This window comes from Sinosporangium siamense (assembly GCF_016863435.1).
GTDB classification, from domain to species: domain Bacteria; phylum Actinomycetota; class Actinomycetes; order Streptosporangiales; family Streptosporangiaceae; genus Sinosporangium; species Sinosporangium siamense.
This window is the reverse complement of sequence record NZ_BOOW01000007.1, coordinates 1-230,686: the sequence shown is the minus strand read 5'-3', so window position 1 is coordinate 230,686 and position 230,686 is coordinate 1. Positions and strand designations below refer to the sequence as shown.

The following is a 230,686-nucleotide window of genomic DNA, read 5'->3' as shown; positions in this document are numbered from 1 at the left end:
GACCGCGGCGGAGTTGACGGTGTGGGTGGCGCCGAACTCGCGGGCCCAGGCGAGCTTCCTGTCGTCGATGTCGACTGCGATGATCTTGCTCGCCCCGGCGAGGGCGGAACCCAGCACGGCGGCGCTGCCCACGCCACCGCAGCCGATGACCGCGACCGAGTCGCCCCGGGTGACGCCGCCGGTGTTGATCGCGGCGCCGATGCCGGCCATGATGCCGCACCCGAGCAGCCCGGCGGCGGCGGGTGAGGCCGCGGGGTCGACCTTGGTGCACTGACCGGCGGCGACCAGGGTCTTCTCCGCGAAGGCGCCGATGCCGAGCGCGGGGCTGAGCGGAGTGCCGTCGCTCAGGGTCATCTTCTGGGCGGCGTTGTGGGTGTTGAAGCAATACCAGGGGCGGCCGCGCTTACAGGCGCGGCAGTCGCCGCATACCGCCCGCCAGTTGAGGATCACGTAGTCGCCCGGGGAAACGGAGGTGACGCCGGGCCCGACGGCCTCGACGACACCGGCGGCCTCGTGGCCCAGGAGGAATGGGTAGTCGTCGCTGATTCCGCCCTCGCGGTAGTGCAGGTCGGTGTGGCACACGCCGCACGCCTGGACGTTCACCACCGCCTCACCCGGGCCAGGGTCGGGCACGAGCACGGTCTCCAAGGAGACGGCTTCGCCCTTGCCACGTGCAATGACTCCCTGCACTTCGTATGGCATCCCCACACACCTAACCTTCCGAATCGGTCGACCCTCCGGCGCGGCACATCCTTGTGTCACGCGGAAGCACGCGGCGCGGTCTGCGATGCCATCCCAGGAGTGTCAAATGGCATTACCGGCCACACCAGTATCGAAGTATAGATTTCAACGGTATTCCCCCACATAGTTCCAGCCAGCCGACTCACCACGTGGTCCTACCCCAGGCCTGTGCCCTAAGCCGCGGGGCCCGCACACATGTGTGGTCAGGTGCGCCGGAGCACATAGGGCTGGACCACTCCGAGCCCGCGGGCCGGTCTGCGCCGGATGCGATGGACCTCGATGCCGGCCGTGCCCTCGACCGCCTTCGCCAGCGGCTCGTCCACCAGGACCGTGCCGGGGCGGGCGATGGCGGTGAGGCGGGCCGCGAGGTTCACCGTCGTGCCGAAAACGTCGCCCATGACCGGAAGGACCGGCCCGTAGGCCAGTCCGACCCGCACATCCGGGCCGTCCCCCGCCTCCTTGACGGCTTCCAGCAGGTCGAAGGCGACCTCTGCGGCGACCGCCGGGTCGGCGGCCGTGAAGAGCACCTCGTCCCCCAGGGTCTTCACCAGGCGCGCCCCGCGCGCCGCGACCACGTCGGCGGCACGCCCCTCGAACCCCTCGACCAGCTCGCCCAGCCCGTATTCATCAAGCTCCCGGGCATGCTGGGTGAACGAGACAAGGTCCGCGAAACCCACCGCGATGACCGGGCGGCGCGGCCCCGCCGACTCGTCGTCGGGCCCGACGATGGTGAGCAACCTGGTGCCGGCCGCGGCGAGTTGCGCCCGCCACACGTGGATGAGCACCTGCTCGAAGTCGGGCAGGAGACGGCGGGAGGTGTCGAGCACGTGATCGAGGTCGACGGCCTCGCCGTCGTGCCGCCCGGGCGCGATCAGCGCGCCCATCATGATCTCGGCCTGCCACTGCGCAAGCCTGGAGGTGGTGCGGCCGAGGGCACGGGCCATGCGGATCACCGCGACCTCGTCGAACAGATCGTCCTGCATCATGGCCCGCACACGCTTGAGCGCGGCCACGTCGGCGTCGGTGAAGGCCACGGCCCCCTGAGCCACCGAGGCGAACCCGAGGGCACGCCAGATGCGCTCGGCGAGCTCGGGCGACACGCCGGACAGCTCAGCCACCTGGGCCCGGGTGTGGCGCGCCGGGGGGCCGCCGAGCAGGCGCCTGACACGCTGCGCCGCCTCCCGGCCCTCCTCATCGGCTCCGCCCATGGACCTCCCCCCAGCCCGCAAGGCTATGGCACCGGCCGATCGGTCCTCTCTTCCGCGGCGTCCTCGTCATCGTCGCCGGCGTCCTCCACGAGACGAAAGAACTCGGCCCGCACATCCTGGATCCTCGGGATATCGCGAAGCGCGAGCCGCCCCTGCTCCCCCGCCGACTCGACCGTGAGCGTGCCGCAGCCCAGCATGCGCTCAAGGAGGCTCTGGCCGGAGCTGACGGTGTTGACCTTGTTGAGGGGGACCTCGTCGGTGGACTTGCCGAGCACACCGCTGCTGATCGTGAATCTGTGGGTGGTGAGGGTGTAGGCCGTGTTCTTCCACTGGAGATAGGGCACGAAGGCCCAGATGGTCATCAGAATGACGGCCAGCACGACCACGCCGACCCGCCCGTAGAGGGCGTATTCGAAGTCGGACGGGATGACGTAGAGCGCCACCCCCGACCCGAGGGCGATCAGCACCAGCGCGATGAACGGCCCCACGAGACACTTCCAGTGAGGCTGGAAGGAGCGGACGCGCTCCTCCCCCGCGGCGAGGTGGCGATCAGGCAGACCCATGGCGCAAATCGTGGCACGGCACTGCGTTCGCCGCCACGGGATCCGCCACAGAGAAACCTCGCGCCCGGCGCGGGTTATGGGCCCGGCTAAGGCGCCCGGTGCGAAGGCCCCTCCGTGCGCGGTCCTCGGTCACGCCTCCTTTGGGCGTTGTGCCCCGGCGTGGCGCCTTGTGGGGATGAAGCGCCCTGCATGCCCCGGGCGTCTTATGAGCCCAGGGTTATGCGCCCGGGGCGCCTTATGTGGCCGGAGCCGGGCGCACGTGCACGACGTCGCCGGCGCTCAGCGAGTGCTCCCTGCCGTCCGCCGTGGTCACGAGGAGCTGGCCGGATGAGTCGATGCCGGTGGCGCGGCCGATCAGCATGCGCTCGCCGGGCAGCTCCACTCTGATGTCGCGCCCGATCGTGGCGGTGGCCGCCAGGCAGGCCGCGCGCAGCCCGCTCGCGTCGGCGTCGCCGTCGGCGGCGATCCAGTCGCGATAGGTCTCCTCGATGTCACGCAGGATGGCCTTCGCCAGCGGCTCACGGTCCACGCAGGCGGCCTCCTCGATCGCGAGGGAGGTCGCGGTCGGCACCGGCAGCTCGTCGGGCCTTAGGGTCACGTTGAGGCCGATGCCGATGACCACGCACGAGTCGACCCGCTCGGCCAGCACCCCGGCGAGCTTGCGCTCGTCGACGAGCAGGTCGTTGGGCCACTTCAGGCGCACGTCGATCTCACCGAGCCGCCGCACCGCCGTCGCCGCCGCCAGGCCCACCAGCAGCGGCAACCATCCGTGACGCGCCACCGGCACATCGGGCCGCAACACCATCGAGATCGCGAGCCCCGATCTCGGCGGGGACACCCACGAACGGCCCAGCCGCCCACGCCCGGCCGCCTGAGCCTCGGCGATGAGCACCTGCCCCTCTTTGCCGCCGCCTCTGACGGCCTGCGCGAGATCGGCGTTGGTGGACCCCGTGCGCGGAACGACGGTGATGCCGGTCCACACCCCTCCGGGACGCACAAGGGCACGGTTGAGCGCCGCTTCGGACAGCGGCGGACGGTCGAGATCGGTGTACGGCAAATCAGCCACGTGCTTATTCTCCCCCAGTGAAACCGGATCCCGCGCCCGAACTCCCCAATGAACAGGGCAAACTTCTCGACACCTTACAGACGGACACGATGGTGACCCACAACCGCCAATCCCCACCCCGCCGTACGGCAAAGCCCTCCAAACCAGCCCTTAACTACCGGACGATCACCCGCCTGGCCACACTCCTACCCTTGCCGTCCCCGTTGTTCCACGACTGACGATCTCAAAGCCCGCCGTCGCACTGGAAAGCACCCCTCCGCGGTCCGTCGCGCGCTATTCAAAGATCTGGTCGCGCTTGGACCAGTAGGCCTGGGCCACGTAGGCGGCCGAGGAGGCCGCTGAACTCAGGACGAACAGCAGGAACACTGACACCCCCTGCCAATACGACATCGAACCGCCGGCGAGGACGTTGCCGCAGACGCCAAACCCGAGCGCACTGAGGACACCGAGCACGGCGACCGCCACTCTTCTTGCGATTTTCCGCTTTTCGCCGAGCGGAGCCGGCTCCTGTCGGCTGCGGGAGGCTCGTGGTTCCCCATCGTTCCTAGAGGCCGCGTCTCGCTTAATAATATGAAATGTGCGATTTACCGAGTCTGGGTTGAGGTTGCTCAAGGTTCGCCGCTCGCGGTCGCTGATGCGTGGAGGTATGGGACTATACGTGTCCTGAAATTTCCCTCTATAGCCGACCCGGACGCCGGTGACCTCGGAGATGAGCAACTGGGCCACCGGCGCATAGGGATAGACCCGCACCGGCACCCCGGAAAGATTCACCAGCTGCAAAGGGAACGCCCAGCGGATGCCGATGGCGAACTTCGGGGCCATGCAGTTGACGATGATCCCCATCCGCGCGAACGTGCTGCGGGTCACGACGAGGCCGATGAGGTCGTCCGGAAAGCAGACGGCCTCAAGGGTGTGCGTGATGAGCGGCTGCAATGGCAGCAGGTCATATCCCTCGGCGGGGATCTGCATCTCCTCATAGGCCAGGTCGAGATTGTCGTGGAGATAGTCGAGCCTCTCCACGCCGGGCCGCAGCCTGAGCGCGGCGGGGGCGAGCCGCAGGTCGATGGAGTCCTCCGTGACCTGCGAATCCATATGGAACTGCTCATTGGAGTCCAACGACCGGATCTCGATGTCTCCGAGGTCGATTCTCCGCCTGATCTCCACACCGGTGAGAAACGCCATATGAGGTGCCGCTCTCTGAGGCCGTCAGGGGAACAGCGTCTCCCCGACCTTGATGAACTCTTCGATCATCTCCCGATCGAGGGGGAGGATCGGCTCCTCCGCGAAGGCCACGCGGAGTTCCGCGGGCGTCGGCCACCGGTGGCCGACGGCCTCCGCCATGGCGAGGCTCTCCCCGCCCGCACCTTCCGCCGAACTCCAATAAGCCCGAGCAAGGGTGTCATCCGGCTTCGGCGCTCTTCACTGAAGGGAAACTCTCACACCGTCTGATGCGGGTCTCCGCCGGCCCCGCCTAACAGGCCGCTGCGGGAACGCGTTTCAACCATTGGCCGGCACCCCCGAATATCGACTGACCGATACCTGACAGGCACCCCAATCATACCCACCGTGGAACGCACTAAAATGTCAAGCCCGTAATGGAGTATTTGGTGTATTTGATCTGGAGCTCGTCCGGGAATCACTATCCATTCAACGCCCGGATTTCATTCTCAGCCCATACGACACGCTGAGCGCACGGATTTTGCCCCCAGCGGAGACCCGCCGGCGGCAACCCGCCGGCGGAGACACCCCCGCACGGCAGCCGGCAGGACGGCCTCGGCCCCCTGGTAGCGCCTCAGCAAACCGGGCAAACTACTCGACGACCTCCAGACAGAGCATGATGGCGGTTAGAGCACCACTGCGAGGAGAGCGCGATGAAGCGTCTGGACCCCCGTAACTGGGCCGGTTGGAAGCCCTTCGGCCTTGGCGAGCGTAAGCCCAACAACTACATGGAGCTGTGGAAGGCGTTCCGTTCGGTGCGCGGCAACCGGCGCTACGCCTGGCGCATCCTCAACCAGGGCACTTGTGACGGCTGTGCGCTCGGCACCAAGGGCATGCGCGACTGGACCATGGACGAGATCCACCTCTGCAACATCCGCCTCCGTCTGCTCCATCTGAACACGATGCCCGCCTTGGACCCCCGGGTGCTCGCCGACACAGGTGAGCTTGAGCGGCTACGCAGTGCGGAGTTGCGTGAACTCGGGCGTCTGCCGTACCCGATGGTGCGCCGGGCGGGTGAGGCCGGTTTCCGGCGTATCGGGTGGGATGAGGCGTTGGATCTCACCGCGGGGCATTTGCGGGACGCGCGGCTTGGGGTCTATCTGACGAGCCGCGGCGTGCCGAACGAGAACTACTTCGCCGCCCAGAAGGCGGTCCGCGCGCTCGGCACGAACTCGGTGGACAACGCGGCGCGGATCTGCCACTCGCCCTCGACGGTGGCGCTGAAGGAGACCATCGGGGCCGCCGCCACGACCTGCTCTTACACCGACTGGATCGGATCCGACCTGATCGTCTTCATCGGGTCGAATCCCTCCAACAACCAGCCGGTCGCGATGAAATACCTGTACCACGCGAAGAAGGCCGGAACGCAGATCGCGATGGTGAACACCTACCGCGAACCGGGTATGGACAAGTACTGGGTGCCGTCCAACGCCGAGTCCGCGGTGTTCGGCACGAAGATCACTGACCACTTCTTCGGGGTGAACGTCGGCGGCGACATCGGCTTCCTCAACGGCGTCCTGAAGCACCTGGTCGAGAACGGCTGGGTGGACGAGACGTTCGTGGACAAGCACACGAGGGACTTCGACGAGGCGGTGCGCGCCGTCGAAGAGCAGTCGTGGGAGGAGCTGGAGGCCCTGTCGGGGGCCACCCGGCAGCAGATGTTCGAGCTGGCGCGGCTGCTGGGCGAGGCGAAGTCGGCGGTGCTCGTGTGGTCGATGGGCATCACGCAGCACACCTACGGCGAGGACAATGTGCGGGCGATCGTGAACCTCGCCCTGGCCAGGGGGTTCGTGGGCCGCGACCACTGCGGGCTGATGCCGATCCGCGGGCACAGCGGGGTGCAGGGCGGCGCCGAGATGGGCGCATACGCCACGGGCCTGCCGGGCGGCTTGCCGATTACGGAGGAGAACGCCAAGAAGTTCTCCGACATGTGGGGATTCGAGGTGCCGACCGCACCCGGCCTCACCGCGACCGACATGATCGACGCGGCCCACGCCCGCGACCTCGACGTGCTCATCTCCTCGGGCGGCAACTTCCTGGAGGTCCTGCCCGACCCCGGCTACTGCCGTACGGCACTGGCCCGGCTCAAGTTGCGCGTGCACATCGACATCGTGGTGTCCTCGCAGATGCTCGTGCCGTCCGACGAGGGGGATGTACTGCTGCTGCCCGCGCAGACCCGCTACGAGATGGAGGGCGGGGTCACCGAGACCTCCACGGAACGCAGGGTGATCTTCTCCCCCGAGGTGAAGGGGCCGCGCATCGGCGAGGCGTGGCCCGAGTGGCGGATCTTCACCGAGCTGGCCGCGCGCACCCGGCCCGAGCTGGCCGAGCAGGTGCGATACACCGGCACGGCCGAGATCCGGCGGGACATCGAGCGGGCAGTGCCGTTCTATGCGGGCATCGCGGGTCTGTCGGCCTTCGGGGACAACGTGCAGTACGGCGGACGCCACCTGTGCCCGGACGGCGAGTTCGCGACCCCCGACGGGCGTGGCCGCTTCTCCGCCGTGGCGTTGCCGGCGCTTGAGCGGCCCGACGGGACGTTCATGGTGGCGACGCGGCGCGGCAAGCAGTTCAACAGCATGGTCCACGAGCGGCGCGACGGCTTCAACGGCGCGACCCGCGAGGCCGTGCTGATGAGCGCCTACGACGCCGACCGGCTCGGGCTGCCCAACGGCACGCGGGTCGAGCTGCGCGGGCCCGCGGGCAGCTTCACCGGGCGGGTGTTGCGCGCGCCGCTCGTGCCGGGCAACCTGCAGATCCACTGGCCCGAGGGCAACGTGCTGCTCGACGCGGTCCGGCGATCACCCGACGCGCGGATCCCCGACTACAACGCGCGGGTCACCGTCGCGAGGGCCGAGCCGTGAGCTTCCCCCGCGCGCTCCGCCCCGGCCCGTCGACCCGCGCCCGGATCACGGAGGTCAACCGGGGTGTGCGCAGGGAACGGCGCGACGACCTCGCCACCGAGGAGCCCCTGGAGATCAGGGTTCAGGCGGGGGGCGAACGCCGCACCCTGGCGATCACCATGCGCACGCCGGGCGCGGACTTCGAGCTGGCGGCGGGGTTTCTGTACGGCGAGGGCATCGCAGGCGAGGACGACATCGCCTCGATCGGCTATTGCACCGACGAGGACGTGGCGCCTGAGGCAAGGTACAACACGGTCACCGTGCGGCTGCGCGGTGACCACCTGCCCGATTTGCGGGGTCTGGATCGGCATTTCATGACCTCCAGCGCGTGTGGGGTGTGCGGCACCGCCACCATCGACTCCCTCCGCGACCGGCGCCCACCGCTGGCGGACTCCCCCGGGCCGAAGGTCAGCGCAGAACTCCTCACCCTCCTGCCCGACCGGTTGCGCACCTCGCAGAGCGTCTTCGGCAAGACCGGCGGCCTGCACGCCGCCGGCCTGTTCGACGCCGAGGGCACGGCTCTTGCGGTGCGCGAGGACGTCGGCCGCCACAACGCGGTCGACAAGCTCATCGGGCACGCCCTGCTCACCGGCGAGGTCCCCCTCCACGACCGCGTGCTGCTGGTCAGCGGGCGCAGCAGCTACGAGATCCTGCAGAAGGCCCTCACCGCGGGCATCCCGGTGATCTGCGCCGTCTCCGCCCCGTCCTCCCTGGCCGTCGCCCTGGCCAGGGAGTTCGGCGCCACGTTGGTCGGCTTCCTGCGCGGCGACCGCTTCAACATCTATGCCGGCCAGGAACGGATCCTGTGATGTGTGTGACGAAGACCTGGCCGTCGCGTTGCACAAGGACTTCATCGACCTGCCTATCGAGCGTCATCCGGGGCGGGTGCTCACGGACCGCATGTGGGAGTTGAAAAGCAACTTCACGGCCTGCGATGCCGCCTACATCGCTCTAGCCGAGCTGTTGGACTGCCCCCTGGTCACCGGTGACGCGAAGCTGATCGGGCCGCATCGCGCCACCGTGGACCTTTACGCGTGAGGCTTCAGCCGGTGTTTTGCAGGCCGGCGGCGACGCCGTTGACCGACAGCAGGAGGAGGGTGGACAGGCGGTCGCGCTCCTCGTCGGTGAGGGAGTCGCCGGAGCGGAGGGACTGGAGCGCGCGGAGCTGGAGGTGGGACAGGGCGTCGACGTAGGGATCGCGGAGCTGGACCGCGCGGGACAGCACGCGGCGGTTCGCAAGGAGGCGGGAGTGGCCCGTCACCGTGAGGACCAGCTTGCGGGTGAGGTCGTATTCGGCCAGCACCTGCCCGGCGAAGTCGTCGCGCCCGCCGAGGGCGAGGTAGCGGGCCGCGATGGACCGGTCGGTCTTGGCCAGCGACATCTCGATGTTGTCGAGCAGCGAGGCGAACAGCGGCCACTCGCGGTAGGCCGCCTTTAGCTCCTCAAGGCCCGAGGGCGACTCCATGATCGCGGCCAGGCCGCTTCCCAACCCATACCACCCCGGGAGGTTGACGCGGGTCTGCGCCCAGGCGAACACCCACGGGATGGCCCGCAGGTCGTCCAGGGAGCGGGGGGCACCGAGGCCGCGGCGGGCCGGGCGGGAGCCGAGGCGCAGGGCCCCGATCTCCTCCAGCGGGCTCACCAGGGCGAACCACTCGGGGAAGCCGGGCGCCTCGGTGAGCGCGCGGTAGGCACGCTCGGAGGCGACGGCGACCTGCTCGGCCAGAGGCCGGAAGCGTGAGGCGGCGGCGGCCGTGCGGCCCTCGACCGCAGGGGTGGAGGCCAGGAGCACGGCGTTGGTGACCTGCTCCATGTGCCGCTTGGCGATGGCGCCGTGGCCGTAGCGGGCGAAGATGACCTCGCCCTGCTCGGTGACCTTGAACCGCCCCGCGACGCTGCCGGGGGCCTGGGCGAGCACCGCCCGGTTGGCGGGGCCGCCGCCGCGCCCGAGCGCGCCGCCGCGGCCGTGGAAGAGGCGCAGCCGCACGTCGTGCTGGACGGCCCAGGTGGTGAGCTGCTCCTGCGCCTCGTAGAGCCGCAGCGTGGCCGCGGCCGGCCCGAGCTCCTTGGCGGAGTCGGAGTAACCCAGCATGACCTCAAGCAGCCGCCCGTTGTCGGCGAGCCTGCGCTTGACGGCGTCGATCTCCAGCATGCCGGAGAGCACGGCGGGTGAGTTGGCGAGGTCCTCGCCGGACTCGAACAGCGGCACCACGTCGAGCGCGGGCGCCCGCGAGCCGAGGGCGTGCTCGGCCAGCTCGTAGACCGCGGCGATGTCGCCCGCCGAGCGGGTGAAGGACACGACGTAACGCGAGCAGGCGGTGACGCCGAACCGCTCCTGGATCCAGGCGATCACCCGGATGGTGGCGAGCACCTCCTCGGTGCGCTCCGACAGCGCCCCGCCGGCCCGGATCTCCTCAAGGGCGGCGGCGTGGACCTGGGAGTGCTGGCGCACCTCGAGCTCGGCTAGGTGGAAGCCGAAGGTCTCCACCTGCCAGACGAGGTGCTGCAGCTCGCCATATGCCTGGCGGACGGCCCCCGCCTCGGCCAGGGACTCCTGGCAGACCCTCAGGTCGGCGAGGAGGTCGGCGGGCGAGCGGTAGGCGAGGTCGAGGTCGCGCCTGCGGGTGGCGGCGACGCGGGCCGCGACGTAGAGCATCCACTGGCGGTGGGGCTCGCCCGGGGAGCGGGTCGCGAACTCCGAGACGAGCTCGGGGTTGGTGTCCTCGGCCTTGCCGAGCGCGGCCCTGAGCGCCGCCGAGGGCTCGGTGTAGCGGGCGCCCGCGGTCAGGGTGCGGCCGATGCGGGTCGCGGCGTTCTCAAGCGCGCTGAGGACGTGCTCGGCCTGGATGAGCAGGGCCCTGCGGGTGACGGAGGCGGTGACGTTGGGGTTGCCGTCGCGGTCGCCGCCGATCCAGCTCCCGAAGCGGATGTAGGCCCGCGAGGCGGGGGGCCGAGTGCCGGTGCCCTCGCCGAGCGCGGCGTCGAAGGAGCGGTAGACCAGCGGCACCGTGCGGAACAGCGTCTCGTCGAAGGCCGCCATGGCGGTGCGCACCTCGTCGAGCGGGTCGAGCTTGGTGGAGCGGAGCTGGGCGGTGCGCCACAGCAGGTCGATCTCCTCAAGCAGCCGCCGCTTGGACTCGGCGCGCTCGCTGGAGCCCCGCCCCGGCATGTTGTATTCGGCGAGCTGCGCGCTCACCCGCTGGATCGCGGTGACGACGGCGCGCCGCCGCGCCTCCGTAGGGTGCGCGGTCAGCACCGGCCGCAGCTCAAGCCCCTCGATCAGCTCGGCGACCCGGTCGTCGCCGAGGTCGCCCTTGATGTCGCGCACGGCCTGGGCGAGTGAGCCGGACGGCGGCGTCTCCGCCTCCCCGGTGTCGCGCTCGCGCAGTGTGCGGATGCGGAAGTGCTCCTCGGCGAGGTTGGCGAGGTGGAAGTAGCACGTGAAGGCCCGTGCGATGTGCACGGCCCGCTCGATCGGCCAGGTGCCGACCAGCGCGGCCACCTCGTCGACCGTGACGGTCCCCCTGCGTGCCGCGATGACGGCCTTACGGAGTTTTTCCACGTCGTTGAGCAGGTCGGGACCACCGTGTTCGGCGATCACCTGCCCCAGCAGCCCGCCGAGCAACCGCACGTCAGCACGGAGCTCGTCGGGCATCTCGGTGACGGCGCTGTGCCGCGTGCCGGAAAGACGTTCTGCCTGATCAGAACCGAGCGCGCCCATGGTTCGAAGAGTAGCGAGTCCCGATCCGCAGCCGCACGGGCACCCCCGCACATTGGACTAGACCACAGGTCACGCGCCCATACGCCGACGTCAGGACCCTGCCTCGGCACCCGGCGCGACTCGACCGCCCCACACTGTCCGCCGTCACAAACCTCAGCGCCGCAAACATCAGCGTCACAAATATCAACGCCACAACCATCAGCACCACAAACCCCAGAAGAGCACCACAAACCCCAGAAGAGAGCACCGCAGACCTCAGGAGGGCCCCGCAAACCCCGGAAGGGCCCGCAACCCCCAGAAGGGCCCCGCAAACCTCAGGACGGCCTGGACACCGCCGCGAGGATCTCCGGATAGCGGCCGAAGCCCACTGCGCCCCCGATCCGGCGACCGGCCCACGCGACGCCCATGCCGTACGGCACGGCCAGGGCGCTCCACCACATGACGCCGAGCAAGGGGGGCAGCACGATGGGCAGCGACAACAGGGTGCCGGCGATCAGCGAGCCGAACGACCCGAGGAAAGCGACGCCGCCCTGCCCGGGGGCCGCGCCGCTGAAGGCGTTGATGCGCTCGGGAGACGTGTACGGCAGGAGCACGCTGGCCACGGCCCCGACCCCGAGGCCGACGCCGAGCACGCCCCACCCGACGAGTGCGAACGGCACGGCCAAGAGGGGGTCGCCGGCGATGAAGGAGCCCGCGAGAGTGACGGCGGTGACGATGGGCACGGCGATCACGGCGAGGGCGAGGTGCCGGCCGGCGAGATCGTTGCGCACATCGCGCGGTGTGCCGAAGACGACGGCGTTCATCCACAGGGAGCGGCCGTCGATGCCGAAGGCGTTGGACGACTGGAGGGACAGCATGAGCGCGCTGATGCAGGCGGGGAAGGACGCGAGCCAGGCGCCGCTCATCTCGCCCCTGCCGCCGCCGCTTATGGAGAACACCATGACGGCGCTGACCGCGACGGCGGCCATGAGGCCGACGCGCCCGCGGGGGTCGCGCCGCACGTACTTGAACTCCTTGGCGACGACGGCGGCGAACGCGCCGTCGGGGAGGAGGCGGGAGGCGAGGCTGCGGGAGCGCACCCCGGCGGGCGACTGGGTGGAGGTGTCGGCGGTGACGAGGGCGCGCTTGAGCGCGGCGATCCACAGGGCGCCGAAGCCGAGCACGACCAGCGCCACCGCGGCGAGCCCGATCACGGCCTGGAGGCCGCCGGCGCCGATGGAGTGCGCCGCCGTGCCCGCGGGGGTCCAGCGCAGAATGCCGGCCATGCCGACGACGACGCGTTCGACGTCGAGGCTGGAGCCGCGGTTGGCGATGAGGTTCGGCGCCTGGCTGAGGAGCACGACGAGCAGCACGCCGACGGCCACGAGGTCGCGCCCGCGGCGGCTGCGCAGCGCGCCGGACAGGGCGGTGGTGACGAGCCGTGAGGTCACGATGCAGAGGGCGAACTGGAGAAGCACGGCGATCACGCCGATCGCGATCCCCGCGACGCCGGCGGCGAGCCCGGCGATCGCCCCCGAGGTGATGACAAGGGTGACCAGCGGCCATATGCCTGTCACCGACGTGGTGAACATGCCGGCGGCCAGTTGCCGGGTCGTGAGCGGCAGGAGGGCCAGGCGGGAGGGGTCGAGCGTGTCGTCCACGCCGAACATGAGCAGGGGCCCGATCGTCCACGTCACCCAGAACACCGCGAAGGCGATGATCACCAGGTTGACCGCCATGTCCGGGGCGGCCAGCCGTACCAGGCTCATGGCGAGGAAGCCGCCCGCGGCTACGGCGACCGCGGCGACCAGGCTGAAGACGAAGCCGATCTGCCGGGAGACCTCCCCGCGGAGGTTTCCGGCGATGAGCCGGATCTTGAGGCGGAAGAAGAGGGCGACGGTGGCGCCGAGGCCGAGTCTCACGCCCTGCTGGAGCCCAGCCACGACAGGCCCTCCTCCCCGCTGCCGTCGTTGTCCCGGCCCGCGCCGACGAGGTCGAGGAACGCCTGGTTGAGCGAGCGGCCGGCGCGCACCTGGTCGAGGGGGCCCTGGGCGACGATCTGGCCGCGGCTCATCACGGAGACCCAGTCGCAGAGGCGCTCGACGAGGTCCATGACGTGGCTGGAGAAGACCACCGTCGACCCGGAGGCGGTATAGCGCTGAAGCACCTCGACCAGCGTGTTGGCGCTGACGGGGTCGACGCCCTCGAAGGGCTCGTCGAGGAAGAGCACGGCCGGGTTGTGCAGGAGCGCGGCGGACAGGCCGATCTTCTTGCGCATGCCGGTCGAGTAGTCGACGACGAGTTTGTCGGCGGAGTCCTTGAGGTCCATGACCGTGAGCAGTTCCTCGGCCCGCTGCTCCACCTCGCGCTTGGGCAGGCCCCTGAGCTGCCCGTTGTAGGAGAGGAGCTCGCGGCCGGAGAGGCGTTCGAACAGGCGCAGGCCCTCGGGGAGCACGCCTATCCTGGCCTTGACGGCCACGGGGTCGAGCCACACGTCGAACCCGTCGATGTGGATGGTCCCGGCGTCGGGGCGCAGGAGCCCGGTCACCATGCTGAGGCTGGTCGTCTTGCCGGCGCCGTTGGGTCCGACGAGGCCGGCGAAGCTGCCGCGCGGCACCACGAGGTCCACTCCGCCGACGGCGATCTGTTGCCCGAACCGCTTGTAGAGGCCGGTCGTGCGCACCGCTTCGGTCATATGCGCCAGTCTGGCAGATATGCATGTCAGGAGGGTGTCCTGCTGGACAAATCGCCCAATCAACCGCAGGTCACCAACCCCCTCCGAGATGTGATGTCCCATCTGCCCGCCCCTGCCCGGAGTGTGTCCGTGAGTGCTCGTTAACCTTGCGACGAGCGAAAACGTTCTGCGAACGGTGGAAGAAGCGGTGAGAAAGCGATGAGTGCCGAACCCAAGCCGGAGATTCCCGTCGTGGACATCCACACGACGGCGGGCAAGGTCGCCGACCTGGAGCGGCGCCTGCACGAGGCGGCGCACGCGGGGTCGTCGCGTGCGGTGGAGAAGCAGCACGCCAAGGGGAAGATGACCGCCCGCGAGCGGCTGACCGCCTTCCTGGACCCGGGCAGCTTCGTGGAGTTCGACGAACTGGCGCGGCACCGCTCGACGAGTTTCGGCCTGGATCGCGAGCGCCCGTACGGCGACGGCGTGGTCACGGGGTACGGCACGGTGGACGACCGCCCGGTTGCGGTATTTGCCCAAGACTTCACCGTTTTCGGGGGATCTCTCGGCGAGGTATTCGGCGAGAAGATCGTTAAAGTCATGGACCACGCTCTGAAGACCGGCTGCCCGGTGATCGGAATCAACGACTCGGGCGGTGCGCGCATCCAGGAAGGCGTCGTCTCCCTCGGTCTCTACGCGGAGATCTTCAAGCGGAATGTGCACGCCTCCGGCGTGATTCCGCAGATTTCCTTGATCATGGGCCCATGTGCGGGCGGCGCCGTGTATTCGCCGGCCCTTACCGACTTCATCCTGATGGTTCAGGAAAAGTCGCACATGTTCATCACCGGTCCCGATGTGATCAAGACGGTGACCGGCGAAGAGGTCACCTTCGAGGAACTCGGCGGCGCCCACACGCACAACTCCAAGTCGGGCGTCGCCCACTATGAGGCGACCGACGAGCAGGACTGCCTCGACTTCGCCCGCGCCCTGCTCTCCTACCTGCCGTCCAACAACATGGACGAGGTCCCCTCCTACCCCAGCGAGCCCGTCCTCGAGATCACCGATGAGGACGCCGAACTCGACGCCCTCATCCCCGACTCCGCCAACCAGCCCTACGACATGCAGACGGTTCTCCGGCATGTCCTGGACGACGGGGAGTTCCTGGAGGTCCACGCCGGGTTCGCGCCCAACATCCTGGTCGGCTTCGGCCGCGTCGAGGGCCGCTCGGTCGGCGTCGTGGCCAACCAGCCGATGAGCTTCGCCGGCACCCTCGACATCGCCGCGTCGGAGAAGGCCGCCCGCTTCGTGCGCACCTGCGATGCCTTCAACATCCCCGTCCTGACCTTTGTGGACGTGCCCGGCTTCCTCCCCGGCACCGACCAGGAGTGGAACGGAATCATCCGCCGCGGCGCCAAGCTCCTCTACGCCTACGCCGAGGCCACCGTGCCGCTCGTCACCGTCATCACCCGCAAGGCGTACGGCGGAGCCTACGACGTCATGGGCTCCAAGCATCTCGGCGCCGACATCAACCTGGCCTGGCCGACGGCGCAGATCGCGGTCATGGGCGCGCAGGGCGCGGTCAACATCCTCTACCGCCGCGAGCTGGCCGAGGCCACCGACCCGGACGCCGAGCGCGCCCGCCTGATCACGGAATATGAGGACACCCTGGCCAACCCCTACCTCGCCGCCGAGCGGGGCTACGTCGACGCGGTGATCCGCCCCGCGAGCACGCGCGTGCAGATCGTCCGGGCGCTGCGGGCGCTGGCCAACAAGCGGGCGACCCTGCCCCCGAAGAAGCACGGAAACATCCCGCTCTAGCGAGCCCCGCCATTCCTTCCGGGTGACCGTACGGCCTCTCGGCCCCGATACCGATCAAGACCGCCTACATGGGTACGGTCGCCCCAAGGTTGGAAAACACTCAGTAACAGGATCTTTCCTGACGATCCTCGCATTTCAGGAAGGCATCTTTACCAGTCGGCAGCGAAAGGAGGCCCTATGGACGTACCGTACCTACGTATCGTCCGTGGAGACGCCACTCCGGAAGAGATCGCGGCGCTGGTCGCGGCCTTGACGGCGGGTGGCTCAACACCGAAGGTACAAGTTAGACAAAGACTAGAATCATGGAAGAATGCGGCTGATCTCATGAGAAAGCCGCTAAGACACGGCGCTGGAGCATGGCGGAGAGGTTCACAGCCTATTTACAGGTGATGGATCTCCCGAATGGGGTGTCAACTTCCTTGAGACTTGGGACTATCTAGAAAAGTAGGCGTATATAGTCAGCCGACACCTGGAACCTACATCCAGCCCCGACTGAGCCCCGCGGCATGGAGGACCACATGGCGACCCCGGACCTCTCGCCGCACGCAGTGGCAGCCAAGTATGCCGTCCTGGTGGACGTGGGCTACCTTTACGCGGCGGCCGGCGAAGTGCTCTTGGGTGCCAAGGAGCGCAAGGAATACCGCGTGTCGGCCGACGAGCTGATTCAGGCGCTGCAGAAGCACGCCGACGAGCGCATCCACGGGGAGCTGCTCCGCATCTACTGGTATGACGCCGCGAGGGACCGCGTCCCGACGGTCGACCAGCGGGTGATCGCGCAGCTCCCCTGGGTGAAGGTGCGCCTCGGCAACCTCAACGCCCGCGGCCAGCAGAAGGGCGTCGACGCGCAGATCCGCAGCGACCTTGAGGCACTGGCCCGCCACCACGCGGTGAGCGACACCATCCTGCTGGCGGGCGACGAGGACATGGTGCCCGCCGTCGAGGCCGCCCAGGCATATGGCGTGCGCATCCACCTGTGGGGCGTCGAGCCGCCCTACGGCACCAACCAGGCCGAGCGCCTGGTCTGGGAGGCCGACACCGTCGAAGTGATCAGCGCGGACTTCCTCCGCCCCTTCTTCGGCCGCGCCCCCCAGGCCGTGGCCCCCGCAGTCCCGGCCACCCCCTCCCCCGCCCAGGTCTTCGCCGGCCGAACCGCGGCCGCCACCCCGGCCAGGCCCGCGGTCAAGCAGCCTCCCGGCCAGATCGCCAAGCTCGGCCCCAACCGGCCGCGCGTCGAGGAGGTGGGCGAGCACGTCGCCCAGAAATGGATCCTGACCCGGGGCCGGGACAACATCCGCGATCTGCTCCCCGGGCCGATCCTGCCGACAGTCATCGACACCGAGCTGCTCATCGAGGCGGAAAAGGAGCTCGGCCACTCCCTGCGCCCCTACCCGGAGGCCCGGGTGTGGCTCCGCGACGGCTTCTGGGCGCGGGTCTACCGCGAGTTCGACCTCGGTGTGGGAGTCTCCTCAAAGTAGGCCGCCGGGGCGGGCACGGTGATGTCCGAAAGCCGCCAGTCATAGCCTCTGAGGTGTGCATATCGTGGAGGCATGGCTGCTGCCACGCTTGACTTCGACTCCTGCTACCGCGCGCTGAGCGCCCGTGATCCACGCTTCGACGGGCGGTTCTACACCGCCGTGACCTCGACGAACATCTACTGCCGGCCGATCTGCCCCGCCCGCACGCCGCACGCGCGAAACGTGCGCTTCTACCGGCACGCCGCCTCGGCGGAGGCCGCCGGATTCCGCCCGTGCAAGCGGTGCCGCCCCGAGCTCAGCCCCGGCGACCCCGGATGGAACATCCGCGGCGACCTCGTCGGACGCGCCCTGCGCCTGATCGACGAGGGTGTCGCCGACGACCACGGCGTGAACGGCCTCGCCGGGCGGCTTCACATCACCGAACGCCACCTGCACCGCCTCTTCGTCGCCGAACTCGGCGTCGGCCCCCTCGCCGTGGCGCGGACCAACCGCCTGCTGCTCGCCAAGCAGCTCCTCACCGAGACCCCGCTGCCCATCGGCGACGTGGCCTTCGCCTCCGGCTTCGGCAGCCTCCGGCAGTTCAACGCCGTCATGAAGGACACCTACGGCTTCACCCCGAGCGAGTTGCGCGCGACCGCCCGCGCCCCGCGCACCGAGCCAGAACCGGTGGCCGTCCAGACGAACGGCTCAGCCGTACTCTCCATGAGGCTGCACTATCGCGAGCCCTATGACGCGCGGGCGATGCTGGCCTTCCTCGCGGGTCGGGCCGTCCCCGGCCTGGAGCGGGTGACCACGCACGACTACAGCCGCGCGATCCCCGGCGGGACGATCACCCTCACGCCCGAGCGAGACTATGTACGGCTGTGCGCCCGCCTGCACGACGCCCAGCACCTGGCCCGCATCGTTGCGCGGTCCCGCCGTCTCCTCGACCTCGACGCCGACCCGCACCCCATCGCCGCCGCCCTCGGAACCACCGCGCTCGCCACCTTGATCGAGGCCCGTCCGGGGTTGCGGGTTCCCGGGGCCTACGACACCTTCGAGATGGCCGTGCGCGGGGTCGTCGGCCAGCAGATCTCCGTCGCCGGGGCCCGCACCTTGCTGGGCCGCCTCATCGCCCGTCCCGGCCTCGGCACCTCCGTCACGACCGGGGACCCCGGCCTCACCCACGTCTTCCCCACCGCCGAACGCCTCGCCGGCGCCGACCTCGCCGGTCTCGGCTTCACCACGCGCCGCGCCGAGACCATCCGTGTGCTCGCCTCGCGCATCGCCGCCGGCGACATCGACCTCGACGGCGGCCAGGAACCCGGCGAAGTCATGGCGAGGCTCCAGGAGGTGCCGGGCATCGGCCCGTGGACCGCGAGCTACATCGCCCTTCGTGCCCTCAACGACCCGGACGCCTGGCCCGAGGGCGACCTCGGCCTGCGCCGGGCCATGGAAAACCTGTCCATCACCGACCGGCAGATCGAGCGGTGCCGCCCCTGGCGGGCCTACGCCGCTTTGCACCTATGGAGCTCCTCATGACGACGACACAGATCCAAGCCCAGGTCATGCCCACCCCCGCGGGCCCGCTCTCCCTCCTCGCCGACCACGGTGTGCTCGTCGCCGCCGGTTTCACGGCCGACCCCGAGAAGATGTTCGTACGGCTCTCGCCCGCCCTCCAGGCCCGCGGCCTCTTTCGCGTCGGCGACCTCGGCCCCGCGACCAGTGCCGTGGAGGCGTATTTGAAGGGCGACCTGGCGGCGTTGGACAGCGTCCCGGTGAGCCAACCCGGCACTGAGAAGCGCCAGCGCCTTCTGACGGCCCTGCGCGCCGTGCCGGCCGGCACCACCGTGAGCTACGCCGATCTGGCCGAGGCGGCGGGCCTCCCCCGCAGCGCCGCCCGCGCCGCCGGGTCCGCCTGCGCGCAGAACCTCATCGCGCCGTTCGTCCCCTGCCACCGCATCCTTCCCCAATCGGGAGGCTTCGGCGGCTACTACTACGGCACCCCGGTGAAGGAGTGGCTCCTCCAGCACGAAGGCGCCTGATCTATAAAGATGCGCGGACAGTGCCTTCCCACCTCTCCGGGAAGGCACTGTCCATGGGGGTTCAGGAGCGGCCGCGCACGGTTGTCTGCACCTCGCCGACGGGGATGTCGCGCGTGGCGCTCATGTTGATCGGAGCGTAGGAGATGCCCGCCGTGGAGGTGACGGTCCAGACGGCGGTGGCGGTCATCGTGTAGACCTTGCGAGGCTGGTCGATCGAGGCGCGGCGGTAGCGCACGCCGCAGCTGAGGGTTTTGACGCCCTTCTGGTAGCGCTGCCCGCGGGTGCCGCAGTTGTTGGCGACGTCGGCGCGGCCGGCGCTGGTGCCGGACTTGATGACCAGGTTGCTGAGGTCGGCCGTCACGGTGGCGCTCATGACGCCGGGGAGGGTCGCGGTGACGGATCTCGTGGTGGGGACGTCGCCCTCCAGCCAGACATACGTCGCGAGGTTGACGTAGCTGTCGACGTCGGGGCTCACCTTGATGGGGGGTTTGGGGACGGTGAGCGCGGCTCGGGCGATGTCGGAGAGTTCCTCAAGGGTGATGCCGCCCGGTGGGGTCTCCCCTTCTGGGACCCAGACGAAGGCATCCAGCCCGGTCCAGCAGGCGTTGCCGTTCGGGTGGCCGGCGTCGTAAGCAGGCGCCCACCATTTGCCCGGCTTGCCGACTTTATCCTTGAACTGTTTGAGGAATTTGTCGTAGTCCTTTTCACTGGCATTCGGGGTATATCTAAGCCAATAGGAGCGTACGTCCTCCTGGGCGGCCAGCATTTCCGCAGCGCCTTTGCCCGGTTCATACCAGCAGGGGCGGCGAACCTGATATCCGTCGCTTTTCCCGCCGCCGCCGTCCCCGCTCACGACGATGCGGGAGTGGGCGAGCTGGATGCCTCTCGTGTTGCCGGTCTCGATCTTCTTCGTGGTGGGAGGGGAGCCGGGGTCCTCGGCGGCCGCGGTGGCGGGGAACGCGACGACGAGGGCCGCGGCGGCGAGCAGTAAGGACGGTTTCACCGTTGACACTCCTTCGCACGCGGGTGAGGGAGGGTGGCGTGGCTCGCCGTTTTGACCCGCCACCTGCCGTCGTCGCCTTGGCGCACGCCGGCGACCATGATGTAGGTCGACTCCGGGGGCCGGGTCCACGAGGGTTGCTCGGCCACGGGGAAGCCGGTCTCGGCGTCGGTCAGGCGGAGTTCCGCCTCGTTGACGCACATTTCCACCTCGGCCCCGACGCCGACGACAGCCTTGACCCTGATCGCGTAAAGTCTGGCCTTCCCCTGAAGGGAACGGCTGTTGTCGTGGAAGTTCTGCACCCAGTCGTAGGCCACACGCGACATCTCATCCTGGACCAGATATTTGTAGCCCTCCTCGGTCCCCCCGCTGACGACGGCCCGTTTGGTCTCGACGTAATAGTCCACGAGCACCTTGACCATCGCAGCCCGTTTTGTGTCGCGGGTGCGCGGCCACTGCACCACCAGGTCGAGGTCGGGCGAGAGGGTGACCACCTCGGAGCGTGCTCCGCCGCCCGCGGATGCGGAAGGCGAGGGGGCAGAGGCCGGGGAGGACGAGCCTGAGGCCCCGGCGGCCGATTTGTCGCCGGGGGTGAACGGGCGCGGTGCGGCACATCCTCCGCAGAGGGCCACAAGCGTGCCAAGCGCGATCAGCCTGCGCATGTTGATCACGCTAGGCCGCCGCCCGGGTGATGACCAGCGATGTGCCCCGATCGGCATAACTCGGAGAACCGGCTCATCCCGCGTCCTCCTGCGCCGCTGGCGCCGACGGCGAGGACGGGAACTGCGGCACCTGCCAGGAGGGCAGTAGCTCGTCGATGAGCGACTCCGTCTCCGGCGACATGCCCCCGCCGTAGGGATGGGAGGCCGCCCGCCGATGCAGGGCGTCGGCCACGGCCCGGAGCCTGGTCGCGTCGCCCGTGGCGTATGTCCCGCGCAGCAGGTCGCGCCAGAGGGCCTCGTCGTCGGCGGCGAGCAGGAGCCCAGCGCGGACGGCGGCGACCGCGGCGACCGGCTGGTTGGCGGCGAGCCGCACCTCGAAGAGGCGGTGGGCGGCGTCGGCGACACCGGCGATGACGTTGTACTCGAGGTCGTCGGCGGCGAGCCAGGCGTAGCGGCCCTTGGGACGCGACGCCATGAGCGGCCCGCGGACGAGGCTGAGGGCACGTTCGAGGAGGTTGGCGCGGGCGGGCGGGTCGCTGTCCGCGCGGCGCACGAGCTCGCGGAAAAGCGACCAGTCGGTGCGCACCTCGGGCCCGAGCCTGAGCCGCCCGGAGTCGTCGGTGTAGAGATGCGGGCGGCCCTTGCCGTCGGTGCCGAGCCAGTCGGCGACCCGGGCGATGGAGGCGTCGCGCACGTCGGCGTGCACACCCCGGGGCCACAGGATGCCGCCGAGCACCACGGGGTGCACGCCGCCGGGGTGGGTCGACAGGTAGACGACAAGCTCGTGGGCGAGAGCCGTACGCCCCTCCTCCAGCGGGCCCGGCCCTTCGATCTGGATGGGACCGAGGAGGCGCACCTCGATCTCGGGGGCGCGGGTGGGGATGGGCGTGGCCGGCAGGGGCTCGATCTCCATGGGTTCGCCGTCAAGCCGCCGCGCGGTCTGGAAGAGCTCGACGAGCGCGTTGTAGTCGCGCCGGGGCAAAAGCTGGGCGTCGACCTCGAAGCCGAGGGCGTCGATGCGGGTGAGGCCCTCGGCGGTGATCTCCCAGGTCCAGGTGGCGTGCGGGAGGTCGCCTGCGATGACGTAGCCGGTGGCCGACCGCCCGCCGACGCGGGCGAGCAGGGCGAGCCGCGCGGCCTCCTCGTCGGTGGGGGCGATGGCCGACAGCAGATAGTGCGGCGGGTTGGCGGGCTCTGCGGCCCGGGACAACACGCGGCCGGTCAGCACCTGGTCGCCCACGATCTCCCCGGAGCGGGCCTCGAACTCCGGCAGCACCTGCGAAATGCTGCTGACGCACTTGATGCGCTCGGGGGCTATGGCGACGAGCTCCTCGCCGAAGCCGACGAGGGTGATGCGCATGCGGTCCGACCAGCGGTTGGTGGCGAGTTCGACGGCGAGGGCGGCGAGCGCCGCGGTGGTCTGGGGGCCGTGGATGGCGATAAGGCCCTGCGCCGCCTCCAGGTCGACGAGCACGCGCCCTCTGCCGTCGGTGCCGATGGACACGAGCCCGGGATAGGGCGCGGCCGCGTCGGCCGCGGTGCGCTCGTCCAGCATGCGCCCGTCGAGCGCGGGCAGGCGCCACACCTGGCCGTTGTCGTGGGCGCTCCAGGGCTCGGGGGCGTCCTGCTGCGGAGGGTGGATCCACAGGTCGAGGCTGGCGGCCGACAGATGCGCGGCATAGACCGTGGGCGGGGTGTGGCCCCGCGCCGCGAGCTCGCGGCCGAGCACCCGCAGGCCGATGTCGAGCATGCGGCTGCCGGGCGCGTCGGCGCCGAGGCGCAACGCGGTCTCGGCTTCCGCGGCCTCCTCCCTCGGTCGCGCGATGCGACGTCCGAACGCCCTGTGCCACATCTGTTCACGCCTCCGCCTGCCAAGAACCACGAGCAGACCGGCGGCGGCCAGCGACGCCCCGGCCAGGTAGTCGAGGGGTTCCAGCCGGGTGCCGCTGCCGGGCGCTTCCGGCTCGGCGGGCGGCAAGTCCCTGTCCACTCGCTGGAGTTCGGACAGTTCCCGCTGGATCTCCACTGTTCGGTCGGCATCTCCACGAGGATTCATACCCTCGCCGCCGTCTTGCACCGCCGGTGCGGCGGAAGCCTCGCCGCCGTCTCGCACGGCCGGTACGGCGGAAGCCTCGTCGGCGTCCGCGGTGTACTCGACGATGTAGTCCTTGAGCTCCGGCTCCTCCGCGGGCTCCTGCCGTATGCCCTCGCCGGCGGCACTGGCCGGCGCGACCTCCTCCGCCTCGGCCTTTGGGCCTGAGGCGCCGGTGAGGTGGTCCGTCTCGCCATCGAGTTCGGCGGGTTTGCCGGGGTTGCGGTCGAGTGTGGTGGACCGCGGCTCGTCACCGGACACGATGTGGACGTTGATCGCGTCGTCGGGCATGTCGAGCACCCAGCCGGGGCGGATCAGGTCGGCCATCTGCAGTTTGGTGCCGTCAGGCTGCTGCTTGTGCTGATTGAGGCGGTAGATCTCGCCGTAACGCCGCCCGTCGCCGAGGCATTTGTCGGCGATCTCCCACAGGCTTTCGTGGTGGCGCCCATGCGGCGGCTGCACGACGTAGACCTTCTTCGCCTTCTTCACCGGCGCCAGCGCCGGACGCTCCTCCTCGGCCACGGGCGCGGCCAGGGCCGAGGCGACGGCGGCAGACGAGGCCGGTGGGCCGCTGTTCGCCTTGACGATGGGAAAGACGATGGCCGAGGCCGTGAAGAGCAGCAGGGCGGCCGACACGAGCCGGTTGGCCACCGCCTGCGTGCCGCCGGACAGCGGCACCCGCGCGGGCATGCCGACGCGGCGCACCCCGGCGTAGACCTCGACGATCACGCAGACCACGAGTTGCAGCCAGGCGAGCCAGACCAGCAGGATCAGGAGCGCGACGACGGTGCTCATGCCCACCTGACTGGTGATCAGGTCGAGGTCGAGCAGCTCGGGCGAGATCGGCGGCCCGGCCAGCCGTAGCAGCGCGAACGGCACGCCGGCGACCAGCAGCGCGAGGATCAGCAGCGCGCCGAGGCCGACGAACACGTCGCCCGCGGAGCGGCGCGATTTGATGCGCACCGGCACCGGTGTGCTCCGGCGGGCCCTGGGCGGGGTCCGGTTCCCCTCCCGTGGCCCCTTCCTGGTGGTCAGGGTGTCTCCTCTCCGACGTCGGGACCCGCAGTGGCCTCGCCTTCCATCTCCCCGCCGGGAAACCCGAGGGCGGAGAGGAAGAATGCCTCCCAGCGCACCCGCACTTGCACGGTGATCTGAGTCTGGCCCGCTCCTACATCGCAACTACCCATCTTCACGCCGTCACCGCCGTGTTCACCGACGATTTTGCGCGCCTGCGCGCATGGTTCGCCACCGCTCTGGAGTCGTGCCCTGCCCGTCCGGCGCAGGTGGTCCTCGTCGATGCGGTCGGCGGCGGCGCGGGCCGCCTGCTCGGCGATGTCGGCGGCGCGGAGGCGGGCGTTGATGGTGGCTCCGCCGTCCACGAGGAGCCCCGCAAGGAGGAAGACGACGACTGAGAAGATGACCGTGAAAACCGACATGGATCCCCGGTCGGGGCGGATCGGTGTACGGCGCCGCCGGATGTTCACCCGAACCTCCGGAACCGTTCGAGCGGCACCACGGAGACAGCGGTCATCCGGCGCGACAGGCCGAAGCCGAGGAAGCCCAGGTCGAGTTCGCAGCCGACCTCGACGCGCACGTGGCCGCCGCCGGTCTCCTCGTCGAGGTCCCAGCGCACTGAGGCCGAAGGCGCCCCGCACTGGCCTTCGAGGACCGAGCGCGCCGTACGCCGGGCGGCGTCCTGGCCGGACGAACGTGAGCGTTCGACCGACGCGGCGCGGGCGGCGTCCCTGGCCGCGCCGTTCACCTCGCCTTGGGCCTCGACGACGCGGCCGGCGCCCACGAGGAACATCAGGAACAGGATGAAGACGGGGGCCAGCAGAACCGTCTCGGCGGACATGCTCCCTCTGTCACCGCCCGGCTGTGTTCTCAGCCGCACGAGTCGCTCCCGTCGTCGGGTCTGAAGCACTCCACCGGCCCGCCGAACCTGGCGGTGACGGTGAACGTCGCATCGGGGAGCAGGGGCAACACCTGCACCGCCGTACCGGTCACCTCGACGCCGCGCTGGTCGCCCTCCGCCCACGCACGCACACGCACGCCCTGGAGGAGGCGGGGGCCGATCGTGCGGGCGATCTGCCGGGCGCGGGACTCGGCGTCGCCGCGCCAGCCGGTGGCGTCGGGCCCGGCCACGCGGGCCACCCTGGCGCCCTCACGGGCCGCCGCGTCCGCCACCTGGCGGCCGTGGAACCAGAGCGCGAACTGCACGATGAGCAGCACAACGGCGAGGATCACGGGCATGAGCATCGCCAGCTCGACGACCGTGGCTCCTCTGTCCCGCCGTTCGCCGCGGCCTTTCACCGGTCGTTCTGACCTCCGCCGCCGCCACCGCCGCCACCGCCGCCGGTGAAGCTGTTCTGGATCTCGGTCTGCTGGTTTTGCACCAGGGTGCGGATGAGGGTGGCCAGCCCCAGTGCGACGCCGGCGATGATCGCGGTAATGATCACCCACTCGACGGCGGACGCCCCCTTGGAAGGGGCGTTGCGTGCCTTGTCGATCCGTACATTGATCAGGGCCTCGACATAGACGACCCACGGATGGTTACGCATCACAACCCCAACATCTTCATCGCTGCCGGAAAACTGATAAAAACCACAAAGCCCGCACACAGCAGGAGCTGTGCGACAAGCATCGATTGAGACCGTTCGCCGGCCCGGCCTTCGATCTCGGCGAGCTCCCGCCGCCGCAGCGTCGCCGCGCGGGCCGACAACGAGGTGCGCACCTTGGCGCCGTCGTCCGCCACGAGCCCGAGCGCCGCCGACAGGTCGCGCAGCTCGTCGACGTTGATCTCCTCCCCCAGTTGCCCCAGCGCCTGCCACGGAGTGATCCCGACGATGCGGGCGCTGCTGAGTGCTTCGCGAATGCGTGACATCGCCCAGTTGGCACCGGACACATCACCTGAATCATTGGTGTCGCCCACCGACACCGCCATCATGAGAGCCTCGGGCACACCCCGGCCGCCGGCGAGGTTCATCGCCACCAGGTCGAGGAACGCCCCGACGACATGCCGGAAGTCACGGCGGCGCACCGCCGCGTCCCGGCGGATCTGTATGTCGGGCAGGAGGAAGAACACCACGGACACCGCCAGCGCCGCCCACAGCGGGATGGACACCGACATACCCCAGCCCATGAGCACAAGCCAGCCGAGCAGGAGCGGAAAGGCCAGCAGGCCCGACACCGCGAGCAGCGCCTTGGTGGCGAGAAAGCCCTCGAAGGAGCGGCCGAGCAGCGCGAGGTCCGCCCGGACGGACCGGACCTCCCATCCTCTCGCCGCGTAGAACCTGGCGAGCCGCACGCCGAGTTCGCGGCGGAAGGGGCTGACCTCCTCGTCGGGCAGGACGAGCTGCACCCGCGGCCCGTCCTCCCCCTCCCTGGCGGCGTCCAGCGCGAGCAGCCGCGACACCAGGCCGGGCCGCGCCGGGAACAGCGCCCGCAGGAGCAGGAAGAGGCCGAGGCCGAGCAGCGCCCCGGCGAGCATCGTCTCGGTCACCGCGCGGCCACCTCCTCGGGCCGCTCGGCCCGGTCGGTGAACCGGCCGAGCAACCTGGCCGGCTTGTCGAACCTCGCCAGCCTGCGCATCCACGCGAAGCCCGCACCGAACAGCCCCGCCACCACAAGCAGGACCGCCTGCCCGAGCAGGTTGTTGTACTCCTCGACGTAGGACGGGTTGAACACGACCAGGGCCGCCGCGAACGCGATGGCGGTGCCCACCACGATCTGCACACTGCGCCGCGTCGAGCGGCGCTCGGCCTCCACGCGGCGGCGCATGTCGAGCTCCTCGCGGGCCGACACCGCGAGCGCCGACAACACGTCGCGCATGCCGGGGCCGCGGAGTTTGGCGTTGAGGATGAGCGCGGCGATCACCAGGTCGGCCGACGGGTCGTCCAGCTCGTCGGCGAAGATGCGCAGCGCGTCTGGCAGCGCCATACGCGTGTGCAACCGGTCCACCAGCGACCGCAGGTGCGGCCGGAGCATGGGGGCGGCGGCGCGGATCGAGGACGGGATGGCCTGTTCGAGCCCTGCCGCTCCGGCGATGGTGTCGCGCAGCGACTCGGTCCAGGCCGCGAGGCCCTCCAGCCGCCGCATCGCGGCCCGCTCCTCCCCGGCCCCGCCCGACAGGCCGCGCCAGCCGATCACGAGGAGTACGGCACCCGCCGCCATGACCGGCCACCCCGTCACGACGAGCACTAGGACGGCGCTGATCGAGGCCACCGCCGTGCGGGTGGAGAGCACCCGGATCAGCTCGCGCCGCCTGGCCTTGCGGTCGGCCGCCGCCGGACGCGGACGCACCCCGCGGATCGCCACGCCGAGCAGGAACAACCCCCCGCCGACGAACGCCCCGGCGAACAGCGCCAGGGGGTCAAGCAGGCCGGGCTGCAGCGGCGGAATCATCCCCACCCCCCGGGCGAGTAGCCGTGCGCCATCAGCTCGTCGAGGCAGGAGATGGGCGCGTGCGGCAGGGCGGGGCCGTGCTCGGACGGCGCGAACACCTCCGACGACAACACGCGGCCGTCACAACCGGTCACCTCACGGATGCTCGATACGAACCTCCGCAACACTCCGCCACTGGCATATTCATTGCGTTTCTCGATGAACACCACGAAGTCAATGGCGCCGGCGATGAGCATGTGACTGGCCTCGATCGGCAGCCGCTCGCTCGCCTGGAGGGCGTAGGTGGCGATGCGGTTGAAGACCTCCATGCTGGAGTTCGCGTGGATGGTGGACAGGGAGCCGTCGTTGCCCTGCGTCATCGCGTTGAGCATCGTGACGATCTCGTCGCCCAGGACCTCGCCCACGATGACGCGGGACGGGTTCATGCGCAGGCTTCGCCGTACGAGCTCGGCCATGCTGATCTCGCCCTGGCCCTCGGCGTTGGGGAGGCGCTGTTCGAAGGCGACCACGTTGGGGTGCAGCTCGCTGAACTGGTCGAGGCCGAGTTCGAGCGCGCGTTCCACGGTGATGAGACGCTCGTACGGCGGGATCTCGTTGGCCAGGGCGCGCAGCAGTGTCGTCTTGCCGGCGTTGGTCGATCCGGCGATCATGATGTTCTTGCGGGCGGCCACCGCGGCGGACATGAACCTGCCCACCTCGGGGGAGACGGTGCCGTTGCCGACCAGGTCGCTCAGGAAGACCTTGCCGAGACGGGCGCGGCGAATCGACACCGAGGGACGCACGGTGACGTCCATGACGGCCGACAACCGTGATCCGTCGGGCAGGCGCAGGTCGAGCTGCGGGTTCGCGGTGTCGAACGGGCGGCTCGACAGGCCGCTGTAGGCCGCGAGGATCTGGATCAGCTCGATCAGCTCGTCGTCGGACTCGGCCACCGGCTCGTGCATGAGCTCCTGGCCGTCGGCATAGCCGACGAAGACGCGGTCGCAGCCGTTGATGTCGATGTTCTCGACGTCCTTGTCGTCGAGCAGCGGCTGGAGGCGGCCCACGCCGAACAGCGCCGCGTGGATGCCGGCCGCGAGGCCCTCTTCCTCCTCCGCCGTGGGCGGGGTGCGGCCCACGCCGATCTCGCCGCGGGCGAACTCCTCCAGCACCTGCGCGATCAGCGCACGGGCGAACTGGCGCTCGTCCTCGCCCGACATCGGCGGCAGGCCGCTCGCCTGATCGAGCCGGCGCTGATGCGCCAGCCGGTCGCCGACCTCCTGGCGGAAACGTTTGACGAGCGCGTGGTCGATGATGCTCACGCCGGCCACCGCCCCTGAGCTGGGGTCTTCGCCGAAATTATGCCGAGGGGGTTCGCCGGGATTGTGCTGAGGGGGAGGGCGCATTCGCCGGGCCAGGGGCTTCCGGCGCGGCGGGGGTGCGTCCTTGAGGCGGTCGTCAAGCCGGTCATCGCGCCGGCTCCGGGGCATGGACGCTGTCGGCGAGGCGGCCGGCCAGCTCGCGTGCCGTACGGATCAAAAGGGAGCGGTCCAGACGCCCGCCCCACTGGCCGCCGAGGAGTTCGGCCCCCTTCGGGTCGTAGGCGAGGCCCGCCACGAACGACACCTCCCGGTTCGTCGTCGTGTGCGTGGCCGCCACGATGCGCCGCACCTCGTCCACCGACGAGCGGTATTGCCGGCTGTCGGCGATCACCACGACGCCGACCTGCGGCCCCTTTTGCATAATCGCCAGGCGTTCCCGCAGGTGGGCCACGTGGTCGAGGCTCGCCCTGGTGAAAAGCACCACGAGCTCCGCCTCGGCGATCAGGTCGTTCAGCTGCGGATGCCCGCCGAGCCGCCCGCAGTCGGCCAGCACGTCGGCGTGCGGCATCGCGGCCAGGGCCCGCCCGAGCGGTCCCCACATCCAGGTCAGACCCGCCGCCTGCTCACCGTGGGTGAGCCCGGCCAGCACGTCGAGGCCACCGACGATCTTCTGGGTGTGCTCGTGGATCTGCTCCGGCGCGAGGCCCCTGCGGGCCGTCGCCCCCAGGGTCAGCAACCCCCTGCCCGGGTTGAGCATGCCGCCGTCGGCGGCGGGCAGCCGGTAGGCCAGGTCGCCGCCCGCGGGATCGCATTCGGCCACGAGCACCGGCCGTGGCCACACCGCGCCCAGCGCGGTCGCCGCCGTGGTGACCCCGGGCGCCCCCTTGTCGGCGGCGAGCACGATGAGCGCCACGTCACCGCGCTCCGGGCAGCTCGGCCAGAGCGATCTCACCGCTCGACGCATATTGCGAGACGGCCGGGGACACCGAGGTATCCACAATCACGTTGACCACTCCGCTGTTTCCCTCGCGGTCCTCGTTGCCGGTGCTCTGCACCAGGGCCGACTGCGCGAGCACTTTAGGCTGCTCGGCGGCGTCGCCACCGCGTCCGGGCACGAAAATGACCTGCACCCGGTCACCTGCCCGAAGCCCCGTCGGCACCTGTCCCGGCTTGAGCGCCAGTCCCACGATGGCCTTGCCCGGCCCGAGTTCCGCGCTCTCGCTCACCGTCATCTGCTCGGTCAGCAATGTGCCCGGCAACACGGTCACCCGCGCGAACGTCTCGGCGACCTTCTGCCGCTCGGCGAAGGACACATATCCGATGCCGGTATCGGCGATCTGAACCTCTTCCATGACCTCAAGGGAGAATGGCTGACCCGCTCCCACCTGGGTGTTGATGCGGATCGCCGAAACCCGGTCGCCACTGCGCAACACCAGCAGCGTCGTCGCCAGGGCACCGCCCAGAATGAGCAGCACCGCGAGCGCGGCCAGCGCGGGCTTGCGCTCGCGCGGCGGCACGGGCAGCTTGCGCGACGACGGTCCGGACAGTCCGCCGGACACGCCTTTGGCCTGGCCGGCCGCACCCGCGGAGGGGGTGCGGGAGTCGCGGGCGGGCCTCTCACTGGTCCTCATGGGTCGGGGGCTCCCAGAGTCGACGGATCACCTGGGTGATCTCGGCACAATCAAGTTGATCATGACAGGCGAATTGTCGAATTCAAGCCATTATGAGCACCAAAACGGCTCTGCGCGCGACCAATACGAGGATCCATGCTCGGCGGGCGCCAGGCCGCTGTCAATCCCTCGGGCCTCGATACCGGTTAACACGTTGCCGACGGCACACCGCTGACCTCGTGCTAAGCCACAGGTTTCAACCGAGCGTCACGCCGTATAGATGGTGCAGATCACCGCGCATCATCTTGAGGGCGGCAAAAGTGGCAACTCCGGGGCAGATCCCCCCTTGTCACAGGGTGACATACCACCACAAATGACAACAGACGGGTGTATAACACCATGTCGTGAGGATGGACGGTGACGCCATATCACGTGACCGAGAGATAACCATCACATCCACGACATGACAACCCCTGGACGATGCAGGACTTCAGCGGCAAAGAATTTCCGGCACACAGGTTTCACCACAACTGCGGTACCGCCTCCATCGGGCGTACGCGCTCGGCGATCTCCGGATCCCGTGCCGGGCCCAAAGGCGGAAATGCGGGCCGCGATTCGCCCGTCCGGTTCATCCACAGGCGCACGACACCACATGAGCACTGGAGCCTCTCACCCTGGTTCTCCGGCCGGCTAGGGGCGGTACGCGTTCCGGAGCTGGGAAAGGCACCGTGACACAGTTGGGAACGGCACCGTGACACGCCGGGCGAGTCCCGGTGCCGTTCACTCCATGTCACACCGTCGGCTTGTCGCACCGTCGGCTTGTCACACCGCCGGCGTGCGAGGCCGTCTCAAGGAGCCCCGGCCGGCACGGCCTCCCTGCGTCGCGCCTCCGTCCACAGGCCGTAGGTGAACACGGCGACGACCGCGAGGACGCCCAGCATCTTCGCGAGCTGCACCCACGGCACATCGGCCTTCCACAGGGAGAGGGTGAGCCACAGGAGGACACCGGGAACGAAAAGGGCGAGCCACTGCCCGGGCCGGTTCTGAAGCAGAAGCGCGCCGTCCAGCAGAGGAATGGGAAGCAGAGCGAAGACGGCGGCTTCCAGGATGACGAATGTGGTGGTCTTCAGGAAGATGCTGTCGCCCGCCTGCGTGACCCAGATGACGCAGCTGACGATCGCCACGGCATATGTCGCGAGCGCCCCGTCGCGTATCCCGGCCAGTGTGCGGGCCAGCGGTGGCTTGTAGCCCGCGACGGCGAAGAAGCCGATGAGTCCGTAGACGTAACTCGGGTTGAGGCTCCCCCACCAGGACAGCAGGCCCATCAGACCGCCGATGAGAAAACCCTGCCACAGGACGCCGAAGCCGCCGAAGCTCAGCCCCGATCCCTGGATCTCCCGCGCGTGCGCGACCCCCGAGTAGGTGAGCGTGGCGAGAGCCACCGCCACGGTGAAGGCGCAGAAGAGGAGGAGGAAGTTCTCCACCGTCCAGACGCCGTCCTTCCGCGCGTCCGGACTGGCCCACGCCTGCAATCCGGCGGCCACGGCCACACCGCCGAGGAACTGCATCCATGGGTGCCGGGGCACCATGTCCCCGGTCCGCCTCATCGACTGCAACGCCTTGTTGAAAATGTCGGCGGGCAGACCCAGTGCGGCCATGTCACGGGGAAAGAGCCCCCGGCCCAGAGCGAGAAATCGGGCCCACAGGAAAAAGGTGGTGATGAACACCGTGGAGAGCAGCGCCACCAGGAACCGCGCCAGGCCGGATTCCAGGAGCCTTGGGAACGCCATATTTTCGGGTTCGTCGGCCAGCACGCTCAACTTGGCGCTCTTGACGATGTCGACGGCGGCGACGTGCCTATATCCGGCGGCACCGAGCGTGCCGGTTGAGGCGGCGCCAAGCGTGCCGGTCGCGCTGACACAGGTCACCGTGACGGTGTGCTCACCGAACTCAAGGTCGCGCGGTACGGTGAACCGCTTGCGGGCGAGTTTCACTTTCTTGCCGGCGAGCGTTGCGGAGTAGACGCAGTCCTTCGGGAAGCCCGACAGCACGATCTTCACACGTTTCCCTCGCTGGGCCGCGGGGGGTTCGAGACGCAGGGTGGGGTTGCCACGCTTGATTTTCTCTTGGGGCGGCGGGGTTTTGCTCGGTGCCGTTGAACTCGGGGGTGTTTTGCTCGGTGCTGGTGGGCTCGGCGTTGCTGTTTGGCTCGGCCGCGATGATATAGAAGGTTTCAGTTCCCCACCGGGACCTGCCGTCCGGGTCGGTGGCGTCGTTTCGGGACTCTCGGGCGGGTCGATCGTAAACGGGATCTGTTCGGTGGTCCGCGTCTGATCGTTGGTGCACCACGCCTCCGCAGTCGTCTTGCCCGGCGCGTCTGGAACGGGCACATCTATCGTGGCGGTGGCGGAGTCATCGGCTGTCCCGCGGAACTCACGGCCCGCCAATTCAACGGTCACCGCGTCATCGGGGCAGGCGATGCCGGACACGTGGAAACCGACCGTCTCCCCCGGCCTGGCGCGCGTACGCTCCAGGCGCAGAGACATCGGCGGCACGGTATAGGTCGCCCTCCGAACTTCACTGGTAGCCGTACCCGAAGAGCAGGCAGCGCGGAATTCCACGGTCCCGGTGGCATCGTCGGGGATGAAAACGGAGTGGGTCGCGCCGTCTCCGTTGGTCTCGAACAATGAGGTGCCGTCGGACCCTGGGCGATCATGCCGGTAGACGGTCACTTTTCTGAAGTATTTCTCGCCGTCGTCGACGACGACACAACGCAGGTCGACAGTGAGCGTCACCTGCGCTCCGGCACGGCCTTGTACAGGTTGCACGCTCAGGCCGGCGTACGACCGGTCCGGTATATACAGGCTCTCCTCGGACGGGTCGGTCGGCGCTTCCGGCGACGGCTCAGGCGGGACCGGGCCCGCAGTCCAGCCCGACAACATCACCACGACCACGGCCCATCCCGCAATTCGTAAGCCGATCTTTTTCACCCCGAACAGCACCGGCTTTCCCCGATCTTGTTTCCCGCCCGAGTACCGGCCGCGCACACACCCGACGCCATGGCATAATTCATGGGCCCCCCTCGCATTAGTTCTCCGCCCCCCTTCCCCACGCCCGTTAACCGCGAGTCTGCATCCGGAGTCGGCACGCCATGAGCCGCAGCCAGTAATCTATTCCCGTTCGGCTACGAATGGAGCTCCAATAATTAGTGGACTCTTGCCGAGGTAAACGATTCTCATCTTCCGGGTGAACCGCAGAGGCCGAATAATGGGCACTACGAAATAAGGAATCGAGCCGGCATCCGCCGTGTATGACACGCGCCCCTGCCGGAAGCTCTCTCACACCGAGCCGAGCAGCCGCCCAGGCCGGCACTCCCGCGAGGCCGGAAACCCTTCACCGGCCCCCGCACCCCCTCCCCGCACGGCCGCCTCCCCCAACCGCCGTCACACAACGTGCGCCGGTGAGCCCTCCGAAGGAAGCAGTCGACGGTCCACCGTAGGGGCGAAACCCGCCTGAGCGCGGACATCGCCCCGAAGAGGCGGACCGGCCGAGGGGCGCGCACGCCCCGGATCACTCGAACGCCTCACCCAGTCCCCGGCGGGGCAAAGTCGGTCCCAGAGAAAGACACCAGCGCAATGCGTGACTGCACCCATACTCATTCTGGCTTCAACTAAAAACAACCTTTACAGGCGCAAGCCTCCCTGACATGATTCAGCCTCATCAGCCATCAGCGGCGACCAGGGGGCATAAAGCTGTATGGATGAATCTGTCATGCACATCGGGGTTCTAGGTCCGGTTATCATGCGCACGGCAGCCGGGGTGGTGAGACCCGCTTCGCAGACCGTGCGCGCACTTCTCGGCCAGCTGGTTTTAGCCGCCCCCGAGGCGGTGTCGGCCGATCATCTGACGATAACCGTGTGGGGCGGGCGGGGGCCACGCCACCTGAAATCAACGCTCTATCTCACCGTGCACAAACTCAGAAAGTGGCTTACGGAATCGGCGGCCACCGCGGAGGTCCATTCCACGGATTCAGGCTACCGACTCGACCTCGGATCCGGAACATCCGATATCCAGCGCTTTCGCGACCTTATGCGCAAAGCCGAGACCGTCCGCAGCGAGGAGGCGTTCGACCTCCTTCACGAGGCGCTTTCCCTCTGGCGCGGGGAGCCACTGGCCGACGTCTGCGCCGACCGGGTGGACGGCGCGCTCGTGCGGCGGCTGCGCGGCGAGCGCGGTTCCGCGCTCCGGCGCCTCGCCCAAGCGGCCCTCAGTGTCGAGAGGTACGGCGAGGCCATGGAGGCCGCCAGGTTCCTCTGCCAGGAGGACCCTCTGGACGAGGACGCGCACGCGCTCCTGATGGAGGCCCTGGTGAACTCGGACCGGCGAAGCACCGCGCTGCTCGAGTTCGACGCGGTCCGGCGGCGGCTCGCCGCCGACCTCGGCATTTCGCCGGGCACCAGGCTGCTCAGCGTCCACGCGTGGGCTCTGAGCAGCGGAAAGGGGGCGAGCGAGGGACCTTTGGCCTGGGCGCGGGCGGTGCCGCGCCAGCTTCCGCCGCGGAGCACGGTGCTCGTGGGCCGCGCCACCGAGTTCGAACGCCTGCGGTCGCATTTCAACCGCTGGGCAGACAGTGGCCGCCACCCCGCCGTGGCCGTGATCTGCGGACCGGCGGGAGCGGGCAAGACCGAGCTCGGCGTCCAGTGGGCGCAGACGAACGTCGACCGATTCCCCGACGGGCAGCTCTACATCGACCTCAAGGGCTTTTCGAACGGCGCACCGCTCACCGCCGACCAGGCACTGTGCACTCTCCTTGCCGCTCTCGGTGTTCCGCGTGGCGGCATTCCAGAGGGGGTCGACGCCAAAGCCGGTCTCTATCGCACTCTGCTGGCCGACCGCCGGGCACTTGTCGTCCTGGACGACGCCGCAAATGCCGATCAGGTGCGACCTCTCCTCCCCGGCCTGGGATCGAGTTTCACGCTGATAACCAGCCGGCGCAGACTCGACAGATTGAAAGCCCTAGAGGAAGTTTACTCGATGAGCCTCGGCCGATTACCGGAAGAGGATGCTCTAAATCTTCTCTCATTGCTCGTGGAAAATGCGTGTGAAACGAGCCACGGCCACGATCTGCGGACGATCGCCGACGCGTGCGGCCATAATCCGCTGGCGCTGAGAACGGCTGCGGCGAAGCTGTCCCGGGGCGTGAGGTTGATGGACGACGCGACCCGCAGAGCTTCCCCGGATCATATGCATGACCTCAACTCGCTGTTCTTCACGGCGGACGAGAACACGCGTCTGGGCGAGGCGATCGGCAGATCGTATTTCTCCCTCCCTGAGGAGGCCCGGCTCTTTTTCGATCTCCTTGCGCGATCGGCATACCACGACATTAACGCGAGCGCCGCCGCAGACCTCGCCGGGCTCGGGGCCGACCACGCTCACCGGCTGCTGGAGACGCTCGCGGACCTCCATCTGGTCGAGAGCCCCGGAGGCGGCCGCTATCACTTGGACGATCTCACCCGTTCCTTCAGCAGACATCTCTCGCGGTCTTTGACCGGTGACGCGGTAAGCGCGGTCGGCTGGGCAAGTGGGGCACACTCCGCGCCCTTGGGGTGAGGCGCCCGGAAACCCGATAGCCGGGGCGGTTCGACTCTTGTCGGATCCGCCCCGGCCCATCACCGAACGGCTCTCACCGGACGACTCTCATCAAACGGCCTACCACCAAATGGCCGACAAAACGGGCTCTCATTGGACGGCCGACCAGGCGATCAGCGCCAGTCCGACAAGTGTCGCCGCCCAGCACACGCCGAGGATGGGTGTCCGCCGCGCGGCGAACGCCTTATCCCAAGTCGCGGCGTTCCCCGAGCGCACCGCCGAGTGCACCATGATCGTACGTCCGAACCCGAAGGCCAGGCCGGCCAGCGGCGCGGCCCACCACGGGACAACGAAGAGGACCGATGCCACCAGGAGATAAGGCAGGTGGGTGGGGACGTAGGTCCGCAGGCCCGTGCCCATCTCGAATCCGAACTGCAACGCCCCGGACCCGTCGGCGCGCACGATGATGTCGCTCGGCACCTGCCGCCCGTTCTGCGGCAACCGGAAGGGCAGGAGTTTCATGTCGCAGCCCGCGGCCACGAGCGTGAGTCCGCCCAGGGCCCACAGCCCGACCTCGACCGGCGCGAGCGCCTGTGCCACCGCCGCAGGGAACAGCAGAAGGAGGCCGGTCGTCGTGCCGCCCAGCATGAGTCCGCGGTTGAAGAAGACCACGTTTCGAGTTCCCCGCCAGACCGACGAGGTCAGCAAACCCGCTGAATTGTGGCTTCAAACCGAGCCGGACGTGGAGTAACCCGCCACGATGCCAACCGTGCAGACCACCACCGCTATAAGCATGACTCCGCTCAGCACGCTCGCCGCGGCGAGCGCGGCGAGCGTGCACGAGACCGTGACCCCGACCGCCACCGGCCACGGGGAGGCGAGGGACCGGTCGACAGCGGTCAGGCGGGTCAACGCCTGCACGCCGTCGTGGTGCGGGACCGGTAGATGCCGCCGGCGAAGACGTCGTAGTAGCCGTCCCAGCAGTTGATCCGGCGGCCACCGCTGGTCCAGTACCACCCGGCGTAGCCCCCGCAGGCCGCCTGCCAGTTGTAGTCCAGTGTGACGCCGGGGCCGCCGGACACGCGGTCCAGGCGGTGATAGCCGTCGGAGCCGCAATAGGAGCCGCTGATGTACTGCCGCCCCCAGCAGGCGACGTCGCCACTCACGTTGACGCCCATGCAATGCCGGGGATGGCGGTCTTTGCGGCCCACGGCGTAGGCGGGCATCACGTTGGCGATCCAGCCGAGAGCCGTCATGGCGAGCGCTGTGCCGCCGACCGCCACTGTGCGAAGGAAACCGCGCCGCCCCATCCCCGTCGAGGCGGCGCCGGAGGCCGGTCTGTCCGCGGGTGCGGCGCCACTGGTCGCCTGCTCTCCCGCCTGGGCTTCGACAGTGATGATCGGAATGCGGTCTAGTAGTGAGCTCATGAGTTCCTCCATCAAACCGGGGAGGTGGATTGCAGGGTGGAGCAGTGGTGACGGAGCCCCTCAACCGAGCCGATCGGATCGGCCGCGAGCAGGTTGCCCTCGTGGTCGAAGGTCACCAGGGCCGGCTGATAGGCCAGGAGCAGGGGGGCCGAGAGATCTTCGGCGAGGACGACCGAGCGGGCACCCCGCGAGGTCCACGTCGTGGAGCCGTCCATGCTGATCACCAGGGTGCGGTGGCCGTTCGCGGCCAGTTCGCGTTCGATTTCGAGCCAGGGGTCGAAGACCGTCTCGCAGGTGGCGCAACTCGTCGTCAGTGTCAACGCCACCGTGCGCACGCCGGCCGAGGGAGCGGCGAGGTCCGGGTAGGCCTTCGGCCGTACGGTGTTCCCTCGCGCTTGGAGCTCCCTGATCTGGCCGACCAGTCCGGCGTAGCCGAACGTCAGCAGTGCGATCGCCGCCCACGAGACGACGACCGCGGCGATGAGCACGCTGGTCACGCGCCTCTCACCGCTCCCATTGCACGCTGAGGGAGGAAAGGACGTCTTCCATCGACTGGGCCGTGATTCCGGGTATCTTGCCTACCCGGTCGTCGATCATGCAGACGGCGTCCGCACCGACGTGCACATACTTGTACCCGACCGTGCGCTCGCCGATCTCCAATCCCTTCTTCCAGACTTCACCGTTCTGGACGCGTGCCCCGGGCTGAGTGGGAATGAGGGCATGCGCCTCGTCACGGCGATAGAGCGTCATCGGGCCCGCACCGGTCGCCATGACGCCGGAGACACTCCACATGACGATCCCGCTGCCGGGGAGCGGCGAGACCACCATGCCATCCGGATGATCTTCGATGGTGAGCTGGTCCATCAGCCCGACGACGAGATCGAGGCCCGGTGCGGGAAGGGAACCGCCCAGGGTCAGGGTGTGGTGGGCACCCGTCCAGCCCACCGTCCAGTTCTCATTCGCGGAGTCCACCGTGATCAGCAGCGGGTGCCCCCGATAGGTGACCTGCTGAACGGTGGTGAGGCCGTGGATCTCGGTGAGAAGGTCGAGGTAGCCGGGTCCGCTGATGGTCACACCGACGGCCAGCACCTTGCTGGTGAGCCGCATGCCCCATTGCCAGTTCGGGTCTGTCCGCTCGGTTTGGCACGTGACGGTGACCCGCCGGCCGTCCGGAGCCAACGCCGTTTGAGTTTGCGTGGTGGGCGACATCTCATATGCCTCTTAGTGGTCGATTTCGGATAGAGGCATCCTTGCCAGCCGGGCTTTCTCCGAGCTTTCCCGCACCTTTCCGGCCCGCTCCGCACGCGCGGAATCCCCGCGAATCGCAGGAGATCTCTCTCAACCTATGGAAGGGCCACCGCGTTAACCACACATGGAGGACGACATGCCCGACCACGACTTCGAGTCGTTTGTCCAGTCGGCCGGGGCACGGTTGCTCCGGTTCGCCGTCCTTGTTTCCGGCGACCGGTCCAAGGCCGAGGACCTCGTGCAGGACGCCCTGGTGAAGGTCTATCCACGCTGGAACCGGATCCGGGACAACGCGCCCGAGGCGTACGTGCGACGAACGATCATCAACCAGATGGCGAGCTGGTGGCGTTCCCCCTGGGTCGCGAGACGGGCGCCTGAGATGCCCGATCCACCTGTCAAGCGGGACGCCATGGGGGAAAGCGACGAACGGGCGAGGATTCTCGCCGCCCTGCGCCGGCTGCCGACCCGCATGCGGACGGTGGTCGTCATGCGCTATTGGCTCGGTTACAGCGAGATGGAGACGGCACGTGAACTGGGCTGCTCCCCCGGAACCGTGAAAAGCCAGGCCTCGCGCGGTCTCGAACGGTTGCGCGGGCTTCTCACCGACGCCCCCCGCCCCGCCGAGACATGCGCGACCTCGCCCAGCCGTGAATCAGCCTGAAGGAGAACCCGCCATGCCCGACACCGACGAGACACGTCTGTCCGCCCTGCTGGACCGCGCCGCGGGACCCGCCGACCTGCCCCCGGGGCTGACCGCGCGCGTGATCGCCCGCAGCAGGACCCGCCGCCGTGCCAGGGCCGCGCTCACCTTCTCCGCCGTGGCGACCGCGGCGGTCGTCGGCGGCGTCACGCTGCCCGGCCTCCTCGCCGAGCCCCCGCCTCCGCCCATCGCGGCGACGACACGTGTGGAGGAGGACATCTACACGATCCTCAGCCGCGACACCGGCATGAAGGTGACGGCCGAGGATGTGATCCTCTCCGGGCGGGCCGGAGACCTCGGCTCGGTCGCCGTGCTCCGCAAGGAGGCCAACCCGCCGGAGGCCGAACACGGCGGCAAGGCCGCCTCGCTCTGGTTCTCCCGGGACGGCGGGCGCTACACGCAGGTCTCGGACTACATTTCCTTCGACCTCGCCTGCAAGAAGGGTGACGAGGTCTGCGATGCAACTCAGGACGACGGCCTGGGCTTCTTCGGTGTCCTTGAGGGCGCCGGCGGCGCATACTACGCACTCGTGCAAGTGCCGGCGGGACGCTCGGTCACCGTCTCCTCCGACAAGGGGGAAGATCTCAAGCTGGAGGGCAACGCGGGAGTCGTCCGAGTCGAGGCGACCAACCCGTGGCGGGTCAAGGCAACCGTGACCGTCGACACCCTTGAATACGGCCTGCACCTCCCCCCCGGAGGCGTCGTGAAAGTTCTCTGAGCCCCTCGGCGGTGTCCTGGACGGCGAGAAGGTCCAGACCGCCGATGCGGCCCGAGATCGGGGACGGCACCAGGGGGCAGCGCTCTTCCATCCCACCTGCCGGGTGTCTCCATTGACCGGCAGGGGATTCCCCAGTTTTCTACAAACCCACCAGAGGGTCACAAAAGGCAGTTGGCGCTAAGAACATGACATAACCCTACAAATGACGCGTCTTTCGGCCAGGTTCTCCCCTCTGCCGCCCGGCTGCCGGTCTTCGCGCCGCGACTAGCCCGCTCACCACGGCTTTCCACAGAACCTGCCAGTCGATCCACAGCCTTTGCGGGCGACATATGCCCATTTCAAGTGGACGGATCCCCATGGACCTCATCAGATGGTCCACTCTTTATCCACAAGACTGTCCACAGGCTCCGCCGACCTGCTCGCGCGTTGTCCACAGGAGCGCGAGTCGTCCCTGACGACCGAAACCCCCTGGGGACATGTCATGTGGATAACGCACCATCCCGAATGCCCCGATACCTCGGTACTTTGTGTGCGGTGCTTTTCGTCGAGATCACGAAGCTCTGAGGGAGATCACGATGCGGATCATGCTCACCGTGCTCGGGGAGCAGTCGGACCGCGAGGTCGTGGTGGAGGCCGACGAGACGACAACCGTCGGCGGTGTCGCCCGCACCCTCTGCACAGGCGAGAAGCCAATACGCCCGGCAAAGCACGCCAAGGTGGTCAAACTCGCTCGGACGCGGGCACCGTACGGACTCGACGGCAACGCCGTGCCCGAGGTTGTGCGCATGTGGCGCGACGGGCGGGAGCTCGATCCGGAGGCGCGGGCCGCGGCGGTGCTCCGGGACGGCGATCTCGTGACGCTCGACGGGAAACTGGCGAATCTCACGATCGCCGAGGAGCCCGGCGGTGTCGTCGAGGTGCGCGTGGTGGGAGGCCCGGCGGCGGGGTCGGTGCACCGGGTGGGGCTCGGCGCGCACGTGATCGGGGCGGCCAAGGCGTGTGCGATAGCCGTACCCGACCCGATGTTGCCGGGTGAGGCAGCGGTCATGCGGGTGACGCCCGACGGTGTGCAGGTGAAGGGGCTGCGGCGCCGGCGGCAGGACGATGAGGTGCCGTGGGACGACGACGGCAGGCTGCGGCGGTTGTGGGACGAGGGCCTCGCGGTCTATGAGGAGAAGGACTATTCCGATAGGCCGGGCGACCGCAACGGCGACGCGACGCCGTGGGAGGCGATGCGGTCGAACGAGCGGATGGAATACGCCGAGGCCACGCTGTCGGGCAGGCCGCTGAAGGGACCGGCGCACTGGCCGCAGGACGCGCTGCTCCGCTGCGGGGCGTCGGTGTTCACGGTGCGGCTGATCGAGCCGCCCGACGCCCATCTGGACGCGCGGCCGGACGGCGGGCTGGCGTACAACCGCCCGCCGAGGTTGCGTGAGCCGGAGGGCAACCGCAGGTTCGAGGTGCCGGCCGAGCCGAAGCCGAACGAGGGCATGCGGCTGCAACTGCTCGCGGCGTTCCTGCCCGCGGTGCTCGGCGTGACGATGGTCTTCATCTTCGGCAACTGGATGTTCCTGCTGTTCGCGCTGCTCACCCCGCTGATCTTCATCGCCCAGTGGTGGAGCGACCGCAGGCACGGGCGCAAGCAGCACCGGCAGGCGATGAAGATCTACAAAGAGCGGATGGAGGAGTTCGAGGCGGAGTTGGAGCGCGCCAGGGTCGCCGACGAGGAGGCCCGCCGTACGGCGGCGCCCGACCCGGCCGAGGTGCTGCTGACCGCGACCGGGCCCCGGCGGCGGTTGTGGGAGCGCCGCATCCACGACTCCGACGCGATGCGGCTGCGCGTGGGACTGGCCGACCTGCCGGCCGAGGTGGAGCTTGTTCCCGAGCGCGGCGCCCCGATGGACATGCGTGTGCCGGAGACGCCGATCTGCCGCGACGTGCCGGTCGCGCTGGCGATGCGCCGCCTCGGGGTCGCGGGCGTGACGGGGCCGCGGCAGGTGTCGGCGCGCCTGGCCCGCTGGCTCGTGGGTCAGGCGGCGGCGCTGCACAGTCCGCGCGACCTGGCCGTGGTGGTGTTGTCGGCCCATGCCGACGGGGCCGAGCAGTGGGACTTCGTACGCTGGTTGCCGCACTGCGCCCCGCACGGCGGCGAGGAGTGCGTGGCGCTGATCGGCGGCGAGCCCGAGACTGCGGCACGGCGGGTCGCCGAGCTGGTGTCACTGATCGACGAGCGCCTCGACGAGGACGCCCCGAAGAACGGCCGCACCCCCGCGAGCTGGGACGACATGGGCGGGTCGTGGGGCGAGCAGCGGCGCGAGGGGGCCGAGCCCGCCTTCTCCACCTACGACAGGCGCCCCTACGACGTGCTGGTCGTGCTCGACGGCGCCCAGATGCTGCGCGCGCTGCCCGGCATGCCGCAGGTGCTGCGGCAGGGCCCGCGCGCCGGGGTCTACACGCTGGCCCTCGACGAGGACCGGCGGCTCCTGCCCGAGGAGTGCGAGACGGTCGCCGAGTGCGGCCACGACGGGAAGGTGCGCCTGCGCGGCGGCGGCCTCGACGTGCTCGGCCCGATCCTGGCCGACGGCGTGTCGCAGGGCTGGTGCGACCGGCTGGCCCGCGCGCTGGCGCCGATCCGCGACGTGAGCCGCGACGACGCCGCCTCCGCCCTCCCGGGCGCCGCGCGGCTGCTCGACCTGCTGCCCCTGCCGTCGCTGACCGGCCACACGCTGCGCTCGCGGTGGCGTCCGGGCACCCGCACGACCGAGGCGTTGATCGGCGTCGGCCCCGACGGGCCGTTCACCGTGGACCTGCGGGTGGACGGGCCGCACGCGCTCATCGCGGGCACAACGGGGTCCGGCAAGTCCGAGCTCCTCCAGACGCTGATCGCCTCGCTCGCCACGGCCAACCCGCCGGACGAGATGACGTTCGTGCTCATCGACTACAAGGGCGGGGCCGCCTTCAAGGACTGTGTACGGCTGCCGCACACCGTAGGCATGGTCAGCGACCTGGACGGGCACCTCACCCAGCGGGCGCTCTCCAGCCTGGCGGCGGAGATCCGGCGGCGCGAGCGGCTGCTGCTGGCCTCGGGCACCAAGGACATCGACGACTATCTGGCGCTGCGCGACGCGGGCCGGGCCGCCGAACCCCTGCCCCGGCTCGTGCTGATCATCGACGAGTTCGCGGCGCTGGTCACCGAGTTGCCGGACTTCGTGACCGGGTTGGTGGACATCGCGCGGCGCGGCCGTTCGCTCGGCATCCACCTGGTGCTCGCGACGCAGCGGCCGGGCGGCGTCGTCACCGCCGACATCCAGGCCAACACCTCGCTGCGCATCGCCCTTCGCGTGACCGAGCCCGCCGAGTCGTCCGACGTCATCGACCGGCCCGACGCGGCGCACATCTCCACCTCTACCCCCGGCCGCTGCTACGTCCTGACGGGCAGCGGCGGGCCGACCGCCGTGCAGACGGCGCGGGTGGGCGGCCGGGCCCCGGCGGGGGACGCGGTGGCGCAGATCCGCGTGGTCGACCTCGACTGGCGGTCGCTCGGCCAGCCGTTGCCCGCCGTACGCGACACACGGGAAAGCACGGAGGCCACCGACCTGTCGATGCTGGCCGACGCGCTGGCGTCGGCGGCGGAGTTCGCCGGGATCGCGCGGCGGCCTTCGCCGTGGTTGCCGCCGCTGCCGGCGCAGGTCGAGTTGCCGGAGCCGGTCGACGCCGGCGGCGCGGAAGTGCCTCCGCTGGTCTTCGGCGTGACCGACCGGCCCTGGGCCCAGGACCGGCTGCCGCTGGCGCTGGACCTGGTGCGCGGCGGCCACCTGCTCGTGGCGGGGGCGGCCCGCACCGGCCGGTCGACGGTGCTGCGCACCATGGCGGGGTCGCTCGCGGCCCGCGCATCGGCCGACGACGTGCACCTCCACGTGATCGACTGCGGCTCCGGGGCGCTCCTCCCCCTGGTGTCGCTGCCGCACTGCGGCGCGGTCGTGACCCGCGACCAGCTTGAACGGGTGGAGCGGCTGCTCACCAGGCTGCGCGAGGAGGTGGGGCGGCGGCAGCGCATGCTGGCGGAGGCCGGATATGCCTCGCTGGCCGAGATGCGCGCCGGCGGCGGGCCGCGCCTGCCGTGGCTGCTGGTGATGCTGGACCGCTGGGAGGGGTTCGTCGGGGCGTTCGAGGGCTACGACTACGGGCGTCTGATCGACGCCTTCCTGCAGATCCTGCGGGAGGGCCCGGCCGTGGGGCTGCGTGCGGTCGTCACCTCCGACAGGTCCGGGCTGCTCGGCCAGATCTCCACCGTCTTCGACGACCGGCTGATCCTGCGCATGGGCGACATCGCCGACTACGGGCTCGCGGGATTCCCGGTCAAGGACCTGCCGTCGGTGCTGCCGCCGGGGCGAGCACTCGCACTCGGCGAGCACGGCCTCGTGGAGAGCCAGATCGCGCTGCTGTGCCCGGATCCGACGGGACCGGGGCAGGTGGCGGCGTTGCAGACGCTCGCCAGGGACGCCGCCCCGCCGCTCGCCGCCGCGCCGCTGCGGGTCGACACGCTGCCGCTGCACATCACCGCGGCGCAGGCGGTGGAACTCGACCCCGGTTTCGCCGCGCCCTCCCCCCTGTGGGCGCTGTTCGGGGTGGGCGGCGACGCCCTGGCCCCCGTCGGGGTGGACCTGCTGGCCCACGGGCCCGGCGCGGTCGTCGCGGGCCCGGCACGTTCCGGCCGGTCGTCGACCTTGCTCACGGCGGCCGAGTCGCTGCTTGAGCGGGGCACGCCCGTGGTGGTGGTGACGCCGCGGCGCAGTCCGCTGCGCGAACTGGAAGGGCGGGACGGGGTGCGTGCCGTGCTCACCGCGGACGGCGATCTGCGGGCGGCGACGGCTGAGCTCGGAAGTTATGTGGTGCTTGTGGACGACGCCGAGCTGATCTCGCCCGACTCGCCGCTCGGCATGGCGCTGGAGGAGACGCTGCGGTCGGGGCGCGACGCCGAGCACGGGTTGATCATCGCGGGCACGACGGGCGATCTGACGTCGGCCTATCGCGGTTTCGCCGCCGAGGCCCGCAAGGCCCGCACGGGGCTGCTGCTGTCGGTGCAGAGCCCCGCCGACGGCGACCTGTTCAATGTACGGCTACCGCGTGGTGCGGCAGGCGGCACCCCGGGGCGTGGCCTGCTCGTGACCGTGGGAACGGTGACCCCGATGCAGGCCGCCCTGCCGTGACACCGCCTCGACGGCGGCACCGGCACGCACCCCGGCAAGCACTTCCGGCGCGCGGTGACGGTGGCGCGAGCCGTACGGCACCGGCGTGCTTGGCCCGGTGCCGGCCCCCCACACAGGCGCCCGCGCCGCTGTGCGGCGGCACGGGGGCCGGGTCAGCGGGTGGCGGACTCGATGTTGCCGCGGTAGGTGTTGATGACGCGGGCGGCCTCCTGGAGCTCTTCGGCCATGCGCTGGAAGGCCGAGCGCGAGCTCTGCCAGGCGTCCCGGAAACGCTCGGCGCCGGGGCCGGTCCAGGCGGTGCCCACTTTAGCGGCCTCACGGTCGAGCGTGGCCATCGTGGTGCGCACCTGGTCGGCCTGCTGGCTGAAAGCCGTGGCCATCTGCTGCATTTCCGCGGGGTTGCCACCGAGCAAGTTCTGGCTCATGCCAGTCTCCTTCTGGATCGACGTCCCAAAGCTTCCCCACGATAGACGCCGGATAGGGGATAGATCCACATTATGCAGAACGGCTATGGCGACCACCCGTTCTGAGGGGCTTGAGGGGGGTACGCGAGTCGCGTTCGAGGTTGGGCTCCTACACTCCCTCACAGGCCGATGACCTCGGGGAGACTTCCCCGGTGAGCTTGGCCGATCACTTGTGGAAGGGGAACACGTCGGTGCGTAAGGTCCTGATCGCCAACCGAGGCGAGATCGCGGTACGGATCGCCCGCGCGTGCAAGGACGCCGGACTCGCCGGCGTCGCCGTCTACTCCGACCAGGACCTGGACGCCCTCCATGTCAAGGTCGCGGACGAGGCGCACGCGCTTGGCGGGCAGAGCCCCGCCGAAACCTACCTCAACGTCGACAAGCTGCTCCGCGTCGCCCGCGACGCGGAGGCCGACGCCGTCCATCCCGGCTACGGCTTCCTCGCGGAGAACGCCGACTTCGCGCAGGCGGTCATCGACGCCGGTTTGATCTGGATCGGTCCGCCCCCCGCCGCGATCACCGCCCTCGGCGACAAGGTGCAGGCCCGCCACATCGCCCAGGCCGTCGGGGCGCCGCTGGTGGCCGGCACGCCCGACCCGGTGTCGGGCGTCGACGAGGTCGTCGAGTTCGCCGAGCGGAACGGCCTCCCCATCGCGATCAAGGCGGCGTACGGCGGAGGCGGGCGTGGCCTGAAGGTCGCGCGCACGCTGGAGGAGATCCCCGACCTCTACGAGTCGGCCGTGCGCGAGGCCGTCACCGCCTTCGGGCGGGGCGAGTGCTTCGTCGAGCGTTACCTCGACCGGCCGCGCCACGTCGAGACCCAGTGCCTGGCCGACTCCCACGGCAACGTGGTCGTCGTCAGCACCCGCGACTGCTCTCTCCAGCGCCGCCACCAGAAGCTGGTCGAGGAGGCCCCCGCGCCGTTCCTCAACGAGGAGCAGATCGAGCTGCTCTACTCGAGCTCCAAGGCCATCCTCCGCGAGGCGGGCTACGTGGGCGCGGGCACCTGCGAGTTCCTCGTCGGCCAGGACGGCACGATCTCCTTCCTTGAGGTCAACACCCGGCTCCAGGTCGAGCACCCCGTCACCGAGGAGGTCGCCGGCGTCGACCTCGTGCGCGAGATGTTCAGGATCGCCGCCGGCGAGGCCATCGGCTACGGCGACCCGGTGCTGCGCGGCCACTCCATCGAGTTCCGGATCAACGCCGAGGACGCCGGCCGCGGCTTCCTGCCCGCGCCCGGCACGATCACCGCGATGCGCACCCCGACGGGCCCCGGCGTGCGGCTCGACGCGGGCTACGAAGCGGGCATGACGGTGCCGCAGGCGTTCGACTCGCTGGTCGCCAAGCTGATCGTCACGGGCGCCACCCGCGCCCAGGCCATCGAGCGCTCCCGCCGCGCCCTCGCGGAGTTCGAGATCGACGGCATGCCGACCGTCCTGCCCTTCCACCGGGCCATCGTGGCCGACCCGGCGTTCATCTCCGACCCGTTCACCGTGCACACGCGCTGGATCGAAACCGAGTTCGACAACACGATCGAGCCTTACGCGGGCGGGGTCGAGGCGGCCGAGCCGGGCGAGCGTGAGCGGATCACGGTCGAGGTGGGCGGCAAGCGCCTCGAAGTGGTGCTTCCCGCGGGATTCGGCACGGCGAGCCCGGCTGCCGCCGCCAAGAAGCCCGCCAGGCGGGCCGGTGGCGGGGCCAAGAAGGCCGCGGCGAGCGGCGACTCGCTGGTGAGCCCCATGCAGGGCACGATCGTCAAGGTCGTGGCGAGCGACGGCGACACCGTGGCCGAGGGCGACACGATCGTCGTCCTTGAGGCCATGAAGATGGAGCAGCCGCTGGCCGCGCACAAGTCGGGCACGGTGACGGGTCTCGCGGCGGGGGTCGGCCAGACCGTCAGCTCGGGCGCCGTCATCTGCGAGATCAAAGACGTCTGAGCGGGGGCGGCGGAGCCTGAGGGCCCTACCCAGGTGGTCGATCACCTTCAGCAGGGAATACGGTCAAGGCAGGGGAACTTCTGTTGACGCTCATTCGTCCTTCCGGACGAAGGAGGGCTTGTTGCCGTGATAACGACCACTGCGGCCCGCCGAGTGGGAGCCGCGCTCGCCGCGCTCTTCGCCGGACTCCTCGCGATGTCCGCGCTGGCGCCCGCCGCTCATGCCGCCGCACCTGATACCAACACAATTGTGTCCGAATGGCAGAAGAACGGACGCTTCTATTACGACCCGGCGGCCAAGGTCCCCGATGACTCGGTGGCCAGGATGCGTGACGCCGTGGCCCAGGCCGGCACGGTCTACCTCGCGGTCCTGCCCGCGGGTTCCGTCACGCAGTCCGAGGCCAAGGGGTTCCTTTCCGCGCTCAGCGACAAGGTCGGCGGCGACAACACCGTCGGCGTGATGGTGGGCACCGGCCTCGCGGCGCACACGTCCATCTCCGACGTCAACGTCATCCGGCTGATCAGCAAGGCCCAGCGGTCGAGCGACAACGCCACCGACAGGGTCGTCAACTTCGTGGGCTTCGCCGAGGCCGCGGGCACCGGCAAGGCCGTGACGACCGGCTCGAACGCGCCTCAGAGCGGCGGCGGCTCCGGTCTCGGCGCCCTGGTCGCCCTCGGTGTGCTGGCCCTGGCGGGCGGCGGCGGCTACTTCCTCTACTCGCGGAGCAAGAACAAGAAGCAGGCCGCGATCGAGGCCGAGCAGCTCTCCTCCGTGAAGAAGACCGTCGAGGAGGACGTCACGAAGTTCGGTGAGGAGATCACCGAGCTCGACGTCGAGGTCCGCCTGCTGGGCGCGGGCGCCGAGCACCAGGCCGACTGGCAGCACGCGCTCGACTCCTACGAGAAGGCCAAGTCCGAGCTGACCGCGGTCAAGCACCCGCAGGAGATCAGGAACGTCACGACCGCCCTTGAGGACGGCCGTTACGCCCTGGCCTGCGTCAAGGCGCGCGTCGAGAAGCGCCCGCTGCCCGAGCGCCGCGCCCCCTGTTTCTTCAACCCGCAGCACGGCCCCTCGTCCCGCGACGTGCGCTGGGCCCCGCCCGGCGGCACCCTGCGCGACGTGCCCGCCTGCTCCGCCGACGCCGAGGCCATCGAGCAGGGCTTCGACCCGCAGATGCGCACGGTCATGGTCAACGGCCAGCGCCGTCCCTACTGGGAGGCCGGCCCCGCCTACCAGCCCTACGCCTCGGGCTACTACGGCGGCTTCGGCGACGTCATGAGCATGATGCTGGTCGGCACGATGCTCGGCAGCATGATGGGCGGCTGGGGTTACGGCGGTTACGGCGCGGGCTACGACGCCGGATATGAGCAGGGCCTCGACGCCGGCGTGGGCGATCTCGGCAGCGGCGGGAGCGACTTCGGCGGCAGCGACATGGGCGGCTGGGGCGACTTCGGCGGCGGAGACTTCGGCGGCTTCTAACCCCTTCCTTCAACCCACCCCACCCGAAGGGCCGGCGGATCTCCGCCGGCCCTTTCCTCCTGCCCGGCCTCTCGTCCCACCAGGCTCGGGCAAGCCGTGCCGTACGGCGGAGCGGGGCAGGGCGGCGAGCCGCCTGGGGGCTCGACCAGGTCAAGTGAGCTCTGCCGTACGGAAGGGCGGCGGACGGGTTCCCGGGAGGTGACCAGGTCAGGCGGGCTGTGCCGTACGGCGGGGCCTGTCTGGTGGGGTGTCTGTTAAGGGTGGTGCAAGCGGGGATCAGCCGGGGCTGGCAGACTCGAAGCCGTTCGAGGAGGCCCCCTTTGCGTAGTTCCATCCCCCCAAGAGCAGTGCACCCCGTCCCACCTGCGGATCCGGCCGGTGTTGTGGCTGCCTCCCGGCGTGCGGGGTGGATTGTCGCCTTGCTCGCTCTTGGGACGTCGCTGGTGCTGAGCGCCCTCCCGGCTTCCGCGGCGGCCTCGGCGTCCTATGGCCGGGCCGTCCTCCGGCCGGCCGAGGCGGGGCGCGGCCTGATCTCCGCCCGGCCCTGCCGGGCGGGACAGGGGGCGAACTACCGGGGGCGGGATCTGCGGCGGACCGTGTTGCCGTACAGCCTGCGCTGTGCCGATCTCACCGGGGCCAAGCTCGATCAGGTCGATCTCACCCAGAAGGACATGACTGGGGCGATCCTGCGGGGGGCGTCGCTCCGGGAGGCGGATCTCACGCAGGCCCGGCTGGATTACGCCGACCTCCGCAAGGCCGACTTCACCGAGGCCGATCTCGGTCAGATGCACGCCGACCGCTCCGACGCCCGTGAGGCGATCTTCGTGGACGCCGAGGCGGGGCAGGCGGAGTTCCAGCACGCCAAGCTGAACGGGGCGAAGTTCACCCGCGCGGTGCTCACTCAGGCCACTCTGGTCGATGCCGTGCTCACCGGGGCCGATCTCCGCAACGCCACGCTGGGCCAGATCAAGGCCCGCAAGGCGGACTTCTCACACGCTCAGATGCATGAGGCCAAGCTGGGCCAGGCCACGCTGCTCCACGCGAAGTTCAGGTCGGCGGATCTGCGCGAGGCCGACTTCACGATGGCCGATGTGGACGGCGCCGACTTCTCCGGGGCCAACGTCGAGAGCGCCACGTTCACCATGGTCGACGATCTCAACCTCGACGGGGCCGTCGGCACGCCTGAGGGGCAGGTGGGGCGGACGTCCGTGCCGCGTGTCACCCGCGTGCCCACCACTCCGCCCACCGCGGGCGGCCGGGTCGTCTACAGCCGGCCGGCCGAGTCAAAACCCCGAATCGGGTTGATCATGGTGATCGCCGGGGCCGCCGGGCTGGGGATCACCCTGGCCCTGTGGGGCGCCGCCCGGCGCCGCCACCGGCGCGAGGCCGACGTGTTCCTGCTGGCCAGACGGGCCGTCGAGGACGACGTCACCACGCTGGGCCGCCATATCGACGCCCTGGACCTCGAGCTCCGCTCGGGTGGCCGCCTGCCCACCGTCACGGCCGAACACGACTGGCAACGGGCCCTGGACGCCTATCAGGCCGCCAGGAACATCCTTTCCTCGGCGTCCGGCACAGAAGACCTGGCCTACGCCGCCCAGGCCGTCCACGACGCCCGCAGCGCCCTCCACCGGCTCCAGGCCGGGCCGTCCACCGGGCCGCAGTGACCCACACAGCGATCCACGGCTCCGCCGTACACGATCGCCGGCTTCACCGCCGCCCTTGATCGGCTGATCCCGGAAGGCAAGCGCCGGTGTGGAAAGGGTCAAACCCGGGTCAGACGCCTCCGTTGGGGAGCGGCTGCATCAGGCGGCGGGCCGCCTCGGTGACGGAGCCCGACATCGACGGATAGACCGCGAACGTGTGGGCCAGCTGGTCGACGGTGAGGCGCTGCGACACGGCGACCGAGACGGCGAGGATCAACTCGGAGGCGCTGGGCGCCACCACGACACCGCCGAGCACGATGCCGGTGTGCGGGCGGCAGAAGAGCTTGACGAAGCCGTCGTTGAAGCCCTGCATCTTGGCCCGCGCATTGGTGGCGAGCGGGAGTTTGACCACGTTGGCCTCGACCTCGCCGCTCTCGATGGCCCGCTGGGACACGCCGACGGCGGCGATCTCGGGGTCGGTGAAGATGTTGGAGGCCACCGTGGCGAGCCTCAAGGGCTGCACGGCCTCACCGAGGGCGTGCCACACGGCGATGCGGCCCTGCATGGCGGAGACGGAGGCCAGCATGAGCACGCCAGTGCAGTCGCCCGCGGCGTAGACGCCGGAGGCCGAGGTGCGGGAGACCTTGTCCACCTGGATGAAGCCGCCCTTGTCGAGCTGGACCCCGGCCTCCTCCAAGCCCATGCCGGAGGTGTTGGGCACCATGCCGACCGTCATGAGGCAGTGGCTGCCCTCGGCGGTGCGGCCGTCCTCCAGGGTGACCACTACGCCGTCCTCGGTGCGTTTGACGGAGGAGGCGCGGGTGCGGCCCATGACGTTCATGCCGCGGCGGCGGTAGACCTCTTCGAGGACCTCGGCGGCGTCGGCGTCCTCGTTGGGCATCATGCGGTCGCGGCTCGACACGAGTGTGACGTCGGAGCCGAGCGAACGGTATGCCCCGGCGAACTCGGCGCCGGTCACGCCGGAGCCGACCACGATCAGGTGCTCGGGGAGCGTGTCCAGGTCGTACATCTGCCGCCAGGTCAGCACCCGCTCGCCGTCGGGCTCGGCCCCCGGCAGGATGCGCGGGGTGGCGCCGGTGGCCACGATGACCACGTCGGCCCTGATGGTGCGGTCTCCGGCGCGGACCACCTGGGGGTCGACGAGCCGGCCGCGCGCCTTCACGATCTCGACGCCCTCGGCGGCGAGGCGGGAGGCGATGTCGGCGGACTGCGCCTGGGCGAGCTCCTTGACGCGGCCGTTGACGAGAGGCATGTCGGCGTAGACCCCGCCGACGTCGCCGTCGGGGCCGCCGGTGAAGTAGACCCCGAGGGAGGCCGCGTCGAGCAGGGCCTGCTTCCGGACCGAGGTCGCGATCAGAGTCTTGGAGGGCACGCAGTCGGTGAGCACGCAGGCGCCGCCTGGCCCGTGCTCCTCGACCACGGTGACATCCGCTCCGAGTTGCGCCGCGACGAGCGCCGCTTCGTAGCCGCCGGGTCCACCACCGATGATCACGATCCTTGTCACTCCCCCATTGTCCCGTATAACGGGTGCCCCCTCGCCTTCGGGGCGGAGGTGGATTTAGTGGGGCTGTGCCGTACACAACCCTGGGCTCCTCCATGCCGGAGGCTGCCTTCGCCGGGCAAGTCCGTGACGAACTCTCGTCGGAACCCGGGGGGAATAGGCGGGGACTCAACGCTAGTCTTGGTTGCCGTGCCTGTTTACGCCACGTACGGCAGCAACATGGATCCCAAGCAGATGGCGCAGCGCGCCCCGCACTCCCCCATGAGGGGCACCGGGTGGCTACAGGGGTGGCGCCTGACGTTCGGCGCGGAGAACCTCGGCTGGGAGGGCGCGCTCGCCACGATCGTCGAGGACGCCGAGGAACAGGTCTTCGTGGTGCTCTACGACGTCCCCGAGTGGGATGAGGCGTCGCTCGACCAGTGGGAGGGCGGCGGGCTGCTGCACCACAAGGTGCGCCTGCGGGTGCAGACCCTGGAGGGCGAGGTCGTCGCATGGTTCTATGTGCTCGACGACTATGAGGGCGGGCTTCCCTCGGCGCGTTATCTCGGCATCATCGCCGACGCGGCGGAGAAGGCCGGGGCCCCCGACGACTATGTGAAGGCCCTTCGTGGCAGGCCCTGCAAGTCACTTGGCGACTGATCCGCATTACGCCGGATAAGTCCGTTTCATCAGCCGCGCGATGTAGCCTCATTTATCGTGAGCAATGACGCATACGCCCTGGCACAGGATGCCGCCGCGGCACTGAAGAGCGCCGTCGGGATCTCCTCCTTCGACGTGGCCCTGATCATGGGCTCCGGGTGGGTCCCGGCAGCCGACGCGATCGGACGCACGGTCGCGGAGGTCGCCATGGCCGACCTTCCTGGCTTCTCGGCGCCCGCGGTCGCCGGACACGGCGGCACGATCCGCGTGGTGGCCACCGAGGCCGGCAGGCATGCGTTGATCTTCCTCGGGCGCACCCACCTCTATGAGGGCCGGGGGGTCGAGCCCGTGGTCCACGGCGTGCGCACCGCCCTTGCCGCCGGGGTCGGCACCTTCGTGATCACCAACGCCGCCGGGGGGCTGCGGCCGGAGACGCAGAAGGTCGGCGAGCCGGTGCTGATCAGCGACCACATCAACATGACCGGCGCCAACCCCCTCACCGGCACGACGTTCATCGACCTCACCGACGTCTACACCCCGCGCCTGCGCGAGCTCGCCCGCAGCCTCGACCCGAGCCTCCAGGAGGGCGTGTACGTCGCCTTCCGCGGACCGACATATGAGACACCCGCGGAGATCCGCATGCTCCGCATCATCGGTGGGGACATGATCGGCATGTCCACCGTGCTTGAGGCCATCGCCGCCCGCGAAGGCGGAGCCGACGTGCTCGGCATCTCCCTTGTGACCAACCCCGGCGCCGGGCTCGTGGGCGAGCCCCTCAACCACCTCGAGGTGCTGGAGGTTGGCAGGGCCACAGCGGCGCGCATGGGAACGCTGCTGGCCAAGGTCGTGGACAAGCTCTGAACCTCGCGCGGGGGACTCACCGATGAACGAAGCGACCGACCTGGTGCGGCGTGCCCGCGAATGGCTCGCCGCGGACCCCGACCCGCACACCCGCGCCGAGCTCGCGGAGCTGCTCGACCAGGGCGACATGACCGCGCTCACCGACCGGTTCGGGAGCAAACTCGAGTTCGGTACGGCGGGGCTCCGCGGTGAGCTGGGTCCCGGCCCCAACCGGATGAACCGCGTCACCGTGATGCGCGCCGCGGCCGGGCTCGCCCGCGTGCTCAAGCCGGGCGACCTGGTGGTCGTCGGCTACGATGCCCGGCACAACTCCGACGTGTTCGCCCGTGACACCGCGGCCGTGCTGACCGGGGCGGGGCTGCGTGTGGCGCTCATGGCCAGGCATTGGCCGACGCCTGTGCTGGCTTATGCCGTACTCCACCTTGGGGCGGCGGCGGGGGTCATGGTGACGGCGTCGCACAATCCGCCGCGGGACAACGGCTACAAGGTCTATTGGGGGGACGGCGCGCAGATCGTGCCGCCGCTCGACACGATGATCTCGCAGGCCATCAACGGGGTTGGGCGGGTCGACGCGCTGCCGCTCGGCGACGACTGGGCGACGTTGTCGGCGGCCGACATCGTGGAGCCGTATCTCGCGGCGGTCCTGGGTTTGCCGCTGGGCGCGGCGCGGGAACTCGCCGTCGTCTACACGCCCATGCACGGGGTCGGCGGTGAGACGCTCGTGGAGGCGATGACCCGGGCCGGGTTCGCGCCGCCGGCGGTGGTCGCCGAGCAGTTCGAGCCCGACCCCGCCTTCCCGACGGTGGCGTTCCCCAACCCGGAGGAGCCCGGGGCGATGGACCTCGCGCTCGCCCTCGCGGCCAAGAACGGCGCGGACCTGATCCTCGCCAACGACCCCGACGCCGACCGCTGCGCCGCGGGTGTGCCCACGGGCGACGGGGACTATCGCATGTTGTCGGGCGACGAGGTCGGCGGGCTGCTCGCCGAGCACGTGCTGCGGCACACCTCCGGCGGCGACCGGCTGGTGGCGTGCAGCATCGTGTCCAGCTCGCTGCTGTCGAAGATCGCGGCGAGGTACGGCGTGCACTACGCGGACACGCTGACCGGCTTCAAGTGGATCGTGAAAGCCGGCACCGGGGACGAGCGGCTCGTCTTCGGCTATGAGGAGGCCCTCGGCTACAGCGTCGGCTCCGACGGTGGGCTGCCGGTGCGCGACAAGGACGGCATCGGCGCCGCTCTCACCATCGCGGGCATGGCGGCGCTAGCCCGGCGGGAGGGCCGCACGCTGCTCGACCTACTCGACGACCAGGCCCGGGAGTACGGTTTGCACGCGACAGGCCAGCTGTCGGTGCGGGTGAGCGACCTGTCGCTGATCACCGAGGCGATGGCGCGGCTGCGGGCCACACCGCCCGCCGAACTCGGCGGGCGGGCGGTCGAGTCGGCCGAGGACCTGAGTCTCGGCGCGGGCGGCCTGCCGCCGACCGACGGGCTGCGCTATCGGCTGGCCGGGGGCGCGCGGGTGATCGTGCGGCCGTCGGGCACCGAGCCGAAGCTCAAGTGCTATCTGGAGGTCGTGGTCCCGGTCGCAGGGCCGGTGGCGGAGGCCAGGACGCGGGCCGCACACGACCTGGCGGCGCTCCGCACGGACCTGTCGGCGGCGCTCGGGCTGTGAGTCACACGGGCAGCCGGGTGATCGGGATGTCCGGAACGCTCACGGTGACGTCGGCGCGGCACTTGTCCGCGCCGCGGCGGCCTTTGTGCGGGCACTCGAAGTCGAGGATGAGGGTGCCGCCGTCCCAGCTCTCCATGACATTGGGCCGGTCCCACTCCCAGACCACCCTGCGATCGACGGTCATCTCGCCGTCCTTGCCCCGGGCGATGGTGACGTTAGTGTCGTCCGACGCCTTCACCACGAGCCGGGGGGCCGTGAGCCGGTAGACGCTCGTCGTGCGTTCGTCGCCCTTTTGCACGATCGTGCCGGTGTCGTAGTCCTCGTAGCCCGGTCTCACCTCGAACCAGGCGATGATCGGCCCCAGGAGCACCGCTGACAGGGCGATGGCTCCGCCGGAGACGATCCACGCCATCCTCGTCTTACGTCGCATCTCTCTTGTCCCTGTTCTATGGGTCAGACCTTGAGGAAACGCAGCACGGCGAGCACACGACGGTGGTCCCTGTCGGCGTTCGATAGCCCGAGTTTCATGAAGATGTTGTTGATGTGCTTGCCGACCGCGCCCTCCGAGACCACGAGGGCCTCGGCGATGCCGCCGTTGGAACGCCCCTCGGCGATGAGGGCCAGGACCTCATGCTCGCGCGGGGTTAGCTGGTCGAGCGGGTCGCTGTGCCGGCGGACGAGCAGCTGGGCGACCACCTCGGGGTCGAGGGCGGTGCCGCCCGCCGCCACCCGGCGCAGGGCGTCGAGGAACTCCGCGACGTCGGCCACCCGGTCCTTCAGCAGATAGCCGATGCCGCTCGTCTCGGTCGACAGGAGCTGCGTGGCGTAACGCTCCTCGACATATTGCGACAGCACCACGATCGGTAGCTTCGGCCTCCCCCGGCGCAGCACCAGCGCCGCCCTCAAGCCCTCGTCGCTGTGGAAAGGCGGCATACGCACATCGGTGATGACCAGGTCGGGCTCATGCTCCTCGACGGCCCGCAGCAGCCCCTCCGCGTCGCCCGCGGTCGCCACCACCTCGAAACCGGCCGAACCGAGCACCCAGATGAGTCCCTCCCGCAGCAGGACCGAATCCTCGGCAAGCACTATTCGCACGGTAGTTCCACTTCAATCCTTGTCGGACCGCCCGGTGGGCTGTCGATGTTCAAGATTCCGTCCACGGAGCCAACGCGCTGCGTCAGGCCGCGGAGCCCGGTGCCGAGCGCGGGATCGGCGCCACCCACCCCGTCGTCGGCGACCACCAGCCTGAGCGCTCCGCCCTCACGGTGCACCGTGACCTCGGCGGAGGAGGCCAGAGCGTGCTTGGCGATGTTGGTGAGCGCCTCAGACACCACGAAGAACGCCACCGCCTCGATTGTGGGGGACACCCGCCCGGCCAGCTCGACGCGCAACCGCACCGGGAACGGCGCCCCCGCGGCCAGGCCCGACAGGGCGGCGTCGAGGCCCTCGTCGTTGAGCACGGCCGGGTGCAGCCCGCGCACGAAGTCGCGCAACTCCTTGAGAGCCAGTTTGGCCTCCTCGTGCGCCTGCACGATGACGTCCTTGGCGGTCGGCGGCAGGTCCTCGAAGGCGGCCCGCGCCATGCCGAGCTTCATCGCGAGCGACACCAGGCGCTGCTGGGTGCCGTCGTGGAGGTCCCGCTCGATGCGGCGGCGCTCGGCGTCGGCGGCGTCCACCACCTCCGCCCGGCTCTCGCGCAGCGTCTCGACCCGGGCCGCCAGCAGGTCGCTGAGACTCGGCCCGAGCAGCGCCTGCGCGGCCATCGTGTCAAGCGAGGCCACCGCCCGCGCCATGAACGGCGCCACGACCAGCAGCACGGCCGACAACGCGGACAACGCCCCCAGTTGCAGCACATCCACCACACCCATGGCGCGCACCATGACCGCCAGCGATATCAGGGCCCCGGACCAGGCTCCGATCACCAGCGCCACCCCGAGCAGGCCGATCAGGGGCGAGAGCAGGTGGTAGACGATCTGACGCCACGTGCTCCTGGTCCGCACCGCCCGGTAGAGCCGCTTGAAGGGGTTGCGGAGGGGGGCCGGCCTCGGCACCCTGTCGATCTCCACCCCCAGCAGCGCCGCGAACCTCGCCCGCTGCCACGACGTGAACTTCGGCACCAGCCAGAAGAGCAGCGAGACCGACACGAGGGGCACCACGACGGTCCACGAGAACGCCACGGTGAGCGCCCCCAGCCCCACCAGCACGCCGGCCGCCACCACCGAGATCGGCACACCCGCAGCCACGTGAAACGTGCACAACAACGTCCGCAACCCCCAGTGGGCCCGAATCCGCTCCCAGGGGGACAACAGCACCGCATCGGTCATGCCCCCACCGTAGAGAACCCCCTCACCCCCGCAACATGGCCAAAGCTTCCCTCCTCATGGTGAGGCAGGCACCACCTTCTCCCACCGCACCATTGACTCTCCGATCACGGTCGATCAAGCCACGCAGTACTCCCCTTCAGGGATAATCAGATAATCTGATGCTATGAAAGTGATGAGCGCCACCGAAGCATCGCGCAGCTTCGCCGCTGTGCTTGACGATGCTGAGCGAGGAGAGACCACTGTGGTCACGCGGGGAGGCCGTCAGATCGCGATCATCCGCCCCGCGCCCACAGCACCCGGTCGAATGGTCAAGGCGATGCTGGCCAGGCATACGACCACAGTCGACCCAGACTTCGCCGAAGACGTGCGTATGGGCCGTGAGTCCGTCGAGGACACCCCGAGAGCGACATGGCCCGACGCCTGATACTCGACACCTGTGTGTTTATAGCCACGGACCGATCGGCCGAGGCATTGGACGACGTCATCGGCGACCGGGACGACATCGCCATATCCGCGATCACCGTCGCGGAGCTTCTCATGGGTGTCGAGTTGGCTGACGCCCACAACCGGCAACGACGCCAGACGTTCGTTGACGAAGTCCTCGCCTTGATCCCAGTGGAGGAATACACCACAAATGTCGCTCGTGTCCATGCACGTTTGATGGCGCATGTTAGAAAGCTGGGAAAGCCGAGAGGAGCCTACGATTTGGTGATCGCTGCCACGGCTGCGGCCACAGCGCGCGAAGTCGTCACGATGGACTCCTCTGCTTCCTTCGACGACCTCCCTGGGGTGAAAGCGCATCTCGTCTCCCGCTGATGGTCAGCGGGTGAGGGCTCTGTGCATGTGCCAGGCGCCGAGGGTGAAGAGGGCTATGGCGGCGGCGGTGAGGAGGGCGACGGTGGGGAGGATGTCGGCCAGGCCGGCGCCGTGCCGTACCAAGCGGGTGAAGGCGTCGTAGGCCCAGGCGTGCGGGGTGACGTGGGCGACGGTGCGCATGGTGTCGCTGAAGCTCTCCAGGGGGACCGCGGTGCCGCCGAGGCCGCCCAGGCCGAGGCCGAGGATCACGGCGACGGAGACGGCCTGGGCCTCGGTGCGCATGAGGGAGCCGAGGAGGGTCGCGGCGCCCGCGCCGACGAGGATGAAGGCGACGACGAGGGCCGCCGCCCCGGGTGGTGAGCCCCAGTCGACGCCGAAGAGGAGAGCCGAGCCGAGCATGACGGTGAGGCCCTGGGCGAGGGTGATGACGAGTTTGCCGAGCGTCTCGCCGAGCACGATGCTGCCGGCGGAGGTCGGGGTGGAGTAGGCGCGGCGGGTCACGCCGAGGCGGCGGTTCTCGACCGTGCCGACTCCCGCGATCAGCGCGGTCATGAAGGTGTAGAGCAGCAGGAGCGGCGGCGCCCAGATGCCGAAGCCCGCGGCTCCGTGCGGCATGACCGCCTCCCCCGTGGTGGTGACCTTGACGTCCAGGCCGGGTACGGCGGAGCCGAGCGCGGCCCGGTAGGTCTCGTCGAACGTGCCGGCGCCCTGGGCCGCCGCGAACCCGGCGGCCTTGATCGGCGCGGCCTCCTTGGGCACGACCGACGCGATCAGCGCTCCGGCGGTGAGGCCGGCGATGTCGCCGGGCCGGGTGATCTGCTGGAGGGTGACGCGTCCCCCGGCGCGCAGCGTCGTGTCATATCCGGCGGGGATCGCGAGCCCCGCATGGAGTTCGCCGCGTTCGACCCGCGACACGAGGTCGTCCCGGCTGCCGACACGCACCACCTCGACATCGTCGTCGGCGCCCAGGGAGGCGACGAGGCGGGCGGCGAGCGGTTCCCCGGTCGCGCCGCTGACGCCGAGCCGCACCTGGGAGGTGCCGCCGAACATGAGCCCCATCATGAAGATCATCAGAAAGGGCATCAGGACCACGAAGAACAGGTTGGTCCGCTCGCGGAAGAACCGCCGCAGCCCGAGCAGAGCGAAGGCCAGTGCTTTCACGCCACACCACCCGTCACACGAAGCATCCTTCCCGATCGGTGTACCGCCACCCCGCCGGTGACGACGGCGATGGCCAGCAGGACAAGTACCGGACTCACGACGGCACTCGCCGTACCGCCGCCCGCCAGTTCGGCGAGTCCGGAAAGGAACCAGCGGTGCGGTGTCACATAGCCGAGGTAGGGCAGCAGGCCGACCTGGGCGATCGGGAAGAGTGCCCCGCCGAAGACGCCGAGGACCGTCGCCACGATCGAGACCCAGTTCGACGCCTGCTCCGCCGTACGCGCGAAGGACGCGACCACGGTGGTGATGCCGCACACGGCGAGTACGGTGGCCGCGACCAGGGCGGCGACGCCGAGCGGGTCGCCCCAGCGCGCCCCGAGCAGCAGCCCGGAGGTCGCGATGAGGACGGTCATCGTCACGATGCCCGTCACGACGCCGCCGACGGATTTGCCGGCCACGATCGACCATCGCGGGATCGGCGCCGCGATCAGCCGCACCAGCGTGCCGCCCGCGCGTTCGGCGAAGATGCCCGCCGCGCTCACGACGGCGCCGAAGAACAGGAAGAAGACCGCCATGCCCGCCGCGTGATAGGTGGCCGGGTCGAGCTGCTTGCGCAGGACCGGCGTCGAGGTGTCCAGGGCGACCGGTGTGGGTGCGGCTTGCGCCAGCCGGGCGAGTTCCCCTGCGTCGGCGTCACGCCCCTGCATGGCGACGGCGACCGCGAGACCGGTCGTGCGCAACTCGGTGGCGTAGGACTGCGCGAGGCCGCGTGCGACGTCGACGGCGATGGCGGCGTCGACGTTGCCGATCACTTCGAGGGTGCCGGTCCGCCCGTCAGGCGGCACGACGAACACCGCGTCCACCTCCCCCTTGTCCACCAGGGCGGCTCCGGCGTCCCAGCCGGGTAGCTCGCGCAGGGTGATGTATCCGCGTTCGGCCATCGGGCGCAGGACCTGTTCGGTGAACGCCGCGCCTCCTGCGACCGCGTAGCGGCCGATGAACTGCTGCTTTTCATTGCCGCCGAGGGTGAGGGTGAGGAGGAACGCCAGCCCCAGCGGGAGCGCCAGGCCGAAGGTCAGCAGGGTGGTGTCCCTGAACTGCTGCCTGAGGTCCTTGAGCAAGATGGTGAGAGCCGCTCGCATCCCGCCCCCTCAGTCCCGCAGCGCCCGGCCGGTGAGGTGCAGGAACACCGCTTCGAGATCGGGCTCGCGCACCTCCACCGACCGCACCGCCACACCGCCCGCGGCGACCGCCGCCATCAGCTCGGTCATCGCGGCACGCGCGTCGGCCACGAAGGCGACGACCTCGCCGTCCTCCCCTTCGACCCGCTGCACACGGCCGACCCCCGGCGCCGCCTCAAGGACGGGTACGGCATGAGCCGGGTCGCCCTCCACCTTGAAGACGACCTGGTCGTGCTCGCCCACCAGGCCCACCAGCTCGCGGCGGGTGCCCTCGGCCCGTAGCCGCCCCCCGTCGAGGATGCCGATGCGGTCGCAGAGGCGTTCGGCCTCCTCCATGTAGTGCGTGGTGTAGAGGATGGCGACGCCCTCGCCGGCGAGTTCGCGCACGCTGGCCAGGATCGCGTTGCGGCTCTGCGGGTCGACGCCGACGGTGGGCTCGTCGAGGATGAGCAGCTTGGGGCGGTGGAGCAGGCCGATCGCGATGTTGAGCCTGCGGGCCATGCCGCCGCTGTAGGTTCTGACGGCGTCGTCGGCCCGGTCGGCCAGGCCGACGGCCTCAAGCACCCGCTCGATCTCGCGGGCGGCCGCGGCTCGGCTCATGCCGTACAACTTTGTGAAGAACCTGAGGTTCTCGCGGGCGCTGATGTCGTGGTAGAGAGCGAGGTCCTGGGGGACGTAGCCGATGAGCGCCTTGCTCCGGCGGTCGGCCGGGCTGTGCGGGCGTCCGCCGACGCGCACCTGGCCGGCGTCGCGATCGAGCACGCCGACGATCATGGAGATCGCGGTGGTCTTCCCGGCGCCGTTGGGGCCGAGCAGGCCGTAGGTCTCGCCTTGATCGATGGTGAAGCTCAGTGTGTCGACCGCGACCGACTCTCCATAGAGTTTGGTGATGTTGTCGACTTCGAGGACAGGCATGGGGGAGGCTCCAGGCGTTCACATGGTTTTGGCGCGGAGGGGGATGTCGCGGAGCAGCGCCCATACGAGCAGCGCTCCGATCAGGAAGATCACGGCGGACACGCCCAAGGCGGCGACCCCGGGCAGGTTCTCGAGGTGGTCCGGGACGGCGAGATTGGCCAGGCCGCGTCCGAGGTAGACGAGGGGGAACCCCACGAGCAGTGAGCCCAGACCCAGCGTCCGCGAGCGGTAGAAGGCCGCCGAGACGAACACACCGACGATCATCCAACTGCTGTAAATCGACCAGTACTCCGCGACGACGCGGGTGAACTGGTAGGTGTCGGTGAAAAAGCGGTGGTAGCCGAGGCTCTGCGTCTGCCCAAGCGAATTGAGCACCACCCGCTCCAGCAGATAGCCGACCGCGATGAGCACGGCCAGGAAGGCGGAGAAGAGCGCGGTGAACACCGTGGCGTGCGCGGTGAACTCGCGCCGTATACGCCCGTGCGCGATGTGCAGGGGCATGAACATGCGGATGAGGGAGAAACCAAGCCCGAGCGCGAACCACGGGGCGAACCCCGCACTGACCTGCTCCCATATATCCCAGGGGGCGCCGCCCCACAGTGCCGGGCCGGCGGTGACGAGGGCGGCGAGGACCACGAGCGCCACCCACAGCAGCGTGATCACCGGGGCGTAGGAGAGGAACAGGAGAAGCACGACCGGTGTCGGCCACGTGCGGATCGTCCTTGTCGACCATATGCGTAACGTCATTTCGGCTCTCCTGCGGTGAGGTGCACGAAAAGGTCCTGGAGGGGGATCGGGCCGAGGTCGAGCCCCTCCGCCGCCGCGCGCTCGCGGTGCCCGGCGGAGAGCTCGCCGTACACGGTCGTGGACTTGGTGGGGCCCAGCCGCTTCTCCCCCAGCACCGACAGGCCGGGTGACTCGGCCGCGACGCCCGCGACATAACGGTCGACCTTGTCGGCCTGGCCGGTCACCGCGGTGCCGCGCTCCAGCACCGCCTCGGTCTGCTCCCTGAGCAGGAGCCGGCCGCGGTCGAGCAGCACGATCTCCTCGAACAGCGTGGCCGCCTCCTCAATCAGGTGGGTCGAGAGCACTATGGTGCGCGGGTTCTCCATGAAGTCGCGGAGCACCTCGTCGTGGAAGACACCCCGGGCCGCGGCGTCCATGCCCAGGTGGGCCTCGTCGAAAATCGTCACCGGCGCCCTGCTCGCGAGGCCCACGACGACGCCCAGCGCGGAGAGCTGCCCTCTCGACAGGGCACGCACATAGGCGTGCGGCACCTCGAACAACTCCAGCAGCGACGCCGCGTAGGCGGCGTCCCAGCCCTGGCGGAGCTCGGCGGCGAAGCTGAGGACGTCCTTCACCTCGAAGTGCCGGTCGATCGCGTCGGCGGTCGACCGTACGAGGCAGACCCGCCCCATCGCCCGCGGGTTCTCGAACACCGGCTCACCACCCACCAGCACACGCCCGGACGACGGCCGCAGAAAACCCGCCATGCTCGACAACAGGCTCGTCTTGCCGGCGCCGTTGCGGCCCAGCAGGCCGTAGATCTTGCCGTGCTCAAGCGTGACGGTGACGTCGTCGAGCGCCGGCGTCCTGCCGTAGCGCACGTTGAGTCCGTGCACCTCCACCGCCGCGGTCACGCGTCGCTCCCCTGCTCGGACGCCTTCACGATGTGCCCGAGCACATCCGAGATCGGGATGCCGATCGCCTGCGCCTGCGCCACCATCGGATCGACGACGTCGGCGAAGAACCGCTCCCGATGCTGCGCGCGCAACTCGTCACGAGCGGTGGGGCTGACGAACATGCCGATGCCTCGCTTCTTGTAGAGCACACCTTCGTCCACCAACTGCTGGAACGCCTTCGCAGCCGTGGCGGGATTGATGCGGTAGTACGCGGCGTACTGGTTCGTCGACATGACCTGCTCGTCGGCGTTCAGTGTGCCGTTCAGCACGTCCGCTTTGATCTGGTCGGCGATCTGCCGATAGATCGGACTCCGGTTGTCGAACAACTCGCACCTCGACCACCTCATGGGTTCATTACTTATGTAATGAACCATAGAGGGCATGGAGATGTCCACTCAAAGCCCGAAAAATGAGGTCAGTGCCGGGCTTGCCCTGGCAGCACAACCTGCGCGCCCCCCGACAGGGTGTGCAGCCGCTCGCTCCCCGAAGGCGTGCGCACCTCCACCCCCGCCCCGGCGCGTACGGCGAAGCCGTCCCTGAGCGGGACCAGCGGCGCCTCACCTGGCCCCAGGGGGACACGGAACAGTTCATCGCCGGTCAGATCGAAGACGATCACCGCGATGAGCTCGGGAGACACCCGCTCCCCCCGCACCTGGAACGAAGCCCCGCCCATACGGGGCGACCAGCACGGTCGGCCCCCCGTCCGCCCGCCGAGATCCGGCGCCACCGCGGCACCGTCCTGGCCGGCGCCTCCTGCAGCAGGTCGGCCGCCGCGTGGTGGTCCCCGGTCAGCAGGAAGGCGACACGCGACAACGCGGGCCCGCGGGCTACCACGAACTCGTGGAACCCCTCAGGATCTGTCACATGTCACAGCCACCCCTCACCCGCCGCAGACTCGTCACTCGGTTAACCGAGTGAGGGCGGTGAAAGGTTGAGGGGGGTGGGCGGGTCAGTCCAAGGCCGGGTGGACCACGAGGTCGGCCGGGTCGGTGTTGGCGCCGCACAGGACGACGGCTACGCGTTCGCCGGGTTCGGGGCGGTAGTGGCCGGACAGGAGGGGGGCCAGGGCCGTGGCGGCGCCGTACTCGACGGCGATGCGGAAATGGTGCCACAGGTAGCGGCGGGCCTCGACGATGTGCCCGTCCCCGACGAGCAGGGAGCGCACGCCGGCGCGTGCGGCCACGTGGTGGGCGATGTCGCCGATGCGTGTGGCGCCCAGCGAGTCGACGCAGACGCCGCTCACGCTGACGTCCACCGGGCGGTCGGCGGCGAGGGACTCGGCCAGAGTCGGGATCGACACGGGCTCCACGCCGATCACCTGCACGCGGCCCTCCAGCGCGGCGGCGACCCCGGCCATCAGCCCGCCGCCGCCGACGGCGACGAGCAGTGTGTCGAGGCCCTCGGTCTGCCGTTCCAGCTCGATCGCCAGTGTGCCCTGCCCGGCGCAGACCTCGGGCTGGTCGTAGGCGTGGCAGAACAGCGCGCCGGAGTCCACGGCGTGTTTGGCCGCCGCGTCGTAGGCGTCCTGATAGCGTTCCCCGATCCGGTGCACCCGCGCACCCAGGGAGAGGAGTTTGTCCACCTTGATGCGGGGGGCGGTCAACGGCACGAAGACCGTGGCGCGGGTGACGAGGGACCGCGCGACGTGCGCCACCGCGACACCCGCGTTGCCGCCGGAGGCCGTCACGACCCCCGTCTTGCGCAGTTGGCCGGCCTCGCGGGCGGCGAGGATGCGGTTGAAGGCGCCCCGGGCCTTGAAGCTGCCGGTGTGCTGGAGGTATTCGAGTTTGAGCACCACGGGCGGTGTCGAGGTGGCCGCCCTCTTGGCGAGGGTGGGGGACGGCAGGGTGGCGAGATCGACGGCGATGACGGGGGTCTTGCGCACACGACCCTCAATGCGCCGCGTCGCGGTCACGACGTCCGAGCGGTTGATCATGGATTAGGGCTCCACCTGGCTTGATCGAACACGAGCGCTCCCCCTCGAAGACGCATCCTGTCTACTCGACCGGGGCGGCTCATGTCGATGGAAACGCCACGAATATCCCACTTTGGGGTCCCGCTTCCCCACCCGGCCACCGCATGGCCCGCACGGCGGGCGACGACCTGTACGGCAGAAGCCACGTTGCAGGCGGCGCCGTCGGAAGCTCCGGAAAAGCCCTCGCCCCGCCTGGAAGGTTCCACGCCGCTCGCATGGAGGGCCCTGCGCCGTGCGGGCAGCCGGCCCGGAGCCTCACCGGCGCTCGGAAGGCCCGGCCACGGGACTCACCCCCGGCCGGGAAAACACGAAGCCCCGGAAACACGAAGCCGTGCCGACCCCCGTTTCGGACGCGACGCGAACGTGGCGAGCAGCACCGCGTTCCTACGGGGATCGGCACGGCCTGCGTGCCGGGCGGCCAGGCCGCGGGGTGTGGAGGACCGCGCAATCCCCACACGCCCGGCCTGGCCCGGCAACAATGCGACGCGCGCTGTGGGCCGCTCGCCGCACCGTCCACTTGCGGATGATTCAACAACTTAGGTTAGGCATACCTAATCACGTCGTGGGAGGGGTGGTCAACCATGCCCCCTCGCCGGACCACGGGCTGATCGGTGCCGACCTCGGAAAAGAAAGCTTGGAAAAAGAAAGAGGCCACCTCTCGGAAGAGGTGGCCTCCCTTCACCGTAGAACCAAACCACCGCCCGAGGCCGCGGCGTCGGCGGACGGCGAGCCTGTCGGCCCACCTTGGGCGCAGGCTCGGCGGCGTCACACCTACCCGAGGCGGCGCAGTACGCCCGAAGCCGCACGCCACACCCGAGGCCCCGCAGTACGCCCGAAGCCGCGCACCGGCTCCGGAGGGCGATGTCAGCCGCTCAGAAGAGCTGCCCGACCAGCGCCGCGACGATCAAGACCACCGCGATGCTCAGCGCGATGAACGTGTCGTTCCCCCACTCGACACGCACGGCCCCGGCCCCGGCCTGGTCGCCCGCCTTGCGGCGGGCGGCCTCGGCGCGTTCGTCGATCTGCTGGGCGACCCAGTCGGCGTGGGTTTTGCCCGCGGTGGCCTCAAGGGCCGCCTGCTCTCCCTTGGAGGGGATGGGCTCGGTCTGGAGCAGGCCCCGCCGGGCGGGCGCCGCGCCGCGCCGGTTGGCCGAGGCCCGTTCGCGGGCCGAGGCCTGCGGGGTCCAGCAGCGCACCGTGGTGTCGCCCGCGTCGATGAGGATGGCGTGGGAGACCCGCACCCCGTCGATGGCCGTCCACGGCACGAAGTAGTCGCGCAGCGGGTTGCGCACGGTCACGCCGTCCTCGCCGAGGATCACGCGCGGGCGCAGGCACGTGGCGTAGATCGCCGCCGAGAGCCCGGCGAGCACCGCGCCAGCCACCAGCGAGTCGGGCCCGCTGAAGCGCAGGACCAGGTCGACGGCGTTCACGAAGGTGAACGCCATCCACACCCAGCCCAGCACCATGGAGAACTTGGAGCGGAAGACTTCTTCTTTCATGGTTGCCATTTCAACTGAGCGAAACCTGGTTTGATGACCCCGTTGATCAGCGCGAGCCGCTCGTCAAAGGGGATGAACGCCGATTTCATGGCGTTGACGGTGAACCACTGGAGGTCGTCCCAGGTGTAGCCGAACGCCTCGACCAGCTTGGCGAACTCCTCCGACAACGAGGTGCCGCTCATGAGCCGGTTGTCGGTGTTGACCGTCACCCGGAAATACAACCGGCGCAGCAGGCCGATCGGGTGCTCGGCGATGGAGGCCGCAGCGCCGGTCTGCAGGTTGGACGTCGGGCACATCTCCAGCGGGATGCGCTTGTCACGCACATAGGCCGCAAGCCGCCCCAGCTTCGCGGAGCCGTCCTCGGCGACGGAGATGTCGTCGATGATCCGCACCCCGTGCCCGAGCCGGTCGGCGCCGCACCACTGGATCGCCTGCCAGATGGACGGCAGCCCGAAGGCCTCACCCGCGTGGATGGTGAAGTGGGCGTTCTCCCGCTGGAGATATTCGAACGCGTCGAGGTGCCGGGTGGGCGGGAATCCCGCCTCGGCCCCGGCGATGTCGAACCCGACGACCCCGAGCTCGCGATAGCGCACCGCGAGCTCGGCGATCTCCATGGAACGCGCCTGGTGACGCATGGCCGTGAGCAGCGCTCCCACCCGGATGCCGCGCCCGGCCGAACCCACCCGGAAACCCTCCAGCACCGCCTGGACCACCTCGTCCAGGCTCAATCCCGCGGAGGTGTGCAGCTCAGGCGCATAACGCACCTCGGCGTAGACCACCCCGTCGTCCGCCAGGTCGCTCGCGCATTCGGCGGCGACCCTGACCAGCGCCTCCCGCGACTGCATGACGCCGACGGTGTGCGCGAAGGTCTCAAGATAGCGTTCCAGCGACCCGGAGTCCGACGCCTCACGGAACCATGTCCGTAGGTTGTCGGCGTCGTAGGTCGGCAACTTGGGATAACCGGACTCGCGAGCGAGATCGACGACGGTCTCCGGCCGCACGCCACCGTCAAGGTGGTCGTGGAGCAGAACCTTCGGGGCCCGGCGGATCTCATCAAAGGTGGGTCGCTGGCTCATTTGCCCATCTTAGGGGCCTGTCAAGGGGTGACCGCCGCCGCCGGACACGACTCGCGGAAGTCAGTGGGCGACGTCGACGACCAGGCGATCCGGAGCCGATTGCACGAAGGCCCGGAAGCCCGCTCTGCGGCTCAGGGCCAGGCCGATGCCGACGACGGCTTCGAAGTCACCCGTCGCGACGACGTGTCTCACGTTGGTCAGCCCGGCACTGTAGACGCGTTCCTCGCCCCAGGTGGGGTCGCCTGCCTCGGTGTGGGCGTTGGCCGGGGTGAGGGTGATCTGGAGGTAGGCTCCGCCGTTCACAGCGATGGCCTTACCAGAGCCGTCCTGGACGAACCCGTCGACCCAGCGCACCGAATAACCCGGCACCGCGCCCTTCAAGTCAACCACCACCCGGTCGAACCCGGGATGACCGGCATAACGCACACCTGTAATGAGGGATGGGTTCTCGGTTCGCCGTTTAACTTCGATCTCTTTGTCGGTCATGGGCACGCCCGGCACCGTGCCCCGAGTGCCCGTAGGCGCCGCCGACGGCAAGGGTGCCGGAACCGGCGGGGCGGTGGTGGGGGCGGTCTGCGGCGGGGCCGGTGACCGCTGGGCCGGTCCCCCGCCGCAGGCGACGAGGAGCAGCGCGGTGGCGAGCACACATCCGGCCGGCCGGATGACGCTCATGCGGCGGGCCACGCCGTCCCCGCGGGAACGGCCGGCCCGAAGGCTGCTGGAATCCATATTGAGGTGATTCCCCGAGATCCACCGCCGCGCACCCGCGAGATGTGGGGGGCTCCCCGCCCCCGTGACCGGGAGCCCCGTACGGCGAAGCCGTCCTCAGACGGACGCCGGCACCTTGGCCGGCTCCTCCACCTCGGCGGTGGCCTTCTTCCGCGAGCGCAGGCCAGTGAGCGCGATGACCAGGCCGACGACGGCAAGGACGAGCGACACCGCGATGGAGGCGCGGAAGGTGGCGATCGGGTCGGCGGCGGACCCGGACGTGAGGACGGCCGTGCTGACGGCGAGCACGATGGCGCCGCCCACCTGGCCTGAGGTGTTGAGCAGGCCGGAGGCGAGCCCCTGCTCGTTGTCGCCGACGCCGCTCGTGGCCTGGATGTTCAGGGAGGGGAACGACAGGGCGAAGGCGATGCCGAGCACGACCATGCCGGGGATGACCATGAGGGCCAGGCTGGGCTCGCGGCTCACCCCGAGGAAGATCGCATATCCGGCGGCCAGCGCGACGGAGCCCACGGCGATGAGGCGTCCCGTGCCGAACCTGTCGGCCAGGTTGCCCACCCACGTGGAGGAGACCGCGACCAGGACGGCGCAGGGAAGGAAGGCGAGGGCGGTCTCCAGGGCCGACCACTTGAGGAAGTTCTGGAAGTACTGCATGGCCACGAACTGGAAGCCCACGTAGGAGCCGAACAGCGCGACGAGGCCGAGGTTGGCCCGCACGATGGAGGCCGAGCGCAGGATGCCGAACCTCACCAGGGGGTGCTTGACCCGGAGTTCGGCGTAGACGAACAGCCCGAGGAGCACGGCCGCCGCGGCCAGGGTGCCGAGCGTTTCGAGGGTGAACCAGCCCACCTCGGGGGCCTGGACGACGCCGAAGACCAGCACCAGCATCGAGAGCGTGATGAGGGAGGCGCCGATCAGGTCGTAGCCGCCGCTCGCACGCTTCTCGGCCTTCTTGGGCAGCAGCTTGAGCGCGGCCAGGAAGGCGACGGCGGCGACGGGCACCGGCATGAGGAAGGTCCAGCGCCAGCCGATCTCGGTGAGCAGCCCCGAGAGCACGAGCCCGAGGGAGAAGCCGCTGGCGGCGCAGGCGGTGAAGATGCTGAGGGCGCGGTTGCGCTCCGGCCCCTCGGCGAAGGTGGTGGTGATGATGGAGAGCGCCGCCGGGGCGGTGAAGGCGGCGGTGACGCCCTTGATGAAGCGGGCCGCGATGAGCAGCGCGCCGTTGTCGACGAGGCCGCCGAGCAGCGAGACCACGGCGAAGACGGCGAGAGCGACCAGGAACACCCTGCGTCGCCCGAGGAGGTCGGCGGTGCGTCCGCCGAGCAGCAGAAGGCCGCCGTATCCGAGCACGTAGCCGCTGATCACCCACTGGAGGGTCGCGGTGGAGAGGCCGAGGTCGGCCTGGATGGAGGGGAGCGCCACGCCGACCATGGAGACGTCGAGCGCGTCGAGGAAGATGACCGCGCACAACACGGCGAGCGCACCCCAGAGGCGGGCGTCCCAGCGCACTGGGGCGTGCGTCACCGAGCGATCAATTGAGGGAATCATAGACATGAAGATACATGCATCTGCATTTAATGCAACAGCATTAAATGCGTTTGCATGCAGATTGGCGTGGCGATATACTCCGGCCATGAGCGAGGAGTCAGTGGTCACCACGTGGCGTGACCTGCTGGCGCAATATCACACGACGTGGTGCACGCTGGAGCGCGAGCTCAACGACAAGCACGGTCTCGGCGCGAGCGAGTTCGAGGTGCTTGACCACATGGTCGAGAGCGGCGAGGCGAAATTCCGCGTGCAGTGGCTGACCGACGTCGCTCATCTCACCCAGAGCGCGTTGTCGCGGCTGATCGCCAGGCTGGAGAAGGAAGACCTGGTCCAGCGTGCCATATGCGACTCCGACCGGCGCGGAGTCTTCGTGATCATCACCGACTCCGGCAGGCGCCGCCACGCCGAGGCCCTGCCGACCCACCGCGCCGTGCTCGCGGACGTGCTGACGACTTGGCCCGCCATGCGCAAACCGGCCAAAGCGGTGAGCGAGAAGATCATCAACGGCCGCCCGGAGAAGCCCGGCTGCTCCAGCTCCTGACCGTGCCGCCTAGGCAGGCGTCTCGTACGGCACGAGCCTGCGCTTGGCCTCGTGGACACGGCACGACAGCCTCGTGAACATGGCACGACGACAGCCTCGTGAACATGGCACACCACCGGCCGGGACCGGTTCCCGGCCGCCACACGCGCCCTCGACGAGAGCGCGCGGGCCGGTTCACACGGTGATGCGCTTGATCACCAGGGGCAGGGAGTCCGAGTCGGCGGAAAGACCCACCTCGTAGGCCCCCTCAAGGGCCTCAAGGGCACGGTCGAAGCGGGCGGTCTCGTCGGCGTGCAGTGTCAGCAGCGGCTGCCCCTCCCGCACGATGTCGCCGACCTGAGCGTGGAGGGTGACCCCCGCGCCGAAGGACACCGGGTCCTCCTTGCGCGCCCGGCCGGCGCCGAGGCGCCAGGCGGCGAGGCCCACGCCGTAGGCGTCGAGCCGGCGCAGCACACCGGACGAAGGGGCGGTGATCTGCACGGTCTCGGCGGCGCGCGGCAGCACCGCGTCGGGGTCGCCGCCCTGGGCGGAGATCATGCGCCGCCACGCGTCCATGGCCGAGCCGTCCTTCAGGGCGTCCTCGGGGTCCTTGCCTGAGACCCCGGCGGCGGCCAGCATCTCACGCGCCAGCCGTACCGTGAGTTCGACCACGTCGGCGGGGCCGCCGCCGGCGAGCACCTCGACCGACTCGGCGACCTCCAGGGCGTTGCCCACGGCCCGGCCGAGAGGGCGGTCCATCGCGGTCAGCAGGGCGACGGTGTTGACGCCGGCGTCGGTGCCGAGCTCGACCATGGTGGTGGCGAGCTCGTGGGCGTCCTCGACGGTCTTCATGAAGGCGCCGGAGCCGACCTTGACGTCGAGCACCAGCGAGCCGGTCCCTTCGGCGATCTTCTTCGACATGATGGAAGAGGCGATCAGGGGGATCGACTCGACCGTGCCGGTGACGTCGCGCAGGGCGTAGAGCTTCTTGTCGGCGGGCGCGAGCCCGCTGCCTGCGGCGCAGACGACGGCTCCGGCGTCGCGGATGACGTCGAGCATCTCGTCGTTCGACAGGGACGCCCGCCAGCCGTGGATCGACTCCAGCTTGTCGAGGGTGCCCCCAGTGTGGCCGAGCCCGCGTCCGGAGAGTTGCGGCACGTAGGCGCCGCAGGCGGCGACGAGCGGGGCCAGCGGAAGTGTGATCTTGTCGCCTACGCCGCCGGTGGAGTGCTTGTCGGCGGTCGGACGGTCGAGCATCGACCAGTCCATACGCTCGCCGGAGCGGATCATGGCCTGGGTCCAGTCGGCGATCTCCCGGCGGTCCATGCCGTTGAGCAGGATCGCCATGGCGAGCGCCGACATCTGCTCGTCGGCCACGCCGCCCGCGGTGTAGGCGCCGATCACCCAGTCGATCTGGGCGGAAGACAGGGCCCCGCCGTCCCGCTTGGCTCTGATGACCTCGATGGCGTCCATGCGTCAAGCCCCCCGCGATAGGTCTTCCGGCCCGAAGGCGAACGGCAGCAGCTCGGTCAGCCGCCACGGCCCCTCGGGCGTCTCCACCAGCAACTCGGCGCCGCCGTGCTCATAGAGCAACTGGCGGCACCTGCCGCACGGCATGAGCAGCTCGCCGTGCCCGTCCACACAGGTGAACGCGACGAGCCTGCCCCCGCCCGAGGCCGCGAGGGCGGACACGAGGCCGCACTCGGCGCACAGGCTGAGGCCGTACGACGCGTTCTCGACGTTGCAGCCCGTCACCACGCGCCCGTCGTCGACCAGCGCGGCCGCGCCGACGGGAAACTTGGAGTAGGGCGCATAAGCCCGGCCCATGGCCTCGAGAGCCGCCTCACGCAACCTCTCCCAGTCGACGGTGGTCACTTGGCCTGGCCCTTTCTGTACGGCACGCCGTCGGCGGCCGGGGGACGCAACCTCTGCGAGGCCAGTGCGAGCACGAGCAAAGTCGTGAGGTGCGGGGTGAACGACGTGAACTGCTCGGGCACGGTGTCGGTGACCGCGAACACCGCGAACACGGCGATCGCCACGAGAGCGGTGATGACCGCGGCGCGGGTGCGCCGCTGCCGGACGAGCTGGTAGACCGCGACGGCGGCGAGGATCAGCGCCACCACCAGCAGCAACGCGTGCACCGACGGGCCGCCCTGGCGGAGCTGGAGCGCGTCGGTGTAGCCGAACAGCGCCGACCCGGCGGCGAGACCGCCGGGCCGCCAGTTGCCGAAGATCATGGCGGCGAGGCCGATGAAGCCGCGCCCGCCGGTCTGCCCCTCGCGATAGATCCCGGCCGCCACGATCGACAGGAACGCGCCGCCGAGCCCGGCGAACACGCCGGAGGCGAGCACCGCGATGTATTTGTGGGTGTAGACGTTGACACCCAGCGACTCGGCCGCCACCGGACGCTCACCGCAGGAGCGCAGCCGCAGGCCGAAGGCGGTGCGCCACAACACGAAGAAGCTCAGCGGGATGAGGAGGATCGCGACGATCGTGAACAACGACACGTTCTGCGTGAGACCCCGCAGCAGGCCGGCCAGGTCGGAGACGAGGAACCAGCCGTTCGCCTCCAGTTGACGCAGCGGCTCGCCGATGCCGGGCACGCTGATCCGCTCGATGGAGGGCAGGCGGGGCGACTGGGTCTCGCCGCCGCCGCGCATGCCGGAGAAGACGAGCTTCGAGAGATATTGCACGATGCCGAGCGCCACGATGTTGATCGCGACGCCGGAGATGATGTGGTCGACGCCGAAGGTGACGGTCGCGATGGCGTGCAGCAGCGCACCGATCAGTCCGCCGAGCGCGCCCACGGCCACACCGACCCACGGGTTGCCGGTGACGATCGCGCCCCACGCGCCGAACCACGTGCCGAGGATCAGCATGCCCTCAAGGCCGATGTTGACCACGCCGGCGCGTTCGGACCACAGGCCGCCGAGGCCGGCCAGGCCGATGGGCACGGCGAGGCTCAGCGCGGCGCTGACCGTGCCGCCCGAGGTGATGTCGCCCGCGCCGGTGATGAGGCGGACGATCGACAGCAGCGTCAGCAGTCCGGCGACGCCGAGCAGCACGATCGGCCACGTGATCTTGAACTTCTTGGGCGGCGCGGCGTCGGGGGCCGACTTGCGGGCGGTGAGTTCGGTCGCCATCAGACCGCCGCTCCTTCCGGCTTCGCCGTATTCTGTGCGAGCTCACGGCCGACCCTGCGCTGCTCCGCGCCGATCCGATAGCGGTGCACCAGCTCGTAGGCCACGATCACGGAGAGCACGATCGTGCCCTGCATGATGATCACGATCTCGGTGGGGATGCCTTCGAGGTCCAAGATGTTGGCGGAGTTGTCGAGGAAGCTCCACAGCAACGCGCCGACGGCGATGCCGACCGGGTGGTTGCGGCCGAGCAGCGCGATGGCGATGCCGGTGAAACCGAGTCCGGTGGGGAAGTCCAGGCTGTAGGAGTAGGAGGCGCCGAGAAGCTGCGGCATGCCGATCAGGCCGGCGACCGCGCCCGACAGCAGCATGGTGACGAGCACCATCTTCTTGACGTTCACCCCGCTCGCCACCGCGGCCGACTCCGACCGGCCGGTGGCCCGCAGGTTGAAGCCGAAGACCGTGCGGTTGAGCAGCACGTGGTAGGCGATGCCCATCAGGGCGGCGATGACGATGAACCCGAACACCTTGGTCTGGGTGCCGGGCACCAGCGCTATGCCGGGGAAGTGAGCGGCCTCGGGGATCGGCTTGGTGCCGATGTTGTTGCTGCCGGCGACCGGCACGGCCAGCAGCTCGGGGGTGAGCAGCCAGGCGCCGACGCCGGTGGCGACGGCGTTCAGCATGATCGAGGAGATGACCTCGCTGACGCCCCGGGTGACCTTGAGCAGGCCCACGATCCCGGCCCACAGGCCGCCGACGACGACGGCGACCAGGATGACGACCGCGATCTGCAGCGGGCCCGGCAGCACCAGCGCCCCGCCCACGGCGGCCGCGATCAGCGCGGCCAGGCGATATTGCCCGTCGACGCCGATGTTGAAGAGGTTCATCCTGAAGCCGATCGCGACGGCGAGGGCGGCCAGGTAGTAGGTCGTGGCGAAGTTCAGGGTGAGCGCGAGCGTGCGGGGCCGGAAGCCGTATTCGACCATCAAGCCGAAGGTCGCGAACGGCTCGTTGCCGGTGATCAGCAGCACGATCGCGGTGATCGCCGCCGCGAAAAGGATGGCGAGCACCGGCGCCGCCAGCGCCAGCCAGCCGCCCAGCTTGACCCGGCCGAGCACACGGTCGAGGAAACCCCCGGTGGACGAGGGACTCATGCTCGCTCCCCCGCTCCGGTCATGGCGGAGCCGAGCCGTTCGGGGGTGACGTCGCAGGGGTCGACGTCGGCGACGATCCGCCCGCGCAGGATGACCTTCAACGTGTCGGACAGGCCGATGAGCTCGTCGAGGTCGGCCGAGATGAGGAGTACGGCGAGGCCCTCGGCGCGTGCGGCGCGCAGGTGGTCCCAGATGGCGGCCTGCGCCCCCACGTCGACACCGCGTGTCGGGTGGGAGGCGATGAGCACGATCGGGTCGCCGCTCATCTCGCGGCCGATGATCAGCTTCTGCTGGTTGCCGCCGGACAGGGCGGCGGCGTCGACGTCGATGCCGGGTGTGCGGACGTCGTATTCCGCGACGATGCGCTCGGTGTCCTTACGGGCGCCGGCCCGGTTGATCCACGGTCCCTTGACGTTGGGTTTCTGCGTCTGGTGGCCGAGGATGCGGTTCTCCCACAGCGGCGCCTCCAGAAGGAGGCCGTGGCGGTGGCGGTCCTCGGGGATGTAGCCGACGCCGTTCTCGCGCCGGCGCAGCGTCGACCAGGACGAGATGTCGACTTCGGCGAGCGTGATCGTGCCCTCGGCGGGGCGCATGCCCATGATCGCCTCGACGAGCTCGGCCTGGCCGTTGCCCTCCACACCGGCGATGCCGAGCACCTCGCCCTTGTGGATGGTGAAGCCCACCCCGTCGACGACCGGGCGGCCGTCGGGGGTGCGCACGGTGAGGTCGCGCACGGTCAGCGCGGCCACGTCGGTGACGGTCTCACCGCGGGTCTGCGGGCTCGGCAACTCGCTGCCGACCATCAGCTCCGCGAGTTGCCGCGCGGTCACCTCGGCCGGGTCGACGCTCGCCACGGTCTGCCCGCGGCGGATCACGGTGATCGCGTCGGCGACGGACAGGACCTCGTCGAGTTTGTGAGAGATGAAGATGATGGTGAGCCCCTGGCCGACCAGCACGCGGAGGTTCTCGAAGAGCTCTTCGACCTCCTGCGGCACCAGCACGGCGGTCGGCTCGTCCAGAATCAGGATCCGGGCTCCGCGGAACAGCACCTTGAGGATCTCGACCCGCTGGCGGGCGCCCACGCCGAGCTCTTCGACGAGCACGTCGGGCCGAACGCCCAGCCCGTAGGCGTCGGAGATCTCCTTGATCTTCTTGCGGGCGGCGGCGAAGTCGATGGCGACGCCGGCCTTGCGGGGTTCGCTACCGAGAATCACGTTCTCAAGCACGGTGAGGTTGTCCGCCAGCATGAAGTGCTGGTGAACCATGCCGATCCCGGCCTCGATCGCGCCCTCGGGCGAGCGGAACGCGACGGGAGTTCCGTTGATCTTGATAACGCCCTCGTCCGGGCGCTGCATGCCGTACAGGATCTTCATGAGCGTGGACTTGCCCGCGCCGTTCTCACCGACGATCGCGTGCACATGACCACGTTGGACAACCAGGCGGATATCGCGGTTGGCGACCACACCGGGGAATCTCTTGGTGATCCCCTCTAGTTCGACTGCGGTCTCAGCCACGACGGTTGTCGGGGTGCTGATGGCGGCCTCCCTCATCCGGACGCCTTTGCTGACTTAGACCAAGGGGCTCGGTGATCCGATCCACCGAGCCCCGCCTTTCCTACCCGTCCGTCGTCCCTTCAGTCGGCACCTCGGTGCCCCGGGGGTCGCTCTGCTGGGTAAAAAAGTCGCGCGTGATCAGGGGTTCGTGCTGGGAACCTTGATCTCGCCGCTGATGATCTTCTTCTTGTATTCCTCGAGCTTGTCCTTGATGTCGTCGACCTTGCCGCCCGTGACGGAGTAGTCGACACCGGAGACCTTGAGGTCGTAGACGGTCTCGCCGGCCTTGACCGTGCCCCCGGCGTAGGACTTGAGGAAGTCGAACACCGCGACGTCGAGCTTCTTGAGCATCGAGGTCATGATGACGTCCTTGACGCCCGCGTCCGCGGTCAGCGCCTGGTCGGCGTCGACGCCGATGGCCTGCGCGTCACCCGCCTTGGCCGCCTCGAACACGCCGCCGCCCGAACCGCCCGCCGCGTGGTAGACCACGTCGGCACCAGCGTCGATCATGCCCTCGGCCACGGTCTTGCCCTTGGCCGGGTCGTTGAACCCGGAGAACTCCGGCGGCTGCGTGAGGTATTTGCTCTGGACCTTGATGTCCTTGTTCACGGCCTTGGCCCCGGCGGTGAAGCCGGCCTCGAACTTCTCGATCAGCGGCACCTGCACGCCGCCCACGAAGCCGATGTTCTTCTTCTTCGACTTCAGCGCGGCGGCGACGCCCACCAGGAACGAGCCCTCGTGCTCGGCGAAGACGAGGTTGGAGATGTTGGGGCCCGTCGCGGCGGCGTCGTCGATGATCGCGAACTTCACGTCGGGGAACTCCGCGGCGACCTTCTTGACCGAGCCTGAGTAGGCGAAGCCCACGGCCAGAATCGGGTTGAAGCCCTGGTCGGCGAGCAGGCGGAGCCGCTCCTCCTTCTTGGCCTCGGTCTCGCCGGGGCTCGCGGTCATCTCCTTCGCCTCGGGCAGCTTGAGCTCGGCCTTGGCCTTGTCGAGACCGGCCGCGGCCGAGTCGTTGAACGACTGGTCGCCTCGGCCGCCGATGTCGTATGCGAGCCCGACCTTGGCCCCGGTGGACTCGGCGGGCTTCTCAGAGCCGCCTTCCGCCGGCTTGGCGCTGCTGTTGTCGCCCCCACATGCGGCCACCCCGAGGGTGACCATGGCACCTGCCAGCACGGTCGCGGTCAGTCTGCCCACTCGATTGCGGAGCAAGGTGACTCCCTTCCTGTCCCCGCGTCAAACTTTTTTGTGCACGCGCGAAAGGAACGCACGGCAGTCCTGGACGGAAGGTACGCGATCGGCAGGCTATGGCCAAACCCAGGATGCAGTCCGAAACAGGTCCGTTATCCTGCGCACTCCTGGCTGTGACCAGGTAAGAAGATCATTGCTGCGCCCAGTGGGCGGTCAAACCCCGACGTGCACGGAGATGCCGGGCGTCAGACGTGAGATCACACCAATCCAAACTCCCCGACCTGCTCAGACAGGTCACAGGTGCCCGGCCGGGTGCCCTCCCAGAGGGCGGTCAGCGCCGTGGCGGCCATGAAACGCACACCCACCCCGATGCAGCTCTCGTCGACGTCGAAGGTGCTCTGGTGGATGTCGGCCGTCGGCGGGGTGCCCGGCATCCGAGTGCCGAGGCGAGCGTAGGCACCGGGCACATTCTCCAGGAACCACCCGAAGTCCTCGCCGCCCAGGCTCTGCTGAGTCTGCACCACCGAGTCGGCGCCGAGCACGCGGAGGGCCGCCTCCGAGAGCATCTGCACGCTCTCCTCGTCGTTGACCACCGGCGGCACCCCGCGGGTGTAGTCGAGCCGGGCCTCCACGCCATATGGCGTCGCCACCGACTCAAGCAGCGCCTTGATCAGATCGGGGGCGGCGCGCCACGCCTCCTCGTCGGTGCAGCGCACTGTGCCCTCGGCGACGCCGCCCTCGGGGATCACATTGGCCGCCGAGCCCGACTCGACGCGGCCCCACACGAGACTCAGAGACGACCTCGGATCGACCCGGCGCGACAACCCGGCCGGCAGCTCGGTGAGGATCTTGCCCAGCGCGAACACCAGGTCGGCGGTGAGGTGCGGGCGCGCGGTGTGGCCGCCGGGCCCGTTCACGTGCACGGTGATCATGTCGCAGGCCGAGGTGATGGGGCCGGTCTTTAGCCCGACCTGCCCGACCTCGACCTTGGGGTCGCAGTGGAGGCCGAAGACGCGGTCGACACCGATCAGGCCGCCGACCGCCACGACCTCGCGCGCGCCGCCAGGGAGCTCCTCGGCGGGCTGGAAGATCAGCCGCACCCGGCCCGGCAGCAGCCCCGCCCTGGCCTGCTCGGCGAGGAAGAGGCCGGTGCCGAGCAGCACCGCCGTGTGCACGTCGTGGCCGCAGGCGTGGCACACGCCGGGCACGGTCGAGCTGTAAGGCACGTCCTTCTCGTCGGCGAGGGCCAGCGCGTCGATGTCGGCACGCAGCGCCACGGTCGGCCCGCCGCCGCTGCCGACGTCGCAGATCACACCGGTGCCCTTGGGCATCACCTCGGGCGCGAGGCCCGCCTCGGTGAGCCGGTCGACGATGCGCTGAGTCGTGCGGTATTCGGCGAAGGCCAGCTCGGGATGCATGTGAATGTCGCGCCGGAAGCCGATCAGCGTCCGCTCGGACCGCGTCAGGAACGCGCCGAGCTCCCCCCGAAGATCACGCCCCTGCATTGCCACCCCTATCTGAGAACGCCGATGCGAAGTGAGGCGCATCGGCGAATGGATACGACCCTATCCCGCTTCCAGGTGATCACGTGAGCGATCCACACCAGTTTCCAGCGTCGCACGGCAACCGAATCTGAGGTGATCGCCGACTTTGCGGGTACAAGCACCTCTATGGGAAATATGGTCGCCCGAATTCAGCGTCAGGTCGAGGCGGCCAAGGAGCGGGGCCAGCGCCTCGTGGACCGCCAGAGGCTGCGCCGGCCCTTCTTCGATCACCTGCTCCGCACCGTCCAGCGCTATCAGGTGCAGAACGGCGACCGCCTGGCAGGCGCGGTGACATATTTTGCGTTCCTCTCCTTCTTCCCCATCCTCGCCTTGGCCTTCGCGGTGGTCGGCTACATCGTGACGTTCCATCCGGGGGCCATGGAGGTGCTCACCAAAGCCATCAACGAACAACTCCCCGGCCTTGCCCAGCGGCTCGACCTCGAGTCCCTCGGCGCGGCCAGGGTCGGGGCCGGAATCATCGGTCTCGTCGGCCTGATCTACGCCGGCCTCGGCGCCGTAGACGCCCTGCGCGGGGCCCTCCGCGAGATCTGGATGACCAACGAGCCGCCGCTCAACTTCTTCCTCGCCAAACTGCGCGACCTCGCCACACTGCTGATGCTCGGCCTCACCCTGATCGTCTCCACGGCGGTCGGCGGCTTCGCCACCACGGCCACCACCACGGTCACAGGCTGGCTCGGCCTCGGCGGCTCCACCGCTGCCAACGTCGTCGTCGTAGTGGCCGGGGTCCTCGTCGGCATCGCGGCGGACATGCTCCTGTTCCTCGTGGTGCTCGGCTGGGTGGCGAGGCCCTCCCAGCCCTTCTCCACCATCCTCAAGGGCGCCCTGCTCGGCGCGATCGGCTTCGGCATCCTCAAACAACTCGCCGCCCTCTTGCTGTCGGGCACCCTCAACAACCCCATCTACGGCGCCTTCGCGGTCATGGTCGGCCTGCTCATCTGGATCAACCTGTCCGCCCGCCTCACCCTGTACGTCGCCGCCTGGACCGCCACCGCCCCCATGGGCCCACCCCCGTCCCCCACCCCCATCCCAAGCAACGGCACCCAACCCCCCTTAACCAAACCTCCATCCACCACAACCCACCGCAACGGAGCCAAGTAAGACACCCCCGAGCCGTACGCTGCGGGGCCACCGAACCCCGCAGCGCAAGCCGCTCACACCCCCCACCGCGGAACCCCTCGCGGCCCCGCCTCCTTTGCCCACCCCGCCAGCCACTCCCCCAAGAGGCGCAACGGGCACGCCTGCCCCCTGAGACATCGCCCAGACGAGGACCCGACGGCTCAAGCCGTCCGCCAGGCAGCACGGGGCCGGGCCGCGACAGCGTGCGCCGCACATCGGCCGCGGCGCGGAGGCGAAGCCCCCCGAATGCGAGGCGATGCTGGTGACGCGAGCCAACGCCGGCCGTAAGGCGGAGCCGCTCGCGGCCTCGCACCCTCTGCCGGTCCCGGCGATCGTTCTCCTTTAGCGGCGGCACGGCCGCAGGGCCGCCTCAAAAAGCGGCGCGGGCTGTCGCCCTATGAGGTGGGCGCAGGCGGCAGAATAGCCGTACGTCAGCCGCGATGCAGAGGCGAAACCCCGAGGCGACGCGGGCGGCGCGGGTCAATACCGGCTGTAGCGCGGAGCCGCTCGCAGCCTCGCACCCTCTGCCGGTCCCAATGATCCTTCTCCTTGAAGGCGGCATGGCCGCAGGCGGCGCGGGCTGTCGCCCTACGAAGTGGCGCGGGCGGCGTAGCCGTAAGCCAGGCGTGCAGCGGTGGACGAACCGCCCAGGTGCGAGGCGGGGCCGGGCCTCGATAGCGCGGGGATGTCCTCGTGGCGGCCCCACGCGAGTCCGCCAAGACGTGGCGCGAGCGCGTCGGCGCAAGCCGTACACCAGGCGTGCCGCAGCGAAGGGACCACCCGGGCGCGGGGCCGCCCTCATGGCGGCTCGGCACAGGGCCCTGGCGCGGAGTGCTACGACGTGGTGCGGGTGCGGGTGCGGCGGCGTAGGCCGAGTACCAGCCAGGCGGTGCCGCCCAGTAGGCCTGCGCCGATGAGGCCCAGTGTGGCGAGGCCGGGGCCGCGGTCGGGGGTGGGGCCCGGGGCGGAGGCTGCGGCGTCGGCGGCGGCCGGGGTGGCCTGGGGTGTGGTCGCGGGCTGGGCGGGGCGGTCGGGGAGGGGGTCGACCAGGCGGCCGACCGGGGTGACGCGGCCGCGGGCGGCGAAGCCCCAGTCGAGGAGGCCGGCCACCTCGTCCCAGAATCCGCCCTCGTGCCGCATGATCGCGACGATGATCGTGTGGTTGCCGCGTCTTGCCGCGCCGGCGAAGCTGCCGTGGGCCTTGGAGGTCCAGCCGTTCTTGCCGCCGACCATCCCCTGGTATTTCCACAGCAGCTTGTTGTGGTTGGAGATCTCGTAGTACCCCTTAGGCGCGGGGAACTTGGCGGTCTTGGTGGCGACGTAGCGCCGGAATTCTGCGTTCTTCAGCCCGGCCCGGGTGATGAGGGCAAGGTCGTAAGCCGAGCTGCTCTGCCCGGGTTTGTCCAGCCCGCTCGGGGTCTTCGCCACGGTGTCGTAAGCCTGGAGCTTGCGGGCCGTGGCGTTCATCTGCTCCAGCGTCGGGGCCAGGCCGCCGTTGGTCTCGGCGAGGGCCATGGCCGCGTCGTTGCCCGAGGACAACATCAGCGCCCGGAACAGGTCGTGAACCCGGTAGAGCGGCTTCGGCACCAGCCCGACGGCGCTTCCCTCCTGGTTGCACGCCTCACGGCTGGGCTTGACGCGTTTGTCGCGGTCGAGCTGCGGGATGAGGGTCAGCGCGGTGAGCGACTTCAGCGTGCTGGCCGGCAGGAAGCGCCCGTGGGCGTCCTTGGCGGCGAGCACCTGGCCGGTCTCTGCGTCGGCGACGACATAGGAGCGGGCCTTGCTCTTGGGCGGGGGTTTCACCCCGGTCGGCGCGACAAGTCCCCGCTCTCCCAGCAGTTCGCCGCCCACAGGCGGCACCGTCGCGCGCGCCTGCGCGGGTTGCGCCGACACGAGTACGGCAGAGGCGAGCAGTGCCGTCACCGGCACGAGGTGTTTCGTCCCCATGGTGGTCTCAGGGTAGCTTCGTACGGATTCGCATGTGGCCAGACCTGCCCCCTGCGTTACGTGCATACGCCTGAGGTTGAGGAACGTTTACCCAGCTCAAGCGTGTCTCTGGGACGCCTCTGCCGTACCCGTAAATTGGTGATCACCAGGTCCGCACAACACAAAATCCGGCCCGCGGAGCCATCCGCGGACCGGATTGTGAGAAGTGCAGACCGGATTGTGAGAAATGCAGAGATGGGGTGCGTCAGCCGCGCGGCAGGAAACCCACCCGATCGCGCACCTGCGCCATGGTCTCGCCGGCCACCGCACGCGCCCGCTCGGCCCCGATGGCCAGCAGGCGGTCGAGCTGGTCCTCGTCGGCCAGCAGGGCCTCGGTGCGCTCGCGGATCGGGGTGAACGCCTCGACCACCGTCTCGGCGACGTCCTTTTTGAAGGCGCCGTAACCCTGACCGGCGTAACGCTGCTCAAGGTCGGGCACCGGGACACCGGTCAGCGCCGACTGGATGCGCAGCAGGTTGGTGATGCCGGGTTTGTCGGCCTCGTCGGCCTTGACCTCGGAGCCGGTGTCGGTGATCGCCCGCATGACCTTCTTGCGCAGCGACCCGGGCTGCTCAAGGACGTCCAGGATGCCCTGCGGGCTGGAGGACGACTTGGACATCTTCGCCGACGGGTCCTGCAGGTCGTAGATCTTCTCGACGCCCTTCATGATGAAGGGCTCGGGCAGCCGGAACGTCTGGCCGAGGCGGTGGTTGAACCGCTGCGCGAGGTCGCGGGTGAGCTCCAGGTGCTGCTTCTGGTCGGCTCCCACCGGCACCTGGTGGGCCTGATAGAGCAGGATGTCGGCGGCCTGCAGGATCGGGTAGGTGAACAGGCCGACGCCCGCCGCCCCCTCACCGTATTTCGCGGACTTGTCCTTGAACTGCGTCATGCGGCTCGCCTCACCCATGCTCGTGAGGGAGCCGAGCACCCATGCGAGCTCGGAGTGCTCGGGCACGTGGCTCTGCACGAACACCGTGCAGCGCTCGGGGTCGAGCCCCACCGCGAAGAGTTGAGCGGCGGCCACGCGGGTGCGGTGACGCAGCTCCTTGGGGTCGGGTTGCACCGTGATGGCGTGCAGGTCGACCACGCAGTAGAACGCCTCGTGCGTGTCCTGCATCCCCACCCACTGCCGGACGGCACCCAGATAGTTGCCGAGGTGGAAGGAGTCGGCGGTGGGCTGAATGCCGGAGAGCACACGTGGTCTTGCTTCCATGGCGCGCAATTCTGTCAGGACTCGGGGGGCTGACGCGACTCGGAAACGCCGGGCGTGGCCCCGTTGGCTCCCGCCGTACCCGATCCTGCCGGCGACGCACCGACGGTGGCGTCCTGCGGGCCGGGCTCGGGCCGGGATTCCTGCTCGATTTCCTCGGAAGGCGTGGTGACGCGCCGCTCGGCCGCCTGATCGGCGGGTGGTTCCGCGGCCGGCGTGGAAGAGCGGCGTTTGACGCGCACCCGGTCGATGCGCCTGCCGTCCATGGCCGTGACCGAGAGCTCGAAGCCGGGGATCTCCACCCGGTCGCCGAGCGCCGGCAGATGGCCGAGTGCGGCCATCACGAACCCGGCGAGCGTCTCATAGGGCCCGTCGGGCAGCCGGATGCCGCACTCGGCGGCGAAGTCGTCGAGGTTGATGAGCCCCTCGATGTCGATCTCACCGGCCGCGAGACGCACGGACTGGCCATCGTCTATGTCGTATTCGTCCCTGATATCGCCGATCAGCTCCTCGACGAGGTCCTCCAGGGTGACGATTCCGGCGGTGCCCCCGTATTCGTCCACCACGATCGCCAGGTGGTGTCCCTCGTCGCGCATCTCGGACAGGGTCGTGAGCACCCGCTTGCTCGCCGGCACCAGTTTGACCGGCCGGACCGGCACAAGCTGGCTGATGGGCTCGATGCTCCCGGTCAGGACGGGATCGAGCAGGTCCTTGACGTGAACGAACCCAATGATCTCATCGTAGGACTCGCGATAGACCGGGTAACGCGAGTGCGGCATGGCCACCGCGAGCACCGCGGCCTCGGCCAGCGGGGTGTCGGCGTCCATGAACTCGACCTCGGTGCGCGGCAGCATGACCTCGCGGAGCTGCCGTTTGCCCGCCGCGAAGACCTCGCCGATGAGGTGGCGCTCGTCCTCGGTGAGCTCCTGGTGGCCCACGACCATGTCGCGCAGCTCCTCGGTGGTCATCTCCTCACGGTCGGCCGAGGGGTTGCCGCCGAGCAGCTTCATCACGCCGTCGGTGGACTTCGACAGCGCCCAGATCACCGGGCGGGACAACGTCGCCATGCCGTCGAGGAGGGGCGCCACCAGCAGGGAGAGCCCCTCGGCACGCTGCCTGGCCAGCCGTTTCGGCACGAGCTCGCCGAGCACGAGCGAGACGTAGGAGATGGCCAGCGTCACCAGCACCAGCGCCAGCGGCGGCACCAGGCCGCCCGGCACGCCCCAGGAGGTGAGCACCGGCACAAGGTGGGTGGCCAGCGTGTCCGCCCCGAACGCCGCCGACAGCATCGTCGCCACGGTGACGCCGATCTGCACGGCGGACAGAAACCGGTTGGGGTCGCGGGCCAGCTTGGCGACGCGTGAGCCCCGTCGTCCCCGGGCCGCCATGGAGCGCACCTGGCTCTCCCGCAGGGACACCATCGCCATCTCGGCCGCCGCGAAGAAGCCGCCGATGAGGATGAAGAGCAGGACGATGGCGCTGTTGACCAGGACGCTGTTCAACGGATTGATTCCCGCCTGCTTTGCTCAAGCGCTGTGGTGGAGCTGACAGAGTACCCGCCCGGGGGACGAGCCCCCTTCAGGCTAACTCCCCCTTTGGGGAGCAAGCGCGCGACGGAGGGGGAGGGTGTTGAAACCACAAAAAGCGCCTCTACATCAGGAAAAGCACCTGAAAATCGTTACCCGTATGCTGAACACTTCGTTCTCCGTTGGTGGGAACTTCTCCCCCGCCGTCCCTGCTTTCACACGCCTTTCCACACGCCGACCCACGAGGATGCCGTGAAACTCCTGATCACCGGCGGCGCCGGCTACATCGGCAGCGTCGTAGCAGCTCAGCTCGTCGAAGCCGGCCACCATGTCGTCGTCCTCGACGACCTGTCCACCGGCCACGCCGACGCGGTGCCGGCCGGAGCCCGGTTCGTGCACGCCTCCCTCGCCGACGCCGGAGACACGCTCGCCGAAGGCGGATTCGACGGCGTCCTGCACTTCGCCGCCCGCTCACTCGTCGGCGAGTCGGTCGAGCGCCCCGACCTCTACTGGGCCGGCAACCTCGGCGGCACCCTCATGCTGCTCGACGCCATGCGCGTCCATGACGTACCTCGCATTGTGTTCTCCTCCACCGCCGCGACCTACGGCGAGCCCGAGCGCACCCCCATCGAGGAGACCGACCCCACCCGCCCCACCAATCCCTACGGCGCGAGCAAACTCGCCGTCGACACCGCGCTGAGCGCCTTCTCGGAGATGTACGGCCTGGCCGCGGTCAGCCTGCGCTACTTCAACGTCGCCGGCGCCCACACCGGGGAGGACGGCCGCGTCTACCGCGAGCGGCACACGGTCGAGACCCACCTCATCCCCCGCGTGCTCGCCGTGGCCCTCGGCGAGGGCGACTCCGTCAGCGTCTTCGGCGACGACTACCCGACCCCCGACGGCACCTGCATCCGCGACTACATCCACGTCGGCGACCTCGCGCGTGCCCACCTGCTGGCCCTCGCCGCCTGCGCCGGCAACCGCCACACGATCTACAACCTGGGCAACGGCACCGGATTCTCCGTCCACGAGGTCATCTCGGTCTGCCGCGAGGTCACCGGGCACCCCATCCCCGCCGTGACCCGCCCCCGCCGCGCCGGCGACCCCGCCGTGCTCGTCGCGTCGTCCGCCCGCATCCAGCGCGACCTCGGCTGGAAGCCCGAGCGCCCCGGCCTGCACGACATCGTGAGCGACGCCTGGCGGGCCCTGCGCTAGGCGCCCTTCGATCGCGGGGCGCCCTCGATCACACCGAGGCGTACGGCAAAGCCGGCGGGTCGTCGTCCGCCCGGGGACGCGTCCCGCGATGGCCGGACACCGCCAGCCTGGCCCGCACCTGGTTGTTGTCCGGCCGCCTGTCGCCGAACACCGTCGAGTGGACCGAGGCCCGGCCGTTCACCGTCCTCGGCTGCCTGCCGTCCGCCGCGAACGCCAGCCTGAGGCGCACCGGGCTGCCCGCCCGCACCGACGGCAGGCGGCAGCCCAGGTGGGTGCCCTCCGCCCGGCACCGCCCGCCCACCGAGTGCACGAACCTCGCCCGGGTGCTCCCCGCGAGCGCGGCGCGGAAGAACACCAGCGCGTCCTTTACGCTGCGGGGCCCCCGGTTGTGGACCACCAGTCCCACCGTGAAGCCCCCGGGGGTGGCCAGGGCGCGGGGCGCGAGCCGTACGGCCAGATCGGCGCCGTCGTCGACGGGGACGCTCGCCTGGGCGGTGTTGTCGGCCTCACGGCTGTCGATCACCTGAGAGGAGAGCGTGGCGGTCGCGCGCAAGGGCCCCCGGGCGCCGGGCCGCACCATGCCGGTGATCACCACATTGCCCGTGTCGCCGGTGGGGATGTCGCTGCGCGAGGGACACACCACTTCGTTCAAGGTCGCCCCCGGCCGGCAGGTGGCCACGTTGACCCCCACCACGGCCACGTCGCCCGGCACCCGCACCCGCAGCACCGGGAGCACGGCGTCCCCCGGGCCCGCGTTGCGGACCCGCACGTGGTAGGTCAGGGTGTGGCCGGGCTGGGCGATCGCGGGTGCGGCGATCAGGGAGACCGACAGGTCGGCGCGCCCCAGTTCGCCGGCCGGGTCGGCTTCCGCGGTGCCGGTCTGGACGACCGTCACCGATGCAGCAGTCAGTAGACAGGCGAGAGACCTCGCCGAAACCCGCGCCATGACACCGAACCCCCGGAAAACTCGTGCTCATTGAGCATTTTCCGGTGGTTCGCCATGGAGATCACAAAGGCCGGTCCGGGCAAGTGAGAATCCACTGCCCAATTTGACCATGGGATGACCCGGCCGGCGCTGCTCCAGCGCACCAAAAACAGCCCTGCTTCAACGCCAGAAACAGAAGTGGCCGAGCGCGACGGTGAACACCGTCGCCCTCGGCCGCTCTAGGTCAGCCTCAGATGAGGTTCAGGGCGCGCACCGCGTCGCGCTCCTCCACCAGCTCCTGCACCGACGCGTCGATGCGCTCGCGGGAGAACGAGTCGATGGACAGGCCCTGCACGATCTCCCAGCGGCCCTCGCGGGAGACGACCGGGAAGGACGAGATGAGGCCCTCCGGCACGCCGTAGGAGCCGTCGGACGGGATCGCGGCGGAGGTCCAGTCACCCTCGGGCGTGCCGTTCACCCAGTCGTGCACGTGGTCGATCGCGGCGTTGGCCGCAGAGGCCGCCGAGGAGGCGCCGCGAGCCGCGATGATGGCCGCGCCGCGCTTGGCGACGGTCGGGATGAAGGTGTCGCGCAGCCACGCCTCGTCGACCAGCTCGGCCGCGATCTTGCCGCCCACCTCGGTGTGGAACAGGTCGGGGTATTGCGTGGCCGAGTGGTTGCCCCAGATCGTCATCTTCGAGATGTCGGTGACCGACACCTCAAGCTTCGCGGCGAGCTGCGAGAGCGCCCGGTTGTGGTCGAGCCTGGTCATCGCGGTGAAGCGCTCGGCCGGCACGTCCGGGGCCGCCGCCTGGGCGATGAGGGCGTTGGTGTTGGCCGGGTTGCCGACCACGAGCACGCGGATGTCGTCGGCCGCGTGGGCGTTGATGGCCGCACCCTGCGGGCCGAAGATGCCGCCGTTGGCCTCAAGCAGGTCGCCGCGCTCCATCCCCGCGGTCCGCGGGCGGGCGCCGACCAGCAGCGCCACGTTGGCGCCGTCGAACGCCTTGCCGGCGTCGTCGGTGATCTCGATGCCCTTGAGGAGCGGGAAGGCGCAGTCGTCGAGCTCCATCGCGGTGCCCTCGGCGGCCTTGAGCGCCGGCGGGATCTCAAGCAGGCTTAGCCTCACGGGAACGTCGGCCCCGAGGAGCTGCCCCGACGCGATGCGGAACAGCAGCGCGTAACCGATCTGACCGGCGGCACCGGTGACGGTGACCTTTACGGGAGCCATGACCTTCCCCCAACTGAGCTGGATTCCATGTGTCAGGCGGATGGTATCCGTCCGCCGGTTCGGCCGCGCGACCGGGTTGCGGCCCTCGCGGGTGGGAGCGCGCCCCCGTCCTTCCGGCGCCGGCCGCGCGGGAGGCCGCGGCGCCGCCCCGGTGGTGGCCGGCCTGGCTTCCGCCGTACCTCCTGTGAGGGGGTCAATGGTGGCCGCGGCCGGGCTTCCGCCGTATTTCCCGAGGGGGTCAGCCGAAGAGGAGCAAGAGGACCGCGGCTGTGGCGGCGGCGACGATCAAGGTGATGGCGGCGATGAGCATCCACCGGAAGGGAGACCACGTCTCCGCAGGTGGCGGGGCCTCCACCGGCTCGGGGCGGGGAGAGGGGGCCAGGGTGGGCATGCGCACCGGAAGGGTCGGGGGTGACATGGGGGCGGACGCGTCGCCCCTGCCGGGGGTGGCGACCTGCACGCCGTGGTCGAGCAGGGAGGTCGCCGCGTCGCCGCCGGGGCGGCCGAGGAGGCGGCGGAGGACCTGTTCGGCGCTGGGGCGTTCCGCGGGATTCTTGGACAGGGCCAGGGAGACCGCACCGCGGAGGGGTTCGGGGAGGGCGGAGACGTCGACGTCGTGGTTGAGGACGCGGTTGAGCACGACGGCGATGGAGGAGCCGCCGAAGGTGTCGGTGCCGGTGGCCGCGAACATGATCGTGGAGCCCCAGGCGAACACGTCGGTGAAGGTCCCCACCTCGCTGCCGGAGATCTGTTCGGGGGCGAGATAGGCGGGGGTGCCGACCGCGCGGCTGGTGATGGTGCCGGTGTCGACGAGGCGTGCGATGCCGAAGTCGACCACGCGGGGACCGTCTGCGGCCATCAGCACGTTGTCGGGTTTGAAGTCGCGGTGCACGATCGCGGCGCGGTGGATGGCGGTGAGGGCGGTGGCCGTGCCGACGGCGAGTCGTTCCAGGGTGGTGCCGCTGACGGGTCCGCCGGTCTCGACGACCGCGCCGAGGGAGCGCCCGGCGATGAACTCGCTGGCGATATATGGCGTGTCGCCTTCGATGTCGGCCTCGACCACGCGTGCCGTACAGAACGACGCGACTCGCTGGGAGGCCCGCAGCTCGCGGGCGAACCTCGATCGTGCCCGGGCGTCGCCGGTGAACCTCATGTGCAGGAGTTTGACGGCGGCCTGATCGCCCGACTCGCCCACGCCGAGGTAGACGACCCCCTGGCCGCCTTCGCCGATGCGTCCTACCAGGCGAAACCGCCCGAGCCGCTCGGGATCTCCCGCCATGAGCGGCGCGATCTGCGGCATCCTCGCCCCTCTCCCCAGCGTCCCGGAGTGCACTCTACGGCCCTGACAAGGCCGGGAAAACGCCAGGGGACGGAAACGCCCGGTCAGGTGGGGGGACCACCGGACCGGGCGTTGCCAGAAGCCTGAGGGCGAGGTCAGGCCATCTTCTTCTTGAGGTTCTCGTCCAGCGCCGCCAGGAAGTCCTGGGTGGTCAGCCACTCGGCGTCGCCGCCGACCAGCAGGGCGAGGTCCTTGGTCATCTGACCGCCCTCGACCGTCTCGACGCAGACCTGCTCCAGCTTGCCGGCGAAGTCGATCACCGCGGGGGTGTTGTCGAGCTTGCCGCGGTGCTGGAGACCACGGGTCCAGGCGAAGATCGAGGCGATCGGGTTGGTGGAGGTGGGGTTGCCCTTCTGGTGCTGCCGGAAGTGCCGGGTGACCGTGCCGTGCGCGGCCTCGGCCTCGACGGTGCGCCCGTCGGGGGTCATGAGGACCGAGGTCATCAGGCCGAGCGAGCCGAAGCCCTGGGCCACGGTGTCGGACTGCACGTCACCGTCGTAGTTCTTGCAGGCCCAGACGTAGCCGCCCTCCCACTTGAGCGCCGCGGCGACCATGTCGTCGATGAGACGGTGCTCGTAAATGAGGCCGGCGGCCTCGAAGTCGGCCTTGAACTCGGTCTCGTAGACTTCGGCGAAGATGTCCTTGAAGCGCCCGTCGTAGGCCTTCATGATGGTGTTCTTCGTCGAGAGGTAGACCGGATAGTTCCGGGCCAGGCCATACCTCATCGAGGCGCGGGCGAAGTCGCGGATCGACTCGTCGAGGTTGTACATCGCCATCGCGACGCCCCCACCGGGGAAGTCGAACACGTTGTACTCGATGGGCTCCGACCCGTCCTTCGGGGTGAAGGTGAGGGTCAGGCTGCCTTCGCCGGGCACGACGAAGTCGGTGGCGCGATACTGGTCGCCGAAGGCGTGACGGCCGACGACGATCGGCTTGGTCCAGCCGGGCACCAGCCTCGGGATGTTCGACATGATGATCGGCTCGCGGAAAATCACGCCGCCGAGGATGTTGCGGATGGTCCCGTTGGGGGACTTCCACATCTTCTTCAGGCCGAATTCCTCGACCCGAGCCTCATCGGGGGTGATGGTCGCACACTTCACGCCCACGCCGTGCTGCTTGATGGCGTTGGCCGCGTCGATGGTGACCTGGTCGTCCGTGGCGTCGCGGTGTTCGATGCCGAGGTCGTAGTACTTCAGGTCGACGTCGAGGTAGGGAAGGATCAGCTGATCCTTGATGAACTGCCAGATGATCCGGGTCATCTCGTCGCCGTCAAGTTCGACGACCGGCCCCTCTACCTTGATCTTGGGCATACGTGTGGTTCCCCTTCATGAACTGAACAATGACCGGAAGTCACATTGAGGCTCACTGGCCGTTGAGGCTACCCGACCCGTGTGACCCGTCTGTGATGCGGTCAGCGGTTATCGCTTGTAGAACACGAGGAAAGCCACCGCGATCACGATCAGGCCGCCCATGGCGGCCATCACCATGACGTCGACCATCCGGTCGCGCACGGCGAGACGGCCCGCCGCGCGATCGCCGCGCAGCAGCCGGAAGACCATGCCGATCAGCAACGACAGGCCCATGATCAGGGCCCCGCTCATCGGGTGCCCGAAGGCGACCACACCCACGCCGGCGACCGCACCCGCCAAAACCAGCGGGTACGGTCCCCAGCGCTCTTCACTCCTGCTGCGAGTCACCGCTCGTCGATCGGTTTCCACTTCTGGTCACGCTCACCGATGTATTCACTGTCCGGCCGTATGAGGCGGTTGTCGGCATGCTGCTCGATCACATGAGCTGTCCAGCCGGACATCCGGCTGACCGAGAAGACCGGAGTAAACAGGTCCGTCGGAATACCAAGGTAGTGGTAGACCGTGGCAGCGTAGAAGTCGACATTGGGATAAAGCTTCTTCTCCGCAAAGACCACCTCCTCCATCTCCCTCGACATGCGATAAAACGTACGGTCCCCCGTTGATTCGGACAGTTCTTCGGACAACCTGCGCAGATGGGTGGCCCGGGGGTCCTCGGTCTTGTAAACCCGGTGGCCGAAACCCATGATCTTTTCACCGGCGGCCAGTTTTCCGCGCACGACCCCGGCCACCCGGCTGGGTTCAATCGATTCAAGCGTCCGCATGACCTGCTCGTTCGCGCCGCCGTGGAGCGGGCCCTTGAGCGTGCCGATGGCCGCCACGACCGCCGAATGCATGTCGGCGAGTGTGGCGGCGCAGACCCTGGCCGCGAACGTCGAGGCGTTCATGGTGTGGTCCGCGTGAAGCACCAGGCACGTGTCGAAGATCTCGATCTCTCGCGGGGTCGGTGTGCGATTGCTCACTTGATGCAGGAAATTGGCCGCGACGCCGAGTGCCGGATCGGCCTCGGGGACGGTGTTCCCGCTCCTGGCCGCGTGATAACGGGCGACGAGAATGCCCTGCTGAGCCGTAAGCCTGGCAGCTTTACGCTGATTGGCTTCGGGGGAGTTGCTTGACTTGTCCGGATCGTCGGCTGTGGCCAGCGAGACCAGTGTGCGCAGCGCCTCCATGGGCGTCTGCTTTTCGGCGATCTTGGAGAGGTTCTCCTCGACGAGGGCGCCGAGTGTCTGGCCACCGGCCAGCTCGGCCCGGTATTTCGCGAGCTGAGCACCGGTCGGAAGGGTGCCGCGCTGGAGCAGATGGGCGGCTTCCTCGAAGGTGGTGCGACCGGCTAGATCATGGATGTCATATCCGCGATAGAAGAGGCGACCGGCCTTGCCGTCGATGTCGCTGAGTGCTGTGGATGCGGCAACGACGTCGGCGAGTCCTTTGGTGGGCTTGTCCGCCATGAGTGGTTCCTCCGCTTTTCTCCGCCCGAAGTCTACCCGTGAGCAGGCAAAACCAGCCGAGGAGGTCCAGACCAATTTCAACCTGGATTCTGCTCATGGCAAAGGCGATTCCTAAGCGCATCCTTTGGGTAAGCCGGATCTGTAGCAACAGTAACGGCCGGCTACCTGGGGAGGAACTGCCGTGGAGGGGCCGTTCATTCGCATCGAGGACACAGGCGAGGTTGTCCCGTTGCGCCCAGAGATCACGACGGTCGGGCGGGGTCGGGGTGCCGACATCCGCCTGACGGACCCAAGTGTGTCGAGGCTCCACGCCGAACTCATTCGGCGAGGCCCTTACCTCTACGTCGTGGATCTCGGACTTTCCCGTAACGGCACACGCGTCAACGGCAGGCCGATAGCCCGGAGGGTGCTCGACGACGGCGACGTCGTCTCCTTCGGCGCGGCCAGATGCCGTATCGGCGGTGTGCCCCGGGAAGACTTCGCACCAGAGGTGGAACTCCGCCGCGCGGCGGCGCCTGAACTCACGAGGCGCGAAGTCGACGTCTTGACGTCGCTATGCCGACCAGCGCTATCGGACGAGGCATTCGTCGCCCCGGCAACAGCGCGGGAGATAGCAGATGACCTGGTCGTGACTGAAGCGGCGGTCAAGCAGCATTTGCTGCGGCTCTACCAGAAATTCCGCATCCCGGAGGGCACAAACCGGCGCACCCGGCTGGCCAACGAGGTGGTGGCGCTGGGTTTGGTCCGGCCCACCCCCGTGGTGCCGCCACAGCGTTCGCCAAGCGGCACCACGGCGCCCGAGCCCCATACGGCGGCGGGCAGCCGCCGGGCGTCCTGACACGCGGCGGGCCCAGACGCTCGTGCGCGACACCACGAGCCCCCTGAGCCCCGGACCGCATCGATCGGATCGGCTGTGGCCGCACTACAGTGCGGCCTCGCCTACACCGCCCGCTCGGCCGCCTCGACCACGTTGGTCAGCAACATGGCCCGCGTCATGGGGCCGACGCCGCCCGGGTTCGGCGCGACGAAGCCGGCGACGTCCCTGACATCCAGGGACACGTCGCCGGCCAGCTTGCCGTCCACTCGCGACACGCCCACGTCGAGTACGGCGGCGCCGGGCTTGACCATGTCCGCCGTGATCAGCCCCGGCACCCCGGCCGCCGCAACCACAACGTCCGCGCGGCGCACGTGCGCCGCGAGGTCCACGGTGCCGGTGTGGCAGAGGGTCACCGTCGCGTTCTCGGCGCGCCGCGTCAGCAGCAGGCCGAGGGGACGCCCGACGGTGATGCCCCGGCCCACGACCACGACCTCGGCGCCCTTCAGCGGCACGCCGTATTCCGCGAGGAGGGCCACGATGCCCTTCGGCGTGCACGGAAGCGGGGCCTCGACCATGTGCACCAGGCGGCCGAGGTTGACCGGGTGCAGGCCGTCGGCGTCCTTGCCCGGGTCCATGCGCTCGATCAGCGCCTGGCTGTCGAGGTGGCGCGGCAGCGGCAACTGCACGATGTAACCGGTGCACGCCGGATCGGCGTTCAGCTCGTCGATGACGGCCTCGACGTCGGCGGCGCTCGCGTCCTCCGGCAGGTCCCGGCGGAGGGAGGCGATGCCGACCTCCGCGCAGTCGCGGTGCTTGCTCGCGACGTAGATCTGACTGCCGGGGTCGTCGCCCACCAGGATCGACCCCAAGCCGGGCCGCACCCCCCGCTCCGCCAAAGCCGCCACACGCCGGGCGAGATCGGCTTTGATCTTGGCGGCGGTCGCTTTACCGTCGAGGATCTGCGCGCTCATGTATGAGGTCCTTCCCTGGGCGTGGGTGTGAAACGTGGTGTGTCAGTGGAAGAAGTGACGGGTGCCGGTGAAATAGAGGGTGATGCCGGCCCGCTCCGCGGCGGCGACGACCTCCTCGTCCCGCACGGAGCCGCCCGGCTCGACGATCGCCTTGACCCCCGCCTCGGCGAGCACCTCAAGCCCGTCGGCGAAGGGGAAGAACGCGTCGGAGGCCGCCACAGAACCCGCGGCCCGCTCCCCCGCCCGCGACACCGCGAGCCTGGCCGAGTCGACCCGGTTGACCTGCCCCATGCCCACACCGACGGTCGCGCCGTCCGCGGCCAGCAGGATCGCGTTGGACTTGACCGAACGGCACGCCTTCCAGGCGAACGCGAGATCGGCCAGCACCCCCGGCGCCGCCGCGGACCCCGCCTTGAGCTCCCACGTCGAGGGGTCGTCCCCCGGCGCGTCGACCCGGTCGACCGTCTGGGTGAGCACTCCGCCGTCGATGCGCCGGAACTCCACGGTGTTCGCCGGCCCCTCCGGGCACACCAGCAGCCGCAGGTTCTTCTTCTCCCGGAGTACGGCGAGAGCCTCGTCGCTGAAGCCGGGCGCCACCACGACCTCGGTGAACACCTCGGCGACCTGCCGGGCCATCTCCCCGGAGACCTCACGGTTGACGGCGATGACCCCGCCGTATGCCGACACCGGGTCGCAGGCGTGGGCCTTGCGGTGGGCCTCGGCCACGTCGGCACCGACGGCCACCCCGCAGGGGTTGGCGTGCTTGATGATGGCGACGGCCGGCTCGGCGAAGTCCCAGGCGGCACGCCAGGCGGCGTCGGAGTCCACGTAGTTGTTGTAGGACATCTCCTTGCCGTGGAGCTGCTCGGCCCCGGCCAGACCCTCGGATCCGGCGGAGTAGAGCGCGGCCTTCTGGTGCGGGTTCTCACCGTAGCGAAGCACGTCGCGGCGCGTCCACGTGCCCGCCATGAAGACCGGCCAGACCGCGTCGCCCTCGGCGGCGTAGGAGTTGTGGAACCACGAGGCGACCTCGACGTCGTAGCTCGCCGTGTGCGCGTATGCCGCCCCGGCGAGAGCCCGCCGCTCCGCCTCGGTGTAGCCGCCCTCGGAGACCGCGCGCAGCACGTCGCCGTAGCGCGCCGGGTCGACCACCACCGCGACCGTGCCGTGGTTCTTGGCGCCGGCGCGGATCATCGCGGGCCCGCCGATGTCGATCTGCTCGACGCACTCGGCGGCCGACGCTCCCGAGGCCACCGTCTCCCGGAACGGGTAAAGGTTGACCACGAGGAGCTGGAACGGCTCGATCTCCAGCTCTTCGAGCTGCTTGACGTGCGCCTGCTTCGAACCGTCGGCGAGCAGCCCGGCGTGCACCCGGGGGTGCAGCGTCTTGACCCGCCCGTCGAGGCACTCGGGGAAACCGGTCAGCGACTCGACCGGCGTCACGGGCACGCCGTACGACGCGATCTTCGCTGCCGTGCCGCCGGTCGACACGATCTCGATCCCGGCCGCGTCCAAGCCGCGGGCCAGCTCCTCCAGCCCCGACTTGTCGTATACCGCGATCAGCGCGCGACGAATGGCGATGCGGGTCACGTGGTGGTCCTCTCTCTCCTGAAGCAGGTTCTTCTGAAGCAGGTCATGCCCGGCTCATCTACCGGGTCACGCCAAGCGAAACCTCGCGGCCGGTCACGGTAAAACCCTCACGGGCCATACGACCGACGGTCTGGACGAGCAGGCGGCGCTCGACGACCTTGATGCGCTCATGCAGCGACGACTCGTCGTCGCCGGGCAGCACCTCGACCGCCTCCTGCGCGATCACCGGGCCGGTGTCGACGCCCGCGTCCACCAGGTGGACGGTGCAGCCGGTGACCTTCACCCCGTAGGCCAGCGCGTCGCGCACCGCGTGCGCGCCTGGGAACGACGGCAGCAGCGCCGGATGGGTGTTGACGATGGAGTTCTCCTTGAGCACCCGGGGCCCCAGGATCTTCATGAACCCGGCCGACACCACAAGATCGGGCCGGTGCTCGGCGAGGCGGGAGGCCAGCGCCTCGTCCCACGCCTCCCGGCTCGGGTGCGCCTTCACCCGCTCGACGAAGGTCGGCACTCCAGCGCGCTCCGCGCGGGCCAGCCCCTCGATGCCGTCACGGTCGGCGCCCACGGCCACGATCGCCGCGCCGTACCCGTCATCGGACACGGCGTCGAGCAAGGCCTGTAGGTTGGTGCCAGAACCGGAGACGAGAATGACAAGCCGAGCGGCCTGGCGAGACACAGTGCACTCCATTCGCGGCAGACTGGATGAGCAAGGAAGAAGACAACGCAGCCAGCGTATCCGCCCGCTCGCGGCGACGACGATTGAGGAGGTCCGGTGACGACACCGGTCCAGATTCCCTCCGGGCCAAGGCCCGCCGAGGAAACGGCCCGCCGTGCTCTCCTGCTCGCCCTGGCCGCTCTGGTGCTGACGTTCACACTGCCCTTGGCGGGCGTCGTGGTCGGTTTCCTCGCCCTGGCGGCCTCCGGGCGGGCCCGCACGGCCCTCGTCAGCGCGGGCAAGAGCGCGACGGTCGCGTTCGCCGGGCTCGGGGTGTCGGCGGTGGCGCTGCTGTTGTCGTTCTCGGCGACGGTGTTCCAGCTTTACTTCGGTAACGAGCTTCTCGCCTACACCGAGTGTCTCAAGGGCGCCGGCACGATCGCCTCCCAGCAGGACTGTTTCTCGCAGTTCGAGCGTGCCGTGCAGGCCCGGTCGCCGTTCGACATCCAGTGGGCGCTGCGTTCGCTGGCGCCCTGACGAGCTTATTGAACGCCGCCTACGGGCCTTGGGCTGCCGTCTACGGACCCCAGCCCGGCGTTTACGAGCCTTTGGCGGCGTTAACGGCGCTCAGTCCCGGTCCCAGGCGTAGGGGTCTAGATAAATCACCTTGCCGCCCTTGTCGTCTGACTCGTCCACGATGTCGCGGCGGGGCGGGCGAGGCGGTTCGGGCTTCTTCCACGTCTTCGGCCGGGGCTCGGCCAGCGTCTGATGCGTCGCCGCGTCGTGCTCGTCCGTCCAATCGTCACGGATGACCGGGATCGGCTGCGTGTCGCACTCCGTGGCGTCCATCCAGTGCCCCGGCAGCGCCTTCGGCTCCTCCTGGTCGGCCAGGCCCACCCGGCCCGCGACCTTCGCGATCGCCGCGCCCGCCTTGCGCACCGGGGTCGCCAGCGACGCCCGGCGGCGCGACATCAGCCACCAGTTCGTGATGCCCGCCGAGATGCCGGCGGCCACCCCCACCTCCAGCGTCACCGAGAGCATGACCTCCCACGGCGAGGGCCCCATCGCCGACAACCGCGCCCCGCCCAGCGGCCCGCCCGACAACGCGGCCAGCAACCCGGCCGTGCCACCGGTCACGAGGCCGCACAGGAACCCCCACAACGGCGCCGCCTCGTAGGACGGCGTCGGCGCGACCCGCGCCACCACCACCCCCGCCACGGCGCCCGCTGCGAACGGGATGGCCAGCACGGTCATCATCCACGGCGACATCGGCCCCGCCTCGGGCAGCGCGCCGAACGCCGGCAGGCTGGGCACCGTGCCCAGATGCACGCCGGTCGGAGCCACCAGCGTGCCCGTCCCGATCGCGAACCCCGGCCCGGCGATGTAGGCCATGCCCCAGATCACCGCGTTGAGCAGGTAAAGCGCCTGGATGAGCACCAGCAGCAGGCCACCCACCAGCTCCGGCGCCAGCACCTCCGACAGATCGCGGACCTGCCCGAAGTTCACCACCAGCGCACCCAGCACCAGCACCAGGCCCGCGATCAACATGATCGTCAGCGCCACCGCCGTGCCCACCACCAGCGACCGCACCCGCTCCGGCAGCAGCTTGAGCATCACGCGCCACGGCCCGATCGTGCGCGCCACCGCGAGCGACCCGGCCAGGAACGCCAGCACCAGGTGGCTCACCAGCGCCTCACCGAGGAACGGCTGCGTGATGTCGTTGCGCGCCACCAGCGCGATGCCCCCCGCGAGCAGGGAGTACGGCGCAGCCAGCGAAATGCCGGCCTGGGCCACGAGCACGAGCTGCGCCCGGCGGCGGGCGTTGGCGACGTCCTTGGGTGTGCCCTTCGGCAACCTCGCCGGCAGCCGCAGCCGCAGATCGGCGTCGCGCGCCATCCAGAGGCCCGCCCGATAGAGCAGCAGCGCCGGCAACACCGTCAGCCCCAGCGGCAGCAAGCCCACCCTGCCGCCGCCCGGGATCGCGAACCCCGCATGGTGGGCGGCCAGCCAGAGCTGCGCCGCCGTGCGGAACACCCCGGGCAGCCCCGGCCCGAGCGCCCCTCGCGGCGCGGCGATCCATCCCACCAGGGTCAGTGTCGTCAACACGGCGAGACCCACACCGAGCGTCCAGGCCGCCGCGAGCATGCCCGACACGGGCAACGGACGCCGCGGCTCGTCATCGTCACCCGACATGCCGGGAATGCGGCTGAAGACGGATCGGGGGGCCGACCGTAGCTGGTCTAGAAGGGCCGTCACGCTATCGATGTTCTCAAGCTTTTCCCTTCCCCCGTCTGAGCCGCGCCGCAGCCACGCTGGCGCATTTCGGGGTGATCCCCCTTACATAGGCAGGTCCTGACGGGCAGGGTCCAATGGGGGTGGTCTGACGGGCAGGGTCCGATAGGCGGGTCCTGACGGGCAGGGTCCGATGCGTGTGGTCTGACGGGTGGGGTCTGACGAGCAGGGTCCGATGGGCGTGGTCGACCGGTGGGGTCTGACGGACAGGGTCCGATGGGCGTGTCTGACGGACAGGGTCTGACGGACAGGGTCTACATGGGCGCCGGCCCCAGAAGATCCCACCGGTTGCCGGCGATGTCGAGAAAGACGGCGACACTGCCGTAGGACTCGGCGCGCGGCTCGCCCACGAACTCCACGCCCGCGGCCTTCATCCGCGCGTAGGTCTCCTCGAAGTCGTCCACCCGGAGGAAGAACCCGACCCGCCCGCCCAGTTGCTCCCCCACCACGGCGGCCTGCCGCTCGCCGTCGGCCCGCGCCAGCAGGACAGCGGTCTCGGCCCCCGGCGGACGCACGACCACCCACCGCTTGGGCCGCCCGTCGTTCGTCAGCGACGGAGAGTCTTCGACCAGGTCGAACCCCAGCACACCGGTGAAGAACTCGATGGCCGGGTCATAGTCCTCGACGACGATGGTGAAGAGCTCAATCCGCATCCGGAGATCCTATGATCTCCCGTCCGACGAGAACCAGCCCTCATTTCCGGGATTGGCCCTTTACCTCGAAATATCCCAACTAAGCGCAGCAGCTCTGAGTAGGCCCGACACATCACAGGTTTGCCCTGGTCAGCACCCTTGCCGCTGTCGATGAGAGCTTCCCGGAATGACGGCCTGCAAAGCCCACCGCGGCATCGCCGTACAAAGCCCCTTCAATGCCAAGTCGACCAGCGTCGGCCCCTCGAATATCGCAACGAATGGCACCGCCGTACAAATGCCAAGTGCCCCACGGCGGTACGCCGCAGGGCACTTGGGATGGAGATCTAAAAGTGGGCCGAGACCCGCAGACCCGCTAGCGCGACTGCATGACCTCGCGCATGAGGCGGGCGGTCTCGCTGGGGGTCTTGCCGACGCGGACGCCGACCTTCTCCAGGGCTTCCTTCTTGGCCTGGGCCGTGCCGGAGGAGCCGGAGACGATGGCGCCGGCGTGGCCCATGGTCTTGCCCTCGGGCGCGGTGAAGCCGGCCACGTAGGCCACGACGGGCTTGGTGACGTGCTGCTCGATGTAGGCAGCGGCACGCTCCTCGGCGTCGCCGCCGATCTCGCCGATCATGACGATGGCCTCGGTGGCCGGGTCGTCCTGGAACGCCTGGAGGGCGTCGATGTGGGTGGTGCCGATGACGGGGTCACCGCCGATGCCGACGCAGGACGAGAAGCCGATGTCCCGCAGTTCGTACATCAACTGGTAGGTCAGCGTGCCCGACTTGGACACGAGGCCGATGCGCCCGCTGGTGGTGATGTCGGCCGGGATGATGCCGGCGTTGGACGCGCCGGGGGAGGCGATGCCGGGGCAGTTGGGACCGATGATGCGGGTCTTGTTGCCCTTGGCCGTGGCGTAGGCCCAGAAGGCGGTGGTGTCGTGCACCGGCACACCCTCGGTGATGACCACGCACAGCGGGATCTCGGCGTCGATCGCCTCCTTGACGGCGTCCTTGGTGAACGCCGGGGGAACGAAGACGACGGAGACGTCGGCGCCCGTGGTGGCCATGGCCTCGGCGACGGTGCCGAACACGGGAAGCCCCTCGTGGACGGTGCCGGCCTTGCGGGCGTTGACGCCGCCGACGACCTTGGCGCCCGAGGCGAGCATGCGCCGGGTGTGCTTGGTGCCCTCGGACCCGGTCATGCCCTGGACGATGATCTTGGAGTTTTCGGTCAGCCAGATAGCCATGTCACACCCCAGCCGCGGCGAGCTCGGCGGCGCGCTTGGCCGCGTCATCCATAGTGTCCACCAGTTCCACGCCGGCGAGTTTGGCGTCGGCGAGAATCTGGCGCCCGAGAAGGGCGTTGTTACCGTCAAGTCTTACGACGAGCGGGCGGGTGACGCTCTCACCCCGCTCGGCGAGGAGCTGGAAGGCGGCGACCACGCCGTTGGCGACCGCGTCGCACGCGGTGATGCCGCCGAAGACGTTGACGAAGACCGACTTCACGCTGGGGTCGGACAGGACGATCTCCAGGCCGTTGGCCATGACCTCGGCGGAGGCGCCGCCGCCGATGTCGAGGAAGTTGGCGGGCCGCTGGCCGCCGAACTCCTCACCGGCGTAGGCGACGACGTCGAGGGTGGACATGACCAGCCCGGCGCCGTTGCCGATGATGCCGACGGAGCCGTCGAGCTTGACGTAGTTGAGGTCCTTCTCCTTGGCCCTGGCCTCCAGCGGGTCCTCGGCCGCCTTGTCGGCGTAGGCCTCGTGCTCGGGCTGGCGGAAGGAGGCGTTCTCGTCGAGGGTGACCTTGCCGTCGAGGGCGACGACGCGGCCGTCGGCGGTGAGGATCAACGGGTTGACCTCGACGAGGGAGGCGTCCTCGTCGAGGAAGACGGCCCAGAGCTTCTCGATGAGCTCGGCGGCGCCTTCGACGGCGGCGGCGGGCAGGCCGCCGGCCTGGGCGATCTCCCGGGCCCTGGCGCGGTCCACGCCGTCGAGCGCGGAGACCGGGACCTTGGCGACCTTCTCAGGGGTGCTGGCCGCGACCTCTTCGATGTCCATGCCGCCGGCGGCCGAGCAGATGGCGAGGAAGGTGCGGTTGGCACGGTCGAGAAGGAAGGAGAAGTAGTACTCCTCCGCGATGGCGCTCGCCTCTTCGACGAGCACCTTGTGGACCGTGTGCCCCTTGATGTCCATGCCGAGGATGTCGGTCGCCTTGGCGGCCGCGTCGACCGCGTCCGCGGCCACCTTCACGCCGCCGGCCTTGCCCCTGCCCCCGGTCTTGACCTGGGCTTTCACGACGACGCGGCCGGTCAGCTCTTCGGCTGCCTTCCGCGCCTCCTCCACGGTGTGCGCGACGACGCCGCGCGGCACCGGGATGCCGTATTCCGCGAAGAGCTCCTTCGCCTGATGTTCGAACAGGTCCACGAGGGTCCGTCCTTGCTTCTCCGGCTGTTTCTACTGTGTTGACGGTCGCGCTGCGCACGACGGCTCATGCGCGCCTAAGGCACACTCGCGTCGACGACCAGGCCCCAAGCACGGTGACCCGGCGATTTCCGCCAATGAAGCCTAGCCCCACCGGGAGCCTGACCTCCCCAGCGGGTCCACTGTGGACCTTGCCAGGACAGGACGACATAGGGCAGAGTTTCGCAAAATATCTTTAACCACGTGGCCGAATCGCTGAGCTAGGCGCGTGGAGTTCCTAGCTGCGGCCATGCCGAACCAGCCCTTTAGCCCTTATATAGGGACGACTTACGGCGAAGCGGGCACCTTCGCGCTCACCCACTCCACGATCTCGTTCATGTGCGCCCCCGGCGTGAACACCTGGGCCACCCCCATGCGCTGGAGCGCGGGGATGTCCTCCTCCGGGATGACACCTCCGCCGAACACCACGACGTGGCCGGCACCGCGCTCCCGGAGCAACTCGACGACCCTGGCGAACTGCGTCATGTGGGCGCCGGAGAGCACCGAGAGCCCGATGGCCGCGGCGTGCTCCCGGACGGCGGTGTCCACGATCTGCTCCGGAGACTGGTGCAGGCCGGTGTAGACGACGTCGATCCCCGCGTCCCGCAACGCTCGCGCGACCAGCTTGACGCCACGGTCGTGCCCGTCGAGCCCGGGTTTGGCAAGGATGACGCGGATCGTTCCGCTGGGTTCCATGCGGACCTCCTCTGCGGTGCGTGAGCACACGCGGGACGGTCGTCGGCGCCGCGACCACGCGCACGCCCTCTTTTCGCAGCGTATCCCCTCAGTCCCCAGCAGGAAGGGCGGGACTCCTCATGGCGGCACCGGACGCCGCCTCCCTGGCACGCCCTTCCAGCGACACGAGACCCCATCCATGCCTTTTCGCGAAAGATCATCCGCTTGTCCCCCAGATCCGCGAAAATCAATAGATAGTTCCTCACTCCCTCCTCACAGGACACAAGAACCCCATGAGCCGCCGGATCCCCCTCATCGCCACCGCTCTCTCGACGGTCGCTCCCGCATCCCCGACGCCGCCCTCGCGACCGGTACGGCGGAAGCCCGGGCCGCCGGCGCCCTGGGCGGGGCGGTGAGGAGTCTGCTCAACGGCGACGGCGGCGTCACCATCGCCCAGACCGTCACGTTCGCCACCCCCACCGCGGCGGGCACCGACCTGCGCAGGGTCGCAGAACAAGGGCAGGCCGGACTTCGGAAGGGACGGGATCGCCGCCATGGGCATCCTCCAGCGGAAAGCTTATGCCTATTCCGCCCGAAGCCCGCGATTGAAGTCAACCGTCAAGCGGCCCGTCAGATGGAAAACCACGAAAGAGCCGCTCCATATAATTGTCGTCGACGGAACCCTGTATCAAAGCGATGCCGTCGTCATTAAAGAGCCACCCGCCACACCTAGCGGTCCGGAAGCCTCGACACCAAGGCTTCCGAACCCGCGCTCGTTGAGTCGGACGACATGCATGCCCCGCCGGACCACGGGTGACGCGGCCCTGGCTTCGCACCGTTCCATCGGCCTGCCGTATTCACCGCACTAAGCACGCCGACCACCGGGTAAATCGGTGATATAACAGCTTTCGCAACGGTGTCGGGAAACTCACACCCAACGCCATTGTGCACTCACAGCGGGTGAGGATTTTCCCTCCACCTGGACCGTTGGTCGACGGTTGCCCACATGCTGCACAATCCGCGGTCCCCACCTGCCGCACGCTCGACGACGCCGTGACTATATGGTGATCTTTTTCGTATAGAAAAGTCACCGGATTGCCTTAGCCGCAGTGAGGCATCCTGCAGGAGGAATTCACCCCCCATGAAGCGATGGATCACCCTTGCCGCAGCCGTGCTGGCCGCGCCCGCGCTTGTCGCGGGAGGCGCCGGGGCCGCGGTGGCCGCGCCGCGGCAGGATGCGGCTGCCGTGCTCACCCCCGGCGCGGCGCTCAAGCGCCAGCTGGCGGGCAAGGGCAGTGTCACGATCGACCACCGGCGGGCCACGTTCCACCGGGATGAGGACCGCGAGGACAGCGCGTACATCACGAAGGGTGTGCTGGGGTTCGACAAGGGCAAGGTGCGGTCCGTCGATCTCACTTCCCGCCTCGCCGTCTCCCCGGAGTTCCGCGAGATGCTGGCGGAGGAGAACACCGGCCTGCTCAGCCTGCTCACGCCCCGCCAGGTCATCGTGGTCAACGGCACCCGCTACGTCTACGACGAGCAGCTGGCGAAATATCTCCCCAAGCTCAAGATGTGGCTGAGCGCGCCGAACGGGGACCCGCTCTGGCCGACCGACGCCCTCGAGGTGGTCGACGTGCTGGACCCGATCACGCTCGACGGTGTGATGAGGCTCGGCGGCAAGAAGAGCCCCGGCGCCGTGTTCGAAAACGGCACGAGGACGACTCTCTACCGGGTGAAGACGACCGTCGGCGCCCTGAGCAAGATCTCTCCGCCGCTTCTGGAGAACCTCCGGCAGACCGGCCAGGCCACGCCCAGGGTGTTGCGCCGGCCCGCGACCGTCAAGGTCTGGCTCGGCCCCGACCAGCTTCCGCGCCGCAGCCAGGTGAGCGTCGCCGAGGAGGAAGAGTCGACCAAGACCACCACGGCCTACACCCGATGGGGCGGCCCCGCGACGGTCACGGCTCCCGACCCCTCACTCGTCGTCCGGAGAGACGAGATCACGTTGCCCGAGCACCTCTCCTCTCCGTTCAGCCTCCTCGTCGATCCGCCGCTCGACTCGGACCCACCCCGTAAGGCCGACCTCCAGCGCATCCCCTGAGCGGCGCCGGTAGGCATCGTGCGCAAGCACCGCGAACTTCTTCCACAAGCAATGGAGCCTCACCCGCAGCGAGGCACTTCCAGGAGGCCAATCTCATGAAGCGATGGACCACCCTTGCCGCCGCCGTACTCGCGGCCCCCGCCCTGGTCGCGGCCGGTGCCGGCACGGCTACCGCCGCCCCGCAGAAGTCCGGGTCGGCGGCGCTCACCCCCGGCGACGCCGTCAAGCGGGTGCTCAGCGGCACCGGCGGCGTCGCGATCAACCAGCGCAGCCGGCTGACCGTCAAGGGCGACAAGCGGCTGTCCGACTTCAAGGCGCCGGGACAGGTGACCTCGGGTGTCCTGGGGTTCGGCGGCGGCAAGGTGACCGCGCTGGACCTGAAGTCCCGCATGGTCGTCGCGCCGGAGGTGCGCGAGGAGATCAAGAAGGCGGACGAGGAGCTGGCGCAGCTCGCGCTTGAGCCCGTCCACGTGATCTCCGTCGGCAACGTGAACTACGTGAACAGCGAGTTCTTCGCGCAGTATCTCCCCACCGGCAAGACGTGGGTGAGCTCGCCGACCAAGGGCCAGGCCGTCTGGCCGCTCGACACCAACCCCAACGCCGTGGACCCCGCCTCGCTGAACGGCATGTGGAACCTCCTGACGAGCAAGGGCACCAAGAAGCCGGGCGGCACGTACGACGGCGTCAAGACCACCGTCTACGGCATCAAGACCACCATGGGCGAGCTCGCCAAGGCCGAAGCCTCGAAGGGGGGCAAGCCGGTCTACGTGCCCAAGGGCAAGGAGGCGAAGTCGCCCGTCACCATCAAGATCTGGCTCGGCTCCGACCAGCTCCCCCGCCGCGCTCAGGTCAGCCTCTCGATGAAGATCGGGCGGGCGACGCTGACGCAGAACAGCATCACGGATCTCACCGCGTGGGGTAAGCCCGTGAACATCACGGCTCCCGACCCGTCGCTGGTGATCAGCGCTGAGGACCTGCCGCAGCCGCTGTTCCCCGGCCTCCTGGACGACGCACTCCGCCTCGACCCCAAGCGGGTGCTCTCCTAACCGGCAACCATCCCTCATGCCTTCGCCACAGCGAGGCATTTCAGAAGGAAGTCCCCCTCTCATGAAGCGTTGGATCGCCATGGCCGCCGTGGCCGTCGCTCTCCCCGCGATCGCCGCGGCAGCCCCGGCAAGCGCCAAGAGCGCCCAGGCCGCCCCCAAGACTCCCAGTGCCGCGCTGAAGGCGTTCGTGGTGCCGGGCAACGGGGTCAAGATCACCGACCGCCTCAACACGTCGGTGAACGCCGGAGGCTACAAGGCCGGATTCAGCACGACGGCCAACGGCACGCTGGCCTTCGGTGCCGGCAAGGTCAACTCCCACGACCTCAAGCGGCGCTGGACACTCTCCCCGGTGTTCAAGCAGGCGCTGACCGCGGAGTTCAAGAAGGAATTCAAGACCGACGCGGCTCAGATCGAGAAGCTTCTCAAGCCCTCCCGCACCGTCGCCGTCGGCACGTCGCTCTACTACAGCGGCGCGTACTACGCGGACAAGCTGCCCGAGGGCAAGAAGTGGGTGCACACCAAGCTGCCCGCTCCGCTTCCGGTCACCAACGGCTCGCTGGTCAACGTCTTCAACCTGAAGACGTACAACGCCGTGCAGGCCGTCGCCACGAAGAAGTCGCCTGGCGGCACGCTCGACGGTGTGAAGACCACCCTCCTCCAGGGGAGCATCACGCTGGGCAAACTACGGCAGGTCTCGGACATCAAGCAGGCCTTCCCCCAGCTCACCCCTGCTCAGGCGAAGATCCCGGTCACCATCAAGATCTGGATCGGCGCGGACCAGCTGCCCCGTCGCGTAACCACCACGATCGCTCAGAAGCAGGGTAAGGGCGACACCGCGGTCACGACGACGCTCAGCCAGACCACCAACCTGACCGGATGGGCGAAGGGCGTCAAGGTGACGGCACCCCCGGCCGACCAGGTGGTCGAGCTCGCCGACCTCGACACCGAGGGCCTTGGCAACCTCAAGCCCTGGGACATGTCGACCAACTCCATCGGCTGACAACCAGCCGGGAACCCGGACCGCGGCCCGTGCCTACCTCCCCGGGGGCACGGGCCGTTCCCTTTTCACAGAGCACCGGTGCCGGACACCCGTTTCATAGAGCCCCTGGTGCCGGATGCCCGCTTGGTAGAGCCCTGGCCTCGGATGCCCGTCACCGCAAAGCCCGCCGACTGGCGCCCATCGCCGTGGCACCTACCGGCGGGTGGCCATCGCCGGAGACCGGCCACCAGGCGCCGATCACCGGTTCTTATGGAGAGGGACCTATAGGCAAGGCCCCGCCGGACAGATCCCCGATCAAAGGGTCTGCCGGCAGGGCCTGTCTACAAGGGCCGCGTCAGAGCTTCTCCAGCGACGCGTAGAGAAGCAGCAGCGTCTTCTCCCCCGAACTGCCGAAGTCGACCTTGACCTTGGTCTTCTCCGCGACCCCGTCGACGGTGAGCACCGTGCCGAGGCCGAACTTGTCGTGCGTGACGCGGTCGCCGGGCTTCAGGGAGGGCAGCTCACGCCCGGTGGACTTGCGCGCGGTGGCGGGCGCGGACTCCCTGCGGGTGGCGGCCGACCACGCGGTCTTCTCCGGCGGGGTGCGCCAGTCGACGAGCTCGCCGGGCACCTCGGCGACGAACCGCGACGCCGGGTTGAACGCCGGCGAGCCCCACGAGCTGCGCACCGCGGCGCGGGTCATGTAAAGCCGCTCACGCGCCCGGGTGATGCCGACGTAGGCGAGGCGGCGCTCCTCCTCCAGCTCCCGCGGCTCGCCCAGCGAACGCATGTGGGGGAAGACGCCGTCCTCCATGCCGGTGAGGAACACCACGGGGAACTCGAGCCCCTTGGCGGTGTGGAGGGTCATGAGGGTGACGACGCCCTGCCCGCCCTCGGCCTCGGGGATCTGGTCGGCGTCGGCGACCAGCGAGATCTGCTCAAGGAACTCGACCAGCGTGCCCTCGGGATTGGCCTCCTCGAACTCCCCCGCGACCGAGATCAGCTCGTCGAGGTTTTCCAGGCGGCTCTCATCCTGCGGGTCGTCCGACGCCTCCAGCTCCGCGCGGTAGCCCGTGACGGTCAGCACCTCGCCCGCGAGCTCGGCCGGCGTGACCTCCGCGGCCTTGGCCCGCAGCTCGTCGAGGAGCGCTGTGAACTCCTTGACCGCGTTGGCCGACCGGGTCGCCACACCGGGCGCCTCGTCGACGCGGAGCAGCGCGTCCCAGAACGTGATGCGCTCACGCGAGGCGAACGCCTCGATCATGGCCTCGGCGCGGTCGCCGATGCCGCGCCTCGGCACGTTGAGGATGCGGCGCAGCGACACGATGTCACCGGGGTTGGCGATCACCCGCAGGTAGGCCAGCAGGTCGCGGACCTCCTTGCGCTCGTAGAAGCGCACACCGCCCACGACCTTGTACGGCAGGCCGGTGCGAATGAAGATCTCCTCGAAGACGCGGGAGGCGGCGTTGGTGCGGTAGAACACCGCGACCTCGCCCGCCCTGACGTTCTCGTCGTCGCTGAGCCGGTCGACCTCGCCGGCGACGAACATCGCCTCGTCGTGCTCGTTGTCGGCGACATATCCGACGATCATGGGCCCCGCGCCCTGGTCGGACCAGAGGTTCTTCGGCTTGCGGCCCTCGTTGCGGGAGATGACGGCGTTGGCCGCCGACAGGATGGTCTGAGTGGAGCGGTAGTTCTGCTCCAGCAGGATGGTCGTGGCGTCGGGATAGTCGCGCTCGAACTCCAGGATGTTGCGGATCGTCGCACCCCGGAAGGCGTAGATCGACTGGTCGGCGTCGCCGACGACGCAGAGCTCGGCGGGCTCGACCGCGCCCTCCCGCACGACGTCGCCGTCGACGGTGAGCAGCTCCGGCCGCCCCACCAGCTCACGGATCAGCACATATTGCGCATGGTTGGTGTCTTGGTATTCGTCGACCAGGACATGCCGGAACCTCCGCCGATAGTGCTCGGCGACCTCGGGGAAGATCTGGAACAGGTTGACCGTGAGCATGATGAGGTCGTCGAAGTCCATCGCACCGGCCTCGGTGAGCTTCGTCTGATAGCTCCGATAGGCCTCGGCGACCTTGCGCTCAAGGTGAGTGCCCGCCTTCTCCGCGGCGGCCTCATAGTCGATCAGCTCGTTTTTGAAGTCGCTGACCTGGTTGGAGAAGGAACGCGGCGGATAACGCTTGGGATCGAGGTCCATCTCACGGCAGACCATCGCCATGAGCCGCTGGGAGTCGGCCTGGTCGTAGATCGAGAAACTCGTGGGGAACCCCAGCCGCTTGGCCTCCCTGCGCAGGATGCGCACGCACGCGCTGTGGAACGTCATCACCCACATGGCCCGGGACCGGGCCCCGATCAGGGCCTCGACCCGCTCCTTCATCTCTCGCGCGGCCTTGTTGGTGAAGGTGATCGCGAGGATCTCCTGGGGCTGGACATGCCGCTCAGACAGCAGGTAGGCGATGCGATGGGTGAGCACCCTGGTCTTGCCCGATCCGGCGCCCGCGACGATCAGCACGGGGCCGCCGGTATGGATGACGGCTTCGCGCTGCTGCGGGTTGAGACCGTCGAGCAAGGGGTGGTCAGCAGAGACTCGGGTGGGCACGTCCCTAGCGTACGGTCGCCCACTGACAACCGCCGCACGTCACGGAATAGTCGTTCCCGACACGCGCGTTTGGAGATCGAAGAACTCCCCCGCGCCGAGCGCCGACGAAAAGAGCGATCATGCTGGACGCAGCCGAGATCGAGCAGGTCCTGGTGGTGACCGCGCACCCCGACGACGTGGACTTCGGCGCGGCGGGCACAGTCGCACTGTTCACCGGCAGGGGTGTCAAAGTGACCTACTGCGTGGTGACCGACGGCGACGCCGGCGGATTCGACCGCGAGCTCGACAACTCCGGCATGGCCGAGTTGCGCCGCGGCGAGCAGCGGACCGCCGCCAAGGCGGTCGGCGTGGACGACGTGCGCTTCCTCGGCTACAGCGACGGCACGGTCGTGCAGACACTCGACCTGCGCCGCGACATCGCCCGCGTCATCCGCCAGGTGCGCCCCGACCTCCTGATCACCCACAGCCCCGAGCGCAACTACCGCTTCATCGCCCCCAGCCACCCCGACCACCGAGCCGTCGGCGGCGCGGCACTGGACGCGGTCTACCCCGACGCGCGCAACCCCTACGCGTTCCCCGAGTTGTTCAAGGACGAAGGCCTTGAGGCGTGGACCGTCCGCGAAGTCTGGCTGACAGGCGGCCCCACCCCCAACCACTACGTGGACATCACCGACACCATCGACCGCAAACTCGCCGCCCTCCACTCCCACGCGAGCCAGGTGAGCCACGTCGAGGACTTCGAGTCCTTCGTACGAAGCCGATTCGGCGAAGCCGCACTAGCCGCCGGCTACGGCGAAGACCGCTACGCCGAAGCGTTCCAGACCGTCACAACAGCCTGACCCTCCAGCGGCCCCAGATCGCGTGAGCTGCCCACCGCCGACGGGGGTGTGTTCTTCCCGACGGGGGCCGCCACCGTTGTGGGCGCCATGCCGGCTCCGGTGCTCGCCCGCAGGTTTCCGCCCGCCGTGGTGGTGCCTGCCCCGGCCCAAGGTCATGCAAGCCGCATCCTCGCCGCCGCAGGCTTCCCCGGCCCAAGGTCATGCAAGCCGCATCCTCGCGCCCGCAGGCTTCCCCGGCCCAAAGCCCAGTCGCCCGGCGTCAGACCGAGGTCGCGGCTCCCGGCTCCCCAACGTGGCGGCGCCCGCCGCGGAAGGTGAGCCGGGCGAAGACATAGCCCAGGGAGTTGGTGGCGAGGTGCAACATCGACGGGCCGAGCAGCCCGTGCCTGCGCCGCAGTTCGCCGAAGAGCGCCCCGGCCAACCCCGTGGACACCACCGTCCCTGCCACCGTCCGGACGACGCCGTTCACGCTCGGCACGGGCGCGGACACGGGCGCGGGCGCGGACATGGGCGCGGACATGGGCACGGGCGCGGACACGGACACGGACACGGACACGGGCGCCGGGCCTGACTCGCCCGAACGCACCTCGCCCACCCCTGCCTCGCCCGAGTCCGCCTCGCTCAGGCGCAACGTGCCCGCCCCCGTCCCGCCCGAGCGCACCTCGCCTGAGCCCGGCTCCCCAGTGGCCTCCTCCTGGCCGAAGACCAGGTGTGCCAGGGCGGGGTTGGACTTGGCCATGTCGATCGCGGGTAGCACGTGCCACAGGCCGAACAAGGCCGAGGAGAGGGCGATAGCCGTACGGTCCCCGTGCCGTCGGGCGAGGTGGCCGTGGAGCACGCCGCGGAAGGCCACCTCCTCCAGCAGCACGGTGCCGACCGGCACCTGCAAGAGCACCGCCTCAAGGGCCTCGGCGCGCGACAGGGACAACGCGCGCTCGTCGCGGAACAGCGGCCGGGTGTAGGGGATGGTGACGCCCGCGCCGTAGACCCCGGCCACCGCGCAGGCCAGCGCGCCGCCGACCTTGGCCCCTCGCGAGGTGCGGTGGAAACCCAGCTCGTCCCAGGTGAGCCCCGACTTCCTGGCCATCGCGACGAGCGCGGCCCCCGCGACGGCGGAGGTGAGCGGCGCGAGGCGGGGCGCGACCCGGTTGTTCAGCACGTTCGCCGCTACGAGCACGGCCAGCGATCTTCCCAGCACTCCTGCAAGCCTAATGCGGTGGTCCAGGTACAGACGTCCACACCCTGGTTGTATCCGGCGGCACCAGGCACCAGGCACCAAAAGAACAGTCCCAGGGCGACCTCGCGGGTGGCCGGGGAAGTCAGCCGGGGGTGCCCCAGGTGTGGACCGGCTCGTTGCTGTGCATCCGCTCGACGTAGTCCAGGGTCATCCGCCGCAGCGCCTCCTCCCTGCCGAGGCCCTCGTAGGCCCTCGCGGTGGCGACCTGCCAGCCGGCGCCGGTCATGCCGGTGAGGCAGCGGCCCTCGATGACCCCGAGCAGGCGGTCGCGCACCTTGGGGTCGACCCCCCACAGGTCCAGCCCCTCGTGGGCGAGGGGCAGCAGGCGGCGCAGGATCAGCTCCGAGGCGGGCACCTCGCCGACGCCCGGCCAGTAGAGGCGGGCGTCGAGCCCGTAGCGGGCCGCCGCGAACATGTTGTCCTCCGCGGCGGCGAACGACATGCGCGTCCACAGCGGCCGTTCGGCGAACGGCAGGACCCGCATGAGCCCGTAGTAGAAGGCGGCGTTGGCCGTGACGTCGAGCACGGTCGGCCCGGCCGGCAACACCCTGTTCTCGACCCGCAGGTGGGGGCGGCCGCCGACGACGTCGTAGACGGGGCGGTTCCACCGGTAGACCGTTCCGTTGTGCAGGGTGAGCTCGGCGAGTTCGGGGGTGTCGCCGCGGTCGGCGACCTCGACGGGGTCCTCGTCCTCGCAGATCGGCAGCAGCGCCGGGAAGTAGCGGACGTTCTCCTCGAAGAGGTCGAAGACCGAGGTGATCCAGCGTTCGCCGAACCACACCCGGGGCCGCACCCCCTGCGCCTTCAGCTCGGCGGGCCGGGTGTCGGTGGACTGCTCGAACAGGCACAGCCGGGTCTCGCGCCACAACTCCTTGCCGAAGAGGTAGGGCGAGTTGGCGGCCAGGGCCACCTGCGGCCCGGCGATGACCTGCGCGGCGTTCCAATGGGTGGGGAAGTCCTCGGGCGTCACCTGGAGGTGCAGTTGCACGCTGGTGCAGGCCGCCTCGGGGGTGATGCAGTCGGCGTAGGTGTCCAGCCGCTCGACCCCGTCGATCGACAGATGGAAGTCCTCGCCCCGGGCCTCGAAGATCTGCTCGTTGAGCAGCTTGTACCGAGGGTTGGCCGACAGTGTCCCCTCGCGCACGTCGGACTCCTGGAGGCTGGGCAGAATGCCCACCATGACCAGGTGGCCCCCCACGGACGCCGCGATCTCCTCGGCGCGGTTGAGGCGCTGCCTGATCGACTCCTCCAGGTGACGGGCGGCGTCCCCGGCGAGCGACTGCGGCGGAATGTTGATCTCGACGTTGAACTGCCCGAGCTCGGTCGCCCAGTCGGGCTGGGCGATGGCCTCAAGCACCTCGGCGTTGCGCATGGCGGCCTCGCCGCGCTCGTTCACGAGGTTGAGTTCGATCTCCAGGCCGATCATGGCACGTTCGAAGTCGAACTTGGACTCGCGCAACATACGTGCGAAGACGTCTAGGCACCGCCGCACTTTGTCGCGATATATCCGCCGATCCTCCCGACTGAACACTCGAGCTGGCACATCGCGACCCATATGGCAGACCTCCGGGTGGGCACCAAGTGATCCACCAATCCCCTTACCCAGAGTGCAAGTTCTTATCCCAAACACCCCAAAGGGTGCGTACGGCAGAAGCCAAATAGGCCACGCACCCCAGGCCGGACACCCAGCCCCAGCCCCAGCCCCAGGCCAGACGGCTCAGGAGAAACGGACCAGACCCAGCAACCTAGACGAGACGTCTCGCGTTGGCCCAGCGGGAGAGCTCATGCCGATTGGAGAGCTGAAGCTTCCGCAAAACGGACGACACGTGCGTCTCCACGGTCTTGACCGAGATGAAAAGCTCCCTCGCGATCTCCTTATAGGCATACCCACGCGCGATCAAACGCAGCACCTCGCGCTCCCGCTGGGTCAGCGAGTCGAGCTCAGGGTCGATCGGCGGCGCCTCGGTGGAGGCGAAGGCGTCAAGCACGAAGCCCGCCAGGCGCGGCGAGAACACCGCGTCCCCCTCGGCCACCCGCCGGATGGCGTCGGCCAGCTCCCGCCCGCTGATCGTCTTCGTGACGTATCCCCTGGCGCCCCCACGGATGACCCCGATGACGTCGTCCGCCGCGTCCGACACAGAAAGCGCCAGGAACCGTACCTGCGCCCCGGAGCCGAGCACCCGGCGCAGCACCTCCTGGCCGCCGCCTCCCGGCATGTGCACGTCGAGCAGCACTACGTCCGGCTGAAGTCTCGCGATCTCCGCCACCGCGGACTCGACGTCCTCGGCCTCGCCGACGACCTCGACGGCGTTGCCGAGTTCGGCACGGACACCCGCCCGGAACAGGCGGTGATCATCGACGATCAGGACCTTGACGAGGCTCACTGCGTCTCCAGCTTCATGGTCAACATCACTTCCGTACCCTCACCTGGCTCTGTGCGAATGCGGGCGGTTCCGCCGTGCCGCTCCATGCGTCCGATGATGGATTGGCGAATGCCCATCCGGTCCGCCGGCACCGCGTCCAGGTCGAAGCCCTTGCCGCGATCCCTGACAAAGATCGTAATCTCCTCCGGTTCTGCCTCCGCATAAACGGACACTACCGGCGACTCCGAGTATTTGGCGGCGTTGACCATCGCCTGTCTGGCCGCCTGCAATATCGCGGAGAGCTGCGGGTCCAGCGGCCGGTCGCCCACGCAGACCACCTCGATGGGCACCCCGTGCGCGTCCTCCTCCTCGGCCGCGACCCTGCGTACGGCGGCGGCCAGCGTGGCGTCGGCGTCCTGTTTGGGCTGGTAGAGCCAGTTGCGCAATTCGCGCTCCTGGGCTCGCGCCAGGCGGCTCACCTCGCGGGAGTCGTGGGCGTTGCGCTGGATCAGCGTGAGTGTGTGCAGCACCGAGTCGTGCACGTGCGCGGCCATTTCGGCCCGCTCCTCCTGGCGGATACGTTCGCGCCGCTCCTGCCGCAGCTCCTTCCAGAGCCCGGCGAGCCAGGGGGTGGCGATCAGGATGAGCCCGCCGACCACCACCGCGGTGAACAGCAGAGCGTTGCGCGCCTGCGCCAGCCCGCCCTCGGCGGCGAGCACACCGATCGCCCCGATGACCACGAGGGCCATGCCGAGCACCGTGCGCACGCGGTTCTTGCCCGCACCGGAGGAGGCCCCGCGCATCCAGCGCTGCCTGCGGTTCGGGTCGGCCTGCTGCCAGAGGATCAACGCGCCGATGCCGGCGACCGCCACCGGCCACGCCGTGATGCTCTGATTGGGCGAACCGGGCGAACCGGTCAACCAGCCGATCGCCAGCAGCGCGAACGCGATCGCTCCGAAGGCGGCGAGCTGGCTCCAATCGCGGCTCGGCGGCGGCCCCTCGTGCTCACGCTGCGGGGTGAACAGCCACAACGCCGCATAGGCCACCGCCCCCAGGCCGTTGGCCATCGTCAGCAGGACAAACGTCAGCCGCAGCACGACGGGGTCCAGCCGGAGCTGCTCGGCGGCCCCCTGCGCCACACCGGCCACCAGCCGTCCCTCCACCGGCCGGGTCAGCCGTGGATATCCGGGGTTGTCCTCAGGCGACGGGGTCGGCGCGTCGCGGAGGGTCTGTCGGTCAGCCATATTGCCAGCATCGTCACATGTCAGCCCATTGATCGCATCAGGGCTTGGCCCTGAGACCCCCCTGACCCGATGCTCTAGGTGAGGCCGGGGCAGGAGGGGCACACGCGCACGGCGACTCGGGGACGTCTCAGGGGTGTCCCCGATGCCGACCGCCCTTGTCAGAGGCGACGATAGTGACATGACGGACAGCGGGCCCGATCCCAGCTTGACCGCCCAGGGATCGGCCGGCGCCGACAGCCCCGAGGCGGCGACAACCAATACGGCGAGCACCAATACAGCGACCACCACGGCGGCACGGCCGCAGCCACTGCTGCGGTCGAACCAGGGCCGGGTGTTCACCGGCGTGTGCGCCGGCCTCGGCCGCCACGCCGGAATCGACCCGGTCCTGTTCCGCGTGACGTTCGCCCTGCTGAGCGTCGCCTCCGGCACCGGCCTGATGCTTTACGCCGCCGCCTTCCTGCTCATGCGCAACGCGCAGGGGCGACCCGGCCTGATCGAGCAGTGGACCCGCCGGGCCTTCGACACCGAGATCGTGCTGGCCCTGCTGACCGCGGTCTTCGCCTTCGGGATCATCATCAGCCTGGCCTCCGGCGGCATCGGGATAAGCACGCTGATACTCGGCACGGTGCTCGCGATCACCTTGCTGGCGGCCCGCAGCCGCGGCGTCGAACTGCCCGCCCTGGTGCGCTCGCTGCCCGAGTGGATCGGCACGTGGCGCTCGCGCGGCGCCAAGCTCCCGACCGACCCGATGGACTCGGCTGTGCCGTACGGCACGGCGGCCGCGTGGGCCGACGCCCCCACCCCGGCCGGGCCGCGGCCGGTGCCGTCGCGGCAGGACACCGGGGCCTACACCGCGGTGTCGATACTCGTGGACCGCGAACCCGCCGCACCGGAACCCGCGCGGACCGAGCAGACGGAGCGGACGGAGCGGACGAGGACCGAAAGGGCACACTCGGCGCCCGCGGCTCATGCGGACGAGCCCCCGGTGACACCTCCGCAGGGCTTCGCCGTACCTCCGCCCGGCCACGCCCCGCCGCCCGACGACCGGCCCCACTATGAGCGGACCGCCGACGGCGTGGGGTACGGCGCGGCCAGCGAGCCGTTCGCCCCGCGCGGGCCCTATCAGCAGCACGCGCACCACGAGCAGTACGGCGGGCCCGCCGGCTACGACTACTCCACCCCCTACCCCCGTCAGTACGACGCCCCCTTGTTTCCCGCCGCCCCGGCCACCCCACCGGCGAAGAAGAAGAAACGGAAGCGACCGAAGTCCTACGTCAGCGCGCTGACCCTGTGCCTGGCGATGATCGTTGGAGGCGTTGTCGTGGCCAACGAATCCGTTCCCGGCCCGGTGCTTCCCTCCGTGGCCGGCGGCGCCATGCTTGTCACGATCGGCTTGGGTCTGCTGGTGGCCACGTGGTTCGGCCGGGGCGCCGCGCTCGTGGCGGCCGGCACCATCATGTCGGTTGTCCTGGTGATAGGAGCCACAGTGGGCGGTGTGCAGAAGAAGGTCGGTTCGGCGCGGTGGATGCCGACGACAGTCGCGGAGGCGGAGAAGACCTATGCGCTCGGCATCGGCGAGGGCACCCTCGACCTCAGCGATCTGAGGCTGGAGCCGGGCAGCCGGACGACCTTCAACGCCTCGATCTCCTTCGGGGAGATGACCGTGATCCTCCCGCCGACGGCGCGGGCGGAGGTCACCGGATACGTGCGGTTCGGCGACGTGCAGATCGACCACGCGGTGGTGGGCGGCACGGATGTGCGGCACCACAAGATCCTGGAGCCGGAGGTGCGGCCGAAGGGGGCCGTGCCGACGATCGTGCTGGAGGTCCGGGCCGGGGTCGGCGACGTGGAGGTGCGCCGTGCCGCCTGAGGTCGAACACGCTGAGAGGCGTCCGCGTCAACGGCACCGCACCGACTGGATGGCCCTGCTGAGCGGGCTGCTCTTCATCGCCATCGGCATCGCGGTCATGTCGGGCGAGGCGACCGACGCGGTGGTGCTTTTCCCGATTCTGGTCGTCGGCCTGGGGTTTGCGGGGGTTGTGGCGATCATCGCGCGAGTGATCAGAGGACCGGAGCGCTGATCCTCGGCAGCCGGCCGCGTGCTGGCTAAGCTGGCAGGTCACGGCGGGAGTGCGCCTCGCGTGAGCGGTCAGGGGGTTGGACCGGGAAGATCCGGAGCGTAGTTTCGCTGTATCGGTCCCCCCTCGCTCATGGGAGAACCAATGCCACGGATCACCGTCACCGTCGACGGAGTCGGCTATGAGGAAGAGGTTGAACCTCGTCTTCTGCTCGTTCACCTGCTCAGGGACACACTCGGCAAGACCGGCACCCCCATCGGGTGCGACACCACCAACTGCGGCGCCTGCACCGTGCTCATGGACGGCAAGAGCGTCAAGAGCTGCTCCGTTCTGGCCGTGCAGGCCGATGGATCGGAGATCACCACCGTCGAGGGCCTCTCGGCGAACGGCGTCTGGCACCCCATGCAGCGGGCCTTCCACGAAGAGCACGCGCTGCAATGCGGCTTCTGCACCCCCGGCATGATCATCGCGGCGATCGACCTCGTGCGCACCGACCCCGACCCCGACGACGCCACCATCAGGGAGGGCCTGGAGGGCAATCTCTGCCGGTGCACGGGATATTGCAACATCGTCCGCGCTGTACGCCGCGGCGCCCAGGAGATGGGGGTGAACACCCCGTGACCGAACAACTCACCCGCGAACCGGCCACCGGTGAGGTCGGCCGGGCCCGCCGCCGCAAAGAGGACGCCAGGCTCATCACCGGGCGCACCCAGTGGACCGACAACATCCACCTGCCCGGCATGCTGCATGTGGCGTTCCTGCGCAGCCCGATGGCTCACGCGAAGATCCTCCGTGTGGACACCTCGGCGGCGCGCGGCCTGCCCGGTGTCGTCGCGGTCTACTCGGGCGAGGACTTCGCCGCCGAGCAGGGCAGCCTGCCGTGCGCGTGGCCGGTCAGCGACGACTGCGTGATCCCCGAGCACCCGCCGATGGCCGTCTCCCGGGTGCGCTATCCGGGCGAGGCGGTGGCCTGCGTGGTCGCGACCGACAGATATCGGGCGGCGGACGCTCTAGAGGCCATCGAGGTCGACTACGAGCCGCTGCCCGCCGTACTCGACATGACCGGCGCGCTCACCGACGCCGCTCCGAAGGTGCATGAGTCCGGCAACAAGGCGTTCACCTGGAAGTTCGCCGGCGGGGACATCGACGCCGCGCTCCAGGACGCGCCCGTGGTCGTGGAGCGCACCTATGTGCAGCAGCGGCTCATCCCCAGCGCCATGGAGCCCCGCGCCGTGGTCGCGACCACCGACGGCGACTCCTTCACGCTCTACTCCGCCACCCAGATCCCGCACATCCTCCGGGTGATGGCGGCCCTGACCACCGGCATCCCCGAGCACAAGCTGCGGGTGATCGCCCCTGACGTCGGCGGGGGCTTCGGCTCCAAGCTCCAGGTCACGGCGGAGGAGATCCTCGCCCTGCTGATCACCCGCCGCCTGGGGCGCCCGGTCAAGTGGACCGAGTCGCGCAGCGAGGGCAACCTGACCGTGCACCACGGCCGCGACCAGCTGCAGCGCATCACTGTCGCGGCCGACAGGGACGGCCGCCTGCGCGGCCTCAAGGTCGATCTCCTCGCCGACATGGGCGCCTACCTGATGCTGGTGACGCCGGGTGTGCCGGTGCTGGGGGCGTTCATGTACAACGCGATCTACAAGATGGACGCCTACGATTTCACCTGCACCGGGGTGTTCACCACCAAGATGCCGACCGACGCCTATCGCGGGGCGGGCCGGCCCGAGGCCACGTTCGCCATCGAGCGCATCATGGACGAGCTCGCCGCCGAGCTCGGCCTCGACCCCCTCGACCTGCGGCGGCGCAACTGGATCGCCCACGAGGAGTTTCCCTACACCACGATCGCCGGGCTGACATACGACTCCGGCAACTACGAGGCGGCAACCGCCAAGGCGATGGAGCTCTTCGGCTATGAGGAGCTGCGGGCCGAACAGGCCGCGCGCCGGGAGGCGGGCGATCCGGTGCAGCTCGGCATCGGCGTCTCGACATACACCGAGATGTGCGGCCTGGCTCCCTCCCGGGTGCTCGGCGCGCTCGCCTACTCCGCGGGCGGGTGGGAGCACGCCTCCGTGCGCATGTTGCCCACCGGCGCGGTCGAGGTCGTCACCGGCACCAGCCCGCACGGCCAGGGCCACGTGACCTCCTGGAGCCAGATCGTGGCCGACGCGCTCGGCGTGCCGTTCGAGGCGGTCACGGTGCTGCACGGCGACACGGCCGTGTCGCACAAGGGCATGGACACATACGGCTCGCGCTCGCTTGTCGTCGGTGGCGTCGCCGTACTCCGGGCGTGCGAGAAGGTGAAGGAGAAGGCGCGGCGGCTCGCCGCGCACATGCTGGAGGCCGCGGCGGAGGACATCGAATTCGACGCCGGGTCGTTCCGGGTGAAGGGCACGAGTGCCGCCAAGAGCATCCAGGAACTGGCGTTCGCCGCGTTCGCCGCGCACAACCTGCCGGACGGTTTCGAGCCCCGGCTCGACGCGGACGCCACGTTCGACCCGGAGAACTTCTCCTATCCGCACGGCACACACCTCTGCGCGGTGGAGGTGGACACCGAGACGGGCATGTCGAAGATCCGGTCCTACGTCGCGGTGGACGACGTCGGCAACGTCGTCAATCCGCTGATCGTGGAAGGGCAGGTGCACGGCGGGCTCGCGCAGGGCATCGCGCAGGCGCTCTACGAGGAGGCCGTCTACGACGGGGAGGGCAATCTGCTCACCACGACTATGGCCGACTATCTGCTGCCCACGGCGCTTGACCTGCCGGATTTCATCACCGACCGCACCGAGACGCCCGCCACGACCAACCCGCTCGGGGTGAAGGGCGTGGGCGAGGCCGGCACGATCGCCTCGACACCCGCGGTGGTCAACGCGATCGTGGACGCGCTCAGGCCGTATGGCGTGACCGACGTCCGCATGCCCTGCACCCCCGAGCGTGTCTGGCGCGCGATTCACGGGAGTTCGTCATGATTCCAGCGGCTTTTGACTATGCCCGGCCGTCCTCCCTCGGCGACGCCGTCGAGGCCCTCACGGACGCCGGGGAGGACGCCAAGGTGCTCGCGGGCGGCCAGTCGCTGCTGCCGCTGCTCCGGCTGCGCCTCGCCTATCCGACCGTTCTCATCGACCTCGGCAGGGTGCCCGAACTCCAGGGCATCGCGGACGAGGGCGACCACATCCGCATCGGCGCCATGGCCACCCACGACGACGTCGTACGGTCACCCCTCGTCAACGCCGCATGCCCGTTGATCGCCCTCGCCACGGCCACGGTGGCCGACCCCGCCGTGCGCCACCGCGGCACCTTCGGCGGGGCTCTCGCCCACGCCGACCCAGCGGGCGACCTCCCGGCGGTGGCACTCGCGCTCGACTGCGTGTTCCTCACCCGCTCGGCCTCGGAGGGCAGGGAGATCCCGGCCGCCGAGTTCTTCGTCGACTACCTGGAGACGGCGATGGATCCCGGGGAGATCCTCGTGGCGGTCAAGGTGCCCAAACTCGGGGCGGGGTGGGGCTATCACTATGAGAAGTTCCACCGCACGGCCCAGTCGTGGGCGACGGTCGGCGTGGCGGCAGCCGTACACCGGGACGACGGCACCATCCAGGACGTCAAGGTCGCGCTGACGAACATGGGGTCGACCCCCGTGCGGGCCGGCGCGGTCGAAACGGCGGTCCGGGGGCTCGACCCGCACGACGCGACGTCGCTCGCCGCCGCCTGCGACCAGGCCGATCAGGGCACCAGCCCGCCGGCCGACCTGCACGCCCAGCCCGACTACCGGCGGCATCTGGCCCGGGTGCTCACGCGGCGCGCGATCCGCCGGGCCGCCGACCTGGAGCCAGGTTGATCTGATGGACAATGCCCATCGGGCGCCGCGCAGATAGTGTTATTAGGGCAGACAGAACGGAGCCGTCCCATGGCGATGCGATTCGAGCATGAATTCTCGGTACCGGTCCCGGTTGAGCAAGCCTGGTCGGTGTTGCGGAACGTCGAGCGGGTCGCTCCCTGTCTGCCCGGCGCGGCCCTGGACAGCGTCGAGGGTGACGACTTCACCGGCCGCATGAAGGTCAAAGTGGGGCCGATCACCGTGACCTACCGCGGCGAGGCCAGCTTCCAGGAGGTCGACAAGGACAACTACTCCCTGTCCATCAAGGCGGCGGGCAAGGAGTCCAGAGGCACGGGCACGGCCAGTGCCACCGTCACCGCGCGCCTGCACCCCCAAGGGGACAGCACCAAGGTCACCGTGGTGACCGACTTCAACGTCACCGGCCGGCCCGCGCAGTTCGGGCGCGGTGTCATGGCCGAGGTCGGCGGAAAACTGATCGACCGGTTCGCCGAGAACCTCTCGGCTCTGCTCAGCGAGGGCGTGCCTGAGACCGCCGAGCAGCCCCTCATGACGACGGCCGAGTCCAACGGCTCGGCTCCCGCCGTACCCGTCACCGTCCCGTCCGTGGACCCCGCCCACAACATCAACGCCGCCGACGAGGGCGAACGCGCCTCCGTGCGACACCTCCCGACCGACCCGCGTCCCGCCGGCACCGTGCGCACCAGCCGCTCCGCCGAGGAGGAGGCCCTCGACCTGCTCGAAATCGCCGGCGCCCCCCTGCTCAAACGCGCCGCCCCGGTCCTCGCCGGGCTCGCCGCCCTTGTCGCGCTGCTCTGGGTCTTCCGCCGGCTTTTCACCCGCCGCGGCTGAACGGCGGCGCCATTCCCCTGATCGACCAGATCAGTCCGATAAGCGTAAACAACCATGTCCTGCGAATTATGTACTGACAAAGAAACAGTCGACAGTTCATAAGGCCGGACAACTTTGGACTTACGCTCGGGATTAGCTCAGGTCGGGTCAATCAGGGGGACGCATGCCGAGCTGTAGCGTGGTCGTGATCGTTTACAACGATGCGGAGCGGCTGCCGCGTGCGGTGCGGTCGGTGCTCAGGCAGTCGTTGCACGATCTTGAGGTGATCGTCGTCGACGACGCGAGCACCGACGGCACGGAGTGCGTGGCGCGGGCGCTGACCGAGGAGGACACGCGGGTCAGATATGTGCGGCGGCCCGTGAACAGCGGGGGATGCGGAGCGCCGCGCAACGAGGGACTCGACGAGGCTCGCTCGCCTTATGTGATGTTCGTGGACAGCGACGACGAGCTGACCGCGCACGCCTGCAAAAGCATGATGACCGAGCTCGAACAGACCGGCGCCGATTTTGTGACCGGGCAGATATCCCGCCTGTTCGAGACGACGGGCAAAACCCAGCGTTATTATTCCCGGCTTTATCGGCGCCGGACCGTGCGCGGCATCGCGAACGCCCCCGAGATGTTCCTCGACAGTTTCTCCACCAACAAGCTCTACCGCACCGATTTCCTGCGTGCACGGGGGTTGAGGTTCCGTGAGGACCTGCATTACGAGGACCATGTGTTCACCGCGGAGCTGTTCGCCGTGGCGAAGACTTTCGCCGTCGTGCCGTGGCCGGTCTATCTGTGGCATCGGGCACCCGACGGCGAGGGGCCGCGCACCTCGATCTCCCTCAGCATCCGGGAGATGGACAATGTGCGCCACCGCGTCGAGGCCGCCCGGATCAGCGACGACATTCTGCGCCGCCACGGGTTGCCCGAGTTGGTGCCCGAGCGGCACGACCGCTTCATCCGCCAGGATCTGCGGGTCTATCTGAGCCCGCTGGCGCTGCGCGACCGGCCGTGGGTGAAGGAGTTCGCCGCGATGATGCGGCCCTATCTGGAGGAGATCGGCCAGGAGGTCGTGGAGCGGGCCGACCCCATGATGCGGGTGTGCTGCCACCTCATCATGGCCGACCGGATCGACGATCTGCGAGTGGCGGCGGCCTCCCTGACCGGGCCGAACGCGCCGCCGCGGGTGGCGCTGGTGCGCGACGGCCGCACCCATTGGGGGTCTCGGCCCGACGAGCGGCTCGACATCACGCCGCTGCGCCTGGCCGAGTTGCCGTTCAGCGCCTCGCGGCTGCGCCACGAGGTGGAGGAGTTGGCCGCGGAAGGCTCGGCGGTGACGTTGCGGGTGCGCACGTTCGACCCCTTCGGGGTGTTGTGCGACCTCTCCAGCTGGTCAGCGCATCTCCGTCTCAAGACCGGCGAAGTACGGCTCAAGCCACGGCGCCAGCCGAACGGCACCTACCTCACCGACATCCGGCTCGACCTGGCGGCCATGCCGAGACCGGGACGATTCAAGCTGGGCTATGACGGGTCACATGATCCAAGCATTTCCATCACCCGCCACGCCGACCGCCACAGGACCGCGGACCGCCTCCTGATGAACCACGACCTCGAATCCGTCCAGGTGAAGGCCGGCTCCCACACGGTGACGATCGGCTGCCAGGCTCCCGCCGGGTGGCTGCGGATGCGGTGGCAGCGGGCGGGCCTGCTGCGCCACGCACGGCGGATCGTGCCCCTGGGCCGCAAAGTGATCAAGGAGCTCGGCCGCCCCGAGGTCAAACTCAAGGTCTACAAGGGCCTGATCCGGGTCGTACCCGTCAAAGCTGACCTGGCGCTCTTCGAGGCCGACTGCGGCAAGGGTTACACGGGCAATCCCCGCTACATCTATGAGGAGATCCGCCGCCGGGGGCTCCCCCTCAGGGCCGTGTGGTCGGTGTCCAAGGGTCGAGCGGCGTTCCCCCCGGAGGTGACGCTGGTGCGCCGGATGAGCTGGCGCTATGTCTGGACCCTCGCCCGCGCCGGCGTCTGGGTGGACAGCCACAACCTCCCCCTCGACTTCCCCAAGCCCAAAGGCACCCGCTATTTGCAGACCTGGCATGGTCAGGGCATCAAAACGGTCGGCTACGACTCACCCGACCTGCGCGCCGACCTCCCGGGCCCGAGACGAACGTGGCGTGCCGCGGTGGCCCGCTGGGACGCGCTGGTCTCCCCCGGCGCGGAGTTCGAGCGGGTCTTCCTCCCCTCCAACGACTACACCGGCCCGGTGCTGCGCTTCGGCTCCCCCCGCTGCGACGTGCTCGTACACGGCGACGACGGCGCCGCCCACCGGGTCAGGGCCGGCCTGGAGATCCCTCCCGGCACCCGGCTGCTGCTCTATGCCCCGACCTATCGCGACCAGGCCAAAGGCTCCGGCCGGTCCGTCCGAGCCGACCTTGAGGAGATGGCGCGGCACCTGGCCGGCCAGTGGGTGGTGGCGCTCCGCCCCCACCCCGTGGAGCGTTACCGTGTGCCGGAACACCTGCGGCATTTCGTACGGCACGCCGGAGCCTATCCGGAGATCAACGACCTGATGCTGGCCGCCGACGCGCTGCTCACCGACTATTCCTCGGTGATGTGCGACTACGCCGTCACCGGCCGGCCCATGATCTTCCTCGTCGACGACTGGGACGAGTTCCGGCTCACCGCCCGCGGCGTCTACCACGACCTGCCCGCGATCGCCCCCGGCCCCTGCGTTACCACCACCGAGGAGATCGTCGCCGCCCTGAACGACCTGCGCAAGGTCAGCGCCGACCACGCCGAACGCTACGTACGCTTCCGCCGCCTCTGGTGCGCCGACGAAAAAGGCCACGCGGCGGCCCGCGTGGTGGAGGCCTTCTTCGACACCGGCCCCCCGAGGGTCACGTTGCAACGCCGCCCCCTGCTGGTCCCCGCATCCGCCGGAGGCCGCTGATGATCGCCGCGAACGGCCTCTCCCTGGCCTTCATTTGCCTGGACGCCGACACATTGGGCGGCATGCAACGCGTCACCCACACCGTGGCCCACGGCCTGGCGTCCCGCGGCTACGAGGTGCACGTGGTCGGCCTGCACCAGGCCACCCACCCCTTCCGCTACATCCGCACCCCGGCCTATCGGCACCACGTCATCCACCGCTCCACGCCGGGCCGTCTCATGCGCCGCGCTGGCGACCGCACCCTGAAGAGACTCCTCAGCCGCCTGTCCCCCGGCTACACGATCATGACCTCCCCCAGCGTGGTCTCCCGCGTGAGCGACCTGGTGCCGCCCCACCTGCACCGCATCGGGCAATACCACGGCTCCTACGAACACGCCCGCGGCTCATGGCACCTGGGGTCGATCCGCCGCCACTACGGCCACCTGGCCCAGGCCGTCTTCCTCAGCGACGACGACGCCCGGCGCTTCGCCGACCACGCGCTGCTCCCCAACACGCACCACATTCCCAACCCACTCGCCACCTGGCCCTGCAACGTCTCCCCCCTGACCACCCGCCGGGTCCTGGGCGTCGGCCGCCTGGAAGGCGTCAAACGCTTCGACCGCCTCATCACCGCCTTCGCCCACGCGGCTCGCGCCGTACCCGACCCGTGGGAACTCCACCTCATCGGCGACGGCACCGAACACGACCGCCTGGCCGCTCACGCCGCCCACCACGGCGTGTCCGACCGCGTCGTCTTCCGCGGCCGGGTCGCCGGCGATGAGATGGCGGGCGAATACACCAAGGCCTCACTCGTCGCCGTGTCCAGCGAACACGAAGGCCACCCCCTGGTCCTCGGCGAAGCCGCCTCGTACGGCCTGCCCTCGGTGGCGTTCGACATCTCGGGGGGCATCCGCACGGCAGTGGCCGACGGCGGCATCCTCGTCCCCCCGGGTGATGTGGAGGGGTTCACCACGGCGCTGACCTCGTTGATGCTCTCCCCCGCCAAGCGCCGGGCCCTCGGCCACAGCGCGCGTCTCAACGCCAGACATTTCCGCTTGGACCAGGTGCTGGACGAGTGGGAACAACTCTTCACCCACATCGCCCGCTGACCTCGGCGAATGGCATCCGTACCACCCGCTGACCTCCCCCTGAGACCGCAGGATGGCATCCGTACCACCCGCTGACCTCCCCCTGAGACCGCAGGATGACGTGGGTCAGGACCCGTCTGGTGATCTGCGGATTCTCCACCCGCCCCCGATTGCCGGTACGGCGGAAGCCACCGAAACCAGGCCGGCGGTCCTCAACAGCCGACGACCCGCTGAGCTGTCACTCCCTGACGGGAATCGCAGTGGCCGAAACTTTGATCTTGCGCGTGCCGCGGAATGCGCTACCGAATTACGGTTATCTGCTCAAGCAGGTTCGTTGTCACGCTATCGAGGCGGGCCGCATTGGCCGGGTCGAACTCCTTGGCGGTCAGCCGCAGAGGTTTGCCCTGCTTGTAGGCGGTGATGGCGGGTCCCGGCGCGTTGTCCAACAGCGCGGCGATCGGCACAATCGCCTTGCCGACCGGTGTGGCGAAGAGCCGGGCGAACGCCTTGACGACAGCCCGCTTGGGCTGCGGCAACGGATCGGCCAGACTCGTGTTCACGAAGCCGGGGTTGTAGAGGACATAACGCGTGCGGGCCGCCGGATAGCGAGCGGGGAACGCGACTCCAAGCAGGTCGTTGCAGCGAGACGCCTGCATCGCCGCCCGCATCCCCGTATAGCCCTTGCGCCACTGAAGGTCGTCCCACTTGACGTGCCCCGGCACGCCACCCGGTCCGGCGATGTTCATCACGACGGGCGCCTCGGCGCGTTCCAGATGTTCCATCAGACCGTGGCAGATGACGAAGCGGCTCAGATAGGCCAGCGCGAAGGTGAACTCCAGCCCGTCCACCGTCTCCTCGCGCGTTGAACGGAAACGCTGGGTCGCGAACACCAGGCCGTCCACGGCCTCGGTAGTCGCCTTCACCTCCTCCACCACGTGCCGCATTCCCGCGACGGTGCTCAGATCGGCCCGGAGAAACACGGCCCGGCCCTCGGCGCCGAGCCCGCGCGCCTCGGCGAGAAAAGCGCGCCCTTTGGCTTCCCCACTGGCCACGGCGATCACCTTGTCCCCACGCCGCAGAAAATGCAGCCCCAGCCCCTTACCCATGCCGTCCGTGCCGCCAGTGATCACGTATGTGCGCATCCCAAAGCCCCTAAGTCATCGACCGATGACAAGAATGCTAGGCACATCGCATAGATAAGTCAACGTCCGATGACTTACGATGACTTCATGGACCAGCCGAAACGCCGCGACAAGGCCGCCACCCGCGCCAAACTCCTCGACGCCGCCCGCCTCCGCTTCGCCCGCCACGGCTTCGACGGCACAGGAGTGCGCGACATCGCGGCGGATGTGGGCGTCGATCCGGCCCTGGTCTTCCGTTACTTCGGCTCGAAGGAGCAACTTCACGAGGAAGCCCTGCGCGTGGAGATCCCAACCGGCCTCACAGACGACCCGGCGCGCCCACTCACCCACATCACCGACACGTTGCTACACGACGTCGTCTTCGCCGACTGGGAACAGTTCGCCGGCGAGCACCCACTACTGGTGATGCTGCGCTCCGCAGGACGCCCGACCATCCGCGACCAGATGCGGCAACAACTCTGCGAGGGCTACCTACCCGACTTCGCCGAGCGACTGGGCGGCGACAACCCCGCCCTACGGGCCGAACTGGTAGGCGCCCTACTGATCGGCATGGGCGTAATGCGCACGATTCTCAACACCCCCGCCCTACACAACGCCTCCTACGAGGAGACCCGCACCCTGGTCACCCGCCTGATCACCGCCTTGTCCGACTAAACCGCCCCATCAGACGCCCGCTGGCCACCTGACTGGCCACCACCCATCCGGCTAAACCCGGCCTCCTACCGGACGCACCCCGATCGCACGACAGCGCCTTGTCCGCTCCCCGGTCCCATCTGCCCTACCTGTGATCCGGCGTCGTAGATGCCCTCAGGCCAAACAAAGAGTGTGACGTGCTCACTCCTCACTTCTCCAGCCAACACAACGCCTCCCCCGGCAAGACACACGCGCTCGTCCCGAGCGAGGGCTCGACAGACCACATGGCGTCCCGGAAAGAGAGCCGCATTGTCCGGCTTCGCGCTAGGCAGGGCTTGGCAGACCACATGTCGTCCCGAAAGAGGGCCAGGAGGAGCACACAACCTAACGGTTCGCCCGCATTCCTCCCGAGCGAGGGCTCAGCAGACCACGCGGCACCCCGAAAGAGGACCATGTGACCTGGAACGGTATGCCTGCACTGAGTCAGGGCTCGGCAGATCACGTGACGTTCCGGGAGGGGGCCACGTGATCTGCCTGAGCTGTGAGTCGCTAATGCGTGACCAACTCGCGTGCCGGGGTGGCCTGTTGGGGGATGCCGGCGAGGGCGCGTTGGCCGGAGGTGAGGAGGGCGGCGATGGGGGCGGGTTCGCGCATGCGGCTGAGGCGGTCGCGGACGTCGCGGCGGACGCGACCGGCGCGACGGCGTTGGGCGGTGCGCTGGTAAGTGAGGAGTTGATCCCTGGGGAGGCGGGGAACACCGGACAACTCGTAGCCGTTGGCCACGAGCCGGCCGCCGAACATCTGCTCGCAGAGTGCGATCTCCCAAGACTCCAGGCGGGTCACCCAGCTGCCCACCTTGGCGCGGGTCACATCGGCGTGGGTGTTGCTGTGCCACACCTTGTGCACAGGGACGGCGACGCTGGCGGCCTCGCGCGGTGAGCACATGGCGGGGTCGAAGTCTTCGCCGAGAAAGACGCAGAGCCTTTTGAGCTCGGTCTCGGGGTCGGCCGTCAGGTCTTCGTAACGCAGCTCGTAGTAGGTGTCGGCGGGCAGACGGCGCGCATATCGGCGGCCGAAGTCGATGGCCTCGGCCCAGGTGGCGACGGCGTGGTAGACATCCAGGGTGTACCACGGCATCTCTTTCAGAGAGGCCACGCAGTCACGCCCATCCCTGATCAAATGCACGAACTGCGCGTCGGGGAAGAGCCTGAGCAGAATGTCGATCTGCTTGATGTAGCTCGGCCGCTTGTCGCCCCAACGGGCCTTGCCGTATTTATCGGCGTAATCGCGGAAGGCGGCGCCGATCACCGAGCCGAGGGAGCCCGGCCCGGCCTCGGCGTGCTCGACGAACTCCTCACCGTCGACACCGAGGTCGCGGAACTTGGTGGAGCGGTCGTTGACAATCCACTCGGCCAGCCCACGCCTGGCCGACGCCTCACGCATGTCCCCGAACACGCGGCGGCGGTAATAAGCGGGAAGCAGGAACCGGGTCTCCGGCGGCACGGCCATCCGCGGATGCGAGTGCAGCATGAGTTGCAACATCGTGGTGCCGGAGCGCGGGCAACCGATGACGAAGACCGGCCTGTCTGATTGCATGACTGTAGACCCCCGTTAATTCCGTTCAGGCGAGCGCGTGTTCGTGGCTCTTTTCGGCGGGCACGCCCGCCCCCCTCGTGTAGAGCCACATCCGATAGACAAGGAAGATCTCGTTGGCCAGGAGCAGGGCACCGGCTCCGACCGAGACGGGGACGAGCGCGTGCGCGCCGATCAGTGGGGCGACCACGAACACCGCGGCGTGAAACTCGATGCCGCTGATGAGGTGGCTCCGCACCCGATGCCGGGCGAGAAAGCGGTCAAACCGGCGGAACGGGCCCCCACCCTGCTCCGCCGGATCCTGTGCGTGCTCGGTCGCCACATCACGACCCGTCTCAGCCTCGTGCAGGACGTGCGAGTGCGCGACAAACGGCCCCCCGGCCTGCCCCGCGTCACGACCTGTCTCAGCCCCGTGCACGGCGTGCGCATGCGGGGCGAACGGGCCACCACCTTGCCCCGCCGACCCCTGCGGGTGTCCGGTCGCCACGCCATGACCCGTCTCAGCCTCGTGCACGGCCCGGGGATGCATGGTCTGGGGATGCACGGCCTGCGCGTGCGCCGTCTGCCGCGTGGCTGCGCTGCCCGGGTGAGGTGTGTCGACCCGCACCGCCTCCATCTGGACGGTGTCCATGAGCGAGAGGTGCACCCGGTCGTGCGCATGACCGGCAAGCCCCTCACCGGCGGCGGCGAACCGCATCGCGGGAACGGCCGTGCCCGCCTGGGCACCAGCCGGAGCACCCGCCTCGCCGAGTGTCTCGGCACCTGTCATGGATGCCTCCTCGCGGGGACGTGGGGCGTAGAGGGCGCGGCGGTGCCGCTTGACCGTGTCGCGCACACGCTTCATCTGCGGCGCGTTGACATAACGGAACAGGTCGAGAACGGCGATGCCCGCGCCGACCAGCACGAAAAGGATGTCCCCTGTCGCCGCGTATTGCCCGTAGGCGAGACCCGCAGCGCAGAACACCACGCGAATGCGGTCGCCGACATAGTCGAGCCAGAGGCCGAACGGTGTGCCTGTGCCCTTGAGCCGGGCGATCTTGCCGTCTATGCAGTCGATCATGAAGCTGAGGTAGAAGAGCAGGGCGCCGGCCCACAGCTGGTTGGCCGCCAGCAAGGCGGCGGAGGCCATCCCAAGGACCAGGGCGAACACCGTGAGTGCGTTGGGCGTGATCTGCGTCCGGTTCGCGACGCCCAGGGCCAGACGACAGGCCGGGGGGTCGACGACGAACACCGTCCACCACGAATCGCGCCGCTTGCGTGCGGCGTGGATGTCCTCCAGGGAAAAGGTCCTCATGAGCCCCAGCATGGCCACGCTCGCCGCACTCTCTGTCACTCTCTGTGACTCTTAGGCGATCTCCATGCCGCTTCTTGACCTTCACGGGATGACAGCCACGACGAAAGGCGCTTCCCCTGCCAAATAGGGAAGCGCCCATAAGCCTGCTTGTGATCATTTTTCACGCGGTTAGACGAGCACCCCACCCCCCATTCCCGGGACAGGTCAAGCACCGCCGGCAACACCCCTCACCCCTCTGACGGGACAGGCGAAACCCCAGCCGCGGCACCCGTCCCCGAGGCAGGCAAAACCCCACACGCAACACCGCTCAGCCCGCTCGCGGGGCAAAAAAGGCCGGGCACTGCGAACAGGTCCCCCGGCACCCACCCCGGGTGCGGCGAGGCATGCCGAGGTTCGAGCGCTGCGAACAGGTCACCCCTGGCGCGCACCCCACGAAGCGCACAAAGAGGCGGCCTGCCGCCGTGACCCGGCCGGACGGTGACCGGGTGACGGCCAGATGGGCACTCAGCCCAACGGCCACCCCCTGAGCAGACGATCACCCCCACAGCAGACGGTCGAGCGCACGTTCCGTGGCGTGGCCGTCGTCGTGGGGGCAGAAGCGTTCTCGGAAGCGGCCATAGGCAGCGACGTAGGAAGACGACACCCGGTCGAGGTCGGCCAGGATGTCGATCACCTCGTCGGAGGTTGCGGCCAGTGGGCCGGGCGCGCAAGACGAGAGGTCGAAGTAGAACCCCCGCACCTCGTCGCGGTAGCGCGCGAGGTCGTAAGTGAAGAACACCATCGGCTTCCCGGTGTTGGCGAAGTCGAACATCGCCGAGGAGTAATCGGTCAGCAGCACGTCGGCCACGAGATAGAGCTCGGCGATGTCGGGAAAGCGGGAGACGTCGATCACGGAGGCGGGCAGCGGCAGCCGCCCCCTGTCAGTGATCAGATAGTGGGTGCGCAGCAGCACCACCGTGTCGTCGCCCAGCACCGCCGACAGGCGGGCGAGGCCGAGCTCGAGGTTGAACATCCGCCTCCCGGCGGCCAGGTGCCGATCATCGCGCCACGTCGGCGCGTAAAGCACCACGCGGGCGCCCTCTGGGAGACCGAGAAGGCTCCGGACCTCGCGGGCCCGCTTCTTGGCGTCCGGCCGGAAGAAGACGTCGTTGCGCGGATAACCGATCTCCAGCACCTCCCCCTCATAGCCGAAGGCGCTGCGCATGATCGGCGTCGCGAACTCGCTCGGCGAGATCAGCAGATCCCACTTCGGCACCTCGGAGGCCATCCAGTCGAGCTTCTCGGCCCGCGGGTATGGCATGGTCGCGAGGTCGTGGCCCATCAGCTTGAGCGGTGTGCCGTGCCAGGTCTGGAAGTAGAGCTGGCCGCCGCGTTTGTCGAACCACGGCTGCTGGCCGTAGTTGCCCACGACGTAACGCGCCCTGGCCATCGCCTCGTAATGTGCCCTGCTGCCGGCGAGGACCGTGGAAGTGCCGGGCGGCACCGTGAACTGGCCGTCTCTGGTCACCCACACGGTGGCGAGCTCGGGGGCGCGCTCCCTGAGCCCCTCGAAGATCGCGCGTGGGTTGCACGAGAACTGCGACCCGGCATAACTGTCGAAGACCACGAGGTCACGCAGCGGTGCGCGGCGGGCCCGGGGGTAGGCGACGGTGCGCAGCGCCGTCTGGGCGCGGACACCGCGCTCGTCGCGGTCGAGGGCGAGGCGCACCCGAAGGTGTGCCGAGTCGGAGTGGTGGGTGCCCACCGCGTATTCGTGGAGCCCGGCGCGGCGGGCGGCGGGCAGATCGGGGTAGACGGCCCGGTCGGCCACCACCGGCACCTCGCCCTCGGCGCTGTCGACCGTCAGATCCCACATGCCGTGGCCGAGCGGCACCTCCCCCGCGAGGCCGGGCATGCGCGCGGGGGCGAGCTCCACGGTGAACCGGCCGCCGGAGAACCGCACCGGCACCTCGCGCTGCTCGCCGCTGCGGCGGCGGCGCAGGATCACGACCTTGGGCCGCAGCCCACCGGCCGCGACGTCGCCCCGGAGCACCAGCCGGTCGTCGTCGGTCCAGTGCACCTGCCTGATCACGAGCCTCGGGGCACGCTCGACGAGGCTGAGGCAGCCCGACATGGTGCGGGTGAGCGCGGCCTCCCTGACGCCGTCGGCGTGCCGGGGAAGCGTCAGCTCGCCCACCACCGCCACACGCTTCTTCTTGCCGGCGCCGAGCATCCAGAAGTCCCAGAGCACGCCGTCGCCGACCACAGGCAGCCGCGGCACGGCGGAGGCCGGGCCGGTGCTGGGGAGCGCCGACAGCGGGATGCGCGCGTGGAACTCGGCCGACCTGCCGAGCTCGGCGGTCAGCGTGACCGGGATGTCGACCCTGCTGCGGGCCTGCCGCCGCACCAGAGCGAGCCGGGCGCCGGGCCGCGGCTTCTTGACCCACCCGCTGAGCTCGATGCCGTCGTCGCCGGCCGACGCCGCCGTCACCATGGCCCTGACCTCGTTGACCTGGAGGGAGAACAGGTTTTCCTCAGTGCAGAGCGGCTGCACCCACACTCGCGGCACCACCTCCCTGCCGTGGAAGAGCCGGCGGTGCGACTGCCGGGGCCCCGCTGCGCGGGCGGACCTGACGACGCCCTTGCCCGCCACCTCGGCGTGCAGCTCCCAGGTGCATCTGCGCCAGCGGCGCCCGGTGCGCAGCGCGGCGAACTCGACACTGGCCTCGAACCCCGCCCAGTCGTAGACGTGCGCGGCGTCCCCGGCGTCGGCGGTGATCTCCGGCCGCGCGGTGCGGACCACGGGCAGCTCCACACTCGAGCCGCCGGCCGGATCGGCCAGCCAGAGCCGGATCCTCGTCTGGTCGGCCGAGGCCGCGTTGAGCCCCCTGACAAAGGCCCGGCCGATCAGCTTGAGCCCTCCCTCGCAGGGCACGGCCTCCTCGACCCGCGCGTCGAGCACCATCTCACGGCTGAACTCATAGACGCTGTCGGGCACCCCCCGGGTCCGGTCTCTGAAGAAGGGATGCTCGACGAACCACTTCGGCCGCAGCAGCCCGACGCTCCTGACCCGCCCCGAGGCCGCGCCGCGCGCCTCATAGGCGATGACCTCCATGAGCTCCGGCACCATGCGCCTGCGGGCCAGGTGGAACTTGAGCCGCCGGATCGAGGTCAGCCCCTCGAAGACCTCCCGGTCGATGTCGACGAGATAGGAGTCGGCGAGATCGAGCAGCCTCTCCCGCTCGTGGGCGGGGACCGCGGCCACCGCGTCGACGACCACGTGCAGGTCGACGTCGAGCATGTAGCGGTCGTAGAGCGGCTTCAGCTCGGGGGCCTTGTCGCAGAGGAACCGGCCGACCCTGCGCACCGCCGCCATGCGGTGCGCGATGTTGGGCAGCTCCCTGGCCCGCTGGGTGATGGAACGGTCGCCGTCCTCCCGGATGCGCCAGTAATAGACCACGTTGCTCAACACGTCGACCGACTGCGCCATGACGTGGGCGGCGACCGTCACCGGCGAGTCCTCATATAGCCCAGGCGGGAACTCGAAACGGTGCACATCCCAGAACGTGCGGCGATAGACCTTGTTCCACACCGTGCGGTCCTGCAGCAGCGGGGTGAACTCGCGCACGTGTGTTTTTCTACGGGTCTTGCGGAAGGGCTCGATATGCGACCAGGACTTGGTGATGCCCGCCGAGCCGATGCGCCGCACCCCGCCGCAGGAGATGTCGGAGCCAGTGCGCTCAAGGGAACCGACCAGCATCTCGTATGCCGCCCGGGGGAGCACGTCGTCGCTGTCGGCGAAGGCGAGATAGGTGCCCGTGGCGTGGGCGGCGCCGGTGTTGCGCGCCGGGCCGAGCCCCTGGTTGCCCTGGCTGACGACGCGGAACCTCCGATCGCGCTCCACCCACTCCTTGGCGACGACCGCGCTCGAATCCATGGATCCATCGTCGACCAGGACGAACTCGACGTCTTCGAGAGTCTGGCCCGCCAGTGAGGCGAGACATTCGTCGAGGTAGACCTCGACGTTGTGGAAGGGGACGACGACACTGAGCAAGGGCGCCATGGCGGAGCTCCTTTTGGATCGGTCTTGCGGTCCGGGTGGGGGTCGGGGGATCGGACACGGGTCTGGCTCGTCACGCTGCGGGAACGGCACAGCCGGGTGGGACGGGCACCGGGCGGCCGACGGGAACCTCGCCGGAGAGCATGGCGGCCCCGGCCCGCCCCGGCACCGGACATGGTCGGCTGTGACCCCTTCCTTGGCGGTCACTTGACCCGCACGGGCCGAACAACCGAGAGCCGCGGCGGCACATGCCGATATGGCACATCAAGGCCCGCCGCAGAGGTCAAATCCATACACTTCCCGCTGAAAGCGCCCCACCCAGCCGGTTCTCATCGGAATGTGGGACGGTAAAGCCAAGATCCATCCAGCACACCCGCACACCGGCTCCACCAACCGGAGGGACACCCGCCGTTGAGGCTCATCGCCGCAGCCGTCCTGGCCACCGCACTCCTCATCCCGAGTACGGCACACGCCACCTCCAGCCCGGCCCAGGCCACATCGAGTACGGCACAAGCGGCCTTAACCACGGCACCACCCCGGAAGCAGGCGCCCTCCGTCAACTGCGCGGTGGTGAAGTGCCTGGCGTTGACCTTCGACGACGGCCCCGCGAAGACCACCGGCCCCCTGCTGGACATCCTCGCCAAACACCGGGCGAAAGCGTCGTTCTACCTGATCGGCAGATCCGTCGCCCGCTCCCCCGGCCTGGCGCGGCGCATCGCGCGTGAAGGCCACGAGATCGGCAACCACACCTACAGCCACCCGCGCCTCACCGAACTCCCGGGCGAGGACATCGCCCACCAGCTCGACCGCACCCAGCGGCTGATCGCCAAGGCCACGGGGCGGGCACCGGCCACCATGCGCCCACCGTACGGAGCGACCGACGACCGGGTCCTGTCGGTGGCCGAGTCGCTGGGGCTCGCGCAGGTGATGTGGACCGGCACGACAGAGGACTGGCGGCTGCGGGAGGAACGGGCGATCCGGCGCGCCGTGTTGTCGATGGCCCGCAGGAACGGCGTGATCTTGATGCACGACCCCGTGCCGGCCACCGTCGAGGCCATGCCGTCGATTCTGGCCGCGCTGAAGAAACGCGGATATCACCTGGTCACGGTGTCGGCACTGCTGCGTGGCAGGCCCCTGTCGCCGGGAGAGACCTATCCCCCTCGCAAGTGAGCGAACCCACGCCCTAAACGGCGGATCGAACCGCCACCCGGCAGGGCCTCGCCGAGCAGGCCGCCGTGGGGGCCGCCCACGATCGTGGCGATCACCGCCGCCCAAGAGCCCCGAAAACCACACCGCCCCTGAAACCTCAGGGGGGCGCTCATTTTCGCCCATGTCCTGGGCTCATCGCCTCGAGTGAGGGGATCGGCCTGGCAGTCACGGTGGCCGGCATCCACGTCGCAGTGGCCGGCATCCAGTCGCGGTGGCCGACATCCAGCCACGGTGGCCGACATTGACGTCGCAGTGGCCGACATCCACGTCGCAGTGGCCGACATCCAGTCACGGTGACCGACATCCAGCCACGGTGGCCGGCATCCACGTCGCAGTGGCCGACATCCAGTCACGGTGGCCGACATTGACGTCGCAGTGGCCGGCATCCACGGCGCGGTGAGGCGATCCGTTCTTCGTCCCAAGTGTTCAGCGGCCCGGCGACATCCCCCGGATCGTCCGAGTGACAAGACCGGGTGCCTCGGCCCTCACCGGGGACGATCAAAGGCGGCGACCGGAAAAGGGACCGCTACTCCCACTCGATGGTGCCCGGCGGCTTGCTCGTGATGTCGAGCACGACCCGGTTGACCTCGCGGACCTCGTTGGTGATCCGGGTGGAGATCCGCGACAGCACGTCGTAGGGGACGCGGGACCAGTCGGCCGTCATCGCGTCCTCCGAGCTGACCGGACGCAGGACCACCGGGTGGCCGTAGGTGCGGCCGTCGCCCTGCACCCCGACCGAGCGCACATCGGCGAGCAGCACCACGGGGCACTGCCAGATGTCGCGGTCGAGCCCGGCGCGGGTCAGCTCCTCGCGGGCGATCGCGTCGGCCTCGCGCAGCAGGTCGAGCCGCTCGCGCGTCACCTCGCCCACGATGCGGATGCCGAGCCCCGGCCCCGGGAACGGCTGGCGCCACACCATCGCGGCGGGCAGCCCGAGCTCTTCGCCGGCCCGGCGCACCTCGTCCTTGAACAGCGTGCGCAGCGGCTCGACCAGGTCGAAGGCGAGATCGTCGGGGAGGCCGCCCACATTGTGGTGCGACTTGATGTTGGCGGTGCCGGTGCCGCCGCCCGACTCGACGACGTCGGGGTAGAGGGTGCCCTGCACGAGGAAGTCGACGGGACCGTCGGCGAGGATCGCCCGCTGCTCGTCTTCGAAGACGCGGATGAACTCCCGGCCGATGATCTTGCGCTTCTCCTCCGGGTCGGTCACCCCGTCAAGCGCCTTCAGGAACCTGTCGGCCGCGTCAACCACCCGCAGCTTGACCCCCGTGACCGCCACGAAGTCCTGCTCGACCTGCTCGGCCTCGCCCTTGCGCAGCAGCCCGTGATCAACGAAAACACAGGTCAGACGGTCGCCGATGGCCCGCTGCACCATCGCGGCGGCCACGGCCGAGTCCACGCCGCCCGACAGGGCGCAGATCGCCCGGCCCTCCGGCCCGATCTTCTCCCTGACCGCCTCGACGGCGTCTTCGACGATGTTGAGCATGGTCCACGAAGGACGGCACCCGGCCGCGTCGAGGAACCGCTTGAGCACTTCCTGGCCGTGCTCGGAGTGGAGCACCTCAGGGTGGAATTGCACGCCGTAGAGCCCGCGCTCCGGGTGCTCGAACGCCGCGACCGGCGTGTCGGCCGTCGACGCATTGACGAGGAACCCCGCGGGCGCGGCGGCCACGCTGTCCCCGTGGGACATCCAGACCTTCTGCGCGGCGGGCAGCCCGGCGAACAGCACTCCCTCGTCGATCACGTCCAGTGCGGTGCCGCCGTATTCGGCGATGCCGGTGCGGGCCACCTCGCCGCCGAGCGCGAGGGCCATGGCCTGGAAGCCGTAGCAGATGCCGAAGGTCGGCACACCCGTCTCGAACAGCCCCTCGGCGGGCACCGGTGCACCCTCGGCGTAGACGGAGGACGGGCCGCCGGACAGAATGATCGCCTTGGGGTTCTTCGCGAGGATCTCCTCGACCGGCATGGTCGAGGGCACGATCTCCGAATAAACGTGGCATTCACGCACGCGCCGCGCGATGAGCTGCGCGTATTGCGCGCCAAAGTCAACGACGAGGACAGTGTCGAACTCTGACACCGAAGAAACCCCCCATGTCTGCACTGGACCCCGTCAGTCTAGCTGTACCGATTGCACTGCTTACTGCCGCGCCGACACCCCACGCAGGACCCGAGCGCATGCCGGGATCGGTGTGATATGTGGAGATCGTGAAACCTAAACAGTTGTTTACCCGCGAGTGGGGCACGGGCGACCGGGTGGCGGTACTGATCCACGGGATCATGGCCGATTCCCGGTGTTGGTGGCGTGTCGGCCCGGCCCTGGCGGAGCTGGGTTACCACGTGGTGGCGGTCGACCTTCCCGGGCACGGGGAGAGCGACCGGGAGCCGGACTACACCCCGGAGTTGCTCGCCGAGCGGGTGATCGACAGCGTGCCCCGCGACCCGGTGCTGGCCATTGGGCACTCGATCGGCGGACTCACCCTTGCTCTTGCGGTGGAGCGGCTGCGACCGTATCGGGCGATCTACTCAGACCCGGCCTTCCGCCTTCCCGGAGCCGGCGTAGCCGAGAATCTGATGGCGGCCAAGCACTCCACCCGGGACCAGATCAGAGCCGTCCAGCCCACCTGGCCGGACGAGGAGGTCGATCTGGAGCTCAAGATGCTGGCCGGCTGGGATCCCGAGACGGCCCGGCTGCTGGAAACCGCGGCCGACCGGGACTTCACACCGGCCCCGGTCGTGCCCTCATTGGTGCAGGTGGCCGACCCGAGCTTCCTGGTGCCGCCCGCGTTCGCCGCCGAGCTGGAAAGCCGGGGCTTCGAGGTCAGAACGGTCGAGCGGTCCGATCACACGATCCACCGCGACACGTTCGAGCGGTTCATGGGGTCCCTGAGGGATTGGCTGATCTAGCGGCGGCGGCCTCGGCGACGGTGTCGAGGAGGGTCTCCAGGGTGTGGTCGTCCGTGGCGGGGGTCATGACGACCAGGCGCAGATGGCGCACCCCGGCGAGCTCGACGGAGGTGAGCTGGGCCGTGCCGTCCCGCAGGAGGTCCTCCCTGAGAGCGGCGTGGTCGATGTCGCGCCCGCCCGGCGCGTAGCGGAAGCAGACGATGTTGGACTCGGGCTCGTAGGGGCAGACGAAGTCCGGGCGTTTCATCGCGAGTTCCCAGAAGCGGTGAGCGGTGGCATATCTCGCGGCGACGTAGTCGCCAAGGCCGCGCTCACCGCGCCACGCCAGATTGAGGAAGATCTTCAGCCCCATCTCGGCCTTGGTGCATTCGACGGCGCGGCCGAGCAGATCGTGACCTTGGTCGCCGTAGAAGAGGTAACTCGCCTCCTGCTGGAAGGCGCGGGACAGATCGCCCTCCCTGCGCACCAGCACGGCGGCGCTCAGGGCCGAGGTGCGGAGCATCTTGTGCGCGTCCCAGATGATCGAGTCGGCCTGGTCGATGCCGTCGAGCAGATAGCGGTAACCCTCGGTGAGCAGGGCGGACGCCCCGTGTGCGGCGTCGACGTGCAGCCAGACGCCCTCGGCACGGCAGATCCCGGCGAGACCGCGCAGGTCGTCGTGGAGCCCGGTGGCGGTGGCGCCGGCACTCGCGACGAGGGCGAGCGGCCTGCGTCCCTCAGCGCGTAATGCCGCGAGGGTGGCGGGCAGCGCGCCCACGTCGATGCGCCCGAGCGGGTCGACGCCGACCGGCACGACGGCACGCGCGCCGAGCCCCATGATCCCCGCGGCCCGCGCGACGGAGTAGTGCGCGCTTGGCGGCACGAGCAGCACAAGATCCCGCGGCACCCCCTCGGTCCACGCGTCGGGTACGGCATGAGCCCGCGCGGCCAGCAGCGCCGTGAGGTTGGCGAGGGAGCCGCCGTGGGTGAGCACCCCGCTGCCGGAGTGGAACCCGGCCTTGTCCAGCATCCAGCGCAGGACCTCGAATTCGACGGTGGCGCCCGGCGCCCCCATCTCATAGACGGCGACGGGATTGTTGACGATCCCGTGCACGAACTCCGCCAGCGCGGCGGGAAAATCAGGTGAAGCGATCTGGTGGCCCATATAAAAGGGGTGATGCATCCTCGTGCTTTCATCGAGGAATCCTTCGAGGAACTCCCGGTAGCTCTCCGGTGTCATCCCCCCTTCACTAATCCAGCGTCTTAGCCTGAGGCGTTCCGACAACTCATCCGGTGGACTCCGGCGCAGAACGGGGCCGACGCCCTTCCGGCTTTCGGCCACATATGTCGCGAGCGCCTCGGTCGTGATCTCCGCTGCCCGGGCGAACTCGTCAAGATCCCACATGGTTCGACCTCCTATGCCGAACCATCATGGCGCTTTGGAGCGTTTCGGAGGCACAAAATCCGCCTCCGTCAAGGCCGCAACACGCCGCCGGGCTCGGCTTTCCCCGGGAAAACGAGCCCTCCGCCGGGAGATCGAACCCTCCGGCACCCGGAGAACGAGCGGGGCTCATGCCGTACGGCACAAGCCCCGGACGCCGGGTTCACTTCACCCGCAGCCGCCGCATCGTCTTGAGCAGGAAGGCCAGCGTGGCGGCGTGGGTCTCGTGCGTCATGCCGGCCGGTGCCTCGAAGCCGAGCCAGGACGCCTGGCTCGCGATGTTCTGCACCTCGGTGTATCTGAGCAGGCCCTCGGCACCGTGGCGGCGGCCGAGGCCGGAGGCCTTCATGCCGCCCATGGGGGCGTCGTAGGAGCCGTAGGCGGCGGCGTAGCCCTCGTTGACGTTGACCGTGCCGGCCTTGATCCGCGAGGCGATCTCCCGCCCCTTGGCCACGTCGCGGGTCCAGACCGATGCGTTGAGGCCGTAGACCGTGTCGTTGGCGCGCTCGACGATCTCGTGCTCGCTCTTGAAGGGGTGGAGCGCCACCACGGGACCGAAGGTCTCCTCGCGGCAGACGGCCATCTCCTCGGTGACGCCGGTGAGCACGGTGGGCTCGTAGAACATCGGGCCGAGGTCGGGCCTGGCCCGGCCACCGGTGACGACGGTCGCGCCCTTGGCCACCGCGTCTTCCACATGCGCGGTGACCTGCTCAAGCTGGCGGAAGGAGGTCAGGGAGCCCATGTCGACGCTCCAGTCCAGCCCCACGCCGAGTTTCATGCCCTCGACCTGTTCGATGAGCTTCCGGGTGAAGGGTTCGCACACGGACTCGTGCACGTATATGCGCTCCATGGAGAGGCAGAGCTGACCGGCGTTGGCGAAGGACGCCCTGAGCACTCCGCGGGCGGCCCGGCCGAGGTCGGCGTCGGGGAGCACGATCATGGGGTTCTTGCCGCCGAGTTCCAGGGACGCGCCGATCAGCCGGGAGGCCGCGGCGGCGGCGATCTTGCGGCCCGCGCGGGTGGAACCGGTGAAGGCGACGTAGCCGGCCCCTTCGATGAGCGGGTCGCCGACCTCGCCCGGATCGCCTGCCACGACCTGCCAGACGTCGCGGGGCATGCCGAGGGAGACCAGCAGGTCGATGAGCCACAAGGTCGACAACGCGGTCTGGGTGTCGGGTTTGTGGACGACGGCGTTGCCCGCGATCAGGGCGGGGATCACATCGGTGGCGCCGAGGGTGAGCGGATAGTTCCACGGTGAGATCACCGCGACCACCCCCTTGGGGTGGCGTAGCTCGATCACCCCGGTGGCCAGCGGGAAGACCCCCCTGCGCCGTTTGGGCCTGAGCAGCCCGCGGGCCTCGCGGACGTAGTAGAGCGTGCACCCGGCCACGTCGAGCACCTCTTCGAAGGCGTGGCTCCTCGCCTTGCCCGTCTCCCACTGGACGACGTCGAGGATCTCCGTACGCCGCTCAAGGATGGTGTCGTGCAGGCGGAGGAAGGGGCGGACGCGCTCCCTCAGGGGCAGGGCTGCCCACGACTCCTGTGCGGCGCGGGCCCGGGCGTGGGCGGCGCGCACGTCGTCGGCGGAGGAGATCGGGAGTTCGGCGAAGGGCTCACCGGTGAAGGGGGCGACGATCTGCTGGGTTTTCCCGCTTGAGGTCACGTAACGGGCTACCCGATTGATCATTTCCTGGTCGAGTGCACGGTGGGTTCTAGACATCGCGAGAGCGCCAGACATGTCCGAATCCTATTCGGTTAAGAGTGGAGTTGCCAGATCGGCTGCCATTAACGCGAGAGCGCAGTATGCTCACCCACGGCAAGGACTGATGATTTGTCTTATTTGCGTCAGCCTCATGCCGACATGCTCACCAGCTCGTCCGAATACGTGCACACACAAGTGCATTCGTTGGCCCATGACACTCCAAGGCGTAACAATCGCTCTATGTCAACTTCAGCACCGCTGAGGTCGGGAGACCCGGCCCGGCTCGGAGAGTATGACCTCCGTGGTCGGCTGGGCGAAGGCGGACAGGGAGTTGTCTACTTAGCGGTCGACTCCGCGGGCAACGAAGTCGCCATCAAATGGCTCCGTCCCGACCTGTCGGGCGACGACATCATGGTGGAGCGGTTCGTAAGAGAGGTCGCCGTCGCCAAGCGCGTCGCCCCCTTCTGCACCGCTCAGGTCATCGGGACCGGTGTCGAGGACGAGCGGCCCTACATCATCAGCGAATACGTCCACGGCCGCTCCCTGCAGGCGGTCGTCGTCACGCAGGGCGTGCGCGCCGGCGCGGCCCTGCACCGCCTCGCCATCGGCACCGCGACCGCTCTCGCCGCCATCCATCAGGCCGGCATCGTGCACCGCGACTTCAAGCCGGCCAACGTCCTGCTCGCCCACGACGGCCCGCGCGTCATCGACTTCGGCATCGCCCGCGCGCTCGACGCGACCTCCACCCTGACCTCCTCCATGCCGGTCGGCACGCCCGCCTATATGGCGCCCGAGCAGATCCTCGGGCAGCCGGTGAGCCCCGTGACCGACATGTTCTCCTGGGCCAGCACGATGGTTTTCGCCGCCTCGGGGGCCGCGCCGTTCGGCAGCGACACCCTCCCCGCGGTCATCAACCGCGTGCTCAACACCGAGCCCGACCTCAGCGTGCTGCCCGGTCCGCTGCGCGACATCGTCGGCTCCTGCATGGAGAAGGACGCCGCCAACCGGCCGACCGCGGAACAGGTGATCCTGCGGCTCATCCAGCACCCGGTCGCCATGCCCGCCGACCTGCGCGACGCGGCCACGGCGGCGGCCACGGCACTGCCGCCCGCGCCCCCTGCCGCGCTCCCTCCCGCGGCGCCATCGGGGACGCTCCTCGACCCGGAGTCCCCCGACCAGACGCCCCCCGAGGAGGGATCCCACTCGAAGGAGGCCCCGGGGGACGTGGCCGGCCATCCCACGCCGGTCGACCACAAACCGGCGGACGGGTCCGCGCCCGCAGGCCACGCACCGGCCGAGCAGGCTCCCCCCGAGCACCCGCCGCTCGGGCCCGGCCACGGCGGCTATCCGCCGCCTCCCAAACCTGGCACCGCCGTACAGCCGCACGGTTGGAACCCGCCGCCCCCCGGCTGGGGGCCGGGCGGGCACCCGCGGCAGCCGCACGCCGCTCCGCACCCGGCGGCGCCACCCGCGGCGGGGGCACCCGGGCAGCACCACCCGGTGCCGCATCCCCTGCCGCCGCATACGCCGTCCCCGCACGCGTTCTCGCCGCCCCCCCTGCCGCCGCACACCCCCTCGTCTCACGCTCCATCGCCGCACGCTCCATCGCCGCAAAACCCGTCGCCGCACGCTCCATCGCCGCAAAACCCGTCGCCTCAAAACCCGGCAGCGGGATCACACGCCCGCAGGCCGCACCCGTCGCAGCCGCCTCCCCAGGGCAGGCCGCCTCAGGGGCAGAGCTGGTCCGCGCCGAGCCAGCCGCCGCCGAACCCGCCCGTGCCGGGCAACCCCCCGGCTCAGGCTCAGTGGAACAACCCCGGCGGGCCGCAGGCGAACCGGCAGCCTCAGCAGCAACCGTCCCCGTGGGCCGCCCCCAGCGCGACCCCGCCCCGGGTGCAGCGCACCGCCATCCACGCGGGCGGGATCAGAGCGCCCGGATCGCGGACCGGGATGTTCCTGGCGGCGCTGTCGGGTGCCGCCGCCGTCATCGTGCTACTGGTGGCGGCTGTGCTGATCATGGGGAATACCGGCGGCAAGGGCAACACCACGGCCCGGACCACGAAGACCCCGACCCCCTCCCCCACGACGACGCACCCGGTGCCCGTCACCGGTCTCACCGTCACCGAACTGCCCGACGGCCGCGGAAGGCTCTTTGAGCATCCGGACGACGCGATCCGGCTCACCTCCTACGAGATCCGGGACAAGGCCAAGAACGACTGGATCGACTACGCACGCGCCTCCGCCACCCTGACCGGGAAGTTCCAGCTATATCCCAACAACTGGGAGAGCAGGGTCTCCCCCAACGGTCGCTACCTCGCAAGCCGCGGTAAGCGCTACAGCGAGGACAACTACGACACCCTGACGATCACCGACCGCACGACCAACACCGACAAGGTCGTCAAGACGGTCAAAAGACCCATGATCGCCAGTGTGCGCGACTGGTCGCGGGACAGCAACCGGGTCCTGCTGGCGGTCGCGCGGTCGAACGGGCTCGCCGCGGGCTACGTCATCGTGGACGTCAAGACCGGCAAGGCCACGGTGTCCGACAAGACGTTCAACGACACCAAGGGCTCGCTCTACAGCTTCGACGAACGGGGCACCGGCGCCGTGATCCAGACCACGAACGGCTCCGAGAGGGGCCTGCGGTTCCTCTCCGACGTCGCCCCGAGCCGCCCCGACCTGCGCATCGGCGTGCTGCCCAGCGACACGCTCAACATCTTCTCCCCGGCGGGCACCCGCTTCACCTCAAGCTGCCCCGGGGCGAGCAACCAGGAACACTGCATCTGGGCCACCGACGGCGGCAAGGAGCTCACCCGATTCAGCTCCGAGTGCGACAAGGTGCTCGGGTGGTACAACGAGGATCACCTCTTCTGCTGGGACAGCGGGCAGCCCAAGGTCGACCGGGTCGAGGTCGTCAACTTCCGGGGCGAGTTCGTGCGCACGCTCCTGGAAACCCCGAAGACCACCGAGTTCAGCCCCGCCTTCACCGCGACCCCACCACGCTGACGCCGCGCGACCGCCGGACCCGCTCGGCGCGCACCTTGAACCACCGCGCCCCGCCACACGTCTACGGGGCATGAAGACATCGATGCGTACGGCTGTCGCCGCACTGTCGGCGGTGGTGCTCACGGCGTCGACCGCCGCCTGCAGCGGCGACCAGGGGACGTTTCCCCCGGCCACCAAGCCCGGAGGCGACACCGTGTCCCTCGGCGATGTACGGCTCGTCGCCTACTCAAGCTGCGACGACATGCTGGGCGGTATCCGGGAGAAGGCCGTGGAGCACGTCGGGCCGTGGGGGTTCGGCGGGCCGGGGATGTTCATGGCCGAGACGGGTGACGTCGCCGTCTCCGCCAAAGCGGCCGACAGCGCGAGAGGGGCCGGCGCGCCGGCCGCACCCGCCCACTCCACCACGAACGTCCAGGAGGCGGGAGTCGACGAGCCCGACCTGGTCAAGACCGACGGCAAGCGCATCATCACCGTCAACCAGGGTGTGCTCCGCGTCGTCGACGCGGAGAGCAAGAAGGTCACCGCGACGCTCAATGTGGTCGGATCGGACCAGACCTACGCCCCTGCCGACCTGCTGGTCAGCGGGGACCGCGCTCTGGTGGTGTTCGCGGGCGGCGGCGTCGTGCTGGCGGGGGCGAAGGCCAAGCGGGTGCCGCTTTCCGGGCCGCACTACGTCACGGTGGACCTGTCGGGGCAGCCGAAGGTCACCGGGTCCCTCAGCGCCAAGGGCATGCATGTGGACGCCAGGATGGTGGGCTCCACCGTACGCCTGGTGGTGCGCAGCCAGCCGGAGATCGACTTCCCTCAGCCGAGGCCGGGGGCCTCGCAGGGCGAGATGATGCGGCGCAGCCAGGAGGCGGTGCGCAAGGCTCCGATCAGCGCGTGGCTGCCGAGCTATGAGATCGCCGACGCGTCGGGCGCGAGCCGCACCGAGAGTGTGAAGTGCGAGGCGGTGAGCCACCCGGAGAACTACACCGGCACCTCGTTGCTCACCGTGCATTCGCTCGACCTGGCCGGGGAAGCCGTGGCCGCCACCTCGCCAATCGCGGTGGCCGCCGACGGCGACACGGTGTACGGCAGCGCCGGCAGCCTGTATGTCGCGAGCAACCCGCGCTGGTGGTTCCCGATGCCGATCGACCCCATACCGGTGGACCCGGTGCCTCCGGCGGATTCGCCGGACCCCGCGCAACCCTCCTTGTTGCCCGCCCCCGACAAGACGGTCACGCCCTCCGAGAGCGGGGTGGCGCCCGACGTCGCGCCGACGCCGGACGAGCCCGCGCCGCCCTCCCCCACCGCGTCCACCCCGGCTGAGGAGACGCCGGTGGAGGAGACGGAGATCCACCGCTTCGACATCGCCCAGCCGGGTGCCCCCCGGTATGTGGCGTCGGGCAAGGTGGCGGGGCGGCTGCTGAATCAGTATGCGATGTCGGAGCACGAGGGCCATCTGCGGATCGCGACGACGATCAACGAGAACGCCGGCCCCTCGGGTCCGGAGAGCTCCAGCAGCGTCTACGTGCTGAACGCCGACACGCTGGCCAAGGTCGGCGAGGTGGGCGGGCTCGGCAAGGACGAGCGCATCTATGCCGTGCGTTTCATCGGCCCGGTGGGATATGTGGTGACCTTCCGCCAGGTGGACCCGCTCTACACACTTGACCTGCGCGACCCGGCGGCGCCGAAGGTGACCGGCGAGCTGAAGATCACCGGTTACTCCGCCTATCTGCACCCGGCGGGCGACGGGCGGCTGATCGGTGTCGGGCAGGAGGCCAGCACCAAGGGGCGCACCCTCGGCACGCAGATCTCGCTGTTCGACGTGAGCGACCCGGCCAAGCCGGCGCGGTTGGCGCAGTACTTCCAGAAGGATTCCGGTTCTGAGGCCGAGTGGGACCCGCACGCCTTCCTGTATTGGCCGGAGTCGGGCCTCGCCGTACTCCCCTTGAGCTCGTGGCAGGAGAACGGGGCGGCGAAGAGCGGGGCGCTCGGGCTGCGCATCCAGCCGTCGGGCATCACCAAACTGGGGCTTGTCCAGCATCCCACGCCGAAGATCGACGGAAGCCGCATCGCGGACACGGTCCCGGTGGACGCGACGATCCGCCGCTCTCTGATCATCGGGGACACTCTGTGGACCGTCTCCGACCTTGGATTGAAGGCCAGCCACGCCTCGAACCTCGACGATCAGGCGTGGGTGCCCTTCCACAAATAGCCCTCATGGGCGGGAGATGCTTACAGATCCCACTTACACCCTCATGTGAGCCTTTACAAGGCTTGTCATGTTTCGGCGCTAAGTGCTACCTCTTGTGCGGCGCGTGATCACACGCGTGGCGGTGTGCTCGCGCGGGCGGAAACCTCGCCCGCGCTCTCCGCACGGCAAGGCCGACGGCGGCCGCGTCTTTCACAGGAGGATGGGTGTCCACCCGACCCTGGTTAAAAGCATCTGCTCTCGCCGCTGCGGCGGCGTCACTCGCGTTACCCCTCGCCGTCGCGACCCCCGGGATCGCCGCCGGTGAGCCCGGGGCCGCCCCCAAGCCCTTCGACTTCCAGGGCGAGGAGCATGCCAAACCCGACCTCGACAACCGCAAGGGCAAGGTGGCCCCGCCGGCCGCGGCGCTCGCCAAAGCGAGGACGGCGGACGACACGACCATCCGGTGGAACGCCCTCGGCACCCCCGCGGTGATCACGGGAGCGGCCCCTCTGGCCGAGGGCCTCGGGGCCGACCCCGAGGCGGCGGCCCGCGCCTACCTCAAGGCAAGCGAGCAGCTCTTCGGCCTGCCCGCCGCCGCTGTGGACGCCCTGGAGAAGGTCGCGGTCAACCCCATCGGCCAGGGCCACGCCGTCATGCTCCGCCAGCGCTTCGGCGACCTGCCCGCAGGCCACGACGGTACGGTGACCCTCGGCGTCGTGGACGGCAAGATCATTCACGTCACCTCGACGTTGTCGCGCGAGACCGGGGCGCCGCCCGCCGCGCGCATCACCGAGCAGCGGGCCCTGGAGATCGCCGCCCGCGACGGCGGCGTCGACCTCGCCACCGCCGCGACCAAGACGGTCAAGACGGTGGCCGTGCCCGCGCCCGACGGGGTGCGCAGCGCCTTCCAGGTCACACTTGTCGGGGGCACGGCAGCCGAGCCCGCGGCGTACACCTCGCACGTGGACGCGGTGAGCGGCGAGTTGCTGACGCGGGAGAACCTCGTCGACTACCTCGACCACGAGCACGGCACCTCGGCGCACGGCGACCCGGAAGGGCCGGTGTGGCAGGTGTTCCCCGCGAACCCGCCGGCGGACTACTCGTCGCGGGACACGCGCCGGCTGTGGTGTCTGGACAGCCGCCAGCCGGGGTGCGACCAGGTCAAGGTGACCGATCCGGCCACCGGCAAGGAATGGGACGTCGACCACACGGACAACGCCGGCACCGGCACCAGCCTCGGCAACGCGGCCCGCACCTATGAGAACCGCGCCAGCGGCAACCCCTACACCGTCGGCAACCGCACGAACACCCACGTCTCCGACCGGAAGTACCGCTACCCGTGGTCCAACATGTGGAACGCCGGCAAGTGCGACCCGGCCATGTTCGACCAGGCCGGTGAGGCCGACCTCGAGGCGGCGATCTCCAACCTGCACGCCATGCACAATCGCCTCCACGACTGGTCCTACCGCCTCGGGTTCACCGAGACGGCGTGGAACATGCAGGCGGACAACGGCACCCGCGGCGGCCTCGGCAACGACCCCGAACAGGGCAACGCCCAGGCGGGCGCGCGCGACCTTTCGGTGCGCAACAACGCCAACCAGATCACCGGTCCTGACGGGGTCGCGCCGATCACCAACATGTACTTGTGGCAGCCGTCGGCGGGCTCGTTCTACGGGCCCTGCGTGGACGGCGACTACGACATGTCGGTCATCGGGCATGAATACACGCATGCCATCTCCGGCCGTATGATCGGCGGCCCCAACTCGGGCTGGCAGGGCGCCCAGGCCGGGGCGATGAACGAGAGCACATCCGACCTGTTCGCCATGGAACACCTCTTCGAGTACGGCTTCCGCCCACGTGGCGAGACGCCGTACGTCACGGGCGGTTACGTCACCGGCGACGCCAAGGCCGGCATCCGCAACTTCGACATGTCGAAGTCGCCGCTGAACTACAGCAACGTCGCCTACGACCTGGTAGGGCAGCAGGTTCACGCCGACGGCGAGATCTGGTCGGCGGCCCAGTTCGACGTGCGCAAGGCCTTCCTGCAGAGGTACGGCGCCGCCACGCCCGCCGTGCAGCGCGCCTGCGCCGACGGGGAACGCCCGGTCGACCGGTGCCCGGGCAACCGCCGCTGGGTGCAGCTCTCCTTCGACGCGCTGCTGCTGATGACCAGCGGGGCGGTGTCCTACGTCGACCACCGCGACGCGATCCTCGCCGCCGACGCCATACGCTTCGGCGGGCGCAACCACGACATCATCTGGAACGCCTTCGCCGCCCGCGGCCTCGGCCTCGGCGCCGCCAGCAACGGCTCCAACGACGCCAACCCGACGCCGGGCTTCGCCTCGCCGCACGCCCGCAACGCCACCGTGAAGCTCGCCCCCGAGGGCGCGGCGGCGGGCGCGCCGGTCAAGCTGTACGTCGGGAGCTACGAGGCCCGCAGCGTGCCCGTGGCCGACACCGACCCGGCCACGCCGCTCGGCGACACCTTCCAAATCGTGCCGGGCGAGCACAATTTCCTCGCCACCGGTCCCGGCTTCGGCCACACGAGGTTCACCGAGTCCTTCGACAAGGGCGAGAGCGAGACGCTAGACGTCACGCTGCCGCGCGACCACGCCTCAGCCGCGGCGGGCGCCACCGCCGTGGGCGACGGCGTCAACCACGGCAAGCTCATCGACGGCACCGAGGCCACCAACTGGGCGTCGCTCGCCGCCCCGGTGAGCGGCAAGGCCGTCACCGTGGACCTCGCGGGGACCGAACCGGTCAAGATCAACCGAGTGCAGGTCAGCGCCCTGCTCAGGCCCGCCGCGGGTGCGGCAGACCCGGCCGACCCCGGGCCGCAGAACCGCTTCAGCGCGCTGCGCGCCTTCCAGGTGCTCGCCTGCAACTCGGTGCGGGCCGACTGCGCCGACCCCGCATCGTATAGCGTCGTCTACACGAGCCCGGACAACGCCTTCGACGCCCGTGTGCCGCGGCCGCGGAGCATCGACCTGATCGCCAAGTCGTTCAAGGTGCGTCCGACGACCGCGACCCACCTGGCCCTGCGCGTCGTCCAGTCCCAGTGCACCGGCGCTCCGGCCTACGCCGGGGAACAGGACAACGACCCCAACTCCGCCACCGACTGCGCCACGGCGAGCGCGTTCCGCAACCACGTCCGGGCCGCCGAGTTCCAGGCGTTCGGCGACTGAGCCACCGGGGCCCTTCCGGGCCCCGGTGGCCTTCCCCGCAGCCGATCGAGCGGGCCCCGGCCTTCCGGGCCGCGGGCTCTCTCCGCGGCCGGGAGCGGGCCGCACAGGCCGCCGCGAACGCCCCGGGGCCGCTCGGGCCGTCTGGACGGCGGCCCCGCGGTGCCGGCCTCCCCGGGGTTCTCCCCCGACGAGGCCCGCGGGCTGCGTCGGGGGAGAACGCCTGCCGGGCTTCGCCGTACACCCCCGGGCCGTCAGTAGGAGACGATCTCCGGTGCGCCCAGCCGGATGGCGTCGGCCTCCTGGTCGGTGTCCTGCTCCTGGGACAGGCGTTCGGCCTCGATGCGCTTCGTGTAGTACTCCACCTCGCGTTTGATGTGCTCACCGTCCCAGCCGAGCGGCCCGGCCATGAGTTCGGCGGCCTCGGCGGCGACGGCCAGACCGCGGTGGAAGGTCTCGATGGAGATATGGGTGCGCCGGGTGAGCACGTCGTTCAGGTGACGTGCGCCCTCGTGTGTGGCGGCGTAGACGATCTCGGCCCGGAGATAGTCGTCGGCGCCGCTGAGCGGACGCCCGAGGGAGGGGTCCTGCTCGATGAGCTGGAGCACCTCGTCGATCAGCGAGCCGTATCTCCGGAGCAGGTGCTCGATCCGGGCCACGTGCAGCCCCGAGGAGTGAGCCAGGCGATGCCGGGCGTTCCACAGCGCCTGGTAGCCCTCGCCTCCGGCGAGCGGGATGCGGTCGGTGCACGAGGGCGGCACACGCTGGTCGAGGCCGTGTGCCACGGCGTCCACCGCGTCACGGGCCATCACCCGATAGGTCGTGTATTTCCCGCCGGCCACCATCACCAGGCCCGGCACGGGGTGGGTGACCACGTGCTCACGCGACAGTTTGGAGGTCTCGTCGGACTCCCCGGCGAGCAGCGGCCGCAGACCCGCGTAGACACCCTCGACGTCGTCCCTGGTCAGCGGGACCGACAACACGGCGTTGACGTGGTCGAGCACATAGTCGATGTCGCCCCGGGACGCGGCCGGGTGGACCTTGTCGAGGGTCCACTCGGTGTCGGTGGTGCCGACGATCCAGTGCCGCCCCCACGGGATGACGAACAAAACCGACTTCTCCGTGCGGAGGATGATGCCGGTCAACGAGTGGATGCGGTCGCGGGGCACCACCAGATGGATGCCTTTGGAGGCCCGCACGTGGATCTGCCCGCGTCCGCCGACCATCGCCTGGATGTCGTCGGTCCACACGCCTGTGGCGTTCACCACCTGACGGGCGCGGATGTCCATCTCGGTGCCGCTCTCCAGGTCCCGCGCCCGCACACCGGTGACCCGCTCCCCTTCCCGCAGGAAGCCCATCACGCGGTTGCGGGAGGCGATCCGCGCGCCGTAGGTCGCGGCGGTGCGTAGCATGGTCATCACATAGCGCGCGTCGTCCACTTGGGCGTCCCAGTACTGCACGGCCCCGGTGAAGGCGCTCCTGCGCAGCGCGGGCGCGAGCCTCAGCGCACGTGTCCTGGACAGGTGCCGATGCACCGGCACCCCCCGGGTGAACCCAAAAGAAAATCCCAAGGAGTCATAAAGAGCGAGCCCGGCCCCCACATAGGGCCGCTCCCAGCCGAGATGGGTGAGTGGAAAGAGGAACGGCACCGGCCGCACCAGATGGGGCGCGATCCGCTGCATGAGCAGCGCACGCTCTTGTAGCGCCTCCCTGACCAGGTCAAAGTTCAACTGTTCCAGGTAACGAACCCCACCGTGAATCAATTTGGACGAGCGGGACGACGTGCCCGAGGCGAAATCCCGCGCCTCGACCAGCCCCACGCTCAGCCCCCGTGTCGCCGCGTCCAACGCGACCCCGGCGCCGACAACCCCGCCCCCGACCACCACGACGTCGAGTTCGTTCGAACTCATCCACCTCAGCGCGTCGCCGCGATCGGCGGGGCCCAGCCCCGCGGTGCCCAGTCCGGCAGTCATGTGCTTCCCCCCGGGTACAGCTTCGCTTGCATCTCTTTCCTACCCGTTTCCCTTACCCGGTAGTAGCCCCTTACCGGGTCTCGGTGTGCAACTTCCATCTGTGATCCTTTACTTATGAGCATCACACTCGCCGACGCCCGCATAGTGACCACCGACGGTGTGCACGAGGGCTGGCTCACGATCGAGGACGGTCGGATCACCCACATCGGGCATGGCACGGCTCCAGGGAACGGATACCGCCTGGCCGGGCGGCATATCGTGCCCGGTTTCGTCGACATCCACAACCACGGCGGGGCGGGCGGCTCCTTCCCCACCGGCGACCTCGAACAGGCCCGGAAAGCCGTCGGTTATCACACCGCCCACGGCACCACGACCCTCGTGGCCAGCCTCGTGACCGGGCCCGCCAGGGAGCTCACCTCGGCGGCGTCGGCTCTGGCCGAGCTCTGCGAGGAGGGGTTGCTGGCCGGCATCCATTACGAGGGACCGTACATCTCCGCCGCCCGCTGCGGCGCCCACGACCCCGCCCAGCTCCGCAGCCCCGACCCCGCCGAGCTCGGCGATCTCGTCAAAGCCGGTCGCGGCCACGTGCGCATGCTCACCATCGCCCCGGAACTCCCCGGCGCGCTCAACGCCATCGCCTTCCTCACCGGCGAAGGCGTCATCGCCGCCCTCGGCCACACCGACGCCACCCTGGAGCAGACGCTCGCCGGAGTCGACGCCGGCGCCAGGGTCGCCACCCATCTCTACAACGCCATGGCCCCTTTGCACCACCGCGATCCGGGTCCGATCGCCGCTCTCCTCCAGGACGAGCGTGTCACCGTCGAGCTGATCAACGACGGGGTCCATGTGCACCCGGCCATGATGAGGCTGGCGATCACGGCCGCGGGCACGAGCCGTACCGCCCTCATCACGGACGCCATCGCGGCGGCCGGCATGGGCGACGGGCGCTACGTCTTGGGCGACATGGGCGTCGACGTGAAGAACGGCGTCGCCAGGCTGACCGAGGGCGGATCCATCGCCGGGAGCACGCTGACGATGGACGTCGCGTTCCGCCGCACGGTCCAGGAGGTCGGGTTGTCCATCTCCGAGGCCGCCGTGGTCGCCTCGCTCACCCCGGCGCGGGTGCTGGGCCAGGACGGGCGGATCGGCTCGATCGCCGTGGGGAAGGACGCCGACCTGGTGGTGCTGAACGAGGACCTGACCGTGGCTGGAGTGATGAAGCAGGGCACATGGGTTAAGGAACCCATTGCCTGACCTTATCGCGATATTTAAGGCGTTGGGGTAATGTGGTTATTTTTGGCTACCACTTGTCAAAGCACTTAAAACGGTGACCTTGCCCACATACTGACCGCCTACTAATATTCATACATGAGCATTGATCGGCATTTAACTCTCGACGTCAATAGCGCCGACTTCATTGTGGACATGGCGAACGTGGTGCGAAATGACGGTCTGCTCACGATGCGGCGCGCGGACCTCTCGCGGCTCGTCGCCCTGGTCAACGGGCTGAAGCAGTTCACCCGCGACGAGACCGTCAAGATCTACGCGGTGTGCGACAGGTCCGTGCTGCGCGACGGAAACCTCACCGCGGACGAGCGCGCCATGCTGACCTCGTGGTTCGAAAACGGTCTCATCGAAGTGCTGCGGACCGCCGACGACCGCGTCCTGGAACTGCGAAACGTGTCGTCCCTGCCGGTGATCAGCGACGACAACTTCGGGGACTACCACCGCACCTATCCCTGGCTGTCCGGCAATCGCGACGCCTTCTACAGCCCTTACTCGGTCGACGGCGGCACCATCTCCATAAGGCGAAGAATTATCCGGGTTCTCGCCGAGCGGGAAATCGCCAGGAAAGAAGAGGAAGCACTCCTGCTTCAAGCGGGCCTCTACGACCGGCGCGACGCCGGCCCCCGCCGGGACCTGTTGAATCGCCTGTGGAAATGCCCCGAGCAGGACTGCCCGATGTTCGGCCCCGGCCACGCCATCCCCACCCACCGCCGGGGCGTCGTACGGTGCCCCGCCCACGAACTGCCCTTGATCGACCTCGGCCCCCGTCCCGCCCGCACCCAGCTCAAAGTCAAAGTGGACGGCGACGTCGTCGCCCGTTTCACCCTCGCCGTCGGCGAAAGCACCACCGTTGGCCGCGCCCCCCTCAACAACGGCGTCGCCCTGGCCCGCTGGCTGGAGGGCACCCCCGCGATCTACAAGGTGAGCCGCAGCCACGTCGAGATCTCCCGCGAGGCCGTGGCCGTCGTCGTCCGCGACCTCAGCACCAACGGCACCCGCGTGCGCAAGGCAGGCCGCGGGGGCGACATCATCAAACTCCGCCCACGGCAAGCCCGCCCCCTGCGCCACGGCGAGGAAGTGCTCCTCCACGACCTCGTCACCCTGAGCATGAGCGGCCGCGAATTCGCCTTCGCCGACGACGAGGTCGGCGTCCACGACCCCGTCCCCCCTGCGCTCCGGCAGGCCACGATGGTGGAGAACCGGCGCTTCATTCCCTCGAAACAGCCCCGCCGGGGAAAGCGGTAGTCAGAAAACCGCCTGGCCTTGGCGCCTGTGCGGGTTATCGGCTTCAGGGCCACCACCGATCCGCAGCCGTGGCCCGTGAAAGAGGCCCCACGACACCCAGCGCAGGCCTGACCTGCGGACGAACTGGGGCGACTGCCTCAGCGCAAACCGGAAGGCCGGCCCATTCAGCGGAAATCGCCGGCGTGCTCCCTCGTCCACTGGGCGAAAGTGCGCCCAGGGCGCCCCGTCACCTCCACGACGTCGGGTGACACCCAGCCCACCCCCTCATAGTCGGTCCCCATCTCCAGGAACCACTCGATGATGTCCGGCGGATAGACGTCGGCCCACTCCCGGCGAGCCTGATCCGGCGTCAGCTCGACAAACCGGATCTCGGTGCCGAGCGCCTCCCCGATCATCCTCACCGCATCACGCCGCCGCACTGGCTCGGGCCCGGTCGGCTGATAGGTCTTCCCCGCGTGACCGTCCTCCAGCAGCGCCACCATGGCGACCGCGGCGATGTCGGCCTCATGGACCAGCGCGGAGTTCCAGTCCCCGAACGGAGAACGCACCTCCCCCTTCCCCTTGATGGACTCCGCCCACTGCCACGTGTTGGCCATGAACTCGCCCGGAAAAAGGTGCGTCCATTCGAGCCCCGACCCCTCGATGGCCCGGTGCACCTGACGGTGCCACGCCTCCAGGGGATGGTCGTCGTCCTTGCTCTCGTCGTTGTGCCCGAGATGCGTGAGCCGCCGCACCCCCGCCTTCTTGGCGAGCTCCAGCATCTCCGCCCAGTTCTCGGCGGACCCTTCGATGGAGACCAGATGCATGCGCTCGACGTCCCGCAACGCGGGCACGAGGCTCTGCGGCTCCAGAAAACTCCCCTTGACCACCTCCACCCCGGCGGGCAGAGCGGCTGCGGCCTCGGACTCGGGATTTCTGGTCAGTGCCCGCACCTCGTGCCCGGCCTCGACCAACTGCCGCACAAGACTGCCCCCCACGGTTCCCGTGGCCCCGGCGACCAGGATCGGCATCGTTTTCCCCCTCGCAGACAACTGTCGGGCATGGCGAACAGACCCCGGATCGGGGGCGTGTTCGTGAATGCCTCATTTTTGCCCACGCCAATCGGAGAAAGCAAACGTGAATGTAGCGTTCACATTTTCCTGACCTGCGAAAACACGTCCCCAAAAACACCCCGGAAGCACGATGGCCAGCGAACACAAGAAGAACTTTCCACCAAGGACGAGAACCCACGGAGTGCCTCCCCTCACAACCCATAGCGGGCCGAGATCGCCTTGGCCTCCTCAACCGTCACCTGCTCCGGCGCCCGCGCCGACGCCCCCCCGCAACTCCGCGATCACCCTGTCCGCCGACACCCGAACCCGCGTGCCATACTGCGCGAGCTGCGCATCAAACCGCCGCGCCGCCGGCCCGGTCCACACCCCACCGGCCCGAAACATCCGCACAGGCTCATCAAGATCCCGCTGCACCTCCGCGCCCAACGGCTCAAGCAAACGCAGCGCCTCACTCAATTCCCGACAAAGCGGATTAGGCAACATTTCCGCCACCGCAACCTCACCCCTCCCCCACAGAGGCCGACGACGTCTTTACATCATGATGTCCAGAAGCAGCGGTCCACCGTCCTGCTTGTATACCGTGCAGGAGCCGTCGTACGCCCCGTCTCCTCCCGACGGTTTGAAACCGCCCCTGACCACTGGGTTCCTATGGTCGGTCGCCAACTCCACCGCCACCCGGAGCCCCCCTTAACCATTCTCGTATGCGTCATTACCCCATTTCTATTCTTGTCCCCTCAAGAGGCCGGTTGGGCAGGGCCGGATGTCGACGACGGTCCTGTGGACGTGGCCGGGGCGGCGGCGCAACCGAACGCGCACCGCCATACCTCCGCGCATTGCATTTCCCCCCCATTCCAATAGGAGCCCGCCTTGCAACCCCCCGGAAAAACGACGGACCCCCGGCGGGATCCGCCGGGGGTCCGAGGAAGGCTGGATCAGCCGTGAGGCTCCACCACGACCTCGACCCGCTGGAACTCCTTGATGTCGGAGTAACCCGCAGTGGCCATGGTGCGCTTGAGAGCGCCCATGAGGTTCATCGAACCGTCGGCCACGCTGGACGGCCCGTGCAGGATCTCGCTCAGGGTCCCTATCGTGCCGACCTCCACGCGAGCGCCGCGCGGGAGTTCGCCGTGGTGGGCCTCAGAGCCCCAGTGGAAGCCCCGGCCGGGGGCCTCGGAGGAGCGGGCGAGGGGGGAGCCGACCATGACGGCGTCGGAGCCGCAGGCGATGGCCTTGGCGATGTCGCCTGAGCGGGTCATGCCGCCGTCGGCGATGACGTGGACGTAGCGGCCGCCGGACTCGTCGAGATAGTCGCGGCGGGCGGCGGCGACGTCGGCGATCGCGGTGGCCATGGGCACGGCGACGCCGAGGACGGTGCGGGTGGTGTGGCTGGAGCCGCCGCCGAAGCCGACGAGCACACCGGCGGCGCCGGTGCGCATGAGGTGGAGGGCCGCGGTGTAGGTGGCGCAGCCGCCGACGATCACGGGCACGTCGAGCTCGTAGATGAACTGCTTTAGGTTGAGCGGCTCGGCCCGGCCGGAGACGTGCTCGGCGGAGACGGTGGTGCCGCGGATGACGAAGATGTCGACACCGGCGTCGATGACGGCCTTGTGGTGCTGGACGGTGCGCTGCGGGGAGAGCCGCACGGCGGTCGTGACGCCCGCGTCGCGGATCTCCGCGATGCGCCTGCCGATGAGCTCATCCTGGATCGGCGCGTTGTAGATCTCCTGGAGGCGGCGTGTCGCGGCCTCGCCCCGCAGCTCGGCCACCTCGGACAGGAGAGACGCCGGGTCGTCGTAGCGGGTCCAGAGCCCTTCCAGATCGAGCACGGCGAGGCCGCCGAAACGTCCGATCTCGATGGCGGTCTTCGGCGAGACCACGCTGTCCATCGGGCTGACCACCACGGGCAGCTCGAACCGGTAGGCGTCGATCTGCCAGGCGATCGACACCTCTTCGGGGTCGCGGGTGCGCCGGGAGGGCACGATGCCGATCTCGTCGAGCGAGTAGGCCCGCCGTCCGCTCTTTCCGCGCCCGATCTCCACCTGTGTCATTGTGGCCATCTCCAAGATCATCACACATGTACGGCACGCGCCTGGAAGCGCGCGCCGTACACGAACATTAGCGGCGGTGGTAGTTGGGGGCCTCAACCGTCATCTGGATATCGTGCGGGTGGCTTTCCTTGAGGCCCGCCGAGGTGATCGGCATAAGCTGGCCGCGCTCGTGCATCTCGGGGATGGTGCGCGACCCGGTGTACCACATCGCCTGGCGCAGGCCGCCGACGAGCTGATGGGCGACCGCGGCGACGGGGCCGCGGTAGGGCACCTGGCCCTCGACGCCCTCGGGGATCAGCTTGTCCTCGCTGGACACCGCGTCCTGGGAGTAGCGGTCCTTGCTGTAGGAGCCGCCGCGCTCGCGGTTGCGCATGGCGCCGAGGGAGCCCATGCCGCGGTAGGACTTGAACTGCTTGCCGTTGATGAAGATCAGCTCGCCGGGCGACTCCTCGCAGCCGGCCAGCAGGGAGCCGAGCATCACGGTGTCGGCGCAGGCGGCGATGGCCTTGGCGATGTCGCCGGAGTATTGCAGGCCGCCGTCGCCGATGACCGGCACCCCGGCGGGGCGGGCGGCGAGCGACGCCTGGTGGATCGCGGTGACCTGGGGGGCGCCGACGCCGGCGACGACGCGGGTGGTGCAGATGGAGCCCGGCCCGACGCCGACCTTGACCGCGTCGGCCCCGGCGTCGATCAGCGCCTGGGCGCCGGCCCGGGTCGCGACGTTGCCGCCTATGACGTCGATCCTGGAGTTGGCCTTGACCTTGGCGATCATGTCGCAGACGCCCCGGGAGTGGCCGTGGGCGGTGTCGACGATGACGACGTCGACCCCGGCCTCGATCAGGGCGGCGGCCCGCTGCTCGGCGTCGCCCGCCACGCCGATCGCGGCCCCGACGACCAGACGGCCGTCGGCGTCCTTGGTGGCCAGAGGATATTGCTCACTCTTGGTGAAGTCTTTGACGGTGATGAGGCCCCGCAGCCGGCCGCCCTGGTCGACGAGGGGCAGCTTCTCCACCTTGTTGGTGCGCAGCAGCGTGAACGCGTCGTCCCTGGACACCCCGACGGGCGCGGTGACCAGCGGCATCGGCGTCATGACCTCACGCACCGGGCGGCTGTGGTCGGTCTCGAAGCGCATGTCGCGGTTGGTCACGATGCCGACCAGCACGCCGCCCGCGTCGGTGACCGGAACGCCGGAGATGCGATAGCGCGCACACAGGCGCTCGACCTCGGCCAGCGTGTCGTCGGGCGAACAGGTGACCGGATTGGTGACCATGCCCGCCTCGGAGCGCTTGACCAGGTCGACCTGCTGGGCCTGCTCCTCGATCGAGAGGTTGCGGTGCAGTATCCCGATGCCGCCCTGGCGGGCCATCGCCACCGCCATGCGGGCCTCGGTGACGGTGTCCATGGCCGCCGAGACCAGGGGGATGCGCAACGTGATCGACCGCGAGAGTCGTGTGGTCGTGTCGGCCTCTCCCGGTTGCAGATCGGAATAGGCGGGCACGAGCAACACGTCGTCGAACGTGAGCCCTGTCTCGGTGAACTTGGCCATGCGGGGAGCCCCTCCTGCGTGCGGCGCACCGAAGAAGTGGGGAACGGCGCCGACCTCCAGACAGCCATTTTAGTGGGTGCTTCCGAACGCCCCACCTGGGTCCCGTCCCATCTCCGCTCCGGCGAGGGCGGGACCAGCCACTTCACCCGCCATGCGGTCCCGGGCGCGGAAAGGGCCCCACCCCGGACTCCCCCGATGTGACGCCAAGGAGCGGGCGTGAAAGAGGGGTGAAAACACCTCAGCGACGTCCGCAAACCCGGGATTCGGTCAGCTCAGGCGGGTCACAGAAGGCACGCCCGCCCCGGAGTGGCTCCCCTGCGAGGCCGGGCAGCCATAAGGTGGGAAGCGTGTTGGAAGACGTCCCTCGCGACCCGTTCGCGGACGATCCCGATGACCCGGCGTCGGCGCTGGGCGAGTTCGACGATCCCGAGCCCCTCACAGCGGCCGAGCGGGATGAGGCTCTGACGGACCTGGCAGACGTCGAGGTCTTCCGTTCCCTGCTGGAGCCGCAAGGCGTGCTGGGGCTGGTCCTGGACTGCCCTGAGTGCGGTGAAAGGCACTACTTCGACTGGGAGCTCCTCCGGGGCAACCTGCGCCAGATGATCGACAACGGCCAGCCGCAAGTGCACGAGCCGGCCTTCCAGCCCGACCCCTCAGATTACGTGAGCTGGGAATACGCGAGGGGCTACGTCGACGGTGTGATCGACACCGAGGAACGTCACTGACGCCCGCAGGTGGCGTCGCATGAGCCCTGCGCGCACGACACGTCGGCGACCAGCGCCGCGAGCATCCTGATCACCGGATCCCCCGTGTCCGACACGATCTCCCGGCGGGAGATCGCGTCAAGGATCGCGTCGGTGACGAACTCGTCGGCCTGATCGTCAGACCCGCGTCGGCGCGCGGAACGCCTTGGGTGGACAGCCGTCAAGCGATCGACTCCAGCTCGGCCATCTGCCGCAATCGGGCCAGGGCCCGGTGCTGGGCCACCCGTACCGCACCTGGTGACATGCCAAGTACATTACCTGTCTCCTCCGCGGAAAGCCCGGAGACCACCCGCAACATGAGTAATTCGCGCTGATTGTCAGGAAGGCGGGAGAGCAGCCGCCGGGCGTGCTCAGCCTCGATGTAGCGCACAACGGTCTCCTCCGGCCCCGGACCCTCGTCCGGCCCGTCAGGAAGATCCTGAGTGGGTACGGCGGAGCGCACAGAACTCCTCAGGGCGTCGGCCACCTTATGGGAGGCGATGCCGAAGACGAAGGAGGCGAACGGACGCCCCATATCCCGATAACGCGGCAACGCGGACAGGACAGCGATACACACTTCCTGCGCCACGTCATCGGCGATGTGATATTGGCCGGAAACACGGCCCAGTCTGGCGCGGCAATAGCGCACCACCATCGGACGTAGTTCGCCGAGCAGGGATTCGATCGCTTCGCGATCTCCCTGCACGGCCAGGTTAGTCAGCTCCCGTAGATCGTCCTTGGGAGCAACCCCGTCCGACCTCGTCGCAAGCCCTACCCCACTTATGGCGTCGGCGACGCATCCCTCGGTCACGTTAGGCATGATGCCCGTCCTGATCGGACCTGTCGTCATCGCGAACGGCTACGGATTGGTTACATTGAGGAGACGGCGACGGGCCGTAATCGATCAGCGACACTCGGGTTTTTGACCTGGCCGCGTTTTTCGGATCATTACTTCCATCTGCGGTAATTAGTCAGAACCACGAGACATGTCTAGACGCTTGAACCCCCATGCTGGTTTACCGAGAAACGCGTACGGCTCGCGCCAACTTGGCGCGAGCCGTACCCATGTCCATACACATGTCCGTGCAACATGTCCGTGCAACATGCCCATGAGCGCACCACACCTCAAAACAGACGATGTGGAACGCGGGACGAACCCTCAGTGGCCGTGACCGTGCCCGTGGCCGTGGCCGCCGGCGGCGGGGGCCTCCTCCTCGGGCTTGTCGACGACGAGGGCCTCGGTCGTGAGCAGCATGCCGGCGATGGACGCGGCGTTCTGCACGGCCGAGCGGGTGACCTTGACCGGGTCGATGACACCCTGCGCGAGCAGGTCGCCGTATTCACCGGTGGCGGCGTTGAGGCCGCTGCCCGGAGAAAGCTCGGCGATCTTGTGGGTGACCACGTAGCCCTCAAGACCGGCGTTCTCGGCGATCCAGCGGGCGGGCTCGACCAGCGAGCGGCGCACGACGCCGACACCGGTGGCCTCGTCGCCGGTCAGCCCGAGGTCGTCGAGCTCCTTGGTCACGTGGACCAGCGCGGAGCCGCCGCCCGAGACGATGCCCTCCTCGATCGCGGCGCGCGTCGCGGAGATCGCGTCCTCAAGGCGGTGCTTCTTCTCCTTGAGCTCGACCTCGGTCGCCGCACCGACGCGCAGCACGCAGACGCCGCCGGAGAGCTTGGCGAGGCGCTCCTGGAGCTTCTCGCGGTCCCAGTCGGAGTCGGACTGCTCGATGGCGAGCTTGATCTCCTTGACGCGGTCCTCGATGGCCTGCGCGTCACCGGCACCGTCGACGACCGTCGTGGCGTCCTTGGTGACGACGACGCGGCGGGCCGTGCCCAGCACCTCGAGGCCGACGTGCTCCAGCTTGAGGCCGATCTCCTCGCTGACGACGGTGCCGCCGGTGAGGACGGCGATGTCCTGGAGCATCGCCTTGCGGCGGTCGCCGAACCCGGGGGCCTTGACGGCCACCGAGGTGAAGGTGCCGCGGATCTTGTTGGTGACCAGGACGGCCAGGGCCTCGCCCTCGACGTCCTCGGCGACCACGAAGAGCGCCTTCTTGGTCTGGGCGACCTTCTCAAGCAGCGGCAGGAAGTCCGCGATTGAGGCGATCTTGCCCTGGGTGAGCAGGATGTAGGGGTCTTCGAGGACCGCCTCCATGCGCTCGGTGTCGGTCACCATGTAGGGCGACAGGTAACCCTTGTCGAACTGGAGACCCTCGGTGAACTCGAGCTCCATGCCCATGGCGTTGGACTCTTCGACGGTGATCACACCGTCCTTGCCCACCTTGTCGAACGCCTCGGCGATCAGCTCGCCGATCTTGGCGTCCTGAGCGGAGATGGTCGCGACGTTGGCGATCTCCTTCTTGTCCTCGACCGGGCGGGCCGAGGCGAGAAGCTTGTCACTGACGGCGCGGGCGGCGAGGTCGATGCCGCGCTTGAGCGAAAGCGGCGAGGCGCCGGCGGCGACGTTGCGCAGACCCTCGCGGACCATGGCCTGGGCCAGCACGGTCGCGGTGGTCGTGCCGTCACCGGCGACGTCGTTGGTCTTGGTGGCGACTTCCTTGGCGAGCTGGGCCCCGAGGTTCTCGTAAGGCCTGTCCAGCTCAACCTCACGAGCGATGGTGACACCGTCGTTGGTGATCGTGGGGGCACCGAACTTCTTGTCGATGACCACGTTGCGGCCGCGGGGGCCGAGTGTCACCTTGACGGCGTCCGCGAGGGCGTTGACGCCACGCTCAAGAGCGCGCCGCGCGTCCTCGTCGAACTCCAGGATCTTCGGCATGTCTGTCCTCTCTCAGGGAGCGTCGGTGCTCCGGACGCTTCAAGCCCCGGGCGCTCAGTGCGACCCGGGGCTTGAGGCGTCGAACGGGTAAGGCCCCGCGGGCTGCTTACTTCTCGATGATGGCGAGCACATCGCGAGCGGAGAGCACGAGGTACTCCTCGCCGCTGTACTTCACCTCGGTGCCGCCGTACTTGCTGTAGAGGACGATGTCGCCCTCCTTGACGTCAAGCGGAATGCGCTTGTCGCCGTCCTCGTCCCAGTTGCCCGGGCCCACAGCGAGGACCTTGCCCTCCTGGGGCTTCTCCTTCGCGGTGTCCGGGATGACCAGGCCGGAGGCGGTGGTCTGCTCGGCCTCAAGAGGCTGGACCACAATGCGGTCACCAAGCGGCTTAACGGGAACCTTAGTGGCGGTCGTCACGATCGGACCTCCCCTTCAGATTTGGATGATCTAGAAGAGGCGACCAGCGGCCTGCCGTCGCGGGTGTCAGACCTGCCTCGTCGCTTTGATTTGGCACTCTCCCCAGGAGAGTGCCAACACGAAACAGTATGCAGTCCCGCCTGGACAGTCAACACGAACCGCTCTCGGCAGCTCTTCGCAGGTCAGATAAGCACCACAGGCGACCACTCCATCCCGTTCGCCCCGCATGTGGACTCCCGCCACCATCCACCGAACCCGCCGATTCGCACCGTCTCTCGTCCCACACGTCACGCCGAGCCCGGTCCCGCCGCCACGCACGCCGGCCCTCCCGGCTGTGCCGTACGGCATGAGCCGATGCGGCCATAACCCCAGATGAGAGCGGAAACCACCTCTTCACGGATCGACCGGCGGGGAAGGCGGCGCTAACGTCGGGCAGCGTGAACCTCGACGACTTCCGCACTCTCCTCACCGACCGGGGACGACGCGCCCTCTCGGAGGCCGTCGAGGCGACCGCAGCCGGGCTCGATCCGGTGGCAGCCGCCACAAAACTTCGCAAAACCTACGATCAGGGCCTCACCTCGGCCGCACTCACCCAGTCAGCCCTGCGCGAACGCGCCACAGAAAAGTTCGGCGCCGACGCCCGGGTCATGTTCTTCACCCGGGCCGGCCTTGAGCAGTCCACCCGCCGCGAGGTCGCCGACCACCGGGCCCGCCGCGTCGCCGCACGCGGCGGCTCGCCGTCGGTGGCCGACCTGTGCTCCGGCATCGGCGGCGACCTGATCGCCCTGGCCCGCGCGGGTTGCCATGTGCACGCCGTCGACGCCGACCCGCTCACCGCCGCGGTGGCGGCGGCCAACGCCGAGGCGCTCGGCCTCGCCGGCCGCGTGACGGTGAGTACGGCGGACGCCCGCGAGATCGACGTGTCCTCCTACGACGTGACCTTCCTCGACCCGGCCCGCCGCACCTCCAAGGGCAGGACCTTCGACCCCATGGCCTACTCCCCCACCTGGCCCGAGGTGATGGAGATCGTGGCCCGCTCCCGGTCGGCCTGCCTCAAGGTCGCGCCCGGCATCCCCTACGACTTCCTCCCCGAGGGCGCCGAGGCCGAGTGGGTGTCCTACAAGGGCGAGGTGAAGGAGGCCGTCCTGTGGTGCGGCGCCTTGGCGGACGCCGGCCCCGGGGAGACGGTGCGGCGGGCGACGCTGCTGCCGCCGGGGCTCACGCTGGGGCCGACCGGGGTCGAGGAGGCCGCACCGGTGGGCGAGATCGGGAAATTTCTGTATGAGCCCGATGGGGCCGCGGTGCGTGCCCATCTGGTCGCCGACGTGGCGCACCTGGTCGAGGGGAGGCTGATGGACCCCATGATCGCCTATGTGACGTCAGACGCCCGCGTCTCCACACCGTGGGCGTCGTGCTACGAGATCGGCCATGTGCTCCCCTTCTCCCTGAAGCGGCTGCGGGCGGTCCTGCGCGACGAGGGCGTGGGCAGTGTCACGATCAAGAAGCGGGGTTCCGCGGTGGACATCGAGAAACTAAGGAAGGACCTCAAACTGTCCGGCGGCAATTCCGCGACCGTGATTCTCACCCGTATCCACGACCGCCCTTTCGCCCTTATTTGCACGCCGCAATAGCTGTTTATCGCCTAATGAATGATCCGCGCAGTTAGTGCGGACCGAAGCAGGTCACTCACACCTCGCAAGCCTGGGTGGACGCCGCACAGGGGCACCGTACAACCCGCTCTGACCTGGGACGATCGTCGATTCAGGCGATACGACCACAATCGCGATCTTTCCCAGTCACCCCCAAAAAGCTTGGGCCGTAGGGCTAAAGTGAGCGCGCGGGATCTCTCCCCCGAGCGCAGTCACGCGCCGCCGCACAGTTCTCTTTTTCCTCAGCAAACCGGACGTTCGGCTGATCGCCGGCGCGTGAAGGAGCTTTCGGTGGATCACTCCAGCCACACCCTGCTCCAGGCAGGCAATCAGACCGCCATCTCCGACAGGATGCGCGAGCTTCTCGCCAGAGCGGCTCAAGACCACGTCTATGAGCAGCGCACCCAGGGGGCGGTCCTCGACGAGATACGCCAAAGGCTGGAAGGGATGGAGTGGTTGCTACGCGAAGTGCGCGAACGCGAGCTGGGCGGGCTCAGCGGCACGCTGGAGTCCGTGCACGGCAGACTGGACGACATCACCACACGCCCGCCCGCCTGGGCGGAAGGGCTCGCTCAGCACGTCGAGGCCGTGCGTGACCACGTCGACGCCGTTGGCGGGCGGGTCGGCACGGTGGGCGAGCGCGTCGAGACCATCGGAGAGCAGGTCAAACCGGTCGCCGAGTTGCCCAGCCTCTGGGCCGACGTGGGCACGATGGGCGAGAGCGTCGACGAGGCGCTCACCCGGCTCCAAGCCGTCATCGACGGCACCAGGACCGTCACCGAGCAGATAGGCGAGTTCAGCGCCCGCCTCGGGCAGCTCCAGGCGAGCATGGAGGCCGCCGCCACGAGGTTCACCCGCCTCGACAAATCGCTGACCGACCTCACCGCCCGCACAGAGCGCCTCGAAAGCGGACTGGCCGATATGTCAGACGGGCTGGGCAAGGCCGTGGGCGCGGCCACCGAGCGGGTGGTCAGCGCGGTCGAGCAGGTCACCGGCACGGTGGAGGCGGTCGAGCTCCGGCTCGGCACCCGCCTCGAAGGCGTCGAGCACCGCGTCGAACGCATGGACGGCCGCCTCGCCGGGGTGGAGCGCCACCTCTCCACCGTCGACGGGCGCATCGAGACCACCGACGAATATCTCGCCGACATCGACACCCGCATGACCGGCCTCGACAGCCGCCTCGCCGACCTCGGCCGCGGGCTCACCGCCGTCGACACCCGGCTGACCTCGGTCGACGGCCATCTGTCCGCCGTCGACACCCTGCTCGTGTCCGCCGACGCCCGCCTCGCCGGCGTCGACGGCCAGGTGGGTGAGGTGCGGGCCAACCTGACCTCCGTGGACGGCCGCCTCGACGGCGTCGACCAGCGCCTGCGCCCACTCGACGGCGCCATAGGCGACCTTCGCACCCACCTGGCCTCCGTCGACAGCCGGCTCCAGGGCGTCGACCAGCGGCTCGGCCCCCTCGACGGCGCCATGGGCGAGGTCCGCACCCACCTGGCCTCCGTCGACGGCAGGCTGGGCACGATCGACACCCGCCTGGCCCACCACAACGACCGCTTCGACTCCCTCGACGGGCGGGTCGACACCCGGTTCACGACCCTCGACGAGCGCATCACCACCGTCGACGGCCACCTCAACCGGCAGGACGACCTCATCGTGGGCGCCGACGGCAGGCTCAGCGAGCTCAACGGCCACCTCGGCGAGGTCGAGGGCCGCCTCACCGAGCACCTCGGCGACATCCAGGGCACCCTGACCGGCAGCCTCGGCGACGTGCAGGGCAAGCTCACCGGCCGCTTCGACAACGTCGACACACGCCTCGTGCACCTGTCCGGCCAGGCCGACAAGACCAACGAGCACCTGGAGACCGTCGACGACCGCGTCGAGGCCGTCAACCAGAGTGTCAGCCGGCTCCCGGCCAGCCTCGGCATCACCGAGCGCGTCGGCGAGCTGATCGACTCTCAGGGCGGCAGACACGACAAGCGCTTCGACTCACTCGACCAGCGCCTGACCGAGGCCGCCGACACCTTGATCACCGCCGTGAGCACCCGCCCTGACTGCGACCAGCTCTCCGAGACCCTGAGCGGCATCGTCAAACCCGCCCACACCGACCTCACCCGCCGCCTCGGCGCCCTGGAGGAAACCATGCTGGCCCTCGCCGAAGCCCTCCTCCGCCCCAGCCGCGTCACCAAGGACTGACCCGGCCCCGGTCCCCCGGCCGAGTTCGGCAGAGGTTCCTCCGGCCCCTGCGACAAGGACAGCCCGGTTTCCGAGCCGAGGTCCTGACCCCGCCGCCGGCAGGGCCGCCTCAAATCGACTGTGGCGACCAGAACGGCGTGGAGCCCTAAACCACCCGCGGGGCCGCCTCAGGCGCCCGTGGCGGCGCCGCTCAGCGTGCCGATGGCCGCCCCCAGAACGCGTTGCTCGCCCTCCGGCGACCATCGGCCGGCGTGCACCATGTGCAAGGCCGTGGTGAGCCGCACCAGGTCATCGTCCGTCCCAAGGTCGGCGAGGTAGGCGGGCAGCGTCAACCCGAGCGCCTTGAGATCACCGCGTGCGCAGAACCCCGCGAACAACCCCGCCAGAAGTCCGTCGGCGGCCCGTGGCCCGACGCGCTGGACCCTGGTGATCCGGCCAGTCGGGCACGAGCGTTGGACGCGACGCTGCGCGAGGAACTTGCACGCCCACCCCGGTCGAACGCAACCCTTCGGCGATCGCCGCACGAATCCAGTCGGATACTGCCCGGCCGGCACCTCGCCGATGGAGGCGCAGCCTTGGGCCTGAGCCCTCGGCCCCGAAGCAGGGAAAGCCTCACACGTGCACGGTCGTGACCGGCATCGAGGAGTCCGCCGGAATATCCATCAGCGACGGCGCGACCCCCGCGGCGACCAGATCGGAGCCAAGAGTGGCCACCATCGCACCGTTGTCGGTGCACAAGCCAGGACGCGGCACCCGCAGACGAATGCCGGCGGCGTCACAACGCTCCTGCGCCAAAGCCCGCAGACGCGAGTTGGCCGCCACCCCACCACCGATCAGCAGATCCCGGACACCATGGGTGCGGCAGGCCGCGATGGCCTTACGCGTGAGAACGTCGACAACGGCCTCCTGAAAAGACGCCGCGACATCGGAGACGGGAATGCTCTCCCCCGCTGCCAGCCGCGCCTCGACCCACCGAGCGACCGCCGTCTTGAGCCCGGAGAAGGAGAAGTCATAGGTCCCGTCGTTGTACTTCCCCCGGGGGAAGTGGATGGCGGTGGCCGACCCGGACGTGGCCGCGCGGTCGATGTAGGGGCCGCCCGGGAAGGGAAGCCCGAGAAGGCGGGCCACCTTGTCGAAGGCCTCACCCGCCGCGTCGTCGATGGTCGAGCCGAGCGGGATGACCTCTTTGGCGACGTCGGGCACAAGCAGCAGCGAGGAGTGGCCGCCGGACACGAGCATGGCGATGCAGGGCTTGGGCAGCGCCCCGTGCTCAAGCTGGTCGACGGCGACGTGGGCGGCGAGGTGGTTGACGCCGTAGAGCGGGATGCCGAGGCCGAGGGAGTAGGCCTTGGCGGCGGCGACGCCGACGAGGAGGGCTCCGGCGAGGCCTGGGCCGGCGGTGACGGCGATGGCGTCGATGTCGGTGAGGCGCAGCCCGGCCTGGTCGAGTGCCCGCTCGACGGTGGGCGCCATGGCCTCCAGGTGGGCCCGGGAGGCCACCTCGGGCACGACGCCGCCGAACCTGGCGTGCTCTTCCACGCTTGAGGCGATGGTGTTGGCCAGCAGGGTGTGCCCTCGGACGATCCCGACGCCGGTCTCGTCGCAGGAGGTCTCGATGCCCAGGACCAGGGGTGCGTCAGCCATCGGTCTTCCTCGTCATCACGATCGCGTCGGTGCCGTCGTCGTAGTAGCTCACCCGGGTGCCGATCCGCTCGAACCCGAAGTCGTCGTACATCGCCTGAGCGCTCTCATTGTCGGCCCTGACCTCAAGGAACACCGACTCCGCGCCGCGACGCACGGCCTCGGCGAGCAGCTCATCCATGATCTTGCGGCCTATGCCGAGCCGCCGGTGCTCGGCGAGCACCGCGATGGTCTGCACGTCGGCCTGGTCTCCTGCGGCCGCGAGGCCGCCGTAGGCGACGACGGCGCCGTCGAGCAGGGCCACGACGTAGTGCCGGGTGCGGGGCTGGTCGGCGAGCTCGCCGCGCATCATGGACTCGGTCCAGGCGTCGGCGGGGAAGGTCGCCCGCTCGATCGCCATGACCGGTGCCAGGTCGGCGCCGGTCATGCGGCGGATCGTGATCTCGGTCACACCGTCACCTTCTTCGGCGCCCCGGGGACGACCGCGTCGGGGCGGCGCAGATAGATCGGCAGCGGCGGGTCGAGGGTCACGCCGGGGGTCGTGAGCCGCTCGACGGCCAGCGAGGCCAGCGTGCCGGCGAAGGGATAGTGGGGTGCGGTGTCGACGACACGCCCGGCACCGATCACGTCGCGGTAGAGCGCGGCGCCGGCCCCGGCCACGGGCAGCTCGCCGGGCAGGTCTTTCGGCAGGTCGACCGCCGGGCCGTGGGCGCGGGTGCGCGCGTCGTCGTAATGTGCCCAGAACACCTCTTTGCGGCGGGCGTCGGTGGCGACGAGGAAGGGGCCGGGCAGCCCGCTGCCGTATGCGACCGCGTCGAGGGTGCAGATGCCGTGCGCGGGCACGCCGAGGGCGGTGGACAACGCCTGAGCGGTCATGAGACCGACGCGCAGGCCCGTGTAGGGGCCGGGACCGGTGCCGCAGACGATCGCCGTGATATCACCGAGCGTCACGCCCGCCTCGCCGAGCACGGTCTCGATCGTCGGAACCAGCAGCTCACCGTGGCGGCGGGCGTCGACGACTGTGGATTCGGCGAGCACCCGGTCACTGCCCGCGACGGCGGCGGTGACGGCGGGGGTCGCGGTGTCAAAGGCCAGGACCAGCACGAACATCAAGGGTAGTCCGTTCGCCGCGAGCCCGGTCCACCGCTAGCCGGCAGAAGCGCGGACGGGACGCACGAGCGAGGCGTAGACGATGACGTTGTCGCGGTATTCCCGGCTCTTCCAATCGAACGGCCCACCACAGGTGATCAGCCGGAGCCCCTCCCCGAGGTACACGCGTTTGGTGGGGAACTTGTTCTTGTCGATCTGTTCAAGGGACTCGACCCGATATTCAGCGGTCTTCCCGTCGCTGCGCTTCACCCGCACGATCTGTCCCTTTTTAAGCTGCTTGAGCTTGAAGAAGACGGCAGGCTCGGTCTTGGTGTCCACATGCCCGATGATCACCGAGGCGCCCTCGTCGCCGGGCACGGCGCTGTGCTTGAACCACCCGGCCATCTTGGGTTCCTCGTACGGCGGAAGCTCGACATCCCCGCCCTTCGTCATGCCGAGCTCCATCAGCGGCGCGTCGACCTCGATCGAGGGGATGTCGACCTGTTCGGGCACGACGTCGTCCTCGGAGTCGGTCGAGGTGCGGCCGACTGCGAAGAGCACGGCGCCGGTGATGACGGCGGCGATGACGAACCGCCGCCGCCCAGAGGAATCCGCCATTACCGAACCCTCGTCACCCCGGCACCCGGCCGACCGCCGGTTCCGCTCGAAACGCGCCGCTCATCGCGGTCCCGCACGCGGAGGGCCCGTGCCAGGGGAAGGGAGAAGTGCAGGTAGCGCATTACGTACGGCGACGCCGCCAAGCCACAAGGCCTGCCCCGCCGCCCAGCACAGCCGCGCCGACCAGCGCGATCGTGCCGGGTGAGATGCCCGATTCCTCCGTCATGTTGCCCGCAGCCGTGCCACCGCCGCCGGCGCGCGGGGCCCGGTCCGGCACGACCTCGGGGCGCCGGACGACGCGCAGCCTCGCCGTACCCGTGTCGTTGGTGCCCTCACACTTGATCGAGACCTCGTAGGTGCCCCGGTCGACCGTGGGGGTGACTCTCGCCTCGCCGCGGACCCACGGGCCGCGCGCGGGCGGCGCCGGGGTGGCCGAGGTCGACCGCGGACTGGGGGTCGCGGCGGGAACGGGTTCGAGGGTGACGGCGCGGATGAACGCCTCCGAGGTGGCCGTGCCACTGTGGTCCGGCCCGCCCTCGGGGACCGGGCAGTTGGCGAGCACCCACACGCTGGTGCGTTCGCCCTCGGTGACACGTTCGGGGTTAAGTCTGATCGCGACGTCCTCGCGCCCCACCACTTCGGCCGTTGAGGCCGTGGGGGTCGCGGTGGCGCTGTCTGCTACTAAAGCCGGCTCTTCCCCTCCCGTGCATCCAACCGCTCCGATCAGGACAACAGCCCCGATCGCCATGACCTGCCCGACCCTAGGCACCGCCGTACTCCACTTCGCCGTCCGACCCGACCCGACCGATCGACTGGCAACTCCAGCATCACGCGATGCTTGCGCCGCACTCCACCTGATACCCAGAAAAATCCGGGCAGACCCTAAACAGGGCGATCTTTAACCCGGTGATCCCCATCAGGTGCACATGGATCAAGCGTGCCATCGTCCACCGGCGAATGCGAGTGTTTCAGCGCACGGGAACGTCAACCGGAAACACGCGGAAACCCCGGCGGCGCCGGGGCTCTAGGGCAGCCGCAGGTCGGCCCAGCGCTCGCCGACCCCCGTCAGGCGCACGACCCGCTCCTCGTCGGCGTCGTGCCGGTCGATGCGGATCTCCAGGCGGTCCTCGGCGAGCCCCTCGACCAGGCCCTCCCCCCACTCGACCACGGTCACCGACTCCTCCAGGGAGGCATCGAGGTCGAGGTCGTCGACCTCGAGGTCGCCGCCCAGCCGATAGGCGTCGACGTGCACCAGCGCGGGACCGCCGCAGAGCGACGGATGCACCCGGGAGATCACGAACGTCGGGGAGGTGATCGGCCCGCGCACCTTGAGCCCCTCGGCGAGCCCCTGCACAAGGGTGGTCTTGCCCGCGCCGAGCGGCCCGGACAGCACCACAAGATCGCCCGGGGCCAGCAACCCGGCGACACGCGCGCCGAACTCGCGCATGGCCACGTCGGTCGCGACGACCTCGCTCATGCCTCGCCCTCCAGACCGGTGCCGGCGTCAGGTGTGACGCTCTTGATCAGCTCCCACAGGGCCTCGTTGACGACGCCCGGGTGCTCAAGATAGACGAGGTGGGAACTGCCCGCGACCTCAATCAGCCTGCTGCGGGGCAGCACGTCGGCGATGGCCCTGCTGTGCTCGGGCGGGGTCAGCCAGTCCTTCTCCCCCACGATGATCGACGAGGGGATCTCGCAGAGCACGTCGAGCGCGGACAACTTGTCGTGCGACATGAGCGCCGGATAGAAGTCCGCGATCACGTTGGTGGGCGTCGACCGGATCATGGCCTCGACGAAGTCGACCACGGTCGGGCTGACCGCGGCGGGGTCGCCGAACCCGAGGTAGCGCAAAGCCAAAAAAGCCACATCGTTGCCCGCCTCGCGGCCCCGGTCGACCAGCTCGCCCTTGCTGCCGAGCAGCGACACCGCCGAGGGCACGACCGAATGCACGGCCTTGGCGAGCAGCGCGGGCAGGCCGAGGGAGATCTCGGCGAGCCGGCCGGCCGAGGTGGAGATCAGCGCCACGCCCTTGATGCGGTCGCCGAAGAGCTCGGGGTGGCGCTCGGCCAGAGCCATGATCGTCATGCCGCCCATGGAGTGGCCGACCAGCACGCAGGGTCCCGGCGCGACGGCCTCAAGCACGTCGAAGAGATCGTCGCCGAGCCGGTCGATCGAGGAGTCCTTGGTCCAGAAGCGCTGCGAGCGCCCATGGCAACGTTGATCCCACAGCACCACACGGTGCGTCTCGCGCATCTCCCGCCACTGGTAATGCCAGGAGTTGAGATTGAGCGTGTAACCATGGCAGAAGACCACCGTTATCGGGGCGTCCTCCGGCCCGTCGACCTCGACGTTGAGCGTCACGCCGTCGGATGTGACCACGGGTGTGCCGCCGTCGCCGAGCTCGCCGAAAGGCTCGTCCATCTCGGGGTCGGGCTGCAGCCGGATGCGCCCGACCGCATAACGTTTGGCCAGGGCCAGACCCGCGACACCGGCGGAGGCGGCCCCGACGACCGCCCCTGCGATGCCGACCTTACGGCGTCGTGGAGCCATGTGCCCGGTCCTTCCTGCGCGTCCCGCGCCGCGTCCGCCCCCTGCCCTTCGCGGGAGGTCCCCTATCGGTAAACGCGCGGGACACGAAATCCGATCCTGGTCACGATCTCATGTGAGATCGTGCCGAGGATATCCGCCCATTCCTGAGCGGTCGGCTCGCCGCCGTGCCCCGGCCCGAAAAGCACGACCTCGTCCCCTGCCACCAGGGCGTCGTCCCCCACATCGATCACGAACTGGTCCATGCAGACCCGGCCGGCGATGGTACGGCGACGCCCGGCGGCCAGCACCTCGGCCCTGCCCCCGGCGTGCCGCAGGACCCCGTCAGCGTAGCCCAGCGGCACCAGCCCGAGCGTCGTCTCACGGTCGGTCACGTGCACATGGCCGTAGGACACGCCGCTGCCCTCGGGCACCCGCTTGGTCAGCGCCACCTGTGCCATGAGCGTCATGGCGGGCACAAGGCCGAAGTCCTGCTCCGGGATCGGCGTCAGGCCATAGGCGGCGATGCCCACCCGGACCATGTCGTAACGCGCCTCAGGCAGCGTAAGCGTCGCCGCCGAATTGGCAATATGCCGGATCACATGGGATCCGGCGGCCCCCTTCTTCTCCGCGATGTGCAGCGCCTCGTTGAAGGCCGCCAACTGCGCCTCGATCATCGGATGACCGGGAATATCGGCACATGCTAGGTGCGACCAGAGCCCGACGATCTCCACCGCCCCCTCGGCCTGTACGGCGAGAGCCCGGTCGACAAGATCCGGCCACTCGGCCAGGCCGGCCCCGCCGCGGGACATGCCCGTGTCGACCTTCAGGTGCACCCGGGCCGCGCGGCCCGCCTCCCCGGCGGCCGCGGCGACGGCGTCGAGCAGCCAGGGCGCCGCGGCCGAGAGCTCGACGTCGAGCTCGATCGCCTGGCGCAGGGGCGCGTCCGGTGGGATGAGCCAGGTCAGGATCGGCGCCGTGACGCCCGCCTCCCGCAGGGCGAAGGCCTCCTGGAGCACCGCGGTGCCGATGCGGGCCGCGCCCGCCTCCAATGCGGCCTGGGCGCTGGCGACGAGGCCGTGGCCGTATCCATCCGCTTTGACCGCCACCAAGGTCTCGGCCCCCGGTGCGTGAGCTCGCAGCAGCCCGACGTTGTGCCGGATGGCCGCGAGATCGACAACGGCCCGTGCCGGAAGGCCGGCCTCGGTCTCGATCAATGAGCTCATCCCTCTAGTGTCGCAGCTCAGCAGGGGTACACCACCGTCCCCCCGGCTCCGGCGCCGGGTGATCCCGGCCGTCTCCGCAGCTCAGCGCCCGCGATCGTGAATCACCCCACATCCCACCGGAGTCCCGCGTTCCCCCACAGTTCACACCCATGCCCCCCTTTGATCAGCAAACTTCTCGCCCCCATTTCAGCCCCCGGGAAGCGCATGCGCCCCTCACCCGAAACCCGGGCATACAGCAGCTCAGCCGATCGCCGCGAAACCCCCGGGCATATGGAAGCTCAGCCGATCGCCGCGAAACCTCAGGCATATACGGCAGCTCAGCCGATCGCCGCGAAAACCTCAGGCATATACGGCAGCTCAGCCGATCGACGCGAAAACCTCGGGCAGCGACGTCAGAAGATCACCCGCGACCAGCGGAGCCCCGGCCGACGCGACCCGCCCCGCCAGCCCGTGGAGATAGGCCGCACACGACGCCGCGTCATAACACGACAAGCCGGCGGCCAGCAGCGTGCCCCCGAGCCCCGCCAGCACGTCCCCCGTGCCGCCTGTGGCCAGGAACGGCGTGCCCGTGGTGTTGACCAGGGTCGGCCGCCCTTCCTCCGCCACAACGGTGGTGGAGCCCTTGAGCAGCACCGTCACCCCGAACCGCTCGGCCGCGAGCCGCGCGTGCTCAAGGCGGGCGGCCTCGATGTGCTCCCGGGGCACCCCCAGCAGCCGGGCCATCTCCCCCACATGCGGAGTGATCACCGTCGGCGCCTCGCGCCGCAGCAGCGACGGCTCCCGCGCCGCCAGGGTCAGCCCGTCGGCGTCCACCAGGGCGGGCACATCGGCCGCCAGCACCTCGCGGGCGATCTCCAAGGAGTCGTCACCGACGCCCATCCCCGGACCGATCACCCAGCTGTTCACTCTGCCCACATCATGCACAGACACCCCGCCACCCAGCTCGGTGATCAGCGCCTCCGGCCAGTGCACACGCACCTGATCCACCGGCTCCCGCTGTCCCGCGAACTTCACCAGCCCCGCACCCGCCCGCAGCGCGCCCCCCACCGCCAGAACCGCCGCCCCGGTATAGCGATGGCTGCCCGCCATCACCCCGACCACACCCCGGCGGTATTTGTCGGACTCCCGGTCCGGCAGGGGCAGCAGCGCCGCCACATCCGCCCGGCCGAAGGCGACCACATCCGGATCGTCGAGGTAGGGCACAAGCCCGATGTCGACGAGTTCCACGCGCCCCGCGTATTCCGCCCCCGGGTCGACGAGCAGCCCGCTCTTCTCCGCCCCGAAGGTGACGGTGAGGCCGGCACGCAGCGCCACGCCCTCCACCTGCCCCGTGCTCGCGTCGACCCCGCTCGGCACGTCGACCGCCACGACCTGCCCACCGGCCTCGGTGTTCACCAGCGAGACCAGCGCGGAGTACGGCTCGCGCAGCGCCCCTGTCCCCCCGATCCCCACCAGGCCGTCGAGGACCAGGTCGGCGGCGGCGACCGCGTCCCGCACAGGGGCGATCCACGTCTCGTCCCCGGCGAGCACGTCCGGCAGGACACGCCCGCCCGCCGCCTTGAGCGCGGCCAGGCCGGCGGCGTGCACCCGCGCCGAGGCGAGCACGGCCACGACCCGGGCGCCCCGGGCGGCCAGCCTGGCCCCGGCGAACAACGCGTCTCCCCCGTTGTCGCCGCCACCGGCCAGCACGACGAGGCGGGAGCCGTACACCCGCCCCGCGGCCCTGGCGAGCTCGTGGCCGCAGAGCACGGCGAGGCCGGTGGCGGCTCTGGTCATCAGCGTGCCCTCGGGCAGGCGGGACATGAGCGCGTGCTCTGCCGCCCGGATCTGATCGACTGCAAATGCGGTCCGCATGATCGAGACGTTACCCCGGCACCCGTGCGGCGGCCCCCGGCGACACCGCGCGGGCGCCCGGCACCTAACCGAACGGCAGTCTGATCTCGGCCAGGACGGGAATGAGGTTCTTCTCCTCGAAATCGAGGTGCGCGTGCAACTCCGCCGTCAACGACCGCAGCTCCGCCATGAAGCGCTCAGGGGCCACCGCGTCGATGTCCGCGAGCAGCGCCACGATCTCCTTTTGCAGCCGCGAGACGGTGCGGTGCTCCTCGCCGAGCCGCCGGAAGGTGTCGGCCAGGTGCGGATGCCGGCCTTCGAGCCAGGGGAACATGTGGGAGTCCTCGCCGGTGTGGTGGACCTCCAGGAACTGGCAGAAGGCCAGGCAGTGTTGCCGGAGCCGCAGCCCGAGACCGGGCCGCGGAGGCGCGGCGCCGCCCTGGTGGGCCGCCCTGGCCGCGACGTAGGCCGCGGCCTCCTCATGCACGTGATCGAGTTGGCCGCGCAACCATGTGTGAACCTGGAGCAACTTGTCGGCGAGGTTGGTGATCGCCGGCGGCTCCCCCTCGTCCGAGCGTTCCAGCATCACGACGGGAATCACCCGGTCGGTCTGCGTCTGGTAGTCGGCGTAGCCCGGGACCACCCGCACCACACGCTCGAACAACTCGTCGCGGCGGGCGCCCACCGCGGGCACCGCGATCGCCTCGAACGCGTCGGTGCCGATCTCGACCTGCACCAGGGGGTGGGCGAGCAGGTTGTGATACCAGGCGGGATGCCGGTCGGCGCCGCCCGCCGAGCCGACGATCAGCAGCAGATCGCCGTCGCGGACGTAGCCGAGGGGGGCGGTGTGCTCGCGGCCGGACTTCGCGCCCGTCGTGGTCAGCAGGAGCAGGTCACCGCCCTCGAAGGGGCCGCCCACCTTGCCGCCGTTGGCCCGGAACTCCTCGATGATGGCCTGGTTGAACGATGTGGACATAGAAAAAAGGCTCTCCAATGCTTAATTGAACCGTCACTAAGGCATGTGACGGCGGACCGCGGCGGTGTGTTCGCCCGCGGTCAAGGAAAATGCGCATGAAAGCGCTCATATTGGCGGCGCGCCTCGGACGGGCGCGCGGGAAAATCGCTGAGGCCGCCTGAATCAGATGCGCGGCAGCGTGTATGAAGGCAGCGTGATTAACGCGGTGTATATGAACACATGGCGTTGCCCCTCGTATCAGGGTGTCGCCCGATCACCGGCCGGCCCCGTCGTCTTTCTGCTCACAGTGGCCGGAGTCACGCGACACGAGTTCCTATTTACCGGCAACCCGGGGTTGTCTGTCAACCGGGCAGGCGGAACACGGCCTCGACGCCGGCCCCGGAGAACGGGGGGTCGTGGCCGGACTCGCTCAATGAGTTGAGCACCCGGGCCAGCGTCCGCTCCTCATAGCCGAAATGCGAGTCCATGATGGCGGACAGGCCGTCCATCTCGCCGCGCACCCTGCGCGCCTCGTCCGGGCCAGGGTCGTCGCTGATCCCGCCGACCAGGCTCTCCAAGCGGACCAGAATGCCCGCCACCATCTGGTGGTCGTGACTGAGCCGATCGAGCGTGTCCCGCAACTCGGGGAACCTCGCGGCCAAAGCGGGGAACACCCCGCCGTCCTCGCCTGTGTGATGCCGGTCAAGCGCGGAGCAGAAGGCCAGGCAGTGTTCCTGGAGCTGTTTCCGAAGGTCGCGCGGCCGGTTTCCCCGGCCGTCGAGATAGGAGTCGGCCTCTTCGCGCAACCGGCGCAGACGACGGCGCAGGCCTATGTGAACCTCGATAAGCTGATTGCCGAAAGCGGTCAGGCGATCGCCCGGCTCCGTGGGTGATGTCAATGTCATCCCAGGGTTCGGCGCCTCCATGCCCACGGCGGTCTCCTGGCCGGGTGCACTGCGACGCTGAATGGGATTTCATCATTTCTCACACCGGTTCGTCAAAACCCTCTGTCATATGCGCGCCCTCGGCCACCACATAAGCGATTGCCAGACCTGCGTCGTGGCTGAGGGAAACATGCCATCGCCGCACCCCCAATTCCGCGGCGACCTCCGCGGCCCGCCCCGTGACCCGCAACTCCGGCCGCCCATGCGCCCCCGTGACCACCTCGGCCTCCCGATGGGCCAGGCCCGGCGGAGCACCCAGCGCTTTGGCGACCGCCTCCTTCGCGGCGAACCGCGCCGCGAGCGAGGCCACGGCAGGTGAACGCTCCCCTTGGGTGAAGAGCCTGCCCGCCAGGGCAGGCGTGCGCTCCAGGCTCGCGGCGAAGCGGGCCACGTCCACCAGGTCCACCCCGATGCCCACGATCATGAGATCAGCGTAGAGGCGGCCGGGCCCGAAGCGGTGGACCGGCGGGTACGGTGACCCTGCTCGAACCGTCTCCGGGTGGAAGGAGAACACGTGACTGCGGCGGCGTGGGTGGTGGCCGGGGCCCCGGGAGCCGGGAAGTCCACGGTGTGTTCGATCCTGCTCGACATGCTGGACCCCGTGCCCGCCCTGCTCGACAAGGACACGATGTACGCGGGGTTCGTCCAGGCGACCCTGGAGGCCGGCGGCCGAGAGTTCGGCGAACGTGAAGGCCCGTGGTACGACGTGCACGTGAAAAGGCACGAATACGCGGGAATGACGGCCACGGCCAGAGAGATCCGGTCCCACGGCTGCCCCGTGATGCTAAGCGGACCTTTCACCTCCCAGACCCACGACGCCAACCTGTGGCACACATGGGTCGAAGCCCTGGGCGGCCCCCAGGTGCACCTGGTCTGGATCCGCTCGGACGCCACCACCCTCCACCACCGCCTCACCAAGCGAGGCCTGGACAGAGACGGCCAGAAGCTCGCGACGTTCACCGACTTCCTCACCGCCGTCAAAGCCCACGAGGCCCCCGCCGTACCCCACCACGAAATCGACAACCGCCTGAACGCACCCCCACTCACCACCCAACTCAGAGCCCTCATGCCTTAAGGCCTGTCTGACAATTCAAAGTGGCGGAGCCAGAGCACGATGGATGCCAGGGTGACGCCTGTGAGGTAGCGGCTGGCGAGCTTGTCGAAGCGGGTGGCCACGGCTCGCCACTGCTTGAGTTTGGCGAAACATCGCTCCACGAGGTTGCGCTCCTTGTAGGCGGTCGCGTCGAAGGCGGGAGGACGGCCGCCCCGGCTGCCTTTGCGCCTGCGGTTGGCGATCTGGTCCCTGCGTTCGGGGATGACCGCCCGGATGCCGCGCCGTCGCAGGTAGAGGCGGATCTTCTTGGAGGAGTAGCCCTTGTCGCCCAGCAGGCGCACCGGCCGGGTACGGGGACGGCCTGTGGGGCGGCGCAGCCGGAAGGCGGCCAGGACCGCTTCGAAGGCGGTGCAGTCCACGACGTTGCCACCGGTCAGGTGGAGCGTCAGCGGCAGGCCAAGGGCTTCGGTGATCAGATGGAGCTTGGTGGTGAGTCCGCCGCGGGAGCGTCCGAGGGCTTGCCGTCTTTGGGACTCTTCGCATCGATCGTCCTGCCGTCGTCCCCCTTTTTCGGGCTCCGGCGGCGTGCTGGTGGGCGCGGGCGGTGGTCGAGTCGATACTGACGGTCAGCTCGACGGTGCCGATGGAGTCGTCCTTGACCTGCAGGTCCTCCAGGATCCTGGCCCAGGTGCCGTCCTCGTCCCAGCGTTTGAACCGTTCGTAGCAGGTCTGCCAGGGGCCGTAGCGTTCGGGGATGTCCCGCCAGGGCGATCCGGTCCGCAGCCGCCATAGGATCCCGTTGACGACCTCGCGATGATCCCGCCAGGGACGTCCCCTGCCGTCCGTCACGGGCAGCAGGGGCTCGATCCGCTGCCAGGCCTTGGCGGTCAGTTCGCCTCGTCGCACCACAAACGATCATCTAACCGCATTTACCGTGATCATTTGTCAGACATCGCCTAGGCCGACAGGCCGACAGGCCGACAGGCCGACAGGCCGACAGGCCGACAGGCCGACAGGCCGACAGGCCGACAGGCCGGTCAGAATCCGCCGCGTTGCCAGGGGCCCCAGATGGCGAAGGTGCGTCCTTGTGTGGACTGTATGTTGACGAACAGCGTCTGACCGCCTGGGGCGAAGGTGGAGCCGGCGAATTCGGCGCCTGAGTCGCCGTCCGGGCGGACCAGCATGGCGAAGTCGAAGATCTCGCCCTGTTTGGTGAGGCCCCGCATGTAGTTTTCACCGCCGCCGTCCTCGCAGATCACGAGGGTGCCCCGGGGGCTGGTGGTGATGTTGTCGGGAAGGTCCAGGAAGCGCGATCCGGGCGACTCGTAGACGAGGCGGAGTTTCCGGCTCCATGTCTCATAGGCCCAGACCTGCCCGCGCCCCTTGCCGAACCCCCCGGGAGGGGTGTCGCCGGGGGCGGTCGCCCCGCCCTGGGTGGAGGTGAAGTAGATGACCCCGTGGTGGTAGACCGCGCCTTCGAGGCGGGAGAACAGAGCGGCGCCCTTGGCCCGGCCCTGGTCGCCGACGGCGCGCGCGGCGCTGTCGTTGTCGAGGCCCGCCGCGAAGTCGGGGTCGGGTGCGTCGATGTCGACCCATTCCACGGTGTAGGCCGCCCCCCGGGGCTGGCCGGCCGACAGGTCCTTACGCGGCTCGCCGGCCACCGCGAGCATTTGCAGCCTGCCGCCGTCGGCCAGGTGGCCGCCGCGCCGCGGATCACGCGGCGGGATGTAGCGGTAGAAGCCCGAAGGGGCGACGAAGTTGTCCTCGGTGAGGTAGAGCTTGCCGGTGCCCGCCGGATCGAAGGCGACCGACTCGTGGGAGAAGCGCCCGGCGGAGCGGATGGGGCGCGCGGTGGCCCGGCGGTTCAGCGGCACCTCAAAGATGTAGCCGTGTTTGCGCTGAAGCCTGCTGTTGTCGCCGCCGCTGTAGTCGTTGCCGACGTCGGGCCCGTTGACGGTCTCCTCACATGAGATCCACGACCCCCACGGCATGGCCCCGCCGGAGCAGTTGTTGAGCGTGCCGTTGAGGCTCGGCGCACTGTCGAGCACCTGGCCGCGGAGTGAGACGCGCACCGTCGAGGTGCCGCCGCCCGCCGCGGGGTCGTAAGCCGTGGCGGGGTCGCCGAACGCGCCCGCCGCGTCGTTGACCTCGTGGTTGCGGATGAGATAGACGCTGCCCCGCGGCCCGCGGAAGGCGGCCATGCCGTCGTGGCGGGCGGGCACGCGGGTGCCGTTCCGGAAATTCTCACCCGTCGCGCTGAACGACCGGTATTTAAACCCCGGGGGCAGGTGCAGCCGCACCGCGCCGTCTGCCTCGTCGAGCATGGGCCTTAGCCGGCCATAGGCTCGCGCCCGGCGCGGCTCTCCCGTCACGCTCGCGCGGGCGGCCCCGGCGAAGGGCCCCGCGAGGCTCGCGACGGTCACAGCGGCACCTCCGGTGAGGAACAGCCGACGATCCATGTGTGCGCTCCTTGAGTGACGGTCGTGCGGCGGGTCTGCGGCCTGCCCGTGGCCGGGGTCGCTCATATCGCTCATGGCCGCTCCCGTGAAGGGCGAAACACGCGAAATCCGCGAAACACCCCGCACCGCGCTTCGGGCAGCGGAACTCGTTTGTACAGCGAGAGCCACCACGGCTCGCTGATTATCTTGAACTTGGCCGCGATCGGCCACCTTCTCGCAGAACCCCAAATAAACCTTCCCACCCCCTCAGCCACCCCGTCTGACCTGCCCTAACACGACACTTACGCTATTCGATCAAAAATCAGGCTTCATTCCACGGTGACGGATTTAGCAAGATTTCTAGGCTGATCCACATCATGCCCCTTAGCCGTGGCCAGCTCACATGCGAACACCTGAAGCGGAACCGTCGTCACCAACGGCTGAAGCAGCGTGGGCACGGCCGGCACGGCGATCAGGGAGTCGGCGTACGGCACGACCGAGATGTCCCCCTGCTCGGCGATGACGATCGTCTTCGCCCCCCTGGCGCGGATCTCCTGGATATTGGAGACGATCTTCCCGTGCAGCAGCGGCTGCTCGGCGGCGGACGGCACGATCACCACGACCGGCAGCCCCGGCTCGATCAGCGCGATCGGCCCGTGCTTGAGCTCCCCCGCCGCGAACCCCTCCGCGTGCATATAGGCGAGCTCCTTGAGCTTGAGCGCCCCCTCCAAGGCGACGGGATAGCCCACGTGCCGCCCGAGGAACAACACGCACCGCTCCCCGACCAGCGACCTGGCGAGCTCACGCACGGGCTCGACGGTGTCGAGCACCTCCGAGATATGCGCGGGCACCGTCTCCAGCAGCCCGATCGTGCGGGCGATCTCCCGGTCTGGCATCGTCCCGCGCACCTGCGCCAGATAGAGAGCCACCAGATAGCACGCCACGAGCTGGGTGAGGAACGCCTTGGTGGAGGCGACCGCGATCTCGGGGCCGGCGTGGGTGTAGAGCACGGCGTCGGCCTCACGGGGAATGGTCGCGCCGTTGACGTTGCAGATGGCGAGCACCTTCGAGTGCTGCTCCCTGGCGTGGCGCAGCGCCATGAGGGTGTCCATGGTCTCGCCCGACTGGGAGATCACGATGACGAGCGTGTCGCGGGTCAGGATCGGGTCGCGGTAGCGGAACTCGCTGGCCAGCTCGACCTCACAGGGCATGCCGGACCACCGTTCGATGGCGTGTTTCGCGATGAGCCCGGCGTGGAACGAGGTGCCGCACGCCACCACGACGATCTTGCGTACGTCGCGTAGCTCCTCGGCGGGCAGCCGCAACTCGTCCAGGGCGAGCATGCCGTCGGCGGTGACACGGCCGAGCAGGGTGTCGGCCACCGCCCGCGGCTGTTCGGCGATCTCCTTCAACATGAAGTAGTCGTAGCCGCCTTTTTCCGCCGCCGAGGCGTCCCAGTCCACGTGGTAGGTGTTGGTGGGCACAGGATCGCCGTGGAAGTCGCTCACCTCCACCGAGGAGGCGCGCAGGTGCACGACCTGGTCCTGGCCGAGCTCGACCGCCTCCCGGGTGAAGGCGATGAAGGCCGACACGTCGGAGGCGAGGAAGTTCTCCCCGTCGCCGCGCCCCACCACGAGCGGTGAGTTGCGCCGGGCGCCCACCACCGCGCCGGGCTCGTCCACCGCCACGGCGAGCAGCGTGAACGCCCCCTCCAGGCCGCGGCAGACCCGCCGCATGGCCTCGGCCAGCCCGCCCGCTCCCGCGCCGCCCAGCGCGGCCAGCTTGTCCTCCAGGAGGTGCGCCACGACCTCCGTGTCGGTCTCCGAGATCAGCTTGTGGCCCCGGTCCTCAAGATCGCAGCGAAGCGCGCTGTAGTTCTCGATGATGCCGTTGTGGATGACGGCGATCCGGTTGTGGCAGTCGGTGTGCGGGTGGGCGTTGCGGTCGGTCGGGGGGCCGTGGGTGGCCCACCGGGTGTGCCCGATGCCCGTGGTCGAGGACGGCAGCGGGCGTTCGGTCAGGGCGTCGCGCAGGTTGCGCAGCTTGCCGGCCCGTTTCTCGATCTCGATCTCATCTCCGACGAGAGCCACGCCCGCCGAGTCGTATCCCCGGTATTCCAGTCGCGCCAGCCCCTCGACCACGACGTCGAGCGCCTGCCGCGCGCCTACATATCCCACGATTCCGCACACGGCGCCCCCCATCCGGAACACGGCTGGTTGGATCTCGGGCCGAGGAGGCCGAGATCCGACCGCCGACCCTACGTACATCGGCCGGGAAGAACCAAGAATCATGCCCGAATTCGGGCACAATCCATGCGAAACCGTTTACTCCCCATAGCGCGCGCCACGCCGGCCCGATGGGAGCGCCCCAGCAGGATCCGGCAAACAGCCGCTCAGTAGGCTTTCAACCCATGGGAGCGAGCGCGAGCATGAGCATTCCCACGGGGTGGGAAGCCGCGACGCCATACGTCGAGCTGAGCCGTGGGCAGTGGAGCGATCTGCGGAAGAACACTCCACTCACCCTCACCGCCGATGAACTGGAGGCGCTACGCGGAGTCGACGACCCGATCGACCTGGCCGAGGTGACCGACATCTACCTGCCGCTGACCCGGCTGCTCAACCTCCACTTCACCGGATCGCGTGAGCGGAGCGCGGCCCTCGGCGCGTTTCTCGGCGACACCGACACGCGCAAGCCGTACATCCTCGGCATAGCCGGCAGCGTCGCGGTCGGGAAGTCGACCACGGCCCGGCTGCTGCGCACGCTGCTGGCGCGGTGGCCCGAGCATCCCCGGGTGGCGCTGATCACGACCGATAGTTTCCTCTATCCCAACCGGGTTTTGGAGGAGCGCGGCATCATGCACCGCAAGGGGTTCCCCGAGAGCTTTGATCGGCGGGCCCTCGTGCGGTTCGTGTCGGCGGTGAAGGCCGGCGCCACCGAGGTCACGGCACCGGTATACAGCCATCTGGAATATGACATCGTCCCCGGAGCCCGGCAGACCATCAGCAAGCCCGACATCCTCATCGTCGAGGGGCTCAACGTCCTGCAGCCGGCCCCGCCCACGTCTCTCGCGGTGAACGACTTCTTTGACTTCTCCATCTATGTCGACGCCAAAATGGAGAACATCCGCACTTGGTACGTCGACCGTTTTCACAAACTCCGCCGCACGGCGTTCGAGGATCCCAAGTCCTACTTCCGCTACCTCGCCGAACTCTCCGACGAGGAGGCCACTGAATTCGCGGTCAACGTCTGGCGCGACATCAACGAGGCCAACCTCGTGGAGAACATCGCCCCCACCCGGGGCCGCGCCGGGCTCGTGCTGTTCAAGGGCTCGGATCACTCGATCCGGCGAGTACGGCTCCGCCGTACATAAGCCGATTTAGCGGGACACCCCCGCAAGGTCGGACGATGTGTTGAAACAGGGTCAGTTATCGTGCACGAGTGCTGCACCTGCGATTGATCAGCCCCCAGGACCGTACGGACAGAGTCCTGGGGAAACTCGGCGACACGGCAGGCGTGACCAACGTCGTCATGCTGCGCGCCGCCGCGCATACGCCTCCGGGTGACGTCATCATGTGTGACGTCGCCCGCGAGGCCGCCAACGAGGTCCTCGACGAGTTGCGCCTGCTCGGCCTGGAGGACGATGGGTCGATCGCGGTTGAGCGCGTCGATCTGTCGTTGTCGGCCGTGGCCGAGCGCGCCCAGGACGAGGCGCCGGGCGAGGGCGACGACGCCGTCGTGTGGGAGGACCTCGCCGGCAAGGTCGCCAACGACTGCAAGATGACCTGGGCCTATCTCGTCTTCCTCGTCATCGCGACCCAGCTGGCCGGCATCGGGGTGCTGCTCAACTCACCGATCCTCATCGTGGGCGCGATGGTGCTCGGACCGGAGTTCGGGGCGATCGCGGCGATCTGCTTCGGCCTGCTCTTCCGGCGGGGCACGCTGGTCATGCGGGCCTCGGTGAGCCTGGTCATGGGATTCGCCGTGGCGATCGCGATCACCCTGGCCTGTGCGCTCGTCTCACGGTGGCTCGGGTGGATCGAGCCGGGCATGCTCACCGACAACGCCGAGGTGCAGTTCATCGTCAAGCCCGACCGGTGGTCGTTCATCGTCGCGCTGCTCGCGGGCATCGCCGGGGTACTCTCGATCACGGCGGGCAAGTCGTCGGCGCTGGTGGGCGTGTTCATCTCGGTCACCACGGTGCCCGCGGCGGGCTACGCCGCGGTGACGATGGCGCTCGGCAAGTGGGACGAGGTCGCGGGCTCGGCGGCGCAACTCGGGGTCAACATCACCGGCATGATCATCGCAGGCACCGTGACACTCTTCGTGCAGCGGCTGTTCTGGACCCGCTATCGCCTTCCTCTTCCCGGCCTCCCCGCGCCGGCGCCCGCAAAAGCCGCGGAATCGAGCGCCGCATCAGGGGGGAGCCCCGAAACACCCCCTAATGCACCCCGAGGGTGACATGCCAGAAAACAGGCGGCGATTCGGGGAAAACCTCACCCGAATGCCTGACGCGGCGACACACGGACGCTAGGTAGTGTCCACCCCATGACGATTCTCACCACCGAGGGGTTGACCAAACGCTTCCCCAGGGTCACAGCGCTCGACCGGCTGTCTGTGACCGTCGGGCCCGGCGTGACCGGTCTGGTGGGTGCGAACGGCGCCGGCAAATCAACGTTGATCAAGATCCTGCTCGGCCTGGTCGAGCCCACGGAGGGAAGCGGCCGTGTGCTCGGCCTCGACTTCCGTACCCAGGGTGACGAGATCCGCCGCGTCGCGGGCTACATGCCCGAACACGAATGCCTACCCCCCGACATCTCCGCCACGGAGTTCGTGGTGCACATGGGCCAGATGTCCGGCCTGCCGCGCACAGCCGCCCGCGAACGCGCCGCCGACGTGCTGCGCCACGTGGGACTCTACGAGGAGCGCTACCGCGCCATCGGCGGCTATTCCACGGGAATGCGGCAGCGCGTGAAACTCGCCCAAGCCCTTATCCATGACCCCAAGCTGGTCTTCCTCGACGAACCGACCAACGGTCTCGACCCCAAGGGCCGTGACGAGATGCTGGCGCTCATTCGCCGCATCGGGAGCGAGTTCGGCATCAGCGTGCTGGTCACGTCTCACCTGCTGGGCGAGCTCGAACGGATCTGCGACCACGTGATCGTGATCGACGGCGGCACGTTGCTGCGCTCCTCGGCGATCGGCGAGTTCACCCAGGCCACCCAGTCGATCACGGTCGAGGTGGAGGAGGGTCAGGAGGCCCTCGCCGCCCACCTCAGCGGGCTCGGCGAGACGGTCACCGCCCACGGCAGGCTGCTGGCGGTCCACGTGCGCGGCGACCAGACCTTCGACGCCGTGCGCGACGCGGTGTGCGACCTGGACCTCAGCCTCGTGCGGCTTGAGCAGGGCCGCCAGCGCATTGAGGACGTCTTCCGGGAGAACGCCCATGTCTGAGACCTCCCCCACCGGTGTCATCCACGACATCGGCTACCGCCACTACACCGGCCCTAGGCACGGCCGCGGCTACGCGGTGCGAGCACTCACGGTGCACAGCCTGCGCGGCGTCTTCGGGCTGGGCCGTACGGCACGAGCCAAGATAATCCCCTACTCGCTCGTGGCCATCATGATGCTGCCGGCCGTCGTGCAGGTCGCCGCCATGGCCCTGATCAGCCAGCGCCCCCTCACCTACAGCGGATTCGTGCCCGCCATGCAGGTGGTGCTGGCGATCTTCCTGGCCTCGCAGTCGCCCTTCCTCGTCGCTCCCGACCTACGGTTCCGGGTGCTTCCGCTCTATCTGTCCCGACCGGTAACGCCCCGGGACTACGTGGGGGCCAAGCTGCTGGCGATGACCAGCGCACTCTTCCTGCTCATCGCGATTCCCCTCACCGTGATGTACATCGGCGAACTCGTGATCGACATGCGGCCCGGCGAAAGCCCCTTCGGGGAGGCGCTCGGTCCCGCCGTGCCCTCGCCCGACACCGTGGGTTACCTCGGATCGATGGCGTTCGGCCTGGTCTACGCGCTGCTCCTGGCCGCCGTGGGCGTGGCGGTCGCGTCGTTCACTCCGCGCCGCGGCCTCGGTGTGGCCTCGGTGATCGCGCTCTACCTGCTGGCCTCGGGTGTGTCCGTGGTGTTGAACGCGGTCTTCCAGTCGACCAGCGACGACGTACTGGCCTCATGGGCGCTGCTCGTCAACCCGTTCTTCCTGGTGAACGCCGTACAGAACTGGATCTTCGGCGGTGTCACGGGGACCGGGCTCGACTATCCGGACATGGCCGGGCCGTTGGGGGCTCTCGCCGTACTCGCCCTGATCGCACTGTCCACCGCCGCCATGCTGGCCCGCTATCGGAAGGCGGCCTCGGCGTGAACCAGACCGCTGCTCTCCCCTCCCCGGTCGCACAGGGCGGCGGGATGCCGCCCGCCGTCATCGAGCTCGGCCAGGCCTCGCGCTTCTACGGCAATGTGGTCGCGGTCAACGACATCACCATGACCGTCGGTCCCGGCGTCACCGGCCTGCTCGGCCCCAACGGCGCCGGCAAGTCGACGCTGCTGCACATGATGGCCGGGTTCCTTGCCCCCTCCAACGGGAGCGTCACGCTCGACGGCCGGCCGATCTGGCGCAACCACGAGATCTACCGCTCGATCGGCCTCGTGCCGGAGCGGGAGGGCGTCTACGGGTTCCTCACCGGCTGGCAGTTCGTACTCTCCAGCGCCAAGCTCCACAAACTGCCCAACCCCGAGGACGCGGCGCTCAAGGCGCTGGCCACCGTCGAGATGGAGGCCGCCAAGGACCGCAAGGTCGAGACCTACTCCAAAGGCATGCGCCAGCGGGTCAAGGTCGCCGCGGCCCTCGTGCACAACCCCCGGGTGCTCCTGCTCGACGAGCCCTTCAACGGCATGGACCCGCGCCAGCGGCTCCACCTGATGGACCTCATCCGCACGATGGGCGCCGCCGGCCGCACGATCCTGTTCAGCTCGCACATCCTGGAAGAGGTCGAGCGGGTCGCCCAGCAGATCGAGGTGCTCGTCGCCGGGCGGCACGCCGCCTCCGGCGACTTCCGCGAGATCCGCCGCCGGATGACCGACCGCCCGCACCTGTTCAACATCAGGTCCAGCGACGACCGGCGGCTCGCCGCGGCGCTGATCGCCGACGGCTCGTCCGGCGCGGTCGCGCTCACCCCCGGCGGCCTCGAAGTGCAGGCCGTCGACTTCCGCAGGTTCACCTGGCTGCTGCCCCGCGTCGCCCGCGACATCGGCGTGCGCGTGTGGCAGGTCGCCCCCGCCGACGAGGACCTGGAAAGCGTGTTCTCCTACCTCATCACCCGGAGCGGCCAGTGAACACCGTGATCGCCGGGATCACCTATCGCGCGCTGCTCGGCAGGCGGCGCATCTGGATGCTGATCCTGCTCCCTCTCGTCCTGTTCGCGCTGGCCGGCCTGCTGCGCATCGTCGGCGCCGACGACGAACGCACGACGATCCTGCTCATGCAGCACTTCGCGATCGGCACCATGCTGCCCCTGCTCGGGCTGATCATCGGCACCGGCGTAATCGCGCCGGAGATCGACGACGGCACGATCCTGCACCTGCTGTCCAAGCCGATCTCCCGGCCGGTCATCACCCAGACGAAATTCCTGGTCGCGGTCTCGCTGCTCGTGCTGTTCGCCGCGCTGCCCACCTACGTCACCGGCTCGCTCCTCATCGGCAACGAGGGTGGCGTGGCCGCCGGGTTCGCCGTGGGCGCGCTGGCGGGGGGCATCGCCTACGCCGGGGTGTTCCTGCTACTCGGCGTCGTCACGCGGCACGCGGTGACGATCGGCGTCACCTACGCGCTGGTGTGGGAGGGCGCGGTGGGCAACTTCGTGCCGGGGGCGCGGAGGTTCTCGATCCAGCAGTGGGCCAAGTCGATCGCCGACCAGTTCTCCGATTCGCTCGCCCTCAAGGCGGACGTCACGCTCGGTTTCGCCCTGCCCGCCCTCATGCTCGTGACGGTGATCGGCGTCGTGTGGGCTGGGCTGCGTCTCGGCCGCTTCTCCCTGGCGGGCGACGAGTAGGCGCCCGGTTCCCGCGGAACATGTGAGTACGGTAAACGACGGGCGGCCCGTCCCCTTTCGAGAAGGGGGCGGGCCGCCGTCGTGTGTCCGGACACAGGAGCGCTCCAACGGAGCACACGTCAAGCGCAGGAGGACCGCACCACATCCGCGAGGCGCGCGGCCACCTGTTCTGCCTGCTCCTGCGAGGTGGCCTCCACCATGACACGCACCATGGGCTCGGTGCCGCTCGGCCGGATGAGCACCCTGCCGGTGTCGCCCAGCTCGGCCTCGGCGGCGGCCACCGCCTCGGCCAGCTCGGCCGACTCGGCCGCGCGGGCCTTGGAGACGTCACGCACGTTGACGAGCACCTGCGGCAGGCGCGTCATGACCGAGGCCAGCTCGGCCAGGCTGCGGCCCGACCTCGCGACCTCGGCGAGCAGATGCAGCGACGTCAGCAAGCCGTCGCCCGTGGTCGCGTGGTCGAGCAACACCACGTGACCCGACTGCTCACCGCCCAGGTTGTAGCCGTCGGCCTTCATCGCCTCAAGGACATAGCGATCGCCGACCGCGGTCTCGACCATGGACAGGCCGGCCTCGCGCAACGCGATCCGGAAACCCAGGTTGGACATCACGGTCGCCACGACGGTGTCCTTGGCCAGCGTGCCCTTGGCGTGCATGGCGAGAGCCAGGATCGCCAGGATCTGGTCGCCGTCGACGACGTCGCCGGTGTGGGTGACCGCCAGGCAACGGTCGGCGTCACCGTCGTAGGCGATGCCGACGTCGGCGCCGCGCGACACCACGACCTGCCGGAGCTTGTCGAGGTGGGTGGAGCCGCAGCCGTTGTTGATGTTGAGTCCGTCGGGGCGGGCGCCGATCGCCTCCACCGTGGCCCCGGCCCGCAGCAGCGCCTCGGGCGCCACCATGTGAGCCGCGCCGTGGGCACAGTCGATCACCACGTTGAGGCCGTCGAGACTGCCCGGCAGCGTGGTGATCAGGTGCGCGACATAGCGCTCGGCCTCGCCGTACGCGTCACGCACGCGGCCGACGGCCGCGCCCACCGGACGCTCCCACTTCTCGCCGAGCCGCTGCTCGATCTCGTCCTCCACCGTGTCGGGCAGTTTGAGACCGCCCCGGGCGAAGAACTTGATCCCGTTGTCGGGCGCGGGATTGTGGGAGGCCGACAGCATGACGCCGAGGTCGGCGCCGAGAGCCGCGGTGAGGTGTGCGACCGCCGGGGTGGGCAGCACCCCGAGCCGGAGCACATCCACCCCCGACGACGCGAGGCCGGCGACCACCGCCGCCTCGAGAAACTCTCCCGAGGCACGAGGGTCCCGGCCCACGACGGCCACCGGGCGGCCAGGCCGCCCGGTGGCACTGTCGAACGCGCCGGCATCGCCGAGGACATGAGCGGCCGCGACCGAAAGGTCCATGGCCAGCTCCGCCGTGAGGTCGCGCCCGGCGACCCCACGAACCCCGTCGGTGCCGAAAAGGCGGCCCGTCAACGCTTGCTGTACTGAGGAGCCTTACGGGCCTTCTTGAGGCCGTATTTCTTCCGCTCCTTGGCCCTCGCGTCGCGGGTCAGGAAGCCTGCCTTCTTCAGCGGCGGGCGGTTGGTCTCGACGTCCAGGATGGCGAGCGCGCGGGACAGGCCCATGCGCAGCGCACCGGCCTGGCCGGTCACGCCGCCGCCGTCGATGCGGGCGATCACGTCGAAGGCCTCCTCGGCACCAAGGGTGACGAAGGGCTCGTTGACGATCTGCTGGTGCACCTTGTTGGGGAAGTAGACGTCGAGCGAGCGCCCGTTGATCGTCCACTTACCGGTGCCGGGCACGATGCGCACCCGGGCGATGGCCTCCTTGCGGCGGCCCGTGCCGTAGGAGTTGCCCGTGGTGACGGGCTTGCGGACCGGGGCCTCGGCGCCGGCCGCGGACTCGGTGGTGTATTCGCTCGGGAACTCCTCGGAGGGGAATTCCTCCAGCTCGCCGTCGACGGGCGTCTCGATACCAGTGGGCTCGGCCACGGTTCTCCTCTTAACTCTCTATCTCGGCGCTACTGGGCGATCTGGGTGATCTCGAAGGGCACGGGCTGCTGTGCCTGGTGCGGGTGGTCGGCACCCGCGTAGACCTTGAGCTTCTTGGCCATTTTGCGGCCGAGGGAGTTCTTGGGGAGCATGCCCTTCACGGCCTTCTCCACGGCGCGGTCCGGCCGCTTCTCCATGAGCTCGCTGTAGGTCACCGAGCGGAGACCGCCCGGGTAGCCCGAGTGGCGGTATGCCTTCTTCTGCTCAAGCTTCTTGCCGGTGAGCGCCACCTTGTCGGCGTTGATGACAATGACGAAGTCACCGGTGTCGACGTGAGGGGCGAAGATCGGCTTGTGCTTGCCGCGGAGCAGGCTGGCGACGTGGCTGGCCAGCCGGCCGAGCACGACGTCGGTCGCGTCAATGACGTACCACTGACGCTGGACGTCGGCGGGCTTCGGTGAGTACGTACGCACGGTCGTAAGCCTTCTTTGCTCGCGTCTCGGCGCTGCCGGAATGACAGCTCTAGGTGTGGAGGATGCGGGCGAGGAGACAGCCCGAACTCTCCGTCTCCACTGAACGGGAGAAGACGCCGGACGCGCCGCGCATGGGTCACGAAGGACCGATCCGCACACAACGACTACGCAGACTACCGCCTCGCAAGGAGGCAGGTCAAAACGAGACGCCCCGCCGCGCCGTACCGCAGCCTAAAGATCATAAAGCACGCAAACGCGGAGGAAAGGCGCTCACCGGACGGTGACAAAGTACCGCCGATCACCTCTCGCGCAGAACAGTTCCATTTCAAGTATGGGGAGTCACTTCTACCCCCAGACCGAACATCTCTATCGTTAACTCCGGTATGTGGCAGACCCCTCCCCCCCGGCATTCCCAGCGGATCACCCGAAGTAGGAATCACCTGGGTTTGCTGGCCTGTTTGTGCGCGGTGCTGTTCCTCGGCATCCTGATCGGTCGTCTCACCCGAGGGGTGGAGGCCGAGGACAACCAGGTCTACCTCAACAACGCGGCGCCCGGCACGCCGTCCCCCAGCGTGCTCATGAGCGGCCGCGACCTGCGCCAGACACCTCTCGGTCGCGTCACACGCCCCACCCCGACCACCGCCTTCCAGCGCGCCACACCCACCGCGACGACGGCCAAACCCCGATCCGCCAACACGAAGGCCCCCAGCCTCGGCGACCCGGACCCCGCCCAGACCCAAGGCCCTCTGGTGCTTCACACGGATATGCCCGTCACCCCCACCGCCAGGCCCTCCCTGGAGGCGGAGGTGGTGCGGCTCACCAATATCAAGCGGCGCGAACGCGGCTGCGGCCCCCTGCGCATCGACCGGCGGCTGGTGAAGTCCGCGCGGCTGCACTCCGCGGAGATGGCCGCCTACAACATGTTCTCCCACGAGTCCCCGGACGGCGCCTCACCCTGGGACCGCATGGAGAAGGCCGGATATCGCAACGGCGGAGCCGAGAACATCGGCCGCGGCTACACCAACGCCCGCGAGGCCGTCCAAGGCTGGATGGAGAGCGCCAACCACCGCCGCAACATCCTCAATTGCCGTCTCGTTGCCATCGGCGTGGGGGTCGCCTACGGCTTCGGCGGGCTCTGGTGGACCCAGGACTTCGGGTATTCGTGACCTGCGTTCCCGATTTTCGCTACTACGCTCGCCCCCATGGGTTTTCCCGGTGAACCGCCGCGCCGCCAGCCGTACGTCAACCCCGAAGCCGGTCAGTGGTTTGACGCGCCACCGCAGAACCGGCCGGACGGCCCAGGCGACAAGCGGCCAGATCCCATGGCGGCCGAGCCTCCACGGATAGGCCGCCCCCTCGACTCAAGCAGCGCGGGCCCGCCCCCGCCCCGCCCCGGCATGTGGAGCCCCTACGACGAGGGGCCTCGCTCACGCCGCCCCCTCTTCCTGGCCGTGGGCGGCATCGTCCTCCTCGTCGCCGGAGGCGTCGGCCTGGCGATGTTGTCCAACTCCACCCCGGCACCCGTCGCCGCCCCGAGCCCCACACCGGTTCCCTCGCTACCGGAGAGCTCCAAGCGCCCCGAGGGTGAATACGGCTACGCCGCCTCACGGGCGACCGACCCGGCGCCGCTCACGATCAAAGAGCTGTTCCGCACCACCAAGGTCACCCGGGCGAACCGCAGCTACACGATGACCGTCCGCCGCCTCGACAAGAAGTGCAAGAACGGCGTGACCGGCCCCAAGATCACCAAAGCCATCGCGGACGGCAAGTGCACTCAGATCATCCGCGCCAGCTTCCGTGACCGCACCGGGAAGATCATCGGCACCATCGGCGTCGCCAACCTCCGCAACAGCGCCGCCGTGGCCAAGGTCGCCACTGCCGGAGGCGGCGGCGAACGCAAGGACTACGTCAAACCGCTGCCGGGCAAGGACAAGGTCACCAAGTCCCTGGGCAGCGGCGAAGCCTATGCCGGGGTCTGGCGGCACGGGCATTACGCGGTGATGCTCTGGTTCCAGTACAAGGACGGGCACCTGCCCAGCAAGAAGGAGCGCACAAGCCTCAACCAGGCGGCGGTCGACATCGCCGAACTCACGGTGTTCCGCGCCCTCGACTCCCGCACCCTGACCGGCAAGGCTCCGAGGTGACCCGCCGGCGCCCGGGAGGTACGGCATGAGCCTTCTTTTCCCCGGCATCACACCAGCACCACGACTCACTCAAGTGGCATCACGGGGGACAAATCACGTCCAGATCGACCCGGTAAAGCCGCATACCGGCATGATGATCTAGGAGTCTCGCTACGCTTCGCCGTATGCGTGGCCAGGATTCTGGGTCTGAGCAGGAACGCGACACCGAGGGCTCAACGGCTCCGGCGACACCGCCGCCGAGCTTCGGGCAACGGCCGCCCCCCTCATCAGGCCAGGCAGGACAGACCGAACACCCCCCACCGCCTCCCCCCGCAGAGGGCGAGACGGCCGCTCCCCCTGCGGTTCCACCCGGCTCCCAGCCCGAATCCGCCGCCCCACCCCCCTCGCCGCCCGGTCCCCGGCCTGAGCCCGGCATCCCATTACCCCCACCGCCCGGTCCCCGGCCTGAGCCCGGCGCCCCACCCCCGCCGCCCGGCCCGCCTCCGAGTGCGGGCCGTCATTCCGGGCCGCGGTCCACCGACCCCCAAGGTCCTTCGGCCCCCATGGCCTCCCGCGGCAAACGCGCCGCCCCCGAAAACCGCGGCGGCGGCGAGGCCGGCACGACCGACGGAGGGAACACCCTCCCGGTGCACATCCCCGGGGGGCCTTCCGCCGCGCCCCAGGGCCAGATCGGCCAAGCGCCGAACACCGGGGCCCCCTCCAGCCCTGGCGGTCCCGGCACGGCGAACCCCCCCAGCCCCGCGACGCCACCCGCAGGCTCCGCCGTACCTCCGCTGCCCCAAAGGCACACGCCCGCCGACGGACGTCAGGCACCCGCTTCGCGACTTCCCGGCCCGGCTAACGGACAGGCGCCGCCCGGCCCTCCTGCGGGGCACCAGGCCCCCCGCAGCCCCCTCCCGGGGATTCCGGCACCGCCGCCCCACCCAGCGGGCAGCCCCCAGCTGCCTCCCGCCCCTGGCGGAGTGCCGCCTAGACCTCAGGCACAACCTCCCGGCAACCGGGGCGGACAGACTCCCCCCAATCCCGCGACCGGCATGCCACCCAGCGGGCCGGCGGGAGCTCAAGCGCAGCCCCCCGGCAGCGCAGCCCCCAATGCGGCAGGAGGGCAGACTCCCCCGCCGCCCTCCTCGGGGCCCGTGTCGCCCCAGGCGCCCGCCCCTCCCCCGCTCCCGCGCAGACCCACCCCGGCCAATAGGCCGGGCGGCCCCACCGCCCAGCAGCCGCCGAACAGCGGAACCGCCACCCCCCAGCCGCCGACCACCCCACCCGCAGCCGGTCGCCAGACGCCGACCGCGGCGGGAGGTGGCACCGCACCGGCCGAGCCGCCGCGCTTCACCGAGGCCCCCACCGATCCCGGCGGCCTGAGGTTGCCACCGGCCCACACATCCGATGCGGAGAGCACCGACCCGGCAGGGAAGGGATGGCAACCGCCGCCCGGTTACACGGCCGCTGCCGCAGGGATGAGGGTGTGGCCGGTTCCAGGGGCCGATGTGCCGAATGAGCGGTCATGGCCCGCCGCCACAGGCGAATCGGTCGCCGAGCCGTCGTGGAGTGACGCTGCGGCGAAGGTCGACGGCGACGACCCGCTGTGGAAGGCCCAGCAGCGCCCGGGGGCAGGCGGCCCGCGGGACTCCCCAGTGAGCGTTCCGATCACGGGGACCGCGTTCCCCCCGGGTGTGATCCTGCCCATTCCACCGGACACCGTGCTCCCCGGTGACACTCCCCCGCAGGGCAGCCAAGGTGAGGAAGAAGCGCATCCTCAGGTCATTCAGGGTCATGTAGTCCGCGACGAACCCACGGTCGAAGCCGGCAGGCCGCCGGGCCCGTTCCCCGACGGCGACGTCTTGGGACCGGAGAGCACAACAGTCCCCACCGCCATGCCACCCGGTAACGGTCCCCCGAAACCGGCCGACGCCGCCCCTCCCCAGCCGGACTCCCCACCGGTGCCGGAACCCGCGCAAGAGGACGAGGCCACCGGCACGATGCCGCGCCGCAAACCACGGCGCCACAGCATGCCGGACAACACGCCGATCGTTCCCGAGCCGCGCCCGCGCCCCAGCCCGGAGAGCGGCCAACCACCCGCAGAAGGCGACACGTCCGGCAAACCCCTGGCTCCCCCGGACTGGAACCCGCAGGCGCAAACACCCGCCGTACGCGGCCCGTTCACACCGCCGGGCACGACCGACCCGGCGGCGCCCGAGCAGACGGCCAACCCGGTCGAGAGCGGAAAGGGCAGAGCCGCGCTGTTCGCAGTCGCCGGCGTGCTGCTCATCGTGGGTCTGGCGACGGGAGGCTACTTCGCGTTCCGCGCCCTGTCCCCGGACGGCCCGGGTACGGCACTGCACGATCAACCCGAGGACATGAGCCCGCCGGACGAGGCCCCGGTTCTGCCGGAGCCTGATGATCTGAGCACAACGCTCCTCGATGCGGAGTCGACAGATCCCCGCAAAATGACAGTCGCCGAGGTGTTCCCCAGCAAGAAACTAGAAATCGGCGAAAGCACCTTTGTCCGCATTAAAACGGACCTCACCAATAAGTGTGGCAAGGCGGCTGCCGGGCCCTTCGCCAAGGAACTGAGCAGACAACAATGCAGCCGCGTGCTCCGCGCCACCTACGTGGACAAGAAACAGAAGTACGCCGTTACCACCGGCATCGCCGTACTCCCCACCCATGAGGCGGCCACCGCGGTGAACGACCTGCGAAACTTCAAGAACAACCTGTGGTTCCGCGCTCTCCCCGGCAAGAACGGCTCGGGCGCCGACCGTGTGCACATCGCCGGCGGCTACGCCTCGGGCTACGTCTGGGGCCGCTACATCGTCTTCAGCTATGCCACGCACAGCGACGGCCGGACCCCCACCGACAACGACAAACCGCTCGGCAAGATCAGTAGCGCCTTCCGCGACACCACGGCCTCGGCCCTCGAACGCCGCATCACCAACTGACCCGCAAGGCACGTCCCCGTCCCTTTCAAGGGGCGGGGACCGCTTGCTAGGGACGGAGGTCGGGCAGCGTGCGCACCCGCCGGGTCAGCTGAGCCCGTCGCGCGAGCTCCTCGGCCGCCGGATAACGCACCTCCTCCAGGCACAGGCCGTGAGCGGGAGCGACCCCCACCCCCGAGTCGCGTACGGCTGCCGCCAGCACCTGGCCCGGCCATTCGGCGGGGCGGCGGCCGTCGCCGACCACGAGGAGGGAGCCGACGAGGGCCCTGACCATCGAATGGCAGAAGGCGTCGGCGACGACGGTGGCCACCAGGTGACCTTCGGCGTCGCGGATCCAGTCGAGACGCTGGAGCTCGCGGATGGTGGTCGCGCCGTCGCGGCGTTTGCAGAAGGCGGCGAAGTCGTGTTCGCCGAGAAGGTGGACGGCGGCCCGGTTGAGCAGGCCGAGGTCGAGGGGGCGATGGTGCCAGAGCACCTCGCGGCGGCGGAGGGGGTCGACACCGCCGGGAGCGTCACTGACCCGATAGGCGTAGCGCCTGGACAGTGCGGAGAAGCGCGCGTCAAAGCCCTCAAGAGCCACGGAAACGCGAAATATGCGGATATCGGGTGGCAGGAGACCGCCGAGGCGTCTCAGCAGCCGTGCGAGTCCCTCAGCGGCTCCGGGATCGATGCCCGCGGTCTCCAATCCGCCGAGAGGCACGTCCACGTGGGCCACTTGACCACGTGCGTGCACACCGGCGTCGGTGCGCCCGGCGACGGTGAGCGACGGACCGGGGTCGAGGCGCAGGATCTTGGCGAGCGCCGACTCGATCTCCCCTTGGACCGTGCGGCGCCCGGGCTGGCGTGCCCACCCCGAGAAGTCGGTGCCCTCATAGGCCAGGTCCAGGCGCAGCCGTACGTCGTTCACCGATGCCATCCTCCTGCGGCCCGCGCCGTCGTGGAGCGCGAGCGGGCCCTCAATACGAACGTGCCCGGCACCCCTCTCGCGAGGAGGCACCGGGCACGCCCAAGATCCTGAAAAATCAGGACTCGTCCTTCTTGCTCTCCGCACCCTCGGTGGCGGGGGCCTCGGCGGCCTCCTCCTCGGGGGCCGCGGACTCCGCGGCCTCGGGAGCCTCAGCCGGCGTCGTCTCCTCGGCCGGGGCCGTGCGGGTCACGGTCGTGCCCTTGAGCGGCTCGGTCACGAGCTCGATGACCGCCATCGACGCGGCGTCACCCTTGCGCTGACCGATCTTGGTGATCCGGGTGTAGCCACCGGGACGCTCCGCGAAACGCGGCGCGATCTCGGTGAACAGGTGGTGCACGACACCCTTGTCCTTGACCACGGTCAGCACGAGGCGACGGTTGTGGATGTCGCCCTTCTTGGCCTTGGTGATCAGGCGCTCGGCCAGCGGGCGAAGGCGCTTGGCCTTGGCCTCGGTCGTGCGGATGCGACCGTGCTGGAAGAGCTGGGTGGCGAGGTTGGCCAGGATCAGCCGCTGGTGCGCCGGGCTACCGCCGAGACGCGCGCCCTTGGTGGGCTTGGGCATGGTGATCTCCTTGTGGGATAACCCGCCCCGGCCGTATGAGGTACCGGAGTCGGGCGGGAGGACGGCGTGATCGCCGGCCTCCCTTAGACATTTGCCCTGTCCCACCCGCGAACGGGCGGGACAGGCTCACTGCTAGTACTGCTCGGTCTCGACGTAACGGCTGTCGTCGTCGTCGGCGTAGTCGCCGGCGACGGAGCTCGGGTCGAATCCGGGCGGGGAGTCCTTGAGGGAAAGCGTCATCTCGTGGAGCTTCTGCTTGACCTCTTCGATGGACTTCGCGCCGAAGTTGCGGATGTCGAGCAGGTCCTGCTCGCTGCGGGCCACGAGCTCACCCACGGTGTGGATGCCCTCGCGCTTGAGGCAGTTGTAGGACCGGACCGTGAGGTTGAGCTCCTCGATCGGCAGCGCCAGGTCGGCGGCCAGGGCCGCGTCCGTGGGCGACGGGCCGATGTCGATGCCCTCGGCCTCGACGTTGAGCTCACGGGCCAGGCCGAACAGCTCGACGAGGGTCTTACCGGCGGAGGCCACGGCGTCGCGCGGCTTCATGCACGGCTTGGTCTCGACGTCCAGGATCAGACGGTCGAAGTCGGTGCGCTGCTCGACTCGGGTCGCCTCGACCTTGTAGGTGACCTTGAGGACGGGCGAGTAGATCGAGTCGATCGGAATGCGGCCGATCTCCTGACCGGGCTGCTTGTTCTGAGCGGCGGAGACGTAGCCGCGACCGCGCTCGACGGTCAGCTCCATCTCCAGCTTGGCCTTGCCGTTCAGCGTGGCGATGCGCAGCTCGGGGTTGTGCACCTCGACACCGGCCGGGGGCGCGATGTCGGCGGCGGTGACCTCACCGGGGCCTTGCTTGCGGAGGTACATCACGACGGGCTCGTCGTGCTCGGAGGAGACGACCAGCTCCTTGAGGTTCAGGATGATGTCGGTGACGTCTTCCTTGACCCCGGGCACGGTGGAGAACTCGTGCAGAACACCCTCGATGCGGATGCTCGTGACGGCCGCCCCCGGAATGGAGGACAGCAGCGTGCGGCGCAGCGAGTTGCCGATGGTGTAGCCGAAACCCGGCTCCAGCGGCTCAATGACGAACTTCGACCGGGTCTCGTCGATCTGCTCTTCGAGCAGACCGGGACGCTGAGCGATCAGCATGTGGTCTCTCCCCCTTGCGGTGAGGTGGACAAGTGGCGCCCGCTATTTGACGCCACCTGGACTGCCGGCCCTGGCCGCACGCGAGGTGCGGCCGAAAGCCGTGTGGCACGCCCGCCCCGGAGAGGACGGACGTGCCGGTGAGCGTCTACTTGGAGTAGAGCTCGACGATGAGCTGCTCCTGGACCTGGGTGTCGATCTGCTGACGGACCGGGAGCTGGTGGACGAGCACCCGCAGAGCCTCGGGGACGACGCCCAGCCAGGCCGGGACCGTCTTGTCACCCGCGGTCGCACGGGCGACCTCATAGGGCATGAGGTTGCGAGCGCGGTCACGCACCTCGACGATGTCATGCTCACGCACGCGGTACGACGGGATGTCCACCTTACGCCCGTTCACGGTGATGTGGCCGTGACGGACCTGCTGGCGGGCGGCGTCGCGCGACTCCGCGAAACCGGCGCGGTAGACCACGTTGTCGAGACGGCTCTCCAGGATCTGGAGGAGGTTCTCGCCGGTCTTGCCGGTCTTGCGGTTGGCTTCCTCGTAGTAGTTGCGGAACTGCTTCTCGAGGATGCCGTAGATGCGGCGGGTCTTCTGCTTCTCACGAAGCTGGAGCTGGTATTCAGACTCCTTGGGACGACCGCGACCGTGCTCACCCGGCGGGTAAGGACGGATCTCGATCGGGCACTTGGCGGAATCGCACTTCTTGCCCTTGAGGAAGAGCTTGGTCTTCTCACGGCGGCAGAGCTTGCAGTCCGCTCCGGTGTAACGAGCCATTTCTCTTTATCTCCTGGGGCTCAAACGCGACGACGCTTGGGCGGGCGGCAGCCGTTGTGCGGCACGGGGGTGACGTCCTGGATCGAACCCACCTCAAGGCCGGTGGCCTGAAGCGAGCGGATCGCGGTCTCACGGCCGGAGCCGGGACCCTTGACGAAGACGTCGACCTTGCGCATGCCGTGCTCCATAGCGCGGCGGGCGGCGTTCTCAGCGGCCATCTGCGCGGCGAACGGCGTGGACTTGCGGGAGCCCTTGAAGCCGACGTGGCCGGCGGAGGCCCAGGAGATCACGTTCCCGCTCGGGTCGGTGATCGAAACGATCGTGTTGTTGAACGTGCTCTTGATGTGGGCGTGCCCGTGAGCGACGTTCTTCTTTTCCTTGCGGCGCACCTTCTTAGGTGCACCCTGGCGGCTCTTAGGAGGCATGTAGCGCTATCTCCGAAAGGTCGTCGGTCCTGCGTGCGGACTACTTCTTGCCGGGCTTCTTCTTGCCGGCGACGGTCTTCTTCTTGCCCTTGCGGGTGCGCGCGTTGGTCTGCGTGCGCTGCCCGTGGACAGGAAGGCCCTTGCGGTGCCGGATGCCCTGGTAGCAGCCGATCTCGATCTTGCGACGGATGTCGGCCTGAACCTCGCGGCGGAGGTCACCTTCGATCTTGAAGTTGGCCTCGATGTAGTCACGCATGGGCACGAGCTCGGCGTCACCGAGCTGGTGCACACGCAGATCCGGACTGATGCCGGTGGCCGCCAGGATCTCCTGAGCGCGGGTACGGCCGATGCCGTAAATGTAGGTGAGAGCGATCTCCAACCGCTTGTCGCGGGGGAGGTCGACGCCAACCAGGCGAGCCATGGTCGGGCATTCTCCTTCGTTTTGGCGGAGGTCCTACGCCTCACTTCCCCTCCCCATGCCCGGGGCGAGGGCCCCGGCCTCCGACCGGGGGTCTCCCGCGTGGTACGAAACCCAACGAGTGGGTCCCGCCTGCGCGGGTGTGACGCGTGTTGTTTTGTCGGCCTCACATGCGTCGAGTCCGCTACGAGAGCGGACTCAAGGCGAGGCCAGTTTCTTGCGTGCGATCAGCCCTGGCGCTGCTTGTGGCGCAGGTTGTCGCAGATCACCATGACGCGACCGTGCCGGCGGATCACCTTGCACTTGTCGCAGATCTTCTTGACGCTCGGCTTGACCTTCATAGTCCCTGTCGTTTCCTCAGACTGGTTAGATCTACACGGACGGAGCCCCACCCCGGCATCTGCCGCGGTGAACCCACTGTGGACCAACACAGTGCGCTGCCCTCACCCGGCTGACGCCGGACGACGGCTTACTTGTATCGGTAGACGATCCGCCCGCGACTCAAGTCATATGGGCTCAGTTCGACGACAACCCGGTCGTCAGGGAGAATTCGGATGTAGTGCATCCGCATCCTCCCGCTGATGTGGGCCAGGACCTTGTGCCCGTTGTCGAGTTGCACACGGAACATAGCGTTCGGCAGCGACTCGACCACAGTGCCCTCGATCTCGATGGCGCCGTCTTTTTTGGGCATGTCCCTCGCGTTTCACTGATCGGTCGTCTGAGGTATCGGGTCACTACGCAGCCGCGACCTTTTGCACGCTTCGAGAGAGCGGCAGCCTGCCAGGCTGCCGACGCGCGATGGTCATAGTGAACCGAAAGAGGAGTGTACGCCACCCGGGCGCTCAATGCGAAGCACACGGCAGACGCGCACACAACCACCTAGCATGTTACCTCAGCCCACCGGTGAAAACGCCATCACCGGCGCACAAGCGCTCGCGTGAGCGCACGGGCCACACCCGCCGGGCCGACCCGTCTATTGCCCTTACCGGTGCAGGCTACCTTGCCTAACCCACCCGCGCGTAGCCCCCGACTAGGCCAAATCCTCCCGAGGCTCATGCCGTACGGCACGAGCCCGGCCGGCGAACCCCGTCCCCGCAGGCGTTTCACGGGGATCGGGCGGGGAGTCGCGAACGTTATCGAACAGCGCCGAAGCCGCAATCTTGGGCCGAGCGGGCTCATGCTTGATCGGCTTGATCGGCGCCTTGCGTGATCGTCCCAAGTTTGACCAGCGCTGCGCTTGATCGGCGCCCCGAACCGGGGAACCGTGCCCGCCCAATGGCCCGGCACCGCCGATACACGGACGGGGCGGACACGGTGGCCTGATCACATTGAAGGCTCCTCGGAGCCCTAACCCGGCGATTGTCCCGATAAAGATCAACTACCCAGGCATATCCGGGGCAACTACGACCAGCAGTTAAAGAGTGCGTCTATTGCCGTCTTTCTCTCGCCGCAGGGCCACCTGCGGTTCCGGCCGCACCGGTCGGCTCCGCGCCCCTAGAGCCGGATCAAGGATCAGTGACCACCCCGAAAGGGCACGACTCCCGCCATGCCCTCAGGGTCACTTCTCGTCCTTGCGCTTTCCCGAGGAGAGCTGGTTCACGAGCAGCACCACGCCCCAGGGGCCCATGACCCACAGCGGCCACGGATAGATGCCTTCCCAAGTGGTGAGGCTCACGATCAGCCAGATCACCCAGTTGATGCCGCTGGCCATCGCCCAGACGGTCCAGGCGCCGCGCATGCCTTCGTCCGCTTTGGCGGGCTTGGCCGGTGTGGGCTCAGGACGGGCGGCGAAGGAGCGCATGTCGACGAACGGCAGATCACGGGTCAGCACCGCGAGATCGCCGTGCGTCTTCGCGTTGTAGGCCAGCTCCAGCCGCTCGTCGAACTCCTCGACGTTGAGCCTGCCCTCGGCGTAGTGCTCTCGGAGAACCGCCGCGATCCGATCACGGTCGGCGTCGGAAGCCCTCATCTCCGGGCTTGACCCCATCGGCACCAACTCCCGCGCTCAAGGGCCTATGTGCCCGACCCTCACGGCTTTTGCCCGGATGTGCCGGACTCGGCCGCTCCTTCTCGAAGCTGCGTCAGGCGCTCCTCACCACCGTCGATCGCAGTGAGCACCCAAGGTCCATTATGTGTCACGGCGACGCTGTGCTCGAAGTGCGCGGAGGGCTTTCCGTCGATCGTGACGACGGTCCACTCGTCGGCCAGCACCCGGGTCTTCTCCGTGCCGAGGTTGACCATGGGCTCGATGGCGAAGCACATGCCGGCTTCGAAACGGGGGCCCTTGCCCGGCCGCCCGTGGTTGGCGACCCACGGGTCCATGTGCATCTCGGTGCCGATGCCGTGGCCACCGTACTCCGGCGGAATGCCGTATCTCGGCTTCTGCGCCCGCACATAGCGCTCGATCTCGTAGCCGATGTCGGAGAGCCGCCGACCGACTGTCAGCGCGGCGATGCCGCGCCACATGGACTCCTCGGTGACCCGCAGCAACTCGGTGAGTTCGGGCGCCACCTCCCCCACCGGGACGGTAATGGCGGAGTCGCCGTGCCAGCCGTCCAGGATCGCGCCGCAGTCGATGGAGATGATGTCGCCTTCGCGGAGCTTGCGAACATCGCGGGGGATGCCGTGCACGACCTCGTCGTTGACCGACGCGCAGATTGTCGCGGGAAAGCCCTGATACCCCTTGAACGAGGGCACCGCGCCCTGCGAGCGGATGAACTCCTCGGCGATCGCGTCCAGATCCAGCGGGGTGACACCCGGTTTCACCGACTCGCGGAGGAGCTGAAGGGTGCGGCCCACCACCAGGCCCGCTGCCCGCATCTTCTCCAACTGCTCAGGCGTCTTGACCTGAATCCCATGTTTGTTCTTCTTGAACACTTACGGCACCCCCTGGGGTGGTTCAACGGGCAACAAGGGAGCCCAATTCCCCTGATTGTGCCCTACGAGCAGGGCCTTCAAATCCCTGAACGCAGGATGGAACCATGCAAAAGCGCCACCCGTGGGGCTGAGCCTTCATCTGTCGGCTGTGCCGATCCACCGTCCGCGAAAGCGGCGGCGAGAAACGGGAAACCATGGATCTTGTTGATCCCGTATCCCGCTCACGAACCTGACGAAGAACGCTCAGAACTACCACGGATGGCGCGGAGGCGACGACGTTGTCGCCCGTTGCGATCCAGTTCCCGGCTCTGAGATGCACCAGACGGCTTTCATAAGAGCTGGGTGGCTCCTGCCTAGAAAGAGGCCAAGAACCTAGTCCACAAACGGTTTCAGGGCTTCCATAGCCCGTTGGGTGACCTCTTCGACCGGGCCGGTCGCGTCGACCCCGACCAGAAGGCCCTCACCCGCGTAGAAGGAGACCAGCGGCGCGGTCTGCTGAGCGTAGACCTCCAGGCGGTGCCGGACGGTCGCTTCCTTGTCGTCGTCACGCTGGAAGAGCGGACCACCACAGACGTCGCAGATGTCGTCGCGCTTGTCGTCGAACTCCACGTGGGAGATGTGCCCGCACTGGGCGCAGGTGCGGCGGCCGGCCAGGCGGCGGACGACTTCCTCGTCGTCCACCACCAGCTCCAGGACGATGTCCAGGGAGGTGCCCATCTCGGCGAGCATCTTCTTCAAGACCTCGGCCTGGGGCACGTTTCTGGGGAAGCCGTCGAGCAGGAAGCCGTCCTGCGCGTCCCGCTCCGCGAGGCGGTTGCGAACCATGGCGATGGTGACCTCGTCGGGCACGAGATCGCCGCGGTCCATGTAGGTTTTGGCAAGTTTGCCGAGCTCCGTGCCGCCCGAGACGTTGGCACGGAAAATGTCACCTGTCGAGATCTTCGGGATAGACAGGTTCGATGCGATGAACTGGGCCTGAGTCCCCTTACCCGCTCCGGGGGGCCCGACCAGGACGAGGCGCACTACTTCAGGAAGCCTTCGTAGTTTCGCTGCTGGAGCTGGCTCTCGATCTGCTTCACGGTGTCAAGACCGACACCCACCATGATCAGAATGCTCGTTCCTCCGAACGGGAAGTTCTGACTCGCACCGGCCACCGCCAGAGCGACGATCGGCACCATGGAGATGAGGCCAAGATACAGAGCGCCGGGAGCGGTGAGACGGGTGAGCACGTAGTTCAGATACTCAGCCGTCGGCCGGCCCGGGCGGATGCCCGGGATGAACCCACCGTACTTCTTCATGTTGTCAGCCACTTCAACGGGGTTGAAGGTAATCGACACGTAGAAGTAAGTGAAGAACACGATCAGCAGGAAGAACGTGATCATGTAGACCGGGGTGTCACCCGTCACGAGGTTCTGCGAGATCCACTGCACGACCGGGTTGGGGTTCTGCGTGTTCGCGAACAACGTGGTCACGAGCTGCGGCAGATAGAGCAGGGACGAGGCGAAGATGACGGGGATGATGCCCGCCTGGTTGACCTTGAGCGGGATGTAGGTGGAAGTGCCGCCATACATCCTCCGGCCCACCATGCGCTTGGCGTATTGCACCGGGATGCGGCGCTGGGCCTGCTCCACGAACACGACCGCGGCGATCATGAAGACTCCGACCACCAGCACGGCGGCGAAGGTCCAGGCGCTCTTGCGGAAGATGTTCATCAGCTCGGACGGGAAGACGGCGACGACCTGAGTGAAGATCAGGATGGACATGCCGTTGCCGATGCCCCGGTCGGTGATCAGCTCGCCGAGCCACATGATCACCGAGGTGCCGGCGGTCATGACGATGACCATCGTGATGATGGTGATCGGGTCCTCGTTGAGCAGGATCTGCTCACGGCAGTTGGGGAACAGTTGTCCCGTCCGCGCGAGCGCCACGAAGGCGGTCGACTGGAGAACTGCCAAGCCAATGGTCAGATAACGTGTGTATTGCGTAATCTTGGCGGTGCCGGCCTGGCCCTCCTTCTTGAGGGCCTCAAGGCGTGGAATCACCACGGTGAGCAACTGAAGAATGATGCTCGCCGTGATGTAGGGCATGATGCCCAGCGCGAACACCGACAACTTCAACAGCGCGCCACCGCTGAATAGCTGCACCATGCCGTAGATGTTTCCGGCGTCACCCTCGGTCGCCTGCGCAAGACACTGGCGAACGTTGTCGGTATGCACACCGGGTGTGGGAAGAACCGAGCCGAAGCGGAACAGCGCGATGATGCCCAGTGTAAAGAGCAACTTCTTGCGCAGGTCCGGGGTACGGAACGCCCGGGTAATCGCGGTCAGCACGGTCCCTCCTGCGCGCCTATCAGGCGGTATCGGTCAGCGATGGTGCGGGGGTGGTCCATCGGAAATCTCATGTCATTGAGCATTGCCGAGGCGGGCAAACGGCCCGCTGTCCAGCGAACTCTAACGCACCGAGGGCGCGAGGGCCTATCACGAACCCCCGCGCCTCGCATTCTGAGCTGATTTCATCGGGTCGGGCCAGGGCACCGGGGGTCTGCCCGAGGTGACAGAACATTCGCCTGTCCCACCGGGGCCCCCGGTGACTCACCCGACCGGATGAAACACCCATTTACTACAGCTCGGTGACAGAGCCCCCGGCTGCGGTGATCCTCTCACGCGCGCTGGCGGAGAAGGCGTGCGCCTTCACGTTCAACGCGACAGAGATCTCACCGGTTCCGAGAACCTTCACAAGCTGGTTCTTACGCACCGCACCTTTGGCCACGAGCGTCTCGACGGTGACATCGCCACCCTCAGGGAACAACTCGCCGAGTTTGTCCAGATTGACGACCTGGTAAGAGGTCTTGAACAGCGCGTTGGAGAAGCCCTTCAGCTTGGGCAGCCGCCGCTGAAGCGGAACCTGGCCACCCTCGAAGCCGAGCGGGGTTGTCTTGCGGGACTTCGTCCCCTTGGTGCCACGACCGGCGGTCTTGCCCTTGGAGCCCTCACCGCGACCCTTGCGGGTCTTGGCCTTGTTGGCGCCACGAGCCGGACGGAGGTCGTGGAGTTTGATCGGAGTGTTCTCAGACATCACTAGTCGACCTCTTCCACCTCGACGAGGTGCGTCACCACGGCGACCATGCCCCGGATCTCCGGACGGTCCTCCTTGACGACGAAATCGCCGATTCGCTTCAGGCCAAGCGAGCGCAGCGAGTCACGCTGGTTCTGCTTGCCACCGATCTTGGACCGGACCTGGGTGATCTTCAGACGCGCCATCGACTAGCTCACCGCCTTGGCCGCGGCAGCGGCCTCCGCGATGCCCTCGGCGCGGGCCTTGAGCATCGCCTTGGGGGCGACGTCCTCGATCGGCAGACCACGGCGGGCGGCGATCTCCTCGGGGCGGCTGAGGCCCTTCAGAGCGGCCACCGTGGCGTGCACGATGTTGATCGGGTTGTCGGAGCCGAGCGACTTCGACAGAACGTCGTGGATGCCGGCGCACTCCAGGACGGCGCGCACCGGACCACCCGCGATGACACCGGTACCGGCGGAGGCGGGACGCAGGAGCACGACTCCGGCGGCCTCCTCACCCTGGACGGTGTGCGGGATGGTGCCCTGGATGCGCGGCACCTTGAAGAAGTGCTTCTTGGCCTCTTCGACGCCCTTGGCGATGGCCGCGGGCACTTCCTTGGCCTTGCCGTAGCCGACGCCGACCAGGCCGTTGCCGTCACCGACGATGACCAGCGCGGTGAAGCTGAAGCGCCGGCCACCCTTGACGACCTTGGCCACTCGGTTGATCTTTACGACGCGCTCGATGTACGAGACGCCCTTGTCTGCGGCGCCACCGCGGCGATCGTCACGACGGTCCCGCCGCTCGCCACCGCCGCCGGCACCGCGACGCGGAGCTGCAGCCATCAGTGGTTCCTCTTCTCGTTGCTCATAAGACGGGCCATGGGGTGCGAAGTCATCAGAACTCCAGCCCGCCCTCGCGGGCACTGTCCGCAAGAGCGGCGATGCGACCCGCGTAACGGTTACCACCGCGGTCGAAGACCACAGCGGTGATACCGGCAGCCTTGGCCCGCTGAGCGACCAGCTCGCCGACCTGCTTCGCCTTGTCGGTCTTGTTCCCCTCGGCGGAGCGCAGCGAGGCGTCCAGAGTGGAGGCGCTCACCAGCGTGTGGCCGACGGTGTCGTCGACGATCTGCACGAAGATGTGCTTGGTCGAGCGGTTGACGACGAGGCGCGGACGCACCGTCGTGCCGACGACCTTCTTGCGGACTCGGCGGTGGCGACGGGCCCGCGACAGTGCGCGGGCGGCCATGTGCTTGCCGAACGCGAGCTTGCCAGCCATGTCTACCTACCAGCCTTTCCGACCTTGCGGCGGATCACTTCACCCTGGTAGCGCACGCCCTTGCCCTTATACGGGTCGGGCTTGCGCAGCTTGCGGATGTTGGCGGAGACCTCGCCGACCCGCTGCTTGTCGATGCCGTCCACGTGGAACAACGTGGGCTTGTCGACCCGGAAGGTGATGCCCTCCGGCGCGTCGACGATCACCGAGTGGCTGAAGCCCAGGGAGAACTCCAGCTGCGTGGGGCCCTTGGCCTGCACGCGGTAACCGACACCGACGATCTCAAGCGTCTTGCTGTAACCCTGTGTGACGCCGCTCACCATGTTGGCGATCAGCGTGCGGGACAACCCGTGAAGGGCGCGCACCTTGTTCTCGTCGTTCGGGCGCGCGACGGAAATGCTTCCGTCCTCACCGCGGGCGACCGTAATGGGGTCTGCGACCCGGTGAGAAAGCGTGCCCTTGGGGCCCTTGACCGTGACATCCCGGCCGTCGATGGTGATGTCAACACCACTCGGTACGGGGATGGGCAGCCGTCCGATTCGCGACATGCTGTGATTCCTCCCCTCTACCACACGTAGGCGAGGACTTCCCCGCCTACACCACGCTTGCCGGCCTGCTTGTCGGTCATCAGGCCCGCGGACGTCGAGATGATCGCGACGCCCAGACCCCCGAGAACCTTCGGCAGGTTGTCCTTCTTTGCATAGACCCGCAGGCCGGGCTTGGAAACCCGACGCAGGCCCGCGAGCGCCCGCTCGCGAGTCGGCCCGAACTTCAGCTCCACCACGAGGTTCTTCCCGACCTTGGCGTCCTCGACGGACCAGGTCTGGATGTAACCCTCCTGCTGGAGGATCTCGGCGATGTGCGCCTTGATCTTCGAGTACGGCATGGCCACGCTGTCGTGGTACGCCGAGTTCGCGTTACGCAGACGCGTCAACATGTCTGCGATCGGGTCGGTCATCGTCATGGCCGGTGGCCCTCCTCGCCGCGGTTTCCCGGCCGGGACCTACGGCGTGGTCGTGGGCGCTTCAAGCAGCGCCCGGTTGATATGACTACTCCTACGGGGCGTGGCCCCGCTCCCCCGCGCGACGCGCCGCACCGTGGCGCGCGTCGCGCGAAGGGGTGTCATCCCGCGAGGCGGGACGTCACCAGCTGGACTTGGTGATGCCGGGAAGCTCGCCCCGGTGAGCCATCTCGCGGAAGCAGACACGGCACAGGCCGAACTTGCGGTAGACGGCGCGCGGCCGGCCACAGCGAGAGCACCGAGTGTATGCCCTGACATCGAACTTGGCCTTGCGAGCAGCCTTGGCGATCAGCGACTTCTTAGCCATGATCAGGCCTCCTTGAAGGGGAAGCCGAGAAGCTTGAGAAGCGCCCGGCCCTGGTCGTCGTTGGGGGCGGTCGTCACAACCGTGATGTCCATGCCCCGCTGACGGTCGACCTTGTCCTGGTCGACCTCGTGGAACATGACCTGCTCGGTGAGACCGAAGGTGTAGTTCCCGTTGCCGTCGAACTGCTTGGGCGACAGGCCGCGGAAGTCACGGATGCGCGGAAGCGCCAGCGACAGCAGCCGGTCCAGGAACTCCCACATGCGGTCGCCACGCAGCGTGACGTGGGCGCCGATGGGCATGCCCTCACGCAGCTTGAACTGCGCGATGGATTTGCGCGCCCGGGCGATGGCGGGCTTCTGCCCGGTGATCACCGTCAGGTCGCGGACGGCACCCTCGATCAGCTTGGAGTCGCGGGCGGCCTCGCCGACACCCATGTTCACCTTGATCTTGGTGATCGTGGGCACCTGCATGATGTTCTGGATCTCGAACTGCTCACGCAGCTTCGCAATGATCTCTTCGCGGTAGCGCTGCTTGAGCCGCGGGATCGTGCGCTCTTCCGTCGTGGCGGTCATCACTTGTCCTCACCCGAATCGTCGGACGCGGCCTCAGCCTCGGCCTTCTTAGCGGGCTTGTCGTCCTTCTTCGCCTCTTCATCCTTGAGCTTCTTGACGTTGCTCACGTGGATGGGCGCCTCCATGGACTGCACGCCGCCGGTCTTGGCGCCGCGCGGACCCTGGTGGGTCTCCTTCGAGTGCTTCTTGATCATGTTGACGCCCTCGACCACCACACGCTCGTCGCGCGGGTAGGAGGCGATCACACGACCCTTGGCACCCTTGTCCTTGCCGGCGATGACCAGAACGAGGTCACCCTTCTTCACATGCAGCTTCGGCATTTAGAGCACCTCCGGAGCGAGCGAGATGATGCGCATGAACTTCTTCTCGCGCAGCTCGCGGCCGACCGGACCGAAGATACGCGTGCCCCTGGGGTCACCACTGTCCTTGATGATGACCGCGGCGTTTTCGTCGAAGCGGATGTAGGAGCCGTCGGGGCGGCGGCGCTCCTTGCGGGTGCGCACCACGACAGCTTTGACAACGTCGCCTTTCTTCACGCCGCCACCGGGAAGGGCATCCTTCACCGTGGCGACGATGACGTCGCCGATACCCGCGTAGCGCCGACCCGAGCCGCCGAGAACGCGGATGCAGAGAATCTCCTTGGCACCCGTGTTGTCGGCGACCTTGAGCCGCGACTCCTGCTGGATCACGTCAACTCCCGTGTGTCGCGCTGGTTCTCACCATCTGGGTGAGCCTGGCGGAACTGGTTATGGTCTTTGTCCCTACGGGCCAGATGACCGGCCCGAGGGGGAAACGCCCGAGTGGGGGGTGACACGTCACCCCCCTGTGGGCGATCTACTTGGCGCGCTCGAGGATCTCGACGACGCGCCACCGCTTGGTGGCGGACAGCGGCCGGGTCTCCATCAGGAGCACGCGGTCGCCGACGCCACACTCGTTCTGCTCGTCGTGCACCTTGTATTTGGTGGTACGACGGATGACCTTGCCGTAAAGCGGGTGCTTGACGCGGTCCTCGACGGCAACGACGACAGTCTTGTCCATCTTGTCGCTGACGACCAGGCCCTCGCGGGTCTTGCGGTAGTTCCGCGTCGTCTTGTCAGTTGTCTCAGCCATCGCTCGATTCCTTCTCGTCCTTCACAACGATGCCGAGCTCCTGCTCCCGCATCACGGTGTAGATACGGGCGATCTCGCGGCGGACGGCACGCAGCCGCCCGTGGCTCTCCAACTGGCCGGTCGCGGACTGGAAGCGGAGGTTGAACAGCTCCTCCTTCGCCTCCTTCAGCTTCGCGACCAGTTCGTCCCGGTCCTGCACCCGCAGTTCACCGGCGGTCAGGCCCTTAGCCATCACGCCTCACCCACTTCTCGCTTGACGAACCGGCACTTCATCGGAAGCTTGTGCATCGCACGCCGCAGCGCCTCACGGGCCACCGGCTCCGCTACGCCCGAGAGCTCGAACATGACTCGGCCGGGCTTGACGTTGGCGATCCACCACTCGGGAGAACCCTTACCGGAACCCATGCGGGTCTCGGCCGGCTTCTTGGTGAGCGGACGGTCCGGGTAAATGTTGATCCACACCTTGCCGCCACGGCGGATGTGGCGGGTCATGGCGATACGAGCGGACTCGATCTGGCGGTTGGTCACGTAGGCGTGCTCAAGCGCCTGAATGCCGAACTCGCCGAAGACGACTCGCGTGCCACCCTTGGCCATGCCGCTGCGGTCAGGCCGGTGCTGCTTACGGTGCTTGACCCTGCGAGGGATCAGCATGGTCAGCTCCCTTCAGCACCCGGCTGCTCCGCCGGGCCGCTCTCGGGCGCCCCAGCGGGCGCAGTGGATTCGGTCCTAGGGCCACGACCGCCGCCACGGGGGCCTCCGCCCTCACGGCCACGGCCGCCGCGGCCGCGCTGCGGCCGGTCGGTGCGGTCACGACGCTGGCCGGCGGCACGGGCGCCGGCGGCGGCCGCCTCGCGCTCGGCGCGGCTGGTCGGAGCCTCACCCTTGTAGATCCACACCTTCACGCCGATGCGGCCGAAGGTGGTGCGGGCCTCGTAGAAGCCGTAGTCGATGTCCGCGCGCAGGGTGTGCAGCGGCACGCGACCCTCGCGGTAGAACTCCGACCGGGACATCTCAGCGCCGCCCAGACGACCCGAGCACTGGACCCGGATGCCCTTGGCGCCGCTCTTCATGGCCGACTGCATCGCCTTGCGCATCGCGCGGCGGAACGAGACACGGCTGGAGAGCTGCTCGGCCACACCCTGAGCGACGAGCTGAGCGTCGATCTCGGGGCTCTTGACCTCAAGGATGTTGAGCTGGACCTGCTTCTTGGTCAGCTTCTCCAGGTCACCGCGGATGCGGTCGGCCTCGGCGCCGCGGCGGCCGATGACGATGCCGGGCCGCGCGGTGTGGATGTCCACCTGCACGCGGTCGGTCGTGCGCTCGATCTCGACCTTGGAGATGCCGGCCCGCTCGCTGCCGCGCTGCAGCATCCGGCGGATGGCGACATCTTCGGCGACGTAGGACTTGTACAGCTTGTCGGCGTACCACCGGCTCTTGAAGTCGGTCGTGATGCCGAGGCGGAACCCGTGCGGGTTAACCTTCTGGCCCACTATCGGGTCCTTCCCTTCGGCTTGCCCTGACCCTCGGGCCGGGACTCGACGATCACAGTGATGTGGCTCGTCCGCTTGTTGATCCGATAGGCACGGCCCTGGGCACGGGGACGGAACCGCTTCAGCGTCGGTCCCTCGTCCACCCACGCGCGGCTGACAACCAGCGTGTCACGGTCGAGCTTGAAGTTGTGCTCGGCATTCGCCATGGCGCTCGAGAGCACTTTGTAGATCGGCTCACTCGCCGACTGGGTGGCGAACTGCAGAACGGCCTGCGCCTCCGAAGCGGGCAGCCCGCGAATGAGGTCCACCACGCGGCGGGCCTTCTGGGGCGTGACGCGGACGAACCGCGCCTGAGCCCTGGCTTCCATCGCTTACTCCTCTGACTACTTCGAAAGGCGCTTATCGCCGGCTGCGGCGGTCTTCCTTGACGTGGCTGCGGAACGTCCGCGTCGGAGCGAACTCACCCAGCTTGTGGCCGATCATCGAGTCGGTGATGAACACCGGCACGTGCTTGCGGCCGTCGTGCACGGCGATCGTGTGGCCGATCATGTCAGGCACGATCATGGAGCGGCGCGACCACGTCTTGATGACGTTCTTGGTGCCCTTCTCGTTCTGGACGTCCACCTTGTTCATGAGGTGGTGGTCCACGAAGGGGCCCTTCTTAAGGCTACGTGGCATTTCGGCTGCTCCTACCGCTTCTTCCTCTTGCTGCGACGTCGGATGATCAGGCGGTCGCTCGGCTTGTTCGCCTGGCGGGTGCGGCCCTCGGGCTTGCCCTTGGGGTTGACCGGGTGGCGACCACCGGAGGTCTTGCCCTCACCACCACCGTGCGGGTGGTCGACCGGGTTCATCGCGACACCGCGGACGGTGGGGCGCTTACCCTTCCACCGCATACGGCCGGCCTTGCCCCAGTTGATGTTGGCCTGCTCGGCGTTGCCGACCTGACCGACGGACGCGCGGCAACGCACGTCCACCATGCGCATTTCACCGGAGGGCATACGCAGCGTGGCGTACTGCCCCTCCTTGGCGAGGAGCTGGATCTGAGCCCCGGCGGAGCGGCCCAGCTTGGCGCCGCCACCCGGCCGCAGCTCCACCGCGTGGATGAAGGTACCGGTCGGGATGTTGCGCAGCGGCAGGCAGTTGCCCGGCTTGATGTCGGCCCCGGGGCCGTTCTCAATGCGGTCACCCTGCTTGATGCCGGTCGGCGCGATGATGTAGCGCTTCTCACCGTCGGCGTAGTGGAGCAGAGCGATGCGGGAGGTGCGGTTGGGGTCGTACTCGATGTGAGCGACCTTGGCCGGGATGCCGTCCTTGTCGTTCCGCTTGAAGTCGATGATGCGGTAGGCGCGCTTGTGGCCGCCGCCCTGGTGGCGAGCGGTCACACGGCCGTGGACGTTACGACCGCCCTTGCCGTGCAAGGGGGCAAGCAGCGACTTCTCGGGCGTGCTGCGCGTGATCTCGGAGAAGTCCGAGACGCTCGCGCCGCGGCGACCTGGGGTCGTCGGCTTGTACTTACGGATGCCCATCTTTTTCGTTCATCCTTTGTCGTCATCGGGTCCGCCGACCTGGCGGTCGGGCGGACCCCTTCGTACCGGTCGAGGTCGCCTCCCCGATCCGCAAGGGATCAGGGGCTGCTCGCTCGTCCATCTGCTGGCTTGGCAGCCACGGACGCGGTGGTTCAGCCGATCTGGCCGAAGATGTCGATCCGGTCGCCCTCAACCAGGCTCACAATCGCGCGCTTGGTGTCGGGCCTCTTGCCGAAGCCGTGGCGGGTGCGCTTGCGCTTACCCTGCCGGTTGATTGTGTTGACCCCGGTGACCTTGACCCCGAAGATCTGCTCAACGGCGATCTTGATCTGGGTCTTGTTGGCGGTCGGCCTCACGAGGAAGGTGTACTTGTTGTGCTCGTCGATCAGGCCGTAGCTCTTCTCGGAGACGATCGGCTTGATGATGACGTCACGCGGGTCGGCGATCTTCTCCATCAGGCGTCTTCCTTCGCGCTCTCGCTGCCGCCCGTCAGACGAGCGACGACCTGGTCGTAGGCGGCCTGCGTGAAGACCACGTCGTCGTGCAGCAGCACGTCGTAGGTGTTCAGCTGGCCGGCGTCCAGGAGGTGGACCTCGGGGGCGTTGCGCAGGCTCAACCAGGTGAGCTCGTCGTCGGCGTCGACCACGACAAGCACCGAGGGAGCCTGCGTCACCTTGCGGAGCGAGGCGAGCGCGGCCTTGGTCTTCGGCGTCTCACCGGTCACGAGCCCGCTGACCACGTGCACGCGGCCGACCGCGGCCCGGTTGGACAGCGCGCCACGCAGGGCGGCGACCTTCATCTTCTTCGGGGTCCGCTGCGAGTAGTCGCGCGGAACCGGACCGTGGACGACGCCACCGCCGGTGAACTGCGGCGCCCGGGTCGAACCCTGACGGGCACGGCCGGTGCCCTTCTGGCGGTAGGGCTTCTTGCCTCCACCGCTGACCTCGCCGCGGGTCTTGGCCTTGTGCGTGCCCTGGCGGGCGGCGGCGAGCTGGGCCACGACGACCTGGTGCATCAGCGGGATGTTGACCTTGGCGCCGAAGACCGCGTCGGGCAGCTCAACCGTGCCGGCCTTGGCACCGGCCGCGTCGAGAACGTCGATCGTGCTCACTTGCTGGCCCCCTTCTTGGCCGCGGTGCGGATGAGGACCAGGCTGCCGTTGGCGCCGGGGATCGCACCCTTGATCAGGATGAGGCCCTTCTCGGCGTCCACGGCGTGGACCTTCAGGCTCTGGATGGTCTTGCGCTCGTTACCCATGCGGCCGGCCATCCGAACACCCTTGAAGACGCGGCCGGGAGTGGCGCATCCACCGATGGAGCCGGGCGAACGGTGCTTGCGCTGGGTGCCGTGTGAGGCGCCCAGACCACCGAAACCGTGCCGCTTCATGACACCGGCGAAGCCCTTACCCTTGCTCTTGCCCGTCACGTCGACGAACTGGCCGGCCTCAAAGGTGTCGGCCAGGAGCTCCTGGCCGATCGTGTACTCGCTCGCGTCCTCGGTGCGGATCTCGGCGAAGTAGCGGCGCGGGGTGATGTCGTGCTTGCGCAGGTAGTCACCGAGCGGCTTGTTCACCTTGCGCGGGTCGACCTGTCCGAAGCCGAGCTGGATGGCGGCGTAGCCGTCACGCTCGGGAGTGCGAACCCGGGTCACCACGCACGGACCGGCCTCGACCACGGTGACCGGAACGATCCGGTTGTCCGCGTCGAAGACCTGGGTCATGCCGAGCTTCTTGCCCAGGACGCCCTTGATCTGCTTAGCCATGTCAGTGCGTTCCCTCAGAGCTTGATCGAAATGTCGACGCCGGCAGGGAGGTCGAGCCGCATGAGCGAGTCGACGGTCTTGGGCGTCGGGTCGATGATGTCAATGAGCCGCTTGTGCGTGCGCATCTCAAAGTGCTCGCGGCTGTCCTTGTACTTGTGCGGCGAGCGGATGACGCAGTACACGTTCTTCTCGGTCGGCAGCGGCACCGGTCCTGCAACCTTGGCGCCGGTCCGCGTCACCGTCTCGACGATCTTCTTGGCCGAGCTGTCGATGACCTCGTGGTCATAGGCCTTAAGCCGGATGCGGATCTTCTGTCCCGCCATAATGGCCTCGGTGTCCTTCGCTGTCGTCCTGTAAAAGCTTCGTACGGCCTACTGCCGCTATGGGTGGCCCCCGGCCAACCCCTTCCGTGATCTTGCAGGTGTTTCGAAGCGAGTCGAAACCACTGCGAGATCACGGCCCGGATCCCGGTGGCCCTGGAACACGGTCGATGACTGTGCCCCGTCGTGGTGCGGCGGTCGGCCCCAGTTGGAGGGCCGACCGCCGCTCCGCGGTCGTGCTACTTGACGATCTTGGTTACTCGACCGGCGCCGACGGTGCGGCCACCCTCGCGGATCGCGAACTTGAGGTTCTCCTCCATCGCGATCGGCTGGATGAGCTGGATGGACATCTCGGTGTTGTCACCGGGCATGACCATCTCGGTGCCTTCGGGCAGAGTGACAACGCCCGTCACGTCAGTTGTACGGAAGTAGAACTGGGGACGGTAGTTGTTGAAGAACGGCGTGTGGCGGCCGCCCTCGTCCTTGGACAGGATGTAGACCTGAGCCTCGAACTCGGTGTGCGGGGTCGTCGTGCCCGGCTTGATGATGCACTGGCCGCGCTCGACGTCCTCGCGCTTGATGCCGCGGAGGAGCAGACCGACGTTGTCACCGGCCTGGCCCTCGTCAAGGAGCTTGCGGAACATCTCGACACCGGTGACGGTGGTCGTGGTGTGCTTCTCCTTGATACCGATGATGTCGACGGTCTCGTTGACCTTGACGATGCCGCGCTCGATACGGCCGGTGACGACGGTGCCGCGACCGGTGATCGAGAACACGTCCTCGATCGGCATGAGGAACGGCTTCTCGGTGTCACGCACCGGCTCGGGGACGTTGTCGTCCACGGCGGTCATGAGCTCGACGATGGAGTCGGCCCACTTCTCGTCGCCCTCGAGCGCCTTGAGCGCCGAGACGCGCACGACCGGCAGGTCGTCGCCGGGGAACTCCTGAGCCGAGAGCAGCTCACGGACCTCAAGCTCGACGAGCTCGAGGATCTCCTCGTCGTCCACCATGTCGGCCTTGTTAAGGGCCACCACGATGTAGGGCACGCCGACCTGGCGGGCCAGGAGCACGTGCTCCTTGGTCTGCGGCATCGGGCCGTCGGTGGCGGCGACCACGAGGATCGCGCCGTCCATCTGAGCGGCACCGGTGATCATGTTCTTGACGTAGTCGGCGTGACCGGGGCAGTCCACGTGAGCGTAGTGGCGCTTCTCGGTCTGGTACTCGACGTGGGCAATCGAGATCGTGATGCCGCGCGCCTTCTCCTCGGGCGCCTTGTCGATCTTGTCGAACGGGGTCGCCTCGTTGAGGTGCGGGAAACGGTCGTGAAGCACCTTGGTGATCGCCGCGGTCAGAGTGGTCTTGCCGTGGTCGATGTGCCCAATGGTGCCGATGTTCACGTGCGGCTTGTTCCGCTCGAACTTGGCCTTGGCCACTGCTCTGTCTCCTTAGAGATTCTGACTTGACTTTCTAAACTCAGGCTCTTAGGGCGCCACCCCCGGGCCCACCTAGGTGGGCCCGAAAGCGGGACTACTCCCCGCGAGCCTTCGCGACGATCTCCTTGGCGATGCCCGGAGGCACTTCCGCGTAGGAGTCGAACTGCATGCTGTAGACGGCCCGGCCCTGGGTCTTGCTACGGAGGTCACCCACGTAGCCAAACATCTCGGACATCGGCACCAGAGCTGTAACAATCTTGGCTCCGGAGCGGTCCTCCATGGCCTGGATCTGTCCACGGCGGCTGTTGAGGTCGCCGATCACTTCACCCATGTATTCCTCGGGCGTCGTGACCTCGACCGAGACGACCGGCTCAAGGAGCACGGCGTCGGCACGGCGGGCGGCCTCCTTGAAGGCCATCGAACCGGCGATCTTGAACGCCATTTCCGAGGAGTCGACCTCGTGGAAGGCGCCGTCTCGCAGCGTCACCTTCACGCCGACCATCGGGTAACCCGCGAGGACACCGAACTCGGCGGCCTCCTGGGCACCGGCGTCGACCGACGGGATGTATTCCCGCGGGATGCGGCCACCGCTGACCTTGTTGGCGAACTCGTAACCGTCGTTGCCCTCGCCCAGCGGCTCGATGTCGATGATGACGCGCGCGAACTGACCGGAACCACCGGTCTGCTTCTTGTGCGTGTATTCGACCTTCTGGACCGCGCGGCGAATGGTCTCGCGGTAGGCGACCTGCGGACGACCGACGTTGGCCTCGACCTTGAACTCGCGGCGCATGCGGTCGACCAGGATCTCCAGGTGGAGCTCGCCCATGCCGGCGATGACGGTCTGGCCGGTCTCCTCGTCACGCCACACGCGGAAGGACGGGTCCTCCTCGGCGAGGCGCTGGATCGCGGTCGACAGCTTCTCCTGGTCACCCTTGGTCTTGGGCTCGATGGCGACGTTCATGACCGGGGCCGGGAAGTTCATCGACTCGAGAACGACCTGGTTGGCCGGGTCGGACAACGTGTCACCGGTGGTGGTGTCCTTGAGGCCCATGACGGCGACGATCTGACCGGCTGCGGCGGACGGGCGCTCCTCGCGCTTGTTCGCGTGCATCTGGTAGATCTTGCCGATGCGCTCCTTCTTGCCCTTGGTCGAGTTGACGATCGACGTGCCGGCCTCGATCGTGCCCGAATAGACACGGATGTAGGTCAGCTTGCCGAGGTGCTGGTCGGCCATGATCTTGAACGCGAGCGCCGAGAAGGACTCCTTCGGGTCGGCGGCGCGCTCGATCTTCTGCTCCTCGCTGCCCACGGCGTGCCCCTCGATGGCGGGCACGTCGAGCGGGGAGGGCAGGAAGGCGACGATCGCGTCGAGCAGGGGCTGCACGCCCTTGTTCTTGAACGCGGTGCCGCACAGGACCGGGTTCAGAGTGCCCGAGATGGTCGCGCGGCGGATGCCGGCGACGAGTTGCTCCTCGGTGGGCTCGACACCCTCGAGGAAGAGCTCCATCATCTCGTCGTCGTGCTCGGCGACGGTCTCCACGAGCTTGTCGCGCCACTCACGGGCGGCGTCGGCGTGGTCGGCCGGGATGTCGACCGTGTCGTACATCTCGCCCTTGGCCGCCTCGGCGCTCCAGAGGAGGCCCTTCATCTTCACGAGGTCGATGACGCCCTTGAAGTCGGACTCCACGCCCCAGGGGAGCTGGACGACCAGCGGGGTCGCGCCGAGCCTCGACACGATCATGTCGACGCAGCGGTGGAACTCGGCGCCGACGCGGTCCATCTTGTTGACGAAGCAGATGCGGGGCACGCCATACCGGTCGGCCTGCCGCCACACCGTCTCCGACTGCGGCTCGACGCCGGCGACGGCGTCGAACACCGCGACCGCGCCGTCGAGGACGCGCAGAGAGCGCTCCACTTCGACGGTGAAGTCCACGTGACCGGGCGTGTCGATGATGTTGATCGTGTGATCAAGCCAGCTGCAGGTGGTCGCGGCGGAGGTGATGGTGATGCCGCGCTCCTGCTCCTGCTCCATCCAGTCCATCGTGGCAGCGCCCTCGTGGACCTCACCGATCTTGTAGTTGATGCCGGTGTAGAACAGGATGCGCTCAGTCGTGGTGGTCTTGCCCGCGTCGATATGGGCCATGATCCCGATGTTTCGGACCATTGCCAGGTCAAGAGCGGAAATGGTGGCCACTTCTCTCGCGTCCTCGTCGTCTCGTCGAACCCGCCGGGGTTACCAGCGGTAGTGGGCGAAGGCCTTGTTGGACTCGGCCATCTTGTGGGTGTCCTCGCGCCGCTTGACGCTGGCGCCAAGGCCGTTGCTCGCGTCGAGCAGCTCGTTCATGAGGCGCTCGGTCATCGTCTTCTCACGGCGGGCCCGCGAGTATTGCACCAGCCAGCGCAGGGCCAGGGTGGTGCTGCGCGCGGCGCGCACCTCGACCGGCACCTGGTAGGTCGCGCCACCGACGCGGCGGCTGCGGACCTCAAGGGTGGGCTTGACGTTGTCGAGCGCGCGCTTCAGGGTGACGACCGGGTCGTTGCCCGTCTTGTCCTTGCAGCCTTCAAGGGCGTTGTAGACGATCGTCTGGGCGAGCGAACGCTTGCCGTTGAGGAGCACCTTGTTGATCAGCGCGGTGACCAGCGGCGAGCTGTAGACCGGGTCGGCGATCAGCTGACGACGGCCAGGAGAACCCTTACGAGGCATTGTTAGCTCTTCTCCTTCTTGGCGCCGTAGCGGCTGCGGGCCTGCTTGCGGTTCCGGACACCCTGGGTGTCGAGGGAGCCACGAATGATCTTGTAGCGCACGCCGGGAAGGTCCTTCACGCGGCCGCCACGCACGAGCACGATGGAGTGCTCCTGCAGGTTGTGGCCGACGCCGGGGATGTAGGCGGTCACCTCGATGCCGTTGGTCAGCTTGACACGCGCGACCTTGCGAAGCGCCGAGTTGGGCTTCTTAGGGGTCGTGGTGTAAACGCGGGTGCAGACGCCGCGCCGCTGCGGGCTCCCCTTGAGGGCAGGAGTCTTGGTCTTACTGACCTTGTCCTGCCGGCCCTTTCGGACCAACTGCTGAATCGTGGGCACCGCGTCTCCGTTTCGTGCCTTAGCCGGTTCTACGAAAAAACATGCATTTGCAGGTGCTGCCGGTGTCATGACCTGCGGTTCTTCCCTCTGCTCCGACCCCCGCGCTCGGGCGTGTCGCGCACTTGACGGACCACACCCGGCACCAGCCGGACTATTGGGGAAGTCACACGGCGCCCAGCTCAAACCCCCTGCGACAGAGGCCCATAGAACACACGCGTGAGAGCCCATGAAGCCACGGGCACGAAGGGAAAGACTACCCAGCCCATCGCAACACGTCAAAACGGTTGCAGCCACTGATCACCCGTGCCGGGCGACCACACTGGCAGTCACAACATCGCGCCGTGGCTCCGCGGCCGGTTTTCCTCCGGCCACCAATAGACTCCCATCGAGTTTACCTGCTCTCGCCGAGTCCTGCGCGCCAATCATGCCCGGCAACGACAGGCCCCATACGTATCTTTACGGTTGGCCGACTATTCACACCCCCGGCAACCTCGCTTTCCGCGCCCTCACCTCCCCACCCACCGCTTCAATCACAATTCGACAACCACGACGTACGGCACAGCCATGACAACGCCGTGAGCACCCCCGGGCGCCTCAGGAGCGCAGGGCGGCGGCGAGCTCGGCCGCGGACGCCAGGTCTTCGGCGACCTCCGACGGCACGCCGTCGTACACGGTGCGGCGAGCCCTGAACAACTTCACCTTCGGCCTCGAACTCTTCCTCGACTCGATCGCCGCCCGAATCGACTCGACCGAGCGGTAACCCGTCCAACCGAGCGGCCTCACAGGCGTCCCGAGTCAACCTTGGTTGACCGGATAAGGCTCGTCAACTATGGTTGACCGCATAGAGGTGGGCAGCCGACCCGTCCGGAGCGGATCCGACGGTCGCTCCGGACGTGACGGCTTCAATCCACGGGGGACGGAGTACGGCGGGCATGCGCCCAGCGCGTGACCTGAGCGGACCTCGCAACGAGCGCCCGATATGTCTAAGCAGGTCGGCCGCAGGTGCCGCCGGCCTCTGCCGTACCCGATGTATGCCCGCCGGCGGCCGGGCCCCGGATGGTTGAGCAGCACCCCGGATCAATGCACACACAGGTGGGCGGTTTGTGCTGCCCGCAGACAGGAGGCGGAGTCCCGATGAGGAAGAACGAGACCGTGCGTGCGGCCCTGGCGTTGGCGATACGGGCGAATCTTCCCGTCCTGCTGTGGGGAGCGCCGGGCACGGGCAAGACCTCCACCGTCGTGGCGCTCGCGCGGCAGCTGGAGATGCCGGTCGAGGTGGTCGTCGGCTCGATCCGGGAGCCGAGCGATTTCTCCGGTCTGCCGGTGGTCCGGGATGAAGGGACGTGGTTCGCACCGCCACGATGGGCGGAACGCCTGGCGTCGGCGGAGTCGGGTTTGTTGTTCCTGGACGAGCTGACCACGGCATCCCCCGCGGTACAGGCCGCGATGTTGCGCGTGGTGCTGGAGCGCGCTGTGGGAGATCTCGTTCTTCCAGGCAGGGTGCGCATCGTCGCCGCGGCGAACCCACCGGGCCTGGCCGCCGACGGCTGGGAGTTGTCGGCGCCTCTGGCGAACCGGTTGGTGCATCTCGACTGGCAGGTCGCGGCGGACGATGTGGCCAAGGGTTTCGTCCACGGGTTCGGCGCGCCCGGCGCGGCCCTCGTCGCCGCACCCACCCGCACCCGGATCGCGGCGGCGAAGGCACAGATCGGTGCCTTCCTCCGGGTCCGGCCCGAACTTGTGCTCGTGGTTCCGGACACGCCGGAGCGCTCGGGCAGAAGCTGGCCGAGCCCGCGCACCTGGGAGATGGCGGCGATCGCGATCGCCGCGGGTGCCGCGAACGGCAGCGACGAGGCCGTGGTCGCGGCGCTGGTGATCGGCGCGGTCGGCGAGGCGGCCGGGTTCGAGGCGCTGTCCTGGTTGCGCAACCTCGACCTGCCCGCCCCCGAGACCCTCCTGAACGACCCCGCCGCTCCCCTGCCGGACCGGGCCGACCGCCTGCACGCCCTGCTCGGCTCGCTGGTCGCTCATGTGGTCGCGGACGGGAGCACGTCGTCGTGGGAGCGCGCGTGGAGTGTGATCGCCCGGGTCGCCGCGGCGACACCCGACGTGGCCGCGGCCTCCGCGCAGACGCTGGCGGCGAACCGCCCGGCGGGCGCGAGCCTGCCCGTCTCGATGCTCGCCCTCGCCCCCGTCCTGCGCTCCGCGGGACTCATGCCGTGAGCCCCCGAGACCGCGCTCCCGAGGTGCTGCGGCGTTTCGCGGAGGCGAGGTTGCAGGCCGCGGCCCGCGCGCCCTATCTGGCGAGCGCGTTGTTCGCGCTCCGTCCGGTCGTCCTCGAACCGTACTTGGACGAGGTGACCGGAGAGCCCGTCCCGGACGCGGAGTTCCGCGCGTTTCCAGCGGACACCCGATGGAATGTCCATCTCGATCCCGGCACGGCTCTGGCCACTCCCACCTCGGAGATCGGCTGGTGGTTGCTGCACCACATCGGGCATCTCGTCCGCCGCCACGCAGCTCGCTCACCGGTCCCGGCCGGCGGGCCGACCACCCACGTCACCGGAGAGACGGGCGGGCTCGCCCATCGCTGGAACCAGGCCGCCGACGCCGAAGTCAACGACGACCTCGAAGCGAGCGGGCTGACCACGCCGGACGGCGTGATCTCACCACGGGCGCTCGGCCTGCCCGAGAGGCGCATGGCCGAGGAATATCTGTCCTTGATCGAGATCATCGACTCCGCGCACAGGCGGGGTGGCCGCGCGCTGACCGAGTTGATCGACTGCGGTGGCGCGGCGGACGGGATCGAGCACTCCTACGAGGGCTCCGGCGGAGGGCTCGGTGACGTCGAACGAGACATCCTCGAACTCGCCGTCGCCCGCGACATCGAGGCACGCGCCGCCGCGCGAACCCCCGTCCCCGGCGGATGGCGACGCTGGGCCGGAGAACGCCTCCACCCGGCCGTGGACTGGCGCGCCGAACTCGGGGCGTTCATCCGCCGCGGCGCGCACCGCGCCGCGGGCCGGGTGGACTTCTCGTACAGCCGCCCGTCACGGCGTCCAGCCGCCGGCGGTGTCGTCATGCCGGCGATGGTCGCGCCGGCACCCGGCATCGCGCTCATCGTCGACACCTCCGGCAGCGTCACCCATGCCGTGCTGACCGGCTTCCTCACCGAGATCACCGCGATCCTCACCCGCGCCACCGGCCCCAGGCGACGCCTGCGGGTGATCTGCTGCGACCTGCACGCCCACCCGGTGCAAACCGTACGGAGAACCGAGGACATCAAGTTGCTCGGCGGCGGCGGAACCGACCTGCGCGAAGGCATCGCCGCCGCCCTGGCGCTTCGCCCGCGGCCCGACCTGATCCTCGTCCTCACCGACGGGCAGACGCCCTGGCCGGAAAGCCGCCCACCCGTGCCCGTCGTGATCGGGCTCGTCGCAGGCGACCTGAGCCCCGGCGCCGAGACACCGTCCCCGAACTGGGCACACAGCATCGCCCTTCCCGCCACCGCCACCCAGGGGAACAGACCATGACGATCGCCCACTACGACGACAACGACCCCAAACCCGAGAACCTCCACGAGTGGACCGAACGAGGCTTCACCGTCGCCGACGCGCGCCGCTGGATCGACGGCGGGTTCCTGCTGGACACCGCCGAACGCTGGCGCAACAGCGGCGTCTACACACCCGATCACGCCCTGGCGTGGCGGACGGCCGGTCTCACCCCGTATACAGTGCGACCGCCTTTGAGGGCCGGGATGACGCCCCGGGACGCCGTGCGATGGCACGAACTCGGCTACACACCCGCGGACGCCGCAGAACGACACCTCGCCGGGGAACGCCCCCACCCCCGGAGCCGCTGGCGCGACCTCCTCCGCCGCCGCCGCAGGCCGAGCACCCTCACCGAAGAGCAGGCGGCGGCCATGCGCGCGCTCCTCGAAACGGGCATCCCCGCCGCGACCGCCCGTGCCTATCTCGACGCCGGCTGGCAGGGCCACGACGCCGTCCCCTGGGCCGTAACCGGCATCGACCCCGCCGCCGCGGCGGCGGTCTACCACGCCATCGGCTTCACCCCCGCCGAGGCCGCCGGCCTCACCGAGCACGGCCACGACGCCCTCGACCTGATGCGACGCTGGTGGGACGCGGGCATCCCCCGCAGTGAGGTCCCCGCCTGGGTCATCGCCGGATTCACCGTGAACGACGCCCTCAAGGCCCGCGCAACCGGCGCGACCGCCGAACAGGCGGCGGTCCTCCGCGCCCTCGGGGGCCAGTCCGCACCCACGATCCCTCCGGGGGCGGAACCTCCGTCCGGCTGATCACCTGTAACCGGGCAGCCGCGGCGCCCCGGCGGCGTGTCCTGGAGCCTTCCGCGCATCACCCGCACCGCAGTCGGCGTGCCGGAAACACCATGCCGGCACCGGATGCCTACGATGCCGCCCGCAACACGCGCAAGCACCGGCCAGTACGGCACTGCACGCCGCGAACACCTCACCTGCAAGAACCCCGAGCCGACGGGACGGCTACCGAACGGCCGAACTCACCGAAAGCGCTAGGTGCACACGGGCCGACGCGCATCAAAACGTCTTGGAGAGCGCCGCGAGAGCTGCTCGTGCGTGCGCGTTGATTCCATAGGCGGCAAGCAGAGATTCTCAGAAAATGAGGAAGCCCTGACGAGAATTACTTCTCCTCAGGGCATTTCCGTCGGGACGACAGGATTTGAACCTGCGACCCCTTGACCCCCAGTCAAGTGCGCTACCAAGCTGCGCTACGTCCCGGCGAGCGATTGCTCATGACCAAGAGTGCCGTTCCAGCCCCGCCACGTCAAACCGCGCACCGTGCCGGGTTGCCCGAGCTCCCGCCCGGCCGCTCCCATGACGCCTCCCGGCGCAGCTCGGGCGGCACGAACCCCTGCCGATCCGTACGGCGAAGCCAAGGGGGCCGACCCCTCGCACTCGGCGCGCGGCGTCCGCGGCTTTGCCGTACTCGCGGCCGAGGTGGCCTGCTTCCCTAATGCCCGGCAAAGCGCCGTACCTGCGAAGCCGGCACGGCCTGGCTTTCCCGGGCTCGCCGAATGTGTCGGCGAGCCCAGGAGTGCGCGGCCATGGGGCGGGCTTCGCCGTACCCGGTCTCGGGCCGGCGTGGCCGCAGGGCCTGCCCGCTGAGGTGTCGCGTTCCCGGGGCCGGGGTGGCTTCGCCGTACTTGGTGGGGAAAAGCCAAACGCCCGGACCCTAGGGGTCCGGGCGTTCAGTGCCTAACGTGACTAGCGGTTGTACTGACCGAAGTCGTATTCCTCCAGCGGCACGGCCTCGCCGCTGCCGGAGCCGAAGGTGTAGTCGGCGGCGGAGCCGTCGTAGCCACCCACGGTGTACATAGCGGCCTTGGCCTCTTCGGTGGGCTCGACCCGGATGTTCCGGTATTGCGGCATGCCGGTGCCGGCCGGGATGAGCTTACCGATGATGACGTTTTCCTTCAGGCCGAGCAGCGGGTCCGACTTGGCGTGGATCGCCGCGTCGGTGAGCACTCGGGTCGTCTCCTGGAAGGAGGCCGCCGACAGCCACGACTCGGTGGCCAGCGACGCCTTGGTGATGCCCATGAGGACCGGACGGCCGGAGGCGGGCTGGCCGCCTTCGGCGACGACCTGGCGGTTGACCTGCTCGAAGCGGGGCCTCTCGTAGAGGTCGCCGGGGAGCAGGTCGGTGTCGCCGGACTCAAGCACGTTGACGCGCTTGAGCATCTGCCGAACGATGATCTCGATGTGCTTGTCGTGGATCGACACACCCTGCGAGCGGTAGACCTTCTGCACCTCGGCCACGAGGTGGAGCTGCACGGCCCGGGGGCCGAGGATGCGCAGCACCTCGTTGGGGTTGACGGCACCGGCGATGAGCTGCTCACCCACCTGCACGCGCTGCCCGTCGGAGACGAGGAGACGCGAACGCATGGAGACGGGGTAGGCGATCTCCTCGGAACCGTCGTCGGGCGTGACGACGATCTTGCGGGTCTTGTCCGTCTCGTCGATGCGTGCCCGGCCGGTGACCTCGCTGATCGGGGCGACACCCTTGGGGATGCGGGCCTCGAACAGCTCCTGGACACGCGGCAGACCGTGGGTGATGTCCGCGCCCGCCACACCACCGGTGTGGAAGGTGCGCATCGTCAGCTGCGTGCCGGGCTCACCGATCGACTGGGCGGCGATGATGCCGACCGCCTCGCCGACGTCCACCAGCTTGCCGGTCGCGAGCGAACGGCCGTAGCAGGTGGCGCAGACACCGATCTTGGCCTCGCAGACGAGAGCGCTGCGGGTGCGGACGGTCTCGATGCCGGCCTCGACCAGCGCGGTGACGTGGATGTCGGAGATGTCGACGCCCGCGGCCGCGATGACCTTGCCGTCGACCTCGACGTCCTCGGCGAGGATGCGGCCGTGCACGTTGCTCTCGGCGTTTTCGGCCTTGACCAGCACGCCCGTGGAGTCACGCTCACCGACGTGCAGCGGGACGCCGCGGTCGGTGCCGCAGTCGATCTCGCGCACGATGACGTCCTGCGCCACGTCGACCAGACGACGGGTCAGGTAACCCGAGTCGGCGGTGCGCAGCGCGGTGTCGGCGAGACCCTTCCGCTGGCCGTGGGTGGAGATGAAGTATTCCAGCACCGACAGGCCCTCGCGGAAGGAGGACTTGATCGGACGCGGGATCGTCTCACCCTTGGTGTTGGACACCAGGCCGCGGATGCCGGCGATCTGCCGGACCTGCATCTTGTTGCCTCGGGCGCCGGAGTTGACCATCATCCAGACCGAGTTGGTCGCCGGGAAGGCGTTGACCATGTCGGTCTCGACGTCGGCCGTGGCGTGGGTCCAGATCTCGATGAGCTCCTGGCGGCGCTCCTCGTCGGTGATCAGACCGCGCTCGTATTCACGCTGGACCTTGTCGGCCCTGCGCTCATAGGACTCCATGATCGACGCCTTGTTCGGCGGCGCGACGACGTCCTCGATGGAGATCGTGACACCCGCCCGGGTGGCCCAGTGGAAACCGGCGTCCTTGAGGGCGTCGAGCGAGTTGGCGACCTCGACCTTGGGGTATTTCTCCGCCAGTTCGTTGACGATGGCCGAGAGCTGCCTCTTGCCCACCTGGTAGTTCACGAACGGGAAGTTGGCCGGCAGGGTCTGGTTGAACAGGCACCGGCCGAGCGTGGTCTCCAGGCGGAACGGGTCGCCGGCCTCCCAGCCGTCGGGCGCGGACCAGCCGCGCGGCGGCGGCACGTCCTTGATCCGGACCTGGATCTTGGCCTGCATGTCCAGCTCGCGCCGGTCGTAGGCCATCTGCGCCTCGGCGATCGAGGAGAACACCCGGCCCTCACCGTCGGCGCCGTCCTTCTGCGTGGTCAGCCAGTAGAGGCCGATGACCATGTCCTGGGTCGGCATCGTCACGGGCTTGCCGTCGGCCGGCTTGAGGATGTTGTTGGTCGAGAGCATCAGGATGCGCGCCTCGGCCTGGGCCTCGGCCGACAGCGGCAGGTGCACGGCCATCTGGTCACCGTCGAAGTCCGCGTTGAACGCGGTGCAGACGAGCGGGTGGATCTGGATGGCCTTGCCCTCGACCAGCTGCGGCTCGAACGCCTGGATGCCGAGGCGGTGCAGGGTCGGCGCGCGGTTGAGCAGCACGGGGTGCTCGGTGATGACCTCTTCGAGCACGTCCCACACGACGGGGCGGGCCCGCTCGACCATGCGCTTGGCCGACTTGATGTTCTGCGCGTGGTTGAGATCGACCAGGCGCTTCATCACGAACGGCTTGAACAGCTCCAGCGCCATCTGCTTGGGCAGACCGCACTGGTGCAGCTTGAGCTGCGGGCCGACGACGATGACCGAACGGCCGGAGTAGTCGACACGCTTGCCGAGGAGGTTCTGCCGGAAACGACCCTGCTTGCCCTTGAGCATGTCGCTCAGGGACTTGAGCGGGCGGTTGCCGGGGCCGGTGACCGGGCGGCCACGACGGCCGTTGTCGAACAGCGCGTCCACGGCCTCCTGGAGCATCCGCTTCTCGTTGTTCACGATGATCTCGGGTGCACCGAGGTCAAGGAGACGCTTGAGGCGGTTGTTCCGGTTGATAACCCTGCGGTAAAGGTCGTTGAGGTCGGAGGTCGCGAACCGGCCACCGTCGAGCTGCACCATCGGGCGCAGGTCCGGCGGGATGACCGGGATGCAGTCGAGCACCATGCCGTTGGGCGAGTTGCGCGTGCTGAGGAACGCGCTGACCACCTTGAGCCGCTTGAGGGCGCGGGCCTTCTTCTGGCCCTTGCCGCTGCGGATCGTCTCGCGGAGGTTCTCGGCCTCGGCCTCAAGGTCGAAGTTGACGAGACGCTCCTGGATGGCCTGCGCGCCCATGCCGCCGCGGAAGTAGCGGCCGAAGCGGTCGCGCATTTCGCGGTAGAGCAGCTCGTCGCCCTCGAGGTCTTGGACCTTGAGGTTCTTGAACCGGCTCCACACCTCGTCGAGGCGGTCGAGCTCACGCTGGGTGCGGTCGCGGAGCTGACGCATCTCGCGGTCGGCACCCTCGCGGACCTTGCGGCGCTGGTCGCCCTTGGCTCCGGCGGCCTCAAGCTCGGCCAGGTCGGTCTCGAGCTTCTTCTGCCGGGTCTCGATGTCGGCGTCGCGGCGCTGCTCGATGTGCTGCCGCTCGACGGAGATCTTGGCCTCCAGCGACGACAGGTCACGCTCACGCATCTCGGTGTCGACATGCGTGATCATGTAGGCCGCGAAGTAGATGACCTTCTCAAGGTCCTTCGGAGCCAGGTCGAGCAGGTAGCCGAGGCGCGAGGGAACACCCTTGAAGTACCAGATGTGGGTGACCGGCGCGGCCAGCTCGATGTGGCCCATCCGCTCACGCCGCACCTTGGCACGGGTCACCTCGACGCCACAGCGCTCACAGATGATGCCCTTGAAGCGGACGCGCTTGTACTTGCCGCAGTAGCACTCCCAGTCGCGGGTCGGGCCGAAGATCTTCTCGCAGAAGAGTCCGTCCTTTTCCGGCTTCAGGGTGCGGTAGTTGATGGTCTCGGGCTTCTTAACCTCACCGTGCGACCACTGTCGGATATCGTCGGCCGTCGCGAGGCCGATGCGCAGCTCGTCGAAGAAGTTGACGTCGAGCACTTCGTAATCCCCTTAGCGTTTGA

General features: G+C 69.0%; 208 protein-coding genes and 1 tRNA gene (1 of these 209 cut by a window edge). 61 read left to right on the top strand and 148 right to left on the bottom strand.

Annotated elements, in window-relative coordinates; genetic code table 11:
• From Ssi02_RS05915 to Ssi02_RS39220, 6 genes are all read right to left on the bottom strand, one after another.
• On the bottom strand, nucleotides 1-702 hold the 5' portion of the coding sequence (locus tag Ssi02_RS05915) for an S-(hydroxymethyl)mycothiol dehydrogenase (protein WP_204021854.1). The gene continues 384 nt to the left of window position 1, outside the view; 702 of the gene's 1,086 nt are visible here — the first part of the coding sequence; the start codon lies at nucleotides 700-702; its stop codon lies beyond the left edge, outside the window.
• Between the two features lie 242 nt (nucleotides 703-944).
• On the bottom strand, nucleotides 945-1,949 hold the full coding sequence (locus Ssi02_RS05910; RefSeq protein ID WP_204021852.1) for an adenylate/guanylate cyclase domain-containing protein: 1,005 nt from the start codon (nucleotides 1,947-1,949) through the stop codon (nucleotides 945-947).
• Nucleotides 1,950-1,972: 23 nt separating this feature from the next.
• Nucleotides 1,973-2,512, bottom strand: a complete 540-nt coding sequence (locus tag Ssi02_RS05905) for a PH domain-containing protein (protein ID WP_204021849.1) — start codon at nucleotides 2,510-2,512, stop codon at nucleotides 1,973-1,975.
• A gap of 235 nt (nucleotides 2,513-2,747) precedes the next feature.
• Nucleotides 2,748-3,578 (bottom strand): biotin--[acetyl-CoA-carboxylase] ligase, encoded by an 831-nt coding sequence (locus tag Ssi02_RS05900; protein WP_204021847.1) that lies wholly within the window; start codon nucleotides 3,576-3,578, stop codon nucleotides 2,748-2,750.
• Nucleotides 3,579-3,851: 273 nt separating this feature from the next.
• Complete coding sequence (locus Ssi02_RS05895) at nucleotides 3,852-4,760, bottom strand: dCTP deaminase (RefSeq protein ID WP_204021845.1); 909 nt, start codon at nucleotides 4,758-4,760, stop codon at nucleotides 3,852-3,854.
• A gap of 24 nt (nucleotides 4,761-4,784) precedes the next feature.
• Complete coding sequence (locus Ssi02_RS39220; RefSeq protein WP_275410602.1) at nucleotides 4,785-4,919, bottom strand: hypothetical protein; 135 nt, start codon at nucleotides 4,917-4,919, stop codon at nucleotides 4,785-4,787.
• Nucleotides 4,920-5,449: 530 nt separating this feature from the next.
• On the opposite strand from Ssi02_RS39220, the gene Ssi02_RS05890 reads away from it, so the two are divergent.
• The 3 genes from Ssi02_RS05890 to Ssi02_RS05880 are packed head-to-tail and all read left to right on the top strand — an operon-like array spanning nucleotide 5,450 to nucleotide 8,737.
• Entirely contained in the window at nucleotides 5,450-7,660 is a 2,211-nt protein-coding gene (locus tag Ssi02_RS05890; protein ID WP_204021843.1) for an FdhF/YdeP family oxidoreductase, read from the top strand.
• Entirely contained in the window at nucleotides 7,657-8,508 is an 852-nt protein-coding gene (gene fdhD / locus Ssi02_RS05885) for a formate dehydrogenase accessory sulfurtransferase FdhD (protein ID WP_204021841.1), read from the top strand. Before Ssi02_RS05890 ends, fdhD begins: the two co-directional genes overlap by 4 nt.
• A 1-nt stretch (nucleotide 8,509) precedes the next feature.
• Nucleotides 8,510-8,737 (top strand): type II toxin-antitoxin system VapC family toxin, encoded by a 228-nt coding sequence (locus tag Ssi02_RS05880; protein WP_204021839.1) that lies wholly within the window; start codon nucleotides 8,510-8,512, stop codon nucleotides 8,735-8,737.
• A gap of 4 nt (nucleotides 8,738-8,741) precedes the next feature.
• Here Ssi02_RS05880 and Ssi02_RS05875 read toward each other — a convergent pair whose 3' ends face one another.
• From Ssi02_RS05875 to Ssi02_RS05865, 3 genes are all read right to left on the bottom strand, one after another.
• Nucleotides 8,742-11,420: a phosphoenolpyruvate carboxylase gene (locus Ssi02_RS05875; RefSeq protein ID WP_204021837.1), complete on the bottom strand. Its 2,679-nt coding sequence runs from the start codon at nucleotides 11,418-11,420 to the stop codon at nucleotides 8,742-8,744.
• A 314-nt stretch (nucleotides 11,421-11,734) separates the two neighbouring features.
• Nucleotides 11,735-13,342 (bottom strand): hypothetical protein, encoded by a 1,608-nt coding sequence (locus tag Ssi02_RS05870; RefSeq protein WP_239128625.1) that lies wholly within the window; start codon nucleotides 13,340-13,342, stop codon nucleotides 11,735-11,737.
• A complete protein-coding gene (locus Ssi02_RS05865) occupies nucleotides 13,318-14,094 on the bottom strand; it encodes an ABC transporter ATP-binding protein (RefSeq protein WP_204021835.1) in 777 nt (258 codons plus the stop codon). Before Ssi02_RS05865 ends, Ssi02_RS05870 begins: the two co-directional genes overlap by 25 nt.
• Nucleotides 14,095-14,292: 198 nt before the next feature.
• Between Ssi02_RS05865 and Ssi02_RS05860 the strand changes: the two genes are divergently transcribed.
• The 5 genes from Ssi02_RS05860 (at nucleotide 14,293) to Ssi02_RS05840 (ending at nucleotide 19,390) form a co-directional block, all read left to right on the top strand.
• Nucleotides 14,293-15,891, top strand: a complete 1,599-nt coding sequence (locus tag Ssi02_RS05860) for an acyl-CoA carboxylase subunit beta (protein WP_204021833.1) — start codon at nucleotides 14,293-14,295, stop codon at nucleotides 15,889-15,891.
• Between the two features lie 177 nt (nucleotides 15,892-16,068).
• Nucleotides 16,069-16,281: an acyl-CoA carboxylase subunit epsilon gene (locus Ssi02_RS39735; protein WP_204021831.1), complete on the top strand. Its 213-nt coding sequence runs from the start codon at nucleotides 16,069-16,071 to the stop codon at nucleotides 16,279-16,281.
• Between the two features lie 128 nt (nucleotides 16,282-16,409).
• Nucleotides 16,410-17,366 carry an NYN domain-containing protein gene (locus Ssi02_RS05850; RefSeq protein ID WP_204021829.1) on the top strand — a complete coding sequence of 319 codons (957 nt, stop codon included), beginning with the start codon at nucleotides 16,410-16,412 and terminating at the stop codon, nucleotides 17,364-17,366.
• Between the two features lie 72 nt (nucleotides 17,367-17,438).
• Nucleotides 17,439-18,887 (top strand): Ada metal-binding domain-containing protein, encoded by a 1,449-nt coding sequence (locus Ssi02_RS05845; protein WP_204021827.1) that lies wholly within the window; start codon nucleotides 17,439-17,441, stop codon nucleotides 18,885-18,887.
• Nucleotides 18,884-19,390 carry a methylated-DNA--[protein]-cysteine S-methyltransferase gene (locus Ssi02_RS05840; protein ID WP_204021825.1) on the top strand — a complete coding sequence of 169 codons (507 nt, stop codon included), beginning with the start codon at nucleotides 18,884-18,886 and terminating at the stop codon, nucleotides 19,388-19,390. The genes Ssi02_RS05845 and Ssi02_RS05840 overlap by 4 nt, the downstream gene beginning before the upstream one ends.
• A gap of 61 nt (nucleotides 19,391-19,451) precedes the next feature.
• On the opposite strand, the gene Ssi02_RS05835 is transcribed toward Ssi02_RS05840, so the two are convergent.
• The 13 genes from Ssi02_RS05835 to Ssi02_RS05775 form a co-directional block, all read right to left on the bottom strand.
• Nucleotides 19,452-20,393, bottom strand: a complete 942-nt coding sequence (locus Ssi02_RS05835; protein ID WP_239128624.1) for a hypothetical protein — start codon at nucleotides 20,391-20,393, stop codon at nucleotides 19,452-19,454.
• Nucleotides 20,390-21,052 (bottom strand): hypothetical protein, encoded by a 663-nt coding sequence (locus tag Ssi02_RS05830; protein ID WP_204021821.1) that lies wholly within the window; start codon nucleotides 21,050-21,052, stop codon nucleotides 20,390-20,392. The genes Ssi02_RS05835 and Ssi02_RS05830 overlap by 4 nt, the downstream gene beginning before the upstream one ends.
• A 73-nt stretch (nucleotides 21,053-21,125) precedes the next feature.
• Nucleotides 21,126-24,113, bottom strand: coding sequence for an AfsR/SARP family transcriptional regulator (locus Ssi02_RS05825; RefSeq protein ID WP_204021818.1), 2,988 nt, complete (start codon nucleotides 24,111-24,113; stop codon nucleotides 21,126-21,128).
• Between the two features lie 62 nt (nucleotides 24,114-24,175).
• Nucleotides 24,176-24,628 carry a pilus assembly protein TadG-related protein gene (locus tag Ssi02_RS05820; protein ID WP_239128623.1) on the bottom strand — a complete coding sequence of 151 codons (453 nt, stop codon included), beginning with the start codon at nucleotides 24,626-24,628 and terminating at the stop codon, nucleotides 24,176-24,178.
• A complete protein-coding gene (locus Ssi02_RS05815) occupies nucleotides 24,625-24,999 on the bottom strand; it encodes a TadE/TadG family type IV pilus assembly protein (protein WP_204021816.1) in 375 nt (124 codons plus the stop codon). Before Ssi02_RS05815 ends, Ssi02_RS05820 begins: the two co-directional genes overlap by 4 nt.
• A 29-nt stretch (nucleotides 25,000-25,028) precedes the next feature.
• Nucleotides 25,029-25,457 carry a TadE family protein gene (locus tag Ssi02_RS05810; protein ID WP_239128622.1) on the bottom strand — a complete coding sequence of 143 codons (429 nt, stop codon included), beginning with the start codon at nucleotides 25,455-25,457 and terminating at the stop codon, nucleotides 25,029-25,031.
• Nucleotides 25,454-25,705 (bottom strand): Flp family type IVb pilin, encoded by a 252-nt coding sequence (locus Ssi02_RS05805; RefSeq protein ID WP_204021815.1) that lies wholly within the window; start codon nucleotides 25,703-25,705, stop codon nucleotides 25,454-25,456. The genes Ssi02_RS05810 and Ssi02_RS05805 overlap by 4 nt, the downstream gene beginning before the upstream one ends.
• Nucleotides 25,705-26,646 (bottom strand): type II secretion system protein, encoded by a 942-nt coding sequence (locus Ssi02_RS05800; RefSeq protein ID WP_204021814.1) that lies wholly within the window; start codon nucleotides 26,644-26,646, stop codon nucleotides 25,705-25,707. The genes Ssi02_RS05805 and Ssi02_RS05800 overlap by 1 nt, the downstream gene beginning before the upstream one ends.
• Nucleotides 26,643-27,548 (bottom strand): type II secretion system F family protein, encoded by a 906-nt coding sequence (locus Ssi02_RS05795; RefSeq protein WP_204021812.1) that lies wholly within the window; start codon nucleotides 27,546-27,548, stop codon nucleotides 26,643-26,645. Before Ssi02_RS05795 ends, Ssi02_RS05800 begins: the two co-directional genes overlap by 4 nt.
• Nucleotides 27,545-28,849: a TadA family conjugal transfer-associated ATPase gene (locus tag Ssi02_RS05790; protein ID WP_239128621.1), complete on the bottom strand. Its 1,305-nt coding sequence runs from the start codon at nucleotides 28,847-28,849 to the stop codon at nucleotides 27,545-27,547. The genes Ssi02_RS05795 and Ssi02_RS05790 overlap by 4 nt, the downstream gene beginning before the upstream one ends.
• 145 nt (nucleotides 28,850-28,994) lie before the next feature.
• Complete coding sequence (locus Ssi02_RS05785) at nucleotides 28,995-29,801, bottom strand: hypothetical protein (protein WP_239128620.1); 807 nt, start codon at nucleotides 29,799-29,801, stop codon at nucleotides 28,995-28,997.
• A complete protein-coding gene (locus Ssi02_RS05780) occupies nucleotides 29,764-30,480 on the bottom strand; it encodes a hypothetical protein (protein WP_204021809.1) in 717 nt (238 codons plus the stop codon). Before Ssi02_RS05780 ends, Ssi02_RS05785 begins: the two co-directional genes overlap by 38 nt.
• An 827-nt stretch (nucleotides 30,481-31,307) precedes the next feature.
• On the bottom strand, nucleotides 31,308-33,461 hold the full coding sequence (locus Ssi02_RS05775; RefSeq protein WP_204021807.1) for a hypothetical protein: 2,154 nt from the start codon (nucleotides 33,459-33,461) through the stop codon (nucleotides 31,308-31,310).
• A 799-nt stretch (nucleotides 33,462-34,260) separates the two neighbouring features.
• Here Ssi02_RS05775 and Ssi02_RS05770 point away from each other — a divergent pair.
• On the top strand, nucleotides 34,261-36,069 hold the full coding sequence (locus Ssi02_RS05770; protein ID WP_204021805.1) for an AfsR/SARP family transcriptional regulator: 1,809 nt from the start codon (nucleotides 34,261-34,263) through the stop codon (nucleotides 36,067-36,069).
• A 129-nt stretch (nucleotides 36,070-36,198) separates the two neighbouring features.
• Here Ssi02_RS05770 and Ssi02_RS05765 read toward each other — a convergent pair whose 3' ends face one another.
• The 5 genes from Ssi02_RS05765 to Ssi02_RS05745 are packed head-to-tail and all read right to left on the bottom strand — an operon-like array spanning nucleotide 36,199 to nucleotide 38,582.
• Nucleotides 36,199-36,720, bottom strand: a complete 522-nt coding sequence (locus Ssi02_RS05765) for a hypothetical protein (protein WP_204021803.1) — start codon at nucleotides 36,718-36,720, stop codon at nucleotides 36,199-36,201.
• 54 nt (nucleotides 36,721-36,774) lie between these two features.
• Complete coding sequence (locus tag Ssi02_RS05760; RefSeq protein WP_204021801.1) at nucleotides 36,775-36,960, bottom strand: hypothetical protein; 186 nt, start codon at nucleotides 36,958-36,960, stop codon at nucleotides 36,775-36,777.
• Nucleotides 36,957-37,475: a hypothetical protein gene (locus Ssi02_RS05755; protein ID WP_204021799.1), complete on the bottom strand. Its 519-nt coding sequence runs from the start codon at nucleotides 37,473-37,475 to the stop codon at nucleotides 36,957-36,959. The genes Ssi02_RS05760 and Ssi02_RS05755 overlap by 4 nt, the downstream gene beginning before the upstream one ends.
• 11 nt (nucleotides 37,476-37,486) lie before the next feature.
• Nucleotides 37,487-37,972 carry a hypothetical protein gene (locus Ssi02_RS05750; protein WP_204021797.1) on the bottom strand — a complete coding sequence of 162 codons (486 nt, stop codon included), beginning with the start codon at nucleotides 37,970-37,972 and terminating at the stop codon, nucleotides 37,487-37,489.
• 7 nt (nucleotides 37,973-37,979) lie between these two features.
• Nucleotides 37,980-38,582: a hypothetical protein gene (locus tag Ssi02_RS05745; protein ID WP_204021794.1), complete on the bottom strand. Its 603-nt coding sequence runs from the start codon at nucleotides 38,580-38,582 to the stop codon at nucleotides 37,980-37,982.
• A gap of 277 nt (nucleotides 38,583-38,859) precedes the next feature.
• Here Ssi02_RS05745 and Ssi02_RS05740 point away from each other — a divergent pair, with 277 nt between their 5' ends.
• The 3 genes from Ssi02_RS05740 (at nucleotide 38,860) to Ssi02_RS05730 (ending at nucleotide 45,351) form a co-directional block, all read left to right on the top strand.
• Nucleotides 38,860-39,384 (top strand): SigE family RNA polymerase sigma factor, encoded by a 525-nt coding sequence (locus tag Ssi02_RS05740; RefSeq protein WP_204021792.1) that lies wholly within the window; start codon nucleotides 38,860-38,862, stop codon nucleotides 39,382-39,384.
• Between the two features lie 13 nt (nucleotides 39,385-39,397).
• Complete coding sequence (locus tag Ssi02_RS05735) at nucleotides 39,398-40,141, top strand: hypothetical protein (RefSeq protein ID WP_204021790.1); 744 nt, start codon at nucleotides 39,398-39,400, stop codon at nucleotides 40,139-40,141.
• A gap of 575 nt (nucleotides 40,142-40,716) precedes the next feature.
• Nucleotides 40,717-45,351, top strand: coding sequence for an FtsK/SpoIIIE domain-containing protein (locus Ssi02_RS05730; RefSeq protein ID WP_204021788.1), 4,635 nt, complete (start codon nucleotides 40,717-40,719; stop codon nucleotides 45,349-45,351).
• Nucleotides 45,352-45,503: 152 nt separating this feature from the next.
• Here Ssi02_RS05730 and Ssi02_RS05725 read toward each other — a convergent pair whose 3' ends face one another.
• Nucleotides 45,504-45,776, bottom strand: a complete 273-nt coding sequence (locus Ssi02_RS05725) for a WXG100 family type VII secretion target (protein WP_204021786.1) — start codon at nucleotides 45,774-45,776, stop codon at nucleotides 45,504-45,506.
• 230 nt (nucleotides 45,777-46,006) lie between these two features.
• Here Ssi02_RS05725 and Ssi02_RS05720 point away from each other — a divergent pair, with 230 nt between their 5' ends.
• The 3 genes from Ssi02_RS05720 to Ssi02_RS05710 all read left to right on the top strand — a co-directional run bounded on the left by Ssi02_RS05720 (nucleotide 46,007) and on the right by Ssi02_RS05710 (nucleotide 50,898).
• Nucleotides 46,007-47,752: an acetyl/propionyl/methylcrotonyl-CoA carboxylase subunit alpha gene (locus tag Ssi02_RS05720; protein WP_204021784.1), complete on the top strand. Its 1,746-nt coding sequence runs from the start codon at nucleotides 46,007-46,009 to the stop codon at nucleotides 47,750-47,752.
• A gap of 126 nt (nucleotides 47,753-47,878) precedes the next feature.
• Nucleotides 47,879-49,231 (top strand): LPXTG cell wall anchor domain-containing protein, encoded by a 1,353-nt coding sequence (locus Ssi02_RS05715; RefSeq protein WP_204021782.1) that lies wholly within the window; start codon nucleotides 47,879-47,881, stop codon nucleotides 49,229-49,231.
• 419 nt (nucleotides 49,232-49,650) lie between these two features.
• Complete coding sequence (locus Ssi02_RS05710) at nucleotides 49,651-50,898, top strand: pentapeptide repeat-containing protein (protein ID WP_204021780.1); 1,248 nt, start codon at nucleotides 49,651-49,653, stop codon at nucleotides 50,896-50,898.
• A gap of 109 nt (nucleotides 50,899-51,007) precedes the next feature.
• Here the strand turns inward: Ssi02_RS05710 and Ssi02_RS05705 are convergent, their stop codons facing one another.
• Nucleotides 51,008-52,402, bottom strand: coding sequence for an NAD(P)H-quinone dehydrogenase (locus tag Ssi02_RS05705; protein WP_204021777.1), 1,395 nt, complete (start codon nucleotides 52,400-52,402; stop codon nucleotides 51,008-51,010).
• A gap of 186 nt (nucleotides 52,403-52,588) precedes the next feature.
• On the opposite strand from Ssi02_RS05705, the gene Ssi02_RS05700 reads away from it, so the two are divergent.
• From Ssi02_RS05700 to Ssi02_RS05690, 3 genes are read left to right on the top strand one after another with little or no spacing between them, the layout of a single operon-like run.
• Nucleotides 52,589-53,038: a gamma-glutamylcyclotransferase family protein gene (locus Ssi02_RS05700; RefSeq protein WP_204021775.1), complete on the top strand. Its 450-nt coding sequence runs from the start codon at nucleotides 52,589-52,591 to the stop codon at nucleotides 53,036-53,038.
• Between the two features lie 57 nt (nucleotides 53,039-53,095).
• Complete coding sequence (locus Ssi02_RS05695; protein WP_204021773.1) at nucleotides 53,096-53,899, top strand: purine-nucleoside phosphorylase; 804 nt, start codon at nucleotides 53,096-53,098, stop codon at nucleotides 53,897-53,899.
• Nucleotides 53,900-53,921: 22 nt separating this feature from the next.
• Entirely contained in the window at nucleotides 53,922-55,571 is a 1,650-nt protein-coding gene (locus tag Ssi02_RS05690; protein ID WP_204021771.1) for a phospho-sugar mutase, read from the top strand.
• A gap of 1 nt (nucleotide 55,572) precedes the next feature.
• Here Ssi02_RS05690 and Ssi02_RS05685 read toward each other — a convergent pair whose 3' ends face one another.
• From Ssi02_RS05685 to Ssi02_RS05675, 3 genes are read right to left on the bottom strand one after another with little or no spacing between them, the layout of a single operon-like run.
• A complete protein-coding gene (locus Ssi02_RS05685; protein ID WP_204021769.1) occupies nucleotides 55,573-56,001 on the bottom strand; it encodes a hypothetical protein in 429 nt (142 codons plus the stop codon).
• A 23-nt stretch (nucleotides 56,002-56,024) separates the two neighbouring features.
• Entirely contained in the window at nucleotides 56,025-56,666 is a 642-nt protein-coding gene (locus Ssi02_RS05680) for a response regulator transcription factor (protein WP_204021767.1), read from the bottom strand.
• Nucleotides 56,657-57,895 carry a sensor histidine kinase gene (locus Ssi02_RS05675; RefSeq protein ID WP_204021765.1) on the bottom strand — a complete coding sequence of 413 codons (1,239 nt, stop codon included), beginning with the start codon at nucleotides 57,893-57,895 and terminating at the stop codon, nucleotides 56,657-56,659. The genes Ssi02_RS05680 and Ssi02_RS05675 overlap by 10 nt, the downstream gene beginning before the upstream one ends.
• A 241-nt stretch (nucleotides 57,896-58,136) precedes the next feature.
• Between Ssi02_RS05675 and Ssi02_RS05670 the strand changes: the two genes are divergently transcribed.
• Nucleotides 58,137-58,319 carry a hypothetical protein gene (locus Ssi02_RS05670; protein WP_239128619.1) on the top strand — a complete coding sequence of 61 codons (183 nt, stop codon included), beginning with the start codon at nucleotides 58,137-58,139 and terminating at the stop codon, nucleotides 58,317-58,319.
• Nucleotides 58,304-58,711: a PIN domain-containing protein gene (locus tag Ssi02_RS05665; protein ID WP_204021761.1), complete on the top strand. Its 408-nt coding sequence runs from the start codon at nucleotides 58,304-58,306 to the stop codon at nucleotides 58,709-58,711. Before Ssi02_RS05670 ends, Ssi02_RS05665 begins: the two co-directional genes overlap by 16 nt.
• 3 nt (nucleotides 58,712-58,714) lie before the next feature.
• Here the strand turns inward: Ssi02_RS05665 and Ssi02_RS05660 are convergent, their stop codons facing one another.
• The 12 genes from Ssi02_RS05660 to Ssi02_RS05605 form a co-directional block, all read right to left on the bottom strand.
• Nucleotides 58,715-59,872, bottom strand: a complete 1,158-nt coding sequence (locus Ssi02_RS05660; protein ID WP_204021759.1) for an ABC transporter permease — start codon at nucleotides 59,870-59,872, stop codon at nucleotides 58,715-58,717.
• On the bottom strand, nucleotides 59,869-61,014 hold the full coding sequence (locus Ssi02_RS05655) for an ABC transporter permease (protein WP_204021757.1): 1,146 nt from the start codon (nucleotides 61,012-61,014) through the stop codon (nucleotides 59,869-59,871). The genes Ssi02_RS05660 and Ssi02_RS05655 overlap by 4 nt, the downstream gene beginning before the upstream one ends.
• A gap of 9 nt (nucleotides 61,015-61,023) precedes the next feature.
• Complete coding sequence (locus Ssi02_RS05650) at nucleotides 61,024-61,968, bottom strand: ABC transporter ATP-binding protein (RefSeq protein ID WP_239128618.1); 945 nt, start codon at nucleotides 61,966-61,968, stop codon at nucleotides 61,024-61,026.
• A gap of 18 nt (nucleotides 61,969-61,986) precedes the next feature.
• A complete protein-coding gene (locus Ssi02_RS05645; RefSeq protein WP_204021755.1) occupies nucleotides 61,987-62,715 on the bottom strand; it encodes a hypothetical protein in 729 nt (242 codons plus the stop codon).
• Nucleotides 62,712-63,608, bottom strand: a complete 897-nt coding sequence (locus Ssi02_RS05640) for an ATP-binding cassette domain-containing protein (RefSeq protein WP_204021752.1) — start codon at nucleotides 63,606-63,608, stop codon at nucleotides 62,712-62,714. The genes Ssi02_RS05645 and Ssi02_RS05640 overlap by 4 nt, the downstream gene beginning before the upstream one ends.
• The gene (locus tag Ssi02_RS05635; RefSeq protein ID WP_204021750.1) at nucleotides 63,605-63,997 is read right to left on the bottom strand and encodes a GntR family transcriptional regulator; all 393 of its coding nucleotides are present in this window, start codon (nucleotides 63,995-63,997) and stop codon (nucleotides 63,605-63,607) included. Before Ssi02_RS05635 ends, Ssi02_RS05640 begins: the two co-directional genes overlap by 4 nt.
• 68 nt (nucleotides 63,998-64,065) lie before the next feature.
• Nucleotides 64,066-64,323: a hypothetical protein gene (locus Ssi02_RS05630; RefSeq protein ID WP_204021747.1), complete on the bottom strand. Its 258-nt coding sequence runs from the start codon at nucleotides 64,321-64,323 to the stop codon at nucleotides 64,066-64,068.
• Nucleotides 64,324-64,599: 276 nt separating this feature from the next.
• The gene (locus tag Ssi02_RS05625) at nucleotides 64,600-65,586 is read right to left on the bottom strand and encodes a threonine/serine dehydratase (RefSeq protein WP_204021745.1); all 987 of its coding nucleotides are present in this window, start codon (nucleotides 65,584-65,586) and stop codon (nucleotides 64,600-64,602) included.
• A 911-nt stretch (nucleotides 65,587-66,497) separates the two neighbouring features.
• Nucleotides 66,498-67,124: a PH domain-containing protein gene (locus tag Ssi02_RS05620; protein ID WP_204021743.1), complete on the bottom strand. Its 627-nt coding sequence runs from the start codon at nucleotides 67,122-67,124 to the stop codon at nucleotides 66,498-66,500.
• Nucleotides 67,121-68,200 (bottom strand): adenosine deaminase, encoded by a 1,080-nt coding sequence (locus tag Ssi02_RS05615; RefSeq protein WP_204021741.1) that lies wholly within the window; start codon nucleotides 68,198-68,200, stop codon nucleotides 67,121-67,123. The genes Ssi02_RS05620 and Ssi02_RS05615 overlap by 4 nt, the downstream gene beginning before the upstream one ends.
• A 60-nt stretch (nucleotides 68,201-68,260) precedes the next feature.
• Entirely contained in the window at nucleotides 68,261-68,872 is a 612-nt protein-coding gene (locus tag Ssi02_RS05610) for an AMIN-like domain-containing (lipo)protein (protein WP_204021738.1), read from the bottom strand.
• 153 nt (nucleotides 68,873-69,025) lie between these two features.
• Nucleotides 69,026-70,450 (bottom strand): MFS transporter, encoded by a 1,425-nt coding sequence (locus tag Ssi02_RS05605; protein ID WP_239128617.1) that lies wholly within the window; start codon nucleotides 70,448-70,450, stop codon nucleotides 69,026-69,028.
• A gap of 109 nt (nucleotides 70,451-70,559) precedes the next feature.
• Here Ssi02_RS05605 and Ssi02_RS05600 point away from each other — a divergent pair, with 109 nt between their 5' ends.
• Nucleotides 70,560-71,015, top strand: a complete 456-nt coding sequence (locus Ssi02_RS05600) for a MarR family winged helix-turn-helix transcriptional regulator (protein ID WP_204021734.1) — start codon at nucleotides 70,560-70,562, stop codon at nucleotides 71,013-71,015.
• Nucleotides 71,016-71,189: 174 nt separating this feature from the next.
• On the opposite strand, the gene Ssi02_RS05595 is transcribed toward Ssi02_RS05600, so the two are convergent.
• The 7 genes from Ssi02_RS05595 to Ssi02_RS05565 form a co-directional block, all read right to left on the bottom strand.
• A complete protein-coding gene (locus Ssi02_RS05595; protein ID WP_204021732.1) occupies nucleotides 71,190-72,467 on the bottom strand; it encodes a thymidine phosphorylase in 1,278 nt (425 codons plus the stop codon).
• 3 nt (nucleotides 72,468-72,470) lie between these two features.
• Nucleotides 72,471-72,869 carry a cytidine deaminase gene (locus Ssi02_RS05590; protein ID WP_275410599.1) on the bottom strand — a complete coding sequence of 133 codons (399 nt, stop codon included), beginning with the start codon at nucleotides 72,867-72,869 and terminating at the stop codon, nucleotides 72,471-72,473.
• Nucleotides 72,866-74,137: an ABC transporter permease gene (locus tag Ssi02_RS05585; RefSeq protein WP_204021729.1), complete on the bottom strand. Its 1,272-nt coding sequence runs from the start codon at nucleotides 74,135-74,137 to the stop codon at nucleotides 72,866-72,868. Before Ssi02_RS05585 ends, Ssi02_RS05590 begins: the two co-directional genes overlap by 4 nt.
• A complete protein-coding gene (locus Ssi02_RS05580; protein ID WP_204021727.1) occupies nucleotides 74,137-75,288 on the bottom strand; it encodes an ABC transporter permease in 1,152 nt (383 codons plus the stop codon). The genes Ssi02_RS05585 and Ssi02_RS05580 overlap by 1 nt, the downstream gene beginning before the upstream one ends.
• The gene (locus tag Ssi02_RS05575; RefSeq protein ID WP_204021725.1) at nucleotides 75,285-76,838 is read right to left on the bottom strand and encodes an ABC transporter ATP-binding protein; all 1,554 of its coding nucleotides are present in this window, start codon (nucleotides 76,836-76,838) and stop codon (nucleotides 75,285-75,287) included. The genes Ssi02_RS05580 and Ssi02_RS05575 overlap by 4 nt, the downstream gene beginning before the upstream one ends.
• A 141-nt stretch (nucleotides 76,839-76,979) precedes the next feature.
• Complete coding sequence (locus tag Ssi02_RS05570) at nucleotides 76,980-78,053, bottom strand: BMP family lipoprotein (protein WP_204021723.1); 1,074 nt, start codon at nucleotides 78,051-78,053, stop codon at nucleotides 76,980-76,982.
• 236 nt (nucleotides 78,054-78,289) lie between these two features.
• On the bottom strand, nucleotides 78,290-79,537 hold the full coding sequence (locus tag Ssi02_RS05565) for an amidohydrolase (RefSeq protein WP_204021721.1): 1,248 nt from the start codon (nucleotides 79,535-79,537) through the stop codon (nucleotides 78,290-78,292).
• 165 nt (nucleotides 79,538-79,702) lie between these two features.
• Between Ssi02_RS05565 and Ssi02_RS05560 the strand changes: the two genes are divergently transcribed.
• Complete coding sequence (locus Ssi02_RS05560) at nucleotides 79,703-80,695, top strand: YihY/virulence factor BrkB family protein (protein WP_239128616.1); 993 nt, start codon at nucleotides 79,703-79,705, stop codon at nucleotides 80,693-80,695.
• 852 nt (nucleotides 80,696-81,547) lie between these two features.
• Here Ssi02_RS05560 and Ssi02_RS05555 read toward each other — a convergent pair.
• From Ssi02_RS05555 to Ssi02_RS05545, 3 genes are all read right to left on the bottom strand, one after another.
• Nucleotides 81,548-82,660, bottom strand: coding sequence for a D-alanyl-D-alanine carboxypeptidase family protein (locus tag Ssi02_RS05555; protein ID WP_204021719.1), 1,113 nt, complete (start codon nucleotides 82,658-82,660; stop codon nucleotides 81,548-81,550).
• Nucleotides 82,661-82,904: 244 nt separating this feature from the next.
• A complete protein-coding gene (trpS, locus tag Ssi02_RS05550) occupies nucleotides 82,905-83,912 on the bottom strand; it encodes a tryptophan--tRNA ligase (RefSeq protein ID WP_204021716.1) in 1,008 nt (335 codons plus the stop codon).
• A 14-nt stretch (nucleotides 83,913-83,926) separates the two neighbouring features.
• Nucleotides 83,927-85,411 (bottom strand): hemolysin family protein, encoded by a 1,485-nt coding sequence (locus Ssi02_RS05545; RefSeq protein WP_204021714.1) that lies wholly within the window; start codon nucleotides 85,409-85,411, stop codon nucleotides 83,927-83,929.
• Nucleotides 85,412-85,687: 276 nt separating this feature from the next.
• On the opposite strand from Ssi02_RS05545, the gene galE reads away from it, so the two are divergent.
• The gene (gene galE / locus Ssi02_RS05540) at nucleotides 85,688-86,650 is read left to right on the top strand and encodes a UDP-glucose 4-epimerase GalE (protein WP_204021712.1); all 963 of its coding nucleotides are present in this window, start codon (nucleotides 85,688-85,690) and stop codon (nucleotides 86,648-86,650) included.
• Nucleotides 86,651-86,678: 28 nt separating this feature from the next.
• Here the strand turns inward: galE and Ssi02_RS05535 are convergent, their stop codons facing one another.
• From Ssi02_RS05535 to Ssi02_RS05510, 6 genes are all read right to left on the bottom strand, one after another.
• The gene (locus Ssi02_RS05535; protein WP_204021710.1) at nucleotides 86,679-87,545 is read right to left on the bottom strand and encodes a DUF11 domain-containing protein; all 867 of its coding nucleotides are present in this window, start codon (nucleotides 87,543-87,545) and stop codon (nucleotides 86,679-86,681) included.
• Nucleotides 87,546-87,825: 280 nt separating this feature from the next.
• Nucleotides 87,826-88,806 carry a malate dehydrogenase gene (locus tag Ssi02_RS05530; protein WP_204021708.1) on the bottom strand — a complete coding sequence of 327 codons (981 nt, stop codon included), beginning with the start codon at nucleotides 88,804-88,806 and terminating at the stop codon, nucleotides 87,826-87,828.
• A gap of 238 nt (nucleotides 88,807-89,044) precedes the next feature.
• On the bottom strand, nucleotides 89,045-90,106 hold the full coding sequence (locus Ssi02_RS05525) for a serine/threonine-protein kinase (protein ID WP_204021706.1): 1,062 nt from the start codon (nucleotides 90,104-90,106) through the stop codon (nucleotides 89,045-89,047).
• A 134-nt stretch (nucleotides 90,107-90,240) separates the two neighbouring features.
• A complete protein-coding gene (locus tag Ssi02_RS05520; RefSeq protein WP_204021704.1) occupies nucleotides 90,241-91,455 on the bottom strand; it encodes an NADP-dependent isocitrate dehydrogenase in 1,215 nt (404 codons plus the stop codon).
• Between the two features lie 108 nt (nucleotides 91,456-91,563).
• The gene (locus Ssi02_RS05515) at nucleotides 91,564-91,842 is read right to left on the bottom strand and encodes a DUF3017 domain-containing protein (protein WP_204021702.1); all 279 of its coding nucleotides are present in this window, start codon (nucleotides 91,840-91,842) and stop codon (nucleotides 91,564-91,566) included.
• Nucleotides 91,839-92,960, bottom strand: coding sequence for a citrate/2-methylcitrate synthase (locus Ssi02_RS05510; protein ID WP_204021700.1), 1,122 nt, complete (start codon nucleotides 92,958-92,960; stop codon nucleotides 91,839-91,841). Before Ssi02_RS05510 ends, Ssi02_RS05515 begins: the two co-directional genes overlap by 4 nt.
• A gap of 181 nt (nucleotides 92,961-93,141) precedes the next feature.
• Here Ssi02_RS05510 and Ssi02_RS05505 point away from each other — a divergent pair, with 181 nt between their 5' ends.
• Nucleotides 93,142-93,798: an FHA domain-containing protein gene (locus tag Ssi02_RS05505; protein WP_204021698.1), complete on the top strand. Its 657-nt coding sequence runs from the start codon at nucleotides 93,142-93,144 to the stop codon at nucleotides 93,796-93,798.
• A gap of 101 nt (nucleotides 93,799-93,899) precedes the next feature.
• On the opposite strand, the gene Ssi02_RS05500 is transcribed toward Ssi02_RS05505, so the two are convergent.
• From Ssi02_RS05500 to purN, 3 genes are read right to left on the bottom strand one after another with little or no spacing between them, the layout of a single operon-like run.
• Complete coding sequence (locus Ssi02_RS05500) at nucleotides 93,900-94,748, bottom strand: bifunctional methylenetetrahydrofolate dehydrogenase/methenyltetrahydrofolate cyclohydrolase (RefSeq protein WP_204021695.1); 849 nt, start codon at nucleotides 94,746-94,748, stop codon at nucleotides 93,900-93,902.
• A gap of 42 nt (nucleotides 94,749-94,790) precedes the next feature.
• Nucleotides 94,791-96,338 carry a bifunctional phosphoribosylaminoimidazolecarboxamide formyltransferase/IMP cyclohydrolase gene (gene purH, locus Ssi02_RS05495; protein WP_204021693.1) on the bottom strand — a complete coding sequence of 516 codons (1,548 nt, stop codon included), beginning with the start codon at nucleotides 96,336-96,338 and terminating at the stop codon, nucleotides 94,791-94,793.
• 58 nt (nucleotides 96,339-96,396) lie between these two features.
• Entirely contained in the window at nucleotides 96,397-97,014 is a 618-nt protein-coding gene (gene purN, locus Ssi02_RS05490; RefSeq protein WP_239128615.1) for a phosphoribosylglycinamide formyltransferase, read from the bottom strand.
• Between the two features lie 96 nt (nucleotides 97,015-97,110).
• Between purN and Ssi02_RS05485 the strand changes: the two genes are divergently transcribed.
• Nucleotides 97,111-97,530 carry a hypothetical protein gene (locus Ssi02_RS05485; protein WP_204021689.1) on the top strand — a complete coding sequence of 140 codons (420 nt, stop codon included), beginning with the start codon at nucleotides 97,111-97,113 and terminating at the stop codon, nucleotides 97,528-97,530.
• 90 nt (nucleotides 97,531-97,620) lie between these two features.
• Here the strand turns inward: Ssi02_RS05485 and Ssi02_RS05480 are convergent, their stop codons facing one another.
• The 5 genes from Ssi02_RS05480 to Ssi02_RS05460 form a co-directional block, all read right to left on the bottom strand.
• The gene (locus Ssi02_RS05480; protein ID WP_204021688.1) at nucleotides 97,621-99,249 is read right to left on the bottom strand and encodes a cell division protein PerM; all 1,629 of its coding nucleotides are present in this window, start codon (nucleotides 99,247-99,249) and stop codon (nucleotides 97,621-97,623) included.
• A gap of 290 nt (nucleotides 99,250-99,539) precedes the next feature.
• Entirely contained in the window at nucleotides 99,540-99,938 is a 399-nt protein-coding gene (locus tag Ssi02_RS05475) for a VOC family protein (protein ID WP_204021687.1), read from the bottom strand.
• 352 nt (nucleotides 99,939-100,290) lie between these two features.
• On the bottom strand, nucleotides 100,291-101,166 hold the full coding sequence (gene sucD / locus Ssi02_RS05470; protein WP_204021686.1) for a succinate--CoA ligase subunit alpha: 876 nt from the start codon (nucleotides 101,164-101,166) through the stop codon (nucleotides 100,291-100,293).
• A gap of 1 nt (nucleotide 101,167) precedes the next feature.
• Nucleotides 101,168-102,346, bottom strand: a complete 1,179-nt coding sequence (sucC, locus tag Ssi02_RS05465) for an ADP-forming succinate--CoA ligase subunit beta (protein WP_204021685.1) — start codon at nucleotides 102,344-102,346, stop codon at nucleotides 101,168-101,170.
• Nucleotides 102,347-102,670: 324 nt separating this feature from the next.
• Nucleotides 102,671-103,078 carry a cobalamin B12-binding domain-containing protein gene (locus Ssi02_RS05460; RefSeq protein ID WP_204021684.1) on the bottom strand — a complete coding sequence of 136 codons (408 nt, stop codon included), beginning with the start codon at nucleotides 103,076-103,078 and terminating at the stop codon, nucleotides 102,671-102,673.
• A gap of 1,120 nt (nucleotides 103,079-104,198) precedes the next feature.
• Between Ssi02_RS05460 and Ssi02_RS05455 the strand changes: the two genes are divergently transcribed.
• From Ssi02_RS05455 to Ssi02_RS05445, 3 genes are all read left to right on the top strand, one after another.
• Nucleotides 104,199-105,155 (top strand): hypothetical protein, encoded by a 957-nt coding sequence (locus Ssi02_RS05455; protein ID WP_204021683.1) that lies wholly within the window; start codon nucleotides 104,199-104,201, stop codon nucleotides 105,153-105,155.
• Between the two features lie 95 nt (nucleotides 105,156-105,250).
• Complete coding sequence (locus Ssi02_RS05450) at nucleotides 105,251-106,201, top strand: hypothetical protein (protein WP_204021681.1); 951 nt, start codon at nucleotides 105,251-105,253, stop codon at nucleotides 106,199-106,201.
• 61 nt (nucleotides 106,202-106,262) lie between these two features.
• Entirely contained in the window at nucleotides 106,263-107,201 is a 939-nt protein-coding gene (locus Ssi02_RS05445; RefSeq protein WP_204021679.1) for a hypothetical protein, read from the top strand.
• 334 nt (nucleotides 107,202-107,535) lie between these two features.
• Here Ssi02_RS05445 and pcrA read toward each other — a convergent pair whose 3' ends face one another.
• Entirely contained in the window at nucleotides 107,536-109,758 is a 2,223-nt protein-coding gene (pcrA, locus tag Ssi02_RS05440) for a DNA helicase PcrA (protein ID WP_204022016.1), read from the bottom strand.
• 149 nt (nucleotides 109,759-109,907) lie between these two features.
• Between pcrA and Ssi02_RS05435 the strand changes: the two genes are divergently transcribed.
• A complete protein-coding gene (locus Ssi02_RS05435; protein ID WP_204021677.1) occupies nucleotides 109,908-110,627 on the top strand; it encodes a PIG-L deacetylase family protein in 720 nt (239 codons plus the stop codon).
• Between the two features lie 259 nt (nucleotides 110,628-110,886).
• On the opposite strand, the gene Ssi02_RS05430 is transcribed toward Ssi02_RS05435, so the two are convergent.
• From Ssi02_RS05430 to Ssi02_RS05415, 4 genes are all read right to left on the bottom strand, one after another.
• Nucleotides 110,887-111,825, bottom strand: coding sequence for a CPBP family intramembrane glutamic endopeptidase (locus tag Ssi02_RS05430; RefSeq protein WP_204021675.1), 939 nt, complete (start codon nucleotides 111,823-111,825; stop codon nucleotides 110,887-110,889).
• Nucleotides 111,826-111,946: 121 nt separating this feature from the next.
• Complete coding sequence (locus Ssi02_RS05425; RefSeq protein ID WP_239128614.1) at nucleotides 111,947-113,326, bottom strand: glutamate-cysteine ligase family protein; 1,380 nt, start codon at nucleotides 113,324-113,326, stop codon at nucleotides 111,947-111,949.
• A 283-nt stretch (nucleotides 113,327-113,609) separates the two neighbouring features.
• Nucleotides 113,610-114,248, bottom strand: a complete 639-nt coding sequence (locus Ssi02_RS05420) for a response regulator (protein ID WP_204021671.1) — start codon at nucleotides 114,246-114,248, stop codon at nucleotides 113,610-113,612.
• Nucleotides 114,245-115,471 (bottom strand): ATP-binding protein, encoded by a 1,227-nt coding sequence (locus Ssi02_RS05415; protein ID WP_204021669.1) that lies wholly within the window; start codon nucleotides 115,469-115,471, stop codon nucleotides 114,245-114,247. Before Ssi02_RS05415 ends, Ssi02_RS05420 begins: the two co-directional genes overlap by 4 nt.
• A 178-nt stretch (nucleotides 115,472-115,649) precedes the next feature.
• Here Ssi02_RS05415 and Ssi02_RS05410 point away from each other — a divergent pair, with 178 nt between their 5' ends.
• The 8 genes from Ssi02_RS05410 (at nucleotide 115,650) to Ssi02_RS05375 (ending at nucleotide 126,262) form a co-directional block, all read left to right on the top strand.
• A complete protein-coding gene (locus tag Ssi02_RS05410) occupies nucleotides 115,650-117,341 on the top strand; it encodes a PspC domain-containing protein (RefSeq protein ID WP_204021667.1) in 1,692 nt (563 codons plus the stop codon).
• Complete coding sequence (locus tag Ssi02_RS05405) at nucleotides 117,331-117,552, top strand: hypothetical protein (RefSeq protein WP_204021665.1); 222 nt, start codon at nucleotides 117,331-117,333, stop codon at nucleotides 117,550-117,552. The genes Ssi02_RS05410 and Ssi02_RS05405 overlap by 11 nt, the downstream gene beginning before the upstream one ends.
• Nucleotides 117,553-117,693: 141 nt before the next feature.
• Nucleotides 117,694-118,170, top strand: coding sequence for a (2Fe-2S)-binding protein (locus Ssi02_RS05400; RefSeq protein ID WP_204021663.1), 477 nt, complete (start codon nucleotides 117,694-117,696; stop codon nucleotides 118,168-118,170).
• Nucleotides 118,167-120,524 carry a xanthine dehydrogenase family protein molybdopterin-binding subunit gene (locus Ssi02_RS05395; protein WP_204021661.1) on the top strand — a complete coding sequence of 786 codons (2,358 nt, stop codon included), beginning with the start codon at nucleotides 118,167-118,169 and terminating at the stop codon, nucleotides 120,522-120,524. The genes Ssi02_RS05400 and Ssi02_RS05395 overlap by 4 nt, the downstream gene beginning before the upstream one ends.
• Nucleotides 120,521-121,390 carry an FAD binding domain-containing protein gene (locus Ssi02_RS05390; RefSeq protein WP_204021659.1) on the top strand — a complete coding sequence of 290 codons (870 nt, stop codon included), beginning with the start codon at nucleotides 120,521-120,523 and terminating at the stop codon, nucleotides 121,388-121,390. The genes Ssi02_RS05395 and Ssi02_RS05390 overlap by 4 nt, the downstream gene beginning before the upstream one ends.
• Before the next feature lie 69 nt (nucleotides 121,391-121,459).
• Nucleotides 121,460-122,239, top strand: a complete 780-nt coding sequence (locus tag Ssi02_RS05385) for an SRPBCC family protein (RefSeq protein ID WP_204021657.1) — start codon at nucleotides 121,460-121,462, stop codon at nucleotides 122,237-122,239.
• A gap of 163 nt (nucleotides 122,240-122,402) precedes the next feature.
• The gene (locus tag Ssi02_RS05380; protein ID WP_204021655.1) at nucleotides 122,403-125,174 is read left to right on the top strand and encodes a bifunctional glycosyltransferase/CDP-glycerol:glycerophosphate glycerophosphotransferase; all 2,772 of its coding nucleotides are present in this window, start codon (nucleotides 122,403-122,405) and stop codon (nucleotides 125,172-125,174) included.
• Nucleotides 125,174-126,262: a glycosyltransferase gene (locus tag Ssi02_RS05375; protein WP_204021652.1), complete on the top strand. Its 1,089-nt coding sequence runs from the start codon at nucleotides 125,174-125,176 to the stop codon at nucleotides 126,260-126,262. The genes Ssi02_RS05380 and Ssi02_RS05375 overlap by 1 nt, the downstream gene beginning before the upstream one ends.
• Before the next feature lie 278 nt (nucleotides 126,263-126,540).
• Here the strand turns inward: Ssi02_RS05375 and Ssi02_RS05370 are convergent, their stop codons facing one another.
• Complete coding sequence (locus Ssi02_RS05370) at nucleotides 126,541-127,383, bottom strand: SDR family NAD(P)-dependent oxidoreductase (protein ID WP_204021650.1); 843 nt, start codon at nucleotides 127,381-127,383, stop codon at nucleotides 126,541-126,543.
• A gap of 87 nt (nucleotides 127,384-127,470) precedes the next feature.
• Between Ssi02_RS05370 and Ssi02_RS05365 the strand changes: the two genes are divergently transcribed.
• Nucleotides 127,471-128,037 (top strand): TetR/AcrR family transcriptional regulator, encoded by a 567-nt coding sequence (locus tag Ssi02_RS05365; RefSeq protein ID WP_204021649.1) that lies wholly within the window; start codon nucleotides 127,471-127,473, stop codon nucleotides 128,035-128,037.
• A gap of 528 nt (nucleotides 128,038-128,565) precedes the next feature.
• Here the strand turns inward: Ssi02_RS05365 and Ssi02_RS05360 are convergent.
• The 3 genes from Ssi02_RS05360 to Ssi02_RS05345 form a co-directional block, all read right to left on the bottom strand.
• On the bottom strand, nucleotides 128,566-129,612 hold the full coding sequence (locus tag Ssi02_RS05360) for a sulfotransferase family protein (RefSeq protein ID WP_204021647.1): 1,047 nt from the start codon (nucleotides 129,610-129,612) through the stop codon (nucleotides 128,566-128,568).
• Nucleotides 129,613-129,637: 25 nt separating this feature from the next.
• Nucleotides 129,638-130,903, bottom strand: coding sequence for a CDP-alcohol phosphatidyltransferase family protein (locus Ssi02_RS38555; RefSeq protein ID WP_239128613.1), 1,266 nt, complete (start codon nucleotides 130,901-130,903; stop codon nucleotides 129,638-129,640).
• 535 nt (nucleotides 130,904-131,438) lie between these two features.
• Nucleotides 131,439-134,945: a bifunctional glycosyltransferase/CDP-glycerol:glycerophosphate glycerophosphotransferase gene (locus Ssi02_RS05345; RefSeq protein ID WP_204021645.1), complete on the bottom strand. Its 3,507-nt coding sequence runs from the start codon at nucleotides 134,943-134,945 to the stop codon at nucleotides 131,439-131,441.
• Between the two features lie 408 nt (nucleotides 134,946-135,353).
• Between Ssi02_RS05345 and Ssi02_RS05340 the strand changes: the two genes are divergently transcribed.
• Nucleotides 135,354-136,112, top strand: a complete 759-nt coding sequence (locus tag Ssi02_RS05340; protein WP_204021643.1) for a polysaccharide deacetylase family protein — start codon at nucleotides 135,354-135,356, stop codon at nucleotides 136,110-136,112.
• 565 nt (nucleotides 136,113-136,677) lie between these two features.
• Here Ssi02_RS05340 and guaA read toward each other — a convergent pair.
• Nucleotides 136,678-138,228 carry a glutamine-hydrolyzing GMP synthase gene (gene guaA / locus Ssi02_RS05335; RefSeq protein ID WP_204021641.1) on the bottom strand — a complete coding sequence of 517 codons (1,551 nt, stop codon included), beginning with the start codon at nucleotides 138,226-138,228 and terminating at the stop codon, nucleotides 136,678-136,680.
• Nucleotides 138,229-138,356: 128 nt separating this feature from the next.
• Between guaA and Ssi02_RS05330 the strand changes: the two genes are divergently transcribed.
• Complete coding sequence (locus Ssi02_RS05330) at nucleotides 138,357-139,055, top strand: alpha/beta fold hydrolase (RefSeq protein WP_204021639.1); 699 nt, start codon at nucleotides 138,357-138,359, stop codon at nucleotides 139,053-139,055.
• Here Ssi02_RS05330 and Ssi02_RS05325 read toward each other — a convergent pair.
• Together Ssi02_RS05325 and Ssi02_RS05320 are read right to left on the bottom strand one after the other, a co-directional pair.
• On the bottom strand, nucleotides 139,024-140,439 hold the full coding sequence (locus tag Ssi02_RS05325) for a pyridoxal phosphate-dependent decarboxylase family protein (RefSeq protein ID WP_204021637.1): 1,416 nt from the start codon (nucleotides 140,437-140,439) through the stop codon (nucleotides 139,024-139,026). The two genes, Ssi02_RS05330 and Ssi02_RS05325, sit on opposite strands and share 32 nt — an antisense overlap.
• Before the next feature lie 199 nt (nucleotides 140,440-140,638).
• Nucleotides 140,639-142,213, bottom strand: a complete 1,575-nt coding sequence (locus Ssi02_RS05320) for a succinic semialdehyde dehydrogenase (RefSeq protein ID WP_204021634.1) — start codon at nucleotides 142,211-142,213, stop codon at nucleotides 140,639-140,641.
• Nucleotides 142,214-142,417: 204 nt separating this feature from the next.
• Between Ssi02_RS05320 and Ssi02_RS38550 the strand changes: the two genes are divergently transcribed.
• The 3 genes from Ssi02_RS38550 (at nucleotide 142,418) to Ssi02_RS05305 (ending at nucleotide 150,547) form a co-directional block, all read left to right on the top strand.
• The gene (locus tag Ssi02_RS38550; protein WP_239128612.1) at nucleotides 142,418-145,183 is read left to right on the top strand and encodes a serine/threonine protein kinase; all 2,766 of its coding nucleotides are present in this window, start codon (nucleotides 142,418-142,420) and stop codon (nucleotides 145,181-145,183) included.
• Between the two features lie 82 nt (nucleotides 145,184-145,265).
• Nucleotides 145,266-147,383, top strand: a complete 2,118-nt coding sequence (locus tag Ssi02_RS05310) for a beta-propeller domain-containing protein (RefSeq protein WP_239128611.1) — start codon at nucleotides 145,266-145,268, stop codon at nucleotides 147,381-147,383.
• Between the two features lie 203 nt (nucleotides 147,384-147,586).
• Nucleotides 147,587-150,547 carry a M36 family metallopeptidase gene (locus Ssi02_RS05305; protein WP_239128610.1) on the top strand — a complete coding sequence of 987 codons (2,961 nt, stop codon included), beginning with the start codon at nucleotides 147,587-147,589 and terminating at the stop codon, nucleotides 150,545-150,547.
• 251 nt (nucleotides 150,548-150,798) lie between these two features.
• On the opposite strand, the gene Ssi02_RS05300 is transcribed toward Ssi02_RS05305, so the two are convergent.
• Nucleotides 150,799-152,517 (bottom strand): glycerol-3-phosphate dehydrogenase/oxidase, encoded by a 1,719-nt coding sequence (locus Ssi02_RS05300; RefSeq protein ID WP_204021630.1) that lies wholly within the window; start codon nucleotides 152,515-152,517, stop codon nucleotides 150,799-150,801.
• Between the two features lie 114 nt (nucleotides 152,518-152,631).
• Here Ssi02_RS05300 and nagA point away from each other — a divergent pair, with 114 nt between their 5' ends.
• On the top strand, nucleotides 152,632-153,771 hold the full coding sequence (gene nagA / locus Ssi02_RS05295) for an N-acetylglucosamine-6-phosphate deacetylase (RefSeq protein ID WP_204021628.1): 1,140 nt from the start codon (nucleotides 152,632-152,634) through the stop codon (nucleotides 153,769-153,771).
• Between the two features lie 114 nt (nucleotides 153,772-153,885).
• Nucleotides 153,886-155,049 carry an FHA domain-containing protein gene (locus Ssi02_RS05290; protein ID WP_204021626.1) on the top strand — a complete coding sequence of 388 codons (1,164 nt, stop codon included), beginning with the start codon at nucleotides 153,886-153,888 and terminating at the stop codon, nucleotides 155,047-155,049.
• Between the two features lie 164 nt (nucleotides 155,050-155,213).
• On the opposite strand, the gene Ssi02_RS05285 is transcribed toward Ssi02_RS05290, so the two are convergent.
• The 3 genes from Ssi02_RS05285 to guaB all read right to left on the bottom strand — a co-directional run bounded on the left by Ssi02_RS05285 (nucleotide 155,214) and on the right by guaB (nucleotide 159,695).
• Entirely contained in the window at nucleotides 155,214-156,059 is an 846-nt protein-coding gene (locus tag Ssi02_RS05285) for an NmrA family NAD(P)-binding protein (protein ID WP_204021623.1), read from the bottom strand.
• Nucleotides 156,060-157,033: 974 nt separating this feature from the next.
• Nucleotides 157,034-158,149 carry a GuaB3 family IMP dehydrogenase-related protein gene (locus Ssi02_RS05280; protein WP_204022011.1) on the bottom strand — a complete coding sequence of 372 codons (1,116 nt, stop codon included), beginning with the start codon at nucleotides 158,147-158,149 and terminating at the stop codon, nucleotides 157,034-157,036.
• A 67-nt stretch (nucleotides 158,150-158,216) separates the two neighbouring features.
• Entirely contained in the window at nucleotides 158,217-159,695 is a 1,479-nt protein-coding gene (gene guaB / locus Ssi02_RS05275; RefSeq protein ID WP_204021621.1) for an IMP dehydrogenase, read from the bottom strand.
• Nucleotides 159,696-160,042: 347 nt separating this feature from the next.
• Between guaB and Ssi02_RS05270 the strand changes: the two genes are divergently transcribed.
• Nucleotides 160,043-160,420, top strand: coding sequence for a DUF5319 family protein (locus tag Ssi02_RS05270; RefSeq protein WP_204021618.1), 378 nt, complete (start codon nucleotides 160,043-160,045; stop codon nucleotides 160,418-160,420).
• Here Ssi02_RS05270 and Ssi02_RS05265 read toward each other — a convergent pair.
• The 4 genes from Ssi02_RS05265 to groES form a co-directional block, all read right to left on the bottom strand.
• Entirely contained in the window at nucleotides 160,414-160,623 is a 210-nt protein-coding gene (locus Ssi02_RS05265) for a hypothetical protein (protein ID WP_204021616.1), read from the bottom strand. The two genes, Ssi02_RS05270 and Ssi02_RS05265, sit on opposite strands and share 7 nt — an antisense overlap.
• Nucleotides 160,620-161,258, bottom strand: a complete 639-nt coding sequence (locus Ssi02_RS05260) for a sigma-70 family RNA polymerase sigma factor (protein WP_239128609.1) — start codon at nucleotides 161,256-161,258, stop codon at nucleotides 160,620-160,622. The genes Ssi02_RS05265 and Ssi02_RS05260 overlap by 4 nt, the downstream gene beginning before the upstream one ends.
• Nucleotides 161,259-161,597: 339 nt before the next feature.
• Nucleotides 161,598-163,220 (bottom strand): chaperonin GroEL, encoded by a 1,623-nt coding sequence (gene groL / locus Ssi02_RS05255; RefSeq protein WP_204021614.1) that lies wholly within the window; start codon nucleotides 163,218-163,220, stop codon nucleotides 161,598-161,600.
• A gap of 106 nt (nucleotides 163,221-163,326) precedes the next feature.
• Nucleotides 163,327-163,638, bottom strand: coding sequence for a co-chaperone GroES (groES, locus tag Ssi02_RS05250; RefSeq protein ID WP_352068171.1), 312 nt, complete (start codon nucleotides 163,636-163,638; stop codon nucleotides 163,327-163,329).
• 437 nt (nucleotides 163,639-164,075) lie between these two features.
• On the opposite strand from groES, the gene Ssi02_RS05245 reads away from it, so the two are divergent.
• Nucleotides 164,076-165,269, top strand: coding sequence for a class I SAM-dependent methyltransferase (locus Ssi02_RS05245; protein ID WP_204021612.1), 1,194 nt, complete (start codon nucleotides 164,076-164,078; stop codon nucleotides 165,267-165,269).
• Between the two features lie 309 nt (nucleotides 165,270-165,578).
• Nucleotides 165,579-167,483: a coiled-coil domain-containing protein gene (locus tag Ssi02_RS05240; RefSeq protein ID WP_204021610.1), complete on the top strand. Its 1,905-nt coding sequence runs from the start codon at nucleotides 165,579-165,581 to the stop codon at nucleotides 167,481-167,483.
• Nucleotides 167,484-167,650: 167 nt separating this feature from the next.
• Here the strand turns inward: Ssi02_RS05240 and Ssi02_RS05235 are convergent, their stop codons facing one another.
• The 13 genes from Ssi02_RS05235 to Ssi02_RS05175 form a co-directional block, all read right to left on the bottom strand.
• A complete protein-coding gene (locus Ssi02_RS05235; protein WP_204021608.1) occupies nucleotides 167,651-167,860 on the bottom strand; it encodes a hypothetical protein in 210 nt (69 codons plus the stop codon).
• A gap of 235 nt (nucleotides 167,861-168,095) precedes the next feature.
• Nucleotides 168,096-169,127, bottom strand: coding sequence for a tRNA (adenosine(37)-N6)-threonylcarbamoyltransferase complex transferase subunit TsaD (tsaD, locus tag Ssi02_RS05230; protein WP_204021606.1), 1,032 nt, complete (start codon nucleotides 169,125-169,127; stop codon nucleotides 168,096-168,098).
• Nucleotides 169,120-169,575: a ribosomal protein S18-alanine N-acetyltransferase gene (gene rimI / locus Ssi02_RS05225; protein WP_445009403.1), complete on the bottom strand. Its 456-nt coding sequence runs from the start codon at nucleotides 169,573-169,575 to the stop codon at nucleotides 169,120-169,122. Before rimI ends, tsaD begins: the two co-directional genes overlap by 8 nt.
• Nucleotides 169,572-170,228, bottom strand: a complete 657-nt coding sequence (gene tsaB, locus Ssi02_RS05220) for a tRNA (adenosine(37)-N6)-threonylcarbamoyltransferase complex dimerization subunit type 1 TsaB (protein WP_204022004.1) — start codon at nucleotides 170,226-170,228, stop codon at nucleotides 169,572-169,574. Before tsaB ends, rimI begins: the two co-directional genes overlap by 4 nt.
• Nucleotides 170,229-170,270: 42 nt before the next feature.
• Entirely contained in the window at nucleotides 170,271-170,831 is a 561-nt protein-coding gene (locus tag Ssi02_RS05215) for a class F sortase (RefSeq protein WP_204021603.1), read from the bottom strand.
• 121 nt (nucleotides 170,832-170,952) lie between these two features.
• Complete coding sequence (locus Ssi02_RS05210; RefSeq protein WP_204021601.1) at nucleotides 170,953-171,600, bottom strand: LPXTG cell wall anchor domain-containing protein; 648 nt, start codon at nucleotides 171,598-171,600, stop codon at nucleotides 170,953-170,955.
• A 255-nt stretch (nucleotides 171,601-171,855) separates the two neighbouring features.
• Nucleotides 171,856-172,308, bottom strand: a complete 453-nt coding sequence (gene tsaE, locus Ssi02_RS05205; RefSeq protein WP_204021599.1) for a tRNA (adenosine(37)-N6)-threonylcarbamoyltransferase complex ATPase subunit type 1 TsaE — start codon at nucleotides 172,306-172,308, stop codon at nucleotides 171,856-171,858.
• Nucleotides 172,305-173,381, bottom strand: a complete 1,077-nt coding sequence (locus Ssi02_RS05200) for an alpha/beta fold hydrolase (RefSeq protein WP_204021597.1) — start codon at nucleotides 173,379-173,381, stop codon at nucleotides 172,305-172,307. The genes tsaE and Ssi02_RS05200 overlap by 4 nt, the downstream gene beginning before the upstream one ends.
• A 62-nt stretch (nucleotides 173,382-173,443) precedes the next feature.
• On the bottom strand, nucleotides 173,444-174,574 hold the full coding sequence (gene alr / locus Ssi02_RS05195) for an alanine racemase (protein ID WP_239128608.1): 1,131 nt from the start codon (nucleotides 174,572-174,574) through the stop codon (nucleotides 173,444-173,446).
• 366 nt (nucleotides 174,575-174,940) lie between these two features.
• Nucleotides 174,941-176,437 carry an NAD(P)H-hydrate dehydratase gene (locus tag Ssi02_RS05190; protein WP_204021592.1) on the bottom strand — a complete coding sequence of 499 codons (1,497 nt, stop codon included), beginning with the start codon at nucleotides 176,435-176,437 and terminating at the stop codon, nucleotides 174,941-174,943.
• A gap of 64 nt (nucleotides 176,438-176,501) precedes the next feature.
• A complete protein-coding gene (locus Ssi02_RS05185; protein WP_204021589.1) occupies nucleotides 176,502-177,392 on the bottom strand; it encodes a nitroreductase/quinone reductase family protein in 891 nt (296 codons plus the stop codon).
• Between the two features lie 341 nt (nucleotides 177,393-177,733).
• A complete protein-coding gene (locus Ssi02_RS05180; protein WP_204021587.1) occupies nucleotides 177,734-178,270 on the bottom strand; it encodes a hemerythrin domain-containing protein in 537 nt (178 codons plus the stop codon).
• Between the two features lie 85 nt (nucleotides 178,271-178,355).
• Nucleotides 178,356-178,739: a holo-ACP synthase gene (locus tag Ssi02_RS05175; protein ID WP_204021584.1), complete on the bottom strand. Its 384-nt coding sequence runs from the start codon at nucleotides 178,737-178,739 to the stop codon at nucleotides 178,356-178,358.
• A gap of 90 nt (nucleotides 178,740-178,829) precedes the next feature.
• Here Ssi02_RS05175 and Ssi02_RS05170 point away from each other — a divergent pair, with 90 nt between their 5' ends.
• The gene (locus Ssi02_RS05170; protein ID WP_204021582.1) at nucleotides 178,830-179,390 is read left to right on the top strand and encodes a P-loop nucleotide/nucleoside kinase family protein; all 561 of its coding nucleotides are present in this window, start codon (nucleotides 178,830-178,832) and stop codon (nucleotides 179,388-179,390) included.
• Here the strand turns inward: Ssi02_RS05170 and Ssi02_RS05165 are convergent.
• The 3 genes from Ssi02_RS05165 to glmS form a co-directional block, all read right to left on the bottom strand.
• Nucleotides 179,387-180,275 (bottom strand): IS5 family transposase gene (locus Ssi02_RS05165; RefSeq protein ID WP_373870083.1). Its coding sequence is split into 2 segments (ribosomal slippage): nucleotides 179,387-179,933 and nucleotides 179,932-180,275, totalling 891 coding nucleotides; the frame shifts between segments, so codons are not numbered across the junction. The genes Ssi02_RS05170 and Ssi02_RS05165 overlap by 4 nt on opposite strands.
• A gap of 131 nt (nucleotides 180,276-180,406) precedes the next feature.
• Nucleotides 180,407-181,828 (bottom strand): PhoX family protein, encoded by a 1,422-nt coding sequence (locus tag Ssi02_RS05160; RefSeq protein ID WP_204021580.1) that lies wholly within the window; start codon nucleotides 181,826-181,828, stop codon nucleotides 180,407-180,409.
• 308 nt (nucleotides 181,829-182,136) lie between these two features.
• Complete coding sequence (glmS, locus tag Ssi02_RS05155; RefSeq protein WP_204021578.1) at nucleotides 182,137-183,996, bottom strand: glutamine--fructose-6-phosphate transaminase (isomerizing); 1,860 nt, start codon at nucleotides 183,994-183,996, stop codon at nucleotides 182,137-182,139.
• 239 nt (nucleotides 183,997-184,235) lie between these two features.
• Here glmS and coaA point away from each other — a divergent pair, with 239 nt between their 5' ends.
• From coaA to Ssi02_RS05125, 6 genes are all read left to right on the top strand, one after another.
• Nucleotides 184,236-185,177: a type I pantothenate kinase gene (gene coaA / locus Ssi02_RS05150; RefSeq protein WP_204021576.1), complete on the top strand. Its 942-nt coding sequence runs from the start codon at nucleotides 184,236-184,238 to the stop codon at nucleotides 185,175-185,177.
• Between the two features lie 68 nt (nucleotides 185,178-185,245).
• A complete protein-coding gene (locus tag Ssi02_RS05145; protein WP_204021574.1) occupies nucleotides 185,246-186,265 on the top strand; it encodes a DUF389 domain-containing protein in 1,020 nt (339 codons plus the stop codon).
• 87 nt (nucleotides 186,266-186,352) lie between these two features.
• Nucleotides 186,353-187,258 carry an ABC transporter ATP-binding protein gene (locus Ssi02_RS05140; protein ID WP_204021572.1) on the top strand — a complete coding sequence of 302 codons (906 nt, stop codon included), beginning with the start codon at nucleotides 186,353-186,355 and terminating at the stop codon, nucleotides 187,256-187,258.
• Entirely contained in the window at nucleotides 187,251-188,171 is a 921-nt protein-coding gene (locus Ssi02_RS05135) for an ABC transporter permease (RefSeq protein ID WP_204021570.1), read from the top strand. The genes Ssi02_RS05140 and Ssi02_RS05135 overlap by 8 nt, the downstream gene beginning before the upstream one ends.
• Before the next feature lie 44 nt (nucleotides 188,172-188,215).
• A complete protein-coding gene (locus Ssi02_RS05130) occupies nucleotides 188,216-189,142 on the top strand; it encodes an ABC transporter ATP-binding protein (protein WP_204021999.1) in 927 nt (308 codons plus the stop codon).
• The gene (locus Ssi02_RS05125; protein WP_204021568.1) at nucleotides 189,139-189,855 is read left to right on the top strand and encodes an ABC transporter permease; all 717 of its coding nucleotides are present in this window, start codon (nucleotides 189,139-189,141) and stop codon (nucleotides 189,853-189,855) included. Before Ssi02_RS05130 ends, Ssi02_RS05125 begins: the two co-directional genes overlap by 4 nt.
• Nucleotides 189,856-189,974: 119 nt before the next feature.
• On the opposite strand, the gene glmM is transcribed toward Ssi02_RS05125, so the two are convergent.
• Genes glmM through rplM form a run of 3 tightly spaced genes read right to left on the bottom strand, consistent with a single transcriptional unit; the run spans nucleotide 189,975 to nucleotide 192,327 of the window.
• A complete protein-coding gene (gene glmM / locus Ssi02_RS05120; RefSeq protein WP_204021566.1) occupies nucleotides 189,975-191,336 on the bottom strand; it encodes a phosphoglucosamine mutase in 1,362 nt (453 codons plus the stop codon).
• The gene (rpsI, locus tag Ssi02_RS05115) at nucleotides 191,333-191,854 is read right to left on the bottom strand and encodes a 30S ribosomal protein S9 (protein WP_204021564.1); all 522 of its coding nucleotides are present in this window, start codon (nucleotides 191,852-191,854) and stop codon (nucleotides 191,333-191,335) included. The genes glmM and rpsI overlap by 4 nt, the downstream gene beginning before the upstream one ends.
• Nucleotides 191,855-191,883: 29 nt before the next feature.
• Nucleotides 191,884-192,327, bottom strand: coding sequence for a 50S ribosomal protein L13 (rplM, locus tag Ssi02_RS05110; RefSeq protein WP_204021562.1), 444 nt, complete (start codon nucleotides 192,325-192,327; stop codon nucleotides 191,884-191,886).
• Between the two features lie 446 nt (nucleotides 192,328-192,773).
• Between rplM and Ssi02_RS05105 the strand changes: the two genes are divergently transcribed.
• Nucleotides 192,774-193,493 (top strand): CAP domain-containing protein, encoded by a 720-nt coding sequence (locus Ssi02_RS05105; protein ID WP_204021560.1) that lies wholly within the window; start codon nucleotides 192,774-192,776, stop codon nucleotides 193,491-193,493.
• 36 nt (nucleotides 193,494-193,529) lie between these two features.
• A complete protein-coding gene (locus Ssi02_RS05100) occupies nucleotides 193,530-194,471 on the top strand; it encodes a hypothetical protein (protein ID WP_204021558.1) in 942 nt (313 codons plus the stop codon).
• A gap of 1,060 nt (nucleotides 194,472-195,531) precedes the next feature.
• Here Ssi02_RS05100 and Ssi02_RS05095 read toward each other — a convergent pair.
• Nucleotides 195,532-195,807 (bottom strand): hypothetical protein, encoded by a 276-nt coding sequence (locus tag Ssi02_RS05095; protein WP_204021556.1) that lies wholly within the window; start codon nucleotides 195,805-195,807, stop codon nucleotides 195,532-195,534.
• A 154-nt stretch (nucleotides 195,808-195,961) separates the two neighbouring features.
• On the opposite strand from Ssi02_RS05095, the gene Ssi02_RS05090 reads away from it, so the two are divergent.
• A complete protein-coding gene (locus Ssi02_RS05090; RefSeq protein ID WP_204021554.1) occupies nucleotides 195,962-197,413 on the top strand; it encodes a hypothetical protein in 1,452 nt (483 codons plus the stop codon).
• A 46-nt stretch (nucleotides 197,414-197,459) separates the two neighbouring features.
• Here the strand turns inward: Ssi02_RS05090 and truA are convergent, their stop codons facing one another.
• The 38 genes from truA to Ssi02_RS04900 form a co-directional block, all read right to left on the bottom strand.
• Nucleotides 197,460-198,326: a tRNA pseudouridine(38-40) synthase TruA gene (truA, locus tag Ssi02_RS05085; RefSeq protein ID WP_204021552.1), complete on the bottom strand. Its 867-nt coding sequence runs from the start codon at nucleotides 198,324-198,326 to the stop codon at nucleotides 197,460-197,462.
• Nucleotides 198,327-198,432: 106 nt separating this feature from the next.
• On the bottom strand, nucleotides 198,433-198,939 hold the full coding sequence (gene rplQ, locus Ssi02_RS05080; protein ID WP_204021550.1) for a 50S ribosomal protein L17: 507 nt from the start codon (nucleotides 198,937-198,939) through the stop codon (nucleotides 198,433-198,435).
• 132 nt (nucleotides 198,940-199,071) lie between these two features.
• Entirely contained in the window at nucleotides 199,072-200,088 is a 1,017-nt protein-coding gene (locus tag Ssi02_RS05075) for a DNA-directed RNA polymerase subunit alpha (protein WP_204021549.1), read from the bottom strand.
• 145 nt (nucleotides 200,089-200,233) lie between these two features.
• Nucleotides 200,234-200,860 carry a 30S ribosomal protein S4 gene (gene rpsD / locus Ssi02_RS05070; RefSeq protein ID WP_204021548.1) on the bottom strand — a complete coding sequence of 209 codons (627 nt, stop codon included), beginning with the start codon at nucleotides 200,858-200,860 and terminating at the stop codon, nucleotides 200,234-200,236.
• A 20-nt stretch (nucleotides 200,861-200,880) separates the two neighbouring features.
• Nucleotides 200,881-201,285 (bottom strand): 30S ribosomal protein S11, encoded by a 405-nt coding sequence (rpsK, locus tag Ssi02_RS05065; protein ID WP_012887860.1) that lies wholly within the window; start codon nucleotides 201,283-201,285, stop codon nucleotides 200,881-200,883.
• A gap of 40 nt (nucleotides 201,286-201,325) precedes the next feature.
• Nucleotides 201,326-201,706 (bottom strand): 30S ribosomal protein S13, encoded by a 381-nt coding sequence (gene rpsM / locus Ssi02_RS05060; protein ID WP_204021547.1) that lies wholly within the window; start codon nucleotides 201,704-201,706, stop codon nucleotides 201,326-201,328.
• A 224-nt stretch (nucleotides 201,707-201,930) separates the two neighbouring features.
• The gene (gene rpmJ / locus Ssi02_RS05055) at nucleotides 201,931-202,044 is read right to left on the bottom strand and encodes a 50S ribosomal protein L36 (protein WP_003956441.1); all 114 of its coding nucleotides are present in this window, start codon (nucleotides 202,042-202,044) and stop codon (nucleotides 201,931-201,933) included.
• Nucleotides 202,045-202,172: 128 nt separating this feature from the next.
• Entirely contained in the window at nucleotides 202,173-202,394 is a 222-nt protein-coding gene (gene infA, locus Ssi02_RS05050; RefSeq protein WP_093171747.1) for a translation initiation factor IF-1, read from the bottom strand.
• Between the two features lie 867 nt (nucleotides 202,395-203,261).
• Nucleotides 203,262-203,672 carry a DUF1707 SHOCT-like domain-containing protein gene (locus Ssi02_RS05045; RefSeq protein WP_239128607.1) on the bottom strand — a complete coding sequence of 137 codons (411 nt, stop codon included), beginning with the start codon at nucleotides 203,670-203,672 and terminating at the stop codon, nucleotides 203,262-203,264.
• 59 nt (nucleotides 203,673-203,731) lie between these two features.
• Nucleotides 203,732-204,580, bottom strand: a complete 849-nt coding sequence (gene map / locus Ssi02_RS05040) for a type I methionyl aminopeptidase (protein ID WP_204021545.1) — start codon at nucleotides 204,578-204,580, stop codon at nucleotides 203,732-203,734.
• A 372-nt stretch (nucleotides 204,581-204,952) separates the two neighbouring features.
• Nucleotides 204,953-205,603 (bottom strand): adenylate kinase, encoded by a 651-nt coding sequence (locus Ssi02_RS05035; protein WP_204021544.1) that lies wholly within the window; start codon nucleotides 205,601-205,603, stop codon nucleotides 204,953-204,955.
• On the bottom strand, nucleotides 205,603-206,910 hold the full coding sequence (secY, locus tag Ssi02_RS05030) for a preprotein translocase subunit SecY (RefSeq protein ID WP_204021542.1): 1,308 nt from the start codon (nucleotides 206,908-206,910) through the stop codon (nucleotides 205,603-205,605). The genes Ssi02_RS05035 and secY overlap by 1 nt, the downstream gene beginning before the upstream one ends.
• A 289-nt stretch (nucleotides 206,911-207,199) precedes the next feature.
• The gene (rplO, locus tag Ssi02_RS05025) at nucleotides 207,200-207,655 is read right to left on the bottom strand and encodes a 50S ribosomal protein L15 (RefSeq protein ID WP_204021540.1); all 456 of its coding nucleotides are present in this window, start codon (nucleotides 207,653-207,655) and stop codon (nucleotides 207,200-207,202) included.
• 2 nt (nucleotides 207,656-207,657) lie between these two features.
• On the bottom strand, nucleotides 207,658-207,840 hold the full coding sequence (gene rpmD / locus Ssi02_RS05020; RefSeq protein WP_204021538.1) for a 50S ribosomal protein L30: 183 nt from the start codon (nucleotides 207,838-207,840) through the stop codon (nucleotides 207,658-207,660).
• A gap of 3 nt (nucleotides 207,841-207,843) precedes the next feature.
• On the bottom strand, nucleotides 207,844-208,476 hold the full coding sequence (gene rpsE, locus Ssi02_RS05015; RefSeq protein WP_204021536.1) for a 30S ribosomal protein S5: 633 nt from the start codon (nucleotides 208,474-208,476) through the stop codon (nucleotides 207,844-207,846).
• A 52-nt stretch (nucleotides 208,477-208,528) separates the two neighbouring features.
• Nucleotides 208,529-208,912 (bottom strand): 50S ribosomal protein L18, encoded by a 384-nt coding sequence (gene rplR / locus Ssi02_RS05010; RefSeq protein ID WP_204021534.1) that lies wholly within the window; start codon nucleotides 208,910-208,912, stop codon nucleotides 208,529-208,531.
• 2 nt (nucleotides 208,913-208,914) lie between these two features.
• Nucleotides 208,915-209,457, bottom strand: a complete 543-nt coding sequence (gene rplF, locus Ssi02_RS05005) for a 50S ribosomal protein L6 (RefSeq protein ID WP_204021532.1) — start codon at nucleotides 209,455-209,457, stop codon at nucleotides 208,915-208,917.
• A gap of 17 nt (nucleotides 209,458-209,474) precedes the next feature.
• Entirely contained in the window at nucleotides 209,475-209,873 is a 399-nt protein-coding gene (gene rpsH / locus Ssi02_RS05000) for a 30S ribosomal protein S8 (RefSeq protein WP_093171754.1), read from the bottom strand.
• Between the two features lie 178 nt (nucleotides 209,874-210,051).
• Entirely contained in the window at nucleotides 210,052-210,237 is a 186-nt protein-coding gene (locus Ssi02_RS04995; RefSeq protein WP_204021530.1) for a type Z 30S ribosomal protein S14, read from the bottom strand.
• A 2-nt stretch (nucleotides 210,238-210,239) separates the two neighbouring features.
• Nucleotides 210,240-210,809, bottom strand: a complete 570-nt coding sequence (gene rplE / locus Ssi02_RS04990; RefSeq protein ID WP_204021528.1) for a 50S ribosomal protein L5 — start codon at nucleotides 210,807-210,809, stop codon at nucleotides 210,240-210,242.
• Complete coding sequence (gene rplX / locus Ssi02_RS04985; protein WP_445009402.1) at nucleotides 210,809-211,129, bottom strand: 50S ribosomal protein L24; 321 nt, start codon at nucleotides 211,127-211,129, stop codon at nucleotides 210,809-210,811. The genes rplE and rplX overlap by 1 nt, the downstream gene beginning before the upstream one ends.
• Complete coding sequence (gene rplN, locus Ssi02_RS04980) at nucleotides 211,130-211,498, bottom strand: 50S ribosomal protein L14 (protein ID WP_093171758.1); 369 nt, start codon at nucleotides 211,496-211,498, stop codon at nucleotides 211,130-211,132. It abuts the gene before it with no gap.
• Nucleotides 211,499-211,643: 145 nt separating this feature from the next.
• Nucleotides 211,644-211,919 carry a 30S ribosomal protein S17 gene (rpsQ, locus tag Ssi02_RS04975; protein ID WP_204021526.1) on the bottom strand — a complete coding sequence of 92 codons (276 nt, stop codon included), beginning with the start codon at nucleotides 211,917-211,919 and terminating at the stop codon, nucleotides 211,644-211,646.
• Nucleotides 211,912-212,151 carry a 50S ribosomal protein L29 gene (gene rpmC, locus Ssi02_RS04970; protein ID WP_204021525.1) on the bottom strand — a complete coding sequence of 80 codons (240 nt, stop codon included), beginning with the start codon at nucleotides 212,149-212,151 and terminating at the stop codon, nucleotides 211,912-211,914. The genes rpsQ and rpmC overlap by 8 nt, the downstream gene beginning before the upstream one ends.
• Nucleotides 212,151-212,570, bottom strand: coding sequence for a 50S ribosomal protein L16 (rplP, locus tag Ssi02_RS04965; RefSeq protein WP_204021524.1), 420 nt, complete (start codon nucleotides 212,568-212,570; stop codon nucleotides 212,151-212,153). The genes rpmC and rplP overlap by 1 nt, the downstream gene beginning before the upstream one ends.
• A gap of 2 nt (nucleotides 212,571-212,572) precedes the next feature.
• Complete coding sequence (gene rpsC / locus Ssi02_RS04960) at nucleotides 212,573-213,409, bottom strand: 30S ribosomal protein S3 (protein ID WP_204021523.1); 837 nt, start codon at nucleotides 213,407-213,409, stop codon at nucleotides 212,573-212,575.
• Entirely contained in the window at nucleotides 213,409-213,777 is a 369-nt protein-coding gene (rplV, locus tag Ssi02_RS04955; protein ID WP_204021522.1) for a 50S ribosomal protein L22, read from the bottom strand. The genes rpsC and rplV overlap by 1 nt, the downstream gene beginning before the upstream one ends.
• A gap of 31 nt (nucleotides 213,778-213,808) precedes the next feature.
• Entirely contained in the window at nucleotides 213,809-214,087 is a 279-nt protein-coding gene (rpsS, locus tag Ssi02_RS04950) for a 30S ribosomal protein S19 (RefSeq protein WP_204021521.1), read from the bottom strand.
• A gap of 11 nt (nucleotides 214,088-214,098) precedes the next feature.
• Nucleotides 214,099-214,935 carry a 50S ribosomal protein L2 gene (gene rplB / locus Ssi02_RS04945; RefSeq protein ID WP_204021520.1) on the bottom strand — a complete coding sequence of 279 codons (837 nt, stop codon included), beginning with the start codon at nucleotides 214,933-214,935 and terminating at the stop codon, nucleotides 214,099-214,101.
• A 152-nt stretch (nucleotides 214,936-215,087) separates the two neighbouring features.
• Entirely contained in the window at nucleotides 215,088-215,390 is a 303-nt protein-coding gene (gene rplW / locus Ssi02_RS04940) for a 50S ribosomal protein L23 (RefSeq protein ID WP_204021518.1), read from the bottom strand.
• Nucleotides 215,390-216,046 (bottom strand): 50S ribosomal protein L4, encoded by a 657-nt coding sequence (rplD, locus tag Ssi02_RS04935; protein WP_204021516.1) that lies wholly within the window; start codon nucleotides 216,044-216,046, stop codon nucleotides 215,390-215,392. The genes rplW and rplD overlap by 1 nt, the downstream gene beginning before the upstream one ends.
• A complete protein-coding gene (gene rplC / locus Ssi02_RS04930) occupies nucleotides 216,043-216,696 on the bottom strand; it encodes a 50S ribosomal protein L3 (protein WP_204021514.1) in 654 nt (217 codons plus the stop codon). The genes rplD and rplC overlap by 4 nt, the downstream gene beginning before the upstream one ends.
• Before the next feature lie 14 nt (nucleotides 216,697-216,710).
• Nucleotides 216,711-217,019 (bottom strand): 30S ribosomal protein S10, encoded by a 309-nt coding sequence (rpsJ, locus tag Ssi02_RS04925; RefSeq protein WP_012887830.1) that lies wholly within the window; start codon nucleotides 217,017-217,019, stop codon nucleotides 216,711-216,713.
• A gap of 236 nt (nucleotides 217,020-217,255) precedes the next feature.
• Nucleotides 217,256-218,449: an elongation factor Tu gene (gene tuf, locus Ssi02_RS04920; protein ID WP_204021512.1), complete on the bottom strand. Its 1,194-nt coding sequence runs from the start codon at nucleotides 218,447-218,449 to the stop codon at nucleotides 217,256-217,258.
• 94 nt (nucleotides 218,450-218,543) lie between these two features.
• Nucleotides 218,544-220,592 carry an elongation factor G gene (gene fusA / locus Ssi02_RS04915; RefSeq protein ID WP_373870081.1) on the bottom strand — a complete coding sequence of 683 codons (2,049 nt, stop codon included), beginning with the start codon at nucleotides 220,590-220,592 and terminating at the stop codon, nucleotides 218,544-218,546.
• Between the two features lie 90 nt (nucleotides 220,593-220,682).
• Nucleotides 220,683-221,153, bottom strand: coding sequence for a 30S ribosomal protein S7 (gene rpsG / locus Ssi02_RS04910; RefSeq protein WP_204021508.1), 471 nt, complete (start codon nucleotides 221,151-221,153; stop codon nucleotides 220,683-220,685).
• A 2-nt stretch (nucleotides 221,154-221,155) separates the two neighbouring features.
• On the bottom strand, nucleotides 221,156-221,530 hold the full coding sequence (gene rpsL / locus Ssi02_RS04905) for a 30S ribosomal protein S12 (RefSeq protein ID WP_204021506.1): 375 nt from the start codon (nucleotides 221,528-221,530) through the stop codon (nucleotides 221,156-221,158).
• 594 nt (nucleotides 221,531-222,124) lie between these two features.
• Complete coding sequence (locus Ssi02_RS04900; protein WP_204021504.1) at nucleotides 222,125-222,313, bottom strand: hypothetical protein; 189 nt, start codon at nucleotides 222,311-222,313, stop codon at nucleotides 222,125-222,127.
• A 351-nt stretch (nucleotides 222,314-222,664) separates the two neighbouring features.
• On the opposite strand from Ssi02_RS04900, the gene Ssi02_RS04895 reads away from it, so the two are divergent.
• Genes Ssi02_RS04895 through Ssi02_RS04885 form a run of 3 tightly spaced genes read left to right on the top strand, consistent with a single transcriptional unit; the run spans nucleotide 222,665 to nucleotide 225,842 of the window.
• A complete protein-coding gene (locus tag Ssi02_RS04895) occupies nucleotides 222,665-223,753 on the top strand; it encodes an ATP-binding protein (protein WP_204021502.1) in 1,089 nt (362 codons plus the stop codon).
• Nucleotides 223,750-225,060 (top strand): vWA domain-containing protein, encoded by a 1,311-nt coding sequence (locus Ssi02_RS04890; protein ID WP_204021500.1) that lies wholly within the window; start codon nucleotides 223,750-223,752, stop codon nucleotides 225,058-225,060. The genes Ssi02_RS04895 and Ssi02_RS04890 overlap by 4 nt, the downstream gene beginning before the upstream one ends.
• Nucleotides 225,057-225,842, top strand: a complete 786-nt coding sequence (locus tag Ssi02_RS04885) for a hypothetical protein (RefSeq protein WP_204021498.1) — start codon at nucleotides 225,057-225,059, stop codon at nucleotides 225,840-225,842. The genes Ssi02_RS04890 and Ssi02_RS04885 overlap by 4 nt, the downstream gene beginning before the upstream one ends.
• Nucleotides 225,843-226,227: 385 nt before the next feature.
• Here the strand turns inward: Ssi02_RS04885 and Ssi02_RS04880 are convergent.
• Nucleotides 226,228-226,301: transfer RNA gene (locus Ssi02_RS04880), tRNA-Pro, on the bottom strand.
• 486 nt (nucleotides 226,302-226,787) lie between these two features.
• Nucleotides 226,788-230,663 (bottom strand): DNA-directed RNA polymerase subunit beta', encoded by a 3,876-nt coding sequence (locus Ssi02_RS04875; RefSeq protein ID WP_204021496.1) that lies wholly within the window; start codon nucleotides 230,661-230,663, stop codon nucleotides 226,788-226,790.
• Nucleotides 230,664-230,686 lie beyond the last annotated feature (23 nt).

Bases quoted from the DNA above. Each gene is read 5' to 3' on its own strand.
- Ssi02_RS05910 (WP_204021852.1), bottom strand. From the start codon at position 1,949: ATGGGCGGAGCCGATGAGGAGGGCCGGGAGGCGGCGCAGCGTGTCAGG.
- Ssi02_RS05905 (WP_204021849.1), bottom strand. From the start codon at position 2,512: ATGGGTCTGCCTGATCGCCACCTCGCCGCGGGGGAGGAGCGCGTCCGC.
- Ssi02_RS05895 (WP_204021845.1), bottom strand. From the start codon at position 4,760: ATGGCGTTTCTCACCGGTGTGGAGATCAGGCGGAGAATCGACCTCGGA.
- Ssi02_RS39220 (WP_275410602.1), bottom strand. From the start codon at position 4,919: ATGGCGGAGGCCGTCGGCCACCGGTGGCCGACGCCCGCGGAACTCCGC.
- Ssi02_RS05890 (WP_204021843.1), top strand. From the start codon at position 5,450: ATGAAGCGTCTGGACCCCCGTAACTGGGCCGGTTGGAAGCCCTTCGGC.
- Ssi02_RS05875 (WP_204021837.1), bottom strand. From the start codon at position 11,420: ATGGGCGCGCTCGGTTCTGATCAGGCAGAACGTCTTTCCGGCACGCGG.
- Ssi02_RS05865 (WP_204021835.1), bottom strand. From the start codon at position 14,094: ATGACCGAAGCGGTGCGCACGACCGGCCTCTACAAGCGGTTCGGGCAA.
- Ssi02_RS05860 (WP_204021833.1), top strand. From the start codon at position 14,293: ATGAGTGCCGAACCCAAGCCGGAGATTCCCGTCGTGGACATCCACACG.
- Ssi02_RS39735 (WP_204021831.1), top strand. From the start codon at position 16,069: ATGGACGTACCGTACCTACGTATCGTCCGTGGAGACGCCACTCCGGAA.
- Ssi02_RS05850 (WP_204021829.1), top strand. From the start codon at position 16,410: ATGGCGACCCCGGACCTCTCGCCGCACGCAGTGGCAGCCAAGTATGCC.
- Ssi02_RS05845 (WP_204021827.1), top strand. From the start codon at position 17,439: ATGGCTGCTGCCACGCTTGACTTCGACTCCTGCTACCGCGCGCTGAGC.
- Ssi02_RS05840 (WP_204021825.1), top strand. From the start codon at position 18,884: ATGACGACGACACAGATCCAAGCCCAGGTCATGCCCACCCCCGCGGGC.
- Ssi02_RS05830 (WP_204021821.1), bottom strand. From the start codon at position 21,052: ATGCGCAGGCTGATCGCGCTTGGCACGCTTGTGGCCCTCTGCGGAGGA.
- Ssi02_RS05815 (WP_204021816.1), bottom strand. From the start codon at position 24,999: ATGTCCGCCGAGACGGTTCTGCTGGCCCCCGTCTTCATCCTGTTCCTG.
- Ssi02_RS05805 (WP_204021815.1), bottom strand. From the start codon at position 25,705: ATGCGTAACCATCCGTGGGTCGTCTATGTCGAGGCCCTGATCAATGTA.
- Ssi02_RS05795 (WP_204021812.1), bottom strand. From the start codon at position 27,548: ATGATTCCGCCGCTGCAGCCCGGCCTGCTTGACCCCCTGGCGCTGTTC.
- Ssi02_RS05780 (WP_204021809.1), bottom strand. From the start codon at position 30,480: ATGAGGACCAGTGAGAGGCCCGCCCGCGACTCCCGCACCCCCTCCGCG.
- Ssi02_RS05770 (WP_204021805.1), top strand. From the start codon at position 34,261: ATGCGCACGGCAGCCGGGGTGGTGAGACCCGCTTCGCAGACCGTGCGC.
- Ssi02_RS05755 (WP_204021799.1), bottom strand. From the start codon at position 37,475: ATGAGCTCACTACTAGACCGCATTCCGATCATCACTGTCGAAGCCCAG.
- Ssi02_RS05745 (WP_204021794.1), bottom strand. From the start codon at position 38,582: ATGCGGCTCACCAGCAAGGTGCTGGCCGTCGGTGTGACCATCAGCGGA.
- Ssi02_RS05740 (WP_204021792.1), top strand. From the start codon at position 38,860: ATGCCCGACCACGACTTCGAGTCGTTTGTCCAGTCGGCCGGGGCACGG.
- Ssi02_RS05735 (WP_204021790.1), top strand. From the start codon at position 39,398: ATGCCCGACACCGACGAGACACGTCTGTCCGCCCTGCTGGACCGCGCC.
- Ssi02_RS05730 (WP_204021788.1), top strand. From the start codon at position 40,717: ATGCGGATCATGCTCACCGTGCTCGGGGAGCAGTCGGACCGCGAGGTC.
- Ssi02_RS05725 (WP_204021786.1), bottom strand. From the start codon at position 45,776: ATGAGCCAGAACTTGCTCGGTGGCAACCCCGCGGAAATGCAGCAGATG.
- Ssi02_RS05690 (WP_204021771.1), top strand. From the start codon at position 53,922: ATGAACGAAGCGACCGACCTGGTGCGGCGTGCCCGCGAATGGCTCGCC.
- Ssi02_RS05685 (WP_204021769.1), bottom strand. From the start codon at position 56,001: ATGCGACGTAAGACGAGGATGGCGTGGATCGTCTCCGGCGGAGCCATC.
- Ssi02_RS05675 (WP_204021765.1), bottom strand. From the start codon at position 57,895: ATGACCGATGCGGTGCTGTTGTCCCCCTGGGAGCGGATTCGGGCCCAC.
- Ssi02_RS05665 (WP_204021761.1), top strand. From the start codon at position 58,304: ATGGCCCGACGCCTGATACTCGACACCTGTGTGTTTATAGCCACGGAC.
- Ssi02_RS05655 (WP_204021757.1), bottom strand. From the start codon at position 61,014: ATGCGAGCGGCTCTCACCATCTTGCTCAAGGACCTCAGGCAGCAGTTC.
- Ssi02_RS05650 (WP_239128618.1), bottom strand. From the start codon at position 61,968: ATGCCTGTCCTCGAAGTCGACAACATCACCAAACTCTATGGAGAGTCG.
- Ssi02_RS05645 (WP_204021755.1), bottom strand. From the start codon at position 62,715: ATGACGTTACGCATATGGTCGACAAGGACGATCCGCACGTGGCCGACA.
- Ssi02_RS05635 (WP_204021750.1), bottom strand. From the start codon at position 63,997: ATGAGGTGGTCGAGGTGCGAGTTGTTCGACAACCGGAGTCCGATCTAT.
- Ssi02_RS05630 (WP_204021747.1), bottom strand. From the start codon at position 64,323: ATGGGCGGGGCTTCGTTCCAGGTGCGGGGGGAGCGGGTGTCTCCCGAG.
- Ssi02_RS05625 (WP_204021745.1), bottom strand. From the start codon at position 65,586: ATGATCAACCGCTCGGACGTCGTGACCGCGACGCGGCGCATTGAGGGT.
- Ssi02_RS05620 (WP_204021743.1), bottom strand. From the start codon at position 67,124: ATGAAAGAAGAAGTCTTCCGCTCCAAGTTCTCCATGGTGCTGGGCTGG.
- Ssi02_RS05615 (WP_204021741.1), bottom strand. From the start codon at position 68,200: ATGAGCCAGCGACCCACCTTTGATGAGATCCGCCGGGCCCCGAAGGTT.
- Ssi02_RS05610 (WP_204021738.1), bottom strand. From the start codon at position 68,872: ATGAGCGTCATCCGGCCGGCCGGATGTGTGCTCGCCACCGCGCTGCTC.
- Ssi02_RS05600 (WP_204021734.1), top strand. From the start codon at position 70,560: ATGAGCGAGGAGTCAGTGGTCACCACGTGGCGTGACCTGCTGGCGCAA.
- Ssi02_RS05595 (WP_204021732.1), bottom strand. From the start codon at position 72,467: ATGGACGCCATCGAGGTCATCAGAGCCAAGCGGGACGGCGGGGCCCTG.
- Ssi02_RS05585 (WP_204021729.1), bottom strand. From the start codon at position 74,137: ATGGCGACCGAACTCACCGCCCGCAAGTCGGCCCCCGACGCCGCGCCG.
- Ssi02_RS05580 (WP_204021727.1), bottom strand. From the start codon at position 75,288: ATGAGTCCCTCGTCCACCGGGGGTTTCCTCGACCGTGTGCTCGGCCGG.
- Ssi02_RS05575 (WP_204021725.1), bottom strand. From the start codon at position 76,838: ATGAGGGAGGCCGCCATCAGCACCCCGACAACCGTCGTGGCTGAGACC.
- Ssi02_RS05565 (WP_204021721.1), bottom strand. From the start codon at position 79,537: ATGCAGGGGCGTGATCTTCGGGGGGAGCTCGGCGCGTTCCTGACGCGG.
- Ssi02_RS05560 (WP_239128616.1), top strand. From the start codon at position 79,703: ATGGGAAATATGGTCGCCCGAATTCAGCGTCAGGTCGAGGCGGCCAAG.
- Ssi02_RS05555 (WP_204021719.1), bottom strand. From the start codon at position 82,660: ATGGGGACGAAACACCTCGTGCCGGTGACGGCACTGCTCGCCTCTGCC.
- trpS (WP_204021716.1), bottom strand. From the start codon at position 83,912: ATGGAAGCAAGACCACGTGTGCTCTCCGGCATTCAGCCCACCGCCGAC.
- Ssi02_RS05530 (WP_204021708.1), bottom strand. From the start codon at position 88,806: ATGGCTCCCGTAAAGGTCACCGTCACCGGTGCCGCCGGTCAGATCGGT.
- Ssi02_RS05525 (WP_204021706.1), bottom strand. From the start codon at position 90,106: ATGCCGCAGATCGCGCCGCTCATGGCGGGAGATCCCGAGCGGCTCGGG.
- Ssi02_RS05520 (WP_204021704.1), bottom strand. From the start codon at position 91,455: ATGCCCAAGATCAAGGTAGAGGGGCCGGTCGTCGAACTTGACGGCGAC.
- Ssi02_RS05510 (WP_204021700.1), bottom strand. From the start codon at position 92,960: ATGGCGGACAAGCCCACCAAAGGACTCGCCGACGTCGTTGCCGCATCC.
- Ssi02_RS05500 (WP_204021695.1), bottom strand. From the start codon at position 94,748: ATGAGCGCGCAGATCCTCGACGGTAAAGCGACCGCCGCCAAGATCAAA.
- Ssi02_RS05475 (WP_204021687.1), bottom strand. From the start codon at position 99,938: ATGCGGATTGAGCTCTTCACCATCGTCGTCGAGGACTATGACCCGGCC.
- sucD (WP_204021686.1), bottom strand. From the start codon at position 101,166: ATGGCTATCTGGCTGACCGAAAACTCCAAGATCATCGTCCAGGGCATG.
- Ssi02_RS05460 (WP_204021684.1), bottom strand. From the start codon at position 103,078: ATGGAACCCAGCGGAACGATCCGCGTCATCCTTGCCAAACCCGGGCTC.
- Ssi02_RS05455 (WP_204021683.1), top strand. From the start codon at position 104,199: ATGAAGCGATGGATCACCCTTGCCGCAGCCGTGCTGGCCGCGCCCGCG.
- Ssi02_RS05450 (WP_204021681.1), top strand. From the start codon at position 105,251: ATGAAGCGATGGACCACCCTTGCCGCCGCCGTACTCGCGGCCCCCGCC.
- Ssi02_RS05445 (WP_204021679.1), top strand. From the start codon at position 106,263: ATGAAGCGTTGGATCGCCATGGCCGCCGTGGCCGTCGCTCTCCCCGCG.
- Ssi02_RS05435 (WP_204021677.1), top strand. From the start codon at position 109,908: ATGCTGGACGCAGCCGAGATCGAGCAGGTCCTGGTGGTGACCGCGCAC.
- Ssi02_RS05425 (WP_239128614.1), bottom strand. From the start codon at position 113,326: ATGTTGCGCGAGTCCAAGTTCGACTTCGAACGTGCCATGATCGGCCTG.
- Ssi02_RS05415 (WP_204021669.1), bottom strand. From the start codon at position 115,471: ATGGCTGACCGACAGACCCTCCGCGACGCGCCGACCCCGTCGCCTGAG.
- Ssi02_RS05410 (WP_204021667.1), top strand. From the start codon at position 115,650: ATGACGGACAGCGGGCCCGATCCCAGCTTGACCGCCCAGGGATCGGCC.
- Ssi02_RS05400 (WP_204021663.1), top strand. From the start codon at position 117,694: ATGCCACGGATCACCGTCACCGTCGACGGAGTCGGCTATGAGGAAGAG.
- Ssi02_RS05390 (WP_204021659.1), top strand. From the start codon at position 120,521: ATGATTCCAGCGGCTTTTGACTATGCCCGGCCGTCCTCCCTCGGCGAC.
- Ssi02_RS05385 (WP_204021657.1), top strand. From the start codon at position 121,460: ATGGCGATGCGATTCGAGCATGAATTCTCGGTACCGGTCCCGGTTGAG.
- Ssi02_RS05380 (WP_204021655.1), top strand. From the start codon at position 122,403: ATGCCGAGCTGTAGCGTGGTCGTGATCGTTTACAACGATGCGGAGCGG.
- Ssi02_RS05375 (WP_204021652.1), top strand. From the start codon at position 125,174: ATGATCGCCGCGAACGGCCTCTCCCTGGCCTTCATTTGCCTGGACGCC.
- Ssi02_RS05370 (WP_204021650.1), bottom strand. From the start codon at position 127,383: ATGCGCACATACGTGATCACTGGCGGCACGGACGGCATGGGTAAGGGG.
- Ssi02_RS05365 (WP_204021649.1), top strand. From the start codon at position 127,471: ATGGACCAGCCGAAACGCCGCGACAAGGCCGCCACCCGCGCCAAACTC.
- Ssi02_RS05360 (WP_204021647.1), bottom strand. From the start codon at position 129,612: ATGCAATCAGACAGGCCGGTCTTCGTCATCGGTTGCCCGCGCTCCGGC.
- Ssi02_RS38555 (WP_239128613.1), bottom strand. From the start codon at position 130,903: ATGAGGACCTTTTCCCTGGAGGACATCCACGCCGCACGCAAGCGGCGC.
- Ssi02_RS05345 (WP_204021645.1), bottom strand. From the start codon at position 134,945: ATGGCGCCCTTGCTCAGTGTCGTCGTCCCCTTCCACAACGTCGAGGTC.
- Ssi02_RS05325 (WP_204021637.1), bottom strand. From the start codon at position 140,439: ATGTGGGATCTTGACGAGTTCGCCCGGGCAGCGGAGATCACGACCGAG.
- Ssi02_RS05320 (WP_204021634.1), bottom strand. From the start codon at position 142,213: ATGTCTGGCGCTCTCGCGATGTCTAGAACCCACCGTGCACTCGACCAG.
- Ssi02_RS38550 (WP_239128612.1), top strand. From the start codon at position 142,418: ATGTCAACTTCAGCACCGCTGAGGTCGGGAGACCCGGCCCGGCTCGGA.
- Ssi02_RS05310 (WP_239128611.1), top strand. From the start codon at position 145,266: ATGCGTACGGCTGTCGCCGCACTGTCGGCGGTGGTGCTCACGGCGTCG.
- Ssi02_RS05300 (WP_204021630.1), bottom strand. From the start codon at position 152,517: ATGACTGCCGGACTGGGCACCGCGGGGCTGGGCCCCGCCGATCGCGGC.
- nagA (WP_204021628.1), top strand. From the start codon at position 152,632: ATGAGCATCACACTCGCCGACGCCCGCATAGTGACCACCGACGGTGTG.
- Ssi02_RS05290 (WP_204021626.1), top strand. From the start codon at position 153,886: ATGAGCATTGATCGGCATTTAACTCTCGACGTCAATAGCGCCGACTTC.
- Ssi02_RS05285 (WP_204021623.1), bottom strand. From the start codon at position 156,059: ATGCCGATCCTGGTCGCCGGGGCCACGGGAACCGTGGGGGGCAGTCTT.
- Ssi02_RS05280 (WP_204022011.1), bottom strand. From the start codon at position 158,149: ATGACACAGGTGGAGATCGGGCGCGGAAAGAGCGGACGGCGGGCCTAC.
- guaB (WP_204021621.1), bottom strand. From the start codon at position 159,695: ATGGCCAAGTTCACCGAGACAGGGCTCACGTTCGACGACGTGTTGCTC.
- Ssi02_RS05260 (WP_239128609.1), bottom strand. From the start codon at position 161,258: ATGCCTAACGTGACCGAGGGATGCGTCGCCGACGCCATAAGTGGGGTA.
- groL (WP_204021614.1), bottom strand. From the start codon at position 163,220: ATGCCGAAGATCCTGGAGTTCGACGAGGACGCGCGGCGCGCTCTTGAG.
- tsaD (WP_204021606.1), bottom strand. From the start codon at position 169,127: ATGGCTGACGCACCCCTGGTCCTGGGCATCGAGACCTCCTGCGACGAG.
- Ssi02_RS05215 (WP_204021603.1), bottom strand. From the start codon at position 170,831: ATGGCGGATTCCTCTGGGCGGCGGCGGTTCGTCATCGCCGCCGTCATC.
- tsaE (WP_204021599.1), bottom strand. From the start codon at position 172,308: ATGAGCGAGGTCGTCGCGACCGACGTGGCCATGCGCGAGTTCGGCGCG.
- Ssi02_RS05200 (WP_204021597.1), bottom strand. From the start codon at position 173,381: ATGGCTCCACGACGCCGTAAGGTCGGCATCGCAGGGGCGGTCGTCGGG.
- Ssi02_RS05190 (WP_204021592.1), bottom strand. From the start codon at position 176,437: ATGCGGACCGCATTTGCAGTCGATCAGATCCGGGCGGCAGAGCACGCG.
- Ssi02_RS05185 (WP_204021589.1), bottom strand. From the start codon at position 177,392: ATGTCCACATCGTTCAACCAGGCCATCATCGAGGAGTTCCGGGCCAAC.
- Ssi02_RS05175 (WP_204021584.1), bottom strand. From the start codon at position 178,739: ATGATCGTGGGCATCGGGGTGGACCTGGTGGACGTGGCCCGCTTCGCC.
- Ssi02_RS05160 (WP_204021580.1), bottom strand. From the start codon at position 181,828: ATGGATCGTCGGCTGTTCCTCACCGGAGGTGCCGCTGTGACCGTCGCG.
- coaA (WP_204021576.1), top strand. From the start codon at position 184,236: ATGAGCATTCCCACGGGGTGGGAAGCCGCGACGCCATACGTCGAGCTG.
- Ssi02_RS05140 (WP_204021572.1), top strand. From the start codon at position 186,353: ATGACGATTCTCACCACCGAGGGGTTGACCAAACGCTTCCCCAGGGTC.
- Ssi02_RS05135 (WP_204021570.1), top strand. From the start codon at position 187,251: ATGTCTGAGACCTCCCCCACCGGTGTCATCCACGACATCGGCTACCGC.
- Ssi02_RS05130 (WP_204021999.1), top strand. From the start codon at position 188,216: ATGCCGCCCGCCGTCATCGAGCTCGGCCAGGCCTCGCGCTTCTACGGC.
- Ssi02_RS05100 (WP_204021558.1), top strand. From the start codon at position 193,530: ATGGGTTTTCCCGGTGAACCGCCGCGCCGCCAGCCGTACGTCAACCCC.
- truA (WP_204021552.1), bottom strand. From the start codon at position 198,326: ATGGCATCGGTGAACGACGTACGGCTGCGCCTGGACCTGGCCTATGAG.
- rplQ (WP_204021550.1), bottom strand. From the start codon at position 198,939: ATGCCCAAGCCCACCAAGGGCGCGCGTCTCGGCGGTAGCCCGGCGCAC.
- Ssi02_RS05075 (WP_204021549.1), bottom strand. From the start codon at position 200,088: ATGCTGATCGCTCAGCGTCCCGGTCTGCTCGAAGAGCAGATCGACGAG.
- rpsD (WP_204021548.1), bottom strand. From the start codon at position 200,860: ATGGCTCGTTACACCGGAGCGGACTGCAAGCTCTGCCGCCGTGAGAAG.
- rpsK (WP_012887860.1), bottom strand. From the start codon at position 201,285: ATGCCTCCTAAGAGCCGCCAGGGTGCACCTAAGAAGGTGCGCCGCAAG.
- rpsM (WP_204021547.1), bottom strand. From the start codon at position 201,706: ATGGCTCGCCTGGTTGGCGTCGACCTCCCCCGCGACAAGCGGTTGGAG.
- rpmJ (WP_003956441.1), bottom strand. From the start codon at position 202,044: ATGAAGGTCAAGCCGAGCGTCAAGAAGATCTGCGACAAGTGCAAGGTG.
- infA (WP_093171747.1), bottom strand. From the start codon at position 202,394: ATGCCCAAAAAAGACGGCGCCATCGAGATCGAGGGCACTGTGGTCGAG.
- Ssi02_RS05045 (WP_239128607.1), bottom strand. From the start codon at position 203,672: ATGAGGGCTTCCGACGCCGACCGTGATCGGATCGCGGCGGTTCTCCGA.
- rplO (WP_204021540.1), bottom strand. From the start codon at position 207,655: ATGTCTGAGAACACTCCGATCAAACTCCACGACCTCCGTCCGGCTCGT.
- rpmD (WP_204021538.1), bottom strand. From the start codon at position 207,840: ATGGCGCGTCTGAAGATCACCCAGGTCCGGTCCAAGATCGGTGGCAAG.
- rpsE (WP_204021536.1), bottom strand. From the start codon at position 208,476: ATGGCTGCAGCTCCGCGTCGCGGTGCCGGCGGCGGTGGCGAGCGGCGG.
- rplR (WP_204021534.1), bottom strand. From the start codon at position 208,912: ATGGCTGGCAAGCTCGCGTTCGGCAAGCACATGGCCGCCCGCGCACTG.
- rplF (WP_204021532.1), bottom strand. From the start codon at position 209,457: ATGTCGCGAATCGGACGGCTGCCCATCCCCGTACCGAGTGGTGTTGAC.
- rpsH (WP_093171754.1), bottom strand. From the start codon at position 209,873: ATGACGATGACCGACCCGATCGCAGACATGTTGACGCGTCTGCGTAAC.
- Ssi02_RS04995 (WP_204021530.1), bottom strand. From the start codon at position 210,237: ATGGCTAAGAAGTCGCTGATCGCCAAGGCTGCTCGCAAGGCCAAGTTC.
- rplE (WP_204021528.1), bottom strand. From the start codon at position 210,809: ATGACCGCCACGACGGAAGAGCGCACGATCCCGCGGCTCAAGCAGCGC.
- rplX (WP_445009402.1), bottom strand. From the start codon at position 211,129: ATGCCGAAGCTGCATGTGAAGAAGGGTGACCTCGTTCTGGTCATCGCC.
- rpsQ (WP_204021526.1), bottom strand. From the start codon at position 211,919: ATGGCTGAGACAACTGACAAGACGACGCGGAACTACCGCAAGACCCGC.
- rpmC (WP_204021525.1), bottom strand. From the start codon at position 212,151: ATGGCTAAGGGCCTGACCGCCGGTGAACTGCGGGTGCAGGACCGGGAC.
- rplP (WP_204021524.1), bottom strand. From the start codon at position 212,570: ATGCTGATCCCTCGCAGGGTCAAGCACCGTAAGCAGCACCGGCCTGAC.
- rplV (WP_204021522.1), bottom strand. From the start codon at position 213,777: ATGGAAGCCAGGGCTCAGGCGCGGTTCGTCCGCGTCACGCCCCAGAAG.
- rpsS (WP_204021521.1), bottom strand. From the start codon at position 214,087: ATGCCACGTAGCCTTAAGAAGGGCCCCTTCGTGGACCACCACCTCATG.
- rplB (WP_204021520.1), bottom strand. From the start codon at position 214,935: ATGGGCATCCGTAAGTACAAGCCGACGACCCCAGGTCGCCGCGGCGCG.
- rplW (WP_204021518.1), bottom strand. From the start codon at position 215,390: ATGGAGAAGATCGCCGACCCGCGTGACGTCATCATCAAGCCGATCGTC.
- rplC (WP_204021514.1), bottom strand. From the start codon at position 216,696: ATGGCTAAGCAGATCAAGGGCGTCCTGGGCAAGAAGCTCGGCATGACC.
- rpsJ (WP_012887830.1), bottom strand. From the start codon at position 217,019: ATGGCGGGACAGAAGATCCGCATCCGGCTTAAGGCCTATGACCACGAG.
- fusA (WP_373870081.1), bottom strand. From the start codon at position 220,592: ATGGCCCATATCGACGCGGGCAAGACCACCACGACTGAGCGCATCCTG.
- rpsG (WP_204021508.1), bottom strand. From the start codon at position 221,153: ATGCCTCGTAAGGGTTCTCCTGGCCGTCGTCAGCTGATCGCCGACCCG.
- Ssi02_RS04895 (WP_204021502.1), top strand. From the start codon at position 222,665: ATGAGGAAGAACGAGACCGTGCGTGCGGCCCTGGCGTTGGCGATACGG.
- Ssi02_RS04885 (WP_204021498.1), top strand. From the start codon at position 225,057: ATGACGATCGCCCACTACGACGACAACGACCCCAAACCCGAGAACCTC.